This is a genomic window from Microbacterium sp. Ru50, from assembly GCF_002920555.1.
Taxonomy (GTDB): Bacteria; Actinomycetota; Actinomycetes; order Actinomycetales; family Microbacteriaceae; genus Microbacterium; species Microbacterium arborescens.
Map to the genome: position 1 here is coordinate 227,514 of NZ_PQSV01000001.1, position 226,886 is coordinate 454,399.

The 226,886-nt window shown below is 69.5% G+C and carries 217 protein-coding genes, 7 tRNA genes and 1 pseudogene (2 of these 225 cut by a window edge); 94 read left to right on the top strand and 131 right to left on the bottom strand.

The features are described 5' to 3' along the window. The 5 genes in view from C3481_RS00985 to mvk are tightly spaced (each overlapping or abutting the next) and all read right to left on the bottom strand, a layout consistent with a single transcriptional unit that may run on beyond the window. On the bottom strand, positions 1–1,036 hold the 5' portion of the coding sequence (locus C3481_RS00985) for a hydroxymethylglutaryl-CoA reductase (RefSeq protein ID WP_103840469.1). Its footprint begins 11 nt before the window's first position; the window shows 1,036 of its 1,047 coding nt (coding positions 1–1,036); the start codon lies at positions 1,034–1,036; its stop codon lies beyond the left edge, outside the window. Next, positions 1,033–2,112 (bottom strand): type 2 isopentenyl-diphosphate Delta-isomerase, encoded by a 1,080-nt coding sequence (fni, locus tag C3481_RS00990; protein ID WP_064956536.1) that lies wholly within the window; start codon positions 2,110–2,112, stop codon positions 1,033–1,035. Before fni ends, C3481_RS00985 begins: the two co-directional genes overlap by 4 nt. Continuing rightward, positions 2,102–3,247 carry a phosphomevalonate kinase gene (locus C3481_RS00995; protein ID WP_064956537.1) on the bottom strand — a complete coding sequence of 382 codons (1,146 nt, stop codon included), beginning with the start codon at positions 3,245–3,247 and terminating at the stop codon, positions 2,102–2,104. The genes fni and C3481_RS00995 overlap by 11 nt, the downstream gene beginning before the upstream one ends. After that, complete coding sequence (gene mvaD, locus C3481_RS01000) at positions 3,244–4,212, bottom strand: diphosphomevalonate decarboxylase (RefSeq protein ID WP_103840471.1); 969 nt, start codon at positions 4,210–4,212, stop codon at positions 3,244–3,246. Before mvaD ends, C3481_RS00995 begins: the two co-directional genes overlap by 4 nt. Further along, a complete protein-coding gene (gene mvk, locus C3481_RS01005; protein WP_181021864.1) occupies positions 4,209–5,213 on the bottom strand; it encodes a mevalonate kinase in 1,005 nt (334 codons plus the stop codon). Before mvk ends, mvaD begins: the two co-directional genes overlap by 4 nt. Before the next feature lie 144 nt (positions 5,214–5,357). On the opposite strand from mvk, the gene pyrR reads away from it, so the two are divergent. The 27 genes from pyrR (at position 5,358) to pyk (ending at position 36,057) form a co-directional block, all read left to right on the top strand. Beyond that, the gene (gene pyrR, locus C3481_RS01010; protein WP_103840473.1) at positions 5,358–5,888 is read left to right on the top strand and encodes a bifunctional pyr operon transcriptional regulator/uracil phosphoribosyltransferase PyrR; all 531 of its coding nucleotides are present in this window, start codon (positions 5,358–5,360) and stop codon (positions 5,886–5,888) included. After that, positions 5,885–6,850 carry an aspartate carbamoyltransferase catalytic subunit gene (locus C3481_RS01015; protein WP_023950592.1) on the top strand — a complete coding sequence of 322 codons (966 nt, stop codon included), beginning with the start codon at positions 5,885–5,887 and terminating at the stop codon, positions 6,848–6,850. The genes pyrR and C3481_RS01015 overlap by 4 nt, the downstream gene beginning before the upstream one ends. Further along, positions 6,847–8,157 carry a dihydroorotase gene (locus C3481_RS01020; protein WP_023950594.1) on the top strand — a complete coding sequence of 437 codons (1,311 nt, stop codon included), beginning with the start codon at positions 6,847–6,849 and terminating at the stop codon, positions 8,155–8,157. The genes C3481_RS01015 and C3481_RS01020 overlap by 4 nt, the downstream gene beginning before the upstream one ends. Further along, positions 8,154–8,678: a hypothetical protein gene (locus C3481_RS01025; protein ID WP_036304570.1), complete on the top strand. Its 525-nt coding sequence runs from the start codon at positions 8,154–8,156 to the stop codon at positions 8,676–8,678. Before C3481_RS01020 ends, C3481_RS01025 begins: the two co-directional genes overlap by 4 nt. Beyond that, positions 8,675–9,823, top strand: a complete 1,149-nt coding sequence (gene carA, locus C3481_RS01030; RefSeq protein ID WP_374754832.1) for a glutamine-hydrolyzing carbamoyl-phosphate synthase small subunit — start codon at positions 8,675–8,677, stop codon at positions 9,821–9,823. Before C3481_RS01025 ends, carA begins: the two co-directional genes overlap by 4 nt. Beyond that, positions 9,823–13,110, top strand: coding sequence for a carbamoyl-phosphate synthase large subunit (carB, locus tag C3481_RS01035; protein ID WP_064956540.1), 3,288 nt, complete (start codon positions 9,823–9,825; stop codon positions 13,108–13,110). The genes carA and carB overlap by 1 nt, the downstream gene beginning before the upstream one ends. Continuing rightward, on the top strand, positions 13,107–13,976 hold the full coding sequence (gene pyrF, locus C3481_RS01040) for an orotidine-5'-phosphate decarboxylase (RefSeq protein WP_071918066.1): 870 nt from the start codon (positions 13,107–13,109) through the stop codon (positions 13,974–13,976). Before carB ends, pyrF begins: the two co-directional genes overlap by 4 nt. Then, positions 13,969–14,865: a guanylate kinase gene (gene gmk / locus C3481_RS01045; protein ID WP_064956542.1), complete on the top strand. Its 897-nt coding sequence runs from the start codon at positions 13,969–13,971 to the stop codon at positions 14,863–14,865. Before pyrF ends, gmk begins: the two co-directional genes overlap by 8 nt. A gap of 79 nt (positions 14,866–14,944) precedes the next feature. Then, positions 14,945–15,199, top strand: coding sequence for a DNA-directed RNA polymerase subunit omega (gene rpoZ / locus C3481_RS01050; RefSeq protein ID WP_023950606.1), 255 nt, complete (start codon positions 14,945–14,947; stop codon positions 15,197–15,199). Positions 15,200–15,309: 110 nt separating this feature from the next. Then, positions 15,310–16,503: a methionine adenosyltransferase gene (metK, locus tag C3481_RS01055; RefSeq protein WP_023950610.1), complete on the top strand. Its 1,194-nt coding sequence runs from the start codon at positions 15,310–15,312 to the stop codon at positions 16,501–16,503. Then, positions 16,500–18,464 carry a hypothetical protein gene (locus C3481_RS01060; RefSeq protein WP_103840475.1) on the top strand — a complete coding sequence of 655 codons (1,965 nt, stop codon included), beginning with the start codon at positions 16,500–16,502 and terminating at the stop codon, positions 18,462–18,464. The genes metK and C3481_RS01060 overlap by 4 nt, the downstream gene beginning before the upstream one ends. 8 nt (positions 18,465–18,472) lie before the next feature. After that, positions 18,473–19,390, top strand: a complete 918-nt coding sequence (gene fmt, locus C3481_RS01065) for a methionyl-tRNA formyltransferase (RefSeq protein ID WP_103840477.1) — start codon at positions 18,473–18,475, stop codon at positions 19,388–19,390. After that, positions 19,387–20,739, top strand: a complete 1,353-nt coding sequence (locus C3481_RS01070) for a transcription antitermination factor NusB (RefSeq protein ID WP_023950616.1) — start codon at positions 19,387–19,389, stop codon at positions 20,737–20,739. Before fmt ends, C3481_RS01070 begins: the two co-directional genes overlap by 4 nt. Before the next feature lie 17 nt (positions 20,740–20,756). Beyond that, positions 20,757–21,434 carry a ribulose-phosphate 3-epimerase gene (gene rpe, locus C3481_RS01075; protein ID WP_023950617.1) on the top strand — a complete coding sequence of 226 codons (678 nt, stop codon included), beginning with the start codon at positions 20,757–20,759 and terminating at the stop codon, positions 21,432–21,434. Between the two features lie 52 nt (positions 21,435–21,486). Continuing rightward, the gene (locus C3481_RS01080) at positions 21,487–21,750 is read left to right on the top strand and encodes a phosphoribosyl-ATP diphosphatase (RefSeq protein ID WP_023950618.1); all 264 of its coding nucleotides are present in this window, start codon (positions 21,487–21,489) and stop codon (positions 21,748–21,750) included. Positions 21,751–21,790: 40 nt separating this feature from the next. After that, positions 21,791–22,633: an ATP phosphoribosyltransferase gene (gene hisG / locus C3481_RS01085; RefSeq protein WP_023950619.1), complete on the top strand. Its 843-nt coding sequence runs from the start codon at positions 21,791–21,793 to the stop codon at positions 22,631–22,633. 1 nt (position 22,634) lies between these two features. Beyond that, complete coding sequence (gene hisF / locus C3481_RS01090; protein ID WP_023950620.1) at positions 22,635–23,399, top strand: imidazole glycerol phosphate synthase subunit HisF; 765 nt, start codon at positions 22,635–22,637, stop codon at positions 23,397–23,399. Beyond that, the gene (gene hisI / locus C3481_RS01095) at positions 23,396–23,752 is read left to right on the top strand and encodes a phosphoribosyl-AMP cyclohydrolase (RefSeq protein WP_023950621.1); all 357 of its coding nucleotides are present in this window, start codon (positions 23,396–23,398) and stop codon (positions 23,750–23,752) included. The genes hisF and hisI overlap by 4 nt, the downstream gene beginning before the upstream one ends. After that, positions 23,749–24,354, top strand: a complete 606-nt coding sequence (locus tag C3481_RS01100) for a Trp biosynthesis-associated membrane protein (protein WP_088379974.1) — start codon at positions 23,749–23,751, stop codon at positions 24,352–24,354. Before hisI ends, C3481_RS01100 begins: the two co-directional genes overlap by 4 nt. A gap of 47 nt (positions 24,355–24,401) precedes the next feature. Further along, positions 24,402–24,629 (top strand): DUF6704 family protein, encoded by a 228-nt coding sequence (locus C3481_RS01105; RefSeq protein ID WP_023950623.1) that lies wholly within the window; start codon positions 24,402–24,404, stop codon positions 24,627–24,629. Between the two features lies 1 nt (position 24,630). Beyond that, positions 24,631–25,407 carry an indole-3-glycerol phosphate synthase TrpC gene (gene trpC / locus C3481_RS01110; protein ID WP_023950624.1) on the top strand — a complete coding sequence of 259 codons (777 nt, stop codon included), beginning with the start codon at positions 24,631–24,633 and terminating at the stop codon, positions 25,405–25,407. Further along, positions 25,404–26,663, top strand: coding sequence for a tryptophan synthase subunit beta (trpB, locus tag C3481_RS01115; protein ID WP_023950626.1), 1,260 nt, complete (start codon positions 25,404–25,406; stop codon positions 26,661–26,663). The genes trpC and trpB overlap by 4 nt, the downstream gene beginning before the upstream one ends. After that, positions 26,660–27,454, top strand: a complete 795-nt coding sequence (gene trpA, locus C3481_RS01120) for a tryptophan synthase subunit alpha (protein ID WP_103840479.1) — start codon at positions 26,660–26,662, stop codon at positions 27,452–27,454. The genes trpB and trpA overlap by 4 nt, the downstream gene beginning before the upstream one ends. 43 nt (positions 27,455–27,497) lie before the next feature. Continuing rightward, positions 27,498–28,472, top strand: coding sequence for a prolipoprotein diacylglyceryl transferase (gene lgt / locus C3481_RS01125; protein WP_088379973.1), 975 nt, complete (start codon positions 27,498–27,500; stop codon positions 28,470–28,472). 52 nt (positions 28,473–28,524) lie between these two features. Beyond that, positions 28,525–33,105, top strand: a complete 4,581-nt coding sequence (gene gltB, locus C3481_RS01130) for a glutamate synthase large subunit (protein WP_103840481.1) — start codon at positions 28,525–28,527, stop codon at positions 33,103–33,105. Continuing rightward, a complete protein-coding gene (locus C3481_RS01135) occupies positions 33,098–34,564 on the top strand; it encodes a glutamate synthase subunit beta (protein ID WP_023950634.1) in 1,467 nt (488 codons plus the stop codon). Before gltB ends, C3481_RS01135 begins: the two co-directional genes overlap by 8 nt. 44 nt (positions 34,565–34,608) lie before the next feature. Further along, positions 34,609–36,057, top strand: a complete 1,449-nt coding sequence (gene pyk / locus C3481_RS01140; protein WP_103840483.1) for a pyruvate kinase — start codon at positions 34,609–34,611, stop codon at positions 36,055–36,057. Positions 36,058–36,115: 58 nt separating this feature from the next. Here pyk and C3481_RS01145 read toward each other — a convergent pair. Continuing rightward, positions 36,116–36,196, bottom strand: a tRNA-Leu gene (locus tag C3481_RS01145). Between the two features lie 80 nt (positions 36,197–36,276). On the opposite strand from C3481_RS01145, the gene C3481_RS01150 reads away from it, so the two are divergent. Beyond that, a complete protein-coding gene (locus C3481_RS01150; protein WP_023950638.1) occupies positions 36,277–36,894 on the top strand; it encodes an ANTAR domain-containing response regulator in 618 nt (205 codons plus the stop codon). Between the two features lie 63 nt (positions 36,895–36,957). On the opposite strand, the gene C3481_RS01155 is transcribed toward C3481_RS01150, so the two are convergent. Then, positions 36,958–37,389, bottom strand: coding sequence for a hotdog fold thioesterase (locus C3481_RS01155; protein ID WP_103840485.1), 432 nt, complete (start codon positions 37,387–37,389; stop codon positions 36,958–36,960). A gap of 58 nt (positions 37,390–37,447) precedes the next feature. Between C3481_RS01155 and polA the strand changes: the two genes are divergently transcribed. The 6 genes from polA to C3481_RS01185 all read left to right on the top strand — a co-directional run bounded on the left by polA (position 37,448) and on the right by C3481_RS01185 (position 45,419). Further along, positions 37,448–40,087: a DNA polymerase I gene (polA, locus tag C3481_RS01160; protein WP_071918077.1), complete on the top strand. Its 2,640-nt coding sequence runs from the start codon at positions 37,448–37,450 to the stop codon at positions 40,085–40,087. Between the two features lie 36 nt (positions 40,088–40,123). After that, positions 40,124–41,800, top strand: a complete 1,677-nt coding sequence (locus C3481_RS01165; protein WP_088379971.1) for a DUF885 domain-containing protein — start codon at positions 40,124–40,126, stop codon at positions 41,798–41,800. Positions 41,801–41,873: 73 nt separating this feature from the next. Further along, complete coding sequence (locus tag C3481_RS01170) at positions 41,874–42,914, top strand: LLM class flavin-dependent oxidoreductase (protein ID WP_103840487.1); 1,041 nt, start codon at positions 41,874–41,876, stop codon at positions 42,912–42,914. Between the two features lie 43 nt (positions 42,915–42,957). Further along, positions 42,958–44,310, top strand: coding sequence for an MFS transporter (locus C3481_RS01175; RefSeq protein ID WP_103840489.1), 1,353 nt, complete (start codon positions 42,958–42,960; stop codon positions 44,308–44,310). Further along, positions 44,300–45,070 carry an SGNH/GDSL hydrolase family protein gene (locus C3481_RS01180; RefSeq protein ID WP_023950650.1) on the top strand — a complete coding sequence of 257 codons (771 nt, stop codon included), beginning with the start codon at positions 44,300–44,302 and terminating at the stop codon, positions 45,068–45,070. The genes C3481_RS01175 and C3481_RS01180 overlap by 11 nt, the downstream gene beginning before the upstream one ends. A gap of 88 nt (positions 45,071–45,158) precedes the next feature. Then, positions 45,159–45,419: a DUF6458 family protein gene (locus C3481_RS01185; protein ID WP_023950652.1), complete on the top strand. Its 261-nt coding sequence runs from the start codon at positions 45,159–45,161 to the stop codon at positions 45,417–45,419. A gap of 30 nt (positions 45,420–45,449) precedes the next feature. Here C3481_RS01185 and C3481_RS01190 read toward each other — a convergent pair whose 3' ends face one another. Next, on the bottom strand, positions 45,450–46,778 hold the full coding sequence (locus C3481_RS01190; protein ID WP_023950654.1) for a nitrate/nitrite transporter: 1,329 nt from the start codon (positions 46,776–46,778) through the stop codon (positions 45,450–45,452). A gap of 147 nt (positions 46,779–46,925) precedes the next feature. On the opposite strand from C3481_RS01190, the gene C3481_RS01195 reads away from it, so the two are divergent. Then, the gene (locus C3481_RS01195; protein WP_084670278.1) at positions 46,926–48,827 is read left to right on the top strand and encodes an alpha-amylase family protein; all 1,902 of its coding nucleotides are present in this window, start codon (positions 46,926–46,928) and stop codon (positions 48,825–48,827) included. A 14-nt stretch (positions 48,828–48,841) separates the two neighbouring features. Here C3481_RS01195 and C3481_RS01200 read toward each other — a convergent pair whose 3' ends face one another. The 3 genes from C3481_RS01200 to C3481_RS01210 all read right to left on the bottom strand — a co-directional run bounded on the left by C3481_RS01200 (position 48,842) and on the right by C3481_RS01210 (position 50,831). Then, on the bottom strand, positions 48,842–49,306 hold the full coding sequence (locus C3481_RS01200; protein WP_103840491.1) for a hypothetical protein: 465 nt from the start codon (positions 49,304–49,306) through the stop codon (positions 48,842–48,844). 91 nt (positions 49,307–49,397) lie between these two features. Further along, positions 49,398–49,703 (bottom strand): hypothetical protein, encoded by a 306-nt coding sequence (locus C3481_RS01205; protein ID WP_023950657.1) that lies wholly within the window; start codon positions 49,701–49,703, stop codon positions 49,398–49,400. A 276-nt stretch (positions 49,704–49,979) separates the two neighbouring features. Next, complete coding sequence (locus tag C3481_RS01210) at positions 49,980–50,831, bottom strand: phosphatase PAP2 family protein (protein WP_103840493.1); 852 nt, start codon at positions 50,829–50,831, stop codon at positions 49,980–49,982. Positions 50,832–50,920: 89 nt separating this feature from the next. Between C3481_RS01210 and C3481_RS01215 the strand changes: the two genes are divergently transcribed. Continuing rightward, the gene (locus C3481_RS01215) at positions 50,921–51,838 is read left to right on the top strand and encodes an AEC family transporter (RefSeq protein ID WP_103840495.1); all 918 of its coding nucleotides are present in this window, start codon (positions 50,921–50,923) and stop codon (positions 51,836–51,838) included. Positions 51,839–51,957: 119 nt separating this feature from the next. Then, positions 51,958–52,509 carry an HdeD family acid-resistance protein gene (locus tag C3481_RS01220; protein WP_064956556.1) on the top strand — a complete coding sequence of 184 codons (552 nt, stop codon included), beginning with the start codon at positions 51,958–51,960 and terminating at the stop codon, positions 52,507–52,509. Between the two features lie 12 nt (positions 52,510–52,521). On the opposite strand, the gene C3481_RS01225 is transcribed toward C3481_RS01220, so the two are convergent. Then, positions 52,522–54,504 carry a S9 family peptidase gene (locus C3481_RS01225; RefSeq protein ID WP_103840497.1) on the bottom strand — a complete coding sequence of 661 codons (1,983 nt, stop codon included), beginning with the start codon at positions 54,502–54,504 and terminating at the stop codon, positions 52,522–52,524. Positions 54,505–54,506: 2 nt separating this feature from the next. Further along, positions 54,507–55,271, bottom strand: a complete 765-nt coding sequence (locus tag C3481_RS01230) for an SDR family oxidoreductase (protein ID WP_036304576.1) — start codon at positions 55,269–55,271, stop codon at positions 54,507–54,509. A 223-nt stretch (positions 55,272–55,494) separates the two neighbouring features. Between C3481_RS01230 and C3481_RS16690 the strand changes: the two are divergent. The 4 genes and pseudogenes from C3481_RS16690 to C3481_RS01245 all read left to right on the top strand — a co-directional run. Further along, a pseudogene (locus C3481_RS16690) lies at positions 55,495–55,827 on the top strand (NfeD family protein); the annotation flags it as partial. Positions 55,828–55,872: 45 nt separating this feature from the next. Further along, entirely contained in the window at positions 55,873–56,820 is a 948-nt protein-coding gene (locus C3481_RS01235) for an SPFH domain-containing protein (protein WP_023950679.1), read from the top strand. Next, a complete protein-coding gene (locus C3481_RS01240; RefSeq protein ID WP_023950681.1) occupies positions 56,817–57,587 on the top strand; it encodes a glycerophosphodiester phosphodiesterase family protein in 771 nt (256 codons plus the stop codon). The genes C3481_RS01235 and C3481_RS01240 overlap by 4 nt, the downstream gene beginning before the upstream one ends. Before the next feature lie 110 nt (positions 57,588–57,697). Then, entirely contained in the window at positions 57,698–58,060 is a 363-nt protein-coding gene (locus tag C3481_RS01245; protein WP_023950683.1) for an RNA polymerase-binding protein RbpA, read from the top strand. A 50-nt stretch (positions 58,061–58,110) separates the two neighbouring features. Here the strand turns inward: C3481_RS01245 and lnt are convergent, their stop codons facing one another. From lnt to C3481_RS01290, 9 genes are all read right to left on the bottom strand, one after another. Then, on the bottom strand, positions 58,111–59,670 hold the full coding sequence (gene lnt, locus C3481_RS01250; protein ID WP_258038991.1) for an apolipoprotein N-acyltransferase: 1,560 nt from the start codon (positions 59,668–59,670) through the stop codon (positions 58,111–58,113). 10 nt (positions 59,671–59,680) lie between these two features. Then, entirely contained in the window at positions 59,681–62,155 is a 2,475-nt protein-coding gene (locus tag C3481_RS01255; RefSeq protein ID WP_088379965.1) for an RNA helicase, read from the bottom strand. Then, entirely contained in the window at positions 62,152–62,931 is a 780-nt protein-coding gene (gene tatC / locus C3481_RS01260; protein ID WP_052007547.1) for a twin-arginine translocase subunit TatC, read from the bottom strand. Before tatC ends, C3481_RS01255 begins: the two co-directional genes overlap by 4 nt. A gap of 66 nt (positions 62,932–62,997) precedes the next feature. Then, complete coding sequence (locus tag C3481_RS01265) at positions 62,998–63,246, bottom strand: twin-arginine translocase TatA/TatE family subunit (protein WP_023950691.1); 249 nt, start codon at positions 63,244–63,246, stop codon at positions 62,998–63,000. A gap of 61 nt (positions 63,247–63,307) precedes the next feature. After that, complete coding sequence (locus C3481_RS01270) at positions 63,308–64,267, bottom strand: YafY family protein (protein ID WP_064956560.1); 960 nt, start codon at positions 64,265–64,267, stop codon at positions 63,308–63,310. Beyond that, the gene (locus C3481_RS01275) at positions 64,264–65,265 is read right to left on the bottom strand and encodes a YafY family protein (protein ID WP_103840501.1); all 1,002 of its coding nucleotides are present in this window, start codon (positions 65,263–65,265) and stop codon (positions 64,264–64,266) included. The genes C3481_RS01270 and C3481_RS01275 overlap by 4 nt, the downstream gene beginning before the upstream one ends. Before the next feature lie 35 nt (positions 65,266–65,300). Beyond that, the gene (locus tag C3481_RS01280) at positions 65,301–66,263 is read right to left on the bottom strand and encodes an FKBP-type peptidyl-prolyl cis-trans isomerase (protein ID WP_103840503.1); all 963 of its coding nucleotides are present in this window, start codon (positions 66,261–66,263) and stop codon (positions 65,301–65,303) included. 9 nt (positions 66,264–66,272) lie between these two features. Continuing rightward, positions 66,273–67,283, bottom strand: a complete 1,011-nt coding sequence (locus C3481_RS01285; RefSeq protein WP_064956562.1) for a tRNA (adenine-N1)-methyltransferase — start codon at positions 67,281–67,283, stop codon at positions 66,273–66,275. Continuing rightward, on the bottom strand, positions 67,280–67,960 hold the full coding sequence (locus C3481_RS01290) for an HAD family phosphatase (protein WP_103841950.1): 681 nt from the start codon (positions 67,958–67,960) through the stop codon (positions 67,280–67,282). Before C3481_RS01290 ends, C3481_RS01285 begins: the two co-directional genes overlap by 4 nt. A gap of 122 nt (positions 67,961–68,082) precedes the next feature. On the opposite strand from C3481_RS01290, the gene C3481_RS01295 reads away from it, so the two are divergent. Then, positions 68,083–68,949 carry a PAC2 family protein gene (locus C3481_RS01295; RefSeq protein ID WP_023950703.1) on the top strand — a complete coding sequence of 289 codons (867 nt, stop codon included), beginning with the start codon at positions 68,083–68,085 and terminating at the stop codon, positions 68,947–68,949. A gap of 27 nt (positions 68,950–68,976) precedes the next feature. Here C3481_RS01295 and C3481_RS01300 read toward each other — a convergent pair whose 3' ends face one another. From C3481_RS01300 to C3481_RS01315, 4 genes are all read right to left on the bottom strand, one after another. Beyond that, complete coding sequence (locus C3481_RS01300) at positions 68,977–69,810, bottom strand: undecaprenyl-diphosphate phosphatase (protein ID WP_023950705.1); 834 nt, start codon at positions 69,808–69,810, stop codon at positions 68,977–68,979. 10 nt (positions 69,811–69,820) lie between these two features. Next, a complete protein-coding gene (locus tag C3481_RS01305) occupies positions 69,821–71,119 on the bottom strand; it encodes a M20/M25/M40 family metallo-hydrolase (protein ID WP_023950707.1) in 1,299 nt (432 codons plus the stop codon). Between the two features lie 72 nt (positions 71,120–71,191). Beyond that, a tRNA-Leu gene (locus C3481_RS01310) sits at positions 71,192–71,276 on the bottom strand. Between the two features lie 96 nt (positions 71,277–71,372). Next, positions 71,373–73,217 (bottom strand): DEAD/DEAH box helicase, encoded by a 1,845-nt coding sequence (locus tag C3481_RS01315; protein ID WP_036304862.1) that lies wholly within the window; start codon positions 73,215–73,217, stop codon positions 71,373–71,375. Between the two features lie 77 nt (positions 73,218–73,294). Here C3481_RS01315 and C3481_RS01320 point away from each other — a divergent pair, with 77 nt between their 5' ends. Beyond that, positions 73,295–74,140 (top strand): SGNH/GDSL hydrolase family protein, encoded by an 846-nt coding sequence (locus C3481_RS01320; RefSeq protein ID WP_023950711.1) that lies wholly within the window; start codon positions 73,295–73,297, stop codon positions 74,138–74,140. Here C3481_RS01320 and C3481_RS01325 read toward each other — a convergent pair whose 3' ends face one another. Beyond that, complete coding sequence (locus C3481_RS01325) at positions 74,141–74,932, bottom strand: RNA methyltransferase (RefSeq protein ID WP_036304577.1); 792 nt, start codon at positions 74,930–74,932, stop codon at positions 74,141–74,143. It abuts the gene before it with no gap. 55 nt (positions 74,933–74,987) lie between these two features. Between C3481_RS01325 and C3481_RS01330 the strand changes: the two genes are divergently transcribed. The 3 genes from C3481_RS01330 to C3481_RS01340 all read left to right on the top strand — a co-directional run bounded on the left by C3481_RS01330 (position 74,988) and on the right by C3481_RS01340 (position 77,014). Beyond that, the gene (locus tag C3481_RS01330; RefSeq protein ID WP_023950715.1) at positions 74,988–75,836 is read left to right on the top strand and encodes a Sir2 family NAD-dependent protein deacetylase; all 849 of its coding nucleotides are present in this window, start codon (positions 74,988–74,990) and stop codon (positions 75,834–75,836) included. 37 nt (positions 75,837–75,873) lie between these two features. Further along, positions 75,874–76,476, top strand: a complete 603-nt coding sequence (locus C3481_RS01335; protein WP_064956565.1) for a histidine phosphatase family protein — start codon at positions 75,874–75,876, stop codon at positions 76,474–76,476. Positions 76,477–76,543: 67 nt separating this feature from the next. Further along, positions 76,544–77,014 (top strand): Lrp/AsnC family transcriptional regulator, encoded by a 471-nt coding sequence (locus C3481_RS01340; protein ID WP_036304578.1) that lies wholly within the window; start codon positions 76,544–76,546, stop codon positions 77,012–77,014. Here C3481_RS01340 and C3481_RS01345 read toward each other — a convergent pair. Further along, positions 76,980–77,987: a DMT family transporter gene (locus C3481_RS01345; protein WP_088379960.1), complete on the bottom strand. Its 1,008-nt coding sequence runs from the start codon at positions 77,985–77,987 to the stop codon at positions 76,980–76,982. The two genes, C3481_RS01340 and C3481_RS01345, sit on opposite strands and share 35 nt — an antisense overlap. 74 nt (positions 77,988–78,061) lie before the next feature. Here C3481_RS01345 and C3481_RS01350 point away from each other — a divergent pair, with 74 nt between their 5' ends. After that, complete coding sequence (locus C3481_RS01350; RefSeq protein WP_071918095.1) at positions 78,062–78,622, top strand: CGNR zinc finger domain-containing protein; 561 nt, start codon at positions 78,062–78,064, stop codon at positions 78,620–78,622. On the opposite strand, the gene C3481_RS01355 is transcribed toward C3481_RS01350, so the two are convergent. Further along, positions 78,582–79,481 (bottom strand): alpha/beta fold hydrolase, encoded by a 900-nt coding sequence (locus tag C3481_RS01355; protein WP_103840505.1) that lies wholly within the window; start codon positions 79,479–79,481, stop codon positions 78,582–78,584. The genes C3481_RS01350 and C3481_RS01355 overlap by 41 nt on opposite strands. Positions 79,482–79,592: 111 nt before the next feature. On the opposite strand from C3481_RS01355, the gene C3481_RS01360 reads away from it, so the two are divergent. After that, on the top strand, positions 79,593–80,294 hold the full coding sequence (locus C3481_RS01360) for a 3'-5' exonuclease (protein ID WP_258039080.1): 702 nt from the start codon (positions 79,593–79,595) through the stop codon (positions 80,292–80,294). Positions 80,295–80,389: 95 nt separating this feature from the next. On the opposite strand, the gene leuA is transcribed toward C3481_RS01360, so the two are convergent. Continuing rightward, positions 80,390–82,150, bottom strand: a complete 1,761-nt coding sequence (gene leuA / locus C3481_RS01365) for a 2-isopropylmalate synthase (RefSeq protein WP_103840509.1) — start codon at positions 82,148–82,150, stop codon at positions 80,390–80,392. A 205-nt stretch (positions 82,151–82,355) separates the two neighbouring features. On the opposite strand from leuA, the gene C3481_RS01370 reads away from it, so the two are divergent. Then, entirely contained in the window at positions 82,356–82,958 is a 603-nt protein-coding gene (locus tag C3481_RS01370) for a hypothetical protein (RefSeq protein WP_071918097.1), read from the top strand. Here the strand turns inward: C3481_RS01370 and era are convergent. The 11 genes from era to lepA form a co-directional block, all read right to left on the bottom strand. After that, positions 82,955–83,854 (bottom strand): GTPase Era, encoded by a 900-nt coding sequence (era, locus tag C3481_RS01375; RefSeq protein ID WP_023950732.1) that lies wholly within the window; start codon positions 83,852–83,854, stop codon positions 82,955–82,957. The two genes, C3481_RS01370 and era, sit on opposite strands and share 4 nt — an antisense overlap. Then, entirely contained in the window at positions 83,851–85,179 is a 1,329-nt protein-coding gene (locus C3481_RS01380) for a hemolysin family protein (protein WP_023950733.1), read from the bottom strand. Before C3481_RS01380 ends, era begins: the two co-directional genes overlap by 4 nt. Further along, complete coding sequence (gene ybeY / locus C3481_RS01385; protein ID WP_023950734.1) at positions 85,176–85,640, bottom strand: rRNA maturation RNase YbeY; 465 nt, start codon at positions 85,638–85,640, stop codon at positions 85,176–85,178. Before ybeY ends, C3481_RS01380 begins: the two co-directional genes overlap by 4 nt. Continuing rightward, the gene (locus C3481_RS01390; RefSeq protein ID WP_233494928.1) at positions 85,637–86,674 is read right to left on the bottom strand and encodes a PhoH family protein; all 1,038 of its coding nucleotides are present in this window, start codon (positions 86,672–86,674) and stop codon (positions 85,637–85,639) included. Before C3481_RS01390 ends, ybeY begins: the two co-directional genes overlap by 4 nt. A gap of 46 nt (positions 86,675–86,720) precedes the next feature. Next, positions 86,721–87,068, bottom strand: coding sequence for an HIT domain-containing protein (locus C3481_RS01395; RefSeq protein WP_071918099.1), 348 nt, complete (start codon positions 87,066–87,068; stop codon positions 86,721–86,723). Positions 87,069–87,116: 48 nt separating this feature from the next. Continuing rightward, positions 87,117–87,845, bottom strand: coding sequence for a 16S rRNA (uracil(1498)-N(3))-methyltransferase (locus C3481_RS01400; protein ID WP_064956571.1), 729 nt, complete (start codon positions 87,843–87,845; stop codon positions 87,117–87,119). A gap of 4 nt (positions 87,846–87,849) precedes the next feature. Further along, positions 87,850–88,971 (bottom strand): molecular chaperone DnaJ, encoded by a 1,122-nt coding sequence (gene dnaJ / locus C3481_RS01405; RefSeq protein WP_064956572.1) that lies wholly within the window; start codon positions 88,969–88,971, stop codon positions 87,850–87,852. Positions 88,972–89,011: 40 nt separating this feature from the next. After that, a complete protein-coding gene (hrcA, locus tag C3481_RS01410) occupies positions 89,012–90,049 on the bottom strand; it encodes a heat-inducible transcriptional repressor HrcA (protein WP_023950742.1) in 1,038 nt (345 codons plus the stop codon). An 80-nt stretch (positions 90,050–90,129) separates the two neighbouring features. Beyond that, positions 90,130–91,347, bottom strand: coding sequence for a radical SAM family heme chaperone HemW (hemW, locus tag C3481_RS01415; RefSeq protein ID WP_023950744.1), 1,218 nt, complete (start codon positions 91,345–91,347; stop codon positions 90,130–90,132). Beyond that, positions 91,347–92,006, bottom strand: a complete 660-nt coding sequence (locus C3481_RS01420) for a DUF1990 family protein (protein ID WP_023950746.1) — start codon at positions 92,004–92,006, stop codon at positions 91,347–91,349. Before C3481_RS01420 ends, hemW begins: the two co-directional genes overlap by 1 nt. Positions 92,007–92,032: 26 nt before the next feature. Further along, a complete protein-coding gene (gene lepA / locus C3481_RS01425) occupies positions 92,033–93,883 on the bottom strand; it encodes a translation elongation factor 4 (RefSeq protein WP_023950748.1) in 1,851 nt (616 codons plus the stop codon). Positions 93,884–94,153: 270 nt separating this feature from the next. On the opposite strand from lepA, the gene C3481_RS01430 reads away from it, so the two are divergent. From C3481_RS01430 to rpsT, 3 genes are all read left to right on the top strand, one after another. Further along, on the top strand, positions 94,154–99,052 hold the full coding sequence (locus tag C3481_RS01430) for an ExeM/NucH family extracellular endonuclease (RefSeq protein WP_258038992.1): 4,899 nt from the start codon (positions 94,154–94,156) through the stop codon (positions 99,050–99,052). Positions 99,053–99,169: 117 nt separating this feature from the next. Next, on the top strand, positions 99,170–99,907 hold the full coding sequence (locus C3481_RS01435) for an alpha/beta fold hydrolase (protein WP_023950752.1): 738 nt from the start codon (positions 99,170–99,172) through the stop codon (positions 99,905–99,907). A 116-nt stretch (positions 99,908–100,023) separates the two neighbouring features. Further along, on the top strand, positions 100,024–100,284 hold the full coding sequence (rpsT, locus tag C3481_RS01440) for a 30S ribosomal protein S20 (RefSeq protein WP_023950754.1): 261 nt from the start codon (positions 100,024–100,026) through the stop codon (positions 100,282–100,284). 61 nt (positions 100,285–100,345) lie between these two features. Here the strand turns inward: rpsT and holA are convergent, their stop codons facing one another. Continuing rightward, positions 100,346–101,386, bottom strand: a complete 1,041-nt coding sequence (gene holA / locus C3481_RS01445; protein ID WP_064956575.1) for a DNA polymerase III subunit delta — start codon at positions 101,384–101,386, stop codon at positions 100,346–100,348. 42 nt (positions 101,387–101,428) lie between these two features. Beyond that, positions 101,429–102,544, bottom strand: a complete 1,116-nt coding sequence (locus C3481_RS01450) for a zinc-binding alcohol dehydrogenase family protein (protein ID WP_103841952.1) — start codon at positions 102,542–102,544, stop codon at positions 101,429–101,431. A gap of 92 nt (positions 102,545–102,636) precedes the next feature. Between C3481_RS01450 and C3481_RS01455 the strand changes: the two genes are divergently transcribed. Next, positions 102,637–103,206 carry a TetR/AcrR family transcriptional regulator gene (locus C3481_RS01455; RefSeq protein WP_064956577.1) on the top strand — a complete coding sequence of 190 codons (570 nt, stop codon included), beginning with the start codon at positions 102,637–102,639 and terminating at the stop codon, positions 103,204–103,206. Positions 103,207–103,241: 35 nt separating this feature from the next. Here C3481_RS01455 and C3481_RS01460 read toward each other — a convergent pair whose 3' ends face one another. The 8 genes from C3481_RS01460 to C3481_RS01495 all read right to left on the bottom strand — a co-directional run bounded on the left by C3481_RS01460 (position 103,242) and on the right by C3481_RS01495 (position 114,395). Then, positions 103,242–105,569 carry a ComEC/Rec2 family competence protein gene (locus tag C3481_RS01460; protein ID WP_258038993.1) on the bottom strand — a complete coding sequence of 776 codons (2,328 nt, stop codon included), beginning with the start codon at positions 105,567–105,569 and terminating at the stop codon, positions 103,242–103,244. Further along, a complete protein-coding gene (locus tag C3481_RS01465; RefSeq protein ID WP_071918106.1) occupies positions 105,566–106,183 on the bottom strand; it encodes a ComEA family DNA-binding protein in 618 nt (205 codons plus the stop codon). The genes C3481_RS01460 and C3481_RS01465 overlap by 4 nt, the downstream gene beginning before the upstream one ends. 68 nt (positions 106,184–106,251) lie before the next feature. Continuing rightward, on the bottom strand, positions 106,252–107,811 hold the full coding sequence (locus tag C3481_RS01470; RefSeq protein ID WP_083990658.1) for an amino acid permease: 1,560 nt from the start codon (positions 107,809–107,811) through the stop codon (positions 106,252–106,254). 11 nt (positions 107,812–107,822) lie between these two features. Further along, positions 107,823–109,196, bottom strand: coding sequence for a glutamate decarboxylase (locus tag C3481_RS01475; RefSeq protein WP_071918107.1), 1,374 nt, complete (start codon positions 109,194–109,196; stop codon positions 107,823–107,825). Positions 109,197–109,401: 205 nt separating this feature from the next. Then, on the bottom strand, positions 109,402–109,917 hold the full coding sequence (locus tag C3481_RS01480; protein WP_023950764.1) for a DUF4395 domain-containing protein: 516 nt from the start codon (positions 109,915–109,917) through the stop codon (positions 109,402–109,404). 1 nt (position 109,918) lies between these two features. Further along, positions 109,919–110,347: a thioredoxin family protein gene (locus C3481_RS01485; protein WP_036304871.1), complete on the bottom strand. Its 429-nt coding sequence runs from the start codon at positions 110,345–110,347 to the stop codon at positions 109,919–109,921. 73 nt (positions 110,348–110,420) lie between these two features. After that, positions 110,421–113,003 carry a leucine--tRNA ligase gene (gene leuS, locus C3481_RS01490; RefSeq protein ID WP_103840515.1) on the bottom strand — a complete coding sequence of 861 codons (2,583 nt, stop codon included), beginning with the start codon at positions 113,001–113,003 and terminating at the stop codon, positions 110,421–110,423. Between the two features lie 51 nt (positions 113,004–113,054). Beyond that, complete coding sequence (locus C3481_RS01495) at positions 113,055–114,395, bottom strand: anthranilate synthase component I family protein (protein WP_103841956.1); 1,341 nt, start codon at positions 114,393–114,395, stop codon at positions 113,055–113,057. Between the two features lie 42 nt (positions 114,396–114,437). Here C3481_RS01495 and C3481_RS01500 point away from each other — a divergent pair, with 42 nt between their 5' ends. From C3481_RS01500 to C3481_RS01515, 4 genes are read left to right on the top strand one after another with little or no spacing between them, the layout of a single operon-like run. Continuing rightward, complete coding sequence (locus C3481_RS01500) at positions 114,438–115,118, top strand: DedA family protein (RefSeq protein WP_036304580.1); 681 nt, start codon at positions 114,438–114,440, stop codon at positions 115,116–115,118. A gap of 4 nt (positions 115,119–115,122) precedes the next feature. Further along, a complete protein-coding gene (locus C3481_RS01505; protein WP_071918110.1) occupies positions 115,123–116,157 on the top strand; it encodes an App1 family protein in 1,035 nt (344 codons plus the stop codon). A gap of 44 nt (positions 116,158–116,201) precedes the next feature. Beyond that, positions 116,202–116,909: an SOS response-associated peptidase gene (locus C3481_RS01510; protein WP_103840517.1), complete on the top strand. Its 708-nt coding sequence runs from the start codon at positions 116,202–116,204 to the stop codon at positions 116,907–116,909. A 37-nt stretch (positions 116,910–116,946) separates the two neighbouring features. Then, positions 116,947–117,870 (top strand): 3-methyladenine DNA glycosylase, encoded by a 924-nt coding sequence (locus C3481_RS01515; RefSeq protein WP_258038994.1) that lies wholly within the window; start codon positions 116,947–116,949, stop codon positions 117,868–117,870. A gap of 354 nt (positions 117,871–118,224) precedes the next feature. Here C3481_RS01515 and C3481_RS01520 read toward each other — a convergent pair. The 10 genes from C3481_RS01520 to rplU all read right to left on the bottom strand — a co-directional run bounded on the left by C3481_RS01520 (position 118,225) and on the right by rplU (position 125,063). Beyond that, positions 118,225–118,297 (bottom strand) — tRNA-Ala (locus tag C3481_RS01520). Between the two features lie 27 nt (positions 118,298–118,324). After that, positions 118,325–118,714 carry a ribosome silencing factor gene (gene rsfS / locus C3481_RS01525; RefSeq protein WP_023950777.1) on the bottom strand — a complete coding sequence of 130 codons (390 nt, stop codon included), beginning with the start codon at positions 118,712–118,714 and terminating at the stop codon, positions 118,325–118,327. Continuing rightward, entirely contained in the window at positions 118,711–119,895 is a 1,185-nt protein-coding gene (locus C3481_RS01530) for a hypothetical protein (protein ID WP_103840519.1), read from the bottom strand. Before C3481_RS01530 ends, rsfS begins: the two co-directional genes overlap by 4 nt. Beyond that, complete coding sequence (gene nadD / locus C3481_RS01535; RefSeq protein WP_023950780.1) at positions 119,892–120,488, bottom strand: nicotinate-nucleotide adenylyltransferase; 597 nt, start codon at positions 120,486–120,488, stop codon at positions 119,892–119,894. Before nadD ends, C3481_RS01530 begins: the two co-directional genes overlap by 4 nt. A 10-nt stretch (positions 120,489–120,498) precedes the next feature. Then, a complete protein-coding gene (locus tag C3481_RS01540; RefSeq protein ID WP_023950781.1) occupies positions 120,499–120,726 on the bottom strand; it encodes a hypothetical protein in 228 nt (75 codons plus the stop codon). Between the two features lie 47 nt (positions 120,727–120,773). After that, complete coding sequence (locus C3481_RS01545; RefSeq protein ID WP_103840521.1) at positions 120,774–122,036, bottom strand: glutamate-5-semialdehyde dehydrogenase; 1,263 nt, start codon at positions 122,034–122,036, stop codon at positions 120,774–120,776. A gap of 37 nt (positions 122,037–122,073) precedes the next feature. Beyond that, on the bottom strand, positions 122,074–122,898 hold the full coding sequence (gene proB, locus C3481_RS01550) for a glutamate 5-kinase (RefSeq protein WP_071918115.1): 825 nt from the start codon (positions 122,896–122,898) through the stop codon (positions 122,074–122,076). Beyond that, positions 122,895–124,406 (bottom strand): GTPase ObgE, encoded by a 1,512-nt coding sequence (obgE, locus tag C3481_RS01555; protein ID WP_088379945.1) that lies wholly within the window; start codon positions 124,404–124,406, stop codon positions 122,895–122,897. The genes proB and obgE overlap by 4 nt, the downstream gene beginning before the upstream one ends. Positions 124,407–124,479: 73 nt before the next feature. Continuing rightward, entirely contained in the window at positions 124,480–124,737 is a 258-nt protein-coding gene (rpmA, locus tag C3481_RS01560; RefSeq protein ID WP_023950785.1) for a 50S ribosomal protein L27, read from the bottom strand. A 17-nt stretch (positions 124,738–124,754) separates the two neighbouring features. Beyond that, positions 124,755–125,063, bottom strand: a complete 309-nt coding sequence (rplU, locus tag C3481_RS01565) for a 50S ribosomal protein L21 (protein ID WP_023950787.1) — start codon at positions 125,061–125,063, stop codon at positions 124,755–124,757. Between the two features lie 232 nt (positions 125,064–125,295). Here rplU and C3481_RS01570 point away from each other — a divergent pair, with 232 nt between their 5' ends. Next, positions 125,296–125,568: a DUF4031 domain-containing protein gene (locus C3481_RS01570; RefSeq protein ID WP_103840523.1), complete on the top strand. Its 273-nt coding sequence runs from the start codon at positions 125,296–125,298 to the stop codon at positions 125,566–125,568. A gap of 34 nt (positions 125,569–125,602) precedes the next feature. Here the strand turns inward: C3481_RS01570 and C3481_RS01575 are convergent, their stop codons facing one another. Then, complete coding sequence (locus C3481_RS01575; protein ID WP_103840526.1) at positions 125,603–127,981, bottom strand: Rne/Rng family ribonuclease; 2,379 nt, start codon at positions 127,979–127,981, stop codon at positions 125,603–125,605. 278 nt (positions 127,982–128,259) lie between these two features. On the opposite strand from C3481_RS01575, the gene C3481_RS01580 reads away from it, so the two are divergent. Continuing rightward, positions 128,260–128,859: a vitamin K epoxide reductase family protein gene (locus C3481_RS01580; protein WP_023950794.1), complete on the top strand. Its 600-nt coding sequence runs from the start codon at positions 128,260–128,262 to the stop codon at positions 128,857–128,859. Between the two features lie 63 nt (positions 128,860–128,922). Here the strand turns inward: C3481_RS01580 and ndk are convergent, their stop codons facing one another. Genes ndk through ileS form a run of 4 tightly spaced genes read right to left on the bottom strand, consistent with a single transcriptional unit; the run spans position 128,923 to position 134,456 of the window. Next, the gene (gene ndk / locus C3481_RS01585; protein WP_023950795.1) at positions 128,923–129,339 is read right to left on the bottom strand and encodes a nucleoside-diphosphate kinase; all 417 of its coding nucleotides are present in this window, start codon (positions 129,337–129,339) and stop codon (positions 128,923–128,925) included. A 1-nt stretch (position 129,340) separates the two neighbouring features. Next, a complete protein-coding gene (locus C3481_RS01590; RefSeq protein ID WP_103840528.1) occupies positions 129,341–129,742 on the bottom strand; it encodes a DUF4233 domain-containing protein in 402 nt (133 codons plus the stop codon). Further along, the gene (locus C3481_RS01595; protein ID WP_064956592.1) at positions 129,730–131,082 is read right to left on the bottom strand and encodes a folylpolyglutamate synthase/dihydrofolate synthase family protein; all 1,353 of its coding nucleotides are present in this window, start codon (positions 131,080–131,082) and stop codon (positions 129,730–129,732) included. The genes C3481_RS01590 and C3481_RS01595 overlap by 13 nt, the downstream gene beginning before the upstream one ends. Beyond that, positions 131,079–134,456, bottom strand: a complete 3,378-nt coding sequence (gene ileS / locus C3481_RS01600) for an isoleucine--tRNA ligase (RefSeq protein ID WP_103840530.1) — start codon at positions 134,454–134,456, stop codon at positions 131,079–131,081. Before ileS ends, C3481_RS01595 begins: the two co-directional genes overlap by 4 nt. A 212-nt stretch (positions 134,457–134,668) precedes the next feature. Here ileS and C3481_RS01605 point away from each other — a divergent pair, with 212 nt between their 5' ends. Beyond that, complete coding sequence (locus C3481_RS01605; protein ID WP_036304582.1) at positions 134,669–135,352, top strand: hypothetical protein; 684 nt, start codon at positions 134,669–134,671, stop codon at positions 135,350–135,352. Next, on the top strand, positions 135,349–135,855 hold the full coding sequence (locus C3481_RS01610) for a GNAT family N-acetyltransferase (RefSeq protein WP_023950805.1): 507 nt from the start codon (positions 135,349–135,351) through the stop codon (positions 135,853–135,855). The genes C3481_RS01605 and C3481_RS01610 overlap by 4 nt, the downstream gene beginning before the upstream one ends. A 9-nt stretch (positions 135,856–135,864) precedes the next feature. On the opposite strand, the gene C3481_RS01615 is transcribed toward C3481_RS01610, so the two are convergent. Further along, positions 135,865–136,281: an OsmC family protein gene (locus C3481_RS01615; protein WP_103840532.1), complete on the bottom strand. Its 417-nt coding sequence runs from the start codon at positions 136,279–136,281 to the stop codon at positions 135,865–135,867. Between the two features lie 45 nt (positions 136,282–136,326). Here C3481_RS01615 and C3481_RS01620 point away from each other — a divergent pair, with 45 nt between their 5' ends. The 5 genes from C3481_RS01620 to C3481_RS01640 all read left to right on the top strand — a co-directional run bounded on the left by C3481_RS01620 (position 136,327) and on the right by C3481_RS01640 (position 141,520). Beyond that, on the top strand, positions 136,327–137,079 hold the full coding sequence (locus C3481_RS01620; protein WP_023950809.1) for an ATP-binding cassette domain-containing protein: 753 nt from the start codon (positions 136,327–136,329) through the stop codon (positions 137,077–137,079). Then, positions 137,076–137,747 (top strand): methionine ABC transporter permease, encoded by a 672-nt coding sequence (locus tag C3481_RS01625; RefSeq protein WP_023950811.1) that lies wholly within the window; start codon positions 137,076–137,078, stop codon positions 137,745–137,747. The genes C3481_RS01620 and C3481_RS01625 overlap by 4 nt, the downstream gene beginning before the upstream one ends. A gap of 32 nt (positions 137,748–137,779) precedes the next feature. Beyond that, positions 137,780–138,601: a MetQ/NlpA family ABC transporter substrate-binding protein gene (locus tag C3481_RS01630; protein WP_103840534.1), complete on the top strand. Its 822-nt coding sequence runs from the start codon at positions 137,780–137,782 to the stop codon at positions 138,599–138,601. A gap of 104 nt (positions 138,602–138,705) precedes the next feature. Then, positions 138,706–141,285: a valine--tRNA ligase gene (valS, locus tag C3481_RS01635; protein ID WP_023950816.1), complete on the top strand. Its 2,580-nt coding sequence runs from the start codon at positions 138,706–138,708 to the stop codon at positions 141,283–141,285. 1 nt (position 141,286) lies between these two features. After that, positions 141,287–141,520, top strand: a complete 234-nt coding sequence (locus C3481_RS01640) for a hypothetical protein (RefSeq protein WP_023950818.1) — start codon at positions 141,287–141,289, stop codon at positions 141,518–141,520. Positions 141,521–141,539: 19 nt separating this feature from the next. On the opposite strand, the gene C3481_RS01645 is transcribed toward C3481_RS01640, so the two are convergent. Both C3481_RS01645 and C3481_RS01650 read right to left on the bottom strand, forming a co-directional pair. After that, entirely contained in the window at positions 141,540–142,862 is a 1,323-nt protein-coding gene (locus C3481_RS01645; protein WP_103841960.1) for an MFS transporter, read from the bottom strand. A 2-nt stretch (positions 142,863–142,864) separates the two neighbouring features. Beyond that, positions 142,865–143,488 carry a helix-turn-helix domain-containing protein gene (locus C3481_RS01650; RefSeq protein ID WP_071919371.1) on the bottom strand — a complete coding sequence of 208 codons (624 nt, stop codon included), beginning with the start codon at positions 143,486–143,488 and terminating at the stop codon, positions 142,865–142,867. A 68-nt stretch (positions 143,489–143,556) separates the two neighbouring features. On the opposite strand from C3481_RS01650, the gene C3481_RS01655 reads away from it, so the two are divergent. Then, complete coding sequence (locus C3481_RS01655; RefSeq protein ID WP_103840536.1) at positions 143,557–145,596, top strand: M3 family metallopeptidase; 2,040 nt, start codon at positions 143,557–143,559, stop codon at positions 145,594–145,596. On the opposite strand, the gene C3481_RS01660 is transcribed toward C3481_RS01655, so the two are convergent. The 6 genes from C3481_RS01660 to C3481_RS01685 all read right to left on the bottom strand — a co-directional run bounded on the left by C3481_RS01660 (position 145,593) and on the right by C3481_RS01685 (position 150,821). Continuing rightward, a complete protein-coding gene (locus tag C3481_RS01660; RefSeq protein ID WP_103840537.1) occupies positions 145,593–146,177 on the bottom strand; it encodes a dihydrofolate reductase family protein in 585 nt (194 codons plus the stop codon). The genes C3481_RS01655 and C3481_RS01660 overlap by 4 nt on opposite strands. 61 nt (positions 146,178–146,238) lie before the next feature. Continuing rightward, positions 146,239–147,507 (bottom strand): ATP-dependent Clp protease ATP-binding subunit ClpX, encoded by a 1,269-nt coding sequence (gene clpX / locus C3481_RS01665; protein WP_103840541.1) that lies wholly within the window; start codon positions 147,505–147,507, stop codon positions 146,239–146,241. Positions 147,508–147,678: 171 nt separating this feature from the next. Continuing rightward, positions 147,679–148,344: an ATP-dependent Clp protease proteolytic subunit gene (locus tag C3481_RS01670; RefSeq protein ID WP_103840543.1), complete on the bottom strand. Its 666-nt coding sequence runs from the start codon at positions 148,342–148,344 to the stop codon at positions 147,679–147,681. 23 nt (positions 148,345–148,367) lie between these two features. Next, on the bottom strand, positions 148,368–148,952 hold the full coding sequence (locus tag C3481_RS01675) for an ATP-dependent Clp protease proteolytic subunit (RefSeq protein ID WP_023950833.1): 585 nt from the start codon (positions 148,950–148,952) through the stop codon (positions 148,368–148,370). Between the two features lie 194 nt (positions 148,953–149,146). After that, positions 149,147–150,676 (bottom strand): trigger factor, encoded by a 1,530-nt coding sequence (gene tig / locus C3481_RS01680; RefSeq protein WP_103840545.1) that lies wholly within the window; start codon positions 150,674–150,676, stop codon positions 149,147–149,149. Between the two features lie 71 nt (positions 150,677–150,747). Then, positions 150,748–150,821 (bottom strand) — tRNA-Pro (locus tag C3481_RS01685). A gap of 132 nt (positions 150,822–150,953) precedes the next feature. Between C3481_RS01685 and C3481_RS01690 the strand changes: the two genes are divergently transcribed. After that, a tRNA-Gly gene (locus C3481_RS01690) sits at positions 150,954–151,024 on the top strand. A gap of 38 nt (positions 151,025–151,062) precedes the next feature. Here C3481_RS01690 and C3481_RS01695 read toward each other — a convergent pair. Then, on the bottom strand, positions 151,063–151,599 hold the full coding sequence (locus C3481_RS01695; protein WP_103840547.1) for a gamma carbonic anhydrase family protein: 537 nt from the start codon (positions 151,597–151,599) through the stop codon (positions 151,063–151,065). A 109-nt stretch (positions 151,600–151,708) separates the two neighbouring features. Here C3481_RS01695 and C3481_RS01700 point away from each other — a divergent pair, with 109 nt between their 5' ends. Further along, entirely contained in the window at positions 151,709–152,194 is a 486-nt protein-coding gene (locus C3481_RS01700; protein ID WP_023950842.1) for a DNA starvation/stationary phase protection protein, read from the top strand. 109 nt (positions 152,195–152,303) lie between these two features. On the opposite strand, the gene C3481_RS01705 is transcribed toward C3481_RS01700, so the two are convergent. The 4 genes from C3481_RS01705 to C3481_RS01720 are packed head-to-tail and all read right to left on the bottom strand — an operon-like array spanning position 152,304 to position 156,016. Further along, positions 152,304–153,809 (bottom strand): amidohydrolase, encoded by a 1,506-nt coding sequence (locus C3481_RS01705; RefSeq protein WP_103841962.1) that lies wholly within the window; start codon positions 153,807–153,809, stop codon positions 152,304–152,306. Continuing rightward, a complete protein-coding gene (locus tag C3481_RS01710) occupies positions 153,803–154,456 on the bottom strand; it encodes an FMN-binding negative transcriptional regulator (RefSeq protein WP_103840549.1) in 654 nt (217 codons plus the stop codon). The genes C3481_RS01705 and C3481_RS01710 overlap by 7 nt, the downstream gene beginning before the upstream one ends. A gap of 4 nt (positions 154,457–154,460) precedes the next feature. Then, positions 154,461–155,471, bottom strand: coding sequence for an Fpg/Nei family DNA glycosylase (locus tag C3481_RS01715; RefSeq protein WP_103840551.1), 1,011 nt, complete (start codon positions 155,469–155,471; stop codon positions 154,461–154,463). Further along, positions 155,471–156,016 carry a ribose-5-phosphate isomerase gene (locus tag C3481_RS01720; RefSeq protein ID WP_023950846.1) on the bottom strand — a complete coding sequence of 182 codons (546 nt, stop codon included), beginning with the start codon at positions 156,014–156,016 and terminating at the stop codon, positions 155,471–155,473. Before C3481_RS01720 ends, C3481_RS01715 begins: the two co-directional genes overlap by 1 nt. 112 nt (positions 156,017–156,128) lie before the next feature. Here C3481_RS01720 and pepN point away from each other — a divergent pair, with 112 nt between their 5' ends. From pepN to C3481_RS01755, 7 genes are all read left to right on the top strand, one after another. Further along, the gene (pepN, locus tag C3481_RS01725) at positions 156,129–158,675 is read left to right on the top strand and encodes an aminopeptidase N (RefSeq protein ID WP_103840553.1); all 2,547 of its coding nucleotides are present in this window, start codon (positions 156,129–156,131) and stop codon (positions 158,673–158,675) included. Positions 158,676–158,783: 108 nt separating this feature from the next. Beyond that, entirely contained in the window at positions 158,784–159,698 is a 915-nt protein-coding gene (locus C3481_RS01730) for an ABC transporter ATP-binding protein (RefSeq protein WP_023950848.1), read from the top strand. After that, positions 159,695–160,504 (top strand): ABC transporter permease, encoded by an 810-nt coding sequence (locus C3481_RS01735; protein WP_103840555.1) that lies wholly within the window; start codon positions 159,695–159,697, stop codon positions 160,502–160,504. Before C3481_RS01730 ends, C3481_RS01735 begins: the two co-directional genes overlap by 4 nt. A gap of 10 nt (positions 160,505–160,514) precedes the next feature. Continuing rightward, entirely contained in the window at positions 160,515–161,777 is a 1,263-nt protein-coding gene (locus C3481_RS01740) for a sensor histidine kinase (RefSeq protein WP_258038995.1), read from the top strand. Beyond that, positions 161,767–162,441, top strand: a complete 675-nt coding sequence (locus C3481_RS01745) for a response regulator transcription factor (RefSeq protein WP_023950854.1) — start codon at positions 161,767–161,769, stop codon at positions 162,439–162,441. The genes C3481_RS01740 and C3481_RS01745 overlap by 11 nt, the downstream gene beginning before the upstream one ends. 46 nt (positions 162,442–162,487) lie before the next feature. Next, positions 162,488–163,609, top strand: coding sequence for a mechanosensitive ion channel family protein (locus tag C3481_RS01750; protein ID WP_088379935.1), 1,122 nt, complete (start codon positions 162,488–162,490; stop codon positions 163,607–163,609). Further along, a complete protein-coding gene (locus tag C3481_RS01755) occupies positions 163,606–164,076 on the top strand; it encodes a globin (protein WP_071918129.1) in 471 nt (156 codons plus the stop codon). Before C3481_RS01750 ends, C3481_RS01755 begins: the two co-directional genes overlap by 4 nt. A 1-nt stretch (position 164,077) precedes the next feature. Here the strand turns inward: C3481_RS01755 and C3481_RS01760 are convergent, their stop codons facing one another. After that, a complete protein-coding gene (locus tag C3481_RS01760; protein WP_103840557.1) occupies positions 164,078–164,752 on the bottom strand; it encodes a hypothetical protein in 675 nt (224 codons plus the stop codon). 20 nt (positions 164,753–164,772) lie between these two features. Between C3481_RS01760 and C3481_RS01765 the strand changes: the two genes are divergently transcribed. Further along, positions 164,773–165,711, top strand: a complete 939-nt coding sequence (locus C3481_RS01765) for an acyl-CoA thioesterase II (protein ID WP_103840559.1) — start codon at positions 164,773–164,775, stop codon at positions 165,709–165,711. On the opposite strand, the gene C3481_RS01770 is transcribed toward C3481_RS01765, so the two are convergent. From C3481_RS01770 to msrA, 5 genes are all read right to left on the bottom strand, one after another. Further along, positions 165,699–166,226, bottom strand: coding sequence for a thioesterase family protein (locus tag C3481_RS01770; RefSeq protein WP_258038996.1), 528 nt, complete (start codon positions 166,224–166,226; stop codon positions 165,699–165,701). The genes C3481_RS01765 and C3481_RS01770 overlap by 13 nt on opposite strands. After that, positions 166,219–167,898, bottom strand: a complete 1,680-nt coding sequence (gene ettA, locus C3481_RS01775) for an energy-dependent translational throttle protein EttA (protein ID WP_023950865.1) — start codon at positions 167,896–167,898, stop codon at positions 166,219–166,221. Before ettA ends, C3481_RS01770 begins: the two co-directional genes overlap by 8 nt. A gap of 56 nt (positions 167,899–167,954) precedes the next feature. Continuing rightward, the gene (locus C3481_RS16695; protein WP_237049183.1) at positions 167,955–168,446 is read right to left on the bottom strand and encodes a hypothetical protein; all 492 of its coding nucleotides are present in this window, start codon (positions 168,444–168,446) and stop codon (positions 167,955–167,957) included. A 37-nt stretch (positions 168,447–168,483) separates the two neighbouring features. Next, on the bottom strand, positions 168,484–168,975 hold the full coding sequence (gene ssb, locus C3481_RS01785) for a single-stranded DNA-binding protein (RefSeq protein WP_023950871.1): 492 nt from the start codon (positions 168,973–168,975) through the stop codon (positions 168,484–168,486). A gap of 153 nt (positions 168,976–169,128) precedes the next feature. Beyond that, positions 169,129–169,656, bottom strand: coding sequence for a peptide-methionine (S)-S-oxide reductase MsrA (gene msrA, locus C3481_RS01790; RefSeq protein ID WP_103840563.1), 528 nt, complete (start codon positions 169,654–169,656; stop codon positions 169,129–169,131). Between the two features lie 116 nt (positions 169,657–169,772). Between msrA and C3481_RS01795 the strand changes: the two genes are divergently transcribed. After that, the gene (locus tag C3481_RS01795; protein ID WP_146053610.1) at positions 169,773–170,033 is read left to right on the top strand and encodes a hypothetical protein; all 261 of its coding nucleotides are present in this window, start codon (positions 169,773–169,775) and stop codon (positions 170,031–170,033) included. 29 nt (positions 170,034–170,062) lie between these two features. On the opposite strand, the gene C3481_RS01800 is transcribed toward C3481_RS01795, so the two are convergent. After that, positions 170,063–171,472, bottom strand: a complete 1,410-nt coding sequence (locus tag C3481_RS01800) for a PLP-dependent aminotransferase family protein (RefSeq protein WP_103840567.1) — start codon at positions 171,470–171,472, stop codon at positions 170,063–170,065. A 61-nt stretch (positions 171,473–171,533) separates the two neighbouring features. On the opposite strand from C3481_RS01800, the gene C3481_RS01805 reads away from it, so the two are divergent. Continuing rightward, positions 171,534–172,187 (top strand): YitT family protein, encoded by a 654-nt coding sequence (locus C3481_RS01805; protein ID WP_103840568.1) that lies wholly within the window; start codon positions 171,534–171,536, stop codon positions 172,185–172,187. On the opposite strand, the gene C3481_RS01810 is transcribed toward C3481_RS01805, so the two are convergent. Beyond that, on the bottom strand, positions 172,168–172,380 hold the full coding sequence (locus C3481_RS01810) for a methyltransferase (RefSeq protein WP_233494886.1): 213 nt from the start codon (positions 172,378–172,380) through the stop codon (positions 172,168–172,170). The genes C3481_RS01805 and C3481_RS01810 overlap by 20 nt on opposite strands. A 111-nt stretch (positions 172,381–172,491) precedes the next feature. Between C3481_RS01810 and C3481_RS01815 the strand changes: the two genes are divergently transcribed. Continuing rightward, positions 172,492–172,564, top strand: a tRNA-Arg gene (locus C3481_RS01815). On the opposite strand, the gene C3481_RS01820 is transcribed toward C3481_RS01815, so the two are convergent. The 7 genes from C3481_RS01820 to C3481_RS01850 form a co-directional block, all read right to left on the bottom strand. Next, a complete protein-coding gene (locus C3481_RS01820; RefSeq protein ID WP_103840570.1) occupies positions 172,538–173,281 on the bottom strand; it encodes a hypothetical protein in 744 nt (247 codons plus the stop codon). The genes C3481_RS01815 and C3481_RS01820 overlap by 27 nt on opposite strands. A gap of 73 nt (positions 173,282–173,354) precedes the next feature. Continuing rightward, positions 173,355–175,022: an extracellular solute-binding protein gene (locus C3481_RS01825; protein WP_103840571.1), complete on the bottom strand. Its 1,668-nt coding sequence runs from the start codon at positions 175,020–175,022 to the stop codon at positions 173,355–173,357. Positions 175,023–175,066: 44 nt separating this feature from the next. Further along, positions 175,067–175,954, bottom strand: a complete 888-nt coding sequence (locus tag C3481_RS01830) for a carbohydrate ABC transporter permease (RefSeq protein ID WP_233494887.1) — start codon at positions 175,952–175,954, stop codon at positions 175,067–175,069. Between the two features lie 35 nt (positions 175,955–175,989). Then, positions 175,990–177,018, bottom strand: a complete 1,029-nt coding sequence (locus tag C3481_RS01835; protein ID WP_083990662.1) for a sugar ABC transporter permease — start codon at positions 177,016–177,018, stop codon at positions 175,990–175,992. Positions 177,019–177,060: 42 nt separating this feature from the next. Next, on the bottom strand, positions 177,061–178,149 hold the full coding sequence (locus C3481_RS01840; protein ID WP_023950891.1) for a Gfo/Idh/MocA family protein: 1,089 nt from the start codon (positions 178,147–178,149) through the stop codon (positions 177,061–177,063). Continuing rightward, positions 178,146–178,874, bottom strand: a complete 729-nt coding sequence (locus C3481_RS01845) for a cupin domain-containing protein (RefSeq protein WP_064956613.1) — start codon at positions 178,872–178,874, stop codon at positions 178,146–178,148. Before C3481_RS01845 ends, C3481_RS01840 begins: the two co-directional genes overlap by 4 nt. Next, a complete protein-coding gene (locus C3481_RS01850) occupies positions 178,871–180,001 on the bottom strand; it encodes a Gfo/Idh/MocA family protein (protein WP_103840573.1) in 1,131 nt (376 codons plus the stop codon). The genes C3481_RS01845 and C3481_RS01850 overlap by 4 nt, the downstream gene beginning before the upstream one ends. A gap of 121 nt (positions 180,002–180,122) precedes the next feature. Between C3481_RS01850 and orn the strand changes: the two genes are divergently transcribed. From orn to C3481_RS01875, 5 genes are all read left to right on the top strand, one after another. Further along, positions 180,123–180,746 carry an oligoribonuclease gene (gene orn / locus C3481_RS01855; RefSeq protein ID WP_064956614.1) on the top strand — a complete coding sequence of 208 codons (624 nt, stop codon included), beginning with the start codon at positions 180,123–180,125 and terminating at the stop codon, positions 180,744–180,746. Positions 180,747–180,784: 38 nt separating this feature from the next. Next, positions 180,785–180,860: transfer RNA gene (locus C3481_RS01860), tRNA-His, on the top strand. A gap of 27 nt (positions 180,861–180,887) precedes the next feature. Next, entirely contained in the window at positions 180,888–181,238 is a 351-nt protein-coding gene (locus tag C3481_RS01865; RefSeq protein WP_064956615.1) for a metallopeptidase family protein, read from the top strand. Beyond that, entirely contained in the window at positions 181,229–181,528 is a 300-nt protein-coding gene (gene clpS, locus C3481_RS01870) for an ATP-dependent Clp protease adapter ClpS (protein ID WP_064956616.1), read from the top strand. The genes C3481_RS01865 and clpS overlap by 10 nt, the downstream gene beginning before the upstream one ends. Beyond that, positions 181,525–181,995 carry a DUF2017 family protein gene (locus tag C3481_RS01875; RefSeq protein ID WP_103840574.1) on the top strand — a complete coding sequence of 157 codons (471 nt, stop codon included), beginning with the start codon at positions 181,525–181,527 and terminating at the stop codon, positions 181,993–181,995. The genes clpS and C3481_RS01875 overlap by 4 nt, the downstream gene beginning before the upstream one ends. Here C3481_RS01875 and C3481_RS01880 read toward each other — a convergent pair whose 3' ends face one another. The 6 genes from C3481_RS01880 to gatC all read right to left on the bottom strand — a co-directional run bounded on the left by C3481_RS01880 (position 181,996) and on the right by gatC (position 187,615). Continuing rightward, positions 181,996–182,508, bottom strand: coding sequence for a hypothetical protein (locus C3481_RS01880; RefSeq protein WP_258038997.1), 513 nt, complete (start codon positions 182,506–182,508; stop codon positions 181,996–181,998). A gap of 40 nt (positions 182,509–182,548) precedes the next feature. After that, complete coding sequence (locus C3481_RS01885; protein WP_023950908.1) at positions 182,549–182,869, bottom strand: hypothetical protein; 321 nt, start codon at positions 182,867–182,869, stop codon at positions 182,549–182,551. 40 nt (positions 182,870–182,909) lie between these two features. Beyond that, positions 182,910–184,169 (bottom strand): DNA polymerase IV, encoded by a 1,260-nt coding sequence (dinB, locus tag C3481_RS01890; RefSeq protein ID WP_023950910.1) that lies wholly within the window; start codon positions 184,167–184,169, stop codon positions 182,910–182,912. A 121-nt stretch (positions 184,170–184,290) separates the two neighbouring features. After that, the gene (gatB, locus tag C3481_RS01895; protein ID WP_023950912.1) at positions 184,291–185,808 is read right to left on the bottom strand and encodes an Asp-tRNA(Asn)/Glu-tRNA(Gln) amidotransferase subunit GatB; all 1,518 of its coding nucleotides are present in this window, start codon (positions 185,806–185,808) and stop codon (positions 184,291–184,293) included. Then, on the bottom strand, positions 185,808–187,319 hold the full coding sequence (gatA, locus tag C3481_RS01900) for an Asp-tRNA(Asn)/Glu-tRNA(Gln) amidotransferase subunit GatA (RefSeq protein ID WP_103840576.1): 1,512 nt from the start codon (positions 187,317–187,319) through the stop codon (positions 185,808–185,810). Before gatA ends, gatB begins: the two co-directional genes overlap by 1 nt. Next, positions 187,316–187,615, bottom strand: a complete 300-nt coding sequence (gatC, locus tag C3481_RS01905) for an Asp-tRNA(Asn)/Glu-tRNA(Gln) amidotransferase subunit GatC (protein ID WP_064956622.1) — start codon at positions 187,613–187,615, stop codon at positions 187,316–187,318. Before gatC ends, gatA begins: the two co-directional genes overlap by 4 nt. Positions 187,616–187,667: 52 nt before the next feature. On the opposite strand from gatC, the gene C3481_RS01910 reads away from it, so the two are divergent. Continuing rightward, positions 187,668–189,365: a long-chain-fatty-acid--CoA ligase gene (locus tag C3481_RS01910; RefSeq protein ID WP_103840578.1), complete on the top strand. Its 1,698-nt coding sequence runs from the start codon at positions 187,668–187,670 to the stop codon at positions 189,363–189,365. A 344-nt stretch (positions 189,366–189,709) separates the two neighbouring features. Here the strand turns inward: C3481_RS01910 and ligA are convergent, their stop codons facing one another. Beyond that, complete coding sequence (gene ligA, locus C3481_RS01915; protein WP_103840580.1) at positions 189,710–192,022, bottom strand: NAD-dependent DNA ligase LigA; 2,313 nt, start codon at positions 192,020–192,022, stop codon at positions 189,710–189,712. 9 nt (positions 192,023–192,031) lie between these two features. Beyond that, a complete protein-coding gene (locus C3481_RS01920) occupies positions 192,032–192,706 on the bottom strand; it encodes a DUF4166 domain-containing protein (protein ID WP_103840582.1) in 675 nt (224 codons plus the stop codon). Positions 192,707–192,731: 25 nt separating this feature from the next. On the opposite strand from C3481_RS01920, the gene C3481_RS01925 reads away from it, so the two are divergent. After that, positions 192,732–193,748, top strand: a complete 1,017-nt coding sequence (locus C3481_RS01925) for an epimerase (RefSeq protein ID WP_258038998.1) — start codon at positions 192,732–192,734, stop codon at positions 193,746–193,748. Here the strand turns inward: C3481_RS01925 and mnmA are convergent. Together mnmA and C3481_RS01935 are read right to left on the bottom strand one after the other, a co-directional pair. Next, complete coding sequence (gene mnmA, locus C3481_RS01930) at positions 193,705–194,802, bottom strand: tRNA 2-thiouridine(34) synthase MnmA (protein WP_023950924.1); 1,098 nt, start codon at positions 194,800–194,802, stop codon at positions 193,705–193,707. The genes C3481_RS01925 and mnmA overlap by 44 nt on opposite strands. 9 nt (positions 194,803–194,811) lie before the next feature. Next, on the bottom strand, positions 194,812–195,999 hold the full coding sequence (locus C3481_RS01935; RefSeq protein WP_088379922.1) for a cysteine desulfurase family protein: 1,188 nt from the start codon (positions 195,997–195,999) through the stop codon (positions 194,812–194,814). Between the two features lie 44 nt (positions 196,000–196,043). Here C3481_RS01935 and glgX point away from each other — a divergent pair, with 44 nt between their 5' ends. From glgX to glgB, 3 genes are read left to right on the top strand one after another with little or no spacing between them, the layout of a single operon-like run. Further along, the gene (glgX, locus tag C3481_RS01940; protein ID WP_103840586.1) at positions 196,044–198,113 is read left to right on the top strand and encodes a glycogen debranching protein GlgX; all 2,070 of its coding nucleotides are present in this window, start codon (positions 196,044–196,046) and stop codon (positions 198,111–198,113) included. A gap of 47 nt (positions 198,114–198,160) precedes the next feature. Beyond that, a complete protein-coding gene (locus tag C3481_RS01945; protein WP_083990664.1) occupies positions 198,161–200,245 on the top strand; it encodes an alpha-1,4-glucan--maltose-1-phosphate maltosyltransferase in 2,085 nt (694 codons plus the stop codon). Next, complete coding sequence (gene glgB / locus C3481_RS01950; RefSeq protein WP_071918144.1) at positions 200,242–202,401, top strand: 1,4-alpha-glucan branching protein GlgB; 2,160 nt, start codon at positions 200,242–200,244, stop codon at positions 202,399–202,401. Before C3481_RS01945 ends, glgB begins: the two co-directional genes overlap by 4 nt. Positions 202,402–202,464: 63 nt before the next feature. Here the strand turns inward: glgB and C3481_RS01955 are convergent, their stop codons facing one another. Both C3481_RS01955 and C3481_RS01960 read right to left on the bottom strand, forming a co-directional pair. Further along, positions 202,465–203,406, bottom strand: coding sequence for a tetratricopeptide repeat protein (locus C3481_RS01955; protein ID WP_088379919.1), 942 nt, complete (start codon positions 203,404–203,406; stop codon positions 202,465–202,467). Further along, positions 203,407–205,191 (bottom strand): glycosyl transferase, encoded by a 1,785-nt coding sequence (locus C3481_RS01960; RefSeq protein ID WP_172407782.1) that lies wholly within the window; start codon positions 205,189–205,191, stop codon positions 203,407–203,409. Between the two features lie 155 nt (positions 205,192–205,346). On the opposite strand from C3481_RS01960, the gene C3481_RS01965 reads away from it, so the two are divergent. Further along, entirely contained in the window at positions 205,347–206,417 is a 1,071-nt protein-coding gene (locus tag C3481_RS01965; RefSeq protein WP_023950933.1) for an AI-2E family transporter, read from the top strand. Positions 206,418–206,420: 3 nt separating this feature from the next. Here the strand turns inward: C3481_RS01965 and C3481_RS01970 are convergent, their stop codons facing one another. The 9 genes from C3481_RS01970 to rpsB form a co-directional block, all read right to left on the bottom strand. Beyond that, positions 206,421–207,140 (bottom strand): alpha/beta hydrolase, encoded by a 720-nt coding sequence (locus C3481_RS01970; RefSeq protein WP_088379917.1) that lies wholly within the window; start codon positions 207,138–207,140, stop codon positions 206,421–206,423. Continuing rightward, positions 207,137–207,418 carry a hypothetical protein gene (locus C3481_RS16700; protein ID WP_023950937.1) on the bottom strand — a complete coding sequence of 94 codons (282 nt, stop codon included), beginning with the start codon at positions 207,416–207,418 and terminating at the stop codon, positions 207,137–207,139. Before C3481_RS16700 ends, C3481_RS01970 begins: the two co-directional genes overlap by 4 nt. 9 nt (positions 207,419–207,427) lie before the next feature. Beyond that, a complete protein-coding gene (locus tag C3481_RS01980) occupies positions 207,428–208,093 on the bottom strand; it encodes a transglycosylase SLT domain-containing protein (protein ID WP_242435573.1) in 666 nt (221 codons plus the stop codon). 63 nt (positions 208,094–208,156) lie between these two features. After that, positions 208,157–208,726 carry a DivIVA domain-containing protein gene (locus C3481_RS01985; protein ID WP_023950941.1) on the bottom strand — a complete coding sequence of 190 codons (570 nt, stop codon included), beginning with the start codon at positions 208,724–208,726 and terminating at the stop codon, positions 208,157–208,159. Further along, positions 208,723–209,733, bottom strand: coding sequence for a phosphatidate cytidylyltransferase (locus tag C3481_RS01990; protein ID WP_064956631.1), 1,011 nt, complete (start codon positions 209,731–209,733; stop codon positions 208,723–208,725). Before C3481_RS01990 ends, C3481_RS01985 begins: the two co-directional genes overlap by 4 nt. Before the next feature lie 5 nt (positions 209,734–209,738). After that, positions 209,739–210,293: a ribosome recycling factor gene (gene frr / locus C3481_RS01995; protein WP_064956632.1), complete on the bottom strand. Its 555-nt coding sequence runs from the start codon at positions 210,291–210,293 to the stop codon at positions 209,739–209,741. A gap of 54 nt (positions 210,294–210,347) precedes the next feature. Continuing rightward, positions 210,348–211,067 (bottom strand): UMP kinase, encoded by a 720-nt coding sequence (pyrH, locus tag C3481_RS02000; protein WP_023950947.1) that lies wholly within the window; start codon positions 211,065–211,067, stop codon positions 210,348–210,350. An 87-nt stretch (positions 211,068–211,154) separates the two neighbouring features. Further along, positions 211,155–211,982: a translation elongation factor Ts gene (gene tsf / locus C3481_RS02005; RefSeq protein WP_023950948.1), complete on the bottom strand. Its 828-nt coding sequence runs from the start codon at positions 211,980–211,982 to the stop codon at positions 211,155–211,157. Positions 211,983–212,087: 105 nt separating this feature from the next. Next, a complete protein-coding gene (rpsB, locus tag C3481_RS02010; RefSeq protein ID WP_023950949.1) occupies positions 212,088–212,969 on the bottom strand; it encodes a 30S ribosomal protein S2 in 882 nt (293 codons plus the stop codon). 277 nt (positions 212,970–213,246) lie between these two features. Between rpsB and C3481_RS02015 the strand changes: the two genes are divergently transcribed. Next, a complete protein-coding gene (locus C3481_RS02015) occupies positions 213,247–213,765 on the top strand; it encodes a murein hydrolase activator EnvC (RefSeq protein WP_083990666.1) in 519 nt (172 codons plus the stop codon). Positions 213,766–213,768: 3 nt separating this feature from the next. On the opposite strand, the gene C3481_RS02020 is transcribed toward C3481_RS02015, so the two are convergent. The 10 genes from C3481_RS02020 to C3481_RS02065 form a co-directional block, all read right to left on the bottom strand. Then, positions 213,769–214,341, bottom strand: a complete 573-nt coding sequence (locus C3481_RS02020) for a DUF3060 domain-containing protein (protein ID WP_064956633.1) — start codon at positions 214,339–214,341, stop codon at positions 213,769–213,771. An 80-nt stretch (positions 214,342–214,421) separates the two neighbouring features. Beyond that, positions 214,422–215,333, bottom strand: a complete 912-nt coding sequence (locus C3481_RS02025) for a tyrosine recombinase XerC (RefSeq protein WP_064956634.1) — start codon at positions 215,331–215,333, stop codon at positions 214,422–214,424. Between the two features lie 58 nt (positions 215,334–215,391). Beyond that, entirely contained in the window at positions 215,392–216,591 is a 1,200-nt protein-coding gene (gene dprA, locus C3481_RS02030; protein WP_064956635.1) for a DNA-processing protein DprA, read from the bottom strand. Next, positions 216,588–218,132, bottom strand: coding sequence for a YifB family Mg chelatase-like AAA ATPase (locus C3481_RS02035; RefSeq protein ID WP_103840588.1), 1,545 nt, complete (start codon positions 218,130–218,132; stop codon positions 216,588–216,590). The genes dprA and C3481_RS02035 overlap by 4 nt, the downstream gene beginning before the upstream one ends. Further along, the gene (locus tag C3481_RS02040; RefSeq protein WP_023950961.1) at positions 218,129–218,491 is read right to left on the bottom strand and encodes a YraN family protein; all 363 of its coding nucleotides are present in this window, start codon (positions 218,489–218,491) and stop codon (positions 218,129–218,131) included. Before C3481_RS02040 ends, C3481_RS02035 begins: the two co-directional genes overlap by 4 nt. 90 nt (positions 218,492–218,581) lie before the next feature. Then, positions 218,582–218,905 (bottom strand): DUF2469 family protein, encoded by a 324-nt coding sequence (locus tag C3481_RS02045; protein WP_023950963.1) that lies wholly within the window; start codon positions 218,903–218,905, stop codon positions 218,582–218,584. A 63-nt stretch (positions 218,906–218,968) separates the two neighbouring features. Beyond that, on the bottom strand, positions 218,969–219,628 hold the full coding sequence (locus C3481_RS02050) for a ribonuclease HII (protein ID WP_071918171.1): 660 nt from the start codon (positions 219,626–219,628) through the stop codon (positions 218,969–218,971). Next, positions 219,625–220,368, bottom strand: coding sequence for a signal peptidase I (gene lepB, locus C3481_RS02055; RefSeq protein ID WP_023950967.1), 744 nt, complete (start codon positions 220,366–220,368; stop codon positions 219,625–219,627). Before lepB ends, C3481_RS02050 begins: the two co-directional genes overlap by 4 nt. Positions 220,369–220,509: 141 nt before the next feature. Continuing rightward, positions 220,510–220,857 (bottom strand): 50S ribosomal protein L19, encoded by a 348-nt coding sequence (rplS, locus tag C3481_RS02060; RefSeq protein WP_023950969.1) that lies wholly within the window; start codon positions 220,855–220,857, stop codon positions 220,510–220,512. Between the two features lie 155 nt (positions 220,858–221,012). Then, positions 221,013–221,507: a hypothetical protein gene (locus C3481_RS02065; RefSeq protein WP_064956776.1), complete on the bottom strand. Its 495-nt coding sequence runs from the start codon at positions 221,505–221,507 to the stop codon at positions 221,013–221,015. Positions 221,508–221,559: 52 nt separating this feature from the next. Between C3481_RS02065 and map the strand changes: the two genes are divergently transcribed. Next, positions 221,560–222,342, top strand: a complete 783-nt coding sequence (map, locus tag C3481_RS02070) for a type I methionyl aminopeptidase (RefSeq protein ID WP_023950973.1) — start codon at positions 221,560–221,562, stop codon at positions 222,340–222,342. A gap of 28 nt (positions 222,343–222,370) precedes the next feature. Here map and trmD read toward each other — a convergent pair whose 3' ends face one another. From trmD to rpsP, 4 genes are read right to left on the bottom strand one after another with little or no spacing between them, the layout of a single operon-like run. After that, positions 222,371–223,075 carry a tRNA (guanosine(37)-N1)-methyltransferase TrmD gene (gene trmD, locus C3481_RS02075; RefSeq protein ID WP_103840593.1) on the bottom strand — a complete coding sequence of 235 codons (705 nt, stop codon included), beginning with the start codon at positions 223,073–223,075 and terminating at the stop codon, positions 222,371–222,373. A gap of 1 nt (position 223,076) precedes the next feature. Further along, entirely contained in the window at positions 223,077–223,694 is a 618-nt protein-coding gene (rimM, locus tag C3481_RS02080) for a ribosome maturation factor RimM (RefSeq protein WP_023950976.1), read from the bottom strand. Between the two features lies 1 nt (position 223,695). Beyond that, positions 223,696–223,926: an RNA-binding protein gene (locus tag C3481_RS02085; RefSeq protein WP_023950977.1), complete on the bottom strand. Its 231-nt coding sequence runs from the start codon at positions 223,924–223,926 to the stop codon at positions 223,696–223,698. A gap of 4 nt (positions 223,927–223,930) precedes the next feature. Further along, entirely contained in the window at positions 223,931–224,356 is a 426-nt protein-coding gene (gene rpsP / locus C3481_RS02090) for a 30S ribosomal protein S16 (protein ID WP_023950978.1), read from the bottom strand. A gap of 183 nt (positions 224,357–224,539) precedes the next feature. Between rpsP and C3481_RS02095 the strand changes: the two genes are divergently transcribed. Then, complete coding sequence (locus tag C3481_RS02095; protein ID WP_023950979.1) at positions 224,540–225,709, top strand: glutamate--cysteine ligase; 1,170 nt, start codon at positions 224,540–224,542, stop codon at positions 225,707–225,709. A 16-nt stretch (positions 225,710–225,725) separates the two neighbouring features. Here the strand turns inward: C3481_RS02095 and ffh are convergent, their stop codons facing one another. Next, positions 225,726–226,886: the 3' portion of a signal recognition particle protein gene (gene ffh / locus C3481_RS02100; protein ID WP_023950980.1), read on the bottom strand. It continues 393 nt past the right edge of the window; the window shows 1,161 of its 1,554 coding nt (coding positions 394–1,554); its start codon lies off the right edge, out of view — the gene reads right to left on this strand; its stop codon occupies positions 225,726–225,728.

The following is a 226,886-nucleotide window of genomic DNA, read 5'->3' on the forward strand; positions in this document are numbered from 1 at the left end:
AATCCTTCCTGCGCTCGAGGAGCAGGTGCGACTGCATGAGCTCCCCGGGGTTGGTCTGGGCGGCGAGCAGGGACAGCTCGCCGCAGAGGACGGTGGCGGCGATCAGGCCGGCGAGGCGCCGGGCGTTCTCGCCGGAGGGGCGCTCGTCGCGGCAGCCGAGGCGGGCGAGCGCATCGTCGACGGCGGGCAGGTCTTTGCCGTTGCCGACGGTGCCGACGATGAGGTGGGGGAGCGTGCAGGAGAAGTAGAGGTCGCCCTCGTCGCGGACCTCGGCCCAGGTGAAGCCCTGCGAGCCTTCGACGATGTTCGCGGCGTCCTGACCGGTCGCCAGGTAGAACGCGAGCAGCATGTTGGCGTAGTGGGCGTTGGCCGAGCGCAGGGCCCCGGCGATCGTCGAGCCGACGAGGTTCTTCTGGACATTCAGGTCGACGATGCGCTGCGCGGAGGAGCGCAGCTGCTTCTCGACGAGGTCTGCGGGGATGAGGATCTCGGCGATGACGTTGCGCCCGCGTCCGAGGATGCCGTTGACGGCGGTCGCCTTCTTATCGGTGCAGTAGTTGCCGGAGATCGAGCCGTAGGAGAGCTCCGGGTGCCACGAGAGCACACGCTCCATGAGCGTCTCGGCGGCGAAGGTGACCATGTTGTGGCCCGAGGCGTCGCCGGTCGTCAGGGCGAAGCGGAGGTAGAGCAGGTTGCCGACGACCTCGGTGTCGAGGTCGATGAGCTTGGCGTGCCGGCTGCGCTCCGATACAGCGGCGGCCAGCTCGTCGAAGCGCGCGATGATGGCGCGGGATGCCGCGACGGCGGCGGCCGCGGTGTCGGCGACGAACAGCGATGAGCGCGTCATCCGCTCATCGACGACCGTGACGCGGATGCCGTCGTCGACGAGTCGCGAGATGCGTGCGCCGCGGCCGACGGACGGCCACAGCGGCGACTCGTAGGTCGCGAGGGGCACCTCCTGCTCGGCTTCGACGTCTCCGGTCAGCCGAAGCGGTCCCACCCACCGGAGGGGGATCGGGGTGAACTCGGCGCTCATCGCGCGTCCTTCCCGCCGGCGCGGCGCGCCAGGCTGTCGATGTCGATGCCTCGGGCGCGGGCGTACTCGGCCGCGCGTCCGTGGATGATCAGGTCGGTTCGGCGGAGGTCGTCCGGACGGGTCGCCCCCACCAGAGAGTGCAACGCCGTCAGGTGGTCTGACCATTCCCGGATACGCGAGATCAGGGCATCCGCACCGCCGTCGAGCACGACGGAGAGGAATGATCCTGACGCGCCGACGGCGCGAGCGCCGAGGGCGAGGCCGCGCGCGACGTCGAGCGGTGTGCGGACTCCTCCCGAGGCGAGCAGGACGGGCGCGTCTGCCGGCGCCTCGAGCAGGCACTCCACCGCCGACTGCCCCCAACCGGCGAGGTAGGCGTAGTCACGGCCCGAGCGCCGGTCGTTCTCGATGCGCATGAAGTCGGTACCGCCGACCCCGGAGACGTCGGCGAAGCGGACCCCGATCGATCCGAGGCGGGAGAGCGTGTCGGCACTCAGACCGAATCCCACCTCTTTCACGACGACGGGAACCTCGACGGCGGCGACGATGGCCTCGAGCGAGGCCGGCCAGCTCGAGAAAGAGCGGCTGCCCTCCGGCATGACGGTCTCCTGCATCGCGTTCACGTGCACCTGGAGGGCGTTGGCCTCGAGCGCCTCGACCGCGCGTCGTGCGTCGTCCGGCGATCGTTCAATCCCGACGTTGGCCATGACGAAGCCGTCCGGGTTCTCGTCGCGGATGACGCGGAACGTGCCCATGAGCTCGGGGTTGTCGAGGGCGATGCTCAGCGAGCCGGAGGCGATCGCGACGCCGGTCTCGCGCGCGGCGATCGCGAGGTCGCGATTGATCGCGCCCGTCGAGGCGCTGCCGCCGGTCATGGCGTTGACGTAGAAGGGCAGCTCCCACCGAGCGCCGGCCACATCGACGGCGAGGTCGACGCGGTCGGCGTCGACTCCGGCGAGGGCGTGGTGCACGAAGCGCACGTCGTCCCAGCCGTTCGGCCGCGGCGTCTCCTTCTGCTGCGCAGCGGCGAGACGGACGTGGTCGTCCTTGCGCTCGGAAGCCTGTTCAGCCGGCATGGTGCTCTCCTTCCGGCGGATGCACGCCGATCGTGAGGTGTCGGATGTCGTTCGTCTCCCAGACGCGGAGCATGCCGGCGACGTCAGCGTCGGCCGGGGCGAGCACGATGCCGCAGTCGCCTCCGCCGGCGCCGGAGGGCTTGCCGGCGGCACCGATCGCTTCGGCCGCGTCGCACAGGATGCGCAGCCGGTCGGTCTCGATGGTCACGCCCGTGCGTGCGCCGAGGCCCTGCAGCAGGCGCCGGTTGCGGCGGATCGCGTCGAGGGCGAGATCGTCGTCCGACACCGCATGACCGGCAGCGTCGGCCCCGCGTCCCGCGAGGGCCCGCCACAGGTCGCTCACGCATTCGCGCGAGGCCTCCAGGAACCCGGTGTGGGCGTCGCCGGTGACGTTCGTGCCGCGCGAGACCCCGCTGACGAGTCGCTCGGTGGACGCCGGGTGCCCGGTCCAGCCGACGAGCAGGTCGAGACCCGACGGGGGAGTCAGGCGAATGATCTCGGCACCGTCCCAGGCCTCGGACCCCAGGACGTCCGCGACGCCGTGCTGCGTTCGGGCCGCGCGCAGCCGGTCGCGATCGGGCGAGCGGTAGCCGATCCACCCGCCGTACGTGCTGGCGGCGACGTCGCCGCCGGAAGCGTGAGGGGCGACGGCGATGGTCGCGAGCATCGCCAGCTCGTACCGGCCCCGGGTGCCCAGCTCGAAACCATAGAACTCGTCGATCGCGGCGATGGTCGCGACGGTGACCGCGGCGGACGAGCCGAGCCCGAACTTGCGTCCGCTGGGATCGTCGAGACCGCTTTCGATGTACAGGTCGAAGAAGCGCGGGCGCAGCCCCCGCTCGGCCCGGAGCCGCTCGCAGGCTTCGATCGCCGCGATGACGTAGTCGTAGGGGTGGTGCTCGCGGTCCAGGGTCAGCCCGTCTTGACCGCGGGTCCAGCGCACCGGCATCCGGCTGTATTCGGGGGAGTGGATGCTGCCCGCGTCGACGCTCTCGGTCAGCGACACCGTCAGGTAGCGGTCGACGGCGATCAGCACCGAGGGCTCGCCGGGAGAGACGACGGCGTACTCGCCGGCGACGAAGAGCTTTCCGGGCGCGTGCGCGACGATCGCGCCGGTGGTCTCGGCGTGCGTCATTCGCCTGCTCGCGTGACGAGGGCTGCGGCGGGGCCGGGGCGCGCGACGGCGAGCTCGGCGATGCCCTCGAGTGCGTTGGTGACGGCGGTGACCGATTCGGGTCGCGTCAGCACGACGACGTTGGGACCCGCGTCGGCGGTGGCCCACGCTCCGATACCCGCGTCGCGGAGGGCGGCGACGCGATCGAAGATCTCGACGCTGACCGGGCTCAGGTAGCGGATGGGCGGATCGCACGACTGGATGAGGGCGTGCATCCGCAGCGCGTTGACCTCGGTGATCCGCCCGAGGCGCTCGACGTCGCCGGCGCGGCATGCTTCGGCGGCGGCGTCGAGGCTCTCCGCGGTCGACGAGACCCACGCGGGGTAGAACGGCGAGGTCAGCACCGTGCGACGCATGGCTTCGCGGCTGGAGACCGGCTTCTCGCGCTTCTCGACCATCGCGACGACCATCGCCAGGTCGGGCGCGTCGACGGCCTCGGCGAATGACGTCTCATCGCTGTCGCCGGCGTGCCAGATGGCGAAGCCGGGGATGATCGAACGGGATGCCGACCCCGACCCGCGGCGGGCGAGGCGGCTGAGGGCGCGGGCGTCGAGGTCGAGTCCGTAGGCGTGCGCGGCAGCGACGGCCAGTGCGGCGAATCCGGAGGCCGACGACGCGAGTCCGGCCGCCGACGGAACCGTGTTCACCGTCTCGACACGAGCGGCGACCGCGCTTCCCGAGAGCTCCCGGACGATGTCGAGGAATCGCGTGACGCGCTCCGCGGGTCCGTCGGCACGCTCGTCGCCGTTGAAGACGAGGATGTCGCCGGCGGCGTCCTCGTCGAGGCTCACGGTCGTGGTGGTCGGAAAGATGTCGAGTGTCATCGACAGGCTCCCCGTCGCGGGGAGGTTCAGCGTGCTGTCGCGCTTTCCCCAGTACTTCACGAGTGCGATGTTCGGGTGCGCGATGGCTGTCGCGGTGCTCATGCCACTCCTTCGACGGTGGTGGTCCAGACCGCGGCGGCGCCGGCGCGGGTGAGTCGTCCGCCGAGCTCCTCGGCGGACGCGGTGTCGCGGGCGAGCGCGAGGACGCAGCCGCCGCGACCCCCGCCGGTCAGCTTGGCTCCCAGCGCGCCGCCCGCCATGGCCGCGTGGACGAGGTGGTCGAGGGCGGGGTCTCCGACGCCCAGTCCGTTCAGCAGCTCGTGAGCGCGGTTCATCGCACTCCCGATCGCGTCGCGGTCGGCCGTCGAGACATCGCGACGCAACGCGGTCGCAAGCTCGCCGAGCTCGTCCAGAGCCGACTCCACGCCGCGGGGGTCCTCCTCGCGGCGGTGCGCGACGGCCGCAACGGCCTCGCGGGTGCGCCCGCGCACGCCCGTGTCGGCGATGACGAAGACGAGGTCGTCGCCCACCGAGACGGGCTCGATGCGACCTCGGTCGAACCACACGGCCTTACGGGCGCGGACCGTGCGGGCGTCGAGACCGCTCGGTGCGCCGTGCGCGGCGCGTTCGGCGGTCTGGATGAGCTCGTGCATCGTCTCGTCATCGGCCGCGAACCCGCAGGCACCGAGCACGGCCTCGATGACCGCGGCCGAGACGGCGGCGCTCGAGCCGAGCCCGCGTTCGGCCGGGATGCTGCTCTCGATCGCGATGTCGAGTGCGGCGCCCGGCCGGCCGGCCGCGGCGAGCGCGGCCCGCATCGCTGTCAGGGTGACGCCGAGGCGGTCCGGCGCCTGGGCGATGGGCCCGTGGTAGAGGGTGCTCGACAGGTGGCCGCGGTCGTCGGCGGGACGTGCATGCGCCTCGACTCCGAGGGCGCGCACGGGGATCGCGATCGCCGGGCGGCCGTACACGACCGCGTGCTCGCCGAGGAGGATAGCCTTCGCACCGGCGCGACCCGTCGCTCCGGGCTCCGCGGCCGAGCCGTGCGTTGCCACGTGCAGACGGGCGTCCGGTGCGATGGGGACGTCGGTCGGTGCAGTCATGGAATTTCGTCGAGCGTAACAGCCTGCTCCCGGGCGGGGCCCGAGAGGACGACGATGTGCTCGGAGGCGGTCTGGACCGCTATCATGGCCCCCGCACCCAGCAACCTTTAACCCCGTCCTGTGAGGCGGAGAAGGGAGCGGCGGATGAGCACGCGCACCGTGCTGCATGAAGCCGACATCGCCCGGGCCCTGACGAGGATCTCCCACGAGATCCTCGAGTCGAACAGGGGACCCGCCGGCCTCGTCATCCTCGGCATCCCGCGGCGGGGCGTTCCCCTCGCCGCGCGCATCGGCTCTCTCCTCGCGGAGATCTCCGGGACGGTCGTCCCGGTCGGAGCCCTCGATGTGACGATGTACCGCGACGATCTGCACCGCAACCCGACGCGGGCACCTCAGCCGACGGAGATCCCCGAGGGCGGGATCGACGGCAAGGTCGTCGTGCTCGTCGACGACGTGCTGTTCTCGGGACGGTCGATCCGTGCGGCCCTCGACGCGCTGCAGGACATCGGCCGCCCGGCGGCCGTCAGACTCGCGGCTCTCGTCGACCGCGGTCACCGCGAGCTCCCCATCCGCCCCGACTTCGTCGGCAAGAACCTCCCCAGCGCCCGCGATGAGCGAGTCAACGTGCGCCTGCGCGAGGTCGACGGCGTCGAGGAGGTGACGATCGGCTCATGAGGCACCTGCTCGACACCAAGGGTCTGGATCGGCGCGACGCCCTGCGCATTCTCGACGTCGCCGAAGACATGTCCGCCACGCAGCAGCGCGAGGTCCGCAAGCTTCCGACGCTGCGCGGCAAGACCGTGGTGAACCTCTTCTTCGAGGACTCCACGCGCACCCGGATCTCCTTCGAGGCGGCCGCCAAGCGCTTGTCCGCCGACGTCATCAACTTCTCGGCGAAGGGATCGTCGGTGTCCAAGGGGGAGTCCCTCCAGGACACCGCGCAGACGCTCCAGGCGATGGGGGCCGACGCGGTCGTGATCCGGCACGGCGCGTCGGGAGCTCCGCAGACGCTCGCCACCAGCGGGTGGATCAGCGCGGGAGTCGTCAACGCCGGCGACGGCACGCACGCGCATCCGACGCAGGCCCTGCTCGACGCGTTCACCATCCGCAAGCGGTTCTTCGGCGATGCCAGTCGCGGCCGCGACCTCTCCGGCCTCCGGGTGACGATCGTCGGCGACATCCTCCATTCGCGCGTCGCGCGATCCAACGTCTGGCTCCTGACGACCCTCGGCGCCGAGGTGACCCTCGTCGCGCCTCCCACGCTCGTTCCCCAGGACGTCACGGCCTGGCCGGTCCGCGTCGCGTACGACCTCGACGAGGCCATCGCGGACGGGCCGGACGCGCTCATGATGCTGCGTATCCAGCTCGAGCGCATGAACGCGGCGTATTTCCCGACTGAACGGGAGTATTCGCGCACGTGGGGCCTCGACGCTGCGCGACTCGCGGCGCTTCCGGCCGATAGCATTGTCCTGCACCCCGGCCCGATGAACCGGGGGATGGAGATCTCCGCCGCCGCCGCCGACTCGCCGCGCTCGACCGTGCTCGAGCAGGTGGCGAACGGTGTCTCGGTGCGGATGGCCGTGCTCTACCTGCTGCTCGCGGGGGAGCGCACCGAAGCTGAGGAGGACGGACGATGAGCGAGAGCTTCCTCATCCGCGGGGCGCGCCGGGCCGGCGGGGACGCCATCGACATGGTGGTCTCCGACGGGATGATCACCGAGGTCGGCTCGAGCCTGAGCGCCGGCGGAGCGACCGTGGTCGACGCCGACGGACTCATCGCCCTGCCCGGGCTCGTCGACCTGCACACCCATCTGCGCGAACCGGGCTACGAGGCATCCGAGACGATCCTCACGGGCTCGCGCGCCGCGGCGGCGGGCGGGTTCACCACCGTCTTCGCGATGCCGAACACCTCGCCCGTCGCCGACACGGCGGGCGTCGTCGAGCAGGAGCTCGCCCTGGGCGAGGCCGCCGGCTACGTGCACGTGCAGCCGATCGGCGCCGTCACGATCGGGCAGAAGGGCGAGCGCTTGGCCGAGCTCGGCGCGATGGCCGCCTCCCGCGCGCGGGTGCGCGTCTTCAGCGACGACGGCTTCTGCGTGTTCGACCCGCTGATCATGCGCCGCGCCCTCGAGTACGTGAAATCGTTCGACGGGGTCGTGGCCCAGCACGCGCAGGACCCGCGGCTCACCGAGGGCGCTCAGATGAACGAGGGCACCGTGTCGGCCGAACTCGGCCTCACCGGCTGGCCGGCGGTGGCCGAGGAGTCGATCATCGCGCGCGATGTGCTGCTCGCCGAGCACGTCGGCTCGCGTCTGCATGTCTGCCACCTCTCGACGGCCGGTTCCGTCGACATCATCCGGTGGGCGAAGAAGCGCGGCGTGAACGTGACCGCCGAGGTGACACCGCATCACCTGCTGCTGTCCGAAGAGCTCGTCCGCGGCTACGACGCCCGCTTCAAGGTCAACCCGCCGCTCCGCCGCGACGAGGACGTGCGGGCGGTCCGCGAGGGCCTCGCCGACGGCACGATCGACATCGTCGCGACCGACCACGCGCCGCACCCCGCCGAGGCGAAGAGCTGTGAATGGGCGGCGGCGGCCAACGGCATGGTGGGTCTCGAGTCCGCGCTGCGTGTCGTGCAGCAGGCGGTCGTCGACACCGGACTGCTCGACTGGGACGACGTCGCCCGCGTGCTCTCGACGGCTCCCGCTCGGATCGGTCGCCTGGCTGATGCCGGCACGCCGCTCGAGGCGGGCCGCCCCGCCTCGTTCACGCTCTACGACCCGCGCCCGGTCCGCACCTTCACGGATGCCGATCTGCGCGGCCGCAGCGTCAACTCGCCCTACCTCGACCGCGAACTGCCGGGCGAGGTGCGCTGGACGTTCTTCCGCGGGACGGCGACCGTCGCCGACGGCGACCTGCTCGACCGTCCGGGAGCACGCCCGTGACCCGCGAGGGTGCGCTGCTCGTCATGGTGGCCGTCGCCCTGGCGCTGCTCGCGCTCGGGGTCTGGGCCTGGCGACGACGAACGAGGCGCGACAGCGGCCTCACGGCACCCGTCGGTGAACTCCCCGCCGACGCCGTGTCGACGGCGGTGATCTCGGGGCTCTACGTCGCGACGACCCGCCACGACGAGCCGCTCGAGCGCCTCGCCATCCGCGGGCTCGGATTCCGCTCTCGCGTCGACGTCATCGTCGCTGCGGGAGGCGCGGATGACGGCGTGGCCATCGACCTGACCGGTCAGCCGCGCCTGTTCATCTCGGCAGAACGCATCGTCTCCGTCGATCAGGCCACCGTCGCGATCGACCGTGTCGTCGAGAAGCAGGGCCTCACCCGCCTGAGCTGGCTGATCGACGACGAGACGATCGTCGACAGCTACTTCCGGCCCCAGACCGCTTCGGCCCGTGCGCTGGCCGAAGCCATTCAGACCATCGTGACCCCCACCCAGACCCCAGGAGGCGACGCGTGACACTGTTCACCCGTGACCCCGCCGTGCTCGTGCTCGAGGACGGATCCCGCCACATCGGCCGCGCCTACGGCGCGCGCGGCACCACCCTCGGAGAAGTCGTCTTCGCGACCGGCATGACCGGCTACCAGGAGACCCTCACCGACCCGTCCTACGCGGGCCAGATCGTGCTGCAGACCGCACCCCACATCGGGAACACCGGCATGAACGGCGAGGACGTCGAGTCCCGCCGCATCTGGGTCGCCGGCTACATCGTGCGCGACCCGTCGCGTGTCGTGTCGAACTGGCGCTCGGAGAACTCCCTCGACGAGTCGCTCGAGCGCGACGGCATCGTGGGCATCAGCGGGATCGACACGCGCGCCGTCACGCGCGTCCTGCGCTCGGCGGGCTCGATGCGCGGCGGCGTGTTCAGCGGCGACGCCGCCGACATCGATCCCGAGGAGCAGCTGCGCATCGTCCGCGAGGCGCCCGAGATGACCGGTCGCAACCTGTCCGCCGAGGTGTCGGTGCCCGCTGCTGAGGTGACCCCGGCGACGGGCGAGCGGCTCGGGAACCTCGCGGTGCTCGACCTCGGCGTCAAGCAGGCCACGGTGAACAACCTCGCCGCGCGCGGGTTCGACGTCCATGTCCTGCCTCAGGACGTCACGCTCGAGCAGCTGCGTGCGATCGACCCGATCGCGGTGTTCTACTCCAACGGTCCGGGCGACCCGGCCGCGAGCGACCACCACGTCGAGCTCCTGCGCGGAGTCCTGTCCGAGAAGCTGCCGTTCTTCGGCATCTGCTTCGGCAACCAGCTCCTCGGCCGCGCCCTCGGCTTCGGCACGTACAAGCTGCCCTTCGGTCACCGTGGCATCAACCAGCCCGTCCTCGACAAGCAGACCGGCCGCGTGGAGATCACCGCGCACAACCACGGCTTCGCCGTCGACGCGCCGATCGAGGGCGTCGTCGACAGCCCCGCCGGCTTCGGCCGCGTCGAGGTCAGCCACGTCGGCCTCAACGACAACGTCGTGGAGGGGCTGCGCGCCCTCGACCTCCCGGCCTTCTCGGTGCAGTACCACCCCGAGGCCGCGGCCGGTCCGCACGACGCCAACTACCTCTTCGACCGCTTCCGCGACCTCGTGATCGCGACCCAGGAGAACAAGAACTGATGCCCAAGCGCGACGATATCCAGAGCGTCCTCGTCATCGGGTCGGGGCCGATCGTCATCGGCCAGGCCTGCGAATTCGACTACTCCGGTACCCAGGCGTGCCGTGTCCTGCGCGAGGAGGGCGTCCGCGTCATCCTCGTCAATTCGAACCCGGCGACGATCATGACCGATCCCGACTTCGCCGACGCCACGTACATCGAGCCGATCACGTGGCAGGTCATCGAGACGATCATCGCCAAGGAGCGCCCGGACGCGATCCTGCCGACCCTGGGCGGCCAGACCGCTCTGAACGCGGCGATCGACCTGCACAAGCACGGCATCCTCGAGAAATACGACATCGAGCTGATCGGCGCGAACTTCGAGGCGATCAACAAGGGTGAGGATCGGCAGATCTTCAAGCAGCTCGTCATCGACTCGGGAGCGGATGTCGCCGACAGCCGCATCTGCCACACGATGGACGAGGTGCTCGCGGGCGCCGCCGAGCTCGGGTACCCCCTCGTCGTGCGTCCCTCCTTCACGATGGGTGGTCTGGGCTCCGGCTTCGCGTACAACGAGGAGGATCTGCGCCGCATCGCGGGTGCGGGCCTGCGCGACTCGCCGACGACCGAGGTCCTGCTCGAGGAGTCGATCCTCGGGTGGAAGGAGTACGAGCTCGAGCTCATGCGCGACTCGGCCGACAACACCGTGGTCGTCTGCTCGATCGAGAACGTCGACCCGGTCGGCGTCCACACCGGCGACTCCATCACGGTCGCGCCGGCCCTGACGCTCACCGACCGCGAGTACCAGAAGATGCGCGACATCGGCATCGACATCATCCGCGCCGTCGGCGTCGACACCGGCGGCTGCAACATCCAGTTCGCCGTCGACCCGCAGACGGGCCGCATCATCGTCATCGAGATGAACCCGCGCGTGTCGCGTTCGTCGGCGCTGGCGTCGAAGGCGACCGGATTCCCGATCGCCAAGATCGCCGCGAAGCTCGCGATCGGCTACCGCCTCGACGAGATCCCGAACGACATCACGAAGGTCACCCCGGCGAGCTTCGAGCCGACGCTCGACTACGTCGTGGTCAAGGTGCCGCGGTTCAACTTCGAGAAGTTCCCGGCCGCCGACACCACGCTCACGACGACCATGAAGTCGGTGGGCGAGGCGATGGCGATCGGGCGCAACTACGCCACAGCTCTTCAGAAGGCGCTGCGCTCGCTCGAGAAGCGGGGGTCGAGCTTCCACTGGGGCGACGAGGAGCGCTCGGTCGACGAGCTGCTCGAGATCGCGAAGACCCCGACGGACGGGCGGATCGTGGTCCTGCAGCAGGCGATGCGCAAGGGCGCCACGGTCGAGCAGGCTTTCGAAGCCACCGCGATCGACCCGTGGTTCCTCGACCAGATCGAGCTCATCAACGAGGTCGCGGCCTTCGTGGCCGACGCCGGCGAGCTCGACGAGCACGTCATCCGCACGGCGAAGGACCACGGGTTCAGCGACGCGCAGATCGCGCAGCTCCGCGGCATCACCGAAGAAGAGGTGCGCGGCGTGCGCCACGGCCTCGGACTGCGGCCGGTCTTCAAGACGGTCGACACGTGCGCCGGAGAGTTCCCCGCGCTCACGCCGTACCACTATTCGTCCTACGACACCGAGACCGAGGTCACGCCCTCGGACCGCACGAAGGTCGTCATCATCGGTTCGGGCCCCAACCGCATCGGGCAGGGCGTCGAGTTCGACTACTCGTGCGTTCACGCGAGCTTCGCGCTGGCGGATGCCGGGTACGAGACGATCATGGTCAACTGCAACCCCGAGACGGTCTCGACCGACTACGACACGAGCGACCGGCTCTACTTCGAGCCGCTGACGCTCGAGGACGTGCTCGAGGTGCTGCACGCGGAGTCGCAGTCGGGCACGATCCTCGGCGTCATCTGCCAGCTCGGCGGTCAGACGCCGCTCGGGCTTGCGAAGGGCATCGAGGCCGCCGGGTACAGCATCCTGGGCACCCAGCCCGCGGCGATCGACCTGGCGGAGGAGCGCGAGCTCTTCTCGCGTCTGCTCGACGACGCCGGTCTCGTGGCTCCGCGCAACGGTACGGCGATCGACGTCGACGGGGCCGTCGAGGTCGCCGAGTCGATCGGCTACCCCGTCCTGGTCCGCCCGAGCTTCGTCCTCGGCGGCCGCGGCATGGAGATCGTCTACGACACCGAGAGCCTGCGCGACTACTTCGTGCGCGTCGCCGACCAGGCGATCATCGGCCCCGGGCTCCCGCTGCTGGTCGACCGCTTCCTCGATGACGCGGTCGAGCTCGACGTCGACGCGCTGTTCGACGGCGAAGAGCTGTACATCGGCGGCGTGATGGAGCACCTCGAGGAGGCCGGCATCCACTCCGGCGACTCGAGCTGCACCCTGCCCCCGATGTCGCTGGGCCGCACCGAGATCGACCGGGTGCGCGAGGCGACTCTCGCGATCGCACGGGGAGTCGGCGTTCGCGGCCTCCTCAACGTGCAGTTCGCCGTTTCGGCGGGCGTGCTCTACGTCATCGAGGCGAACCCGCGTGCGAGCCGCACCGTGCCGTTCGTGTCGAAGGCGCTCGGCATCCCGCTCGCCAAGGCCGCCTCGCGGATCATGGCCGGGTCGTCGATCGCCGAGCTGAAGGCCGAGGGGCTCCTGCCCGCCGAGGACGGCTCGCGCGTCCCGCTCGATGCGCCGGTCGCCGTCAAGGAGGCCGTGCTTCCCTTCAAGCGCTTCCGCACCGCGGACGGCCGCACGGTCGACTCCGTCCTCGGGCCCGAGATGCGCTCCACGGGCGAGGTCATGGGAATGGACCGCGACTTCCCGACCGCGTTCGCCAAGAGCCAGGCGGCCGCTTACGGCGGCATGCCGACCTCGGGCACCGTGTTCCTGTCGGTCGCCGACGATGACAAGCGCGCCGTCATCCTGCCGGCTCACCGGCTGCAGGAGCTCGGCTTCCGGCTGATCGCGACGGAGGGGACCGCCGAGATCCTCGCTCGCAACGGCATCCGCGTCGAGGTCGTCGGCAAGTACTCCGAGACGCAGGGGTCGGGCGAGCGCAACGTCGTCGACCTCATCAACGCCGGAGAGATCGACATGGTCGTGAACACGCCCTCGGGCGGCGTCGCACGAGCCGACGGCTACGAGATCCGGGCGGCGGCCGTGGCGGGTGACCGCGCGCTGTTCACCACGATGGCCGTTCTCGGCGCCGCCGTCAGCGCGCTGCCGGTCCTCCGGGAAGGCTTCGAGGTCAAGAGCCTGCAGGACTACGCCCTCGAGCGGGCGGGGCGCCGGTGACCGTATTCGGGGAGCGCCTGTCGGGCGCGCTCGAGACGTACGGGCCGCTCTGCGTCGGCATCGACCCGCACGCCGCACTGCTCGCGGACTGGGGCCTCCCGGCCTCAGCCGCGGGCGTGCGCGAATTCGGCCTGCGCGTGGTCGAGGCCGCGCGCGGGCGCGTGGGCGTCGTCAAGCCGCAGGTCGCGTTCTTCGAACGCTACGGCTCGGCGGGATTCGCCGCCCTCGAGGACGTGCAGCTCGCCGCGCGTGACGCGGGCCTCGTCGTCATCGCGGATGCGAAGCGAGGCGACATCGGCAGCACGATGGACGGCTATGCCGCGGCGTGGCTCGAGCCGGGCGCCCCGCTGGAGGCGGATGCCGTCACGGTCAGCCCGTACCTCGGCCCCGGATCCCTTCGCGGCACGATCACCGCGGCCGCGCGCGCCGGCAAGGGCGTCTTCGTTCTCGCCGCGACCAGCAACCCCGAGGCGTTCGGGCTGCAGTCCGCGGAGGTCACCGCGGTCGACGCGCAGCGCGGCCAGACGGTCGCGGACTGGGTGGCTTCCGGCGTCGGCTGGGCGAACCGTGCAGCGGCGGACGCGGGAGGGCTCGGTCACGTCGGGCTGGTCGTGGGGGCGACCGTCGACCGCGACGAGCTCGGCCTCACCGAGGAATCGCTCCGCGGCGCGCCGATCCTCGCTCCGGGTTTCGGGGCACAGGGCGTCGCGCTCGGCGCCGTGCGTTCGGTGTTCGGGTCGCTCGCGGCCCAGGTGATCGCGAGCGCCAGTCGCAGCGTGCTCGCCGCCGGTCCCGACGGGATCGTCTCGGCCATCGAGGCGCATCGGCGGGAGCTGGCCGAGGCAGAGGAGGAAACCCGTGGCTGATCGTCCCCACCCGCCCGAGGTGGACCGCGCCGCCGCGTCGCGCCGTGCGGTCGAAGCGCGGCGCGAGCGGGCGGCGCTGAAGAAGGATGTCGCGATGCGCGTGATCTCGCCTCAGGAGCTCCTGCGGCGCGCTCTCGCCGACCCCGAGTCGCCGGCCGGCGCCATGCGGGTGACCGACTTCCTCACCGCCATCCCGGCGATCGGTGAGAACAAGCGCGACCGCATCCTCGCGGATCTCGACATCTCGCCCGTCAAGCGCCTCGGCGGGCTGGGCTCGCGCCAGCGGCTCGCACTGCAGCGATTCCTGGATGCCCGCCTGCCCGAGCCCCAGCCGCGCGCGGGCCGATCGCGGCTGCTCGTGCTCGCCGGACCCACTGCGGTGGGCAAGGGAACGGTCGCCGCGCACATCCGCGACAACCATCCCGAGATCATGCTGTCGGTCTCGGCGACCACCCGGGCCCCGCGGCCGGGCGAGGTCGACGGCGAGCACTACTACTTCGTCGACGACGCCGAGTTCGATCGTCTCATCGCCGAGGGAGAGCTGCTCGAGTGGGCCACGGTGCACAACCGCCACCGCTACGGCACGCCGAAGGCGCCCATCGAGGCGGCGCTGGCCGCGGGACGCACGGTGCTGTTGGAGATCGACTTGCAGGGAGCCCGTCAGGTGCGCGCGGCCGCGCCGGACGCGACCCTCGTCTTCCTCTTGCCGCCCAGCTGGGACGAACTGGTCGACCGGCTCGTCGGCCGGGGAACCGAGGATGCCGAGGAACGCGCCCGTCGCCTCCGCACGGCACGCGTCGAGCTTGCCTCGCAGGGTGAGTTCGACTACCGCGTCGTCAACGACACCGTCGCGCGCGCGGCCGACGAGGTCGCCGCGCTGGCCGACTGATCGCGTAGACTGGGGGGATGCCTGCGCCTGCGGCGCGGCAGCAGACTCTCCACCGACATCGATCCCGGAAGGATCCGCCATGGCCGGAAGCAACGAAGGCATCATCGACCCGCCCATCGACGCCCTGCTCGACAAGGTCGACTCGAAGTACCAGCTGGTCATCTACGCGTCCAAGCGTGCGCGCCAGATCAACGACTACTACTCCGACCTTCACGAGGGCAACCTGTTCGACAACGTCGGTCCGCTCGTCGACTCGTCGGTCGAGGACAAGCCGCTGACGATCGCGATGCACGAGATCCACGAGGACAAGCTGCGCCTGCGTTCGCTCGACTGATCCGGCGGTAGACCCGTCACATTTCTGCCCGCGGCAGCCGGATGTCGGCCGCCGCGGGCAGAATCGTCTCCGTCCCGATCCCGCCCCGTTCCATCACACAGGGAGCCCCGATGAGCCAGCTGCGCCTGTTCACGTCCGAGTCCGTCACCGAGGGGCATCCCGACAAGATCTGCGACCAGATCTCCGACAGCATCCTCGACGCTCTGCTGACGGTCGATCCCGGCTCGCGCGTCGCGGTCGAGACCCTCGTGACGACCGGGCTCGTGCACGTCGCCGGCGAGGTTCGCACCGACGGCTACGCCGACATCCCCGGCATCGTCCGCGGCGTGGTCAACCGCATCGGATACACCTCGAGTGAGACCGGGTTCGACGGCGACTCGTGCGGTGTGACGGTGTCGATCGGCGAGCAGTCCTCCGATATCGCCGCGGGTGTCGACAACGCCCTCGAGCACCGCGAGCAGGGATCGATCGACCCGACCGATGCGCTCGGCGCGGGCGACCAGGGAATCATGTTCGGCTACGCCACCAATGAGACCCCGCAGCTGATGCCGATGGCGATCTGGACGGCGCACCGCATCGCCGAGCGCCTGACGTCGGCCCGTCGCACGGGCGCGCTGCCGTTCCTGCGACCCGACGGCAAGACGCAGGTGACGCTCGGCTACGAAGGGGCCGTGCCCCGGACGGTCGAGACCGTGGTCCTCTCGACGCAGCATCAGCCCGACATCTCCCTCCCTGCGCTGCGCGCCGCCGTGCAGGCAGAGGTCATCGAGCCCGTCCTCGCAGAGACCGGCCTCGATATCTCGGACGTCGAGTACGTCATCAACCCGGCCGGTCCCTTCGTCGTCGGCGGGCCCAAGGGCGACGCGGGCCTGACCGGTCGCAAGATCATCATCGACACGTACGGCGGGGCCGCGCGGCACGGGGGAGGAGCTTTCAGCGGCAAAGACCCGTCCAAGGTCGACCGCTCCGCCGCCTACGCGATGCGCTGGGTCGCGAAGAACGCCGTCGCCGCAGGGCTCGCCGACCGCCTCGAGGTCCAGGTCGCGTATGCGATCGGGCGTGCCGCTCCCGTCGGTCTCTACGTCGAGTCGTTCGGAACGGGCCACGTCGCCGACGAGGTGATCTCCGCGGCGATCCGCGACGTGTTCGATCTCCGACCGCAGGCGATCATCGACCGTCTCGACCTGCTGCGGCCGATCTACGCGAAGACCGCCGCCTACGGCCACTTCGGCCGGGAGCTGCCCGAGTTCACCTGGGAGCGCACCGACCGCGTCGAGGAGTTGCGCGCCGCAGCGGGGCTGTGAGCGACGCGCCCCGGCGGGTCGCTCGAGTGCTCATCGATTCGCCGCTGCCGCAGCTCGACCGTCTGTTCGACTACGTCGTGCCCGACCTCCTCCGCGAGGCAGCGATGCCCGGTGTGCGGGTGAAGGTGCCGCTTCGCACCGTCGGGCGCACCGTCGAGGGCTATCTCGTCGAGCTCGGCGACGAGACCGACGGCGATCGGCCGCTGTCGGAACTCGAGGAGGTCGTGTCGCCCGTCGAGGTGCTGCCCGACCGGCTCTACGCCCACGCACGTCGCGTTGCCGACCGGGCCGCGGGGTCGGCAAGCGATGTCCTGCGGCTGGTCATCCCGAAACGGATGGTGCGGGCCGAGAAGGCGTGGGCCGCCGCCGGGCCGCCCGAAGCCCCCGTCGTGAGCGCCGACGCTCTCGCCTGGGCGCGCGAGACCGCTGCCGCGTATCCCGACCTCGAGAGCGCTGTCGCCGGCGGCGAGCGCGTGGCCGTCGACGCTCCGCCGCGCCCGGCCGACGATGTCCCGGCATGGGCCGAGCTGCTGGCCGCGCTCGCGGTGCTCACGCTCGCGCAGGGCAGGAGCGCGATCGTCGTGGTTCCCGATCACCGCGACGAGGCTCACGTGCTGGCCGTCCTCGCCCGTCGCGTCGACGACGCCGCGGTGGTGCGGGACGACGCGCGCCGATCCGGCCCGGAGCGTTACGCCGGATATCTGCGTCTGCTGGCGGCGGTGCCGTGCATCGTGGTGGGCAATCGGTCGAGCGTGTACGCGCCCGCTCACGATGTCGGCGCGGTCCTCCTGTGGGACGACGGCGACCCGCTGCTTGCTGAGCCGCTGAGCCCGGGTGTGCACGCGCGCGACGCCGCGCTCGTCCGGCAGGAGCTCCAGGCATGCGCGCTGGTCTTCGCCGGGCTGACGCGCACGACCGACGTCGAGCGTCTCGTGGCACTGGGCTGGGTGCGCGACATTCCGGCTCGCCGCCGCGAGAGCCCCCGGGTCGTGCTGTCGGCGACGCGGGAGGGCGAGTCGCGGGGCACGCGCGTGCCCTCGGCTGCGTTCGCCGCGGCGCGCGAGGCGCTGACGCACGGCCCCGTCCTGGTGCAGGTCGCGCGCCCCGGGTACGCCCCGGTGCTGGTGTGCGCCGACTGCCGCACGCCGGCGCGCTGCGCCCAGTGCGCCGGACCGCTGCGCGCGCGTCGTCCGGGCGCCGTGCCCGAGTGCGCCTGGTGCGGACGAGCCGCTCCCGCGTGGGCCTGCTCCTCCTGCGCATCCCAGCGCCTGCGGATGGCGTCGTCGGGGAGCGAGCGGACCGCCGACGAACTCGGACGCGCGTTCCCGAACACCCGCGTCATCGTGTCCGACGGCGAGCATCAGGTCACCCACGTCGATGCGAGACCCGCCCTCGTGATCGCGACGCGCGGCGCGGAGCCGTTCGCCACCGGCGGGTACCGGGCCGTCATCCTGCTCGACGGCGATCGGATGCTGATGACCGAGCAGCTGAGGATCGCCGAGGCGTGTCTGCGCTGGTGGTCCGATGCCGCGGCTCTCGCGGCACCCGGCGCTCCCGTGCATCTCGTCGGTGTGGCCGGGCCCGCTGCGCGCGCGCTCGCGACCTGGACGCAACCGGCGTACGCCCGAGCGGAGCTCGCCGAGCGGGCCCCGCTCCACATGCCGCCGACCGTCCGCGTCGCGGCGGTGGAAGGAACCGCGGCAGCCGTCGCCGAAGCGATCGCGCAGCTGCGGGCCGATGTGCCGGCGCTGACCGAGACATCGATTCTCGGGCCCGTGGCGCGCGAGGACTCGGTCCGCGCGCTCGTGCGGTTCGAGTACGCGCTGGGGCGCGCGGTGGCCGAGTCGCTTCGGGCGTCGGTCGTCGCTGCGGCGCTGCGGGGGCGGCGTCGGCGCGGGGCGCCGTCAGGACAGCGCAATACACTCAGAGCACGTCTCGACGTGCCCGATCTCGATCTGTGAGGAGCGCCATGCGCATCGTCTTCGCCGGGACCCCGGAACCCGCCCTGCCATCGCTCAGACGACTCGCCGCGTCGCGGCACGAGATCGTGGGCGTCGTCACGCGCCGCGATGCGCCGCTCGGGCGCAAGCGCGTGCTGACGCCGTCGCCGGTCGGATCTCTCGCGGCCGAGCTCGGCCTGCCGGTGCTGAAGACCGACCGGCTCGATGCCGAGGCGACCGAGACGATCACGTCATGGGGCGCCGACCTCGGCGTCATCGTCGCGTACGGCGGACTCGTGCGCGAGCCGCTGCTGTCGGCACCGCTTCACGGGTGGATCAACCTTCACTTCTCACTGCTGCCGGCCTGGCGAGGCGCCGCGCCCGTGCAGCATTCGCTCATCGCGGGCGACCGGGTCAGCGGCGTGAGCGTGTTCCAGCTCGTCCCCGAGCTGGACGCGGGCGATGTCTTCGCACAGACCCGACACCCGGTGGATCGCGGAGCCACCGCCGGTGACCTCCTGGCGGCGCTTGCCGACCTCGGCGCAGACACCCTCGCGGGTGTCGTCGACGCCATTGCCGACGGTGCCGCGAATGCCGTCCCGCAAGTGGGCGAGGCGTCCCTCGCGCCCAAGCTGACGCTCGCCGACGGACTCCTCGATTTCGCGCTGCCCGCCGATACGGTGCTCGATCGCTTCCGCGGTACGACCCCCGAGCCCGGTGCGCACACCACCATCGCCGGTCAGCGGCTGAAGGTGCTGGCGGCACGCCGCGGACCGGATGCCCCGCTCGCTCCGCGCGAGATCCGCCTCGTCGGCAAAGACGTGCTCGTCGGAACCGCGGACGGAACGATCTCGCTCCTGTCGGTGCAGCCCGCGGGCCGCGGCGCCATGCCGGCTCCCGACTGGTGGCGAGGGCTGCGCGCCGAGAGCATCGAGGCGGGTTCGTGAACCCCGCACGTCGCGTCGCGTTCGACGTGTTGCGCGCGGTGGCCGACTCCGACGCGTACGCGAACCTCCTCCTGCCGCAGGAGCTCCGGCGGGCGGGACTCAGCCCCGCCGACGCCGGCCTCGCCACCGAGCTGACGTACGGCACTCTGCGCCGCCAGGGAACCTACGATGCGATCATCGAGCAGGCATCGGGGCGCTCGATCGACACGATCGATCCGCCTGTGCGCGACGCGCTGCGCCTCGGCGTCCACCAGCTGCTCTCGACGAGGGTCGCGTCTCACGCCGCGGTGAACGAGAGCGTCGAGCTCGTACGCCGCGCGGGGGCGGCGAACGCGGCCGGCTTCGCCAACGCGGTCCTGCGGCGCATCGCCCGGGACAACCCGGGGGACTGGCTGCAGCGGGTGGATGCCGGTGCTCGATCCGACGACGAGCGGCTCGGCCTGCGCTTCTCCCACCCGGTGTGGGTCATCCGCGCGTTCCGTCGGGCGCTCGCGGCCGAGGGGCGTGCAGAGGAACTCGACGAGCTGCTGGCGGCCGACAACGTCTCGCCGAGTGTCACCATGACTGCGCTTCCGGGCCTCGCAGACCTCCCGGCCGACCGGACGCGGACCCCGTACTCACCGCTCGGCTTCCGCCTCGACGGCGGCGACCCCGAGCCGCTGGTGCGTCGCGCGGAGGGCCGCATCCGCGTCCAGGACGAGGGTTCCCAGCTCGCGGCGCTCGCGCTGTCGCGCGCGCTCCCGGTCCGCGGCGGTGAGCGCTGGCTCGATCTGTGCGCCGCGCCGGGCGGCAAGACCGCTGTCCTGGCCGCCGAGGCCCTGGCGGGCGGGGCCGTGCTCGAAGCCAACGAGATCTCGCCTGCGCGCGCACGTCTCGTTCGATCCTCGGTCGCCGGCGTTCCGCTCGAGGTGCCGGTGTCGGAGGAGGACGGGCGCGAGCGTGCCGGCCGAGGTCGTTATGACCGCATCCTCGTCGATGCGCCCTGCACGGGGCTCGGCGCGCTCCGTCGCCGGCCGGAGGCGCGCTGGCGCAAGAGCCCCGCGGATGTCCCCGATCTCAGCGCCCTCCAGCGCGAACTGCTCTCCGCCGCCGTCGCAGCGCTGGCCCCGGGCGGGCTCGTGGCTTATGTGACCTGTTCCCCGCACCTCGCCGAGACCGCGGTGGTCGTCGCCGACGTGCGAGCCGCCCACCCCGATCTCCGGGAGCTCGATGCCCGCGAGGTCGTCCGGGCGGTCAGTCGGGGAGACATCGACCTGCCCGACCAGCAGGACGGGTCGGGCCGCGCTCAGCTGTGGCCGCACCGGCACGGCACCGATGCGATGTCCATCACGCTCCTGCAGAAGCCGTGACCGGCGATAATGGGGGCGTGAGCGACGCCGACGCCCTGCGCATCAACCCCAGCATCCTGGCCGCCGACTTCGTGAACATGCAGACTGAGCTCGGCCGCATCCGGTCGGCCGACTTCGTGCACGTCGATGTCATGGACAACCACTTCGTCCCGAACCTGACGTTCGGGCCGCAGATGGTGGAACGGATCCAGGCCACGAGTCCCGTTCCGCTCGACGTCCACCTGATGATCTCGGACGTCGACCGCTGGGGTCCCGGCTACGCCGAGCTCGGGGCGGCGAGCGTCACCTTCCATCTCGAGGCCGCCACGGATCCCGTCGCGCTCGCCCGCCGGCTGCGGTCGATCGGCTCGCGTGCCGGCGTCGCCGTCAAGCCCGCGACGCCTGTCGAGGGACTCTTCGACGTCCTCGACGAGTTCGACCAGATCCTCGTGATGACGGTCGAACCGGGTTTCGGGGGGCAGAGCTTCATGGCCGACCAGATGCCGAAGCTCCGTCGACTCGCCGACGAGACGCGCCGGCGCGGGTCTTCGGTCTGGCTGCAGGTCGACGGCGGGATCTCCGAGTCGACGATCGCACAGGCGGCCGAGGCCGGAGCCGACACGTTCGTGGCCGGTTCGGCGGTGTTCGGCGCTGCCGATCCGGATGCCGCGATCGCGAGCCTGCGCGACCGGGCCCAGCGGGCGCACCGCCACTGATCCATCGGCCACTGCGGTCGGAGCGCCCGTCGCGGGCCGGTACCCTGGCTAGGTGAAGACGTTCGACGCGCTGTTCGCAGAGCTGACCTCAATCGCCGAGACGCGGCCCGAGGGCTCGGGCACGGTCGCGCAGCTCGACCGCGGTGTGCATGCCATCGGCAAGAAGATCGTCGAAGAGGCCGCCGAGGTCTGGATGGCGGCCGAGTACCAGTCCGACGCCGAGACGGCCGAGGAGATCTCGCAGCTGCTCTATCACCTGCAGGTGCTCATGATCAGCAAAGGTCTGAGCCCCGAAGACGTCTACCGACATCTCTGAGCGACGCCCCGCCCTCCCGCTCCGAGACAGAAAGACCCCCATGCTGCGCATCGCCGTCCCGAATAAGGGATCGCTCGCCGAGACCGCCGCCGAGATGCTGGCCGAGGCCGGCTACACCGGACGCCGCGACTCGAAGGACCTCCACGTCATCGACCCCGTCAACGAGGTCGAGTTCTTCTACCTGCGACCGAAGGACATCGCCACCTACGTCGGCTCGGGTGCCCTCGACGTCGGCATCACCGGTCGCGACCTGCTGCTCGACGCCCGCATGCCGGGCGCACGTGAGATCGAGCGGCTCGGCTTCGCCGGTTCGACCTTCCGCTTCGCTGCGCCGACGGGAACGTTCGCCGACGTCGCCGAGCTCGCGGGCAAGCGCATCGCCACGTCGTACCCCGGACTCGTCGATGCGTTCCTCGACGAGCGCGGGATCGCCGTCGACCTCGTGCCGCTCGACGGTGCCGTGGAGTCGGCGGTGCGCCTCGGCGTCGCCGACGCCGTCGCCGACGTCGTCGAGACCGGCACCACCCTCCGTCAGGCCGGGCTCGAGGTGTTCGGCCCCGAGATCCTGCGTTCCGAGGCCGTCCTCATCGCCGGCCCACACGATGCCGATGGCACCGAGCGGCTGCTGCGCCGGCTCCGCGGCGTGCTCGTGGCGCGACGCTATGTGCTGGTGGACTACGACCTGCCGGCCGCCCTCGTCGACGAGGCCGTCGCGATCGCCGGCGGCATCGAATCGCCCACGATCTCGCCGCTGCGCGACCCCGAGTGGGTCGCGGTGCGGGTGATGGTGCCGCGCGCGAGCGTGAACACCACGATGGACGAGCTCTACGCGATCGGCGCACGTGCGATCCTCGTCACCGCGATCCACAACGCGAGGCTCTGACATGACGCTGGCACGCCGCGTCATCCCGTGCCTCGACGTCGCCGCGGGGCGCGTGGTCAAGGGAGTCAATTTCGAGAACCTGCGCGACATGGGCGATCCGGTAGAGCTCGCCCGGCTGTACTTCGAGCAGGGGGCCGATGAGCTGACCTTCCTCGACGTCACCGCGACCGTCGATGGCCGAGCGACGACGTATGACGTCGTCCGTCGCACGGCGGAGCAGGTGTTCATCCCGCTCACGGTCGGGGGCGGTGTGCGCTCGGTCGACGACGTCGCGCGTCTGCTCTCGGTCGGTGCCGACAAGGTCGGCGTCAACTCGGCGGCCATCGCCCGCCCCGACCTCATCGGCGAGATCGCCGACCGCTTCGGCGCGCAGGTCCTGGTGCTCTCGCTCGACGTCAAGCGTGCGCCGGGCACGGAGTCGGGCTTCGTCGTCACGACCCACGGCGGGCGCTCCGCCACCGCCATAGACGCCCTCGCGTGGGCGCGCGAGGCGATCGAGCGGGGTGCGGGGGAGCTGCTCGTCAACTCCATCGACGCCGACGGCACCAAGGACGGGTTCGACCTCGAGCTCATCTCGCTGATGCGCGAGGCATCGTCCGTTCCCGTGATCGCCTCGGGCGGTGCCGGAGCGACCGAGCACTTCGTCCCGGCCATCGAAGCGGGCGCGGATGCCGTGCTCGCGGCATCCGTGTTCCACTCGGGCCAGCTCACGATCGGCGACGTGAAGGATGCGCTGACCGCTGAAGGCATCGAGGTGCGGCGATGACCGAGAGCATCGACGAACGCATCGCCCGGGTCTCGTTCGATGCGAACGGGCTCGTCGCGGCGATCGTGCAGCAGCACGACACGCGCGAGGTCCTCATGCTCGCGTGGATGGATGCCGAGGCGCTGCGCCGCACGCTCACGAGCGGGCGCGTAACGTACTGGTCGCGCTCGCGCCAGGAATACTGGCGCAAGGGCGACACCTCCGGCCACATCCAGCTCGTCCGCGGCGCGCGGCTCGACTGCGACGGCGACGCGGTGCTCCTGCTCGTCGAGCAGGTGGGTGCGGCATGCCACACCGGCACCCGGACGTGCTTCGACGCGGACGACCTCGACCCGGTCGTCGCGGTGTCATGAGACGCCGTTCCCGCATGATCGCCGTGCTCGCGGCCGTCGTCGGCGGCGGCCTCGCGGTCATCGGCGCGACGCAGCCGTGGCTCGAGGCGACGCTGCGCGACGGTGCTCAAGCGGTTCTCCCCGTGCCCGGCACCGAGGCGCTTCCGCTCGTCACCCCGCTCGGGCTGGCGGCCCTGGCTCTCGGCCTCGCGCTCTCGATCGTCGGCACGGTCCTCCGTTACGCCTTCGGGGTCATCGGGGTGCTCATCGGCGCTTCCCTCCTCGTCGAGTCACTGCGCATCGCCCTCACCGCACCGCCGGAGGCGGTAGTGAGCGTCGTCGCCGACGCGACGGGCCTGGCGGGGGTCGAGGCGGTCGGAACACTCGTGTCGGCGATCACCGTCACCGCCTGGCCGTGGATCACGGCGGTCGGCGCGGCGGCGGTGTGCGCAGGCGGCGTGCTCACCCTCGTGACGGCACGCTCGTGGCGCAGCACGGCGCGCCGCTACCGCACCGACGCCGCTGCCGAGGCCCAGCGCCCGGGCGGGTCGCGGCCGCATGATTCGCACGATCCGATCGATTCCTGGGATGACCTCAGCCGCGGGTCCGATCCAACTGTCTGAGCCCCGGTAGACTGACCTCAGCCCGAGAAATCCCGCGAAGGAGAACAATGAGCAACATCGGCGACCCCGGCCACGGACACTCCCCGGCGGCGTGGACCGCTGTGGTGATCATGCTCCTGGCGTTCGCGCTGGGCACCCTGTTCTTCTGGCTCGATATGCCGGTGCTCGTCTGGGCCTCCGCGGGTCTTCTCGTCGTCGGCCTGATCGTCGGCTGGGCCATGGCGAAGGCCGGCTACGGCGCGTACGGCGACAAGTACACCCCGAAAGCGCACTGACGTGCTGGCCGGTCTCACGGCCGGCGCCGTCGAGGATGCCGAGGCCCGTGCGGCCGAGCGGCCCCTCGCCGTCGTCGAGCGCGACGCGCTCGCTCAGGCTCCGGCCCGGGACGCCCTCGCGGCGCTCGCGCCCGCCGAGCGGGTCAAGATCATCGCCGAGGTCAAGCGGGCGAGCCCCTCTCGGGGCGACCTCGCCGCGATCCCGGATCCCGCCTTCCAAGCGGCGCGTTATCAAGAGGGCGGCGCTTCCGTCATCTCGGTGCTGACCGAGGGGCGGCGCTTCAAAGGAAGCCTGGCCGACCTCGAGGCCGTTCGGGCGGAGGTGTCGATCCCCGTTCTCCGCAAGGACTTCATCGCAGGCGCCTATCAGGTGTTCGAAGCGCGCGCGGCCGGCGCGGACCTGGTCCTCCTCATCGTCGCCGCGCTCGAGCAGCCGGTGCTGGCCGAGCTCCACGAGCTCGTGCTCGAACTCGGCATGACGCCGTTGGTCGAGACCCACTCGCTCGACGAGGTGCACCGCGCCGCCGACATCGGCGCGCGTCTGGTGGGCGTCAACGCGCGCAACCTGTCGACGTTCGAGCTCGACCGCGACCTCTTCGGCCGGCTCGTCGAGCACCTTCCCGCTGACGCCGTGAAGATCGCGGAGTCCGCCGTCCTCACACCCGACGACGTGGCCCATTATCGTCGTGCCGGTGCTGACGCCGTCCTGATCGGCGAGGCGCTCGTGACCAACGACCCGGTGACCACCCTGCACGCATTCCTGGAGGCCGGCGCGTGAGCCTGCGAGAACAGCACGGTCCCTTCTTCGGCGAGTTCGGCGGCCGGTTCATGCCCGAGTCCCTCATCGCCGCGATCGACGAGCTCACGGCGGTCTACGAGTCGGCGATGGCCGACCCGGAGTTCGCGGCCGAGCTGGCGCGCACTCTCGCGACCTATGCGGGTCGTCCCTCGGCGCTGACCGAAGTGCCCCGCTTCGCGGAGCACGCGGGTGGCGCGCGGGTCTTCCTCAAGCGCGAGGACCTCAATCACACGGGCTCGCACAAGATCAACAACGTCATCGGCCAGGCGATGCTGACGAAGCGTCTCGGCAAGACCCGCGTCATCGCCGAGACCGGCGCCGGTCAGCACGGCGTCGCGACGGCGACGGCAGCCGCCCTGTTCGGGTTCGACTGCACGATCTACATGGGCGAGGTCGACACCGAGCGGCAGGCGCTGAACGTCGCGCGCATGCGCTTGCTCGGCGCCGAGGTCGTTCCGGTCACGACGGGGTCGCGCACCCTCAAGGATGCGATCAACGAGGCGTACCGCGACTGGGTCGCCTCGGTCGAGACCACCAACTACATCTTCGGCACGGCGGCGGGGCCGCATCCGTTCCCCGCGATGGTGCGCGATTTCCAGAAGATCATCTCCGAAGAGGCCCGCGAGCAGCTCCTCGCCGAGACCGGGCGGCTTCCGGATGCCGTCGTCGCGTGCGTCGGCGGCGGCTCGAACGCGATCGGCATGTTCGACGCGTTCCTCGACGACGAGGGCGTCGCCCTCTACGGTGTCGAGGCGGCCGGTGACGGCGTCGACACCGAGCGCCACGCCGCGTCGATCGAGCGGGGGCGCCCGGGCGTCCTGCACGGGGCGAAGACCTTCGTGCTTCAGGACGAGGACGGTCAGACGGTCGAGTCCCATTCGATCTCCGCGGGGCTGGACTACCCGGGCGTCGGGCCCGAGCACGCGTGGCTCGCCTCGATCGGCCGCGCGTCGTACATCCCGGCGACCGACACCGAGGCGATGGAGGCCCTGCGGCTGCTCAGCCGCACCGAGGGAATCATCCCCGCGATCGAGTCGGCTCACGCCCTCGCCGGCGCCCTGCGGATCGGGCGCGAGCTCGGTCCCGACGCCATCATCGCCGTCAACCTCTCCGGCCGTGGCGACAAGGACATGGACACCGCGGCGCGCTGGTTCGAGCTGTACGACGACGGCGCCGAGCCGGTGGTCGAGCCCGGACACGACGAAGCCGCATCGGGCGAGGGAGTGGAACTGTGACCTCCCGCGTCGCCGCCGCGATCGACGCCGCACACGCCGAGGGCCGTGGTGCGTTCGTGGGCTACCTCCCGTTGGGCTTCCCCGATCTCGAGACGAGCATCGAGGCGGCCGTGGCGCTGGCCGAGTCCGGCGCCGACGTGCTCGAGCTCGGACCCCCGTACTCCGACCCCGTGATGGACGGCGTCGTCATCCAGGAGGCGACGCAGGTCGCGCTGGCCGCGGGCTTCCGCCTGCGCGACACCTTCACCGCGGTGCGGGCGATCGCGGCGCGCGTCGACATCCCGATCCTCGTGATGACCTACTGGAACCCCGTGCTGCAGTACGGCGTCGACCGCTTCGCCGACGACCTCGCCGCCGCCGGCGGCGCCGGCATGATCACACCCGACATCACCCCGGATGCCGCGCCCGATTGGCTCGCGGCATCCGAGCGCACGGGGCTGGACCGCGTCTTCCTCGCGGCCCCCACGTCGACCGACGAACGACTGCGCATGATCGTCGAGGCTTCGACCGGATTCGTGTACACGGTCTCGACGATGGGCATCACGGGGGAGCGGACCGAGCTCGACGCGGCGGCCCGGACCCTGGTCGGCCGGCTCCGCGAGCTCGGCGCGGTCCACGCCTGCGTCGGCATCGGCATCTCCACGCCCGATCAGGTCGCAGGAGTCGTCGACTACGCCGACGGCGCGATCGTCGGAACCGCGCTCGTGCGCGCTCTGCGCGACGGGGGAGTCGCGGGGCTCGCCGACACCGCGCGCGCACTCGCGGCGGGCACCGCCCGCGCGCGCGTCTAGACTTTTCCGGTTGCACGACCGCCGAATTCCGAGGGACGATCCGATGATCCACGCCGCACACACGCTCGTCGCGAGCATCCCGAGTCCGTCGGTGAGCTACATCGACCTGGGTCCGCTGCGCATCCACTTCTACGCCCTGTGCATCATCGCCGGCATCATCGTCGCGACCCTGATGACCAACTACCGCCTCACGCGGCGCGGCGCCGAGCCGTGGGTCGTCATCGACATCGCACTGCTGGCCGTGCCACTGGCTTTGGTGGGAGCGCGGGCGTTCCACGTGCTCACGCACCCGGGGTTCTACTTCGGCGCCGACAAGAACCCATGGGCCGTCCTGTTCATCTGGGAGGGGGGCATCGCGATCTTCGGCGCCCTCATCGGCGGCGCGGTGGGCGCCTACCTCGGCTGCAAGTGGACCGGCATCCGGTTCTGGAGCTTCGCTGACGCTCTGGCTCCGGGCATCCTGCTGGCGCAGGCCATGGGGCGCTTCGGCAACTGGTTCAATCAGGAGCTCTTCGGGCTCCCCACCGACCTGCCGTGGGGCCTCGAGATCGATCGATCCAACCCGGCGTTCCCCGCCGGGCTGGCACCCGACACCCTCTTCCACCCCACCTTCCTCTACGAGGTGATCTGGAACGGCCTGGGCGTGCTCGTCCTGCTCTGGATCGGCCGCAAGACGTGGGCGCAGTGGGGCAAGCTCTTCGGTCTGTACCTCGTCTGGTACGGGGCAGGCCGTATCGTCTGGGAGTCGATCCGCATCGATCCGAGTGAGATCATCCTCGGCCTCCGTACGAACGTCTGGGCGGCGATCTTCGCCGTGGTCGTCGGAATCGCGATCATCGTGGTCCAGACGCGCCGCCACACCGGCGACGAGCCTTCGCCTTATCAGCTCGGTCGCGAGTGGGTGGCTCCGAGCGCGCTACAATCGCAGAGCACCGAAGACTTCGTGGATCTGAGCGCACCCCCGACGCCCGAAGCTCACGCAGACAGCGCCACAAGCGCAGTCACCTCGAAGCAGTAGTTCCCCAGGGCCGACGTCGTCCCGGTTCAGCACCAATGTGAGGACGGTCAGTATGGCCTCGAGCCCTCGACCCCAAAAGTCCGGATTCGCTTCCTTCCCTCCCCAGCAGGGCATGTACAACCCTGCCTTCGAGAAGGACGCTTGTGGTCTGGCGATGGTCGCCACGCTGCGCGGCGAGGCCGGGCACGACATCGTCGAGCTCGCCTTGACGGCGCTGCGCAACCTCGAGCACCGCGGCGCGATCGGCTCCGACGCGGGCACCGGCGACGGCGCCGGCATCCTGACGCAGATGCCCGACGCATTCCTTCGCGCGGTCGTCGACTTCGACCTGCCGCCCGCCGGCGAATACGCGGCGGGCATGGCTTTCCTGCCGCGCGACGCCGACGAGCGTCAGGCGCTCAAGGCCGACATCGAGACGCTCGCGGCATCCGAGGGCCTGACGGTCCTGGGCTGGCGCGAGGTGCCGACCGAGGACGAGAACCTCGGAAAGCTCGCCTTCGCCGCCCGTCCCGCCTTCGAGCAGCTCTTCGTGTCGCGCCCCGCGGTGGGCGACGCGCCCGCGCTGGCGGGCATCGAGCTCGACCGACGCGTCTACCGGCTGCGCAAGCGCGCCCGTCACGAGCACGACGCGTACTTCGTCTCGCTCTCGAGCCGCACACTCGGGTACAAGGGCATGGTCACGACGCTGCAGCTCGAGCCGTTCTACCCAGACCTGCAAGACGAGCGCTTCGCGTCGGAGCTGGCGGTCGTGCACTCCCGCTACTCCACGAACACGTTCCCGTCATGGCCCCTCGCACAGCCGCTGCGCATGCTCGCCCACAACGGCGAGATCAACACGGTCAAGGGGAACCGCAACTGGATGCGGGCCCGGCAGTCGCAGCTCGAGTCGGAGCTGCTCGGAGACGTGCAGCCGCTGCTGCCGATCTGCACCGACGGTGCGAGCGACTCCGCCTCGTTCGACGAGGTGCTCGAGCTGCTCACGCTCACCGGGCGCAGCCTGCCGCACGCCGTCATGATGATGGTGCCCGAGGCATACGAGAAGCAGACCGACATCGACCCGGATCTGCGGGCGTTCTACGACTACCACTCGATCCAGATGGAGCCGTGGGACGGGCCGGCGGCCCTCATCTTCACCGACGGCACGCTCGTCGGTGCCACCCTCGACCGCAACGGACTGCGTCCGGGACGGTGGACCGAGACCACCGACGGACTCGTCGTCATCGGCAGCGAGACCGGCGTGCTCGACTTCGCGCCCGAGCGGATCAAGCGCCGCGGGCGCCTGCAGCCCGGTCGCATGTTCGTCGTCGACACGTCCGCGGGCCGCATCGTCGAGGACGAGGAGATCAAGCGCGAGCTCGCCACGCTGCATCCGTGGCAGGAGTGGCTCGACGCCGGTCGCGTGCGACTGAAGGACCTCCCCGAGCGCGAGCACATCGTGCACCCGATCGCCTCGATCACGCGGCGTCAGCGCACCTTCGGCTACACCGAGGAGGAGGTGCGCATCCTGCTGACCCCGATGGGGCAGGTAGGCGCCGAGCCGCTCGGCGCCATGGGCAGCGACACCCCCGTTGCGGTGCTCAGCGAACGTCCGCGGCTGCTGTTCGACTACTTCACGCAGCAGTTCGCGCAGGTGACCAACCCGCCGCTCGACTCGATCCGCGAAGAGGTCGTCACCTCGCTGTCGCTCGGTCTCGGTCCCGAGGCCAACCTGCTCTCGTGGGGCCCGGAGCACACGCGCACCGTGACGCTCGACTTCCCGGTGATCGACAACGACGAGCTCGCGAAGATCCAGCACATCGACACCGCGCTCAAGGGCCGGTCGTCGGTGACCATCCGCGGCCTGTACCGCGTCGAAGCCGGCCACAAGGGCATGCAGAAGCGCCTCGCCCAGATGTGCGCCGAGGCGGACCAGGCCATCGAGGACGGCGCGGAGTTCCTCGTGCTCAGCGACCGCGACTCGAACAAGGACCTCGCGCCGATCCCGTCGCTGCTCATGCTCGCGGCGGTGCACCACCACCTCATCCGTCAGCAGACCCGCATGCGGGTGGGCCTGGTGGTCGAGGCCGGAGACGTCCGCGAGGTGCACCACGTCGCGACGCTCCTCGGCTACGGCGCCTCCGCGGTCAACCCCTATCTGGCGATGGAGACGGTCGAGTACCTCGTCCGGGCGGGATACATCACGGGTGTCTCGCCGGAGAAGGCCGTCAAGAACCTGATCTACGCGCTCGGCAAGGGCGTGCTGAAGATCATGTCCAAGATGGGCATCTCGACGGTGTCGTCGTACGCCGGGGCTCAGGTTTTCGAAGCGGTCGGTCTGTCGGACGAGTTCGTGTCGAAGTACTTCACCGGCACCGAGACGAAGCTCGGCGGTATCGGCATCGAGGTCATCGCGGCCGAGAACGCCGCGCGGCACGCCTACGCGTATCCGGAAGACGCCGCGGTCCGCGCCCACGAGCGGTTGTGGACAGGCGGCGAGTACCAGTGGCGCCGTGACGGTGCCCCCCACCTGTTCAATCCCGAGACGGTGTTCCGGCTGCAGCACGCGACGCGGACGCGCCGATACGACATCTTCCGCGAATACACCAAGCTCGTCGACGACCAGGCTGCCGAGCTGAAGACCCTGCGCGGCATGTTCAAGCTGCGCACGGGCGTTCGCCCGCCCGTGCCGATCGACGAGGTCGAGTCGGTGGCCTCGATCGTCAAGCGTTTCTCGACCGGGGCCATGAGCTACGGCTCGATCTCGAAGGAAGCGCACGAGACCCTGGCGATCGCCATGAACCGACTGGGTGCGAAGTCCAACACCGGCGAGGGCGGTGAGGACGTCGAGCGGCTGCTGGACCCCGAGCGCCGGAGCGCGATCAAGCAGGTCGCGTCCGGACGCTTCGGTGTGACGAGCATGTACCTCACGCACGCCGATGACATCCAGATCAAGCTCGCCCAGGGCGCCAAGCCCGGCGAGGGCGGTCAGCTGCCGCCCGGCAAGGTCTACCCGTGGATCGCGCGCACCCGCGGCGGCACGCCCGGCGTCGGCCTCATCTCACCCCCGCCGCATCACGACATCTACTCGATCGAAGACCTGAAGCAGCTGATCTTCGACCTCAAGCGCGCGAACCCGGCTGCCCGCGTCCACGTCAAGCTCGTGAGCCAGTCGGGAATCGGTGCGGTCGCGGCGGGTACCGCCAAGGCCCTCGCCGACGTCATCCTCGTGTCGGGTCATGACGGCGGCACCGGTGCGAGCCCCCTGAACTCCCTCAAGCACGCGGGAACCCCCTGGGAGCTCGGCCTCGCCGAGACGCAGCAGACGCTCATGCTCAACGACATGCGCGACCGCGTCGTCGTGCAGGCCGACGGTCAGCTCAAGACCGGCCGTGATGTGGTCATCGCGGCGCTGCTCGGCGCCGAGGAGTTCGGCTTCGCCACGTCGGCACTGGTCGTGGAAGGCTGCATCATGATGCGGGTCTGCCACCTCGACACCTGCCCCGTGGGCGTCGCGACTCAGAACCCCGTCCTGCGCGAGCGCTTCACCGGCAAGCCCGAGTTCGTCGTCAACTTCATGGAGTTCATCGCCCAGGAGGTCCGCGAGTACCTCGCCGAGCTCGGTTTCCGCTCGCTCGACGAGGCGATCGGACGCAACGACGTCCTCGACGTCGACGGCGCGATTGAGCACTGGAAGGCGAGCGGCCTCGACCTCGGACCGATCCTCACCGGCCCGGCATTCGCCGACGACGCCCCGCGCCGTCACTACCGCGCGCAGGACCACGAGCTCGACGAGCACTTCGACGTCCAGCTCATCGAGCAGGCGCAGGACGTCGTCGCGCACGGCGGTCACATCGAGATCGACCTGCCGATCCGCAACACCGAGCGTGCCGTGGGCACGATGCTGGGCAACCGGGTCACGCTGGCTCACGGCGAGAACGGCCTTCCGGCGGATTCGATCGTGGTGAACCTCACGGGCTCGGCCGGTCAGTCGTTCGGAGCGTTCCTCCCCGCGGGCATCACGCTGCGCCTCGAGGGCGACTCGAACGACTACGTGGGCAAGGGGCTCTCGGGCGGTCAGATCGTCGTGCGGCCGCCGCGCGACGCCGCGTTCGACGCTTCCGAGAACGTCATCGCGGGCAACGTCATCGGCTACGGCGCGACGCAGGGAACCATGTTCCTGCGTGGCGTGGTGGGGGAGCGGTTCCTCGTGCGCAACTCCGGCGCCACGGCGGTCGTCGAGGGCGTGGGCGACCACGCGCTCGAATACATGACCGGAGGCCTCGCGGTGATCCTCGGAGCCACCGGGCGCAATCTCGGCGCCGGGATGTCGGGTGGGAACGCCTACGTCTACCGCCTCGAGACGGCGAACGTGAACCGCGAGGCGATGGCCAGCGGCGAGCTCGTGCTCGAGGAGATGGGATCCGGCGACGCCGAGATCCTCCGCGATCTGCTCGAGCGCCACGTCGCCGAGACGGGGTCCGAGCTGGCAGCGCGCCTGCTCGAGGACTTCGAGACTGAGATCGCCAACTTCGTCCGTGTGGTGCCGCGCGACTACGCCGCGGTGCTCGAAACCCGACAGACGGCGGCCGCCGAGGGGCTCGACCCCGACGGCGACGAGGTCTGGAGCCGCATCCTGGAGGTGACCCGTGGCTGACCCCAAGGGCTTCCTGAAGATCACGGAGCGTGAGCTCCCCAAGCGCCGCCCGGTGCCGGTCCGCATCATGGACTGGCGCGAGGTCTACGAGCCCGGCGACAGTGCGGTGCTCCGCCGCCAGGCGGGACGCTGCATGGACTGCGGCGTGCCGTTCTGCCATCAGGGATGCCCGCTGGGCAACCTGATCCCCGAGTGGAACGACCTCATGTGGCGGGGCGAAGGACGTTCGGCCATCGAGCGTCTTCACGCCACGAACAACTTCCCGGAGTTCACCGGCCGGCTGTGCCCCGCCCCGTGCGAGAGCGCCTGCGTGCTGGGCATCAACCAGCCGCCGGTCACGATCAAGCAGATCGAGGTCTCGACGATCGACGAGGCCTTCGCGAACGGCTGGGTCGAGGCCGAGCCCCCCGGACGGCTGACCGGCAAGACGGTCGCCGTCGTCGGCTCGGGTCCGGCCGGACTGGCCGCGGCGCAGCAGCTGACGCGCGCGGGTCACACCGTCGCCGTCTACGAGCGCGACGACCGTATCGGTGGCCTGCTGCGCTACGGCATCCCCGACTTCAAGATGGAGAAGCGCCACATCGAGGCGCGTCTGCGTCAGATGCAGGACGAGGGCACGCGTTTCCGCGCCGGTGTCGAGATCGGCAAAGACATCTCGTGGGACGCGCTGCGCGCCCGCTACGACGCGGTCGTGGTGGCGACGGGATCGACGCTGCCGCGCGACCTCGCCATCCCGGGCCGCGACCTCGCCGGGGTGCACTTCGCCATGGAGTACCTCGTCGAGTCGAACAAGGCGGTCGCGGGCGACCAGGTCGCCAACCAGATCCATGCCGAGGGCAAGCACGTCGTCGTCATCGGCGGCGGCGACACCGGCGCCGACTGCATCGGCACAGCTCACCGGCAGGGTGCACTCAGCGTCACGAACCTCGCGATCGGCAAGCAGCCGCCGTCGGACCGGCCCGACACCCAGCCCTGGCCGATGATGCCGACCGTCTTCGAGGTCGCCTCCGCGCACGAGGAGGGCGGTGAGCGCAGCTACCTCGCGTCCACGGTCGAGTTCCTCGGGAACGAGGCGGGAGAGGTGCGCGCGCTCCGTGTGGCCGAGACCGAGTTCGTCGACGGCCGCCGCGTCCCCAAGAGCGGTACCGAGCGCGAGATCCCCGCCGACCTCGTCCTGATCGCGATGGGTTTCACCGGCCCGGAGCGCACCGAGCTGGAGGCCCAGCTGGGTACCGTGTTCACCGATCGCGGCAACGTCGAACGTGCCGACGACTACCAGACGACCGCGCCGGGCGTGTTCGTGGCCGGCGATGCCGGGCGCGGGCAGTCGCTCATCGTGTGGGCGATCGCGGAGGGCCGCGCTGCGGCAGCCGCCGTCGACCGCTACCTGATGGGCGACACCGACCTGCCGGCGCCGGTGCGTCCGACCGACGTCGCGATCGGGCTCCAGCGGGCATAGGCTGGACCCAACCCCCCTCCCGACCCGAGACCACCGGAGATTCAGTGAGACGCGCCAAGATCGTCGCCACCCTGGGACCGGCCACAGCCAGCTACGAGATGGTGCGAGCCATCATCGACGCCGGCGTGGACGTGACCCGATTCAACCTCAGCCACGGAGACTATTCGGAGCACGAGGTCCGCTGGGCCAACGTGCGCAAGGCCGCCGACGACGCGGGCCGTCCCGTGGCGATCCTGGTCGATCTCCAGGGGCCGAAGATCCGCCTCGGCAAGTTCGAGAACGGACCCCACCAGCTCGCGGTCGGCGACATCTTCAAGATCACCACCGATGACATCCTCGGCACCAAGGAGATCGTCTCGACGACCTTCAAGGGCCTGCCCGGGGACGTCAAGCCCGGCGACTTCCTTCTCATCGACGACGGCAAGGTCCGCGTCGAGGTCGTGTCGGTCGAGGGCTCGGTCGTCACGACGAAGGTCATCGTCGCCGGCCCCGTCTCGAACAACAAGGGCATCAACCTGCCCGGTGTCGCCGTGAGCGTTCCGGCGCTGTCGGACAAGGACGAGGCGGACCTGCGCTGGGGGCTGCAGCAGGGCGCCGACATCATCGCGCTCTCGTTCGTGCGCGACGCCGCGGACGTGACGCGGGTGCACGAGATCATGGCGGTGGAGGGCCGCAAGGTCCCCGTCATCGCGAAGATCGAGAAGCCGCAGGCGGTCGAGAACCTCGAGGAGATCATCGACGCCTTCGACGGCATCATGGTCGCGCGCGGCGACCTCGGCGTGGAGCTTCCGCTCGAGGCCGTGCCGATCGTCCAGAAGAAGGCTGTGGCGCTGTGCCGCCGCATGGCCAAGCCGGTCATCGTCGCGACGCAGATGCTCGAGTCGATGATCGAGAACCCCGTGCCCACGCGCGCCGAGACGAGCGACGTCGCCAACGCCGTCCTCGATGGTGCCGACGCGGTCATGCTCTCGGGCGAGACGAGCGTGGGCAAGTACCCCGTCGTCGTCGTCGAGACCATGGCCCGTATCGTCGACTCGACGGAGACCCACGGTCTCGAGCGCATCGCACCGCTGACGGCGAAGCCGCGCACGCAGGGCGGTGCGATCACGCTCGCCGCCATGGAGGTCGCACAGTTCATCGAGGCGAAGTTCCTCTGCATGTTCACCGAGTCCGGCGACACGGCGCGCCGCATGTCGCGGCTGCGCCCCGAGATCCCGATGATCGCGTTCACGCCGGACCCGGCGATCCGTCGTCGCATGGCCCTCACCTGGGGCATTCGCTCCAGCCTGGTCGAGCAGGTCGCTCACACCGACCTGATGTTCCACCAGGTCGACGACTACTTCCTCTCGAACGGCCTCGCCGAGGTCGGTGACAAGGTCGTCGTCATCTCCGGGTCCCCTCCCGGAATCCAGGGATCGACCAACGACATCCGCATCCACAAGATCGGCGACGCCGTCAACGGTCGCGCGCCGATCTACCAGGCGGTCCAGTGACCACCGCGTGAATGCCGAAGGGCGGGCACCTCTCCACGAGGTGCCCGCCCTTTCGTCGTGCCGGTGGTGGGAGTCGAACCCACACGTCCGAAGACAACCGAGTTTGAGTCGGTCGCGTCTGCCATTCCGCCACACCGGCGCACGCACATCGACAATACCGCCTCGTGCGACGTCGCCCGACGGAGACATGGCCGGAACGCCATACCGTAGGATCGAAAGGTGACAGAGCAAGAAGAGGCCCCCACGTCGGCCGCTCCCGCACCGCGTCGTGTCGTCGTGGCCGAAGACGAGTCGCTCATCCGACTCGACATCGTCGAGATCCTTCGCGACAACGGATACGACGTCGTCGGTGAAGCCGGAGATGGTGAGACCGCCGTCCAGCTCGCGACCGAGCTTCGTCCCGATCTCGTGATCATGGACGTCAAGATGCCCGTCCTCGATGGGATCTCGGCCGCCGAGCGGCTCGGCAAGGCGCACATCGCCCCCGTCGTCCTGCTGACCGCGTTCAGCCAGAAGGAGCTCGTCGAGCGGGCGACCGAGGCGGGTGCCCTCGCCTACGTCGTCAAGCCGTTCACGCCGAACGATCTGCTCCCCGCCATCGAGATCGCGCTGGCCCGCTACGAGCAGATCATCACCCTCGAGGCCGAGGTCGCCGACATGGTCGAGCGCTTCGAGACCCGCAAGCTGGTCGACCGGGCGAAGGGCCTGCTCAACGAGAAGATGGGTCTGAGCGAGCCCGAGGCGTTCCGCTGGATCCAGAAGGCGTCGATGGACCGCCGCCTGACGATGCAGGACGTTGCCAAGGCGATCATCGAGCAGCTCGCGCCCAAGAAGTAACCCGCGCCGACGCCGACGACGAGAAAGCCCCCTCCCGGATCGGGAGGGGGCTTCGTCGTCGCATCAGGATGCTGCCGGAGCGTCCTTGATGAGGTTCGTGATGCGGATGGTGGAGCAGCGGCGCCCTTGCTCGTCGGAGACGACGATCTCGTGGACCGTCATCGAGCGGCCGAGGTGCAGAGGAGTGCAGACCCCGGTGACGATCCCGCTCGTCGCCGAGCGGGTGTGCGTGGCGTTGATGTCGACACCCACGGCGAGCCGGCCCGGACCGGCGTGCATGTTGGCCGCCATGGATCCGAGAGACTCGCCCAGAACGACGTACGCACCGCCGTGGAGAAGGCCGACCGGCTGCGTGTTGCCCGCGACGGGCATGGTGGCGACGCAGCGCTGGGTGGTGAACTCCGTGAACTCGATTCCCATGCGCTCCGCGAGCGCGCCTTTGCCGCGGCCCTGCGCCCACGCGAGGCCGGTGTCGGTATCGGTGTTGTCGGGCATGCTCCACCCCTCGGTCGCAGCGGGTCGTGGTGTCCGTGGTCGTCGTTAGGCTGGACGGGTGACGGACTCGCCAAAGCCTACCCTTCTCGTCGTCGACGGCCATTCGCTGGCCTACCGCGCGTTCTTCGCGCTGCCGGTCGACAACTTCACCACGAAGGACGGCCAGCACACCAACGGCATCTACGGCTTCCTGTCGATGTTCGTCAACCTGATCAAGGCGGAGAAGCCGACGCACCTGGCCGTCGCTTTCGACACCTCCCGGCAGTCGTTCCGCACCCGCGAGTACACGGAGTACAAAGCGAACCGATCCGAGTCGCCCGCCGAGTTCAAGGGGCAGATCCCGCTGCTGCAGGAGTGCCTCGCCGCCATGAACGTGACGGTGCTGACGAAGGAGGACTACGAGGCCGACGACATCCTCGCCACCCTCGCGACGCAGGGCGCCGCAGAGGGCTTCGACGTCCTCGTCTGCTCGGGCGACCGAGACACCATCCAGCTCGTCACCGACGACGTGACCCTGCTCTACCCGAGTGTCCAGGGTGTGTCTCAGCTCAAGCGCTACACCCCTGAGACAGTGGTCGAGAAGTACGGGCTGCCGCCGCAGAACTATCCCGACATCGCCGCTCTCGTGGGCGAGACGAGCGACAACCTTCCCGGTGTGCCGAAGGTCGGCGAGAAGACCGCGGTGAAGTGGCTCACGCAGTGGGGATCTCTCGACGCGCTGCTGGAGAACGCCGACAAGATCGGCGGTGTCGTGGGAGGCAACCTGCGCGAGCACCTCGACGACGTTCGGCGCAATCGTTCGCTGAACCGCCTGCTGCGCGACGTCGAGCTCGGAGTCACGCCCGCAGACCTCGCGGTCGGACCGATCGACGCCGAGGCGGTGCGCGACATCTTCGCCCGGCTCGAGTTCCGTACGCTGCTCCCGCGCGTCTTCGAGGCGGCGGGGGCCGATCCCGCGATGGCCGTCGAGACCGCCGCCCCGGCCGTTCCGGCGCCGACCGCCGCCGAGCTCTCCGCCGCCGACATCGGCGCCTGGGCCGCGGCCCGCACAGGTGACGTCGGCGTCACCGTCGTGGTCGCCGGTGGCTTCCCGCAGCGCATCGGCCTGGCCGATGCCGACGAAGCGGTCGAGGCCACGTGGAGCGACGACGTCGCCGAGGCCTTGCGCCCGTGGCTCGAGTCCGACGCGCCGAAGGTGCTCTCCGACGCGAAGCTGCAGGTCAAGGCGCTTCGGCGTGGCGGGGTGCGCCTGGGCGGTCTCGTCTTCGATCCGATCCTGGCGGGATGGCTCCTCCGGCCGAGCTTTCCCGACAAGACCCTCGCCGACCTCGTACACCGGTATCTCGACGAGAAACTGCCCGAAGCCGACCCGACCCAGCTCGTTCCCGAGACCGAGGGCGCGACGCCGGGCCAGCTGTCGTGGTTCGCACTGCGCGTCGCAGAGGCGGTGCGCACGGAGATGCCCGCTTCGGTGCTGTCGGTGCTCACCGGCATCGAGCTGCCCACGCTCGACGCCCTCGCCGATATGGAGCTCGCCGGCGTCGCGGTCTCGCACGAGAAGCTCTCCACCTTCTCCGCCGAGCTCGCAGCGCGCGCTGACGACATCGCGCAGCGTGCCTACGCGACGATCGAGCGCGAGGTCAACCTCGGTTCTCCCAAGCAGCTGCAGGAGGTGCTGTTCGAGCAGCTCCAGCTGCCGAAGACCCGCAAGACGAAGACGGGCTATTCCACGGATGCCGCCGTACTGGCAGACCTGCAGGAATCGAACCCCCACCCCTTCCTCGAGCTGCTCCTCCAGCACCGGGAGGCCACGAAGCTGCGCCAGATCATCGAGTCGCTCGACACCGCGATCGCCGCAGACGACCGCATTCACACGACCTACGTGCAGACGGGAAGCCAGACCGGGCGGCTTTCGAGCACCGATCCCAACCTGCAGAACATCCCGATCCGCAACGAAGAGAGCCGGCGCATCCGTGCCGCGTTCGAGGTCGGCGAGGGATACGAGACCCTGCTGACCGCCGACTACTCGCAGATCGAGATGCGCATCATGGCGCACCTCTCCGAAGACCCGGGGCTCATCGAGGCCTTCGTGTCGGGCGAAGATCTCCACCGCTTCGTCGGCGCGCGCGTCTTCGGCGTCGAGCCGGCCGACGTGACACCGGCCATGCGCACGAAGGTCAAAGCCATGTCGTACGGGCTCGTCTACGGGCTGTCGGCGTTCGGTCTCTCGAAGCAGCTGCGCATCGAGCAGTCCGAGGCCAAGCAGTTGATGCTCGAGTACTTCGCCCGTTTCGGGGCGGTGCGCGACTACCTGCGCTCGAGCGTTGAGCAGGCCCGCATCGACGGTTACACGGAGACGATCTTCGGCCGGCGCCGTCCGTTCCCCGACCTCGCGAGCCCGAACCGGGTCCTGCGCGAGAACGCGGAGCGTGCGGCTCTCAACGCTCCGATCCAGGGCAGCGCCGCCGACATCATGAAGATCGCGCTGTTCCGCATCGCTCGCGAGTTCCAGGCCGAAGGGCTCCGATCCCGCGTGCTGCTGCAGATTCATGACGAGCTCGTCGTCGAGGTCGCGCCGGGGGAGTGGGATGCTGCCGAGCGCATCGTTCGCGACCGCATGGGCGACGCCGCCGAACTGACCGTCCCTCTCGACGTGCAGATTGGTCGCGGCGGCGACTGGGACGTCGCCGGTCACTGATCTGATCGCGCGGGGGTGCCGCAGTAGGCTCGGAGGATGACCGAAGCACAGCGCACCCCCACGCCGATCGACCGGATCGCCGATGCGTGGGTCGACACTCTGGCAGAGCTCTCACCCGGGCTCGCGACGTACATCGGCCGTTTCGAGCACAACGCACGACTCGACGACTACTCGCCGGCCGGCACCGCCCGAGCCCTCGAGGCCGCTCGCGGCACTCTCGCCGCCCTTGAGGCAGCCGAGCCGACCGACGACGTCGATGTCGTCACGAAGGCCGACCTCTCCGGCGATCTGCGTCTGCAGATCGAGCTCGCCGAGGCCGGCGCGCACCTGCGCGACGTCAACGTCATCGCCTCGCCCGCTCAGGAGATCCGGAACACCTTCGACCTCATGCCCACGGCCACGGTCGACGACTGGAGCGTGATCGCCGCGCGTCTGGGTGCGGTTCCGGCCGCGATCGACGGCTACATCGAGACGCTCCGCGAAGGTATCTCCCGAGGCATCGTCCCGGCGCGCCGTCAGGTTTCCGAGGTAGCCACGCAGATCGGTCGTTACACGGCGGACACCGGCTTCTTCGCGACGTTCGCCGCTGAGGCCGCGCCCACCGAGGGGGGCCTGCCCGCGTCACTGGCCCGTGAGCTCGCCGACAACGCGAATGCGGCTCGCGTCGCCTACGACGCGCTCGCCTCGTTCTTCACCGGCGAGCTGCTCCCCGAGGCGGGCGAGACCGACGCGGTCGGGCGCGAGCTGTACGCCCTGCACTCCCGCCGTTTCCTCGGGGCCACGATCGACCTCGACGAGACCTACGAGTGGGGCCTCCAGGAGCTGGCCCGCATGGTCGCCGAGCAGGAGTCCATCGCGAACGAGATCCTCCCGGGTGCGACCGTGGAAGAGGCGGTGACGCACCTCGAGAAGGACGAGTCGCGGAAGCTCTACGGCACCGAGGCTCTGCAGAAGTGGATGCAGGAGACGAGCGACCGGGCCGTCGAAGAACTGGGTCGTACCCACTTCGACATCCCCGAGCCCATCCGCACGCTGGAGTGCATGATCGCCCCGACCAACGAGGGCGGCATCTACTACACGGGCCCGACCGACGACTTCTCGCGCCCCGGTCGCATGTGGTGGTCGGTGCCGGAGGGCGTCGACTCGTTCGACACCTGGCGCGAACTCACGACGGTGTATCACGAGGGCGTCCCCGGTCACCATCTCCAGATCGCGCAGGCGGTGTACAACCGTTTCGAGCTCAACTCGTGGCGCCGCCTGCTCGCCGGATCGAGCGGCCACGCCGAGGGCTGGGCGCTGTACGCCGAGCGCCTGATGGAGCAGCTGGGCTACCTCGACGACCCGGCAGACCGGCTGGGCATGCTCGACGGCCAGCGCATGCGGGCCGCTCGCGTCGTCCTCGACATCGGTGTGCACCTGGGCAAGGAACGCCCCGACGGTGAGGGCGTGTGGGATGCGGACTACGCGCTGGAGTTCATGAAGCGCAACGTCAACATGCCCGAGGAGTTCATCCGCTTCGAGGTCAACCGGTATCTCGGCTGGCCGGGCCAGGCGCCGTCGTACAAGGTCGGTCAGCGCATCTGGGAGCAGATCCGCGACGACTTCGCGGCGCGGGCGGGCGACCGGTTCGACGTCAAGGCGTTCCACATGAAGGCGCTGCGGCTCGGCGGTGTCGGGCTCGACACGTTGCGCATGGCGCTCGCGCAGAACTGACAGCACCGACGACGGGGCGGGAATACTCTTCCCGCCCCGTCGTTGTATGCGGATGAATGAAAGGTGGGCCCCCATGACCGCGACATCCGTCCAGTTCGCCCTCGACACGTTCGGTGACGTCACCCGCGGCGCCGACGGCGAGCTGCTCTCCGACGCCCAGACCATCCGAAACGTCGTCGACCAGGCGGTGCTCGCCGACGAGGTCGGCCTGAGCTTCTTCGGGGTGGGGGAGCACCACCGGCGTGAATTCGCCGTCTCGAGTCCCGAGATCGTGCTCGCCGCCGCCGCGGCGCGTACGAAGGAGATCCGCCTGGGCACCGCGGTCACGGTCCTCTCGAGCGACGACCCGGTGCGCGTCTACGAGCGTTTCGCGACCCTCGACGCCGTCTCGAACGGCCGTGCCGAGATCATCCTCGGGCGGGGCTCGTTCACCGAGTCGTTCCCGCTGTTCGGGTTCGATCTCGCCGACTACGAGATCCTCTTCGAGGAGCGCCTCGACCTGTTCGGACGGCTGCGGTCCGAGCACCCCGTCACCTGGCAGGGTCGGACTCGACCCGCGCTGACGGACGCGGATGTCTTCCCGAAGACCGAGAACGGCCTCCGTGCGTGGGTCGGCGTCGGCGGCTCGCCCGAATCGGTGCTGCGAACCGCCCACAACGGGTACAACCTGATGCTGGCGATCATCGGCGGCGGTGCGGCGCGGTTCCGGCCGTACGTCGATCTGTTCCACCGCACGCGGGACGCGATGGGCGCCGACCGGCTGCCCGTCGGGGTCCATTCTCCCGGCCACGTCGCCGACAGCGATGAGCAGGCCTGGGAGGAGCTCTTCCCGGCGATGAAGGTCAACCGTGACGCGATCGGTGCCGAGCGTGGCTGGCCGCCGTACTCGCGCCTGCAGTTCCAGCACGATCTCGGCCCCGACGGCGCCGTGTACGCGGGCTCGCCCGAGACGGTGGCGCGCAAGCTCGCCCAGACGATCCGCACGCTGGACCTCGACCGGTTCGATCTGAAGTTCTCGCACGGGACGCTCGCGCACGAGAGCATGATGCACTCGATCGAGCTCTACGGCACGAAGGTCGCTCCTCTCGTGCGAGAGATGCTCGCCGGCGACTGACCGGGTGGCGCGCGAGGTCGTCGCGGATCAATAGCATGGTCGAATGACCGATACCGCGACGCCCTCGGTGGCGCGCCGCCTCGACGATCTGCCCTTCGGCCGTCGGCACCTGCGGATCCTGACCGGATCCGGACTGGGATGGGCCCTCGACGCGATGGACGTCGGGCTGATCTCGTTCATCATCACGGCGCTCATCGCGCAGTGGTCGCTCGACACCTCGCAGGCGTCGTGGATCGCATCGGCCGGGTTCGCGGGCATGGCGATCGGCGCGAGCGTCGGCGGGCTGCTGGCAGACAGATTCGGTCGGCGCTCCGTGTTCGCGGTCACGCTTCTCGTCTACGGAGTCGCCACCGGCGCGAGTGCTCTGGTCGGCGGGCTCGCGATGCTCCTCGTCCTGCGCTTCCTCGTGGGGCTCGGTCTCGGCGCCGAGCTGCCGGTCGCGAGCACGTATGTGAGCGAGTTCGCGCCCGCCCGCATCCGCGGCCGGGTCATCGTCATCCTCGAAGCCTTCTGGGCCGTCGGCTGGACCGCGGCCGCACTGATCGGCTACTTCGTGATCCCGCAGGTCGACGAAGGATGGCGCTGGGCATTCGTCGTGGGCGCGATCCCCGCGGTGTACGCGCTGGTCGTGCGCTGGGGGCTCCCCGAGTCGGCCCGGTGGCTCGAACGCCGCGGCCGGCACGCCGAGGCCGAGGCGGTCGTCCGGAGCTTCGAGACGACCAGCGCGATCGCGTCGCGCGAGGTCAGCGTCTCCGCCGGCCCGGAAACGATCGCCGCGCCCGCCGCCGTGTCGTCGACCGGCCGGCTCCGGGCGCTCTGGTCGCCCGAGTTCCGCGGCCGCACCGCGAGCCTGTGGCTGGTCTGGTTCTGCGTCAACTTCTCGTACTACGGCGCCTTCATCTGGATCCCGACGATCCTGTACACGCAGGGTTACGACCTCGTGCGTTCATTCGGGTTCACCCTGATCATCACTCTCGCTCAGCTCCCTGGCTACGCCGTCTCGGCCTGGTTGATCGAGGTGTGGGGCAGACGCCTGACCCTGTCGGTGTTCCTCATCGGCTCCGCGGCATCCGCCGTCGTGTTCGGCACGGCCGGGACCGAGGCCGTCATCATCGGCGCAGGTATGGCGCTGTCGTTCTTCAACCTCGGCGCCTGGGGTGCGCTCTACGCCGTGACGCCGGAGATGTACCCGACATCGCTGCGCGGCACCGGTGCCGGATGGGCCGCGGGCGTCGGCCGGATCGCATCCATCCTCGCTCCGCTGTCGGTGCCGCCCCTGCTGATGTGGGGTGGCGCGCCCATGCTCTTCGTCGTGTTCGCCATCTTCTTCGTCCTCGCCGCCGTCGGCGCGTGGGGACTCGTCGACCGCAGGGGAGTGTCGCTCGATGACCGCTGAATCACAGGTGCGCTACGTGGCCATCGGCGACTCGTTCACCGAGGGCGTGGGAGACGAGCTGCCCGACGGCGCCGTGCGCGGCTGGGCCGATCTCGTCGCCGCCGGCTGGGCGGACGCGACGGGGCGAGCCGTGCAGTACGCCAACCTCGCGATCCGCGGCAAGCTCGTGCGGCCCATCGTCGACGAACAGCTCGAAGCCGCCCTCGCGCTGCGCCCGACCCACCTGTCGTTCAACGGCGGCGGCAATGACATGCTGCGCCCGCGCACGTCCATCGCGCATATCGTCGACGCCTTCGTGCAGGTGCTGCGCCGGTGCGACGAAGAAGGCGTCAGCCTCATCCTGCTGTCGGGCGCGAACCCGTCCGCGCAGCTGCCGCTGGGAGGCCTCATCAATCGGCGCGGCGATGCGCTCTCGGATGCCGTCGTCGAGCGCATCGCGGATCGCGACGACGTCGTCCGCGCCTTGAACTGGTATGACCGGGCCCTGACCCATCCGTCGTACTGGTCGGCCGATCGGCTCCACATGAACGCCCGCGGTCACCACCGCGTCGCCGCTCGGGTTCTCGGTTCCCTGGGTCTCGAGGCGCCGGGGGAGTGGTGGTCGCTTCCCGTCGACGAGCAGCCGCCTGCGCTCGCGCGCGGCGAGTACTTCCGCGAGCACCTCGCTCCCTGGGTCCGTCGGCGACTCACCGGACGTTCATCCGGCGACAACCGGCAACCGAAGTTCGGCTCCTGGATCGAGGTCGCGCCGCGCTCGTGACACGCCGCGAGAGCCGGTGTCAAGCCGGTGCACGGTGCTGCGCCCACGCGCCAGGATCGACGGGTCCGCACACCCGAAGGGAACTGACATGAGCATTGGTGCCGGAATCGCTTTGTTCGTCATCGGCGCGATCCTCGCGTTCGCCGTGAACGTCGAGGTCGAGTGGGTGAACCTCGACCTCATCGGCTACATCCTGATGGGTGCAGGAGCCCTCGTCTTCCTCATCGGCCTCATTCTGATGGTGCGCCGCCGCCAGACCGAGACCGTCAGCCGCACCGCCGTCGATCCCGCCAGCGGCCAGCGCGTCACCCGCAACAGCACGAGCACGTCGGGCGACCCCATGCTCTGATGCATCTGCTGCGAAACGGCCGCGGTGGGCTTACGCCCGTCGCGGCCGTTTCGGTAGGTCCATCCCGATGTGGATACGGGTGCGCTTGCGCTCGATCGCGATGAACGTACCGCCGATGAGCCACAGCGGCACCTGGGTGAGGAACGCGACGCGGAACGCCTCGAGCGAGTACGTCGCCGGTGTTCCGGCGCCCTGCAGGTCGAGCGCCACCCCGATGCTGAACACGGCGATGAGTGCGGCGAGGAAGCCGCCGGCGTTCGTGAGCCCCGTCGCCGTGCTGAGGCGATGCGAGGGATTGTGCGTGCGGGCGTGGTCGAAAGCGATCATCGAGGCCGGCCCCCCGGTGGCGAGGGCGATCGCCAGAGCCACCAGCAGCCACGCCGGCGCGGTCCCGGGCCAGAGGATCACCGCCGTCCAGGCGACGAGCTGGACGCCCACGGCGGGAAGCACGAGCGCGCGCGATCGCAGGTTGGGGATGCGGCGAGAGAGCTCGCCCATGATCGGCCCGAGCGCCATACCGGCGAAGACGTAGAGCGTCGTGATGAGCGTCGCTTCGGACTGCGTGCGTCCCTCGCCGGCGGTGAGGAACGGAATGCCCCACAGCAGGATGAACGCCGTGCCGGCGAACGGGGTCGTGAAATGCGACCAGAACGCCAGCCGGGTACCCGGATGCGCCCAGGCCGCGCGGATGCCGACTCCCGTGTCGACGCTCGAGGTGACGACGCGAATGGCTCCGGTGTCGGTGTCGACGCTGACGTCGCGATCGACCTCCGGCGGGTGGTTGCGCACGAGCAGGAACACCAGGACGGCGAACAGGACACCCAGTCCCGCGACGCTGCCGAAGGTCACCGACCAGCTGGTGGCGTGCAGGAGAGCTGAGAGGGGGATGACGGCGACGAGCTGGCCGGCCTGACCGAGGATGCCGGTCATCTGCACCATCAGCGGCCCGCGCTGCGCCGGGAACCAGGTCGCGACGAGTCGGAGGACCGCCGGGAAGATGGCGGCGTCGCCGGCGCCGAGGAGCATGCGCGCGACGATGGCGACCCCGACGCTGGGGGAGAGGGCCATCGTCAGTTGGCCGACCGCCATGAGGATCATGCCGATGGTCATGATGGGGCGCGAACCGTATCGATCGAGCAGGACGCCGATGGGGATCTGCATCCCGCCGTAGACGGCCAGCTGGACGACGGCGAACATCGATAGCGTCGCGGCATCGGCCTGGAAGCGCTCGGCGGCGTCGACGCCCACGGCCGCGAGCGACGTCCGGTTCGTGATGGACAGGACGTACGCCGCCACACCGGTTCCCCAGACGAGCCACGCCCGGAGCCCGGGGCCGCTCATCCGTGCTGCGGCCGTCATCGGCCGATCCGTCGGAGCAGGGGAGGCGCCGGGAAGATCACCCTTCTACGCTACTCCGGCGTCTGCGTCTACCCGCACGGCCCGCGGTGTCCGGTGCCCCGGTCGTTCTGCCATGATGCGGAGCATGAGTGCTCCGGTGGTCCCGCGATGACCGCGCTGTCGGCTCTCGAGACCGACGCCGCGATCCTCGTCGAGCACGTCGCACGGCGTGAGCAGCCGGCCGACGGCGAGACGGTCGCGCGGCTTCGCGCGGAGTTCCCGAGATTGCACGGGCTGTTCCGCGCGCTCTACGGCGATCGCGCGACCTCACTCGAGTCGCTCCTGACGCTCATCGACGCCGTGCTCGATGCACGTGCCGATCGGCCCGCCGAACTGCGGCGACTCGACCGCGACCGCGCGGCGCGGCCGACCTGGTTCGAATCGGAGCGGATGCTCGGCGGTGTCTGCTACGTGGACCGGTTCGCCGGTGACCTCGACGGCGTGCGCAAGATGATCCCGTACTTCCGGGAGCTCGGTCTCACCTATCTGCACCTCATGCCGCTGTTCGCCAGCCCAGAAGGTGACAACGACGGCGGATACGCGGTCTCGGACTATCGCACCGTCGACCCGGCTCTGGGGACGATGGCCGACCTCCGCGCGTTGGCCGCTGATCTCCGCGACGCGGGGATCTCCCTCGTGCTCGACTTCATCTTCAATCACACCTCGAACGAGCACGAGTGGGCGACGCGCGCCCTCGCCGGCGACCCGGTGTACGAGAACTTCTATCTGATCTTCCCCGACCGCGAGCTTCCTGATGCGTACGAGCGGACCACGCGCGAGATCTTTCCGGACGACCATCCGGGCTCGTTCGTGCCGCTTCCCGATGGCCGGTGGATCTGGGCCACCTTCTACCGGTTCCAATGGGATCTCAACTACGCGAACCCCGACGTATTCACGGCGATGGCGAGGGAGATGCTGTTCCTCGCGAACCAGGGTGTCGAGATCCTCCGGATGGATGCGGTCGCCTTCATCTGGAAGCGTCTCGGGACGACGTGCGAGTCCCTGCCCGAGGCTCACCTGCTCCTGCAGGCGTTCAACGCGGTGCTGCGCATCGCGGCGCCGGCGGTGCTGTTCAAGTCCGAGGCGATCGTCCACCCCGACGAGGTGCAGGACTACATCTCGCCCGACGAGTGCCAGCTCTCCTACAACCCGCTGCAGATGGCGCTGACCTGGGAGGCGCTGGCGACCCGTGACGCCCGGCTACTTCAGCTCGCGCTCGACGAGCGCCACGAGCTTCCTCCCGGGACCGCGTGGGTCAACTACGTCCGAAGCCACGACGACATCGGTTGGACGTTCGCGGACGAGGATGCCGCGCGCTTCGGGATCGACGGCGGGCCGCATCGGCGCTTCCTCAACGACTTCTACATCGGCCGCTTCGCCGGCTCGTTCTCCCGGGGCTTCCCGTTCCAGGAGAACCCGCGCACCGGCGATGCCCGGATCGCAGGCACAACGGCCTCGCTGGCGGGGATCGCGGCGGGCGACGACGGCGGTGAGGACCGGGTGGTGCTCGCGCATGCGCTCGCGATGTCCACCGGCGGCATCCCGCTGCTGTACCTCGGCGACGAGGTGGCGCAGCTCAATGACGACACGTTCCAGGACGACCCGGCGCGGCGAGGAGACAGCCGGTGGGCGCACCGGCCCGAGCGACCCTCCGAGCGGTACGAGGAGCGGCGGGACGAGTCCACGGTTGCCGGACGGGTCTTCACGAGGCTCCGGCACCTGATCGACGTGCGCCGAGCCACGACGGAGTTCGCCGGGAACGAGCTCATCCCCTTCCACACCCCCCACGCCGCGGTCGTGGGGTTCATACGTCCGGCGACGGATGAGCACGGGGGAGCGGTGCTCGTGCTCGCCAATGTCGCTGACGAGCCGGCGGCGATCCCCTCCGAGACCGTGAGCGGGCTGGATGAGTCGGCGTGGGACCTCATCCGGGACTCCGCGGTGGGGCTCGGGAGCGGCCTCGTGCTGCCGGCGCACGCGTTCGTGTGGTTGCGCGTCCGCCGGCTGTGAGGCGGGCTACACCGTCAGAGGACGTCCTCGAGTATCAGCTCGCGCAGAGTGACGCGTCGAAGGTCCCGGGCGGTGACGACCGTGCCGTCGCCGAGGTTGCTGCGGCCGCTGAGGTGCTCGGCGATACGGCGCGTCACGAGCGCGCGGTCCTGGTCGTCGTCCAGGACGATGCCGACAGCGGTCAGGTCGCGGCCCAGCGAATTGCTCGAGTGAACGCTCGCGTGGTCGATCAGCTCGCTCGCGAAGGCGCGGCCTTCGTTCAGTCGACTCGCGGCGTGGACGACGGCGACGAGGATGCGCGGTGACACGCGGCTCAGCTCGCGTTCCAGGAGTGCGTCGACGTCGGCGATGCACGCCGGGAGCTCGTCGGGGGAGTCGGGGAGCGACACCCCGATCGTGAGTGCATCGGGCCGGTGATCCGGCGTCGAGACCTGCGTCAGTGCGTCGATGATGTCGGCATCCAAGCCGGCGATGTGCATGGCCGTCTCCCTTCGTCGCGCTCCGTTCGAGCGAGGATGACCGATTACTGTACCAGCTGGACGGTACGAATGCAGGTCGGCGCGACGAGGCTCACCCGGAGGTGACCAGAATGCGACCCGGGCCGAGGGGAACCAGGGGGGAGCGATAGGAGAGGCCGGTGTCCGCGGGATGCAGCACCACTCGAGCCTCGCCGAACCGCCACAAGCGATTGAAGAGGAAGACGGTGATCTCCACGGCCTCGTCGTCGGGCACGAGCCAGGTGCCGACGCCCCATTGCGCGGGCTGTCCGCGGCCGTCGATCACGACCGTCGGTCGGACGCCGGGAATCAGGTGCAGCATCGGCCGGCGGAGATTCAGCGTGACGCGTCGTCCCTTCGATGCGGCGTCGCCGGTCACGCTCGTTCCGCGCGGGGGTGTGTCGGTGTCATCATCGCACCACGGTATCGGCAGGCGCGCCGGTCACCTACCGGCGGTCCGACCCCGATACGCAGTTATGGGCGTCTGCGGCGGGCGACGAACGCGATTCCGAGAAATAGCAACAGCATGCCGGCGTGCGTCCGTGCGAAGACATCAGACGAGGACAGATGCGGCTCCAGGGGCTGACCGCAACGCGGAACTGACATAATGTGCATTATCGGATGCGGTGAACGGAGCGCGCTGTTTGGCACCAGCTCACACCCCTGGGACGAGCGCGCGACCGCGCGGCCGTCCTGACGGCAGCCCGCCGCTGACCGCGAGAGCGCCGAGGACCGTTGCCGTGATCGTCGACACCGTGAGAAGAGCCGACGCGAGCGTGCGCTCCGATCCCGATGCGTACGACGCGCACAGCGCGACGGCGGTGATCGCCGCCAGCAGGATCAGGACGGGTGTGAGTCCGCGCAGTCGGCGCTGCGCTGTCGTGAGCACGGCCGAGCCGCGTTCCCGGCGATGACGGGCTGCGCTGACCAGGAGCGCAGCGATCGTGCACCAGAAGCCCACGACGAGACTCGCCGTGACGACGTCGCTCGGTCGGTGCCAGCCGGCGGCGATGACGCCCATGCCGGCGACGGTGGCCCACACGACGAGCACAGGCGCGAGGACGAACTTCATCCGCGTCGGGGCGGCGAACAGCGCGGCGCAGGCTGCCGCGATCGCGATGGTCGCATGACCCGACGGCAGGGAGTTGTGGTATGTGCCCCAGCCGCTGGCGAGATCGGGACGCGCGATGATGTCGTGCTTGAGCACCTGTGTCACGATGCTCGCGCCGACGAAGACGACCGACGCTGCGCCCGCCTCCGCGAACCGGCGGGTGACGAGCGCCGTTGTGATGCTGACCACCATCGTCACGGCCGCCACGATGAGGATGTAGTTGGCGCTCACGTGCTGCGCCGCCAGCAGGATCGGGTTGCTCGACGATGTCGTGGCGACCATCGCCGCCTGATCGGCGTGCTGTCCGGAGGTCGTGAACACGCACACCGCGATCGTCACGGCGATAGCCGCCAGCTGGACGGCGGCCAGCGGGATGTAGCGCACGCTGCGTCTCATGTCGTCACCTCTTCCACGTCTGAACCACCGTACGAACCGGAGCCTGTGAGCGGGGTCAACGCCTACCCGCACTCCCCTAGGCTCGAAGGGTGCAGGTCGTGACCGGGTTCGTCGTCGTCGGGGTCGCGATCGTCGTCGGTTACGTCATCGGCCGCGTCGATCTGCTCGGACCTCACGGCCGTCCCGTGCTCGCGCGCCTGATCTTCTTCGTGCTGTCGCCGTTCCTCATGTTCGTCGTGCTCTCGCAGGCCGACGTATCGACCCTGTTCTCCGCGTTGCTGCCCGTCTCAGCGATCGCCGCCGTCTCGATGTTCGTCGTCTACGCGTTGATCGCGCGGCTCGTGTGGCGCCGCTCTGTCGGCGAGACGCTCATCGGCATGCTCTCGGCCGGGCAGGTGAACTCCAACAACATCGGCATCCCGCTGTCGCTGTATCTGTTGGGGTCGGCCGCGTTACCGGCGCCCGTCATCCTGATGCAGCTGATCGTCTTCACCCCGATCACGATGGCGATCCTCGAGGCCGTCACGACCGGACAACGCAAACCGTTGCCGATTTTGAAACGGACCGTCGGCAACCCAATCGTCATCGCCTCGGTGGCGGGAGTGATCGTGTCCGTCTCGGGCCTGCGGTTGCCGCCGATCGTGCTCGACCCGCTGCAGCTGATCGCGGACGCCTGTGTGCCGGTGCTCCTGATCGCGTACGGGATGTCGCTCCACGGACAGCGCGTGCTGTCGGCATCCGGCCGTCGCCGCGACATCCTCCTGGCATCGGGGCTCAAGCTCATCGCGATGCCCCTCGTCGCCTGGGCGGTCGCCGCGCTCGCGTTCGGCCTCTCCCCCGCCGACACGTTGGCGGTCACGGTCCTCGCGGCTCTCCCGACCGCGCAGAACGTCTTCAACTTCGCCCAGCGCTACGACATCGGCGAGACAATCTCGCGCGACACCGTGTTCCTCACCACGCTCGGCTGCGTCCCCGTACTCCTCGCCGCGACCCTGCTCCTCGGCTGAGTGCCTCTCACCCCGCGCCACTCCCCCGGCGCTGCACCGCGCGCTCTGATGCCGCTTCGTCATGTCCAGTAGCGTGAGGCGAGACGGGAGCGTCCGACTTCCGTGAAGGAGGCCCTGCCATGACAACTGCGGAGAACATCGCCGGACGATTCATCCGATCGCTGCGGACATCGTTGATCCTGACCGGCGTCCTCACCCTGGTTCTCGGCCTGCTGATCCTCATCTGGCCCGGGCGGACGGCCCAGGTGCTGACGGGCATCATCGCGGCGTACGCGATCGTCGCGGGTGTCGTCTACGCCGCGCTCGGCGTCTTCTCGCGGACGAAGGACGGTTGGGCGCGCGTCGGACACATCGTGCTCGGCATCTTCTTCGTGGTCGTCGGCGTCGTGGCCTTTGCCAACCTCGCCGCGTTCACGGTGTCGTTCGCTGTGTTCCTCGGCGTCCTGGTGGGCATCATGTGGATCATCGAGGGCGCGGTGTCGTTGTCCGTCGTCGGTGAGTCGTCGTCGCGAGGCTGGACGATCGCGTTCGCGATCCTCTCGATCATCGCCGGCGTCATGCTGCTGTTCACGCCCCTGTGGGGCGTCATCGTGCTCTGGTGGCTGCTCGGCATCTCGGCTGTCGCCCTCGGAATCGTCAACATCATCCGAGGGCTCTCGCTGCGCCCCTGACAGGTGGGGGCGTCACACCGGGAGGTGGCGCCCCCACCAGTCGAGGATGGCCTCGAACCGTTCCACGCGGTGTCGGGGCCGTCCCGAGCGGGTGAGCTCGTGGTCCTCGCCGGGGAACACCAGCAGCTCGGCCTCCGTGCCCTGCCGACGCAGGGCGGTGTAGTACCGCGTCGCCTGTTCGAGCGGGCATCGGAAGTCCAGCTCGGAATGGATGACGAGCGTGGGGGTGGCTACGCGGCCGACCATGGCCATCGGGCTCTGCGCCCGGATCGCGGCAGGATCGGTGCCGACGTACTCGTCGCCGAAGAACGAGCCGATGTCGCTCGTTCCCTGGAAGGTCTCCGGGTCGAGGAAACCGCGCTCGACGATCGCCGCGGCGAACCGGTGGTCGTGCGCGATCGTCCAGGCAGTCAGATAGCCGCCGTACGACCCGCCCATGATTCCGACCCGTCCACCATCGAGCCGTGCGTCAGAGGCGACTGCTCCGTCGAGGAACGCGAGGACGTCGACGAGGTCGTCGGTGCCCATGCGCCCGCGGATGCTGCGCCCGTGAGCGCGACCGTATCCGGCGCTGCCCCGCGGATTGCAGTACACGACGGCGTAGCCGGCATCGACCAGCACCTGCGTCTCGTCGAAGAGATGGATGCCGTACGAGGCATACGGGCCGCCGTGGATCTGCAGAAGCACGGGGAACGGGCCATCGCCCTCGGGTGTCGCCACCCATCCGTGCACGCGATAGCCGTCGGGTGCCGTCACCTCGAGCTCGCGCGGAACGACGAACCCCGCTCGGCTCGCGGCATCCCCGAAGGAGGTCAGCAACCGCGCGTCCACGCCGTCGGCGTCGAGGAGAAGGAGCTCGCCGGCCGACCGATTGGTCGCGACGGCGCAGACGATTCGCCGGCCTGCAGCGTCAGCGCCGTGGCCGGTCACTTCCATGCCCCGGCGCAGGCGCACGGCGGCGCCGTCGCGCGAGACGCGGAGCAGGTGCACCTCTCCGCGGGTGCGGTTCTGCACCAGGAAGTCGTCGCCCACTGCCGTGATGTGCGAGCCCACTTCCCCGAGGTCGATCGTCTCGGGATCGGTCAGTCTCCGAGGGCCATCGCCCTCGAGGATCCACAGCGCGACGCCCGGCGCGACGAAGTCCGCGCCATCGGCGCCCGCGTCGGAGGCGAGGAGGGCGATGCTGCCGTCGGGGGCGACGGCGACGTCGGCGATCGAGAGGGTCGCGGGCAGCACCACGCGCTCCCTCGTTCCATCGACGCTGATCGCGATCAGGGGCGAGCGGAGGTCGCGACGTTCGCGCTCGATCTCATCCGTGGTGGTGAGGATCTCCGAGCCGTCGGCGGTGAAGACGACGCCGTCATGGGAGAGCTCGCCCGAGGTGAGCTGGCGCGCCTCCGCCGGCACGCGCGGTGCAGGCGCGGACGAGTCTCCCTGCGGCTCGGGGGCGGGAGCGTACGCGGGCTCGGAACCGAGGTCCGGTGCGGCGACGACGAAGACCTGAGCGGGGCGGTCCGCGATGTAGCCGATGCCGTTCGCATGCCACCGGACGCCCGTGATCCGCCGAGGAGATTCTGCTTCGGCGGCGAGTCCTTCGACCGAGCCGTAGCGGCCCTGCTCGGGAATTCGCGCGGTGAAGGCGAGGAGATCGCCCGCGGGTGACCACGCGAACGCCCCGACACCGAGGGGTGCGTCGGTGACCTGGACGGGCTCCGAGCCGGATGCTGCGATCACGTGGATCTGCGGCTTACCGCCGGCGTCGCCGCGGATGAACGCGACACGGCGGCCGTCCGGCGAGAGGCGCGGCGAGGAGTCGGCCACGCCGCGGGTGAGCCGGTGAGCCTCGCCCGAGGGCAGCTCGATACGCCAGAGCTGTCCCACGTTCCGGTTCGCCGAGATATCGGGCCGTGACGTCGCGAACACGGCGAACGAGCCGTCGGGGGCGACCGTCGGACGCCCCACGGCGATGAGAGCCTCGATGTCCGTGGGGCGCATGGTCACTCGCCGCCGAAGGACGAGATGTCCCCGACGAGACGGGTGTTGTCGGAGGGGATCGGCTCGACGGCGGCGAGGGCGATCTCGGCGGCGAATTCCGACACGTTGTACAGCTTGCCGGCCGACTCGCGCCGCGTGGCGATCGCCCCCGGATTCGCGCGCTCGAGCAGGGTCGCGGTGATCGTGCCCTCGATCATGTCTCCCGACACGACGACGAATCCGATGCCGCGCTCGGAGAGCTCGCCGATGCGCTCGCGCAGAGCGTCCTCGCCGGCCCGCTTCGACAGGGCGACGGCCTCGTACTCGGGCATCGTCGGGGTCGTGCGGATGAAGTGAGCCTGGTGACTGGTGACGAACACCACGCGCGACCCATCCTCGAGCAACGGCAGCGCCGCGTCGAGGGTGCCGAGCTGCGCGTCGCGGTTGAGGGTGAGGGCGTAGTCCTCGGCCATGCCTCCCTCCATGCCGCCGGATGCGTTCAGCACGAGCAGATCGAGGTGGCCGAACGTGTCGCGCACAGCGGCGAACATCTCGTCGACCGAGGCGCGATCGGTGAGATCGGCTCCGACGACGAGCACCTCGACGCCGAGGTCGCGGAGCTCGGCCGCGAGCTTCTCGGCGCGGGGCGCCTTGTTGCGGAAGTTGATGACGACGTTCGCCCCCGCCTGCGCGAGGTACCGCGCTGTGTCGGCGCCGATGCCACGCGACGATCCGGTCACCAGTGCCGTGCGACCGGTGAGGGTTCCGGCGGGAAGGGGCTGAGTCATGTGACGCTCCTGCGGGGAAGAAAGGCTCTCGGCACGGCGGGCCGCCGGCACCGCACGAGCCTATCAACCGGTCCGGATCGCACCCCCGACTGATAGGTTCGGGATGAGGGACGAAGGAGCGCCGATGTTGCCCGATCTCACGCAATACCTGTGGATAGCGTGGCTCGTGCTGGCCCTGATCTTCGTCATCGTCGAACTGCTCACTCTCGAGTTCACGTTCCTGATGCTCGCCGGCGGCACGCTCGTCGGCGGTCTGGGCACGAACCTCCTGTCCGCTCCGTGGTGGCTGCAGGTCGCCGCGGCGGCCGCCGTGTCGGCACTGCTGCTGTTCACCATCCGTCCGCTGCTCCTTCGCGCCCTGCATCGCAGCAGTCAGCACATACCGACCAACGTGGACGCTCTCGCGGGCCTCGGCGCTCGCGTCCTGGTCCCGTTCGTCGACGGGGCGGGCGCGGTCAAGCTCGACAACGGTGAGACGTGGACTGCTCGACTCGTCGACGACAGCGCAGACGTGTCCGTCGGCGCCCGCCTCGTCGTCCGTGCCGTGCGCGGCGCGACCGTCGAGGTCGGCATCCCCTCCCCGACCCGAAGGAGAACACCCGTGGTTGACGTCGGCGCTTTCGTGGGGCAGATCTTCGTGATCGTCCTACTCGTCGTCCTGGCGATCTTCGTGATCGTCGTGCTTTTCCGCTCGATCCGGATCATCCCGCAGGCCTATGCGGGCGTCGTCGAACGGCTCGGCCGCTACCAGCGCACCCTCTCGCCCGGGCTGAACCTGCTGGTGCCGTTCATCGACCGGGTCCTGCCTCTCGTCGACATGCGTGAGCAGGTCGTGTCGTTCCCGCCGCAGCCGGTCATCACCGAAGACAACCTCGTCGTCTCGATCGACACCGTCGTGTACTTCCAGGTGACCGACGCCCGTGCCGCCACCTACGAGATCAACAACTACCTGGGCGCCGTCGAGCAGCTGACGACCACGACGCTGCGCAACGTCGTCGGCGGTCTGAACCTCGAGGAAGCCCTCACCAGTCGCGACAACATCAACGGGCAGCTGCGCATCGTGCTCGACGAGGCGACGGGAAAGTGGGGCATCCGAGTATCGCGCGTGGAGCTCAAGGCGATCGATCCGCCCACCTCGATCCAGGACTCGATGGAGAAGCAGATGCGCGCCGAGCGCGACCGTCGTGCCGCGATCCTCACGGCCGAAGGGTCCAAGCAGTCGCAGATCCTCGAGGCGGAGGGCCGTCGTCAGGCGGAGATCCTCAAAGCGGAGGGCGACAAGCAGGCCCAGATCCTGCGCGCCGAGGGCGAGTCCGCGGCGATCCAGTCGGTGTTCCAGGCGATCCACGAGGGCAATCCCGACGAGAAGCTCCTGGCGTATCAGTACCTGCAGACGCTGCCGAAGATCAGCGACAGCGCGTCGAGCAAGCTGTGGATCATTCCGAGTGAGTTCACCGAGGCGCTCAAGAGCATGAGCGCCGGGTTCGCGGGTCGCCGCGACGACCACCCGACCCCGTCGGCGGAGCGGTCGGCGCCGCCCGCACCGTGACGCACCCCTATTTCGCATCGGAGCGCCCGAGGATCCTGGCGCACCGCGGGTTCGTGCCGCCCGACTCCGAAGGCATCGTCGAGAACACCTTCGCCGCGTTCGCGGCCGCCCACGCCCTCGGCGTGCGCTACGTCGAGTCGGACTGCCACCTGAGCGCCGACGGCACGGTGATCCTCTTCCACGACGCCGACCTCTCGCGAGTGACGGGCGACCCGCGTCCCATCGCTGATGTCGGCGACCGAGAGCTGGAGGCGCTCATGGCCGACCGCGGGGGCCTGGTGACGCTCGCTCAGGCGCTCGACGCCTTCCCCTCGCTGCTGTTCAACCTCGATGTGAAGGCCGACGCGGCGGCGGAGAGGGTCGGCCAGCTGGTGGCTCCGTACGCGGATCGGGTTCTCCTCACGAGCTTCTCGGATCGAACGCGCGAACGTGCGCTCCGAGCCGCTCGCGCCGCCGGCGGACGACCGGCGACATCCGCGGGAACGATCCGGATCGCGGCGCTCGTCGCCGCCGTCGCGTCAGGTGTGCCATGGTTGATGAGTCGTGCGCTGCGCGGCATCGACGCGGTACAGGTTCCCGAGCGCCGGGGTCTTGTCCGCATCGTCTCCCCCCGAATGATCCGCGCGGTCCACCGTGCGGGTGTCGAGATGCACGTCTGGACGGTCAACGATGCGGACGGCATGAGACGCCTGCTGGCGGCCGGCGTCGACGGCATCGTCACGGACCGAGCCGACCGCGCCATGACCGTCGCGGCGGGAGAGCGCTGAATACCCCGACACGCTGAACATCGGCTGTGAAACCCCGATGACGAACCGTTGTTCGGATGATGCACACAGCTGCGCACGTTACAACTGATAGCCGACGAGAGGACCACACAATGGCAGACCGCAGCTTGCGCGGCATCCGACTCGGCGCCTCGAGCCTACAGAGCGAAGAGGGCGTCGTCTTTCACGACCGGGTCAACCACACGTATGTGTGTTCGCGCTGTGAGCACGAGACCGTCATGACGTTCGCCGCTGACGCGGAAGCGCCCGAGACCTGGGAGTGCCGCGCGTGCGGCGCCGAGGCTCTCCTGCGCGTGGGCGAGGGCGTCGTCGAGGTCGATCACTCGGGCGACAAGGCCGCCCGCACGCACTGGGACATGCTGCTCGAACGCCGCACGATCCCCGAGCTCGAGGAGCTGCTCGAGGAGCGTCTGGCCATGCTCCGCGAGCGCCGCGGCTCCCGTCTGAGCGCTTGAGCCTCCAGCTCTGAGCGAATGCCGTCGTCCCCTCGGGGCCGACGGCATTCTCATGTCCGGGACGCGCTGGTCGAGCGCCGCCTCGCGATCGCGACGGCGACGCCGCAGACGACGAACGCCAGGATGCTCCCCCACCCGAGCACGACCTGCACCGCTCCGCCGATGATCACGGCGGGCGTCAAGCCCGTGCGCAGGGGCACGTCGGTGATCATCGCACCGGCTTCCGCCGCCGGTAGGCCGTCGATCTCCGTGCCATCGGGCGCGATGACCTGGCTCGTGCCGACCGTGGAGATGTTCACGACCGCCCGGCCGGTCTCGATCGCGCGCATGCGTGCGAAGGCGAGCTGCTGGAGGTTCTCATCGGTGTCCCGGAAATCGGCGTTGTTCGTTTGGAAGACGTAGACCTGGGCCCCGTCACGCGCGCCCGTCCAGATGACGTCGTCGTAGAGCACGTCGAAGCAGATCGCGAGTCCTACCCCGACTCCCGAGACATCCATGAACGGAGGATTCGTGCCCGGCGTGTACTCGCGCTGGATGAGACCGATGAGGTCGGGGACGATCAGCTCGAAGAACCACCGGTCGGGGACGTACTCCCCCATGGGTACGGGCCGTGACTTGTCGTGGATCGCGACGGGATTATCGGCGCCGGCCCGCCAGAGCATCGAGGTGTTGTAGATGTCGTCGCCGCGCTCCGTCGCGGCGTTGACCAGCAACGGCGCCCCGATGCGCTCTGACAGCCGATCGAGCGTGTCGGCGACGGACGCGTTCGACAGCGGGTCCGCGTCGATCCCGCCCTCGGGCCAGACGAGCAGATCCATGGGTTCGTCGATGATGGGCTGCGTGGCCTCCAGCTGCGACCGCAGAACGCCGTACGCCTCGCGGGAGTCGAAGTATCCGGCCGGACCGTCGCCCTGGACCGAACCGATGCGGTAGGTCCCGGCATCCGTGGTCGGGAAGGCGGGCACGGCGACGAGAACGACCGCGACGACGGCGGCGGGGACTGCCGTCCGGATGTCGCGCAGCCTGCCGAGCCGGAGCCACTCGATGCCGGCGGACGTGACGAAGACCATGAGGAACGTCAGGCCTGCCACCCCCGTCCAGGACGCGATGTGGGCGAGCGGGCTCTCGGACTGGCTCATCCCGATCCGGCCCCAGGGGAAGCCGGTGTAGGGCCACGACCCCATGAAGAGCTCGCGAGCCGTCCACAGCCCCGCCACGAGGGCGGGGAGGGCGACCAGTCGCCCTGCCATGCCGGGCAGCAGACGCGGGACCCAGCGGTACGCCAGGGCGATGGGGATCGAGCCGACCGCGAAGAAGAGCGTCTCGATGCCGGCGAGTCCGAACCACGGGATGGGTCCGAGATAACGGGTGATCCACGAGATGTGGATGAAGTAGAAGGACGCCCCGAAGACGGCCCCGACCGCGAGTGCACCCCACGTCGAGCGCCCGATCAGACCGACGAGGGCGAACGCGACACCGACGAACGCCAGCGGCCACCACCCGATGTCGGGGAACGCGGCGTCCAGGACCGCACCGCCGACGATGGCGCCGATCAGTGCCAGCCACAGCGGTATCAGAGGCCGCGCGGCGGCCGGAGACGAGTCGGGCACGTGTTCGAGCCTAAACGGCGGAGTAGGCCACGATGCCGCGGCGGACGGCATCCAGCGCCGCACGCGCCGTCCGTGCCACGTCGGGGTCGGCGACGAGGGAGAGCTGATCCAGGAGATCGATCGTCTGCTTCGCCCAGCGCACGAAGTCGCCCGCGGCCATGTCGGCCTCGAGCAGGACGCGGTCGAGCATCACGCCGCGTGCCCACGAATGCATGGCTTTCGCGAGGCCCGTCGCCACCGGTTCGGTGCCGGGCAGGCGGTGGTCCTGTTCGAGGTCGTCGAGGACGGCCCACAGCTCCTGCGTTTCGGCCAGTGCTGTTCGGAAGGCGCCTCGCGGAAGCCCGTACTCGCCGGGACCGTCGCCCTCGCGGCGCGGCTCGTACACGAGACTGCACGCGAGGGCCGCCAGACCGGCCGGATCGAGGTCGCGCCACAGACCGCGGCGGAGCGCCTCGGCCACCAGGAGGTCGCGTTCACCGTAGATCCGACGCATCGTCGAACCCGCCGACGTCAGGACGGTGGTGCCATCGGCCCCGACGGTGACGTAATCGAGCGCCGTCAGGACGTCGACCACCCGGTCGAAAACGCGCGCGACCGTTCCGGTCCGGGTGTCGATCTGCTGCCGCAGCTTCTGCACGTCACGGCGCAGCCGCCAGTAGCGTTCCGCCCACCGGGCGTGGTGCTCCCGATCCGGGCAGTCGTGGCAGGGATGCCGCTGCATCCGCTTACGCAGGCCCGCCAGCTCGTCCTGACGACGCTGTCGGATGCGGGCCGGCGCGGTGCGGTCGTTGCGGTTGAGCTTTTCGAGGTCGCTGAGCTCCCGACGGATGCCGGAGTACTCCGCGAAGTCCCCCCGATCGCACGTCATGGAGCGGGCGTAGCCGTCGAGCGTCTGTTCCTTCTCCTTGACCTGGCGCGCAAGCCCGACGACCGATCGGTCGGCCTGGAACTGGGCGAACGACGACTCGAGGATCTCCCGCGCCCGGTCGCGACCGAAGCGATCGATGAGATTGACGGCCATGTTGTAGGTGGGGCGGAAGCTCGAATTCAGCGGATATGTGCGACGCGATGCCAGCGCGGCGACCGCCTGCGGGTCGAGCCCATCGCTCCACTGGATGACCGCGTGCCCCTCGACGTCGATGCCCCGCCGGCCGGCGCGTCCGGTCAGCTGGGTGTACTCGCCCGAGGTGATCGCCACGCGCGCTTCCCCGTTGAACTTCTCGAGCTTCTCGAGGACGACGGTGCGGGCAGGCATGTTGATGCCCAGTGCCAGCGTCTCCGTCGCGAAGACGGCCTTCACCAGCTTGCGCTGGAAGAGCTCCTCGACGACCTCCTTGAACGCCGGAAGCAGACCGGCGTGGTGGGCCGCTACGCCGCGCTCGAGGTTGTCGCGCCATTCCCAGAAGCCCAGGACGGCGAGATCCTCCTGAGCGAGCGCGCGGGTGCGCCGGTCGACGATCGCCCGGATCTCGTCGCGTTCCTCGGCCGTCGTGAGTCGCAGGCCCGACCGGCGCACCTGCTGCACGGCACCGTCGCAACCGGCGCGGCTGAAGATGAAGAAGATCGCCGGAAGCAGGTTCGACCGGCCGAGAAGCTCGACGACAGCGGGACGATCGATGCGCTCGAGGCGCTGCAGCGCCGACGGGCGAGCCGGCGCGGTGCCCCCGCGGTGCTTGCGATGCGCTTCGCGGCCTCCTCCGCTGCGGTGAGAGTGCGCGCGGCGGTTGTTCTCGTAACGCTGGCCCTGGGGCGAACGCAGCCGCGTCAGCTCCCGGTTGACCTGCGCCGTCGCGACGCCGGCGCGATCATCGAAGAGCGGAAGGAGGTCGCCGCGCACCAGGACGTGCTGTTCGAGAGGAACGGGTCGGATCTCGGAGACCACGACCGCGGTGTCGCCTCGAACGGTGTCGAGCCAATCGCCGAACTCCTCGGCGTTGGAGACGGTCGCCGAGAGCGCCACCATCCGTACCGACGGGTGGAGGTGGATGATGACCTCCTCCCACACGGCCCCGCGGAAGCGATCGGCGAGATAGTGGACCTCGTCCATGACGACGTAACGGAGGCCGCGCAGGGCCGGCGAGTCGGCGTAGAGCATGTTCCGGAGCACCTCCGTGGTCATGACCACGATGCGAGCGCTGCCGTTGATGTTGGTGTCGCCGGTGAGGAGGCCGACCTCGTCCTCACCGTAGACGTCCACCAGCTCGCGGAACTTCTGGTTCGACAGAGCCTTCATAGGGGTCGTGTAGAACGCTTTGGTGCCGGGCTCGAGCATCGCGAGGTGCATGGCGAACTCGCCCACGATCGTCTTGCCGGCGCCCGTCGGGGCGGCGACGAGCACGCTCCTGCCGTCCTCGAGGGCGTGGCATCCGGCGACCTGGAAGGGGTCGAGGTCGAAGCGCTGCATGCCCGCGAAGGCGGTGGTCAGCGGATGCGCCCGCGCAGACTGCGCCGCCAGGAAGCGCTCGGCGGGACTGGAGTCGCTCACGCGAGCGGATCGGTCGTCGGAGGCGGACCGGGAACGGTCAGCTCGGGCGCGCGGCGCGACCGTCGCAGGTCGAGCAGGAGCGAGAGGGCCGCGGCGGCGAAGTAGAGGACGGTCAGGATCGAGGCCAGCATCAGCATGCTCACGATGTCGGCGGCCGGTGTTGCGAGGCCCGAGAATACGACGGCGATGAGGATGGCGACGCGCCACCCCTTGAGGATCGCCTTGCCGCTCATGATCCCCGCGAAGTTCAGGGCCACGAGGAACACGGGGATGATGAACGCGACACCGACGACGAGCAGCAGCTTGAAGACGAAGTCGTAGTAGTACTTGCCCTCGTAGAAGTTGGCGGAGGCCTCCGGCGAGAACGTTGCCATGATCTCGACGATGTGGGGCATCACGAGCCATCCGGTGTAGACGCCCGCGAAGAAGAGCGGAACAGCGGCGGAGACGAAGCCGACCGTGTACCGGACTTCTTTGCGCGTGAGCCCCGGCATGAGGAAGGCCCAGATCTGCCAGAGCCAGATCGGAGCGGAGAGGATGATGCCGACGGAGAACGAGATCCGCAGCCGCATGTCGAACGGGCCGGTGATCGTCGAGTACATCAGCTTGACGGCTTCGGTGTCGCCGCGCTGCTCAGCGACGACGCGGATCGGCTCGGTCATCGCCCAGATGATCCAGTCGGTGAGGAAGAACGACACCACCATCGACGCCACGAGCGCGAGCGCCGAGATGATGAGGCGTCGTCGAAGCTCGATGAGGTGCTGTCCGAGGGACATGCGCTTGTCGCGCCGGGGCGCGCCTTCCGCCCCTGAGCGCGTGCGCTCAGCCGTCACCACGCGCGACTACGGCGTGGGAGCTGCGGGACCGCTCTTCGGGTCCGCGGGCTTCTCGACGGGTGCGACGTCAGCGGTCGTCGAGGTGGCGGTGCCGGCCGTGGCATCGTCGTCCTTCATGGCCTTCATCTCACCCTTGAAGATGCGGGCCGACTGTCCCATGCTCTTCGCCAGCGCCGGCAGCTTCGCGGCACCGAAGAGCAGCAGGATGACGATGAGTAGGATCCACAGGTGCGGACCTGCGAACAGATTGCTCATTGAGTCTCCTCGTCGATCGTTTCGCACAGTCTAACCCGAGGATTTTGTGCCGGAGCCCGCGTCAGTCGTACTGGTCCAGGCCCGCCTGGGCCCAATCATGGGCGGCTCGCCGCGCGTCCGGCGGAGCGACGACTTCGATGCTGCCGCCGCTGCGAGCCACCAGCCGTTTCAGCGATCGAGGATCGGCGACGCGGATGAACGCTGTATGCGACGCGCCCTCGTCCTGCACCTGCGCGTTGGCGAGGAATTCGCCGACCACGGATGCTGCGTGGGACGGGTAGCGGATCTCGGCGAGCACCTCGTCGTCGCCCGGTTGGAACAGCTCGGGAACCGGCTCGGACGAGTGGAGGGCCGGGATGTCGGTGAGCGCGGGCGCGGTGACGCGGTCGAGGTGAAAGGTCCGCATGGCACGGCGGGTATGGCACCAGCCCTGGAGGTACCACTGCCCGGCTGAGATCGTGACCTTGACCGGATCCACGGTGCGCGTCGTGGGCTGAGCATCGGGGGCGGTGTACGTGAACGCGACGGCGACATGAGCGCGGAGCGCGCGCGCGACCGTCTCGCGCACGTCGTCGACGGGCGCGGGTGCGACGATGACATCGGCGGGAGTCTGGCCGGCGCCGCGCGCGAGCTTCGCGAGGAGACCCTGCACGATGCCGCTGTCGCCGACGCCGGGAACGGCCGCGGCGAGCTGGAGTCCGGCCAGCAGTGCGGCGGCTTCGCGCGCGGTGAGGCGGGGTGATCGCTCCAGACCCACCGTGTTGGTGATGACGATGCGGTCCTCCCTGTCGAGGAGGTCCCAGTCGATGTCGAACAGATCGTTCGCCATCTGCCAGAATCCGCCCTCGCCGGGGAGCCCGATGACGGTGAGCTTCTCGACCATCGCGCGCATCTGCTGCGGGTCGACGTCGAAATCGCGCGCGGCATCCGCCACGGTCACCTCGCCCTGGGCGATGAGGTACGGGACGAGCTGGAGGATCAGCGCGGCGCGGTCGGTCGCCACGACGGGCTGCGCGCTCATGAGGGCGCAGCCGATCGATCGCGTGCCGCGCGCAGCCGCTGTACAACGGCATCCCGGAGCCCGACCGGCTCGAGGATCATCACCTCGGGCCCGTACGAAGCGAGTTCGTCGGCGAAGACCTCGAGGTCGACGAAGGGGACGTCCAGCTGTCGCCCCGTCGCCGTCCCGGCACGGGCTCGACGGCGCAGACGAAGCTCCGCCTCCGTTCCGGGCACCACCATGACCGTGCTGATCTGGCGGCGGGCGACGTCGCGAAGACCCGCCAGCGCGCGTTCGCCGGCGCCGGCTCGGAGCGTCTCGTCGAATCCCTGGCGGGTGACGACGACGTCGCCGAGGATCCGCGAGAGCAGGAACGTCCGCTCGGCTTCGACCCCGGTGTCCCACCCGAAGAGGTGCCACCGGGCCTCGTACTCCACGAGGGCGAAGGGGCGCACCCGGCGATGCCGTGGCCGTTCGGAGCCGGGACGCAGGTAGTCGAACTCCACCTCGCGAGCCTGCTCGATCGCCCGCTGCAAGGGCAGGAACGATGCATCGTGCAGGTCGAGCCGCGGTGCGAAGCCGATGATCGGCTCGTCGACCTCGATTCCGAGCGACCGGATCTTGCGCAGTCCCGAACGTGCACCGGTCGACAGTGTGTGCTCGCCCCACACTCCCCCGGCGAGCGTGAGGACCGCCAGCTCGGCGGGGGTGAAGGTGATGTCGGCGGGCAGCTCGTACTCGGTCGGCGGGATGCGGTAGCGCGCCTCGCGGAGATCGTCCGGGTCGGCGTAATCGCCGATGGTCTCGATCGGGACGCCGAGGCCGCGCAGGTTCTCCTTGTCGCGTTCGAACATCTTCTCGAGCGCTTCGCGACGCGCACCCGACTCGGCCTGCTCGCGATAACCCGACACGGACCCCAGGATCGTGTCCTTCGTCACCCCCTGCTCGGTCGCCATGAGCGCGACGACGAGGTTGACCAGGCGTTCCTCGGGAGGGACGCGAGTGGGCGTGATGGACATGCCTTCGATTCTAGGCGGGCGCGCCGGAGCCCGACTCAGGACGCGGCGTCGAGGCCGAGGATGTCGACGACGAAGACGAGCGTCGAGTTCGCGGGAATCGCGCCCTGCGCCGTGTCGCCGTAACCCTGGTCGGGCGGGATGACCACGAGGATCTGCGAGCCGACCGTCTGACCGCGGAGCGCATCCGCGAAGCCGGGGACCGTGCTGTCGAGTTCCATGGGCTGGGCGCCGCGACCCCACGTGCTGTCGAAGACCTTCTCGTCGGCCCACGTCACGCCGGTGTAGTGCACTCGAACCGGGACGTCTCCGGTCACCTCGGGGCCATCGCCCTTCTTCAGCACCTCGACGGCGAGGTCGCTCGGCGGAGCGTTATTGGGGATGACGATTCCGGGGCGCCCGTCGGGGGCCAGCACGACCGAGGGCATGCCGGGGCGGTCGTTGAACTGGTCCGCGCCGTCGGCGGCGGCGAGGTAGACCTTCTGCAGGTCGAGCACGACGACCGTCGTCGCATCCTCGGTCATCCCGAAGCGGGCGCGGGTGTCTGCCGTGACCTCGTCGGGACCGAGGGCCATCACCACGCGGGATCCCTCAGTCGCGCAGTGGAGGGCGTCGACGAGTCCCGGGAAGGTCGCCTCCCAGCTGTCGAGCGGGTACACCTCCGATAGCGTGCCGGTGTAACCGGATGCCGCGATCGGCGCGCCGGACGACCCGTCGAGGACGGTCAGGTCGAAGACGACGTCTTGAGCGTCGCTCGTGATCGCGCGACCGTCTCCCGTGACGGCGTCGCGTGCCGCGAGGCCGTCGACGTGGACCGGCGCCGACAGCGCGACGGCGGGCTTGGTGCCCACCTCCGTGTCGGTGACATCGACGAGGTCGAGCGCCGTCGACCCGGATACGTCGCGCGTGCACGACTCCGAGCCCGAGGACGGCGTCGCACAGGCCGTCAGAGCGAGCACGGTCAGGGAGAGAGCGCCGGCGGCGGCGATGATCCTACGCACCGCGCCAGTCTACGCGGAGTCGCCGTCGTGCCCGTCCGACGTGGACACCGAGCTGCGCGCCGCGCGCTGGGCCTCCCGCACGCGCTTGCGCAGGTTCTTGTCCGTAATCTCGCGGTCTCCGACGGCGCCCGGGGTCCAGATCTCGACGTCCGCGTCGTCGTACGACGGCTTCTTCAATGCCCGCTTTCGGACATCGGGCGGGATCGCCCCGGGGGCGAGGCGGCGCGCGGTGATGAGGAAGCCCGTGTGGGCGACCATGCGATGATCGGGGCGCACGGCCAGACCCTCGACGTGCCAGCCGCGGATCATCGTCTCGGACGCGTCGGGATCGGTGAACAGGCCGGTGCCGCGGAGATACTCGGCAACACGGCTGAGCTGGGTGGCCGTCGCGACATAGCAGAGCACGACGCCGCCCGGGGCCAGCGCGTCGGCGACGACGTCGATGCACTCCCAGGGAGCGAGCATGTCGAGGACGACGCGGTCGACGGTCCCCGGCTCGACGGCGCCCGGCAGGCTTTCGACGAGATCCCCGACGACGATGGACCAGTTCGCGGGGGTGCCGCCCGTGAACGTGGCCACGTTCGCTTCGGCCACCTCGGCGAACTCGCCGCGGCGCTCGAACGACACGAGCCGCCCCTGGTCGCCGATCGCGCGAAGGAGCCAGAGCGACAGGGCACCCGAGCCGACTCCCGCCTCGACGACAGTGGCTCCGGGGAAGATGTCCGCCGCGGCCAGGATCTGGGCCGCGTCCTTCGGATAGACGATCGCGGCGCCGCGCGGCATCGACATGACGAAGTCGCGGAGCAGAGGCCGAAGCGCCAGATACTCGTGCCCGCCGCTGTTGGTCGCCACCGAACCGTCGGGCTGACCCACGAGCACCTCGTGCCGCAGGACGCCGTGGTGAGTGTGCAGCTCTCCTCCCTCGCGGAGGGTGATCGTGTGCATCCGTCCCTTGGGGCCGGTCAACTGGACGCGGTCGCCGTAGCGGAACGGGCCGCGCGGCTGGAGATCGTCGGTCATGCGGAGGCTCCGAGTCGGTGGAGGGAGAACAGGTCAGCCAGATCGGACACCGAGCGTCCCGCGAGTGAGTCCCAGAGCGCGTGTGCGCCGAGCCCGTGGAGGGGCACCATCAGCGGCACGCCCAGAGCGACGGCGCCCGAGGCGACCGCGGAGCCCAGGCCGTTGGGAGAATCCTCGATCGCGACGGTGTCGGCGACGTCGACCCCGAGCGCCTCGCACGCCTGCAGATACGGGTCGGGGTGCGGCTTGGGTCGCGTCGCCTCATCGCCGGCGATGACGACGTCGAACGCCTCGAACGGGATCGACGACACGACGGTGTCGGCCATGCTGCGCATAGACATCGTCACGAGGGCCGTCTTGATACCGGCTTCGCGAAGCCCCGAGAGCAGCTCGCGGGCGCCGGGGCGGAACGGCGTTCCGCCGATCCGCAGCTGCCCCGAGACGGTCTCGGTCAGATGGTCGATGATCTCGTGCGTGTGCATACGGACGCCGGCATCCTGCAGGATGCGGGCGGAGTCCTCGAGCCCCAGCCCCACGAGGCTGAGTGCCTGCTCGGGGGTCCACACTCCCCCGAAGCTCTCGACGAGGGGGCCCTCCGCGGCCATCCAGTACGGTTCGGTGTCGACGAGCGTGCCGTCCATGTCCCAAAGGACCGCGGCGGGGGAACGAGAAGTCATCCGCACCATGTTACCGACGCAGGGCTGAGACGCCGCGTGGCCCGACCCGCACGCGCCGGCCGCGGCGTATCGTGGAGCAGACCCGCTCGCGCAGAGCGAGCCGGCTCGGAACGGAGGACGGGTTGAACAGTCTGGGACGCCGCGTCCTCGTGGTCGCGTTCGACGGTTGGAACGACGCCGGCGAGGCCGCGACAGCGGCGGCGACGCAGCTGCGCGAGTCCCGTCCCTACGACCCCGTCTACTCGGTCGATCCCGAGCTCTACTTCGACTACATGTACACACGGCCGCACATCCAGGCCGACGCTGATGGCCGCCGCTCGCTGAAGTGGCCGGACGCGACGATCTGGCGTCCGCGCGCGACCGCGCGAGGGACGCGCCTGTGGGTCCTCAGCGGCGCCGAGCCGGCGCGGGCCTGGAAGTCGTTCGCGGCCGAGCTGGTGGATGCCGCGCTGAGTGAGGACATCACCGGTGTCGTCGCGCTCGGCTCGATGATGAGCGACGTCCCCCATACCCGTCCCATCACCGTCTTCAGCGGCAGCGATAACGACGAACTGCGCGCCGCGCTGGGGCTGGAGCGCTCGACCTATGAGGGGCCCGTCGGCATCCTGTCGGTCATCGCCGCGGCCGCGGAAGAGGCCGGCATCCCCACCGCGGCGCTGTGGGCGAGCGTCCCGCACTATGTCGCCGGACACTCGCCGTCGCCCAAGGCGACTCTCGCGCTCCTCGACAAGCTCGAGAGCATCACGGGCGCCAAAGTCGCCCGCGGCTCCCTGCCCGGCGACGCGCTCGCATGGGAGGCGACGATCGACGCCGCCGCAGCGGACGACGAGGAGATGACGGAGTACATCCGTCAGCTCGAGCAGACCCGTGATACGTGGGACTCGCCCGAGGCGTCGGGTGACGCCATCGCGCAGGAGTTCGAGAAGTATCTGCGGCACCGGGGTGACGGCAGCGACGGCCGTGGCCTCGGTCGCGGCCCGCATCGCTGAGACGCACGCCGCGACCCTCCGGCCAGGTCAGTATGCCTGCAGGACGCCGAGCGAGAGCAGGATGATGAGCAGCGCTCCCAGGCCCACCCGGTACAGCACGAAGGGCAGGAAGCTGCCGCGCTTGAGGTACTGCATGAGGAAGGCGATCACGGCGAGCCCGACTCCGAACGCGACGACGGTGGCCACGGCGGTGTCGACGAGCGAGAACACCGAAGCCCCCGGCTCGCGGATCGCCTGCAGCAGCTCGTAGAGTCCACTGCCGAAGACAGCGGGAACCGCGAGCAGGAAGGCCACTTCGGCGGCCGCCGGCCGGGTGTATCCCAGTGCGAGCCCCATCGTCGTGGTGGCGCCCGAGCGCGAGACGCCCGGGATGAGCGCGAGTGCCTGGGCGAACCCGAGCGCCAGGCCGTGACCGTACGTCAGGTCCTTCTCGGTCCGGACGCGTCGCCCGAGGGCGTCGGCCGCTCCGAGGATGAGGCCGAAGACGATGAGCACGATCGCCACGAGCCAGAGGTTGCGGAAGGTGTCGCGGATGACGTCCTGGAAGAGGAATCCGAGCACGCCGATCGGAAGCGTGCCGATGATGACGATCCACCCGAGCCGGACGTCGGCGTCGTCACGCGGAACCGAACCGCTGAACGAGCGGAACCAGCGACCGATGATGCGGGTGATCTTCTTCCAGAAATAGACCAGCACGGCCAGCTCGGTGCCGATCTGAGTGATCGCGGTGAAGGTCGCTCCCGGGTCCTGCGCCGACGGCAGGAACTCCCCCACGATGCGCAGGTGCGCGCTCGAGGAGATCGGCAGGAACTCGGTCAGGCCCTGGACGATGCCCAGGATGATGGCTTCGAGGAGCTGCATGAGCGGCCTTTCAGTACGTGCGGATCAGATCGGTGAGCACGCGCTGACCGAAGATGAGCGCGTCGATCGGGACGCGTTCGTCGACACCGTGGAACATACCCGTGAAGTCCATCTCTGCCGGGAGGCGCAGCGGCGCGAAGCCGAATCCCGCGATGCCGAGTTCCGAGAGCGCTTTGTTGTCGGTGCCGCCGCCCATCAGGTACGGCAGCACCGGCACGCCGGGATCGTGACGGCCGAGCGCACCGACCATCGCGTCGACGAGCGAGCCCGCAAAGGGGACCTCGAGGCCGATGTCGCGGTGCACGATGTCGATTCGGATGTCGTCGCCGACGATCCGCTGGATCTCGGCCAGCACGGCGTCCTCCTGTCCGGGAAGCGTGCGGACGTCGATAGCGGCCGACGCGGCATCGGGGATGACGTTGTGCTTGTAGCCGGCGGTCAGGCCCGTCGGGTTCGTCGTGGTGCGGAAGGTCGACGCGAGGAACGCCGACGTCGGCCCGGTCGCGTCGGCGACGGCATCCGGATCCGACGCGTCTCGGCCGCTGAGCGCCGCGAGGTCGTCGACGAGTCGCCGGGTCGTGTTCGTGAGCTCGATCGGCCAGCGCGCGCGCCCGAGCTTCGCCACGGCCTCGGACAGGCGAGTGATGGCGTTGTCCGGGTGCAGCCGGCTGCCGTGCCCGGCCCGTCCGGTGGCGTGGAGCCGAAGCCACACCAGAGCCTTCTCACCGACCTGCAGCAGGTAGGCGCGGTGCCCGTCGACGCCGATCGAGTAGCCGCCGACCTCGCTGATCGCCTCGGTCGCTCCGGCGAACCACTCGGGCCGGTCGCGCACCACGAGCTGCGAGCCCTCGACGCCGCCGTTCTCCTCGTCGGCGAAGAACGTCACGATCAGATCGCGCTCGGGCTGCTCCCCCGCGCGCAGGAGCTCGGCCACGGACGTGAGGATCATCGCGTCCATGTCCTTCATGTCCACGGCGCCGCGACCCCACAGCATCCCGTCGCGGACGACGCCCTCGAACGGGTCGACGCTCCAGTCCTCCGCCATCGCCGGCACGACGTCGAGGTGACCGTGCAGGACGAGAGCGGGCTTCGAGCTGTCGCGACCCGGGATGCGCACAGAGACGTTCGTGCGCCGCGGGATCGGCTCGTAGTACTCGGGTCGAAGTCCGAGGGCCTCGAGATACGCCCCCACGTACTCGGCCGCTTCGCGTTCGCCGCGCGAGCGCCCTTCGCCGAAGTTGGTCGTGTCGAAGCGGATGAGGTCCCGCGCGACGCGGGCGACCTCGGGCAGATCGTCGTACTCGGACATGCTCTCCACGCTAGTCGCGAACCGTCGCCGGAAATGACGAAGGGCTCCGTTTCCGGAGCCCTTCTCTCACTGTGCGCGAGGGGGGACTTGAACCCCCACGCCCTATACGGGCACTAGCACCTCAAGCTAGCGCGTCTACCTATTCCGCCACCCGCGCAGTGTTTTTCGGTTGTTCCCAACCGAGGAACAACACTAACACGTCACCGGCGCGGCGAAGAATCGTCGGCACGCCGGGCGTGGCGCGGTGACGAACTCACGATCTCACCCGGGAGCGCAGGACGGCGATGCGCGCCTGAAGCTGCGCCACCGTCGCATGTGACACGGCCGGCCCGCCGCACACACGGCGCAGCTCCGCGTGGATCTGCCCGTGCGGTTCACCGCTCTGGCGGGCGTAGAGACCCACGAGGCTGTTGAGCAGCTGCCGCTGTTCCTTCAGTGAGCGGTGAAGCGGCTCGGGCAGCGTCGTCTCTGCGGCTGCTGCGTCCTCGCCGGGCGCGCCGCCGGCCGACTTCTCGCGTGCCTCGCGGCTGTGCCGGTGCTTGGTCTGCCGCGACTGGCGCTGCATGAGGAGCTCGTGCACGTGCTCGGGCTCGAGGAGCCCCGGAATGCCCAGGAACTCCTCCTCCTCGGGTGTGCCCGGCACCGCGAGCTGGCCGAACTCAGCGCCGTCGAAGAGCACGCGGTCGAAGTGTGCGACCGAGCCGAGCGCCTGGTAGCTGAACTCCTGCGTGAGCTCGTCCGATGCTTTGTCTTCGCTCTCGGCTTCCGCGAGCAGCGTGTCTTCGAGACCGTCGTCGTCGCCGGCTTCGCGATCGAGCGCGTGGTCGCGCTGACGCTCCATCTCGGCGGCGAGGTTGAGCAGGACGGGCACGTTCGGCAGGAACACGCTCGCGGTCTCACCGCGGCGACGCGCTCGCACGAAGCGCCCGATCGCCTGTGCGAAGAACAACGGCGTCGAGGACGACGTGGCGTAGACGCCCACCGCGAGTCGGGGGACGTCGACGCCTTCGGACACCATGCGCACCGCGACCATCCACCGGGTGGTCGACTGGGCGAAGATCTCGATGTTGCCCGACGCCGCCTTGTCGTCGGAGAGCACGACGGTCGGGGCCTCGCCGGTGATCTGGTGGAGGATCTCCGCGTACGCCCGTGCGGCCGTCTGGTCGGTCGCGATGACGAGGCCGCCGGCGTCGGGCACGTCCTGGCGCACCTCGGTCAGGCGGCGGTCGGCCGACCTGAGGACCGCGGGGATCCAGTCGCCCTCGGGGTTCAGCGCGGTCCGCCAGGCCTGCGACGTGATGTCCTTCGTGTTGTCCTGGCCCAGGTGCGCCTCGAACTCGTCTCCTGTCTTGGTCCGCCACTTCATGTGGCCGGCGTAGACGAGGAAGAGCACGGGGCGCACGACGCCGTCGGCGAGGGCGCGCCCGTACCCGTAGTTGAAGTCCGTCTTCGACAGACGGATGCCCTTCTCGTTCGGGTGGTACTCCACGAACGGGATGGGAGCGGTGTCGCTGCGGAACGGCGTTCCCGAGAGCAGCAGTCGGCGCGTCGCCCGGCCGTACGCCTCGCGCAGCGCGTCGCCCCAGCTCAGCGCGTCGCCGCCGTGGTGGACCTCGTCGAGGATGACCAGGGTGCGGGCATCCATCGTCAGCCGCTGGTGGACGGATGCTTTGACCGCGACCTGCGCATAGGTCACCGCGACGCCGTGGTACTGGCGCGAGGGCATCCCGTGGCGGTTGCTGAACCGCGGATCGAGACGGATGCCGACTCGGCCGGCGGCATCGGCCCACTGCGTCTTGAGGTGCTCGGTGGGGGCGACCACGACGATGCGATCGACGACGTCGCGGCGCAGCAGCTCCGACGCGAGGCGGAGGGCGAACGTCGTCTTACCGGCGCCGGGGGTCGCGGCGGCGAGGAAGTCGCGCGGTCCGCGCCCGACACCCTCCGGACCGTCGGCGCCGAAGTACTGGTCCAGCGCCTCGGCCTGCCAGGCACGCAGGCGCTGAGCGGTACCCCACGGCGCACGCTGCGGGAACGAGGGTGACAGGTGCTCGGCGGCGAAGCTTCCGAAATGCTCCTGGGGGTCCTCTGTCACGATGGACCACCTTAAACGACCTCACCCACACGATCGCCCGGCAGGAGATAGCGTGGCAGGCACGAGCTTCAGGAGGGGCCATGAGGAACAACGAGCCATCCGAGGACGCGCGTCGCACGCCCTACGTGCCGAACGAGACCGCCCATCCCTGGCGTCGCATGGTGGCGATCGGCGATTCGTTCACCGAGGGAATCGGAGATCCCGAGCCCGGCAGTCCCGGCGGTCACCGTGGCTGGGCCGACCGCGTGGCCGAGGTGCTGAGCTCTCAGGTGCCCGACTTCGCGTACGCGAATCTCGCGGTCCGGGGAAAGCTCATCGGCCAGATCGTGGCCGACCAGATCGAGCCCGCGCTCGAGCTCAAGCCCGACCTGATCACGTTCTCGGCCGGCGGCAACGACGTCATCCGGCCGGGGTCCGACCCCGACGCGGTCGCGCAGCAGTTCGAGGATGCCGTCGTACGGCTGTCGTCGACAGGGGCGACGCTCGTGCTCTTCACCGGCATCGACACGAACTTCACGCCGGTCTTCCGCGGCATCCGCGGCCGGGTGGCGATCTACAACGAGAACATTCGGGCGATCGCCGACCGGTACGACGCGATCGTCGCCGATCAGTGGGCGCTGAAAGAGGTGCAGGACATGCGCTTCTTCGACGACGACCGGTTGCACTACAACTCGCTCGGTCACCACGAGGTCGCGCGCATGGTGCTGCGGGCTCTCAACGTGCCCAACGACCTGCAGCCGATGCAGCCCGACACGACGCCGGTTCTCACCTGGCGGGCTGCCCGCGCGAACGACCTCGTCTGGGCCCGCGAGTACCTCATGCCGTGGGTTCTGCGCCGGCTCCGGCATCAGTCGTCCGGCGACCACATCACCGCGAAGCGACCCGAACCGCTGCCTGTCCTGCGCCGCGCCGACGACGCCGACTGATCAGCGCAGCGCCCACAGCGACACCGCGGCGGCTGCCGCGACGTTGAGGGAGTCCACTCCCCCGGCCATCGGGATCGTGACGACGCTGTCCGCCACAGCGAGCGCACGCCTGCTCAGCCCGTCGCCCTCGGTGCCCATGAGCAGCGCCACCCGATCGGGCCGTGCCGCGGCGAACTCGTCGAGCGGCACAGCGCCCTCCGCGAGAGCGAGGGCAGCGAGGTGCAGGCCGGCCTCGCGGAGCAGCGGCGCCGCCTCCGGCCAGGCCGGCAAACGCGTCCACGGCACCTGGAACACCGTCCCCATGCTGACGCGGACACTGCGGCGGTAAAGAGGATCGGCGCAACGCTCGCTCACGAGGACCGCATCGGCCCCGAGGCCGGCGGCGGCCCGGAAGGCGGCGCCGACATTCGTGTGATCGACGATGTCCTCGAGCACCAGCACGAGCCGGGCGTCCGCGACGATGTCGCTGACCGGTGCGGCGACGGGCCGGTGCATGGCGGCGAGGGCGCCGCGGTGGACGGCGTAACCGGTCACCTCTTCGGCGACCTCGTCGGACACGACGAAGACCGGTGCGTCGCCTGCCAGGTCGACCACGTCGGGAAGCCACTTCTCCTGCACGAGGAACGAGCGCGCCCGGTGCCCTGCCGCGTGCGCCCGCGCGATGACCTTCGCCGACTCGGCGATGTACAGCCCGCCGGCGGGCTCGAGCACCCGGCGCAGCGCGACATCGGTCAGGTCGCGGTAGTCCGAGAGGCGGGGGTCGGAGGCGTCGTCGATGCGGATCACGGGCACCCTCCCACCCTGGCATGTCGCCCGGGCGATGCGCGGACGCTCGTAGAGTGGAACTGTGACGAACGCCGACCTCGAGACGCCCGCGGGCGACGAGATCGAGAACGCCCTCGAGGTACTCGCGGGACGTCGCATCGCGGTTCTCACCGGAGCCGGCGTGTCGACCGACTCGGGCATCCCGGACTACCGCGGCGCTGGAGCGCCGGTGCGCACGCCTATGACGGCACAGCAGTTCCTCGCGAGCGCTGACGCGCGTCGTCGGTACTGGGTGGGCAGCCACCTCGGCTGGCAGGCCTTCGCGGCGGCGCGACCGAACGACGGGCATGCGGCGCTGGCGGATCTCGAGCGGTCCGGCGTCGTCACGGGCGTCATCACGCAGAACGTCGACGGTCTGCATCTGCGGGCCGGAAGCAGCCGGGTGGTCGAACTGCACGGAACGATGCGACGCGTCTTCTGCCTGCATTGCGGTCAGGTCTTCGACCGGCGCGATCTGGCCGAGCGCGTGGAACGGGACAATCCGTGGATCACGGTTCCCGAGAACGTCGAGCTGGGCCCCGACGGCGACGTCCTGCCCGCGACGAGCGACGGCTTCATCGTGCCCACGTGCACGGTCTGCGGGGGCATGCTGAAACCGGATGTCGTCTTCTTCGGCGAGTTCGTACCGCGAGAGAAGTTCGCGGAGGCCGAGCAGCTCGTGCGCACGAGCGAGGCCCTCATCGTCGCCGGGTCGTCGTTGGTGGTCAACTCCGGTGTCCGGCTCGTCGAGCGCGCCCGACGACGCAAGCTGCCGGTGGTGATCGTCAACCGCGGCGCTACGAGGTCGGACCCCAAAGCGACCGTCAAGATCGATGACGGCACGAGCCGCGTCCTGCGCGTCTTCGCCGACGCCCTCGCGTCGCGGCACTGAGGTCGAGGTCCGGCGCAGGCCCGCGTAGGGTCGAAGGGTGACCATTCTGACCCTCGTGCGCCACGGCGAGACCGACTGGAACCGCGAACGCCGGATCCAGGGCTCCACCGACATCCCGCTCAACGACACCGGCCGTGAGCAGGCCCGCGCGGTCGCGGTCTCCCTACGGGAGTCGATCGCCGGCGATGCGGTCGTGGCCTCGAGCGACCTGTCGCGAGCGGCCGAGACGGCGCGGATCATCGCTGACGGGCTGGGTGCCGCAGCGCCGCGCACCTATCCGGAGCTGCGGGAGCGCGGCTACGGAGATGCCGAGGGCGTGGGGGTCGAGGAGTTCCACGCACGCTGGGGCGAATGGGCCGTGGCCGACGTGCCGAACGCGGAGCCGTGGCCGGTGGTCCGCGCGCGGGCGCTGCGCGGGCTCGAGCGAGCCGTCCGGGACGCGCGTGCCGCCACGGCGCCGACCGCGGTGCCGCTGATCGTCGTTGCCCACGGCGCGCTCATCCGCGAGGTCATCCGGCATGCCACCGCGGAGGAGTTCCCGTTGCAGGGAGTCCGGCTCGCCAACGGCTCGGCGCACACGTTCGTCATGGAGCGCGAGCGCCTGCGCCTCATCGACTCCCCCGCGCTCGCGCCGCTCTGAGCGCCCGCGCCCGCCGATTGCCGACCTGTTCCGGAGCCGGGCTCGGAGCGGTGTATCGTCCAGCATCATGACCATGCACGACCGCGTCGATCTCGCGCTGCTCGAAGCCCTTGCCGACGACCCCCGCGCGACCGTGGTCGCCCTCGCCGAGCGCCTGCGGATGTCACGCAACACGGTCCAGGCGCGCATGGCGCGGCTGGAGCAGTCGGGCGTGTTCCTCTCGTACGAGCGGTCGATCTCGATGCGCGCTCTCGGCTTCCCGATCGAGGCGCTCATCAGCGTCGTGCTCCGCCAACCCGAGCTCCCGCGTATCGCGCAGGAGCTCGCGACCATTCCCGAGGTGCTGCAGGCTCAGGGACTGAGCGGTCAGGTCGACCTGATGGTCCGCGTGGTCGCGCGCGACACGCAGCATCTGTTCGCCGTCGACGCGCGCATCCTCGCCATCGACGGGGTCGACCGCACGGAGACCTCGCTCATCATGGACGACGTGATCCCGCATCGGGTCAAGCCGCTGCTCGCTGAGGGGCGCGCGGGCTGACCTTCTCCGGCTCACGGTCGGCGTCGAGCCGCACGAGGACCACGCCGACGAGGATGAGCGCCCCACCGACGAACTGGACCGGTGCGGGCGCCTCGGCCAGGAGCAGCCACGCGAAGCCCAGTGCGAACAGCACCTCCGAGAGGCCGATGAACGAGGCCAGACGCGATCCCGTGCGCGGCACCGCGGAGACCCCCAGGGCGTAGGCGGTCCCGGTGGCGGCGCCGACCCAGAGCAGGACGACGAGGGGCGGCAGCTGCATCCCGACGACGTCTGCGAGCACGCCGCTCGTTGCGAAGGGCAGGAATCCTGTTATGAGGAGCGTGCCGATGATCGCGCTCGCGACCACCATTCCTCCCGCGGCCAGGACGAGGGGCGGCAGCGTGTCGCCGGTGCGCTCGGCCATGACGAAGTAGACGCACGTGCAGAGGGCTGCGCCGAGCGCGAGGAGCGTGCCCCAGAAATCGAAACGAGCCCCGGCGATGTCGACGACCAGCACCAGCCCCGCCATGGCGACGACGGAGCCGGCGATCACCGTCCGTGACGGTCGGCGGCGGGTGGTCAGCCACACCCAGATCACCAGGAGCACGGGCGCGAGGTATTGGATGAGGAGGGCGACGGCGACCGGCATCCGCTGCATCGCCGAGAAGTAGAACAGCTGGCATCCGACGACGGGCATCGCGCCGAACGCCAGCAAGGCGAGCGCGTGCCGCCGCAGGAAGTGTCGCTCACGCGCGATCGCGCGGATGAGGAACGGCGACAACACCAGGGCCGCCACGCCGATCCGGACGAACAGCGCGGCGCCCAGTGACCAGCCGTTCTCGAGCAGCGGCTTCACGAGCGGACCGCTCGACGAGAAGGCCAGCGCCGAGGCGACGGCCATGGCCATGCCCGCCGTTCGCCTGCCGGCCAGGCTGGCGGGCGCCGTCTCCGGTGTGCCTGCGATGATGGGCAGGGGCGCGGTGGGATTGGTCATCGGCAGCCTCGATGGTCAGGGGTGAAAGTTATCTACACTCGTGACAGTAATGCTCGCTATCGTCAGGAGTCAACGTGGTCTTCATCCATGACACGGAATTGTCGCTGCGCGCGACGGCTGCGCTGGTCAACACGCTCCCTCTCACGAGCGCAGATGCCGCCGACACGCTCACCGACGGAGACGATCTGGATGCCTTCCTCACCGAGTTCGCCTTCACCGGCGCGATCGTGCGCGACGACGCCGAGCTGCAGGCGATGCGCGGCATCCGGTCGCGCCTGCGCGAGCTCTGGGAGCTCGACCGAGACTCTGCCGTCCCCCACGTCAACGCGATGCTGCGAGATGGTCGCGCCCAACCGCAGCTGGTGATCCACGACGGCTACGACTGGCACATCCATGCGACTCCCGACGACGCACCGCTGGCGACGCGCGTACTCGTGGAAGCCGGTATGGCTTTCGTCGACGTCATCCGCGCCGACGCATACGACCGTGTGCGGATCTGCTCCGCCGACGACTGCGCCGCGGTCTACGTCGACTTCTCGAAGAACGGCTCGAAGCGCTACTGCGACACGGGCAACTGCGGCAACCGCATGAACGTCAACGCGTACCGTCGTCGGAAGGCGCGAGAAACCGCTTGATCGCTGCGGCAGCCTCGCGGGGCTTCTCGTAATGGATGAGATGGGCCACACCGTCGATCTCGACGAGTTCGGCCGCAGGGAACAGCTCGCGCAGCCGGCGTTCGGCCTCGATCGGGGTGATGTCGTCCTGAACGGCGGCGATGAGCAACGTCGGCTGCGGGATGCGCGGAGCGAACGCGCGGACGTCGTTGGAGACCGACGTCACGAACGCGTCGCGGAGGACGTCGCGATCGGCGAAGCTCGAGAAGTAGGTGTCGTGCTGCTCGTGGACGAACCGGCGCAGCGTCCGGTCGCGCGTCTTGACCATGGCCAGGCTCATCACTCGGACGATGAGGCGGTTGCGCAGCAGCGCCTCCCCCACTCGCCTCGGGAGGCGCGCCCCGACGTCGTAGTACCAGACGGCGAGTCGCGTGAAGACGCCGCGCGGCCCTTCGAGTGCGGGCGCGCCGATGGGGTTGATGAGAATCAGACGGGGAGCCGGGAGCCCGCCCGCCACCGCGGCGGAGGCGACGATGGAGCCGAATGAGTGGCCGACGACCACCGCGCCGGGAGCGGCCGCGGCCGCGAATTCAGTGAGCCAGTCGGCGTATGTCTCGAGGTCGTGTTCGCGTCCCGGTATCGCGGGTGTCTCTCCGAAGCCCGGCAGGTCGGGCATGATGACGCGCACGTCGCCGAGGTGCGCGACGACGGGCTCGAGCCCGTGGTGCTCCCCCCGGAAGCCGTGCACGGCCAGGAGTGTCTGAGGTGCATCGTCGCGCCCGTAGACCCAGTACGCGGTCGTTCCGCCGAGGACCTCGGTCTCGAGGCGGCGCACGGGGATGCGTGCGAGCAGGGAGTCGTACGGAGAGACGGTCGGCACCCGTCGAGTCTACGGATGCGGCGCGTCGGATCCTGCGTGTCCGACCCGGGCCGTAGCCTCGATTCCGTGGAGCCGGACCGCCCCCTCGTCGTCGCTACGCCCGAACTCGACCTGTGGCCTTGCACGGCACCTGAATGGTGCCAGGTCGTCGGGGTCTTCGATCTCGAGACGACGGGCGTCGACGTCGCGGCGGATCGCATCGTCACAGCGCACGTGGGCGTCCTCGACGCCGACGGCGCGCCCGTGCGGGCCGACAGCTGGCTGGCCGACCCGGGAATCGACATCCCCGATGGTGCGGCGGCGATCCACGGCATCACGACCGAGCACGCTCGCCGACACGGACGGCCCGCGTCAGACGTGATCACGGAGGTCGTCGCGGCTTTGCGCGGCCTGTTCGGCGCCGGCATCCCGGTGGTGGCGTACAACGCGCCGTTCGACTTCTCGATGCTGAAGTACGAGGCCCTGCGCCACGGGATCGATCCGATCCTCTCGCCCTCCCCCGTCATCGACCCGCTCGTCATCGACAAACGGTACGACCGCTACCGCCGCGGGAAGCGCACCCTGTCTGTCGTCGCCGAGCACTACGCCGTCACGCTCACCGGGGCGCACGAGGCTTCCGCAGATGCGATCGCAGCGGGACGCGTCGCGCAGACTCTCGCCGAGCGGTTCGCCGACGGGATGCCGTCGACCGCGGCCGAGCTGCATACCCGCCAGATCGGCTGGGCCCGGGCTCAGGCGCAGAGTCTCACCGAATACTTTGTCAGCATCGGACGGATCGACGCCGACGTCGACGGGTCGTGGCCCATCCGCTGATAGGCAGGCGATCGGAGGCCCGATAGGCGAACGGCTGAGGCCGCCGCGAGGCGGCCCCGACCTGCGAGGCCGCCTCGCGGCGGGTGCGACGAGCCTCAGACCGCGGTCAGCTCCGCCGAGCGCTCGCGGGTGCGGATCGCGCGGTTGACGCATGACACGACGGCCTTGAGGCTCGCCGTCGAGATGTCGCCGTCGATACCGACGCCCCACAGGCGCTGGTCGTCGACCTGCAGCTCGACGTAGGCTGCCGCCTGGGCGTCGCCACCCGAGCTCAGCGTGTGCTCGACGTAGTCGTAGAGCGAGATGTCGAACCCGCGGTCGCGCAACACGGCGAGGAACGCCGCGATCGGGCCGTTGCCGACCCCCGACACTTCGTCGTGCTCGTCGCCGTCGCGAAGCGTCACGTCGAGGCGGACGTCGCCCGACATGTCGCTCTGGGTGCGGGTGCCCAGCAGCTCGAACCGGCCCCACTTGTCGTCGTCGGACGATGCCGGCAGGTACTCGTCGAGGAAGATCGACCAGATCTGCTCGCTCGTGACCTCGCCGCCCTCGGCATCCGTCTTCTCCTGCACGACTCCCGAGAACTCGATCTGCAGCTTCCGCGGCAGATCCAGAGCGTGGTCGGTCTTCAGCAGGTAGGCGACGCCGCCCTTGCCCGACTGCGAGTTCACCCGGATCACGGCCTCGTACGAGCGCCCGAGGTCCTTGGGGTCGACGGGCAGGTAGGGCACCGCCCATTCGATCTCGTCGACCGAGACGCCCTCGGCAGCCGCGCGCGCGGCCATGGCCTCGAACCCCTTCTTGATGGCGTCCTGGTGCGAGCCGCTGAAGGCGGTGAAGACGAGGTCTCCGGCCCAGGGGCTCCGCTCGGGTACGGGCAGCTGGTTGCAGTACTCGACCGTGCGCTTGATGCCGTCGACGTCGCTGAAGTCGATCTGCGGGTCGATGCCCTGCGTGAACAGGTTGATGCCCAGCGCGACGAGGTCGACGTTGCCGGTGCGCTCCCCGTTTCCGAAGAGGCAGCCCTCGATACGGTCGGCGCCGGCCATGTAGCCGAGCTCCGCCGCGGCGATCGCCGTGCCGCGGTCGTTGTGCGGATGCAGCGACAGCACGACGTTCTCGCGATGCGCGAGGTGACGGCTCATCCACTCGATCGAGTCGGCGTAGACGTTCGGCGTGGCCATCTCGACGGTGGCGGGAAGGTTGATGATGACCTTGCGGTCGGGCGTCGGCTCGAAGATCTCGATGACCTGGTTGCAGACGTCGACGGCGAACTCGAGCTCGGTGCCCGTGTAGCTCTCGGGCGAGTACTCGTAATAGACGGCCGTCTCGGGGATGGTCTGCTCGTACTGGCGGCACAGGCGCGCGCCCTCAAGGGCGATGTCGATGATGCCCTGGCGGTCGGTGCGGAAGACGACCTCGCGCTGCAGGATGCTCGTCGAGTTGTACAGGTGGACGATCGCCTGCTTCGCGCCGGCGATCGCTTCGTACGTGCGCTTGATGAGGTGCTCGCGAGCCTGCGTCAGCACCTGGATCGTCACGTCGTCGGGGATCAGGCCGTCGTCGATCAGCTGGCGCACGAAGTCGAAGTCCGTCTGGCTGGCGCTCGGGAACCCGACCTCGATCTCCTTGTAGCCCATCTTCACGAGCAACTCGAACATCACGCGCTTGCGCTCGGGACTCATCGGGTCGATCAGCGCCTGGTTGCCGTCACGCAGGTCGACGGCACACCAGCGCGGCGCGCTCTCGATGCGCTTCGCGGGCCAGGTGCGGTCGGGCAGATCGACGCGGATCTGCTCGTGAAACGGCCGGTACTTGTGAATCGGCATGCCCGAAGGCTTCTGGTTGTTCTCCATGGTCGTCTCGCTCTTCCTCTTCGGGTGTGGCGGGCCAACACGAAGCTCCGCGACGAGAGAGGCCCTAGAACGAGGACTCGTCGCGGCGACTAAGGAGGAGAAGTCGGCCGAAGCGCATGCGCCCAGGTTACACCCGCTCGCCGCCGGCGCGCACACGGGCGTGCCTCGCCTGAGACGAAGGCGACGTGCGCGACACTGTGGGGATATGAGAACTGCGCGCGCGGGCTCGTCCGCCCTCCTGATGTGTGCGATCGCCCTGACGGCGGGCTGCGCCTCGACGCCCGCGGCTGGCCCGACCTCGCTCGACCCGGCGCCCCCGAGCAGCGAGGTCGTGGCTCAGGGGACGGTCCTCGACGATGGCGCCGGCGCCGAGCTCTGTCTCGGAGCGGTCGCGGAGTCGGCACCGCCGCAGTGCTCCGGGATCCCGCTCGAGGGGTGGGACTGGGCGTCGGTGACCGACGCGACCACGATGTCTGGCGCGACGTGGGGCGCCTACGCCGTCCAGGGACGTTACGACGGATCGTCGCTCACGGTGACCGCTTCGGCGGTTCCGCTGGCGCTGTACGACCCCATGCCGCTTCCCGATCCGACGGGCGGTGTGCCCGGCGCCGCGGACGACGCGACGCTGCGAGACGTCGAGCAGAGGGTGCACGACACCCTCGGTGACTCCGTGCTCGCCTCCGGGGCGTACGACGGCCGACTCTGGGTCACGGTGGTCTGGGACGACGGCACCCTGCAGGACGCCGCCGACGCCGAGTTCGGCGCGGACGTCGTCGTGATCCAGTCGGCGATGCGCGAGATCGGTTAGAACCCGAGACGTCCGAGCTGCTTCGGGTCGCGCTGCCACTCCTTCGCGACGCGGACGCGCAGCGAGAGGAAGACCCGCGTTCCCACGAGGGGTTCGATCTGCGCGCGCGCACGCGCGCCGACATCCGCGAGCCGCGACCCCTTGCGACCGATGATGATCGCCTTCTGGCTGTCGCGTTCGACGACGATGTTGGCGTACACGTCGGTCAGGTCGGAGCCCTCGCGCGGCGCCACATCCTCGATCGTGACGGCGATCGAGTGGGGCAGCTCGTCGCGGACGCCTTCGAGCGCGGCTTCGCGGATGATCTCGGCGATGCGGTCTTCCGTCGACTCATCCGTCACCACGTCGTCGGGGTACAGCGCCGGCCCTTCGGGCATCAGCCCGAGCAGCTCGTCGGCGAGCACGTCGAGCTGGTCCTCGGTGACGGCGGAGAGCGGGATGACCGCGGCCCAGTCCTCGCGGAGGCTGTCGACCTCCATGAGGCGCTCCATGATCTCGTCACGGGAGGCCAGATCGGTCTTGGTCACGATGGCGACCTTCTTGGCGCGCGGGTACCCGTCGAGCGAGGCGGCGATACGGCGGTCGCCGGGCCCGACCTTGTCGACGGCGGGTACGAGGAAGCCGATGACATCGACGTCACCGAGCACCTGCTCGACGAGGTCGTTCAGGCGCTGACCGAGAAGGGTCCGGGGCTTGTGGATACCGGGCGTGTCGACGATGACGAGCTGCCCACCGGGCCGGTTCAGGATGCCGCGGATCGCGCGCCGCGTCGTCTGGGGCTTGTCGCTCGTGATCGCGACCTTCTCCCCCACCAGTGCGTTCGTCAGCGTGGACTTCCCGACATTGGGGCGTCCGACGAAGGTCACGAACCCCGACCGGGTCTCTGCTGCGGTCATCTGCTGTCGTCTCCTCTTCGTGCCACGCGGACCTCTCCGGTCCGCGGGGGCGTCGTGTCGTCCGTCTCGTCGGCGGGGGCGCGTTCGACGAAGACGGTCGCGAGGCCCCGCCCGCGTCCGCGCGACACGCCGCCGGTGATGGTGATCCCGTCGACGGTCACGGTCGCGCCCGGCATCGGCACCCGCCCGAGCGTCTTTCCCAGCAGCCCGCCGACGGAGTCGACGTCGTCGTCGTCGAGCTCGATGCCGAACAGCTCGCCGACCTCATCCAGGCCCAGGCGCGCGCTCACGCGGTAGCGGCCGGGCTCGAGCTCGACGACCTCGGCTGCGCCACGGTCGTATTCGTCGGCGATCTCACCCACGAGCTCTTCGATGAGGTCCTCGAGGGTGATGAGACCGGCGACGCCGCCGTATTCGTCGACCACGAGGCACACGTGGACGGCATCCCGCTTCATCTGCTGCAGCAGCGATTCGGCCCGCATCGACTCCGGGACGAAGACCGCGGGGCGAGCGACTCTGCCGACGGGAACATCGCGCCACCCGGTGGCCTCGCCGTAGGAGAACTGCACGAGGTCCTTGAGGTAGACGACCCCCACGATGTCATCGCGCTCGTCGTCGGTGACGGGGACCCGCGACACGCCGCGCTCGAGGAAGAGCGCGAGCGCTTCGTGGGTCGTCGCCGTCTGCGGCACCGTCACCATGTCGGTGCGAGGCACCATCACGGCACGCACGAGTGTGTCGGTGAAGTCGAATACCGAGTGGATGAGGTCGCGATCATCGGCTTCGATGAGGTCCTGCGACACCGCTTCGTCGACCATGCTCAAGAGCTGTTCCTCCGAGGCGAAAGACGTGCCGCGGGCAACCCCCGGCGTCACGCGATTGCCCACGATCACCAGGAGATGCGCGAGAGGGCCGAGCACGATCCGTGCGCCGCGCACGATCGGGGCGCACGCCATGAGGAGGCCCCGGGCGTGCTGACGGCCGACCGATCGCGGACTCGCACCGACCAGGACGAACGACACTGCCGTCATGAGGAGGGCGGCGACGAGGATCGCCCACCACAGGTTCTCGAGCGCCAGCGTCAGCGCGGCGGTGACGAAGACCGCTGCGGTCGACTCGGCGAGGATGCGGATGAACACGACGGCGTTGGCGTGGGCCGTGGTGTCGTCGGCGATGCGGCGGAGGGCCTGCTGTCGTCGGCTCGACTCGGCCCAGTCAGCGAGGTCCGCCCGTGAGGTGACACCCAGCGCGGCGTCGAGAGCGGCCATCAAGCCCCCGAGCGCGACGAGGAACACCGCGCCGAGGACGAGGAGGAAGACGGTCACGCGCGGCGGCGCTCGCTCGCGTGGAAGGCCGAGATCAGCTCGCGCTGAAGTCCGAACATCTCGCGCTCCTCTTCCGGCTCGGCGTGGTCGAATCCCAGCAGATGCAGCAGTCCGTGCGTCGTCAGGAGGATGAGCTCGTCGAGTGTGGTGTGACGCGCGGCCTGCGCCTGCGCCTCGGCGACCTGCGGGCACAGCACGATGTCGCCGAGGAGTCCCGGCGGGGTGGGTGCGTCCTCGGTCCCCGGGCGCAGCTCGTCCATGGGGAAGCTCAGCACGTCGGTGGGTCCGGGCTCGTCCATCCACTGCACGTGCAGAGACTCCATGGCGCCCTCGTCGACGAGGAGGATGGCGAGGTCGGCGTCCGGGCTGACGTTCAGCTGCGCGAGGTTGTGCTCGGTCAGCCGCAGCAGCACGGTCTCGTCGACGGAGACGCCGGATTCGTTGGTGATCTCGATGGTCATGAGCGTCCTCGTTTCGGGAGTCGGTCGCGCGGACCGGCGGGCCGTGTCGCGGTGCGCCGCTCGGCCCGGTTGGCGAACTCACTCGCCTCGTCGCGCTCACGGCGGGCGGCGAGACGCTGCTCGTCGTACTCGCTGTACGCGTCGACGATGCGGCCGACGAGCGTGTGTCGAACGACGTCGTCGCTCGTGAGGGTCGCGAAGTGGATGTCGTCGATGTTCTTCAGAACACGCGTCACGGTTCGGAGCCCCGATGTTCCCTGAGGAAGGTCCACCTGCGTGATGTCGCCGGTGACGACCATGCGCGTACCGAACCCGAGACGCGTGAGGAACATCTTCATCTGCTCGGGGGTGGTGTTCTGGGCCTCGTCGAGCACCACGAACGAGTCGTTCAGGGTGCGTCCGCGCATGTACGCCAGCGGGGCGACCTCGATCGTGCCCGTGGCCATGAGCTTGGGGACCAGCTCGGGATCGAGCATCTCGTTGAGGGCGTCGTAGAGCGGCCGCAGGTAGGGATCGATCTTGTCGGTGAGGGTGCCGGGAAGGAACCCCAGGCGCTCGCCCGCTTCGACGGCGGGACGCGTCAGGATGATGCGATTGACCTCCTTGCGCTGCAGGGCCTGCACCGCCTTGGCCATCGCGAGGTACGTCTTTCCGGTTCCGGCCGGACCGATGCCGAAGACGATCGTGTTCTCGTCGATCGCGTCGACGTAGGCCTTCTGACCGAGGGTCTTGGGGCGGATGACCTTGCCGCGCGAGGACAGAATCGCCTCGCCCAGCACCTCGGAAGGACGGGGCCCCTCATCGCCGCTCCGGCGCTGGAGGATGCGGCTGGACGTCGTGACATCGCTCGGGTCGAGCCCCTGCCCGGCGCGAGCCATGGCGATCAGCTCGTCGACGAGCGATCGGGCCGCGGCGACGGCATCCGCCGTTCCGGTGAGGGTGATCTCGTTGCCGCGAACCAGGACGTCGACGTCGGGGTGCTCCCGCTCGACGACGCGCAGGAGACGGTCTTGGGGTCCGAGCAGCTGGACCATGGCGACACCGTCGGCGAGGATCGTCGCGACGGCGGGTTCGGAAGCATCAGCCACCGAGGCTCCCTTCGGAGAGGCCACCGGCGAGGACGTGGGCGTGAACGTGGAACACGGTCTGTCCCGCTCCGGGGCCGGTGTTGAAGATCAGTCGGAAGTCGCCGTCGGAGTGTTCGGCGGCGACGGCGTTGGCGAGCCCCACGAGTTCGCTGAGGAGGTCGGGATCGCCTGCGGCGAGCTCGACGACCGTGCGGTAGCGCTCGGTCTTGGGGATCACGAGGAGGTGGACGGGCGCCTGCGGTGCGATGTCGCGGATGGCGAACGCGTTCTCTGTCTCCGCGATGACCTCGGAGGGGATCTCGCCGCGGAGGATGCGCGTGAAGACAGACGGTTCGCTCATGCGTTCAGTCTATCGACGGGGCCCGGCGACGGGACGGACGGCTCGGCGTCACCAGCGCCCGAGGGCGACGTTGACGACGCCGAGCGCGGCGGGACCGGCCGTGGAGGTCCGCAGGACCGTGTCGCCCAAGCGCACCGTGAGTGCACCGGCGGCGACGAGCGCGTCGAGCTCATCGGCTGCGATCCCACCCTCCGGACCGACGACGAGAGACACGTCGCCGTCGCTCAGCTCGACATCGCTCAGTCGCCGCGTCGCCGTCGGCTCGAGCACCAGCACCCGCTCGGAACCGCACCGCGCCGCGATGTCGGAGGTCGACACGGGGGCTGCGACGACGGGCAGCCAGGCGCGATGCGCCTGCTTCGCCGCCTCGCGCGCGATGGTCGCCCATCGCTGCACACCGCGCTCGACCTTCGGCCCGTTCCACCGCGAGACGCTTCGACCAGCCTGCCAGGGGATGATCGCATCGATACCCAGCTCGGTGCAGGCCTGCACCGCGAGCTCGTCGCGATCGCCCTTCGCGAGCGCCTGGATCAGCGTCACACGCCGTGCGGGCGCGGGGTGCTCGACGCGAGAGATCACGTCGATGCGCACCAGCTTGGGGTCGGCCGCCGTGACGCTTCCCTCCAGCCAGGCTCCCGCGCCGTCGCCGACGGTCACCGCCTCACCGACCCGCACGCGTCGCACGCCCGCCGCGTGGTGTGCTTCGGCGCCGGTGAGCTCGACGGACTCGCCCGGCCGCGCGATGAGCGGCGGGTCGACGAGGAAGTGCAGAGCCATGGGCTCAGCTGTTCCGGAAGCGATCGCGGAGCTTGGCGAAGAGACCCTGGTGGAACTCGGCGAGCTGCGGAGCCGGAGACTTCGTACGCTTCTTCAGCTCCTCGATGAGCGCCCGTTCCTTCGCGTCGAGGCGCGTCGGGGTGACGACGTGGACGCCGACACGCAGGTCTCCGCGCGTCGAGCCGCGAAGCGGGGTGATCCCGCGACCCTTGATGGTGAGGACATCGCCGGACTGAACGCCCGGACGCAGCTCGAGATCGACGGGACCGTCGAGCGAATCGATCGTCGTCGTGGCGCCCAGGACGGCGTCGGGCATCGACACCTCGAGCGTGGCGAGCAGGTCGTCGCCCTCGCGGCTGAACACGTCGTGCGGAGCGACCGTGACCTCGAGGTAGAGGTCGCCGTTGGGGCCGCCGGCCGGGCCGACCTCGCCGGATCCGGGAAGCTGCAGGCGCAGTCCCGTCTCGACGCCGGCGGGGATGTCGAGGGAGACGGTCCGGCGAGCCCGGACGCGTCCCTGCCCCTGGCAGGTCGTGCACGGGTAAGGGATCGTCGTGCCGTAGCCCTGGCAGACGTTGCAGGGCTGCGACGTCACGACGTTGCCCAGGAGGCTGCGCACGGTGCGCTGCACGTTGCCCGCGCCGTGGCAGACGTCGCAGGTCACCGGCTGCGTTCCGGGCTGACAGCACGAGCCCTGGCACGTGTCGCAGAGCACCGCGGTGTCGACCTCGATGTCGCGATGCACGCCGAACACGACGTCGCCCAGCTCGAGCGTGACCCGGACGAGGGCGTCCTGCCCGCGTTCGCGTCGGGAGCGCGGGCGCCCGGCACGACCACCGCCTCCGGCGCCGCCGCCGAAGAAGGTCTCGAAGATGTCGCTGAATCCGCCGAAGCCCGCGGCTCCGCCGAAGCCCCCGGCGGAGTCGCCGCCCATGTCGTAGCGCTGACGCTGTTCGGGGTCGCTGAGGACGTCGTAAGCGTGTGTGACGAGCTTGAACCGCTCGGACGCATCCTCGCCCGGGTTCACGTCGGGGTGCAGTTCTCGTGCCAGGCGTCGGTACGCCTTCTTGATCTCGTCGGGCGACGCGTCGCGCGCGACGCCCAGGACCTCGTAGTGGTCAGCCACGGATCGCCTTTCCGCCCGGAGGGGCGTGGGTGGGTGGGGGTCAGCGGGACTTCTCGTCTTCGTCGAGGAGCCGGCTGAGGTAATGCGCGACGGCGCGGACCGTCGCGAGGTTCGTCGGGTAGTCCATACGGGTGGGGCCCATGAGCCCGACCCGGGCGCGCGAGCCCGGGACGTCGTAGTCGCTCGTGACGACCGACGCCTCGGACAGCCCGTACGGCTCGTTCTCGCGGCCGATACGGGCTGCGACGCCACGGTCGTCGGCGACCATCTCGCCCATGAGCCGGAGCAGAGTCACCTGCTCCTCGATGGCCTCGAGGAGCGGGTAGATGCTTCCGCGGAAGTCGGCCTCGCGGCGGGCGAGGGTGGCCGTTCCAGCCATCACGAGCCGGTCCTGGCGGAACGTCTCGAGCTCTTCGACGAGGATCCGAGCGATCTCCCGCACCGCGTCGCCGATCGGATCGCCGACCGAGTCACCCTCCGCGAGCGCCGAGACGGCGGTGACCGCATCGCGAACGGCCGCGCCGGTGACGGCCGCGCGCAGCGTCGCCTTGGCCACGGCGAACTGCCCTTCATCGAGCACGGTCCGCACGACTCCCACGCGCTGCGAGACGCGGCCGGTATCGGTCACGACGATGACGACGAGACGTCCGCCGCCGAGGTCGACCAGCTCGAGGTGCGACACCTGGGCGCGGGCGAACGACGGATACTGCACCATCGCGACCTGGCCGGTCAGCTGAGTGAGAGCGCGCACCGTGCGGACGAGAAGGTCGTCGAGGTCGGTCGGGCCGTCGAGGAAGGTCGTGATCGCCGCGCGCTGGGCCGCGCTCAGAGGACGCAGCCCCGCCAGGTGATCGACGAAGACGCGGTATCCCTTGTCGGTCGGGACGCGTCCGGATGACGTGTGGGGCGCTGCGATGAGCTCCTCGTCCTCGAGGAGCGCCATGTCGTTGCGGATCGTCGCGGCCGAGACGCCGAAGGCGTGGCGTTCGACGATCGACTTGCTTCCCACGGGCTCGCGGGTGTCGACATAGTCCTGCACGATCGCCCGCAGCACCTGCAGTCCGCGCTCTGAGACCATGTCCGTCACCTCCTGTTTGGCACTCGATGTCTGCGAGTGCCAATTCTACCGCGTGGGCGACGCAGGGCGTCTCTTCGCGATCACTCCGTGAGCGCGCGCACGACCGCATCGGCCATGAGGCGTCCGCGCCGGGTGAGGACGACGCGACCGCGTACGGCTGCGGCGCCTTCGATGAGACCGTCGGCGATGAGGGAGGCCACGGACGGGCGTGCGTCGGCGTCCAGATCGTCGATCGCGAGTCCGTCGACGATCCGCGAACGCAGGAGCACGGACTCCAGACGACGGGCATCGGCATCGGGGCGCTCGCGTCCGGCCGCGGGTGAATCGCCTGCTGCAAGACGCTGGGCGTATGCGGCCGGGTGCTTGACGTTCCACCATCGCAGGCCCGCGAGGTGGCTGTGGGCGCCCGGTCCGTATCCCCACCAGTCGGTTCCCCGCCAGTAGGCGAGATTGTGGCGCGAGCGCTGGTCGGCCGACCGGGCCCAGTTCGAGACCTCGTACCAGGAGAAGCCGGCGACGGCGAGTCGGTCATCGGCCAGTTCGTACATGTCGGCCTGCAGGTCGTCGTCGGGCGCGGCCACCTCGCCGCGGCGGATCTGCCGCTCGAGACGGGTGCCCTCCTCGATGATCAGCGCGTAGGCGGACACATGGTCGGGCTCGAGCGCTACCGCGGTGTCGACCGAGCGCCGCCAGTCGTCGAGGCTCTCCCCCGGCGCACCGTAGATCAGGTCGACCGAGACGTCGAGTCCGGCTCCCCGCGCGGCGGCGACAGCGGTGGACACGTTCGCGGGGTCATGCGTGCGATCGAGCGCGGCCAGCACGTGCGGTACGGCGGACTGCATGCCGATCGACAGGCGCGTCACACCGGCCGCGGCCAACTCGTCGGCGACCCGCGCGCTCATCGTGTCCGGGTTGGCCTCGACGGTGACCTCCGCCCCGGCGGCGATGCCGAAGGTGTCACGTACTCCCCGCAGCATCCGCGCGAGGTCGCCGGCGGGAAGCAGCGTGGGGGTGCCGCCGCCGAAGAACACCGTCTGCGCCGGACGGCGGGGGCCGCGCTCGTCGATCACGGACGCCGACAGCGCGATCTCGCGCAGCACCTCGTCGGCGTACGCGTCCTGCCGCGCGCCCCGCAGCTCGGTGGCCGTGTAGGTGTTGAAGTCGCAGTATCCGCACCGGACCCGGCAGAAGGGGACGTGCAGGTAGACCCCGAAGGGCACGTCGGGGTCGATGACGAGGTCGTCCGGCAGGGTGCCGCCGGCCGGCACCGGATCACCGATCGGCAGTGCCGCCCCCATCAGGCGCCGGGCGTCGCGTACAGCGGCGAGATCGCGCGGAGATATCCCTGGAAAAGCAGCCGGCGCCGACGGCGGACGAGCCCCTTCAGCATGCGGTAGGCCAAGGCGGTCGGGCGGTCGAACGCTCGCACGACGAACCAGACCTCGTCGTTGTCGCGCCACTCCAGGAGGAACGACTCCTCGCCGCTGACGACGGAACCGCCGACGGTTCCGAGGGCGAACGCCACCCGGCGCGGCTCTTCGTCGACGAAGATCACGCGCAGTTCGGCATCCGCGCTCTGGCCCGCGACCCGGCCGTGGACCTGGAGCGTGGTTCCGGCTCCGACGTACGGGGTGCCGTCCGCGGCGAAGCGCTGCTCGTGCTCCATGCTGCTGGGAGCGACGGCGTTGCCCTGATCGTCGAATGCGACGCCGGTGTACATCGGTCCCGAGGCGGGCCGCACGTCGGCCACGCGCAGACCCGCCCCGCGGAGCGCGGCCCACGACATGAGAAGGTCGGCGGCGGTGTCGAAGCGTGCCTGCCCGCTGCCGATCCGCCAGGCGTCTTCGGCCGGGATGCTGTGCTCCGGCGGATACGCCATGAGGTCGTGGGCGCGCGTGGCACCGACCGCCGCGTAGTCGACGGTTTCGTCTCGGAAGGTCCCGCGTCGCTGATGCATGGGTCTCCTCGTTGCTCCCGGAAGGGCTACTTCTTGTCCTTGCCCTCGACGTCACCCGACAGAGCGGCGATGAAGGCCTCCTGCGGAACCTCGACGCGACCGACCATCTTCATGCGCTTCTTGCCCTCTTTCTGCTTCTCGAGGAGCTTGCGCTTACGCGTGATGTCACCGCCGTAGCACTTGGCGAGGACGTCCTTGCGGATCGCCCGGATGTTCTCGCGGGCGATGATCCGCGCGCCGATGGCGGCCTGGATCGGCACTTCGAACTGCTGGCGCGGGATGAGTTTGCGCAGGCGCTCGGTCATCATCGTGCCGTAGGCGTAGGCCTTCTCGCGGTGCACGATCGAGCTGAACGCATCGACCTTCTCGCCCTGGAGGAGGATGTCGACCTTCACCAGGTCGGCGGTCTGCGATCCGGCGGGCTCGTAGTCGAGGCTCGCGTAGCCCTGCGTGCGCGACTTGAGGTGGTCGAAGAAGTCGAAGACGATCTCGCCCAGCGGCATGTTGTAGCGCAGCTCGACGCGGTCCTCGCTCAGGTAGTCCATGCCGAGGAGCGTGCCGCGACGCGACTGGCAGAGCTCCATGACCGTGCCCACGTAGTCCTTCGGGGCGAGGATGCCGACCTTCACGACCGGCTCGGACACCTCGGCGACGCGGCCGTCGGGGTATTCGCTCGGGTTGGTCACCACGACGGTCTCACCCGTGTCGGTCGCGACCTCGTAGGTCACCGACGGTGCCGTCGTGATGAGGTCGAGACCGAACTCGCGCGACAGGCGCTCGGTGATGATCTCGAGGTGAAGCAGCCCGAGGAAGCCGCAGCGGAATCCGAAACCGAGCGCGACCGAGGTCTCCGGCTCGTACTGCAGCGACGCGTCCGACAGCTTGAGCTTGTCGAGGGCCTCGCGCAGGTCGCCGTAGTCGCTGCCGTCGATCGGATAGATGCCCGAGAACACCATCGGCTTGGGGTCGGTGTATCCCGGCAGCGCCTCGGATGCCGGCTTCCGGTGGTTGGTGATGGTGTCGCCGACCTTGGACTGGCGGACGTCCTTCACGCCGGTGATCAGGTAGCCGACCTCGCCGACGCCGAGCCCCTTCGTGGGGATCGGCTCGGGGCTCGACACGCCGATCTCGAGCAGCTCGTGCGTCGCGCGCGTGGACATCATCTGGATGCGCTCGCGCGGTTCGAGCTTGCCGTCGACCATGCGGACGTAGGTGACGACGCCGCGGTAGGCGTCGTAGACCGAGTCGAAGATCATCGCGCGCGCCGGCGCCTCGGGGTCGCCGACGGGTGCGGGGATGCGGTCGACGATGCGATCCAGCAGATCCTCGACGCCCATCCCGGTCTTGCCGCTGACGCGGAGCACGTCTTCGGGGTCGCCGCCGATGAGGTTCGCGAGCTCGGCCGCGTACTTCTCGGGGTCTGCCGCCGGCAGGTCGATCTTGTTGAGGACGGGGATGATCTGCAGGTCGTTCTCGAGGGCGAGATAGAGGTTGGCGAGGGTCTGCGCCTCGATGCCCTGTGCGGCATCGACGAGCAGGATGGCTCCTTCGCACGCGGCGAGAGAGCGGCTGACCTCGTAAGTGAAGTCGACGTGCCCGGGCGTGTCGATCATGTTCAGCGCGAACGTGCCGGAGTCTTTCGACCACGGCATCCGCACCGCCTGGCTCTTGATCGTGATGCCGCGCTCGCGCTCGATGTCCATGCGGTCGAGGTACTGGGCGCGCATGTCGCGGTCGGCGACGACGCCGGTGATCTGCAGCATCCGGTCGGCCAGCGTCGACTTGCCGTGGTCGATGTGGGCGATGATGCAGAAGTTGCGGATGAGCTCGGGCGGCGTTGCGGCAGGCGCGAGCGGCTGGAGTGCGCGCGGAGACATGTCCCGGGAAGTCTACCCGGGGCGGCGCGAGGGCACTGCCGCCGACCCTCGCGCGCGGGAGAATACGAGGTCGAAGCTCGGACACGCCAGCATTCGGTCCGGTGATAAACAATTAACCATTCCGCTACTTGCCGAACACATCGGTGACGTCGAATGCTCATTGCGGCGGCCGGTGGTTGCGCGATATCCCCCGCGCCCGGTCCGCCCCGGGAGAGCACCGTGATCACAGCAGCCCCTGTCGCGCCCGCGCGACGACCCTGGCACAGATGGGTGGCCTCCAGCGCCGCCCTCGCGATCGTGACGGGAGGTGTGGGGTGGGCAGCGATGCCCGCGAGTGCCGCGGTCAGCGCCGGCGCGCCCGTCGTGATCAACGAGGTCTACGGCGGTGGTGGCAACAACGGCGCACCGCTGAACCGCGACTTCATCGAACTGCGCAACACCTCGGATGCCGCCGTGTCGCTCGATGGCTGGAGCGTCCAGTACGCGTCGAGCACGGGCTCCAACTGGCAGGTGACCACTCTGGCGGGTGCCACCATCGAGCCCGGCGGGCACCTGCTGATCGGCCAGGCCGTGGGCGGCGACGCGGGGCTGCCGGGCTTCACGGCCGACATCGAGGGATCCATCCCGATGAGCGGCACCCAGGGCAAGGTCGCGCTCGTGAACTCGACAGCCGCGCTCAGCGGCGGATCGGGCCTCGCGCAGAACGACACGGTCGTCGACTACGTCGGCTGGGGCAACGCGACCGACTTCGCCGGTTCCGGCGCGGCACCGGCCACGACCAACGCGACGAGCATCGCCCGTGACGACGTCGCCGGAAACACCGCCGACAACCGGACCGACTTCGCTGCCGGAGTGCCGACGCCCCAGGGCAAGGTCGGCACCGCCCCCGAGCAGCCCGGTGAGCCGGAGCAGCCGGGAGAGCCCGAGCAGCCCGGTGAGCCCGAGCAGCCCGCTCCGCCCGTGACGGTGACGATCGCCGACATCCAGGGCACGGGCGCTCGTTCGCCCCTGGCAGGTCAGACCGTCACGACGGAGGGCGTCGTCACGGCGCATTACCCCACGGGCGGATACAACGGCTACGTCATCCAGACCGGAGGCAGCGGCGGTGCGATCGATTTCGCGACGCATCGGGCCTCCGACGCGATCTTCGTCTACTCCCCCGCGGCCGTGGGAGAGGTCACGCCCGGCAGCACGGTGCGCGTCACCGGCGTCGTGGGCGACTACTTCGGGCTGACGCAGCTCACTGTCGGCCCGGGAAGTGCGACGGTGATCGCGGACGCGGCCCCGGTGGTACCGGCGACGGTGGCGTGGCCGACCGACGACGCGCAGCGCCAGGCGCTCGAGTCGATGCTGATTCAGCCGCAGGGCGACTTCGTCGTCGCCGACAACTACAACCTCAACCGATTCGGCGAGCTCGTGCTCGCCACAGGTGACGAGCCGCTCCGCCAGCCCACGGATGTCGCTCGTCCCGGTTCCGCCGAAGCCGCAGCCGTCGCGGCGGACAACGCCGCACGCCGCGTGGTGCTCGATGACGGCTCGTCGACCAACCTCGGGGCAGCGGGTGCGACTCCGCCCTACATCTCGACCAGCGAGCCCGTGCGCGTCGGAGCTCGGGTGACGTTCGACGCGCCTGTCGTCTTCGACTACCGCAACGACTCGTGGAAGCTGAGCCCCGTGCGGCACATCGTCGCCGGACAGAATCGCGACGACGACATCACCGTCGAGAACACGCGCACCGCCGTTCCGGCGGAGGTCGGCGGGGACGTCTCGGTGGCGTCGTTCAATGTCCTCAACTACTTCACGACCCTCGGTGTCGAAGACAGCACCTGCCAGGCCTACACCGACCGTGAGGGCAAGGGAACCAACGTCCGCGGGGGCTGCGATCAGCGCGGGGCGTGGGACGCGCAATCCTTCGAACGCCAGCAGGAGAAGATCGTCGCTGCGATCAACGCGCTCGACGCCTCCGTTGTCGGTCTCATGGAGATCGAGGACTCGGCACGGCTCGGTGAGCAGCCCGACGAGGCGACCGCTTCGCTCGTCGCCGCCCTCAACGCGGCGGCCGGCTCGGAGCGCTGGGCGTTCGTGCCGTCGTCGGACGAGCTGCCGGATGCCGCAGGGCGCGACGTCATCACGAACGCGATCATCTACCAGCCGGGCGCCGTCGAACGGGTCGGCGACGCTCGTGCTCTCGGAACCGAGTCCGACGCGGGCGAGGCCTTCCAGAACGCACGGGCTCCGATCGCGCAGGCCTTCGCCCCGGTCGACGGCGGCGAAGCGTTCCTCTTCGTCGTCAACCACTTCAAGTCGAAGGGCTCGGCGGGCCCCTGGGCGGGTGACGCCGACACCGGAGACGGCCAGGGAGCCTCGAACGAGTCGCGCGTGCGACAGGCGCGCTCGCTCGACGCATGGGTCGATCGGATCCAGGGCGACGTGGACTCGGTCCTGCTGGCGGGAGACTTCAACTCCTACTCGCAGGAGGACCCGATGCAGGTGTTCTACGAGTCGGGATATGTCGACGCGGGGATCGCCTTCGACGCGACCGACACCAGCTACGTGTTCCAGGAGCTTTCGGGCTCGCTCGACCACATCCTCATGAACGAGGCCGCGTACGAGCGCGCCACCGGCGCCGACGTGTGGAACATCAACGCGGGCGAGTCGATCTTCCTGGAGTACAGCCGGTACAACTACTTCCCGGTGGACTTCCACGACGACGGCCCCTACCGCTCCTCCGACCACGATCCGGTGAAGGTGGGCCTTTCGGCCGAGGCATCGGCCCCGGTCGAGCCGATCGACCTGACGCTGCTCGGAATCAACGACTTCCACGGGCGCATCACCGGCGTCACGCCGGCCAAGCCCGCCGAGGGCACGGTGGAGGCCCAGCCCGAGGTTCCGGGAACCGTCGGTTTCGCCGGAACGATCGAGGAACTGCGTGCCGCCGCACCCGACGCTGTGCTGCTGTCGGCCGGCGACAACATCGGGGCTTCCCTCCCGGCGTCCTCCCTGGCGCAGGACGAGCCGACGATCGACGTCCTGAACGCTCTCGATCTGCGGGCGAGCGCCGTGGGCAACCACGAGTTCGATCGCGGCTTCGCCGATCTGCGCGACCGTGTCATCCCGCGCGCCGACTTCTCGCACCTCGGGGCGAACGTCTACGCCGCCGGCACGACCGACCCGCAGTTCGACGAGTACGAGCTCGTCGAGTCGCAGGGCCTCACGATCGGCGTGATCGGTGTCGTGACGGAGGAGACCGCGTCGCTGGTGAGCGGCGCGGGCATCGCCGGTCTCGACTTCGGCGACCCTGTCGAAGCGGTCAACCGCGTCGCAGCCGACCTCACCGACGGCTCCGGCGACCAGGCCGACGTCATCGTCGCGCTCTATCACGAGGGCGCGGCCGACAGCGCCTCGGACGCCAGCCTCGATGAGGCCGTCGCCGACAGTGCGGTGTTCGCCCGCATCGTCAACGAGACCTCCCCCGAGGTGGACGCGATCTACACCGGTCACACGCACAAGCTCTACGCGTGGTCGGCGCCGATCCCGGGAACGGACCGGACTCGTCCGATCGTCCAGACCGGCTCGTACGGCGAGTTCGTCGGCAAGGTCGTCCTTTCTGTCGATCCCACGAGCGGCGAGGTCGTCTCGCACACGCAGGAGAACGTCGGACAGACCAAGACCCCCGCCGCCGACCTGATCGCGACGTACCCGCGTGTGGCCGAGGTCGACGAGATCGTCCGGCAGGCGCTCGCGGACTTCGCTGAGATCGGCAACACGCCGGTCGCGACGATCTCCGCCGACATCACCAGCGCGTACTCGGGCGGGTCGTACGCCGACGGCGCCTACGCCGGCGGCAAGCGCGACGATCGAGCGTCGGAGTCCTCGCTCGGAAACCTCGTCGCGGAGTCGATCCGATCGAACCTCGCCAACCTGCCGAACGGCGCTCAGATCGGCGTGACCAACTCGGGCGGTCTCCGGGCCGACCTGTTCGACACGCAGGCCGAATTCGGCGCCAACGCGGTCGCGGGCGTGCCGGACGGCACGATCACCTGGGGGCAGGCGTACGCCGTGCTGCCGTTCAACAACACGATGGCCCTCGTGACCCTGACGGGAGCCGACTTCGTGCGCGTTCTCGAACAGCAGTGGCAGCGCGACAAGGACGGCAACGTGCCGTCGCGTCCCTACCTGCAGCTGGGCCTGTCCGACAACGTGACATACACGTTCGACGACACCCGCCCGGAGGGCAGCCGGATCACCTCGGTCACGGTCGACGGGCAGCCGCTCGACCTCGACGCCGAGTACCGCATCGGCACGCTCTCGTTCCTCGCGTCCGGCTCGGGAGACAACTTCCGCGCCTTCGCCGCGGGCACCGACTACGTCGACACCGGCTTCCTCGACCACGAGGCCTGGATCGAGTACCTCGGCGCGCAGCAGCCCGTCGCGCCCTCGTTCACGAAGCACGCCGTCCGTGTCCAGGGCGTCCCCGAGACCGTGGCCGCGGGCTCGACACTCGAGCTGACCGTGTCGAACCTCGACATGACGAGCCTCGGTGCACCCCAGAACGGCGCGGTGGATGTGTCTCTCGGCGGCGAGGTCATCGCGACCGCACCGGTCGCGGGAGGAAGCGCGGTCGTGTCGGTGCCGCTTCCGGCCGACCTCCCGGACGGCGTCGCCGAGCTCGTCCTGACGACGGATGCCACGGAGACGACGGTCGTGATCCCGGTCCGGATCGGCGAGCCGGGCACCGACCCGGGCACCGATCCGGGTGTCGACCCGGGCACGGCGGCGTGGGCGCAGGTCGACCTCTCCACCACTCGGGTCGAGCAGGGCGGGTTCATCGATGTGCGCGTCTCGGGCATCGAGCCCGGCCAGCAGATCGGCGCGACCCTGTTCAGCGAGCCGATCGAGGTACGCGGCATCCCGGCCGCCGACGGCTCGGGGGTCACAACGTTCCGGGTGGCGATTCCCGCAGACTTCGCGGTGGGCGCGCACACGCTGCGGATATCGACGGAGGGGGAACAGCCGCTGGACTTCGCGATCACCGTCGTCCGCTCCGGGCAGCTCGCGGTGACCGGAGCGGAGACGCCGCTGGGCGTTCTGCTCGCGGGAGCGATGCTCCTCGTCGCGGGCGGCGTCATCGCGGTGACACGGCGACGGGGTGCCGCCTCGGAGCGATGAGCTCGCACGCACGCTGATACGACGTGAGGGCGGCCGGGCTCACCGGTCGCCCTCACTCGTTCATGTGCGCGCCGAGCTGCTCCAGCGGCGCACGAGTCGGGTCCGTAGGGTGGGAGCATGACCGCGCAGGTGGTGCTCGTGCACGGGATCCGGACCTCGGCCACGATGTGGCGCGCTCAGGTGGCCCATCTTCAGGATCGCGGCATCCCCGTCACCGCGCTCGACCTGCCCGGCCACGGCACGCGCATGGCCGAGACCTTCACCCTCGACGGCGCGTTCGCGACGATCGACGATGCGGTTCGGGATGCCGCCGAGCGCGGCCCCGTCCTGCTGGTGGGCCACTCGATGGGTGGGCTGCTGAGCACCGCTTACGTCGGCCGTGAGGAACGTCCCCCGGTGTCCGCGTTCATCGCCGCATCCTGCACCGCGATCCCCCGTGGATTCGGCCTCGCGGTATATCGAGCGCTCGCCCTCGGGTTCGATCGCTTGCCCGGCCGCGGCCAGCGGATCACCGACTGGGTTCTCGACCGCACGCTTCCCGTCGAGACCCGGCCGGACTTCGGCGCCGGCGGATACGCATACGACGCTCAGGACGTCGCGCTGGCGAGCCTGTCGGTGCTCGACCTGCTCGCGGCGATCCGACGAATCGATGTGCCGACCTGGTTCGTCAACGGCCAGTACGACCAGTTGCGCGTCAATGAACGGCTGTTCGCGAAGCTGGCGCCCGAGGCGGAGTTGATCGTCGTCCCTCGCACCAGTCACCTCGTCACGGCCATGCGTCCGCGCGTGTTCAACGCGGTCATCGATCTCGCCCTCGCGACCCTCGCGAATACCGGCTCTCGCGACGCGACCTGATAGACTCTCAAGTCGGCTTGCCGTGTGGGTTCCTCCCTCACACGACCGCCGTGCGGCATCCCTCTACTGTCGCCCGGCACATCCACCGAAAACTCCGAACGAAAGATACGTCGAACGTGGCGAACATCAAGTCGCAGATCAAGCGCAACAAGACCAACGAGAAGGCGCGCGAGCGCAACAAGGCCGTCAAGAGCGCGCTGAAGACCGAGGTGCGTCGCACCCGCGAGGCCATCGCCGCCGGCGATAAGGCTGCTGCCGAGAAGGCGCTGGCCAAGGCTTCGAAGAAGCTTGACAAGGCCGTGAGCAAGGGCGTCATCCACGAGAACCAGGCTGCGAACCGCAAGTCGGCTATCGCGAAGCAGGTCGCCGCTCTCTGAGCCGTCGCTGTTGAAGGCCCGTCCCCGTGTGGGGCGGGCCTTTCGCTTTGCCGCTGAGCGGTCAGGACCCGTAGGGTGACCGCGTCGCGATGACGGTGACGAGCCGCTCGACCGCGAAGACGGGGTCGCGCGAGGCACCCTTGACCTCGGCATCCGCGCGGGCGGCCGCCTGGATCGCGGTCGCGAGGGCCGACTCGGTCCATCCGACGAGGTCGCGCTTGGCTCGGTCGACCTGCCAGTCCTTCATGCCGAGCCGGGCAGCGAGCGCGGCAGACGGCTCGCGCGTGCCGACGACGCGCGCCATGGTGCGCAGCTTCGAGGCGATCGCGGCGACGAGCGGCACGGGATCGGCCCCACTGGCCAGAGCGTGCCGCAGCGTGATGAGCGCCTCGCCGTAGCGACCGGCGATCGCGGTATCCGCGACGGCGAAGGCTGTTGTCTCGACCCGGCCCCCGTAGTACCTCTCGACGACCTGGTCGCCGATGTCACCGGGCACGTCCGAGATGAGCTGCTGACAGGCGGCCGCGAGCTCGGTCAGGTCGTCGGCGAAAGCGGAGACGAGGCTCCGGAGCGCCGACGGAGCGATCCGCTTGCCCGCAGCCTTGAACTCCCCCGCCGCGAAGTCGAAACGGTCGGAGTCGCGCTTGATCGCGGGAACTGAGATCTCGACCCCGCCCCCGATGCCCGAACGTATGGCCTCGAGCAGCTTCTTGCCCCGGACGCTCGCACCCGTGTGCCGCAGGACGATCGTGGCGCCCTCCTGCGGATTCTCGAGATACGCGAGCGCCTCCGTGAGGAAGGCATCGGAGCACTTCTCGACGCCCGCCACTCGCACGAGCCGAGGTTCGCCGAAGAGCGAGGGTGACGCCATCCCGAGAAGGGCGCCTGCGGCGTAGTCGTCGGCGCGGATGTCGGAGACCTCGAGGCTCGGGTCCTCGGCCTTCAGATAGTCGCGGAGTCCGGCGATGGCGCGCTCCGCGCACACCTCTTCGGGGCCTGCCACGAGCACGATCGGCGCCGGTTCCGGCGCGCGCCACGACAGCTGCCGGATGGCCGATTTCGCGGCACCGCGGGCGGCAGGACGTCGGGGACTCGGCGGCATGCTCCCAGCCTAATCGGGACCGCCGACCCCGAATGGTGGTCGCTACAGGCGGACGACGAGCTTTCGGGCGGAGACGCCTGCGTGAAGCAGATTCAGCGCGTGTTGAATGCTCTCCAGGCCTTCCCCAACGATTTCGGCCGCGGGGGCGCAGACATGCCGGCCCTCGGCGAGAGCCCCGGGCAGATACTGCTCCCACAGCATGGGTCCGACGCTGCTGGTCATGAGAGAGCTCCCCCACACGAACCTGGCGGTGATGCCGTGGCGGCGAGCCCGAGCCTGCGTCGCGAGCTGGGACAGCCCGATCGTCGTCATCGTCCGCAGGAACGCGATGCTCGGGCCACCGCGGCGGGGAAGCGTCGTGAAGGCGACCGGCGGGCTCAGGAGAGCGACGCGACGGGTACCGGCCGTGGCTGCGATCCTCACCGCGGCATCGCCCGAGCCCGCCCCGATCGCGACCACGCCGGCGAGGGGGCGGCCTCCGACGCCGGAGACGATGGCTGCGACGGCTCCGGGCTCGCGATAGTCCACGACGAGCTCCGCGCCGAGCTCGCGCATTCGGGACTCGTTATGCGGTGAGGCGGTGGTGATGACGCGATAGCCCGCCGCGACCGCCAGCTGGATCGCGTTGCTCCCCACGCTCGTCGAGCCGCCCCACACGACCAGGGTCTCCTCCGTCGGTGCTGCGTCAGCGGTCGGGGTGCGGAGTGCGAGCTGATCGTCCTGGAAGAGTGCCGTGGCCGCCGTCGAGACGGCGAGCGGCAGCACCGCGGCCTGCTCGAACGAAAGACCGTCGGGCAACGGCGTCGCGAGATCTTCTCGCACGACGACGTAGAGCTGGAACGCGCCCTCCGCCTCATGGCGTCGGCCGCGCTCCATCCCGACCGCGTAGGCGGCGACGCGGTCGCCCACCGCGAAGCGCGTCACGCCCTCCCCCACGGCGGCTACCTCGCCCGCGACATCCTCTCCGAGCACCGCGGGATAGCCCAGCCAGCGGTACATCAGATCGCCGGTCCATTGCTTGACGTCATCGAGCGGGTTCACCGCGACCGCCCGGCTGCGGATGAGGATCTCGCCCGGGCCCGGCTCGTGCAGCGCGGCGGGCCCGACGACGAGATCGGCTCGCGGAGACGGGAGCCAAGCGGCGGCGTTCGATGACATGGGGCGGGCTCCGTTCCGAGAGGTGATGACATGCTCTGTCATCAATGCGTCCGCTAATGATGACACACAATGTCATCGGGTACGCTCGCCTCATGCCACGCTGGGCCCCCGACGCCGCACTGCGCCTGGAACAAGCCGCCATCGAGCTGTTCCGGTCCCAGGGGTATGCGGCCACCACGGTGCCGCAGATCGCGGAACGGGCGGGTCTGACCACGCGGACGTTCTTCCGTCACTTCCCCGACAAGCGCGACGTGCTGTTCCTCCGTGAGCGCGAGTTTCCGGATGTCGTTGCCGACCTGCTCGCCGCCGCGCCCGACGGGCTCGACCCGATGGCACTGGCCATGCATGGGTTGCTCGCCGTCACGCCAGAGCTCGAGGCCTGGCGCGACGCGATCCGCGAGCGCCGATCGATCATCGCGACCGATGCGCATCTCATCGAGCGCGAGCGATCGAAGTCCGCGGTTCTGGCGCAGGCAATCCGCGACGGGCTCCGGCGGCGCGGTGCCGATCACATCGACGCTCTGCTCGTCTCCCAGACAGTCGTGGGGCTCTTCGACACCGCGCTCGAGCTGTGGACCGCCGAGGACTGCACTGCGACGCTGACCGCGATCATCACCGACTCGTACGCGCGTCTGGCCCAGCTTGTCGCCCCGCCCGAGTAGCCGCTGGCCCGGGCGATGCGGACGGAATCCGCGTTTCATCCCGGTGGCGGGACGCGCTGGCGCCACACCCGGATGCCGCCATCGGTCATGGTGAGTGCTGCTGCTCCGGTTTCGTCGGTGCGGACAATCTCGTGCCCGAGCGAGCGCAGGAGGGCGATGGTCTCTTCGCGCGGATGGCCGTAGGAATTCTTCCCCACCCCGATCAGCGCGACATGTGCGCCGAGCCGGCGGTACAGCGACTCGGCTTGGTCTGCGCTGCCATGGTGCGACACCTTGACGACGTCGTATGTCGACCGCAGCGCGGCGCCGAGGGTCAGCTGGGGCGTCTCCGAGAGATCGCCGAGAAGCAGGACGGCAGGAATCCCGCCGCCGCGGACATCGATCACGACGCTCGAATCGTTGCCGGGCGCGAACCCGCTCGCGCTCCTGCGCGGCCACAGTACTTCCCAGTCCGCGCCGCCCAGCGCCCCCGCCATGCCGGCGGAACCCGTGCGGACCGACGCTCCGGCTGCGGCGAGTCGCGCGAGCAGCTGATCCTCCTGCGAGTCCGTGACCGGGCCGTGGAGGACGGTGCCGACGCGCCCGATGACCGCGTCGGTGCCGCCGACGTGGTCGAGGTCGAAGTGGGTGAGAACGAGGAGATCGATGCGGCTGACCCCGAACCGGTTCAGACACGCACCGAGTGCCTCGGGGTCGGGGCCGGTGTCGACGAGCGCGACAGCGTCGCTCGAGCGCAGGAGAACCCCGTCACCCTGGCCCACGTCGCAGACAGCGATCGCCCAGTCATCGGGGGTTCGCGCCCGCTCGAGCGGTCCCGTCACGAGGCCCGAGCCGACCACCCCGCCCACGGCGAGAGCGACGAGCGCCGTCGAGGCGCGACGAACCCGGCGAGGGGTGCCGGGAAGCACAGCCAGCAGCAGGGCGGTGCAGAGGGCCGCCGCGAGCACGACACCCGGCGCGTCGGGGACCCAGGCGATCGAGTTGCCGGGGACGGCGTCGACCGCCTGTGCGGTGGCTGCGATCCAGGCGCACGGGACCCAGGCGATCGCGGTCAGGCCGCTCGCCAACAGCGGCGCCCCGACGCTCAGGCACGCCGCGAGCCCGGCGATGGTCGCCAGCGGTGCCGCGGGCGCGGTCAACGCGTTGGCGAGCACGGCGTACACCGGTAGTCGCGGATCGATCATCACCAGGATCGGAGTGCACGCGAGCTGCGCGGCGGCGGGTACGGCGATGGCGAGCGCGAGGGGGCGCGGCATGAAACGTCGTAGCGAGTCGCTCACGGGGCCGGCGAACAGGATCAACGCTGCGGTCGCGGCCGACGACAGCGCGAACCCGATGCTGCCTGCGAGCCAGGGATCGGCGATCAGGCAGATGACGATCGCGAGGCACAGAACGGACGCCCCCGCACCAGCGCGCCCGAGCAACGCTGCGAGCATCGCTATAGCGGCCATGGCGGCCGCCCGCACGACGCTCGGCTCTGGTGAGACGAGGATCACGAAGCCCGAGAGCGCCGCGAGCCCGATCGTGACGCGCCACGGACGGCGCAGCCCCAGCATCCCGGCGCCGAGGAACGCTATTCCGACGACGAGCGCGCAGTTCGCCCCGGAGACCGCGGTCAGATGCGAAAGCGACGCCGTCTTCATCTGCGCATCGAGCTCGGCAGTGACCCCGGCCGTGTCTCCGACCGCGAGGCCTGCGACGAGGCCCGCGCCCGGCTGCGGCAGCGAAGAAGCCTGTGTGAGCAGCGCCGTCCGGAGCGTGGAGGCCAGTGCGAGAGGACCCCGCGGCTGCGCGACGACCTCCGGCGGATCGCTCGCCGTGATGATGAGGACCGCCCGCTCCCCCGACCGGGCGGGCGCGGCGGAGCCGGTGAGCAAGACGGTGGCACCCAGATCGAGACCGACGGAACGCTCGGCTGTGCGGACGACCACTGGCACCCGGGTCGCGGTGACGTCGCCGCCGGCGCGGACGCTGGTAGCCACGGCATCGAAACGCCAGCCCGTCGCAGAGCTCTCGATCTTTCCCGTGACATCGGCCTCGATCGCCACCACCCGCCCGCCGGTGAGGGGCAACGCGAGGACCCGATCTCGGTCGGGCACGCTCATCGCGGTGTGCGACACGGCAGCCGCCGCGAAGGCGAGCGTGACGGTGGCGATGGCGATGCCGGTCCGCCGTGGGCGTGAGTCGTCGCAGAACCGGCGACGGAGGATCGTCACCGCCAGCATCCCCGTCGCGGCCGTCCAGAGCGCGGCCGCCAGGATTCCCGCGACGTCGGGATCGTTCGTCGTCACGAGTGCGGCGACCCAGACACCGACCGCGACGGGCAGCAAGCGGAGGTCGCGATGGCGGATGCGGCCGCTCACACGCGCACCCGGTCCCGCAGTGACTCGAGCATCTTCTCGCCGATCCCCGACACCGCCAGCAGGTCTTCGACGCTCGTGAATCGCCCGTTCTCTTCGCGCCAGGCGATGATCCTCTCGGCCAGCGCAGGGCCGACCCGTGGGAGGGTGTCGAGCGCAGCGGCATCCGCGGTATTGAGATCGACGAGGCCGTCTGCACCGGCCCCGCCGGACGACCCACCGTCTGCCGATTCGGGCGGCGCTTGACCGGGCTCGGGGACGAAGAGCTGCTCGCCGTCGGTGACGGTGCGCGCGAGGTTCACTCCAGCCGGATCAGCGGTGTCGCTGAAACCGCCCGCCGCGGCGACGGCGTCGATCACGCGCGCGTCGGCTTCGAGGCGATACAACCCGGGGCTCACGACGGCGCCGTGGACGTGGACGTAGACGGCGGCGGTGCCGGTGTCGCCGTGAGCCTCGACCGTCGGGCTCACGGCCGCCGGGGTCACCACCGACGCCGGCGCCGAGAGAGAGCGGATCATGCCGATCGCGACGGTGACCGCCGCCGCTGCGAGGACGAGGACGATCAGCGCCCCGACGCTCCAGCGGCGCCGGGCCGGAGCGGGGTCGGGAGCAGTCACGCCGTCAGGCTAGGCGGGATGCTCCCGACCGTTCCCTTCCCCGTCGCCGCTGCGGAACAACCTGCGCGTCACCCCGTATGGGGAGAGCCCGGCGACTCGTCCGGGCGCCGTCGACTTGTCGGCACAGATCCCGAATCCACTCCGGCGGGTGGATCCGCCTCATGGGTGACCGGAACGCTCTTGTCCTCCGCGGTGCGCATGTCCCACGACGGCTTGCGCACGGCGTAGAAGATGAGCGGCGGAGCCCCGAGGACGATGATCACCAGCCCGACGATCCAGGGATACAGCGCCGGAGAGAAGGCGCTGAACCCCGACGGCGGGATGAACGAGAACACGAACGCGGCGAGGCTCGCGAGGAACCCGACACCGGCGACCAGCCCCATGGCCGGTACCCGATACGTGCGCTTCACGCCCGGCTGCGTCCGTCGGAGCACGAGCGCAGCGGCGAACATCATCATGTACATGATCAGGTAGAGCGCCGCGGCCATGTCGATCAGTGCCACGAATGCCGCGCTCACGTTGGGAACGATGATGAAGATCGCCGCCAGGATCGTGACGATCGTGCCCTGCAGCATGAGGATGCCCGACTGCACGCCGGCCTTGTTCTTCTTCTGCAGCAGCGGCGGGAGCAGCCCGGTCTCCGCTGCTGCGAGCACGCCCTTGGACGGGCCCGCGATCCAGGTGATCACCGAGGCGAGCGCGCCCGCCGCGATGAGCGCCGACATCGCGGCCGTCGCCCACTGCCCCACGCCCCAGTGCTGGAAGTACTCCTGGAACGCGAGCATGATGCCATTCGTCAGCCCGAGCTCCTCCTGCGGCACCGCAACCGAGATGGCGAGGGTCGGCAGGATGAACACCAGCAGGATCAGGATCGACGAGATGAGGATCGAACGCGGGAAGCCGCGGCCGGGGTCTTTCATCTGATTCACGTGGACCGCGTTGACCTCCATGCCGGCATAGGCGAGGAAGTTCGACACGATCAGCACGATCGATGCGATGCCGGTGAACGGCGGGATCACCGCGTCGGGCGTGAGCGGCACCTGGCTCTTCTCGCCGCCGAAGACCCAGATCGCTCCGAAGACGATGAGGATGGCCGCCGGGAGCAGCGTGCCGAGGATGCCGCCCCAGGAGCCCAGTTTTGCGAAGAGATTCCCGCCGCGGAGCGTCACCAGCGTCGAGCCCCAGTACAGCACGAGGATCACCACTGCCGTGAAGAAGCCCGAGCTCGACAGTGACGGATCGAGGAAGACGAACGCGAGCGCGGCCGCGATGAACGCCAGCTGCGTGGGGTACCACACGACGTTCTGGATCCATTGGAGCCAGACGGCGGTGAAGCCCCAGCGGTTGCCCATCGCTTCACGGATCCAGACGTAGATGCCGCCTTTCCAGCCCGTTGCGAGCTCTGCCGCGACCAGTGCTGTCGGAATCAGGAAGAAGATCGCCGGGAGGATGTACAGGGTCACGCTGCCGAGGCCGAAGACCGCCATCGCCGGCAGCGAGCGAAGACTGGCGACGACCACGAGCGTCAGCAGCGCGAGTTGGCCGACACCGAGGTAGGTCGTGACGCTCGACCGAGGCGCGAGGGGATGGTTCGGCGTCGTACGGGAGGATGGCTGAGACGTGGACATGACGACGCGCCTCAGTGGTGGAACGCCGAATTCGCGGCGGCCGTGGGCATGGGCGACTGCAGGCCGTCGAGGTACGCCACCTCACGCTGGATGTCGGCCAGCAGCGACTGAGCGAGGTCCATGCTCAACCCATTGCGCACGACGATGCGCTGCACCGTGATGTCGGTGAGATCGTCCGGCATCGGATAGGCCGGCACCAGCCAGCCGCGCATCCGCAGTCGATCCTGCAGGTCGTACAGCGTCCAGTTGTCGGTGTGTCCCTTCTTCAAGCGCCACGCGAACACCGGGATGTCGCTTCCGTCGTTCCACAGCTCGAACGCAGCGAGCGCGCCGATCCCGGCGGCGAGATACTTCGCGACGTCCTGCGACTCCTGTTGAACGGCACGGTATCCCTCGAAGCCGAGCCGGAGGAACAGGTAGTACTGGAGCAGCACCTGAGCGCCCGGCCGCGAGAAGTTCAGCGCGAACGTCGGCATCTCGCCACCGAGATAGCTCACCTGGAAGACGAGGTCTTGGGGCAGCCACCGCGCTTCGCGCCACACGACCCAGCCGAGGCCCGGATACACCAGGCCGTACTTGTGGCCCGAGGTGCTGATCGAGTGCACCCGCTCCAGCCGGAAGTCCCAGACCAGGTCGGGCTGCAGGAAGGGGGCGATCATCCCGCCCGATGCGCCGTCGACGTGAATAGGGATGTCGAGACCGGTGTGTTCCTGGATCGCGTCGAGCGCAGCAGCGATCTGCGCGACGGGCTCGTACATCCCGGTGTACGTCACGCCCATGATCGCGACGACGCCAATCGTGTTCTCGTCGACGTATTTCTCCAGGTCGTGGCCGTCGAGCGTCTTGTGCTCCTCCGTGATCGGAACGAACCGGGGCTCGACGTCGAAGTAGTTGCAGAACTTCTCCCAGCACACCTGCACGGCGCTCGACATGACAAGGTTCGGAGTGGACGCGTCCTTGCCCTGCGCCCGGCGGAGCTGCTGCCAGCGGCGCTTGAACGCGAGCCCGCCGAGCATGCACGCCTCCGAAGAGCCGATGGTCGAGGTGCCGATGCTGTGCCCGGCATCCGGCGAGTTCCACAGATTGGCGAGCATCCGCCAGCAATTGTCCTCGATGGCCGCGGTCTGCGGGTACTCATCCTTGTCGATCATGTTCTTATCGAAAGACGAGGTGTAGACGTCCTTCGCCTCGTCATCCATCCACGTGCTCACGAACGTGGCGAGGTTCAGACGCGCATTTCCGTCGAGGATCGTTTCATCCTCGACGATCTGCTTCGCGGTCGCGGGAAGCGATTCGTTTTGGGGAATCACGTGCCGCGGCGCACCCTTCGCCTCCGTGGGCCTGGTGAACAGAGGGGCTGCGGGGCTGATCGTTTCGTCGTTCATTTCGTCTCCTCATTGCACGCCGAATAGAGGCGGCGAGGGGTCGACCGTGTCCCCGCGGCCGAAGCCGCCCCTGTGAATGCCACCCAAGTTAGGACGGGCCTCCAGGCGTCACAAGGGGGGTCGACGACACTGCGAATCGACCCCGAACCTGGAGTTCAGAAACCGGATCAGGCGCAGAAATCGGAGGAGGTACGGTCAGAGCGGGCTACGCCCGCGCACGCCCGAGAAGACCCGCCCGCTGCAGTAGCAGATACATCTGGCAGCCGAGGCAGAAGCCGAACGCGGCATTCAGGAATGCGGCTGCGAACGCCAGCGCAGCCGCGATGGGCAATGCCCACGGAACGCCTGCGAGATGCAGCAGCAGCCCTGCCGCGGTCACCGTGAGGCCCACACCCTGCGCGAAGCGCGGCGGACGCGCGTCCTCGAACTCTCGCGGGGGTGACAGGCGCGGCCGCACGACGCGGCGGAAGAGCACCGCCCAGGGCGCGGTCCGCGGTGACACGACGCCCCACAGGAACAGGAGCGCCGCGAGGAGCACGAGCAGGAAGCCCCCATCGACGACCCGATCGGCGAGTGGCGCGGCTCCGAGGCGCCACTCGGCACCCGTCGGCGCCGTCGCGATTCCGAGCAGCGATGCGAGGAAAGCCGCGAGCAGCAGGACGGCCGTGATGGATGCCGCGAAGCGTGGCGCACGGACGTCGAGACGTTCGATCGCGGTCATCTCACGCCTCCTGCAGCAGACGGGTGAGCTCGGTCTCGAGCGCGGACCGATCCGGGACTCCACCCGTGCGCTGACGCACCCTCCCGGTGCCGTCGAGCACGAGCACCGTGGGTGTCTGCATGACGTCGAACCGGCGAGTGAGGTCGGGACGATGCGTCAGGTCCACCTCGACGTGTCGGACGCCGTCGTGGTCCCCCGCGAGCGACGTCAGCACGCGCCGCGCCGCGGGGCACCGAGAGCACAGCTCGGTGCTGAACTGCAGCAGGGTCGCGGACTGGCCGAAGGCCGGCGTGCCGACCATCGAGGGAGTCAGGAGCTCACCGTCTGCGACGTCGTGCGTACGACCGCGCGAGCGCCGGGCGATCATGCCGATCGCTGCGACGAACGCGACGAGCACGATGGTCAGGACGACGGCGGGAAGCGGCTGCACGATCGCCACGGTAGTCCGCGGGTGACGGCGGCGGGGGAAGTGTGTCACCCCGTGACGACTCCCCCCGCCGTCGTCAGCGAGCGGTCGTGAAGCTGACCACCTTGGGAGCGCGAACCACGGCTCGGGCGATCTCGCGGCCGTTCAGGGCGCGGACCACCTTCTCGTCGGTGCGGGCGAGTGACTCCAGCTCATCCGAGGAGATCTTCGCCGACACGTTGAGCGTGCCCCGGACCTTTCCGTCGATCTGGACGACCGCGGTGACGGACTCCTCGACGAGAAGCGTCGGGTCGGGCTGGCGCCAGACGGCGAGGCCGACGAAGGGCTCGTGCCCGAGGGTCTCCCACATCTCCTCCGCTGTGTGCGGAGCGAACAGATCGAGGATGACGGCGACCGCCTCGGCCGCTTCGCGAACTGCCGGGTCGCTCGCGCCGGCGCCGCTGTCGATGACCTTGCGGGTGGCGTTCACGAGCTCCATGAGCCGCGCGACGACGACGTTGAACTTCGTCTGCTCGACGAGCCCCGGGGCGTCTGCCCACAGGCGGTGCGTGACCCGACGCAGCGCGGCATCCCCCTCGGCCCAGACGACGTCGATCTCGCTGTCCACGTCCGCGGCGACCCGCAGCGCACGGGCGAGGAACTTCGCCGCGCCCGTCGTGGAGACATCCGCCCAGTCCTTGTCGTCCTCGACCGGACCCGCGAACGCGAGGGCCACACGCAGGACGTCCGCGCCGTGCTGCTCGAGCTCCTCCTGGAAGAGCACGAGGTTGCCCTTGCTCTTCGACATCTTCGCGCCGTCGAGGATGACCATGCCCTGGTTGATGAGGCTCGAGAACGGCTCGGTGAACTCCACCTGGCCCATGTCGAACAGGGCCTTGGTGATGAACCGCGCGTAGAGCAGGTGCAGGATCGCGTGCTCGACGCCGCCGATGTAGAAGTCGACCGGGCCCCATTTGTCGGCCTCGCGAGGCGCGAAAGGCTGGCCGGCGTCGTTCGGCGACAGGAATCGCAGGAAATACCACGAGCTGTCGACGAAGGTGTCCATCGTGTCCGGGTCGCGGCGCGCGGGATCCCCCGTCTCCGGGTCGGTCGTGGTGACCCAGTCGGTCGCGGCACCGAGCGGCGACGCGCCCTTCGGCGTGAGATCGAGGCCAGCCACGGACGGGAGGCGAACCGGAAGCTCTTCGGCGGGCACCGGAACGATCCGGCCGTCCTCGGTGTGGATCATCGGGATCGGCGTACCCCAGAAGCGCTGACGCGAGATCAGCCAGTCCCGCAGGCGGTAGGTCTTGGCCGCACGGCCGGTTCCGCTCGCGGTCAGCTGCTCGATGGCGCGCCCGATCGCGTTGCGCTTGCTCAGGCCGTCCAGTGCACCCGAGTTGATCATGCGTCCGTCACCCGTGAGGGCGACGCCGGTGCGGGCAGGGTCGAGGTCATCGATCGCGGGGGCGGAGTCGACGGGCACACCCTCGTCGTCGAGCTCGATGACGGGCATCGCACCCGTCACGGGGGCCGTCGTGTCGACGACGACCCGGACGGGCAGGTCGAACGCTCGCGCGAAGTCGAGGTCGCGCTGATCGTGCGCCGGGACGGCCATGACCGCACCGTGACCGTAGTCGGCGAGCACATAGTCGGCAGCCCAGATCGGCAGCCGCTCACCGTTGATGGGGTTGACGGCGAACCGGTCGAGGAAGACGCCGGTCTTCGGACGGTCCGCGGTCTGCCGGTCGATCTCGCTCGTCTTCTGGACGGTCTGCAGGTACTCGCGGAAGCGCTGCTGCACCTCGTCGGAAGAACCGGCCGCGAGCTCCGCCGCGAGGTCGGAGTCGGGTGCGACGACCATGAAGGTCGCACCGTGCAGCGTGTCCGGCCTGGTCGAGAAGACGGTGACCTTCTCGTCACGGCCCTCGATCTCGAAGTCGATGTCGGCGCCGACCGATCGACCGATCCAGTTGCGCTGCATCTGGATGACCTTCTGCGGCCAGAAGCCCTCGAGCTGGTTCAGGTCGTCGAGCAGGCGGTCGGCATATTCGGTGATCTTGAAGTACCACTGTGTGAGCTTCTTCTTGATCACCTCGGCACCGCAGCGCTCGCAGTGCCCGTCGACGACCTGCTCGTTGGCGAGCACCGTCTGGTCGTTCGGGCACCAGTTGACCGGGCTCTCCTTGCGGTAAGCCAGCCCCTTCTCATAGAGCTTCTGGAAGAGCCACTGGTTCCAGGTGTAGTACTCGGGGTCGCTCGTGTGAAGCACGCGGCTCCAGTCGAACGAGACGCCGTACTCGTGCAGGCTCTGCTTCTGCTGGGCGATGTTGTCGTACGTCCACGCTCGGGGGTCGGCGCCGCGCTTGATGGCGGCGTTCTCAGCGGGCAGACCGAAGCTGTCCCAGCCGATGGGATGCAGCACGTTGTAGCCGCGGTGCCGCCAGAAGCGGGCCACGATGTCGGAGTAGAGGTAGTTCTCGGCGTGCCCCATGTGGAGGTCGCCCGAGGGGTACGGGAACATCGCCAGGACGTACTTGCGGGGACGCTTGTCGTCATCGCCGCCGGCACGGAAGGGATCGGCGTCTGCCCAGGCGCGCTGCCACTTCGCCTGAACGGCGTGGGCGTCGAATGCGGCGGAATCGGGCGTGTTGGCGCGATCAGTGGAGCTGTCGGTCACGGGTGAACCAATCTGGGAATGCGAAAAAGGCGCGAGAGCACCGCTTCCAGGCTACCGGACCCGCTCCCGCCACCGGGGCGGCAGGTCGGCGCCGAGCGCGGCGAGCGGTGCCTGCGCCTTCAGCGCCACCTCGTCGACCTCGGCGTCAGGCTCGGATCCCCATGTGATGCCACCGCCCGCCCCGACGTAGGCGGTGACGGCGTCGACGATGATCGACCGGATGATCATCGCCAGATCCGCATCGCCGTCGTGGCCGACCCAACCGAAGCACCCCGCGTACGTCCCGCGCGGGGCGCGCTCGAGAGCATGGAGGATCGTCATCGCCGAGAGCTTCGGCGCGCCGGTCATGCTCCCGGCCGGGAACGTCGCGGCGAGGACCTCCGACAGTCGCGTGCCCGGTCGGATCGATCCCGACACGCTGCTGACCAGCTGGTGCACGGTCGGATAGGTCTCGACCTCGAGCAGCCGCTCGACCACGACGGAGCCGGGCTCGCTCACGCGCTGGAGGTCGTTGCGCATGAGGTCGACGATCATGACGTTCTCCGCGCGCTCCTTCGGGCTCGTCAGGAGATCCCGGACGAGCCGGGCATCGGATGCCGCATCGCCGCCGCGACCCCGGGTGCCTTTGATCGGGCTCGTCAGGACGGTTCCATCGGCGAGCCCGAGGAATCGCTCCGGGCTCGCGCTGATCAGCGCCCGCTCCCCCGATCGGATCAGCGCGCCGTGATGCGACGACGACGCGCCCCGGAGCCTCCGGAACACCCCGAGCGCATCGATCGGGCGCTCGTCCCGCACCGTGAACCGGGTCGTGAGACAGAGCTGGTACGCGTCGCCCCGGCGGATCGCGCTGCGGCAGTCCTCGACGAGTGCGGCGTAGCGTTCGGGCCCGACGCGAGCCGCGGCGACGAGGCGACGAGGGAGCGCCGATGGCTCGCCGACGCCGGCAGCGGCAGCGGCAGCGGCCGTACGCCAGCGGTCGACCTCTGCGGCGAAGTCCGCCACTGCGTCCGCCGGTGCCGCCACCCACACGCGCCGCTCCGCGTGGTCGAACGCCACGAACCGATCCACCCGCAGCCAGAGCGCGTCGGGTTCCTCGGCATCGCGCTGCGCCGGCGCTCCCGCTCGTGCGGCCGCAGCGTCGTAGCCCGTCCAGCCGACCCAGCCGCCGCCGAAGGGCCCGACGCGCTCCCCGCCGCTCCTCGCACACGTCGACGACCCGTCCACGATCGGGTCGGGAGCGTCGGCCGGCTCGCCGGAACCGAGCCAACTCCATCCCGAATCAGCGTCGACACCGGCGTCGAGCCAGAAGACGTGCTCGCCGGGCACCGTGCCGATGAGGTCGGCGGGATCGATCCACCCGTCGAGGCAGCGGAAGCTGGTCGTCTCGGGCACGATCACAGGTTATGTCTTAGGTCGCGCCCCTAGGCTCGGAGCGTGAACGAGATCCTCGACTGGATTCTGAACACTGTGCAGAGCATCGACCCGGTGCTGCGCACGGTTGTGGCGGGAATCGCGATCATGCTCGAGACCAGCGTGCTCATCGGCCTGGTGGTGCCCGGCGACACCGTGGTGATCGTGGCCGCGACCGCGGTCGGGAGTGTCGGCGAGGGCTTCATCCTCGGCGCGGCGGTCGTCGCCGGCTCGCTCGCAGGAGAGTCGATCGGGTTCGCGCTCGGGCGCTGGCTCGGCCCCCGCATCCGCTTCTCTCGGCTCGGCCGCCGCATCGGCGAGGACAACTGGGTGCGTTCGGAGCTGTATCTGCGCCGCCGTGGCGGGCCCGCGATCTTCCTCTCGCGGTTCCTGCCCGTCCTGCACTCGCTCGTGCCGCTGACGGTCGGCATGAGCGGCTTCTCGTATCGCCGCTTCATCGCGTGGACGGCCCCGGCCTGCGTCATCTGGACCTCGCTCTACGTGGGCGTCGTCGCCGCGGCGGCGAAGACCTATCGCGCCGTCTCGGACAACATCCAGTACGCCGGATACCTCTTCGTCGCCGTCATCGTCGTGTTCCTGGTTCTCGCGTACCTCGTGAAGCGTCTGATCACCCGGCGGGAGGCGCGCCATCTGCGGCTCGAGGAGGAGAAGACCCGACTCGCGGACGGGGACGTGAAAGACTGAAGCGATGGCTTCCTCACCCGCACCACGGAAGAAGATCCTGTGGTTGGCGCGCCTCGAGCGCCGCTTCCACTCGTGGCGCGAACGACGCGCCCGCGCGCGCGGTCAACGACCGACCGTCGCCGCATACCCGGGCTACGGCGGTGACGGGTGGGTCCGCGTCCTCGGGCGCGTGCTGATCGCACCCCAGAAAAGCCCTACGAAGGGCGGGGAGTACGCGTCGGTCCGTGGCTGGCGCAGCTTCGCGTCGGTGCCGGTGGCGTTCGCGCAGGTCGAGGTGACCGTCGCCGGCACGACGCACGCGATCGTGGCGGACCGCGGTGGCGTCATCGACGTCGAGCTGCCCGGGACGCTCGAACCCGGCTGGCAGACGATCACGATGACCGTCGAGGGCAGCGAGGTCATCGAGACACGGGTCTTCGTGATCGCCGGCGACACCGACTTCGGCATCATCTCCGATATCGACGACACCGTCATGGTGACCGCTCTGCCGCGTCCGTTCGTGGCGGCATGGAACTCCTTCGTCCTCGACGAGCACGCGCGTCAGCCGGTTCCCGGGATGGCCGTCATGCTCGAGCGCCTCACGCGTGACCGTCCCGGTAGCCCCGTCATCTATCTCTCGACGGGAGCCTGGAACGTCGCGCCGACCCTCATGCGGTTCCTCAGAAGGCACGTCTTCCCGTCGGGTCCGATGCTCCTGACCGATTGGGGACCGACACACGACCGCTGGTTCCGCAGCGGACGCGATCACAAGGCCGAGAATCTGCGGCGCCTCGCGAAGGAGTTCCCCAACGTCCGCTGGCTCCTCGTCGGCGATGACGGTCAGCACGACGACGCGCTGTACACGGCCTTCGCCAGCGAGAACCCCGACCGGGTGCGCGCGGTCGCGATCCGGCGGCTGTCGCCCGCTGAGGCCGTCCTCGCGGGTGGCCGCACCGCGGTCAACGATCACTCCGCGGCACAGGTGCCCTGGGTCACCGGGTCGGATGGAGCGGCGCTCCTGGACCGGCTCGCCGATGTCGGCGTCATCGAGCGCGACTGAGGGCGGTGCGGACGGATGTCGCACGCGCGCCCTACGCTGGAGATATGTGCGGTCGTTTCGTCGTAGCCCGCGTCGGTTCCGAGCTCGCGAGCGTTCTGCACGCCGAAATCGTTCCCGACGATCTGCCCTCTCCCTCGTTCAACATCGCGCCCACGGCCCAGGCGACGATCGTGCTCGACTCGGCCAAGACCGAGCCGCCGACGCGTCGACTGGCGTCGGCACGGTGGGGCCTCGTGCCCGCATGGGCCAAGGATCCGTCGGTGGGCGCACGGGCGTTCAACGCGCGGTCCGAAGAAGCAGCTGAGAAGCCGACGTTCCGTGATGCGCTGGTCTCGCGCCGTGCCGTCATCCCGGCCTCGGGCTACTACGAGTGGCAAGGCGCCACCGGGGACAAGACGCCTCACTTCATCCGGCCCGAGAACGGGGAGCCGCTCTTCTTCGCCGGGCTCTACGAGTGGTGGAAGGATCCGTCGCGTCCCGCCGACGATCCCGGCCGCTGGTTGCTGACCTTCACCATCCTGACCCGCTCCGCGGTCGGCGGTCTGGCGGAGATCCACGACCGGATGCCGCTGATGATCGACGCCGAGTACGCCGACGTGTGGCTCGATCCCACCACCGAGTACCCGGCCGATCTGCTCGACGCGGTGGCGGACGCGGCGCCGTCCGTCGTCGACACGCTCACCTGGTTCTCCGTCGGGTCTGCTGTGGGCAACGTGCGCAACGACGATCCATCGCTCATCGAGCCGGCATGACGCGGTCTCCCAGCGCACCGGTGTCTATCCTCGAGAGGTGACGCTCCGCCCCTTCGAACCCGTTCAGCTCGCGCCGGAGGTCTGGCGCGCGCTGTCCGATGCGCATGCGGAGCGCGCTGAGGCACTGACCGAGGCCCACCGGCGGCGCGCTTCGCGCGCTGAGAAGCATCCGGTCGAGGACTTCCTGTTCACGTATTACTCCTACAAGCCGGCCATCCTCCGGCGCTGGCACCCGGGCCCGCACGTTGTGCTCGAGGGCGCTGCGAAGGAGCGTGGCAGCTGGCGCTGGTACGAGACGGTCGGCGACGCCCACGCGCGCGTGGCCGACGAGCAGTTCCGGACCGAGCGCGCATCGCTCTACCGCGGCGTGACGGGCATCCTCCGTGCGACGCGCGATCGCCCGGCTGCTTTCGGGTGCTTCGGCCTGCACGAATGGGCGATGGTCTACCGCGCCGACGCCACGCGGCACGAGATCCCGCTCCGGCTCGGCGCGGCGAGAACGGATGCCGTTGTCGAGGCCCACGACCTACGCTGCACGCACTTCGACGCTTTCCGCTTCTTCACCCCCGAGGCGGTGCCGCGCAACCGCGAACCGCTCGACCGAGAAGGGGCGCCCGGACGCGAGCAACCGGGATGCCTGCACGCCGGCATGGACGTCTACAAGTGGATGCTGAAGCTCGGCCCCCTCGTTCCGGGGCATCTGCTCCTCGACGCATTCGTCCTGGCTCGCGACATCCGAGAACTCGATATGCGCGCCTCGCCCTACGACCTGCGTGACTGGGGCTACTCCCCCGTTGCGATCGAGACGGCCGACGGAAAGGCCGAGTATGTGCGCCAGCAGCGGCTGCTGAGCGCCCGCGGCCAGGCGTTGCGCGCCGCGGTGCTCGATGTCGTCGGATCAGAGCCCGAGCGGCGAGCCGCGCGTGCAGATCGATCCGCGGCCCCACCACGTGATGTGTGACCGTGCGGTCGGGCCGTGAACACCGTCGACGCCGATTACCACGACGCTCTGCGCATTCCTGAGGGTCTTATCGGTGCAGCACGGTCACCGCATTGCTGTTGTTCCCCGATTCGAGGATGCAGTCGTATGTGTTCCCGGCGCGGGGGATCGTGTACCACGCCCCGTTTCCCGAGGTGATGTTCTCGGAGCTGCAACAGTGAGAGGCGGCTGAGAACGTCATCGTCTGCCGCGGTGATTCCGGTGAATTCGATGAACGGATACAAATGATCCGCGGCGCGCATGAGGAAGCTGTGATGCGGACGACGACGCACACGAAAAAACCCCGCCGGAGGCGGGGCATTTCATATTTATCGGTGGACCTGAGGGGACTCGAACCCCTGACCCCCTGCATGCCATGCAGGTGCGCTACCAGCTGCGCCACAGGCCCGTGGTTTCCGCTCTCGCGGGAACTCATTTAGCTTACAACATCTCCGGGGGTGCTCGTGACCACGGTGGCCTCGATGGGGATCACCGGGCAGTCCTTCCACAGGCGCTCAAGCCCGTAGTAGACGCGCTCCTGCTCGTGGAACACATGCACGACGAGGTCGCCGAAGTCGAGCAGCACCCAGCGCGACTCCGTACGTCCCTCACGACGCAGGCGCTTGTGCCCGGCTTCGAGCATGCTCTCCTCGACCGCGTCGGCGATCGCGGCGACGTTGCGCTCGCTGTTGCCGCTGACGAGCAGGAAGGCGTCGACGAGCGGGAGGGGCTGCGACACGTCAAGGGCGACGAGATCTTCGCCGCCCTTCGATTCCGCGGCCGCCGCCGCGACGGCGACCATGTCGATGACTGCTTGTGAACTCATCCGAAGACTCCTGTGAAAAGCGAGACGAGCAGAACGCCCGCCAGAGCGAGAGCGAGCGCCCCCGCGGTGATAGCGAGGGCGACCGTCCAACGGCTGCCCTTCTCCGGCGCCGGCGGACGGATGACGTCCTCCGCGCTCTTGATGGTCGAAATGGCCGCGCTCGCGGCGATGGGCGTCGGAGACGATGAGGCCGGCAGCTCGCCGTCCACGAGGACCGCATCGACCTCCTTTCCGTCCGCAACACCCGGCACGACGCCGGTCGAACCGAAGTTCTCGGGCAGGGTGAACGTCCCGGTGATCAGGACCTCGCCGGTCGCGGTGACCGGTGCCACCAACGGCCCGCCGTCCGGGTTCTCCGCGAGGATCAACGCGTTCGGCGTCGTGAAGGCGCCCGTCGCGGCGGCACTGCGCGAGAGCAGCTGATCGAACGATGCGGGCACATCCGTTGCCGCGGACTCCCCCGCGAGCAGATCAGCGCCGAGGTCGTTCGAGACGACGTGACGCTCGGGCTCCGTTTCGTCCGCGCTCTCGTCGTCCGCGCTCTCATCGTTCGCGCTCTCATCGTTCGCGACGATGTCGTCTTCCGCGACGTGGTCCTCGGCGACGTGATCCTCGGCGACGTGATCCTCGGCGATGGTCTCGGAATCGACGGCGTCGGAGTCGGTGGGCTCGAACTCGGAGGCGATGACGTTCGGCGGGGCCGCCGTCGTCTCGGCATCCGTGCCGTCGGCACCCTCGGCCTCAGGAGCGTCGTGCTCGCGATCCGACTGGACGGCCTCGTCGGAGGCGTCGGGCTCGATCGCACGAGCCGCATCGTGGGGGGCGCTCTGACCGGGCGCATCCGCGTCGGGTTCGGCGACGACGGCCGCGTGCTCGCCGGTGGAGGTCACGACCGGGATCGAAGCCGTGCGGATCTTCTCCTGCAGTCGAGCCTGACGGCGGGTCAGCGCGGGCGATCCGAGATCGACCGAGGCCTGCGGCACCGGAGCCGGTGGAACCTCCACCGGCTCCGCAGCACGCGGAAGCGGCGCTGGGGCGGGCGTCGGCTCCGCTCCGGTCGCCGACGCGTCGTCGGTGGCGTCAGGGTCGACGATGATCGGATTGGAAGCCGTGTTGCGCAGCTCACGCAGTTGCCGGCGCGTCAGCTGCGGAGTCGGTGGCTGTTGCTCTTTGTCGCTCATGCCTTGCTCCGATAGAGATGATGCTTCGCAATGTATTGGACGACCCCGTCTGGAACGAGGTACCACACCGGATGTCCGCGTCCGACTCGTGCCCGGCAGTCGGTCGACGAGATGGCCAGGGCGGGGATCTCGAGCAGGCTCACGTCATCGCTGGGCAGTCCGGCACTCGAAAGCGTGTGGCCGGGACGCGAGACCGCGACGAAGTGGGCGAGCTCCCACAGTTCATCATGGTTCCTCCAGCTGAGAATCTGCGCGATGGCGTCAGCCCCGGTGATGAAGAAGAAGTCCGCCTCGGGACGTTGGGCCTTGAGATCACGCAGTGTGTCGATCGTGTACGTCGGGCCGTCGCGGTCGATGTCGACGCGACTCACGGTGAACATCGGGTTCGACGCCGTCGCGATCACCGTCATGAGGTACCGGTGCTCCCCCGGTGACACGAACGACTTCTGCCACGGCGTGCCGGTCGGCACGAAGACGACCTCGTCGAGGTCGAACGACTGCGCGACCTCGCTCGCGGCCACGAGGTGCCCATGATGAATCGGGTCGAACGTGCCGCCCATCACGCCGATACGCGGCGCACGCGTTCCCGTCATCGGAGCAGCCTCAGTGGTGGCCGTTCTCCGACTGCGTCAGTTGGTTGCCGTGGGCCGCGGCGTAGGCCTCCGCCTTACCGGCGTGGCGGTTCGCGACGTTGCGGTACGACAGCGTCACGAGACCGAGGGCGAGGAAGATGACCAGGGCGATGACGCCGAAGATCATCGTCTCCGCCTGCACATTGCCGTGGTGCTCGGTCTGCTCGGCGGCGAATGCGGTGATCGTGGCGAGGGTCATCGGGGCTCCGTTCGTTTCGCGCGGCGGCGCATATCAAGTTTAGGTGGTCAGGCGCGTGTCTGCCCGGCGCCGCGCGCGAGCCACTTCGTGCTGGTCAGCTCGGGAAGTCCCATCGGACCGCGGGCGTGCAGTTTCTGGGTCGAGATGCCGACCTCGGCGCCGAAGCCGAACTCGCCGCCGTCGGTGAATCGCGTCGAGGCGTTGGCCATGACGACCGCGGCGTCCACCTCGGCGAGGAAGCGTTCGGCATGAGCGTCGTCGGCCGTCACGATCGCCTCGGTATGCATCGTCGAATAGCGGCGGATGTGCTCGAGGGCTTCGTCGAGGTCGTCGACCACCCGCATCGAGAGGTCGAGGCTCATGTGCTCGGTCGCCCAGTCGTCCTCGGTCGCCTCGACGGCCTCTGGCACCAGTCGACGCACCGCGTCGTCGCCGTGGATGGTGACGCCGGCTTCGACGAGCGCCTCGGACACCGGCGGGATGAGGCGGTCGGCTGCCGAACGCACGACGAGCACGGTCTCCACGGCGTTGCAGACGCTCGGTCGTTGCGCCTTCGCGTTCACGACGATGTCGCGAGCCCAGTCGAGCGGCGCGGACTCGTCGAGCACGATGTGCACGACGCCCGCGCCCGTCTCGATGACGGGAACCGTCGACTCCGTCACGACGGTCTCGATGAGCTGAGCGCTGCCGCGGGGAACGAGCACATCGACCAAGCCTCGCGCGCGCATGAGGAACCGAGCGCCGTCGCGGCCGAAATCATCGACGGTCTGGATGCCGTCGGCGTCTACTCCGGCACGATCGAGCGCATTCCGCATCGACGCGATGAGGGCGCCGTTCGTCGACTGCGCGGCCGATCCTCCGCGAAGCGCCACGGCGTTTCCGGAACGGAGCGCCAGGGCCGTGATGTCGACCGTGACGTTGGGCCGCGCCTCGTAGATCGAGGCGACCACGCCGAAGGGCACCGAGACCTTCTGCAGCCGCACGCCTCCGGGCAGTTCCCGCTCGTCGAGCACACGGCCGACGGGGTCGGGAAGCCGCGCCACATCGCGGACCGCGCTCGCGAGCGCGCCTATGCGCCCGTCGTCGAGGAGGAGCCGGTCGCGCAGGCCCGCAGAGATACCCGCCGCATCCCCGCGCTCGAGGTCATCGCGGTTGGCCGCGACGATGCGCGCGGTGTCGGCGACCAGCGCGTCGGCGATACCGTCGAGGAGGGCCGTCTTGGCGGCATCGTCGAGGAGGCCGATCGATCGGCTCGCGCGCTTGGCGGCGCGGAGGCGCTCGGAGACGTCGGTAGCGACGGCGGTGGTCATCCCGTCAGTCTAGCGACGGGACGGTGGCGAACCCGTCTCAGGCGACGCCGATGGCTCCGGTGCCCTGCGGGAGAACCGGCGCCGGATTCGCTTCGAACCACGTGCCGACATCGGCCCCGGCGAGCACGTCGCTCGCGAGGTCGATGCTCGTCACGAGCGCGGCTACGCCGCCTTCGGCAGCCAACCGCGCCGCCGAGGCCTTCGTGGCCGCGCCGCCGGTGCCGACGCTGTTGACGACCGTCGCCCCGAACTCGTATGCGCTCAGGTCGTCGTCGAACGCGACCTTCTCGATGGGGCGTGCGCCCGGTTCGCTCGGGGGCCGGGTGTAGAGGCACGCGATGTCGCTCAGGAGCACGAGGGCATCGGCACCGATGAGGCGCGACACGAGCGCGGCGAGCCGATCGTTGTCGCCGAAGCGGATCTCGTGCGTGGCTACGGTGTCGTTCTCGTTCACGATCGGCAGGATCCGCAGTCCGAGCAGCCGCTCCATCGCGCGCCGTGCATTCGAGCGGTGCGTCGGATCGTCGAAGTCGCCGGCTGTCAGCAGAACCTGACCGGCGACGATGCCGTACTGCCGCAGCGCGTCCTGATAGCGGTAGACGAGGACGTTCTGGCCGACCGCGGCGGCGGCCTGCTGGGTCGCCAGGTCGGTCGGTCGCTCGTCGAGGCGCAGATACGGCATACCGGTCGCGATCGCTCCCGACGACACGAGCACCACTTCGGTGCCCCGAGCGTGCGCCTGCGCAAGGGCGTCCACGAGCGAGTCGATCTTGCCCGCGTTCTCACCGCTGATGGACGACGAGCCCACTTTCACGACCACACGTCGCGCACCGTTGAGCTCGGCGCGCGAGAGCAGGCTCATGCGTCGTCCTCGTCGGCACCTCGCGACTTCTCCGCGCGGCGCTCCGCCTCGAGCTCGGCACGGGCCTCCGCCTTCGCATCCATACGCTCGTGATAGCGCTCGCGGCGCTGATTGGAGGTCCGGCGCGGGTTCAGATCGAGGCGCGGGTCGGTACCGCGCGGAGCGGACATCAGTTCGGCGGCAGACGAGAGTGACGGGTGCCAGTCGAAGACGATCCCGTCGCCCTCGCCGATGACCACCGTCGACCCCGGGGTGGCACCGAGGCGGAACAGTTCGTCTTCGATACCGAGCTTGTCGAGACGATCCGCGAGGAAGCCCACGGCCTCCTCGTTCTGGAAGTCGGTCTGCTGGACCCACCGAACCGGCTTCGCACCCAGGATGCGGTAGACGTTGCCGTACGTCCCGCCTTCGACGCGGACGGTGAAGTCGCGCTCGGCGCCCTTGGGGCGGATGACGATCCGCTCGGCGGGCACCTCGGCCGCTGCCGCAACGCGGTGCTCGGCGACGAGCTCCGCCATGGCGAACGAGAGCTCGCGCAGGCCCTGCCGGCTCACGGTGGAGATCTCGAACACGCGGTAGCCGCGCGCTTCGAGATCCGGACGGACGAGGTCCGCCAGGTCGCGTGCCTCGGGGACGTCGGTCTTGTTCAGCGCGATCAGCTGCGGGCGCTGAAGCAGCGGAATCTGCCCCTCGGGCACCGGGTAGGCGCCGAGCTCGGCGAGGATCACGTCGAGATCGGTGATCGGGTCGCGTCCGGGCTCCAGCGTGGCGCAGTCGAGCACGTGGACGAGGGCCGAGCAGCGCTCGACGTGACGGAGGAACTCGAGCCCGAGCCCTCGGCCTTCGCTCGCACCCTCGATGAGGCCGGGCACGTCCGCGATCGTGTAGCGGATGTCGCCGGCCTGCACGACGCCGAGGTTCGGGTGCAGCGTCGTGAACGGGTAGTCGGCGATCTTGGGGCGCGCGGCGGACATCGCGGCGATGAGGCTCGACTTGCCCGCCGACGGGAATCCGACGAGCGCGATGTCGGCGACGGTCTTCAGCTCGAGCTGAACGTCGCCCTCCCAGCCGGGGGTGCCCAGGAGCGCGAAACCGGGAGCCTTGCGCTTCGGAGAGGCCAGCGCCGCGTTGCCGAGTCCGCCCTGGCCGCCGGGAGCCACGACGAACCGCATCCCCGGGGTGACCATGTCGACGAGCGTCTCGCCCTCGGGCGTCTTCACGACCGTGCCGACCGGCACCGGGAGCTCGAGGTGCTCCCCCGCCGCGCCCGAACGGTTGTCGCCCATGCCGAATCCGCCGTTGCCACCCGAGCGGTGCGGCGAGTGGTGATACGACAGCAGGGTCGTCACCTGGGGGTCGGCGACGAGGACGACGTCTCCGCCGTCACCGCCATTTCCCCCGTCGGGGCCGGCGAGCGGCTTGAACTTCTCACGGCGCACCGACACGCAGCCGTTGCCGCCCTTGCCGGCACGCAGATGCAGCGTGACCCGGTCGACGAACGTCACCATGCGGTGCCTCCTGGAAAACAGGGCGAGGGGCGAGCCGAAGCCCGCCCCTCGCCGCGAAGTGGTCTGGTCCGAATTACTCGGCTGCCGCCACGATGTTGACGACCTTGCGGCCACCCTTCGTGCCGAACTCGACGGCACCGGCCGCAAGTGCGAACAGGGTGTCGTCGCCGCCACGGCCGACGTTGGCGCCGGGGTGGAAGTGCGTGCCGCGCTGGCGGACGAGGATCTCGCCGGCGTTGACGGCCTGGCCGCCGAAGCGCTTCACGCCGAGGCGCTGTGCGTTGGAGTCACGACCGTTACGGGTGGAGCTTGCGCCCTTTTTGTGTGCCATCTCTGCGTCTCCCTGGCTTACTTGATGCCGGTGATCTTGACGCGCGTGAGGTCCTGACGGTGGCCCTGGCGCTTCTTGTAGCCGGTCTTGTTCTTGAACTTCTGGATCACGATCTTCGGGCCGCGCTCCTCACCGAGAACCTCGGCGGTGACCGTGACCTTCGCGAGCTTGTCAGCGTCGGTGGTCACGGCGTCGCCGTCGACGAGGAGAACGGCGGGAAGCTCGAGCTTGTCGCCGATCTGAGCCGCCTGACGATCGAGGACGACGATCGTGCCGACCTCGACCTTCTCCTGACGGCCGCCGGCGCGCACAACTGCGTAAACCACTTCACACCTGTTTCTTCTGTGGAGCGCACGGCTCCGATTGTCTTTGCGAGACTGGAAAGTCTTGGTGCGCGTGCCCCAGATGATCCTGTGGCTGAGCCGCGATAACGACGGGACGTCGACGGACTCGCTGCACCAAGGGTCCACTTTACCGGATGCCGGGAGATCCGGCAAAAGGACGGCCGGGTGTGTCGCGGCCGGCGCCCCCGCGGCATCCGCTTCGTAGGATCGGAGGATGGCGATACTGATCGACGATCCGCGCTGGCCGGCGCACGGCACCCTCTGGTCGCACCTCGTCAGCGACTCGGATCTCGATGAACTGCACGCGTTCGCCCGCCGTCATGAGGTGCCCGCCCGCGCCTTCGACCTCGATCACTACGACGTCCCCGACTCGGCGTTCGACCGCCTGGTCGCCGGCGGCGCACAGCACGTGTCCGGCCACGAACTGGTGCGTCGCCTCATCGCCTCCGGGCTGCGTGTCACCGCGCGCGAACGCCGCGGGATCTGAAGCGATCCCGCGGCGTTCGTCGTGACGATCGACCTCAGTCGTCCGAGGCCGGCGCCGCCGATACCGGGGTGCCGCTGAGGGCGGCGGTCGTCACGCGGCGACGTCCGCGGCCCTGACCGGGAGCCTTGGGTTCGGGGAGCGCGTTGAGCACCGAGTCGAGGAGCAGGTCCTTCTCGGTTCGCGGCGCCTTGGGCTCGGCCTTCTTGCGCCGTGGCTTCTTCGGGCGCTCGACGGGTGCGGACTCCGCCTCCACCGCGACGGTGATGATCTCGGCGTCCTCCTCCGCAGCAGTCGCCTGGATCGTCGACGCGGCGATCTGGGCGAGTGCCGACTTCGCGCCCTCGGTGATGACGTGGGTGCCGCCGTTCGCGGGCGCGGGAGCCGCGTTACCGCCGCCACGGCCGTTGCGGCGCGCCGAACCGTTGCCGTTGCCGTTCTGCGAGCCGGCGCCGCGGTGCTTGACCACCGGATCGTGGTGGACGATGACGCCGCGGCCGGCGCACACCTCGCACGCCTCGCTGAAGGTCTCCAGGAGCCCGAGGCCCAGCTTCTTGCGCGTCATCTGGACCAGACCCAGCGAGGTGACCTCGGCGACCTGGTGCTTCGTGCGGTCACGGCTCAGGCATTCGATCAGACGCCGCAGCACGAGATCGCGGTTGGACTCGAGCACCATGTCGATGAAGTCGACGACGATGATGCCGCCGATGTCCCGCAGGCGCAGCTGCCGGACGATCTCCTCGGCGGCCTCGAGGTTGTTCTTGGTGACGGTCTCCTCGAGATTGCCGCCCGATCCGACGAACTTCCCCGTGTTCACATCGACGACGGTCATCGCCTCGGTGCGGTCGATCACGAGCGAACCGCCCGAGGGCAGCCACACCTTGCGATCCAGCGCCTTCTCGATCTGCTCCGTGACCCGGAACGCGTCGAAGGGGTCCTGCTCGTCCTCGTACTTCTCGACGCGCTCGAGGAGATCGGGCGCGACTCCCGTGAGGTACGACGTGATCGTCGAGTAGGCCTCGTCGCCCTGGATCAGCATGCGCGAGAAGTCCTCGTTGAAGACGTCGCGGACGATCTTCACGAGAAGGTCGGGCTCGGAGTGCAGGAGCGCGGGAGCCTGGATCTTCTCGAGCTGCGAGCTGATGTGCTCCCACTGCGAGGTGAGCCGCTGCACGTCTCGCGTGAGCTGGTCTTCCGTCGCGCCCTCCGCGGCGGTGCGCACGATGACGCCCGACGACTCGGGGAGGACCTCCTTGAGGATGCGCTTGAGACGCGCCCGTTCGGTGTCGGGAAGCTTGCGCGAGATACCGTTCATCGCGCCGCCCGGGACGTACACGAGGTAGCGGCCGGGGAGCGAGATCTGGCTCGTCAGGCGAGCACCCTTGTGCCCGACCGGATCCTTCGTGACCTGGACGAGGACGCGGTCGCCGGATTTGAGTGCGAGCTCGATGCGGCGCGGCTGGTTGCCCGTCTCGACGGCATCCCAGTCGACCTCGCCGGAGTAGAGCACGGCGTTGCGACCACGGCCGATGTCGACGAAGGCGGCCTCCATGCTCGGGAGCACGTTCTGCACGCGCCCGAGGTACACGTTGCCGATCAGCGAGGCGTCCTGGTTGCGCGCGACGTAGTGCTCGACGAGCACGTTGTCCTCGAGGACGGCGATCTGGATGCGACCGTTCTTGGATCGAACGATCATGACCCGGTCGACCGCCTCGCGGCGGGCGAGGAACTCGGCTTCGGTCACGACGGTGCGCCGACGACCCGCTTCGCGGCCGTCGCGGCGGCGCTGCTTCTTCGCCTCGAGCCGGGTGGAGCCCTTGATGCGCTGCGGTTCGGTGATGAGCTCCACCGCGCGCTGGCGCGGAGCAGGCTCATTGCCCTCATCGCCGTTCGACCCGCCGCGGCGGCGGCCGCGACGGCGGGAGCTGCTCGAGCCCGATGAGGACGCGGAGTCGTCGTCCTCGACGTCGTCCGGCAGCGCCGGAAGCGGCGGGATCTCGGGAGCGTAGAAATGCAGCGCGGTGGATACCGCGGAGACGAACTCGGCGGGCAGGAGACCGAGCGAGACCGCGGTCGGAGGGCCGGCGTCCGCCGGCTCTTCGGCGGGGGCGGGCTCTTCTGCGGGGGCGGGTTCCTCCGCGGGCTCGGGCTGCGGAGCAGGAGCCTGCTCTTCCCCACGGACCTCCTCCTGCGCCGGGGAGGACTCCTCAGCAGGCACGGGCTCGTCGGGAGCGGCGGCCGACTCATCGGCGCCGGGAGCGGGCTCCGGGGCATCGTCCTCGGCTGCCCGTCCGCTGTCGATGTGCTCCTCGGTGGCGTCGATCGACGTCACGGCATCGGCCAATTCGGCCGCGGCGGGGTCTACCGCGTTCTCGGACTCATCGGGGGTCGGGTTGTCATTGCGATCGTCGGCCATCACTGGCGTACTCCTCTTCGGGCGGCACCGCGCGCCACCCGGCACATCTCTGGCGGCGTCGCTCCCGGAAGGACGAGCCGCGAACTCACTCGGTGTGCAGCCGGCTCTCGGCGCGGCCTGCGTGGGCAGCCATTGCCCGAAGTCTCTCGTGACGCACTGTCGCAGCGCGGCTGCGTGCGTGCATCGACATCCATTATCGCACTACGCGCGTCCCTTCGTGGGACGCGGGCCCCGACGCTCACGGCCGGGCCATCGGTAGCGATGCGATAATCGCGATCATGCCCGCTTCCCGAAGCCATGCCCGCCCCGTCGCACTCGCCGTCTGGCTGATGATCGCGGGCGTGATCGGATGGATCGCCGCCTTCGCTCTGACGACCGAGCGACTGCACCTTCTCGAGGACGCGACGGCGACGGCATCCTGCGACTTCAACCTCGTCGTGCAGTGCGGTGCCAACCTGACATCGCCGCAGGGGTCGGTCTTCGGCTTCCCCAACCCGCTGCTCGGGCTCACCGGCTGGGTCGCGCCGATCGTGGTGGGCGCGGCGATCCTCGCCGGCGCACGCTTCGCGCGGTGGTTCTGGCTGTTGTTCTGGGCGGGTATGGCGTTCGCGTTCGGGTTCGTGATCTGGCTCATCTCGCAGAGCATCTTCGTGCTCGGCACCCTCTGCCCGTGGTGCATGGTCACCTGGTTCGTGACGATCCCGAGCTTCTACGCCGTGACTCTCCACGTCCTGCGCTCGGGCACCGTTCCGCTCCCGCGTCGAGGCCGCGCGGTCGCGGGCACGCTGTCGGGCTGGGTCCCGCTCCTGGCCGTCTTGAGCTACGTCGCGATCGCCGTCGTCGCGCAGCTCCGGCTGGACTGGATCGGCTTCCTCTGAAACGACGACGCCCGCGAGCCGACGTCGTGACGTCGAGTCGCGGGCGGGATGCCGCTGTGCCGCTCAGCCGAACCAGATCTGCAGCTCGCGGGCTGCGGACTCGGGGCTGTCGGAACCGTGGACGAGGTTCTGCTGAACAGCCAGGCCCCAGTCGCGACCGAAGTCGCCGCGGATCGTTCCGGGGGCCGCCGTCGTCGGATCGGTGGTCCCGGCGAGGGACCGGAAGCCCTCGATGACACGATTGCCGGCGAGGCGGATGGCCACCGACGGACCGCTCTGCATGAACTCGAGCAGCGGCTCGTAGAACGGCTTGCCCGCGTGCTCGGCGTAGTGCTGCTCGAGCAGCTCACGGTCGGCCTCGACCAGACGGATGTCGACGAGCGCGTATCCCTTGGCTTCGATACGAGCCAGGATCGCGCCGGTGAGGCCGCGAGCCACGCCGTCGGGCTTGACGAGAACGAGGGTCTCTTCGGTGGGCATGTCAGTCTCCGTTCGATTCGTCGGCTGCGAGGGCGGCGTTGCGCCGGTCGAGAGCAGCCCCCTTGATGGTCGCATACGCGTACATGCCGCCGAAAACCAGTGCGACGATTCCGAGCGCAGGTACGAGGAACACGCCGAGAGCCAGGATGACCTGGAGTGCCCAGCCCAGCATGATCCCCCACCGGTGGCGCAGGACGCCGGAGGTGACGATCATCGCGACGGCGAGCACCGCGCCCGCGACGACGCCCCACCAGTCCGGCACGCCGTCGGGCAGGACGCCGAGTCCGTACACCGTGAGGCCTCCGAGGAAGACGACGATCGACTCGAACCCGAGGACGACCGAGCCGAGGGACTCGGCGGCACCACGGCGCCGGCGTTCCCGGGGCCGACTCACGCCTGCCATCCCGACTTCCAGTCCTCCGCGGCGGCGAGGGCGATCGCCTCACCGGCGAGCACGACCGAGCCGGCGATGACAACCGCTCGCCGCTCCCCGTCCGCTGCCCACTCGCGCGCTGCCTCGGCCGCCTCGACGAGATCGCGGTGCTCGGTGACGCCGAGCCCGTGTTCCTCCGCGAGGTCGGCCACGAGGGTCGGATCCGAGGCGCGCTCCGAGTCGGGCGCGGTCGCGAAGACGTGAGCGGCGACCGGCGCCAGGGCGTCGACGATTCCGGCGGCGTCCTTGTCGCCGAGGACACCCAGCACGACACCCCACTCGTCGAAGTCGAACGATTCGCGCAGCGCCGCGGCGAGGGCGGCGGCCCCGTGGGGGTTGTGGGCGCTGTCGACGAGCACCGTCGGACTGATCCCGAGCAGCTGCAGCCGGCCGGGAGAGGTGACCGCGCCGAGACCGTCCGCCACGACCTCCGGGTGAAGGGCCTGGTCCTCGGCCCCGATGAGAGCCTCGACGGCGGCGACCGCCAGTGCGGCGTTCTCCGCCTGATGGGATCCGTAGAGAGGCAGGTAGAGCTCGGGGTACTCCCCCGCCCGACCGCGCACGCTGATCTGCTGACCACCCACGGCGAGGCTGTGACCGGACAGGCCGAACTCATCGCCGGCGAAGCCGACGGTGGCAGCGACCTCCGCAGCGCGCGCCCGGATCTGTGCGGCCGCCTCGGGGGTCTGCACGGCCGAGACGACCGCCGCGCCCGGCTTGATGATGCCCGCCTTGACCGCGGCGATCTCGCCGATCGTCTCGCCGAGGCGGTCGGCGTGGTCCAGCGCCACGGGGCCGATGACCGCGACGTCGCCGTCGGCGGTGTTGGTCGAGTCCCACGACCCGCCCATGCCCACCTCGACGACGGCGACATCCACCGGAGCGTCGGAGAAGGCCACGAAGGCGAGCACCGTCAGCAGTTCGAAGAAAGTCAGGGGGGCGTCGTCCGCAGCGGCCAGCTCGGCGTCGACGAGGTCGACGAAGGGCGCGATCTCCTCCCATGCGTCGGCGACCGCGGCATCCGCGATCGGCTCGCCGTCGATGAGAATCCGCTCGGTGAACCGCTCGAGGTGGGGGCTCGTGAACAGCCCGGTGCGCAGTCCATGCGCCCGCACGAGGCTCTCGATCATGCGGCTCGTCGAGGTCTTCCCGTTGGTTCCCGTCACGTGCACGACGCGATAGGTGCGCTGCGGGTCGTCCAGCAGCTCGAGGACGCGCCGGGTGCGCTCGACGCGCGGCTGCACCCATTGCTCCCCCTGACGCTGCAGCAGCGCCGTGTAGACGGCATCCGCACGGGCCTGATCGGTCATGCGCTCTCTCCTGTCAGACGGGTGACGCTCACGGTGAGGTCGCCGCGGTTCGCGTAGGTCTTCGCGGCGACGACGGCCGCGAACTCGGGCTCGTCCGCGGTGTCGAACTCCGCGGACGAGGCGAGGGTCTGCGCGGATGTCCGCACGATCCATTCGCGAGCCAGGGTCTCTCCCGCGACGTCGGCCGCGTCGAACGCCGATGCGACAGCGGCGGCGTCGTCGTCGGCATCGAACGCGAGCGCGAGACGGATGCGGTCGCTGACCTCGAAACCGGCGGCCTTGCGCGTGTCCTGCACGGCCCGGATGACGTCGCGCGCGAGGCCTTCGGCCTCGAGCTGCGCAGTGGTCGTCGTGTCGAGCAGCACGAATCCGCCGCCGGACAGGAGAGCGATGGCGGTGCCCTCTGCAACGCCGCCCGCCTCGAGGGTCAGGTCGTATTCGCCGGGCTCGAGGGCGATGCCGTCGACGGTCACGACGCCGTCCTGCTCGCTCCACAGGCCCGCCCGGGCACCCGCGATGACATGCTGCACCTGCTTGCCCAGTCGCGGACCGGCCGCGCGCGCATTGACCGAGAGGCGCTGGCTGATGCCGTACGAGGCCGCGAGGTCGTCGGAGAGCTCGGCGACGGCGACATCCTTCACGTTGAGCTCGTCGCGGAGGATGTCGGCGAACTGCTCCAGAGCCGCCGCATCGGTGATCGCGACGGTGAGCTGCGGCAAGGGCAGCCGGACGCGCTTGCCTTCCTTCTTCCGCAGCGCGTTGGCCACCGACGACACCTCGCGGACGGCATCCATCGCCGAGCGGATGTCGGCGGCCGGAGCGAAATCGGCGGCGTCGGGCCAGTCCTCCAGGTGGACGCTGCGTCCTCCGGTCAGGCCCTGCCAGACCCGCTCGCTCACGAGCGGGAGGAGCGGTGCGGCCACACGGGTCAGCGTCTCGAGCACCGTGTACAGGGTGTCGAAGGCTTCCGTCGACGAATCGTCGCCGGGAACGACGCCCACCCAGAAGCGATCGCGCGAGCGGCGGATGTACCAGTTCGTGAGCGCCTCGGCGAAGTCGCGGAGCTTGGCGGCGGCCATCGTGGAGTCGAGAGCCTCGAGGTCGGCGGCGACATCGCGCACGAGGTCGCCGGTCAGCGCCAGGATGTAGCGGTCGAGCACGTTGGTGGAGTCGGTGCGACGTCGCGCCTGGTAGCCCGTCCCGCCCTCGCCGCCGGCGGCGTTGGCGTAGGTGGCGAAGAAGTACCAGGTGTTCCACAGCGGGAGCAGGAACTCGCGCACGCCGGCGCGGATGCCCTCCTCGGTCACCACGAGGTTGCCGCCGCGCAGCACCGACGACCCCATGAGGAACCAGCGCATCGCGTCGGAACCATCGCGGTCGAAGACCTCGGACACGTCCGGGTAGTTGCGCAGCGACTTCGACATCTTCTGACCGTCGCTGCCGAGCACGATGCCGTGGCAGGCGACGCCCGAGAACGCGGGCCGGTCGAACAGGGCGCCCGAGAGCACGTGCATGACGTAGAACCAGCCGCGCGTCTGCCCGATGTACTCCACGATGAAGTCGGCCGGCGCGTGCTCGTCGAACCACTCGCGGTTCTCGAAGGGGTAGTGCACCTGTGCGTAGGGCATCGACCCCGAGTCGAACCACACGTCGAAGACGTCCTCGATGCGGCGCATCGTGGAGCGGCCCGTGGGGTCGTCGGGGTTCGGACGCGTCAGGTCGTCGATGAACGGCCGGTGCAGGTCGATCTCGCCGGCCTCGTTGCGCGGCAGGCGCCCGAAGTCGCGTTCGATGTCCGCGAGCGAGCCGTACACATCGGTACGCGGGTACTCGGGGTCGTCGCTCTTCCAGACCGGGATCGGGGAGCCCCAGAAGCGGTTACGACTGATGGACCAGTCGCGCGCGCCCTCGAGCCACTTCCCGAACTGCCCGTGCTTGACGTTCTCGGGCGCCCAGGTGATCTGCTCGTTGAGCTCGAGCAGACGGTCCTTGATCGCCGTGACGCGCACGAACCAGCTCGACACAGCCTTGTAGATGAGCGGGTTGCGGCAGCGCCAGCAATGCGGGTACGAGTGCTCGTAGCTCGCCTCGCGAAGGAGGCGGCCCTCGGCCTTCAGCAGGCGGATGAGGGGCCGGTTGGCGTCCATCCACAGCTCGCCCGCCACGTCGGTGACCTGCGGGAGGAAGCGCCCGCCGTCGTCGAGGCTCATGATCAGCGGGATACCGGCCGCGGCCGTCACGCGCTGGTCGTCCTCGCCGTAGGCCGGCGCCTGGTGGACGATTCCGGTTCCGTCCGTGGTGGTGACGTAGTCGTCGACGAGCACGCGCCATGCCGAACCGGTGCCCCAGGTCTCGGCATCCGCGTAGTAGTCGAAGAGCCGGTCGTACTGCACATCGGCGAGCTCGCTGCCCGGAAGCGTCCGCTCCACCGCCGCGCGCGCTTCTTCGGCGTCGGCGTACCCGAGGTCCTTCGCGTAGCCGCTGAGCAGCTCCTCGGCGAGGAGGTAGCGGTGCGCGTCGGCCTCGGCGCGGTCCTCGTGGACGTCGGCCGCGCCGGCCGGACCGCCGGGCAGCACGACGTAGCGGATGTCGGGGCCGACGGCGAGGGCGAGGTTTGTCGGCAGAGTCCACGGCGTCGTCGTCCACGCGAGAGCGCGCACACCGGTGAGTCCGAGCGACTCGGCCTTGGCGCCGACGAACGGGAAGGTGACGGTCACCGAGGGATCCTGGCGCATCTTGTAGACGTCGTCGTCCATGCGCAGCTCATGGTTCGACAGCGGCGTCTCGTCGCGCCAGCAGTAGGGCAGCACGCGGTGGCCCTCGTACGCGAGGTCCTTGTCCCACAGCTCCTTGAACGCCCAGAGCACCGACTCTATGAAGCCCGTGTCGAGCGTCTTGTATCCGCGCTCGAAGTCGACCCAGCGCGCCTGGCGGGTGACATAGTCCTCCCACTCGCGCGTGTACTCGAGCACGGAGGAACGCGCCTTGTCGTTGAAGGCGGCGATGCCCATCGCCTCGATCTCGCTCTTCTCGGTGATTCCCAGCTGCTTCATCGCTTCGAGCTCAGCCGGGAGACCGTGGGTGTCCCAGCCGAAGACGCGGTCGACCTTCTTTCCGCGCATCGTCTGGAAACGCGGGAAGACGTCCTTGGCGTACCCGGTGAGGAGGTGACCGTAGTGCGGCAGGCCGTTGGCGAAGGGCGGGCCGTCGTAGAAGACCCACTCGGGTGCCCCCTCCCGTCGCGCGATCGAGCTGCGGAAGGTGTCGTCGCGCTCCCAGAACGCGAGCACCTCCCGCTCGACGTCGGGGAAGCGGGGGCTGGGCACGACGCTGTCGGCGGCGGGGCCGAAAGCAGAGGACTTCGGATAGGTCATGGCTTCTCTCGCAGGGTCGGACTTCCTGCGAGGACGATCGTGCGACCGCGGTACCACCCCGCTTGCCCCGGAGGGCCACTCTCCCAGCGGCTGTCACGGGCCTGCCCCGCTCGGTTCTACTGGGCGGATGGCCGCCGTTCTTCCGAGAGCTCCCCGGTGATGGCCGGATCGGTGCTGATGACCCCATCATACCGTCGGCATACGCTGAAGGTATGGCCCGCCCGCGCTCCCGCCCCGCTCCGCCTCGCGCGAGCGACCCCGACCTCCCCCGTCACCTCGAACCTGCCGTCCTGTCTCGGCATGCGGATCTCGTCGGGTCCTCGATCACGGTCGGGGCCGGGCCCGTCGACGGTGCCCACGCACGCGTGAGCGAGAGCGTCGTCGGGCCGGGGACCCCCGACCGGCTCGATCTCACCGGTGCGGTGCTCGCCGACGTCGCGCTCATCGACCTCGCGACGGCCGAGTTCCGCTCGGGCGACGGCAGCTGGCGCACCGTGACACTCAACGGCGGGCGGATCGGCACCCTCGATGCTCAGCGTGCTCGCTGGGACGGCGTCATCCTCCGCGGCATCCGGATCGACTACCTCTCGGTGCCCGCCGCGACGCTGCGGGACGTCCTCATCGTCGATTGCCGCATCGGCACGCTCGACGCCCCGGGTGCGGTGCTCGAGCGCGTCGGTTTCATCGACACCACGGTGGATGAGTTCGACACACGTGCCCTGTCGAGCACGGATCTCGACCTGCGCGGCCTGGAAGCGCTCGCCTTCACCGACATCCGTGCGCTGGCCGGAGCGACGGCCTCCCGTCGGCAGGTCGAGGCGCATGCCCCCGCGTTCGCCGCTGCGCTCGGATGGGACGTGCGCGACGAGGCATCCGCCCCGGAGTCGAACCGATGATCGCCCGCACCGAACGCCTGGTCCTGCGGCTGATGACGGAGGATGACCTGGGCCCGCTCCGCGAGATACTGACCGATCCCATCGCGATGACCGCCTACGAGGGGGCCTTCGACGACGACGAAAGCGCGCAGTGGCTCGCGCGCAATCTTCGTCGCTACGAGGAGGACGGTTTCGGACTCTGGGCCGTCGACCTCCCCGGAGTGGGCATGATCGGGCAGTGCGGCATCACGCGACAGTTCGTCGGTGACGAACAGGTTCTCGAGGTCGGCTACCTGTTCCACAGGGCGCACTGGCATCGGGGATACGCGACAGAGGCCGCGACCGCGGCGCGGGACTGGGGGTTCCGCGAGCTCGGTGCCCCCGCCATCTGGGCCAAGGTCCGTGACACCAACATCGCGTCCATGAACGTGGCCATCCGGCTCGGCATGACCGTTCGCCGCCGATTCATGGTGCACTACCGAGGCGTGGACATGCCTCACCTCGGCTTCGCCGTCGATCGCTGAGCGGCCTCGTCAGATCGCCGACCAGGCCTCGCCACGCACCTCGGCCAGCGGCGAAGCCTGCAGCAGGCGCGAGATCGGGCAACGCGCGTGCGCAGCGACGGCGAGGTTCGAGGCTTCGCTCTCGTCCAGCCCCTCGCCCGAGACGAAGGCGGTCACGACGAACTCGTATCCCTCGCGGCCTTCGGCGTCGCGCAAGGCGACTTCGACGCGCACGGCGGTGCGATGCGCTGCCGACACGATCGCCTGCGCCGTGGCGTTCAGGCACGTCGCCCAGGCCAGGGCGAGGAGCTGCTCCGGGTTGCTCGCGCGCGTGTCGTGCCCCGGCTGCAACGGGTTGGATACCGCGACCTCCAGACCATCCGGCACACGACTGACCCCCGTCCCGCCGTCGTCGTTCAGAGCTGAGGTGCGGTACCGGGTGGCCATGCGTCGACTATAGTTGAACGTCGTCCAACTATTGGAGGATGCGGCGTGCGCCCGACCGACGATCCGATCTCCCTGAGCGGGGTCGGCGTCACGTACCCTGGCGGCACCCGCGCCCTGTCGGGCGTCGATCTCACGGTCGCGCCGGGCGAGATCTTCGGAGTCATCGGCGAGAGCGGCGCGGGGAAGAGCACGCTTCTCGCCCTGCTCACGGGCGAGATCAGCGCGACGGCGGGCGCCGTCCGGGTGCTGGGACAGGACCCGCAGAGACTCAGCCGGGCGGCGCTGCGCACGCTTCGCCGGCGCATCGGAGTGGTGTTCCAGGGCGTGCACCTCCTGGCGAACCGGACCGTGCTTCAGAACGTCTCGATCGCTCTCGATCTGAGTGGCCGCGAACACGCGCGAGAGCGACGGGCCTCGGTCGACGAGGTGCTGCGCTTCGTCGGCCTGGGCGGCCGCGAACACGCGTACCCCGCCGAGCTGAGCGGAGGCCAGCGTCAGCGCGTCGGCATCGCCCGTGCGCTCGTCGCGCGCCCGGACATCCTGCTGTGCGACGAGCCGACCTCGTCTCTCGATGCCAGCACCACCGACGGCGTGCTCGCACTGCTCCGCGCGGCCCGCGACCGGTTCGGCACGACGGTGGTCGTCGTGACGCATGATCTCGCCGTCGTCCGGCGGGTCTGCGACCGCGTCGCCCTGTTCGAGGACGGGCGAGTCCACGACATCCTGCGGGTGCAGCCCGAGCCCGACCTCGGCTCGGAGAGCTATCTCGACCGCGCCCGACGGGAGCTCGGCGCATGAGCGGTCTCGCCGACTCGCTCGGCCGCCGGGGCGAAGACCTGCTCGAGGCCCTCGGCGAGACCGGCTACATGCTTCTGGTCTCTCTCGCGGCGGCGGTGCTCCTCGGACTGCCGCTCGGCATGCTCGTATACCTGACCCGCCGGGGCGGCGCCGCACCGAATCGCGCGGTGTGGTGGACCGGGAACCTCTTCATCAACGTCGTCCGCTCGTTCCCGTTCCTGCTGCTCGTCGTGTTCCTCGTGCCGGTGACCCGGCTCGTCTACGGGACGACATTCGGCACGCCCGCGGCGACGTTCTCGCTCTGCTTCGTCGCCGTCGCGATCTACGCGCGTCTGGTGGAGCAGATCTTGCGCGAGATCAGCCCCGGAATCCCGCGGGTCGCTCGCACGATGGGAGCGACGCTTCCGCAGACGATCGTGCGTTTCCTCCTCCCGGAAGCCTTCCCCGGCCTCGTCTACGCCCTGACGTCGGCGACGATCAGTCTGCTGTCGTACTCCACCGTGCTCGGCGTGGTGGGCGGCGGCGGGATCGGCGACTTCGCCCTGCGCTACGGCTACCAGGAGTACGACTATCCGCTGATGTACTTCACGATCGCCGTCATCCTGGTCGTCGTCCTGGTCATCCAATCGATCGGTCACCGCCTGTCGATCCGTCTCGACCACCGTTGACTCCTGCCCACCGACTCTCACAAGGAGAACCCATGTCCTTCCGCTCCGTTCGCGCTCGCCTCGTCACGGCGGCGGTCGCCACGCTGGCGACCGCCGGGCTGCTCGCCGGCTGCGCCGGCTCACCGGGCGACGCCGAGTCCGGCGTCACGACACTGCGCGTGGGCGCAGTGACCGCCCCCGCGACCGACATCGTCGAGGCCGCCGGAGCGGCGATCTCCGACGGGTACGAGATCGAGCTCGTACCGGTGTCGGACTACGTCACGGTCAACAACATGCTCGCCGCCGGCGACATCGACGCGAACTTCTCGCAGCACGAGCCGTATATGCAGGAGTTCAACGAGAAGAACGGGGCGTCACTCGAGGCGGTCCAACCCATCTACAACTTCGTCATCGCGTTCTATTCGAAGACCCTGACCGACATCGATCAGCTCCCCGACGGTGCGACGGTCGCCATCCCGAACGACTCGTCGAACACCGCCCGAGCGCTCAAGCTCCTCGCCGACGCCGGCGTGATCGGACTGACCCCGGGCATCGACCCCTACACCGCGACGCTCGACGATGTCTCAGAGAACCCGAAGAACCTGCAGTTCCTCTCGCTCGAGATCAATCAGCTGAACACGGCGTACGACGAAGCGGACCTGGTCTTCCAGTGGCCATCGCACATCGCCGCGCTCGGCCTGACCCCTCAGGACGACGGCCTGCTCACCGAGCTCGACGACCGCTTCGCGCTGCAGCTCGTGGTGCCCTCGGCCGAGGCGGGCTCCCCCGCCACGAAGGCACTCATCGACGCGTTCACGAGCGACGAGGTGCGCAAGGTCATCGAGGGCAACGAGACCATCGAAGCCGCCTTCTGACCACACGGGTGGGGCACCGATGCGGCGCCCCACCCCCGGTAGACTCGGACGACGCACACTCAGGCACGCTCACACAGTGCCGCACATATCGTCGAGGAGTTCCCATGACAGCGCACATTCCCGAGAAGCCCGCTCTGGAAGGCCTCGAGCAGAAGTGGGACGCCGCCTGGGCCGAGCAGGGCACCTACTTGTTCGATCGCGCGCGCGCCGCTGAGACGGGCCGTGGCGGCGTCTTCTCCGTCGACACGCCTCCCCCGACGGCATCCGGCTCGCTGCACATCGGCCACGTGTTCTCGTTCACGCACACCGATCTGAAGGTGCGGTTCGAGCGCATGCGCGGCAAGAGCGTGTTCTACCCGATGGGCTGGGACGACAACGGTCTTCCCACCGAGCGCCGTGTTCAGAACTACTACGGCGTGCGCTGCGACCCGACCCTCCCGTACGACGAGTCGTTCGTCCCGCCGTTCGAGGGCGGCGACAACAAGTCGAGCCGCGCCGCCGACCAGGTGCCCATCAGCCGTCGCAACTTCATCGAGCTGTGCGAGAAGCTGACCATCGAGGACGAGAAGCAGTTCGAGTCGCTCTTCCGTCAGCTCGGGCTCTCCGTCGACTGGACCCAGACATACCGGACCATCTCCGACGAGACCATCCGCACCAGCCAGCTCGCGTTCCTGCGCAACCTCGAGCGGGGCGAGGCGTATCAGGCGCTCGCTCCCACGCTGTGGGACATCGACTTCCGCTCCGCGATCGCTCAGGCCGAGCTCGAGGATCGCGAGCAGCAGGCGTCGTACCACCGGATCGCGTTCCACAAGACCGACGGCAGCGGCGACATCCACATCGAGACGACGCGCCCGGAGCTGCTGCCGGCGTGCGTCGCCCTCGTCGCGAACCCGGACGACGAGCGCTATCAGCCGTACTTCGGCAAGACCGTGCGCACACCGCTCTTCGACGTCGAGGTGCCGGTTCTCCCGCACCACCTCGCTCAGCCCGACAAAGGCTCGGGAATCGCGATGATCTGCACCTTCGGTGACGTGACGGACATCATCTGGTGGCGCGAGCTGGACCTGCCCAACCGCACGATCCTCGGTCACGACGGCCGCATCGTCGCCGACGCGCCCGACGTCATCGTCGCGGATGCCGCGCGCGCCGCATACGCGGAACTCGCCGGAAAGACCGTCTTCAGCGCCAAGAAGCGCATCGTGGAACTCCTGCAGGAGTCCGGGGAGCTGCTCGAGGTGTCCAAGCCCTTCAGCCACCCGGTGAAGTTCTTCGAGAAGGGCGACCGTCCGCTCGAGATCGTCTCGACGCGCCAGTGGTACCTGCGCAACGGAGCCCGCGACGAAGAGCTGCGGTCGCGCCTCATCTCGCTCGGCCAGGAGATGTCGTGGCACCCCGACTTCATGCGGGTTCGCTACGAGAACTGGACGAACGGACTCACCGGCGACTGGCTCGTGTCGCGTCAGCGGTTCTTCGGCGTGCCCATTCCGATCTGGTACGGACTCGACGAGAACGGCGAACGCGATTACGAGCGCGTCATCACCCCCGATGCCGCTCAGCTCCCGATCGACCCGACCACCGATGTCCCCTCGGGCTACACCGCCGAGCAGCGCGGGGTGCCGGGCGGGTTCGACGCCGAGCGCGACATCTTCGACACCTGGGCGACGTCGTCGCTGACCCCGCAGCTGGCGGGCGGGTGGCAGCGCGACGACGAGCTGTGGCAGCTCGTCGCGCCGTTCGATCTGCGACCGCAGGGGCAGGACATCATCCGCACCTGGCTGTTCTCCACGATGCTCCGCAGCGCTCTCGAGGACGGCCGCGCGCCGTGGTCGGATGCCGCGATCTCCGGATTCATCGTCGACCCCGACCGCAAGAAGATGTCGAAGTCGAAGGGGAACGTGGTCACTCCGGCCGACATCCTCGCGCAGCACGGCACAGACGCGGTCCGCTACTGGGCAGCCTCGAGCCGCCTCGGCTCCGATGCCGCGTTCGACCCGCAGAACCCGACGCAGGTGAAGATCGGCCGCCGTCTGGCCATCAAGGTGCTCAACGCGGCGAAGTTCGTGCTCTCGTTCCCCGTGCCCGACGGCGCGGCCGTGACCCACGACCTCGACGCCGCCATGCTTGCGACGCTCGACCGGGTGATCGTCGACGCCACGCGCGCGTTCGAGGCGTACGATCACGCTCGCGCACTGGAGATCACCGAGGCCTTCTTCTGGACGTTCTGCGACGACTACCTCGAGCTCGTCAAGGAGCGCGCGTACGACCGCTCCGACGCGGGTCAGGCCTCGGCGGCCCTGGCACTGCGCCTCGCGCTGTCCTCGCTGCTGCGTCTGCTGGCCCCGGTCCTCGCCTTCGCTGCGGAGGAAGCATGGTCGTGGTTCGAGGAGGGCTCGGTGCACACCGCATCCTGGCCCGAGGCGAGCGGTATCGCCGGCGATCCCGACGTGCTGACCGCGGCCAGCGCCGCGCTCATCGGGATCCGACGGGCGAAGACCGAGGCGAAGGCCTCGCAGAAGACCCCCGTCTCGGTTCTCTCGCTTCGCGCGGATGCCGCGACGATCGAGCGCCTGCGCCGCGCCGAGGGCGACCTGAAGGCGGTCGGACGCATCACCGAGCTCGAGCTCCTCGACGGCGCGGGCGACCTCGTCGTGGAGCGCGTCGAGCTGGCCCCGCAGGAGGTCTGAGATGCGTCTGGGAACCCGGTGGACCAGCGGCGATGAGCCGCCGGCCTCTCTGCCGGCCGCATTCCGTGATCAGGTCCGCGCCGTGGATCGCGTGCTCGACGTCGATCCGCGTCCGAAGTGGACGCTGACCTGGCTCGAGGGGCGCCCCGTCGCCGAACTGGAGAACGGCGTCGTCGTCTCGCTCGATGCTGCCGGTGTTCCCGTCGTCGGCCAGATAGACGACGACACGTTCTGACGCCCCGCTCTCCCGCCGCTCAGTCCGGGGTGGCGGCGGGAGAGCCCTGTCCGGTCGCGGATCGGATGAGTCGCGTGCAGACCGCCGTCGCGACGATGCACACCGCCCCGGCGGCGATGAAGGGCAGTCGCAGGTCGACGGACGCGACCAGCCCGCCCAGGATCGTCGCCACCGGAAAGAGTCCCCAGGTCAGAGTGCGGATGATGCCGAGAGTGCGCCCGAACAGCGCCGGCGGGATGATCTGCTGCCGCAGCGCACCCCACGGAACGTTCCACAGCGACACCGCGAAAGCCATTCCCGCGTAGGCGATGACCGCGACGACGATGTTCGGCGCGAGCCCGACGGCGACCATGCATGCGGCCGCGGCCAGGTTCGCTCCCCACATCACGTTGCCGCGCCCCCATCGCGCGACGAGACGAGCAGCGACGAGCGAGCCGCCGAGTGCGCCGACTCCGACGCCCGCCGTGACGAACCCGATGGCGATCTCGGGTACCCCGTGGACATCCAGGAAGTAGAGCAGCGTCGGTGCCTGCGCGAAGGCGAAAGCGCATCCGACGACCGAGGTGAACACGACCAGCGCCCGCAGGAACCGGTGTCGCCAGAGGTACCGCAGCGCCTCGCCGGCGGGGACCGGGGCAACGGTCGGAGCGGGCAGTGGCTCCGGCACGGTGCCGGCGACGACCTCGCCCTGATCGGCGCCGACGACGGTCGAGGCTCGGGACCGCGCCGCCGCGAGCGGAAGGGCGAGCGCGAGTGCGATCGGAACGATGTACCCGGCGGCGCCGAGCCACAGCGGGAGCGCGAGCGACACGGCGAACAGGACGCCGGCGACCGGCTGCGCGAGGAAGCTGTCGATAGTGATCTGCGCGGCCTGGATCCGTCCGTTGGCTCGATCCAACTGGTCTCGGCCGACGACGCTCGGGATGACCGCGTTGGTGGCGTTGTCGAAGAGCGTCTCGCCGAAGCCGAAGACCAGAGTGCCGATCAGCAGCCACACGACATCGAGCCCGCCCGTGACTGTGAGCACCGCCAATCCGACCGCGGCCGCCCCGCGCACGGTGTTCGCCAGGGCCATCACGCGACGCCGGTCGAACCGATCGACGATCATGCCGGCCGGCACGCCGAAGACGAGCCACGGGACGAAGGCCGCCGCACCGAGCAACGAGATCAGCAGCGGGTCGCGCGTGAGCGTCGTTGCGATGAGCGGAACCGCGGTGCGGCCCAGTCCGTCCGCCAGATTGCTGAAGGCGGCGGCGGACCACAGTCGGGTGAAGTCCCGCCCGAGGGGCCGGGGGCGCCCGGACCCGGGGGCTTGGGCCGGGGTGTCGGTGACGACGCTCATCATCAGTCGCTCTCTGTCGTGATCGGAAAAGCTTCGGCGCGCAGCGAGACGATGCGGCGGTCGACGGAGGGCGCCGCATCCGCGGCTTCGTCCACGCGGTACTCGTCGACCACATCGTCGATGACACGCTGGATCCTCGCGTTCACCTCGCCGAGCTGCGCGGCCGTCAACGAGACCGTGGCAGACGTGATGAGGGCGTTCTCCGCCCACGGATCGAGCTCATCGCGCAGTGTGGTCCCGACGAAACGCATGAGCTGCTCGTGACGGCGGTCGAGGAACTCGCCCATCACGACCTGCGTCGCGGCACGCCCCGCGGGCGTGCGCAAGGAGTCCGGTCCGGGGAACGAGACGCCCCCCGAGGGTCGCTCCCACCACCGCTCGCGCGCGGTGCCGCGATCCGGGATCTCACGGATCAGGTCGTGCTTCGCGAGGGCGCGCAGGTGGTAGCTCGTGGAACCGGACGACTCCCCCGTCATGGCCGCCAGCGAGCTCGCCGTCTGAGGGCCTTGCTGACTGAGGATGTCGTACAGCCGCACGCGGACGGGATGCGCAAGGGCACGCAGCGCGCCGGAGTCGAGCGTGCGGACGTCGCGCCGCGTCTTCTCCTCGTCGTTGATCTCGGTCATGGGCACAAAGATAGCTTTGCAAATAGTTCTTTGCAAGTACTTCTTTGTGTTGCGCGTAGGCTGGGCACATGCCGGCGTCATCGAATCCGCTCCTGACCGCTTCGGCCCTCCCCTGGGGCCTCCCCGACTACCGCGAGATCGAGCCGGATCACTATCTGCCCGCGTTTGAAAAAGCGTTCGCTCAGCAACGCGCCGAGATCGACGCGATCACCGCCGATCCCGAACCGCCCACCTTCGAGAACACCGTTGCGGCATGGGAGAACAGCGGACGGCTCCTCGGTGACGTCGCGCGCACCTTCTTCACGATCAGCTCCGCCGACGCCACCCCGGCAGTCCAGGCAGTCGATGAGAGGCTCGCGCCGATGATGTCTGCGCACTCCGACGCGATCCTTCTCGATCAGCGCCTCTACACCAGGATCGAGAGTCTGCATGCCGCACGGGAGGAACTCGGACTCACCGCTGAGCAGCGGTATCTGCTGGAGCGGCGGTTCGTGCAGATGACGCACGCCGGCGCCGGGCTCGACGCCGACGCGAAGCGACGCCTGACCGAGCTCAACAGCCGCCTCTCCGTGCTCACCACGACGTTCGAGAAGAACCTCCTGACGGACACGAACGATCTCGCCGTCGTCTTCGCATCGCGCGAGGAGCTCGACGGTCTGAGCGAGGGCGAGATCTCCGCCGCTGCGCGTGCGGCTGCCGATCGTGGACTGAACGGCGCCTACGTGGTCACGCTCACGCTGTTCACGGGCCACCCGTCGCTCGCTTCGCTCACCGACCCGCAGTCGCGTCGGCGGATCCTCGAGGCGTCGCGTGCGCGCGGTTCACGGCCCGGCCCGCACGACAACCGCCCCGTGCTGCTCGAGATCGTCCGGCTGCGTGCCGAGCGCGCCGAGCTGCTGGGCTTTCCGTCTCACGCGGCCTACGTCACCTCCGATCAGACGGCGGGCAACCCGGAAGCGGTGACGTCGCTGCTGCGCCGACTCGCCGCCCCCGCGGCCCACAACGCGCAGCAGGAGAAGCAGGCACTTCGGGCCGTCCTGGGCGACGAGGTGGGTCCCGCTGACTGGGCGTTCGCGACCGAGCGCGTGCGCGCGACCACGCTGGAGATCGACACGACGGCCCTGCGCCCGTGGTTCGAGGCCGAACGCGTGCTGCGCGACGGTGTCTTCTTCGCCGCGACACAGCTGTACGGCGTCACGTTCCGTGAGCGCGGGGACCTTCCGGCATACCACGAGGACGCACGAGTGTTCGAGGTGTCGAACGAGGACGGCTCGCACCTCGGGCTCTTCATCCTCGACCTCTACACCCGCGACACTAAGCGGGGCGGCGCCTGGATGAACTCCATCGCTTCGCAGTCGGAGCTGCGCGACACGACGCCGATCGTCGTCAACAACCTCAACGTCCCCCAGCCGGCGCCGGGTACACCGACGCTGCTCACGCTCGATGAGGTGACGACCCTCTTCCACGAGTTCGGGCACGCACTGCACGGGTTGTTCGCCACCGTCACCTATCCGACCTTCGCCGGGACGAACGTGTTCCGAGACTTCGTCGAGTTCCCGAGCCAGGTCAACGAGATGTGGATCTACCGCCCCGAGGTGCTGGCGAACTACGCTCGCCATGTCGAGACCGGCGAGCCGATCGGATCCGACGTCGTCGACCGGCTCGAGGCCTCCGGAACGTTCAATCAGGGATTCGCGACGAGCGAGTATCTCGCCGCCGCGTGGCTCGACCTCGCCTGGCACTCGCTCAGCGCAGACGAAGCGGCGGCCGTCACCGACGTGGCCGCCTTCGAAGCCGCAGCGCTCGCGGACATCGGCCTCGACGACCCCGCGGTGCCGCCGCGCTACTCCTCGGCGTACTTCGCGCACATCTTCTCGGGCGGGTATAGTGCCGGGTACTACTCCTACATCTGGAGCGAGGTCCTCGACGCCGACACCGTTGAGTGGTTCGCGGAGAACGGCGGCCTGACCCGCACGAACGGCGACCGGTTCCGTCACCGCCTGCTGGGGGTCGGCGGGTCGAAGGACCCCCTGGAGGCATACCGTGACTTCCGTGGTCGCGATGCCCGCATCGAGCCGCTCCTCGTGCGCCGCGGCCTCAGCGTCTAGGGCGCACCCTCCTGAGGGTCACCGTCGGCGGGCGCTATGTCGTACACCAGACGCGCGAATGCGCCCACCTGCTCCGCGGAACGCAGTGAGAGCCGGTCGGACTCGATGCGGCGCGGGAGCACGGGCGCTCCCCCGCCGAGGGTCGCGGGCGCGACCGATACCGCGATCTGATCGAGCGCGTCGGCGTCGAGAAATTGCCCGGCCAGATCTCCGCCGCCCACGACCCAGACGTCGCGATCACCGGCTGCCTGCCGGATGCGAGGGAGGACGGCCGGCACGGGCCCCGAGACGAACCTGACGTCCGCGCCGGCCGGCCGGGGCAGATCACGAGAGGTGAACACGAACGTCGGTCGATCACCGTGGAACTCCTGCCACCGCTCGGGGTGCGCGAGCAGATCCGACTCCGCGAGGAGCCATTCGTACGTCGTCGACCCCTCGACGAGAACGCCCGCGTCGGCCGGGATCAGACTCGCATCGGGCTCGTCGCCTCCGTCGACCGCGAACAGCCAGGAGAGCGAACCATCGGCGTCGGCGATGAAGCCGTCGAGCGAGGTCGCCGCGTCGTAGATGATGCGTTGCATGTCGGCAGGCTAGCCCGGGCCTCCGACATCACGGTGGACGGCGTCGCGCTGCCTCCGCGCGTCAGGCGCTCTTGCGCTTCTGCCGTAGTACCAGGGTCGGAGCGGCGCCATCGTCGACGGCCGCACGGGTCACGATGACCTTATCGACATCGTCGGCGGACGGGATCTCGAACATGATGGGCCCGAGGACGTCCTCGAGAATCGCGCGAAGGCCGCGGGCACCGGTCTTGCGAGCGACGGCGAGATCGGCGATCGCACGAAGTGCGTCGTCTTCGAACTCCAGCTCGACGCCGTCAAGCTCGAACATCCGCTGATATTGCTTCACGAACGCGTTCTTCGGGCCCGTGAGGATCTCGATGAGCGCCTTCTGGTCGAGCGGCGAGACCGAGGTCACGACGGGAAGACGGCCGATGAACTCGGGGATGAGACCGAACTTGTGCAGGTCTTCGGGTTCGACCTCGCGGAAGAGGTCGAGCTCCTTGTCCTTCTCCTGCAGCGGAGCGCCGAAGCCGACGCCGTGCTTTCCGACGCGGGACGAGATGATCTCTTCGAGGCCTGCGAAGGCGCCGGCCACGATGAACAGCACGTTCGTCGTATCGATCTGGATGAACTCCTGGTGAGGGTGCTTGCGCCCTCCCTGCGGGGGAACCGACGCGACCGTGCCCTCGAGGATCTTCAGCAGTGCCTGCTGGACTCCTTCACCGGAGACGTCTCGCGTGATGGAGGGGTTCTCGGCCTTGCGGGCGATCTTGTCGACCTCGTCGATGTAGATGATGCCGGTCTCAGCACGCTTGACGTCGAAGTCGGCCGCCTGCAGCAGCTTGAGGAGGATGTTCTCGACGTCCTCGCCGACGTACCCGGCTTCCGTCAGCGCCGTCGCGTCGGCGACGGCGAAAGGCACGTTGAGTCGCTTTGCGAGCGTCTGCGCGAGATAGGTCTTGCCGCAGCCGGTGGGCCCGAGCAGCAGGATGTTGCTCTTGGCGATCTCGACGTCGTCGGCGCGCTGCTCGGCAGGCTGAAGCGTCGAGTGGGCGCGCACGCGCTTGTAGTGGTTGTACACCGCGACCGAGAGAGCGCGCTTGGCCGGATCCTGCCCGACGACGTACTCCTCGAGGAAGGAGAAGATCTCTCGGGGCTTGGGAAGGTCGAACTCCGCCACCGACTCGTCGCCGGACTCGGCCATGCGCTCTTCGATGATCTCGTTGCACAGCTCGACGCACTCGTCGCAGATGTAGACGCCGGGTCCTGCGATCAGCTGCTGGACCTGCTTCTGACTCTTTCCGCAGAACGAGCACTTGAACAGGTCGGCACTCTCACCGATGCGAGCCATGTACCCCTCCTGGATGCCGGAAACCGTCGCTCACCTGAGAGCGTGGTGCTCCGAGCCTAACCTCTCCCGCAGACATCCCCGCGGATTTGCGCACGGTTCGGGTCGAACCGCCGCAGTGACGCGTATGGCCCCGGCTGCTCGCCGGGGCCATACGCGATGCACTCGCGCCCGTCAGGACGTGATCACGGCGGGGGTGCGCTTGCGGGACGTCAGCACCTGGTCGACGATGCCGTACTCCATCGCCTCGTGCGCCGACAGAATCTTGTCGCGGTCGATGTCCTTGTTGACCTGCTCCTGCGTGCGATTGGTGTGGCGCGCCATGGTCTCCTCGAGCCACGTCCGCATGCGCATGATCTCGGCGGCCTGGATCTCGATGTCCGACGCCTGACCGTGACCGGCCTCGCCCACGGCGGGCTGGTGGATCAGGATGCGGGCGTTCGGAAGAGCCAGGCGCTTGCCGGGAGCGCCCGCCGCAAGAAGCACGGACGCAGCCGACGCGGCCTGACCCAGCACGACCGTCTGGATCTGGGGCGACACGTACTGCATCGTGTCGTAGATCGCCGTCATGGCCGTGAACGAGCCGCCGGGCGAGTTGATGTACATGATGATGTCGCGGTCGGGGTCCTGCGACTCGAGCACGAGCAGCTGAGCCATCACGTCGTCGGCGGACGCGTCGTCGACCTGCACGCCGAGGAAGATCACGCGATCCTCGAACAGCTTGTTGTACGGGTCCTGACGCTTGTAGCCGTAGGCTGTGCGCTCCTCGAACTGCGGCAGGATGTAGCGGCTCGAGGGCATCGCTGCGCCGTGGGGAAGGCCGAAGGCGGGTGTGTTCATCGTTGTCTTTCTCCTTCGGTCAATCAGTTCTCGGTACCGCCGCCGCCGACCACGTCCGTGGCCGACTCGCGGATGTGGTCCACGAAGCCGTACTCGAGCGCCTCCTGAGCGGTGAACCAACGGTCGCGATCGCCGTCCGCGTTGATCTGCTCGACCGACTTGCCGGTCTGCGCCGCGGTGATCTCGGCGAGGCGGCGCTTCATGTCGAGGATCAGCTGCGCCTGCGTCTGGATGTCGCTGGCCGTGCCGCCGAACCCACCGTGCGGCTGGTGCAGAAGCACCCGCGCGTTGGGCGTGATGTAGCGCTTGCCCTTGGTGCCGGCGGTGAGCAGCAGCTGCCCCATCGAGGCCGCCATGCCGATGCCCACGGTGACGATGTCGTTCGGGACGAACTGCATCGTGTCGTAGATCGCCATGCCGGCGGTGATCGAGCCACCCGGCGAGTTGATGTAGAGGTAAATGTCCTTCTCGGAGTCCTCGGCGGCGAGCAGGAGGATCTTCGCGCAGATCTCGTTCGCGTTCTCGTCGCGCACCTCCGACCCGAGCCAGATGATGCGGTCCTTGAGCAGTCTGTCGAAGACGCTTGTTGCGATGAGGGGGTCAGCCATGTGTGCTCCTGATCCGAAGTTTCGTGACGTGTCGAATCTACCGACGCCGCCGCGCGCGTCCGGCCGTGTTCGCCGTGGGCATAGCCCGTGTCACCGCGCCCGCCGAGACAGAGCGTCCTCGCGGATAACAGAAGGGGCGGATGCCGCAGCATCCGCCCCTTCATTCCGGTCAGGCGACCGTCGAGATCAGAAGATCACTCGGCGGCAGCCTCGTCGGCGGCCTTCTTCTTGGCCGGAGCCTTCTTGGCGGGGGCCTTCTTCGCGGGAGCCTTCTCCTCGCCGGCGGGAGCCGCGTCTGCCACATCCGCCTTCTTCTTGGCGGGAGCCTTCTTCGCGGGAGCCTTCTTCGCCGGCTTCTCCTCCGCCTCGGCCGCGTCGGCCTCGGCGGCCTCGTCGGCGATCTCCTGCGCCTCCTCGACGACCTCCTCAGCGGCGGACTCCTCGCCCTCGACGGTGATGAAGCCGGTCAGGTCGACCGCCTTGCCATCGGTGTCGACGACCGTGACCTTGCCCAGGGCGATAGCGAGCGCCTTGTTGCGGGCGACCTCGCCGACCATCACCGGGAGCTGTCCGTTCTGCTGGAGGGCGTTGACGAAGTCCTGCGGGGCCATGCCGTACTGCGCGGAGGCCTGGATCAGGTACTGGGTCAGCTCGTCCTGCGAGACCTGCACCTCGTGGGTCTCGGCGATCTTGTCGAGGACCATCTGCGTGCGGAACTGCTTCTCGCTCGCCTCGGTGACCTCGGCGCGGTGCACGTCATCCTCCAGACGGCCCTCGCCTTCGAGGTGTGCGTGGACCTCGTCCTCGACGAGTCCGGCCGGAACCGGGATCTCGACCTTCTCGAGGAGGGCGTCGACGAGCTTCTCGCGAGCAGCGGCGCCCTGCGTGAAGACGCTCTGCTGAGAGACCCGCTCGGCGAGGCTGTCGCGCAGCTCGGCGATGGTGTCGAACTCGCTCGCCATCTGGGCGAAGTCGTCGTCGGCCTCGGGAAGCTCGCGCTCCTTGACGGCCTTGACCGTGACGGCGACCTCGGCCTCTTCGCCGGCGTGATCGCCGCCGACCAGCTTCGAGCGGAAGGTGGTGTCCTCGCCGGCGGTGAGCGACTCGATGGCCTCATCGATGCCCTCGAGCAGCTCGCCCGAGCCGACCTCGTACGACACGCCCTCGGCGCGGTCGATCTCGTTGCCGTCGATCGTCGCGACGAGGTCGAGCTCGACGAAATCGCCCTTCGCAGCGGGACGGTCGACGGTGACGAGCGTGCCGAAACGACCGCGCAGGCGGTCGAGCTCTTCGTCGATCGCGGCGTCGTCGGTGGCGACGGGCTCGACCTCGATCGTGATGTCCTCGTAGGCGGGAAGCTCGAACTCGGGACGGACGTCGACCTCGACCTCGACCTTCAGGTCGCCGGAGAAGTCCTTGTCGCTGGGCCAGTCGACGACCTCGGCCGACGGGCGCCCGAGGACGCGCAGCTCGTTCGCGGTGACGGCTTCGCGGTAGAAGCCGTCGAGGCCCTCGCTGACCGCGTGCTCGATGACCGCACCGCGGCCGACACGCTGGTCGATGATGGGAGCGGGCACCTTGCCCTTGCGGAAGCCGGGGATCTGCACGTCCTGAGCGATGTGCTCGTACGCGTGGGTGATGCTCGGCTTCAGCTCGTCCGGGCTGACCGTGATGTGGAGCTTCACCCGCGTGGGGCTGAGCGTCTCGACGGTGCTGGTGACCATGCCTGTCGTTCTCCTTTATCCGGCCGCGCACACGCGCGTCCGTTCGGTGGTCTGGGTTCGTGGGGCCGTTGTCGGGGCGACAGGATTTGAACCTGCGGCCTCCCGCTCCCAAAGCGGGCGCTCTACCAAGCTGAGCTACGCCCCGGGCGCGCAGCACACGTGCGTCGGAAAACGGCCGTGGTCAGTCTAGCCGACGGAGTCCGCTAGACTGTTCGAGTTGCCAGCGCTGGACACCGTCCAGCGCAACGGCGATCCACATCCGATCCAGGTCGGATGCGGGGCTGTAGCTTAGTGGTAAAGCCTCTGTCTTCCAAACAGATGATGCGAGTTCGATTCTCGTCAGCCCCTCCCATACTCCTCCTCGTCTCAGGCGAGGAGGAGTTTCTTCATTCGGCCCTGGCGGCCCCGTGCTCGGCGGCCAGCTCCAGGTAGGTCGCAGCGTTCCGTCGGAGCCCGTCCCGCTCGTCCTCCGTCAGAGCACGGCGCACCTTCGCGGGCACGCCGGCCACGAGAGACCCTGGCGGGACGACCGTCCCCTCGAGGACGACGGCTCCCCCGGCGACGAGGGACCCGGCCCCGATCACGGCTCCGCTCAGCACTGTGCTGTTCATACCGATGAGGCAGCCGTCGTCCACCGTGCATCCGTGGACGACTGCGTTGTGACCGATGGAGACGTCATCACCGATCCGGGCGGGCGATCGCGCATCGACATGGATCACGACGCCGTCCTGAACATTGCTGCGGTCACCGATCGCGATGCGTGAGCGATCACCGCGGACGACGGCGTTGTACCAGATGCTCGACAGCTCGCCGACGGTCACATCGCCCACCAGCCGAGCTCCGTCCGCGACGAAGACCGTCGGATGCAGACGAGGCCGGGACTCGCCCAGCGGCAGGATCGTTGCGCTCGGTGAGACGACCATGGCCTCACGTTACCCCTGGTGAGCCCAGCCTTCTCTTGCTTGCGGAATGTTCCGGCGTGAGTAGCGTTTGGACAGATGCAGGCCACGACCTGCCAGAAGGAGCGCAGACATGACCGACACGAACATCACCACCCCCGCCCTCACCGCCGACCCCGAGGTCGCCGCCGCTGCCGCGCAGTTCCTCACCCCGGTCGTGCACAAGATGCAGGCGCTGGTCGTCAACGGCAAGCAGGCGCACTGGAACGTCCGCGGCTCGAACTTCATCGCGATCCACGAGCTGCTCGACTCGGTCGTCGCCCACGCGCAGGACTACGCCGACACCGCCGCCGAGCGCATCGTCGCCCTGGGCCTGCCGATCGACTCCCGAGTCTCGACCATGGCCGACAAGACCAGCACCGCCGTCCCCGCCGGTTTCGCGCAGTGGCAGGACGAGATCAAGGCCATCGTGTCCGACATCGACGCAGCTCTCGTCGACCTGCAGGCCGCGATCGACGGCCTCGACGAGGTCGACCTGTCGAGCCAGGATGTCGCGATCGAGATCAAGCGCGGCGTCGACAAGGACCGCTGGTTCCTGCTCGCGCACCTCGCCGAGTAATTCCCGGCGCCGACGGAACGGCGCGTCGATCGGACCCGGGCAGCACAGCGCGCCCCACCGATCGCCGCGCCGTTTCGTCGTTCTCGCGGCAGATCCGGTCGAGCCGGCGTCAGCCGATGTGCGTCACGCGACCGGCGAGCAGAGTCGCTTCCACGGCGGTCGCCCGCAAGGCGGCCGGGGTGGAAGCGGCGAGCGGGTCGCGGTCGACGACGACGAGATCGGCGACGGCACCGGGCTCGATCGCAGAGCCGGTCTCGGAGCCGCCCGCGGTGGAAGCCGCGAGAGCAACCGCGGCGGAGATCCGCTGGTGGGGTCGCCACGGCTCGCGTTCGTCTCGCGTGCGGAACACCGCGTCGGACATCGTGGTCCACGGGTCGAGGTGAGCGACCGGCGCGTCCGAGCCCAGCAGCAGATTCGCGCCCGCATCGACGAGCTCGCGCATCGGGTAGCCGACCGCGGTCTGCCCGGCCCAGAATTCCTCGGCCATCTCGCGGTCGTCCACAGCGTGCGAGGGCTGGATGCTGGCTCCGACACCGAGACGCGCGAAACGAGGCATATCGGCGTGGGCGACCAGCTGAGCGTGCTCGATCGTGCCGGTGGCGCCCGTCGTGGCGAAGGCGTCGAGGGCGTGGGAGTTCGCGACGTCGCCGATCGCGTGCACCGCGCAGGAGATGCCGGCGCCGGTCGCCCGCCGCATCAGCGCGACGAGCTCGTCCGGAGGCACCGTCATGACCCCGAAGTCGGTCTCGGCTCCTGGGTAGTGATGGGAGCACGCCGCGGTCCGCGTGCCCAGCGAACCGTCGGTGATGACCTTGAACGGCCCCATCCGTACGAGCCCGGCCGGGTCGATCGTGTCGCCGGTCTCCAGGCCGGCGGAGATCGCCCTCTCGAGCATGCTGGCGTAGACGCCGAACGACACGCGCACGGCGTCGAATCCGCGTGCGAGGCGACGAGCCCAGGCCTCGGCGTTCCACGCCATGTCGAGGTCGACGATGCCGACCACGCCGCGGGCGGCCGCGGCGGACATCGCTTCCATCACCGCCGCGTCGGCAAGAGACGGGTCGAGGGCGTTCAACCGGCGTGAGATCTCGAACGCGGGTTCCTCGCGCAGCACACCGTCGGGTGCCGACATCCCCTCGCGTCGGAGCGCCGCGCTGTTGAGCCACACGCTGTGCACATCGGAGTTGATCAGATACGTCGGCGCGTCACCGGTCACCGCGTCGAGCATCTCGAGGGAGGGCCGATCCGGCCAGAGTGCGTCGCGGAAACCCGAGCCGATCCGCCGACCATCGTGGTCCGGGCCCGTACGTCCCATCACGGCGGCCGCCTCGGCAGCGCTCGAGATGCCCTCGAGATCGACGCGCCGGGCCGCCAGCGCCCACTGAACGGTGTGGACATGGTGGTCCCAGAGCCCGGGAAGCAGCCATCCGCCGGACGCGTCGAGCACCACACCGCGCCTCGGCAGAGCACCGGCGGGCGCGATGTCGACGACGGTTCCTTGCGCGAGGTGCACGTCGACCGGGTCCGAGCCGAAGGGGTCTGTCCTGCCGGGTCCTGTCAGCCGGACATCCGCGATGACGTCGACCTCATCACCGCGCGCGGGAGCGCTCACGATGACTTCTCCCGGCCAGCCCGAATCGCATCGTGCGCGCGGCGCATCTCGCCGGCCAGCCGCGGGTCCGCGTATGGCGTCACGCCCTCCTCCAGCTGCGCGATGATGGTGTCGACCACGGCATCCGACCGGTTCTGGCTCAGCTTGCGCTTGGCCTCGACGCGCGACGGCGAGAGGCGGAATCCGACCGTGCCGCGCTCGAGACGCCCGACGAAGTCGGCGTCGTTCGGAGCCGACCACATGCCGCGCGGTGTGCCGACGCCGGCCTCGAATCGGTCGACGAGACGCTCGAGCACGCGCAGGTTCTCCTCCGCTGTGAGGATCTCGGGCACGCCGGAGAGGTGAACCGATACGAAGTTCCAGGTCGGGACCGCCGGCACGTCGCCGTACCACTGCGGCGACACGTATCCGTGCGGCCCCTGGACCACGACCAGCATCTCGGTCTCGCCGAGCCCGAGAAGCGCGTCGTCCGGGCGGCCGACGTGCCCCACGATCGTGAGGTCGTCGCGTTCATCGTCGAGGAGGACGGCGTAGTGCGAGGCGACGAGCCCGCCGGCTGCCGCGCTGACGATCGTGACCCAAGGGTTCTCATCGATCACACGGCGCAGCTCGGCGACATCCGTCATCGCGAAACTCGGGTTCTGTCTCATGCGCTCATCTCTGGCAGTTGGGGCACCAGTACAGCTTGCGCGATGCCATCTCCTCGAGGACGATCGCCGTGCCGCAGATGCGGCACGGCAGGCCCGCGCGGTGGTAGACCCAGTGCCGATCGTCGCGGTGGGCCATCGCGCGACGCCACGCCTCGGGGTCCAGATCATCCATCGTCATCATCTGGCCGGTCTCGACGCCGATCGCGAGCAGCCGGACCCAGTCGCGCCACAGCTGCCGGACGGTCTCCTCCGGAACGTCGCGCCCCGGCGTATGAGGATTCACACGGGCTCGGAAGAGCATCTCGGCGCGGTACACGTTCCCGATCCCGCTCACCACGCTCTGGTCCATGAGAAGCAGGCCGATCGGCGTCGGCTTCCGGCGGACCGTCGCGGTGAACCGCTCCTCGCCCTCGGAGAGGTCGTCGACCAAGGGATCGGGCCCGAGCTTCGCGATCGTCGCCTGCACTTCCTCGGGCGTCTGCAGCTGGCAGGCCGTCGGCCCCCGGAGGTCGGCGCAGGTCGCATCGGTGAGCAGGCGCAGGCGCACCTGACCGACCACAGGCGGAGGCCACTCCTCGTCACCCGCTGCGGCGCCGTCGTCACCGAGACCCGTGGTCTGTTCGCTCATGCGGACCCGCCCGCGCGCTCGTCTCGGCGCTCCGATCGAGCTGAGGGAGTTCTCCCCCGCGCTGTCGAAGATCGGTGCGACCTCGGTGCCGCGCTGGTTCGTGTGCCCCATCCGCCCGTTCGCAGACGCGATCGTCGGGTCGACGACGATCTCGCCCGCGAAGTCCCACGCGCCGTACATGCCGAGGTGGACGCGCAGCCAGACGTCGTCCTCGAAGGCGAGGAACATCTGCTTGCCGACCGCTCGCGCCTCGATCGCCTCGCGACCGTCGAGGACCGCCGCGCCCTCCGCGAACCGGCCCTGCGGGCTCGACGCACTGACGACGCGTCCGACCACGTTGCGCTCGAACTGCCGGGCGATGCGGTGGACGGAGTGGCCCTCGGGCATCAGCCCGCTTCCGGATCGAACGAGTCGGTGGCCGGGAGGGGCGAGGTGGTGCCCTCCGCACCCGCTCGCGGGTCGGGCAGCAGGCTGCCGTCGGCCTCGTACGCCGCGAGCTGACCGATCCGGCGCGCGTGACGCTCCTCGCCGCTGAAGGGAGTCGCGATGAAGCGGTCGATGAAGGTCACCGCCTCGTCGAACGTGTGCTGGCGGGCGCCGATCGCGATCACGTTCGCGTCGTTGTGCTCTCGTGCGAGTTCTGCGGTCGGGATGTTCCACACGAGCGCGGCGCGGACCCCGTGCACCTTGTTCGCCGCGATCTGCTCGCCATTGCCCGAACCGCCGAACACGACGCCGAGAGCCTCGACGCCGGCCTGCTGGTCGCGCACCACGGCCTGTGCCGCGCGAATGCAGAATGCCGGGTAGTCGTCGAGAGGGTCGTACTCGATCGGGCCATGGTCGACGACGTCGTGACCCGCCTCGGCGAGATGGTGCTGGAGCTGAGTGGAGAACTCGAGACCGGCGTGGTCGGTCGCGATGTGGATGCGCATGGCACCATCCTATGAATGTGCGAGCCCCGAAAGCGTAGGCTGGCACGGTTGCCGTCGGCGCCAGCAGCGCGCGGCCCCGAATCCTCACCCCGACCCTGGGAGCAGAACGCACGTGCCTGGAGAGAACCTCACCCGCAACGAGGCGCAGGAGCGCCGCGCGATCGTCGACACGCAGAGCTATGACGTCGCACTCGATCTGACCGTCGGCGCGGAGATCTTCCGCTCCCGCACCGTCATCCGCTTCGCCGCCGCCGAGGGCGCCTCGACCTTCGTCGATCTGATCGCGCGCGACGTCCGCGAGATCACGCTGAACGGGCGCGCGATCGACCTCGCGGCCTTCAGCGACTCGCGCATCGCGCTCGACGGCCTCGCGGCGCAGAACGAGCTCATCGTCGACGCGGACTGCCTCTACACCAACACCGGCGAGGGCCTGCACCGGTTCGTCGACCCCGTCGACGGCGAGGTCTATCTCTACTCGCAGTTCGAAGTCCCGGACTCGCGTCGTGTCTTCGCCGTCTTCGAGCAGCCCGACCTGAAGGCGGAGTTCCGCTTCACGATCACCGCCCCCGCCGAGTGGAAGGTCGTCTCCAACTCCCCCACGCCCGAGCCGGTTCCCGGCGACGGCGGGACGGCCACCTGGGCCTTCGAGCCGACTCCCCGGATCTCCTCGTACATCACCGCACTCGTCGCCGGTCCGTACGAGCAGGTCTTCTCCGAGCTCACCAGCGCGGACGGCCGCGTCATCCCGCTCGGTGTGTACGCGCGCAAGAGCCTGTGGCAGTACCTCGACGCCGACTACGTCTTCGACAAGACGCGTCAGGGCTTCGCGTACTTCGAGGAGAAGTTCGGCGTGCCCTATCCCTTCGCGAAGTACGACCAGCTCTTCGTGCCGGAGTTCAACGCCGGCGCCATGGAGAACGCGGGTGCGGTGACCTTCACCGAGACATACGTCTTCCGCTCCAAGGTCACCGACGCCGTCAAGGAGCGTCGTGTCGTGACAATCCTCCACGAGCTCGCGCACATGTGGTTCGGCGACCTCGTCACGATGAAGTGGTGGAACGACCTCTGGCTCAACGAGTCGTTCGCCGAGTGGGCGTCGACCATCGCGACGGCCGAGGCCACCGAGTGGACCGAGGCCTGGACGACGTTCAACGCGATGGAGAAGACCTGGGCCTATCGCCAGGACCAGCTTCCGTCGACGCACCCCGTCGTGGCCCGGATCAACGACCTCGAGGACGTGCAGGTCAACTTCGACGGCATCACATACGCCAAGGGCGGCTCGGTGCTCAAGCAGCTCGCGGCGTGGGTCGGTGTCGATGCCTTCTTCGCCGGTGTCTCGGCGTACTTCCAGAAGCACGCGTGGGGCAACACCGAGCTGTCGGACCTGCTCGCCGAGCTCGAGGCCACCAGTGGCCGCGAGCTGGAGACCTGGTCGAAGAAGTGGCTCGAGACCGCGGGCGTGAACACGCTCGAGCCGGAGATCGCAACGGATGCCGACGGGGTCATCACCCGCTTCGCCATCGTCCAGACAGCACCGGCCGACTACCCCACCATCCGTCCGCACCGTCTCGGCGTCGGGTTCTACTCGCTCAAGGACGGCGCACTCGTGCGCACGCACCACGTCGAGCTCGACGTGGACGGAGACCTCACCGAGGTGCCCGAGCTCAAGGGGCGTGTGCAGCCCGACCTCGTGCTCTTGAACGACGAAGACCTCGCCTACGCGAAGATCCGCCTCGACGAGCGCTCGCTCCGCACCGCGGTGGAGCACCTCGCGAAGATCAGCGACCCGCTCGCGCGGTCCCTGGTCTGGGGTGCGGCATGGGACCAGACCCGCGACGCCGAGGCATCGGCGACCGATTACATCGACCTGGTGCTTCGCAACATCGGCACCGAGACCGAGTCCACCACGGTGCGCACCACGCTCGGACAGCTCCAGCTCGCCGCGAACTCGTACGTCGATCCGCGCACCCGCGATGCCGCCCGTGCGCGCGTCGCCGACGGGCTGTGGGAACTGGCTCAGCGGGCCGAGGCCGGAAGCGACAGCCAGCTGCAGTTCGTGACCGCCTTCGCGTCGGCCGCATCGACCGCCGCCCACGCGGACGTCGTCCGCGCGCTGCGCTCGGGCGACACCGTCCTGCCGGGGCTGGAGATCGACGCCGACCTGTCCTGGGCGCTTCTGGTCTCGCTCGCCGCGTCGGGCGCCGTCTCGGCGGCGGACATCGACGCCGCGCTGGCGGCCGACAACACCGCGAAGGGCGGGGAGTTCGCCGCGCAGGCCCGGGCCGCGCTCCCCACGGCCGAAGCGAAGAAGGCCGCGTGGGCCTCCCTCATCGAGAACGACGATCTACCCAACACCGTCGTGCGCTCGGCGGCCGCCGGCTTCACCCACCCGGCGGGCGCGGCACACCTCGGGGACTTCGTCGACGAGTACTTCCGGATGCTGCTCCCGGTGTGGGAGTCGCGCACCTACCAGATCGCGCAGTACCTCATCGTCGGCCTGTACCCGGCGGCCCTCGCCAACACCGACCTGCGCGACGCGACCCGTGCGTGGCTCTCGCAGAACGCCGAGGCGCCTGCGGCCCTGCGCCGTCTCGTCGCCGAGAACCTCGCCGGTGTCGAACGGGCGCTCGCCGTGCAGGAGCGCGACGCTCAGGACTGACGTCATTCGCAATGCTGATGGGCGTCGTACTCCGGTACGACGCCCATCGTCGTTCTCGGCACTCCCGGCGGACGACGGCGGCATGCGCCCGTCGATAGCGTGGGGCGCATGATCGTTGCAGAAGGCCTCACGAAGAGGTACGGAGACAAGACAGCCGTCGACGGGGTGAGCTTCACCGTGCAGTCGGGCAAGGTGACCGGCTTCCTCGGCCCCAACGGCGCAGGCAAGTCCACCACGATGCGGATGATCGTCGGGCTCGACCGGCCGACTTCGGGCCGGGTCACGATCGACGGTCGCGACTACCGCTCGCTGCGCTCGCCCCTCACCGAGGTCGGCATCCTCCTCGACGCGAAGGCCGTGCACACCGGCCGGAGTGCACGCAACCATCTCCGCGCCATGGCCGCGACCCACGGCATCCCGCGTTCCCGTGTCGACGAAGTGATCGAGATCACCGGTCTCGCGTCGGTGGCGGGCAAGCGGGCCGGCAAGTTCTCCCTCGGGATGGGGCAGCGCCTCGGCATCGCCGCCGCGCTCCTCGGCGATCCGCAGACCCTCATCCTCGATGAGCCGGTGAACGGCCTCGACCCCGAAGGCGTCCGGTGGGTGCGGCAGTTCGTGCGCGGGCAGGCTGCGCAGGGGCGTACGGTCCTGCTCTCGAGCCACCTCATGAGCGAGATGGCGCTCACCGCCGACCACGTCATCGTCCTCGGCCGCGGCCAGGTACTGGCCGACGCCGCCATCGACGACCTGGTCCGCTCGTGGACGAGCAACTCGGTCGTCGTCCGCACACCGCGCGCCGACGAGCTCACCCGCCTCATCGCCGGCCCCGACGTCGCCGTGACCACGGGCGAACCCGGGCTCCTGCAGGTCGCGGGGCTCAGCGCCGCAGCGATCGGCGACGCCGCTGCGGCACATGGGATCCCGCTCCATGAGCTCACGCCGCGCGCCGGATCGCTCGAAGACGCCTATCTCGCGCTGACCGAGGGATCGGTCGAGTACCAGACCAAGGGAGCCGTCCGATGACCGCCACCGCCGTGCAGACCCCGGCGCGCCCGCGCGCCACGCAGCCGAACGTGCGTCTGTCGTTCGGCAGGCTTCTCCGCAGCGAGGCCATCAAGCTCCTCACCCTGCGCTCGACCTGGTGGTCTCTGGGCGTCACCGCTGTCCTGGCGATCGGGATGTCGCTGCTCATGGCATGGGCGTCGCAGGACTTCGCCGGAGACTTCCCGCCGGTGAACGCAGTCGTCGCACCGATGCAGTTCACGATGCTCGTCGCGGGCATCCTCGGGGCCATGGCGATCACCGGGGAGTACTCCACCGGCATGATCCGGTCGACCCTGACAGCCGAACCGCGCCGTGGCGCCGTGCTGCTGGCGAAGGCGGCGGTGCTCGCGTTGCTCCTCGCGGCGACCACGGTCGTGACGACGATCATCTCCGTCATCGCGTCGGCGCCCATCTTCGGCGACCGGGCCATCGACTGGTCGGATGCTGACTCGTCGGTCATGCCCCTCGCATTCGGCGTCCTCGCGATGGCCACGTTCGCCCTGCTGGGGCTCGGCTGGGGCTTCATCATCCGCAGCGGCGCCGGCGCGATCGCAGCCACGGTCGGGCTCCTCTTCGTCGCGCCGATCGTGCTCAGCCTATTCACCTTCGGCGGTGAGTCGTGGTCGTGGATCGTCGATCTCGCGCAGTACCTGCCCTCGAGTGCCGCACAGACGGTGACGTCGCCGGGAAGCGACGACTTCGCCACGGGGCTCATCACCCTGCTCGCCTGGCCCGCGGCGACGCTGCTCGGCGGCTGGGCGATCCTTCGCGCGACCGACGCGTAGGGTACGAGGGGTGTCCCCCGGAAGCCGCAGTCCGTCGTCTCCAGACGACGAGCTGCGGCTTCCGCGTCCGCCGGGGGTGCTTCGCAGGTTCTGGGCACGGCATCCCGTCTTCGCCGACATCCTCACGGCGCTGCTGTGTCTCGCGTTCTCCCTGGTCCCGGCCACGAGCTTCACCGACCATATCGACGACGCGGTCGGTGTCGGTCGCATGTGGCCGTTCACCGGGCCGGTCGTGATGGTGGTCGTCGTTCTGGCCTGCGCTTCCCTGCTCGTGCGCAGGCGCTTTCCGACCCTGGTGTTCCTCTGCGCGGTCGTCGTCGCCTTCGCGTACCTCCTGGCGCCCGCTCCGACCGGCGGGCCCATGCTCGGGGTCGCGGCGTACACCCTCGCCGTCCATCGCAGCACCCGAGCCTGTCTGATCGGGGTCAGCGTCGCGCTCGGCGCCCTCGCCGCGTCGGTCGCCGCCCTCGCGTTCACCGGCGTCATCGGCCCCACGATCGCGTGGAATGCGCTGGTCGGCGAGGGGCTGGCCGCCCTCATCGGGTCGCTCATCGGAACCAACGTCGGCAACCGCCATCGCTATGTCGCAGCCCTCATCGACAGATCGCGCCAGCTCGTCGTCGAGCGCGATCAGCAAGCCCGCCTCGCAGCGGCGGCCGAGCGCGACCGCATCGCCCGAGAGCTGCACGACATCGTCGCGCATTCGCTCACCGTGATGGTCGCCCTGGCCGAGGGCGTGGCCGCCTCGAGCGACATCGACCGGGCACGGCCCGGCGCCACGGCGATCGCTTCGACCGGTCGCGAGGCGCTGCGGGACATGCGCGCGACCCTCGGCATCCTGCGCGAGGACGATGCCGCTCCGCTCGCCCCGTTGGCCCGGGATACGACCGTCGAGACGGTCGACTCGGCCCGTGCAGCCGGGTTCGACGCCCGGCTGACCGTCTCGGGCGACCGGCCGGAGCTCAGCAGCGCGGTGCAGCTGGCGATCTCGCGGATCGTCCAGGAAGGCGTCACCAACGCGATGCGCCACGCCCGTGGCGCCGAACGCATCGACATCCGCGTCGGATACCGCCCGGATGCCGTCGAGGTCGACATCGTCGACGACGGGGAGCCCGTCGCGCCCGCGCAGACGTCGTCATCGGGGTATGGCCTGCGCGGCCTGCGGGAGCGCGTCGTCCTGGCGGGCGGCACGGTGACGGCCGGCCCAGGAACCGGCCGCGGCTGGCTCGTCCACGCCCGCATCCCTCTCGGACAGGAGAATCATGACCGCTGATCATCGCTCGCCCATCCGCGTGCTGATCGTCGACGACCAGCAGCTCATCCGGCTCGGGTTCCGGATGGTGCTCGAATCGGCTGAGGGCATCGAAGTCGTCGGCGAGGCCGCAGACGGAGCGGCCGCGCTCGCGGTCGTCGCCGCGTCGTCTCCCGATGTCGTACTCATGGACGTCCGCATGCCCGGGGTGGACGGGATCGAAGCCACCGCGCGGATCCGGGCTGAGCACCCGCGCGTCGCCGTTCTCGTCCTGACGACGTTCGACCTCGACGAGTACGCGTTCGGAGCGCTCCGCGCCGGTGCCGGCGGCTTCCTTCTGAAGGATGCGCGGCGCGACGAGCTGGTGGCGGCGGTCCGCGCAGTCGCCGCAGGCGAGGCCACCCTCGCGCCGCGGATCACTCGGCGGATGATCGAGCTCGTCACCGCGACCGGGCTCCCCGCTCCGGAACCCACCACTCCTGCCGTGCTCACGGCGCGGGAGGCGGACGTCCTGGCAGCGATGGCCCGAGGGCTGACGAACCTCGAGATCGCCGCCGAGCTGTTCCTGAGCGAATCGACCGTGAAGACCCACGTCGGCCGCATCCTCACGAAGTTGCCCGCGCGGGACCGCGTGCACGCCGTGCTCATCGCGCACGGGCTCGCCGAGCCCGGCGTCGACGTCTGACGGCCTTCTCGGGAACGTCATGGCTGGGCTCGTTACTATCGGATCGATGACCACCGTGACCGCTGCCGTCCCGCTCGCCTGGGAGTTCCCCGTCGAAGAGTTCTGGAAGTTCCTCAGCGAGGCGGGATGGAACATCGTCGCGGTCGCCGGGATCGTCCTGGGTGCGTTCGCGCTGTCGTGGCTGATGCGTCGTCTGATCGCGCGCATCGTCGACCGCATCGTGCGCGGCGCGAAGACACGCGCCGAGGCAGAGGACACGAGAGCGATCGACATGTCGCCCCTGGCACAGGTGCGCATCGTTCAACGCACTCGAACGCTCGGGTCGATCCTGACCAACATCGTCAACGTGACGATCGTCATCGTCGCGCTGCTCATGGTGGTCGGGGTTCTCAGCCCCGGCATCCTCGGCTCGTTCACGCTCCTGTCAGCCGCCATCGGCGCGGGTCTCGGTTTCGGAGCGCAGAACATCGTGAAGGACGTTCTCAACGGCATGTTCATCGTCGCCGAGGACCAGATCGGCATCGGTGACGTCGTCGACCTCGGCCTCGCGACCGGCATCGTCGAATACGTCAGCGTGCGCGTCACGCACGTCCGAGACGTCAACGGCACCCTGTGGTTCGTCCGAAACGGCGAAATCACCCGTATCGGCAACATGTCGCAGGGCTGGTCACGAGTCATCATCGACCTCGCCGTGCCGACGGACGCCGACGTGGAGGTGGTGGAGAAGACCGTGCTCGACGCCGCCAAGGACCTCGCTCGAGAGCCCAAGTGGCGCAGCCGCATCATCGAGAAGCCCGAGCTCTGGGGCCTCGAATCGATCAGCGGCGACGCCCTCGTCATCCGTGTCGTCGTCAAGACCCGGCCCAATGCGAAGGACGACGTCGCACGAGCCTTGCGCGTGCGACTCAAGCAGGCGGTGGACGAACTGGGCGTGAAGATCCCTCAGTTGAACTCGACCATCCTGACGGGTTTCGAGGGCGCCCAGAGCGTCCGAGGCGCGAACCCGCCGCGGACGAAGCCGCAGCCCGTGGCGCCGCCGCAGGTGAAGGGGCGTCCGCAGTGGCGGCCGAAGCGCAAGGGCTCGACTGCGGCGACGGGGTCGCCCGAAGCTCGCGACTCCCACGCCGAAGACGGCGATTCACCCGACCATCAGAAGGGCACTCCGTGAACGACCCGGTCAGCTTCTACGACGAGGTCGGCGGGCACGACACCTTCGTCCGCCTCGTCGACGTCTTCTACCGGGAGGTCGCCGCAGACGACGTGCTGCGGCCGATGTACCCCGAGGCCGACCTCGCTCCCGCAGCGCGCCGGCTCACCATGTTCCTCGAGCAGTACTGGGGCGGTCCGAGCACCTACGGCGAGGAGCGGGGTCACCCGCGGCTGCGTATGCGTCACCGCCCGTTCCACGTCGATCCCGACGCCCGCGACCGTTGGCTGCGCCACATGCGCACCGCCCTCGACGAGCTCGCCCTCGCTCCGCTGCACGAAGCCACCCTGTGGGATTACCTCGAGCGTGCCGCGTACGCGATGGTGAACACGTTCGAGCCCGCCGGTATCGGTCCGCAGGGCTCCGAACGGCGACCGACGTTCGATCTGAGTCCGGCACCAGCCACGGACACGTCCCGGCCGGGCTGACTCACCGTGCCGGCCCGGTCGCGCGCACCGGGGTGAGTCCCATGGCGACGGGTCCCCGGGTCAGCACGTGGCCGCGGGCGAACGACACGCGCGTCCACACATCGGTCCGGCGGACGACCGGCTGCTCGGCGCCCGCGATGAAGCCCATCCCGACCGCTGCGAACGCCACGCCGAGCGGCAGCCCGGCGGCGTCCTCGTCGGGGGCGCCCCAGACCGACGACCGGACGCGGTGAACGACGTCGTCGCCGGCTCCCGTCGGCAGTTGGCGAGCGACGGCGGCGATCCCCCACTGGGCGCGCAGCGAGACCCGGGCCGAGTCGAGGCTTCCCGCCTCGCGCCACCCGGCGCGGGGCGGCGACACCCCGGCCCATGCCGCCGTGACGCCGCTGTCGGGGAGCCGGACGGCACGACCGTCGTCGGCATCCGGAGCCAGAGCGGCGGCATCGACGGTGAGGTCGCACTCGAGCTCGGGATCGACTCGGGCGGTCCGCAGCGCCAAGACGAACGGCGTCGGGTCGGTGAGCGAGCGCGGCGACAGCGGTGCGCACGAGAGGGCCAGGAGACCGCCACGTGCCTGCAGCCGCACGATCCCGTCGCCGTGCCGGGCCGCGCGGCCGGCGAAGGTCAGGACGTCGCGGGCGACCTCGGGATGCGGGAAGAGGAGACGCTCGGACATCCGTCCTAGACTACCGAGCGATGCCCGCACACAGCTCAGAGCCCCGGTCCGACAGCCCCGCAGAAGAGACGGATCCCGTCGCTGCGATGCTCAGGGTGCTCGATCTCTCGTCGAGCGAGGCGCGGACGACGGAGGACATCTTCACCGGCAGGTCGCAGGTGATGCCCCAGGGCCGTGTGTTCGGTGGACAGGTGCTCGCCCAGGCGACGATGGCCGCGATGCGCACCGTGCCCGCTGAACGGGTACCGCACTCGATGCACGGGTATTTCCTCCGTCCGGGCGACTCGTCACGGAACATCACGTTCTCCGTCGACCGGATCCACGACGGCCGATCCTTCTCGACCCGGAGGACCCAGGCGTTCCAGAACGGGATGCCGATCTTCTCGATGATCGCCTCATTCGAGGACGAGGATCCCGGCGTCGAGCACGCGGAGCCGATGCCCGACGGTATGCCGCAACCCGAGGACCTGCCCGCTCTGGAGGAACAGCTGAGCGGGATGCATCCGCTGAGCCGGCGCATCTTCTCGGCCAGTCCCATCGAGCTGCGTCACGTCACGAGGCCGATCTACCTGGAGCCCGACACTGCCAGGACACCGAACCAGGCGGTGTGGGCGCGCACGCGGTCCGCCCTGCCGGACGATCCCGCGGTGCACCGGGCGGCGCTCGCGTTCCTCAGCGACCTGACGATCCAGGAGCCAGTGCTCCGAGCGCACGGGCTGGCGTGGGCCACCCCGGGCCTCAAGGTCGCCAGCCTCGACCACGCGATGTGGTGGCACCGTTTCGCGCGGGTCGACGAATGGCTCCTCTACGTCCAGGAGTCGCCGAGCGCCCGGGCCGGCCGCGGCCTCTCGAGGGGACGCATCTACGACCGTGCGGGCACCCTGATCGCGAGCGTCGCGCAAGAGATCATGGTGCGCGTACCCGCTCCTGGCGATGCGGAAGACGATCAGCGTCGGTGAGCGTAGGCGATGGGCTCCCCGACGATCGGAGTCCAGGCCCGGCGCATGTCGTCCGTGAGCCGCACGGGTCGGCCGGTCTCCGTCGAGACCATCACCACGACGGCCGTCGAGCGGGCGTAGCACGTCTGCACGTCGTCGCCTCGAGGACTATAGACCTCGTAGCAGACGTCGATGCTCGAGCCGCCGATACGCCCGATCCACAGCTGCACGTCCAGCGGACGCTGACCGTACGGGACCGGTGCGAGGTACTCGATCTCCTGCCGGGCGATCAGCGTCATCGTCTCGGCCGACAGGCTCAGCGCATCGAGGATCGCCGTTGACGGCCCGGGCAGCCCGATCTCGGGCTTCCAGAACGCGCGCAGGCGCGCTTCCTCCAGGAGCTTGAGCATCGAGGTGTTGTTGACGTGCCCGAGAGCGTCGAGGTCGCCCCAGCGAAGATGAATAGGGATCCGGACGCGGGTGGCCCCGGCGGTCGTCACCACCGAGGCCACCGTCTCCGACGTGAACTCAGTCACGTGTGAGCTTGCGGTACGTCGACTTGGCGGGGTTCGCGGCATCCGCGCCGAGCCGCTCGACCTTGTTGGCCTCGTACGCCTCGAAGTTGCCCTCGAACCAATACCACTGCGCAGGGTTCTCCTCGGTGCCCTCGTACGCGAGGATGTGCGTCGCGATGCGGTCGAGGAACCACCGGTCGTGGGTGATGACGACGGCGCAACCGGGGAACTCCAGCAGTGCGTTCTCCAGCGAGCTGAGGGTCTCGACGTCGAGGTCGTTGGTCGGCTCGTCGAGGAGCAGGAGGTTGCCGCCCTCCTTGAGCGTCAGCGCGAGGTTCAGGCGGTTGCGCTCACCGCCCGAGAGCACGCCGGCCTTCTTCTGCTGATCGGGTCCCTTGAACCCGAACTTCGACACGTAGGCACGCGAGGGGATCTCGGTCTTGCCCACCGTGATGATGTCGAGACCGTCCGAGACGACCTCCCACAGGGTCTTCTCGGGGTCGATGTTGCCGCGTGACTGGTCGACGTAGCTGATCTTGACGGTCTCGCCGATCTTCAGCTCTCCGCCGTCGAGCGGCTCCAGACCCACGATCGTCTTGAAGAGCGTGGTCTTGCCCACGCCGTTCGGACCGATGACCCCGACGATGCCGTTGGGCGGGAGGTTGAAGCTCAGTCCGTCGATCAGCACGCGGTCGCCGAACGCCTTGTGGAGCTTCTTCGCGTCGATGACGACGCTGCCCAGGCGCGGACCGGCCGGGATCTGGATCTCCTCGAAGTCGAGCTTGCGCGTGCGCTCGGCCTCGGCGGCCATCTCCTCGTAGCGCGCGAGACGTGCCTTCGACTTGGTCTGGCGGCCCTTCGCCGAGCTGCGCACCCACTCCAGCTCGTCCTTCAGACGCTTCGCGAGCTTGGCGTCCTTCTTGCCCTGGATGTCGAGGCGCTCGGCCTTCTTCTGGAGGTACGTCGAATAGTTGCCCTCGTAGCCGATGAGGCGACCGCGGTCGACCTCGGCGATCCACTCGGCCACGTTGTCGAGGAAGTACCGATCGTGGGTGATGGCGATCACGGCGCCCTTGTAGGCCTGGAGGTGCTGCTCGAGCCACAGGACGCTCTCGGCATCGAGGTGGTTCGTGGGCTCGTCGAGGAGCAGCAGGTCGGGCTTCTGCAGCAGCAGCCGCGCGAGCGCGACGCGCCGGCGCTCACCGCCCGAGAGGGGGGCGACGGAGGCATCCGCCGGCGGGGTTCGCAGCGCTTCCATCGCCTGATGCAGCTGGGAGTCGAGGTCCCACCCGTCAGCGGCGTCGATCTCTTCCTGGAGTGTGCCCATCTCGGCCAGCAGCGAATCGAAGTCCGCATCGGGATCGGCCATCAGCGCCGAGATCTCGTTGAAGCGATCGAGCTTGGGCTTGATCGCGACGCCGGCCTCGATGTTCTCGAGCACGGTCTTGGTGTCGTCGAGCTCCGGCTCCTGCATCAGGATGCCGACCGAGTAGCCCGGCGTGAGCTTCGCCTCGCCGTTGGAGGGCTGATCAAGGCCCGCCATGATCTTCAGGATCGTCGACTTACCGGCGCCGTTGGGGCCGACCATTCCGATCTTGGCACCGGGAAGGAATGCCATCGTGACGTCGTCGAGGATGAGCTTCTCGCCGACGGCCTTGCGGGCGCGGACCATGGAGTAGATGTATTCGGCCATAACGCCTCGAGTCTAGTCCGGGAGGGCGAGGAGTCCGTCCGCTCGGAGGCCGCGATTCACCAGTCGATGGGGCGGGTCTGCCCGATCAGGCAGCCGCCGCTCGGCAGTTCGGGGAGGACCATCGCGGTGGGCGCGGGCGTCGAGGGACCGACCTGCCCGACGAGGCACTCCCCCGCCCAGAGCACCGAGAACTGCAGGCTGTCGACGGGATCGTCGACGGAGGTGCGGTCGGCCGTCACCTGCATCGCGGACTTGTCGAAGCCCACCGCCACCAGCGCGTCGATGTAGGCGCGGCCCGCGACGCTGTCGGAAGACTCCGCGACCTGATTCATCACCTGGGTGAACAGGGGCAGATTGTCGGCTGCCGTGCTCTCGGGCGACAGGGGCGCTGGCCCCGCCGTCGCCGTCGGCTCAGCCGTGGGCGCGGCGGGTGCGACGGGGGGCTCCTCCGGGAAGAGCATCGAGCATCCGGTGAGGGACGCCGCGACGACGACGGCGCCGACCGTTCCCACGACAGAGCGAGCCGACGGAGAACGGAGCAGGCGCATGCCCGAATTCTAGACGGCGGGCCCGTCGCCCCTCGCGTCAGAACGGCGTCGACCCGGCGGTGTCCGAGGCGGCTACCGGCGCGACAGCCCACTCTCCCCCATCGGTCACGGGGTCGACCGCGGCCGGGAGGCTCGCCGTCGCGACCGCGGGTTCGGCACCGGCGGCATCCGCGCGCGGGTTGCGCTGGAACGTCGCCGTCCCCCACTTGAGATCGGGACCGATCGCGTCGGCGTCGATCTCGATCTCGATGCCCCGTTTCTCGCCCGCCTCCCATTCCTTCAGCCGCAGCCGCCCGTCGACGATGACGCGCTGCCCTTTGCGCAGGGATGCGAACGCATTCTCGCCGAGCGCGCGGAACACGCTGATCCGGTACCAGTTGGTCGTGCCGTCGACCCACTCGCCGGACTGCGCGTCTCGATAGCGCTGGCTGCTCGCGAGGCGGAAGCTCGTGACCGGGATGCCGGTCCCCGTGCGGCGCTGCTCGGGCTCGGTGGCGATGTTGCCGATGACGGTGATGCGATCTGACATGAGTGCTCCTCAGCAAGGCACGGAAGGGGACGCTTCGGCACCCGAGTGCCCGTCGAGTGCCGAAGCGCTTCCAGCTTCACCGCCGGTCCTGACACGACGTGGGCGGTTCCGCACATCCGTGCAGAACCGCCCACGTGCGGCGCTGGGGAGGAGTCAGCTGCGGGCGTACTCCGCGAACCGAGCGCGCACCTTGTTCACCTTCGGAACGGCGACCGCGAGGCAGTATCCCTGCCCCGGGTTCTTCGCGAAGAAGTCCTGGTGGTACTCCTCGGCCGGGTAGAACGTGTCGGCGCGCTCCATGGCCGTCACGACACCACCGCCCCACATCTCGTCGGCCCGGTCGCGCGCGGCGGTGAACAGCTCGAGCTGAGCGTCATCGAGCGGGAACATCGCCGAACGGTACTGTGTGCCGACGTCCGCGCCCTGGCGGTTGAGCTGGCGCGGGTCGTGCATCGTGAAGAAGGCATCGAGGATGACGTCGGCCGGGATGACGTCGGGGTCGAACGTCACCGACACCGCCTCGGCATGACCGGTCGTTCCCGTGCAGACCGCCTCGTAGCTCGGGTTCGCAACGTGCCCGCCGATGTATCCCGACACGACCTCTGACACACCATCGAGCGCGCGATACGCCGCATCGAGGCACCAGAAGCAGCCGCCGGCGAGGATGAATGTGGTGGTCATGGAAAGCTCCGTTCTCCCGCTTGCGCGAGGTCTCACCCTAGCCAACCACTGCCACCGCCCGCGTGTTCCCGCAGATGTCGGACCCCCTTCTTAGCCTCGATCTCGAGGAGGAAGTCATGTCGTGGATGCAGGCGCAGATCGATCAGCCCCCGGCCGCCCGGGCGCAGCCGCGAAGCAGGCTCGTCGCGCTCAGCGCCGATCGCTGGCGCGTCGTCGCGGCCGACGGCCACGTGCACGGTCTCGTCGAGCGCGTGCAGACGCCTGCCGGAGACCGGTTCCGCGCCCTCCGCTTCCACGCGCCGTCTCGCGCTTTCCGAGCCATCGGTGAGTTCTGGCGAATGAGCGAGGCGTCCGACACCCTTCGCCTTTCCCGCTGACCGCCGCCGGCGCCCCTGATGACCCGGGCTCACACCAGGGCATCCACCGGCTCCGGGCCCGCCGTGCGAGCTCCGCTCGCCACGTGGTCCCAGACCGAGGCCAGGACCTCGACGGCACGCTCGAGATCGGCGGGCGACGCGGTGAACGGTACGCGCAAGCGGTTCTCGTGTCCGCCGTCGACGGCGAAACGCTGGCCGGCGCTGAGATAGACCCCCGCCGCGCGGGCTCCCAGAACCAACGGCCCGCTGAGCGGCGCCGGTAGACCCACCCACAGGGCGACGCCGCCGGACACCTCGGGGACGTCCCAGTCAGGCAGCCGGTCACGCAGGGCAGCTCGTGCTGCACGGTAACCCTGCGACAGCAGTTCGGCGCGCTGGGGCAGGATCTCCGTCATCCGTGGGATCAATCGCGCCGCGACTTCCTGCTCGAACTCCGGCGTTCCGAGGTCACGGGCCGGCCGCGCCGCGTGCAGCCGTCGGATCACCTCGGGCCGAGCGCGGACCCACCCGACGCGCAGGCCACCCCAGACGGTCTTGCCCAGCGAACCGATACGAACGACATCGTCACCGCGCAGCGCCACGGGCGCCTGCGCGCCGAACGACAGCTCGGCGGTCGTCTCGTCGACGACGAGCGTGCAGCCCCGCTGAGCCACGTCCCGCAGCGCATCCTGCTCCGCGGTCGTCATGGAGCGACCCGTCGGGTTCTGCAGGGTCGGCATCAGGTATGCCAGCGCCGGTCGCGTCCGTCGCGCAGCTTCGTCCAGACGATCGAGGTCCCAGCCGCGCTCCGTCGTGACGGGCACGGCCACCAACCGCGCTCCCGCTGCCCGCAGGGCCTCGGCCGCATGCGGGTAGGTCGGAGTTTCGACCAGCACCCGATCCCCACGAGCCACGAGCACCTCCGCGATGAGGTGGATGGCGCTCTGCGCGCCCGCTGTGACGAGGATCTCCTCGCGCGACGTCGGGATGCCGCGCACGGTGTAGCGCTCGGCGATCGTGTCGCGCAGGCGCCCCGACCCCAGCGTGTCGTATCCGGTCCGCGACACGAGCCGCGCGGCATCCGACGCCGTCTCCGCCATGACACCGGCCAGGCCGGGCCAGGCACTCGGGCTCGCCTGCTGCAGGTCGACCGACCCGGGTTCGGCGAACACCGTCCCGCCACCGCGCGACGGCTGGGCTGTGGTCACGCTGCCCGACCCCCGCAGGCTCTCGATGTGACCGCTCGCGCGCAGGCTCGCGTAAGCGCTCGCCACCGTCGTGCGACTCAGCCCGAGCGTCTGGGCCAGGGCGCGCTCGGCGGGCAGCAGCGTGCGCGCAGCGATGCGGTTGTCGAGGCACAGCAGTCGGATGCCGTCCGCGAGCGCTTCGTAGGCCGGTTCGCGAGTGCGCCATCCTCCGAGCGCCGCTTCCAATGACCTGGCGGAGATTCGCGAGTGCATATGGCCACAGTACGGGAATTGGCCTCTTTCGCTATGGCCAATCTCAGGATGCAATGGACGAGTGACCCTCCGCTTCTCGCAACTCGTCGTCGGCCTCATCCTGTTCGGCATCGGGTGCGCCGTCATGGTGGATGCCGGCATCGGCCTGGACCCGTGGACGGTCTTCGCCGAGGGAGTGAGCAAGAACACCAGCATCGGGATCGGCTGGGTCGTGAGCATCACCGGTTTCCTGGTGCTGCTCCTGTGGATCCCGCTGCGTCAGAAGCCGGGTGTCGGCACCGTCGCGAACATCCTCGTCGTGGGCGCCGCCATGCAGTTCGCCCTCCCGCTCATCAGCACACCCGATGCGTGGCCGGCACAGCTGGTCATGTTCATCGCCGGCACCATCCTGGTCGGCGTCGCATCGGGGATCTACATCGGGGCTCGGCTGGGTCCGGGCCCCCGCGACGGACTCATGACCGGCATCCACCGACGCTGGGGCTGGCCGATCTGGGCCGGCCGGCTGATTGTCGAGGCGACCGTGCTCGTGACCGGCTGGCTGCTCGGAGGAACGATCGGTCTCGGCACGGTGCTGTTCGCCGTGCTCATCGGGCCGATCGTGCATGTGAGCCTGCCGCTGTTCGACCGAGGCGCAGGTGCCCGGATGCGTCCGGCACCCGACCCTCGCGCCAGCGACGCGACGGCGGCGGCCCGGCTCAGTGCTCCCGGAACGTAGGCCAGTCCGCTCCCGGCGGCATGTGGGCGTGCAATGCGTTCTTGGCGATCTCCATCGTGGGGTAGGTGCCGAGCTCGGCATCCGCACCCGCCATCGTCACGATGTACTCATCGCCGCGGTGGCGGATCATCCCCGCCACTCCGCCGGCGCCGTACGCCACCCACAGTGCTGTCGATCGTGTCTGCGCGTTCATCATCGAACCCCTTCCGACACCCGCAGGCTACGCTTCCGAGCGCCGCGGAGCCAGGGGTGTGCGGCGGCCGGACCGACACGGACCTCGGCGCGCGATAGCGTAGATGCATCTGCCTCCGTAGCTCAGTGGATAGAGCAGCGGCCTTCTAATCCGTTGGTCACAGGTTCGAATCCTGTCGGGGGCGCTCGAATGCTGTTGCGGACCGGCGTGTGAACCTGCGCTCGGTGTCGGCCACCACGGGTCGCGCCATGAGCGCGAGCAGGCCGGCGAACGCCCACAGCAAGAGCAGCACGGCGGCCTCGCTCACCACGATCGCGAGGAACACCGCCACGATGAGCAGCGACAGGACACCCAGCGTGAAACGCCACTGGGAAGCGAGCTGCGCCACGGCGACGCGGATCGCATCGCGCGCGCGGAAATCGAATCCCGCCGTCAGGACGACCATGTGCCCACCCCAGACGAGGATGAGCAGTCCGAGAACGCTGTACAGCGGGCGAAGCGCCGCACCGCCGTCGACCCCGTCGAGATGGATGAGGTTGAAGGCGAGCACAGCGAGGGCTGCGGTCGCCGGCACCGCCCACCGGAGGGTCGGTACGAGGTCACGTCGGTAGGCGCGGAGGAAGTGCCGACCGGGCGACAGGTCGGTGTGCGGCGCCATCGCCGCCGCCACGCCCGCCACGAAGGCGGGAGCCAGCGGCAGGAGGGCGAGCACGAAGAGGGGGACGTTCGACGGATCCCGGTCGAGCAGCATCACCGCGACGACGGAGGGCAGTGAAGCGATCAGCAGTTGCGCCTCCAGAACCATCTGCCGGTAGACGAACGCGGCGCCTCGGGACAGCGGACCGCGTCCGACCTCGTCGGCGGGATCGCTTCGACGAATCGTGGTGGTGTCGACATCCATCTTCCTCGGCTCCTTCGCTCGGAGGGTGGGGGACGGGGCGGCCGGCCGCGGTGACGTGACCGGCCGCCTCTGCTCATCCCTGATTCTGCGTGCGCTCGAGCGCGGTGTTGAACGTCTCGATGAGCTGGCCGGATCCCAGGCCCTCGAGCTCGGCGACGTACGCGTCCCAGTCGTCCTCGATGGAGCGCTGGCCCGTGATGAACGACGCGGTCGCCGCGTGGACGGCATCCGTCAGCTGCGTCTGCAGCAAAGACGTCTGCTCGAGCTCGATCTCGTTGAGCAGCGGGGCCGGTGCGGTCGGCAGCTGCTCCTTCTTCTCGAGTTGCTCGGCGGTCCATTCGGCGATCTCGTCGGTCATCATCGAGAGCACCAGCTCTTGCGACGAGCCGTTCGCGAGCAGGAAGACCCCGTTGCTGTAGCCGTAGTCGGCGTTGAGGAGCTGGGGCGCGCCGGCGTTGATCGAACTCCATGCGATGTCGTCCATGAGCTTGCGCGTGCCGTCGGCTTCACGCGTGAACGTCTCGCCCTCCACGCCCCACTGAGCGAACTCGAGGCCCTCGTCGGAGTAGTAGAGCCAGTCGACGAACTGCAGCAGCGCCTTGAAGTACGGCTTCTCGGCCGCGCCGCTCGAGATCAGGATGCCGGAGGTGAAGCGACCGCTTGGCAGCTTGTCGCCCGCCGGCCCGCCGGGGAGCGAGAGCAGGCGGATCGGGACATCGCCCTGGCCCGAGTCGGCGAACTTCTGCCGGTATTCCGCGATCGTCTGGGTGTTGCCGGAGATGGCGGCCGACTTGCCCGAGATGAACTTCTGTACCGCCTGGTCATCGCTCTGGGTGATCTCGGGGTCGAGCACGCCGGCCTCGACGAGGGCGGCGGCATCCGACACGACCTGCTTGTATCCGTCCGAGGCACCTGTGAACACGTACTCGCCGGCGTCCTGGTCGTACCACGTGTTCGCGTAGCCCCAGCCCGCTGCCGTCGGATAGTTCGGCGCCATGATGCTCAGCAGCGAGCCGAGCGGCGTCGCGTCCGTCCAGCGATCCGACATCGCGTAGTCGAGCTCCGGATTCGCCTGCTTGACCTTCTGGAGCTGCTCGAGGTACTCGTCCCAGGTCGCGGGGTCCTCGGCAATACCCGCTTTCTGCCACAGGTCCTCGCGGATGGCTACCGAGTACTGGACGTCGGGCACTTCGCGCAGGCCCGGCAGGTGGTAGATCTTCCCATCCTCCTGCCGGCGGTTCTGCAGGTCGTCCTCGAGGTCCCAGTCGGCGATCTTCTGCTGGAAGTTCGGCATGTAGTCGAAGTAGTCCGAGACCGGAAGGATCGCGCCGCCCGAGACGAACTGCGTCTCGGAACCTGCGTACGTCGAGGAGATGATGTCGGTCGCCTCGCCGCTGCCGATGAGGAGCGACTTCTTCTGATCGAAATCGGCCATCGGGATGTCCGTGCGGGAGAACGTGACGTTGTGGTCGTTCTCGAGATGCTGGAAGAACGACCAGTCGTCCTTCACCGGATAGTTCGGGTGGTCCCGGTACATGAGCGAGAACTGCACCGGCTCGGTCGCGGCGAAGGTCACGCCGGCCTCGAAGTCCTCCATCGCGCCGACGGACTGCGCTTCTCCGATCGTGGCGGCGCCGTCGCCGGCGGGATCGTCGGTGGCGGGGCCGGAGCAGGCGGACAGCACGACGGCAACGGCTGCCAGTCCCGCGGCACCGGCGAGGGTGTGGCGAGTGATTCTCATTGTGTTTCTCCTCTGTGTGAACGTCGTCGTTCGACGTAGGGGATTCAGCCCTTGACCGACCCGAGCATCACGCCCGAGACGAAGTAGCGCTGGATGAAGGGATACAGGCAGATGATGGGGAGCACCGTGAGCAGCATCGTGACGGCCTGGATGTTCGAGGCGACCTGCGCGGACTCGCCGCCGATCGCCTCCTGCACGCCCGTCGCGGCTGCGATGAGATTCCGCAGATAGACCGTCACGGGGAACAGCGTCTTGTCGTCCAGGAAGAGGAACGCGTTGAACCACGAGTTCCAGATGCCGACGGCGTAGAACAGCGTCATCGTCGCGAGCACGGCCTTGGACAGCGGCAGCACGATCCGGAAGAAGATGCCGTAGGTCGTGAGGCCGTCGATCGCCGCGGCCTCTTCGAGTTCCTCGGGGAAGTTCTCGAAGAACGACTTCATGACGAGCAGGTTGAATACGCTCAGCGCTCCCGGCACCACGACGGCCCAGATGCTGTTGCGCCAACCCAGGTAGTTCGCGATGAGGATGTAGTTGGGGATGAGGCCGCCGCCGAAGAACATCGTGAACACCGCGATGCCGACGAAGAAGGTTCGTCCCTTGAGATACGGCTTGCTCAGCGCGTAGGCATACGTCGTGGTGATCGCCATCGCTATGACGGTTCCGACGATCGTGTAGAGGAACGTGTTCCCGTAGTTCGTCCAGAACGTCCCGTCGTTCATGACCACGCGGAAGGTGTCGATGTTGAAGCCTCGCGGGATCAGATTCACCTCGCCGGCGGCGATGTACCCCTCGGACGAGAACGCCTTCGCGACGAGGTTGATGAACGGGTACAACGTCACGACGCACACGAGTACGAGGGCGACGGCGTTGACCACCCGGAAGGCCCGGTATCCCGGCGACTCCCGGATGATGCCGGTCTCGCGGCGCACGCGTGCACTGTCGGGTTTCGGGGGCAGGGCTTCGGTCACCACAGCGAGGTACCAACCAATCGACGAGAGAGGGCGTTCGCGCCGAGGACGAGCACGAGGCCGATGACCGCCTCGAACAGGCCGATGGCCGTTCCGTACGAGAACTGGGCCGACTGGATGCCGACGCGATAGAGATAGGTCGAGATGACGTCGGCCGTCGAGTAGATGAGCGGATTCTGCAGGAGCAGCACCTTCTCGAATCCGACAGCCATGAACGAGCCGATGTTGAGGATGAGGAGCACCATCATGGTCGGGCGGATCCCCGGCAGCGTGATGTGCCAGGTCTGCTGCCAACGATTCGCACCGTCGATCCGAGCGGCCTCGTAGAGCTGATCGTCGATCGTGGTCAGCGCGGCGAGGTAGAGGATCGTTCCCCACCCGACGGTCTGCCACACCTCCGAGGAGACGTAGATCGAGCGGAACCACTCGGGCCGTTGCATGAACGGGACGGGGTCGCCGCCCATCGCCTCGACGACCTGATTGACCGTCCCGTTGAGTGCCGTGAGCTGCAGCACGAGACCGGCGACGATGACCACCGACATGAAGTGCGGAAGGTACGAGATCGTCTGGACGATGCGCTTGAACCGACGCGAGCGCAGTTCGTTGAGCATGAGCGCGAGCACGATCGGAAGGGGGAACGTGATCAGCAGGGTGAGCCCGCCCAGGACCACCGTGTTCCAGAACACCGTCCAGAACTGCTGGTTGGAGATGAACGCCTCGAAGTAGTAGAAGCCCACCCACTCGTCGCCGAAGATCGAGCCGCCGGGACGGAACCGCCGGAAGGCGATCACGTTCCCGAGCATCGGGATGTAGCGGAAGACGAGCAGGAAGACGACCGGCGCGAGCAGGAAGGTGTACAGGCGCCAGTCGCGGGCGAGCGCCCGGCGCCAGGTCTGCTTCGCGCGGGGCGTGCGATCGCGCCGGAACGGGCGCCGCTTGGGCCGCGCTGTGGTGATCGCTCGCGTCGCGGTGCCGGCGGGTGGGGCATCCCCCAGCCGCACCGGCGTGTGAACGGATTGCGTCATTCGGAACTCCACATCCTCGTGGTTCTCGTGAGCGGGTCGCCGCTAGGGGGTCAGGAGGGGCACGCGGGCGTCCGAACCGATCACCGTCGCCCCCGCCTGTGCGTGCAGGCTGAGCTCCGCCGCCATCAGGGCGTGGTCCTGGCTCATCGCGGTCTCGGTGCCGTCGAGGCAGTCGCGGATCAGCTGCCCGAAGTACGGGAAGCCGGTCATGCCGTTGGCGTTGAAGCGGCGCTGTGTCTCCTGATTGACCAGGAGCACCTGACCGCCCCCGTTGTCGGTGGTGATGTCGATGTACTTCCGCAGCTCGATGTACCCGTCGGTACCGAGCAGCAGTGTGCGCCCGTCGCCGAAGACGCCCAAGCCGTCGGGCGTGAACCAGTCGACCCGGACGTAGCCTGTCGCACCGTTGTCCAGCACGACGTGCGCGTCGCCGAAGTCCTGCAGGCCAGGGGTGTCGGGATGCGCGTAGTTCGCGATCGTCGAGGTCGAGACGCGACCATTCGTCGCACGCGTGTAGTGGAGGATCTGATCGAAGTTGTGGCTTCCGATATCGCACAGGATGCCGCCGTACTGCGCCGGGTCGTAGAACCAGTCGGGCCGGCCGCCGCCGATACGATGCGGGCCGAAGCACACCACCTGGATGACCCGGCCGATCGCACCACGCTCGACGAGCTGGTCGGCGAGGATCGCCGCCTCGGAATGCACGCGCTCGCCGTAGTACACGGCATATCGCAGGCCGGTCCGCGCGGTCGCTTCCCGAACGGCATCCAGCTGGGCGAAGGTCGTGAGCGGGGCTTTGTCGACGAAGGCGTGCTTGCCCGCCTCCATGGCCCGGAGACCGATCGGAGCGCGCTGCGACGGAATCGCGGCCGTCGCGACGAGCCGAACCGCGGGGTCGTCCAGCACCTCCTGCTCGCTCGCGGCGATTCGCGCCGTCGGATACTGCTTCGCGAAGGCCGCCGCGCGTGCGGGGTCCTCGTCGAAGACCCAGGTCACGGTCGCGCCGGCGCCGATCAGGCCGTCGGTCATTCCGAAGATGTGGCCGTGATCGAGACCGACGGCGGCGAAGGCGAACTCGCCGGGCTCGACGACCGGACGCGGGAGGGGGTCGAACGTGTAGGAATGGCTCATCGGGGGATCTCCTGGTCTGTCAGGTCGTAGGCGCGGATGCGTCCGCACATGCCGAACGCGCGATCGCTGGCGGCTTCCGGGGCCTCGTGGGCCCGCGCACCGCGGAGGTGGGCGACATCGCCGCGGGCGATCGCTTCGGCGAGCCTCAGCGAGTCCTCGGCTTGGGCGAGGGCTCGCTCGCGCACGATCCGTCCCCAAGCGGCGGCGCGGTGCCGGACGAGTGCGCCGGCGCTCTCGTAGAAGTCGTCGAGGGGGGTGCGATCGCCCGCGACGACCGCAGCACGGAGCGCCTCGAATCCCGTGACGGCGAGGTCGCGACGCCGGGCGGCGCGGACCGCCCGGCCCTCCCCCTCGCCGAGGGCCACAGCGTCCGCATACGCGTCCGGGTCGCCGACGACGGACGGGGGGAAGGTCATCACCGCGTCGCCCGCCTCCGGCAGGCCCGCGTTGCTCATCAGCACGAGGACCTTCAGCCCGCCTCGGTTCACCGCCCGGTGGATCGTGCCCGGGGTGAACCAGACCACCGAGCCGGCCGACAGGCCCGTCTCCCGGTATCCGTCACGGTCGATCGTCTGAAGAGCTCCGTGCCCCTCGACGACGAGATACGCCTCGGTCGAGACGAGGTGGATGTGGGGACTTCCGCCGCAGACGCCGTCGGGAGCGGCATCGGGGTAGATGTCGAGGTGCGACAACGAGGTGCCGCCGGGGAACGATGACGCGGTCACGACGCCGCCTCCACGAGGGAGGTCTGCTTCTCGTAGAAGTGCGGCGCGCGCTCCACGAGGTGGCCGGCACGGTAGTAGGGGTCGTCGGCCGCGAGCGGAAGGTCCACGAAGGTGCGCTCGATGCCCGCCTTGTAGATGGCCGCGACGACCTCGATCGCGTTTCGGCCGTCCCGCCCTCCCGCGATGGGCTCACGGCCGTCCCGGATCGCGCTCAGTACATCGGCGATCTGCCCTGTGTGCCCGGCGTGCGCGAGAGGCTCTCGCGCGGCGACGACGCCTTCGATGGCCACCACCAGATCGGCATCGCCGCCCTTCGCAGGGAATCCGCCGCCGTCGGCGCGCTCGGCGATCACCCGCCACGGCTGCGACACCCGCGCCTTCGCGCCCTGGATGACGATCTGCTGCTCCTCGCCGTGATGGACGACGGAGCTCGTGAGCTGCGCAAGACCGCGTTCGTAGCGCAACACCGCGACGGAAAGGTCTTCGACCTCGCTGTTGTCGTGCTGCGCGTTCGCGAGCATCGCCGTGATCTCCGTCGGACGACCCAGGAGCCACAGGAGCAGGTCGATGTGGTGGATCGCATGGTTGAGTGTGCAGCCGCCCCCTTCCTTCTCCCAGGTGCCACGCCACCAGAGGTCGTAGTACGGCAGCCCCCGCCACCACGCCGAGTCCACGCGCACGGACGAGATCGACCCCAGCAGCCCCGAGTCGACGACGGCTTTGAGCGTCGCGAGATCGTCGCGGAACCGGTTCTGCGCGACCACCGAGAGCACCTTGCCCGAACGCTCCTGAGCCGCGAGCATCGCGTCGCATTCCTCGAGCGAGGGCGCCATCGGCTTCTCGACGAGAACGTTCACGCCCGCATCCAGAGCCGCGATCGAGAGGGCGGCGTGGGTAGACGGAGGAGTCGCGATGCTGACGAGGTCCAGCTCGGCCTCCGCGATCATCCTGAGGGGGTCGTCGTACCCGACCGCGCCGGCGATGCCGAACTCCTCGGCCTTCTGCGCAGCCTTCCCCGGCGAGACGTCGGCGAGGGCGACGATCTCGCAGTCCTCGGGGAACGCGAGATACCCGCCGATGTGGGCACTGGCGATGCCGCCCGTGCCGATGATGCCGATTCTGAACATGCTTCCTCGCACTTCTACTACGTATTACTACGACGTAGTAGTCATGATGGTCGCATGTGCCGCGCGCGGTCAACGATTTTCTAAAACGACCGTGTCGCGGCCGCTCACTAGGATGGACGACATGGTGGGAACAGCCGAGAACGACCGTCTCGTATGGATCGATTGCGAGATGACGGGGCTGGATCTCAGCGTCGACGAGCTCGTCGAGGTGGCGGTCATCGTCACCGACTACGAACTCGTGCCGCTCGACCCGGGCTTCCAGCTCGTCATCCGGCCCAGCGAGGCCGCCCGCGCGAACATGGGCGACTTCGTCACCGCGATGCACGAGACCTCGGGCCTGATGTCCGAGCTCGACTCGGGCGCGCCCCTCGCCGACGCCGAAGCGGCAGTGCTCGAGTACATCCAGCGCTTCGTGCCGGAAGGCAAGGCCGCCCTCGCGGGCAACACGATCGGCACCGACCGGATGTTCCTCGCGAAGTACATGCCCCGGGTGGACTCCTGGCTGCACTACCGGAACGTCGACGTCTCCAGCATCAAGGAGCTGTCGCGACGGTGGTTCCCCCGCGCGTACTTCCAGGCGCCGACCAAGGACGGCGGGCACCGTGCGCTGGCCGACATCCGGGAGTCGATTCGCGAGCTCGCCTACTACCGCTCCGCGGTGTTCGTGCCCGCGCCCGGCCCCACCAGCGACGAGGCCCGAGCAGCCGCCGAGGCCGCCGTGTCGTCGTATGCCCCATCCGTGTAATACAATCGTCTGGTTGCCCGGTTTCACCGGGAGACATGGTGGCTATAGCTCAGTTGGTAGAGCACCGCGTTGTGGTCGCGGGGGTCGCGGGTTCAAGTCCCGTTAGCCACCCCACGTAAACACCCCGGTCCGGGAGTGCAGATGATCGAGATGGATGTCGAGGAGTTCGAGCTCCTCGTGACCGCCGAACTCGATCGCCTCCCCGACGACATGGTCGACGGACTCGACAACGTCATCTTCGTCGTGGAAGACCGCCCGGAAGACGGCAGTCTCGACCTGCTCGGCCTCTACGACGGTTACGCCCTCACCGAGCGCGACCGCTACGGGCAGGGCGAGCTGCCGGACCGGATCATCGTGTACCGCGAGCCGCACCTGCACGCCTGCGATGATGTCGCGAGCCTGAGCGACGAGATCCACACCACCCTCGTCCATGAGATCGCCCACTTCTACGGCATCGACGATGACCGCCTGCACGAGCTCGGATGGGCGTGATGAGCACCGCCCTTCCCGACCTCGACCGCGAGACCGATCTCCGCGCCGCCCCCGACGAACCGTGGCAGACCGTCGTGTGGAACGATCCCGTGAACCTCATGTCGTACGTCGTCCATGTCTTCCGGACCTACTTCGGATACTCGCGCGATCGCGCGACGCAGCTCATGCTCGCCGTCCATCACGACGGGCACGCGATCGTCGCCGAGGGGCCGCGCGAGGCGATGGAGGCCCACACCCGCGCGATGCACGAGTTCGGCCTCTGGGCGACCGTGCGGCGAGCCGGCGCATGACCGCCTCCGTCGCGTTCGCGCTGCCCCCAGCCGAGGCGGATTATCTCCAGGAGCTGGTCGACCAGTACCTCGAGCTGGTCACCGCGCCCGACGATCCCCGCGACCCTGCCGCCAAGCGCCTCTCCCCCGACGCGTACCCCGACGATGCGGATGCCGCGGCGGAGTTCTGCGCGCTCACTCGAGACGATGTCGCGGCGACGCGCGCCTCCGACGCGCGTCTCGTGCTCGCCACGCTCACGAGAGCTGCACAGGGCCGCTCGGCCGATCCGGCATCAGGCGACGGGCTCACACTCGGTCCGCAGGAGCAGACCGCGTGGCTTCGGACGCTCGCCGGCCTCCGGCTCGTGCTGGCGGAACGCATCGGCATCAGCGACGAGAGCATCATGCCGGTGGGTGACCCGCGCTTCGACGTCTACGAGTGGCTGGGATACCGTCAGGAGATGCTGCTGCAGGCACTCGACGGCTGATCAGACGAGTTCGACGACGTGCGTCGCGAGACCTCGAGGATCGTTTCGAGCGATATGGTCCTCCTCCTGCGCGGCCCAGCGATCCCAATGCGGACGGTACGCCTCACCGTCGCGGTCCAGGGCACGCCGCTTGCGCAGCTCGCTCGGGGCGTCCAACCAGATACTGACCGTCGCGAAGGCTGCGGCCGCGGCGGTGAGCGCTCCGCTGCCTTCGAGGAGGATCGTCTCGTCGGCGCCGACGACCCGTTCGGGTCCGTAGCGGTCCGCCGTCCAATCCCACTGCTGCCAGCGCGCCGTAGCGCCCGTGCGACGAGGGGCGAGTACACGCGCGACGGCGTACTCGGCGCCCGCCGCGAGGCCGTCCCAGCCGGGATACAGCTCGTCGAGTGCCACCAGCTGCGGCGTTCGCGGGCCGCTCCACTGCCGCTGCAGCTCGCGCGCGAGTGTGGACTTTCCCGCGCCGCTGCGCCCGTCGATGATCACGACATCGCCCGGCGAGGTTTCGCCGAGCACGGTACGGATGAGCGCCGCAGTGGTCAGACGCGCGGAGACCCTACTTCTTGAGGGCGCGGATGACACGGCTGAGAGCGCGTCCCACGACCCAGACGAACGGGATGCCGACGGCGACGAGAGAGACGAGGTTCGGCTCGAATCGCAGATCGTCGCCCTTGCGCACGTACGCCCCGACGGGGATGGCGTAACCGCCGCCACCGCCACCGCTGTTCCCCTCGTCGTCCTCGCCGGCCCCGAAGCCGCTCCACGTCAGCGCGACGGGGATGAGCCTGATGCCGTCGACATCCTGCTGTTCGCCGTAGACGCTGGTGACGCCGAGGTTCGCGGTCTGCTTGCCGAGTTCGAGTGCGAGGTTGGGCATGGACCCACCGTACCCTTCTCCGGGCGCCGCGGTACAGGTGTCAGTGTTCGTGGCCGGGGCGTGGATTGGTCGGCATGGCGCCGACGTCTCGGCGGGGTCCGAGCACGCTCGCTCGCGTCACCGCGCCCCGGCCGAAACGGGCCCGGGCTCCGTCGAGCGCATCATCGACGCGCCGCCATTCCTCGTCGTCGTCCCAGAGCGTCAGGCCGCCGGTGCCGTCCGGACGCAGCTTCTCCGCGCGGACGCCGATGAGCCTCACCGGTTGCGACAGCTCGACCGTCGAGAGCAGCTCGATCGCCGCCGACCCGATGCGCTGCCCGACATTGGTCGCCAAGGGCAGGGTCTGCGAGCGGGAGTACGTCGAGAAGTCGCTCAGGCGGACCTTGATCGATACGGTCCCGGCCTCCCAGCCACCCGCACGCAGTCGCGCGCCGACGCGGTCGGCCAGACGCCTCAGCTCGGACCGGAGCACCGTGAGGTCGGAGACGTCGCGCGAGAAGGTCTCCTCGTGCGAGACGCTCTTCTCCGCGCGCTCGGTCTGCACCTGGCGCGCGTCGTGTCCGCGCGAGAGGTGCCAGACGCGCTCACCCATGGCCGGCCCGAGCGCTCGATCGAGGACGGGCCTCGGAGTGTCCCAGACGTCGGCGACCGTCCGGATGCCGCGGGTGAGGAGCGCCTCGGCCGCCTTCGGTCCGACGCCCCACAACGCGCCGACCGGCCGGCCGCCGAGGAAGCGGAGCGTCTGGTGCTCGGCGACGACGAGCAGACCGTCGGGCTTGGAGATCGTCGACGCCATCTTCGCGACGTGCTTGGTCGCCGCGACCCCGACGCTGCACGTGAGGCCGGTCTCGCTCAGCACGCGGGCGCGGATGAGCTGCGCGATCTCGCGTGGACTCCCCCAGAGCCGACGAGCACCGCTCACGTCGAGAAACGCCTCGTCGATCGACAGCGGCTCGACCAACGGCGTGATCGATCGGAAGATCTCCATCACGCGCTGCGAGAGCTCGGCGTAGCGCTCGAACGTCGTCGGGACCACGATCGCCTGCGGGCACAGTTGCAGGGCGCGTGCAACCGGCATCGCCGACCGGACGCCGAAGCGCCTCGCTTCGTACGAGGCGCTCGACACGACGCCCCGGCGCTCAACGCCGCCGACAATGATCGGCTTTCCCGCGAGCGACGGATCATCCAGCACCGCGACGGCCGCGTAGAAGGCGTCCATGTCGACATGGAGGATTCGCGTGCCCGCGTCGTCCGCATCCGGCGGCGACACGATGCGTCCTGTCCCGTCGCCTCGTCCCATGCCTCTATTCTCGCCTCTGCCGCGGACACCGGAGCGGTCGTCCGACGACGAGGCGGCGCCGCCGGCCCTCGTCGCGCGAGGATGCCGGCGGCGCCGCCTGTGGTGCGCGCAGTGGCGCCGCCTACTGCGCCGCGCGCTCGAGGATCAGCTCGCGCACGCGCGCCGCGTCGGCCTGCCCCTTCATGGCCTTCATGACCGCGCCGATCACCGCTCCCGCGGCCTGCACCTTTCCGTCCTTGATCTTCGCCAGGACGTCGGGCTGGGCGGCGAGGGCGTCGTCGATCGCGGCGATCAGCGCGCCGTCGTCGGACACGACGGCCAGGCCGCGCGAATCCACGACCTCCTGCGGCGACCCTTCGCCGTCGATCACGCCTTCGAGCACCTGACGCGCCAGCTTGTCGGTCAGCGTGCCGGCATCCACGAGCTTCTGCAGCGCAGCCACGTCGGCGGGCGAGACCAGTGCCTGCGGCTCGGCGCCACGCGCGTTCGCGACGCGGGTGATCTCGCCGGTCCACCACTTGCGCGCCGAGGTCGGCGACGCCCCTGCTGCGACCGTCGCATCGACCTCCGCGAGCAGACCGCCGTTGACGACGTCCTGGAACTCGAGGTCGGTGAAGCCCCATTCGCCCTGCAGCCGGCGCCGCCGAGCGGCCGGCGGCTCGGGAAGGGCCGCGCGGAGCTCCTCGATCAGCTCGGGCGACGGCGCGACCGGCAGCAGATCGGGCTCGGGGAAGTACCGGTAGTCGTCGGCATCCGACTTCGGACGACCCGGCGAGGTCGTCCCGGTGTCCTCGTGCCAGTGCCGGGTCTCCTGCGTGATGGTTCCACCCTCGGCCAGGATGGCGGCCTGACGCTGGATCTCGTAGCGCACCGCGCGCTCGACGGAGCGCATCGAGTTGACGTTCTTCGTCTCGGTGCGCGTGCCGAGCTTGTGCTGACCCCGAGGACGAAGCGACACGTTCGCGTCGCAGCGCAGGTTGCCGCGCTCGAGGCGCGCCTCCGAGATGCCCAGGCCGATGACGATGTCGCGAATGGTGCGGACGTAGGCTTTCGCGATCTCCGGCGCACGGTGCTCGGCGCCGAAGATCGGCTTGGTCACGATCTCGACGAGCGGCACTCCTGCCCGGTTGTAGTCGACCAGCGAGAACTCGGCGCCCTGGATACGGCCGGCCGCGCCACCCATGTGGGTGAGCTTGCCGGCATCCTCCTCCATGTGCGCACGCTCGATGTCGACGGTCACGGTCGTGCCGTCGGAGAGCTCCACCTCGACCGCGCCCTCGAACGCGATCGGTTCGTCGTACTGCGAGATCTGGTAGTTCTTGCCGAGATCCGGGTAGAAGTAGTTCTTCCGCGCGAAGCGGCTCGACGGCGCGATCGAGCAGCCGAGCGCGAGGCCCAGGCTGATCGATGACCGGATCGCCGTCTCGTTGACGACCGGCAGCGCCCCGGGCAGGCCCATGTCGACCGGCGCCACGAGCGTGTTCGGAGCAGCGCCGTGGTTGTCGGGGTGAGCCGGGTTCGCAGCCGGCGAGAACATCTTCGTGCGCGTGTTGAGCTCGACGTGCACCTCGAAGCCGAGCACGGGCTCGAAGAGCTCCAGCGCCTTATCGAAGTCCATCAGTGCGACCTTGGCAGCCATCAGCGTGCCCCTCCCAGGATCGGTGCGCGGTCGAGCAGGGGGCCGCCCCAGCTGTCGACGAGCAGGGTCTCGAGCGCGGCGCCCACACGGTACAGCTGTGCGTCCTGGCGCGCAGGAGCGATGAACTGGATGCCGACCGGCAGCCCGTCGTCATCCGACAGTCCCGACGGGATGGAGATCCCCGGGACTCCGGCGAGGTTGACGGGAATGGTCGTCACGTCGTTCAGGTACATCTGCAGCGGATCGTCGATCTGCTCGCCGAGCCGGAACGCGGTGGTGGGCGCGGACGGAGTAGCGATGACGTCGACCTGCGCGAAGGCCTCGTCGAAGTCGCGCTGGATGAGCGTCCGCACCTTCTGGGCGCTGCCGTAGTAGGCGTCGTAGTAGCCCGCCGACAAAGCGTAGGTGCCGAGGATGATGCGGCGCTTGACCTCGTCGCCGAAGCCGGCTTCGCGGGTCGCCGACATGACGTCCTCGACGGTGCCGCCGGGCACGTCGACGCGAAGTCCGAAGCGCACCGAGTCGAACTTCGCGAGGTTGCTCGACGCCTCGGCCGGGAGGATCAGGTAGTACGCCGCGACCCCGTACTCGAAGTGCGGTGCGCTGATCTCGACGATCTCGGCGCCCTGCGCCTCCATCGCTGCCAGCGACGCACGGAACGACGCGCTGACGCCGGGCTGGAAGCCGACATCGGCGAGCTCGCGGATGACGCCGACCTTGAGTCCGCGCAGCACATCCCCGCGCGCGCCTTCGCGCGCTGCAGCGGCGAAGGAGGGCCACCGGTCCGCGAGCGACGTCGAGTCGTGCGGGTCGTGGCCGCCGATGACGTCGTGCAGCAGAGCCGCGTCGAGAACGGTGCGGGAGACAGGACCGACCTGGTCGAGGCTCGAGGCGAGGGCGATGGAACCATAGCGGCTCACGCCGCCGTACGTCGGCTTGACTCCGACCGTGCCCGTCACGTGCGCGGGCTGGCGGATCGAACCGCCGGTGTCGGAACCGAGGGCGAGCGGCGCCTCGAACGCGGCGACAGCGGCGGCGGAACCGCCGCCGGAGCCCCCAGGGATGCGGTCGAGGTCCCACGGGTTGCGGGTCGGTCCATACGCGGAGTGCTCCGTCGAGGAGCCCATCGCGAACTCGTCCATGTTCGTCTTGCCGAGCGGGACCAGTCCCGCGGCACGGGCGCGCGAGACGACTGTCGCGTCGTACGGCGACATGAAGCCCTCGAGGATCTTCGACCCGCTCGTCGACGGCATGTCCGTGGTGACGAGCACGTCCTTGATCGCGAGGGGGACGCCCGCCAGCTCGCCGAGCTCCTCACCGGCAGCACGGCGAGCGTCGATCTCGCCCGCCACCTCCAGGGCGTGGTCGGAGACGTGCAGGAACGCATGCACGTCTCCATCGACCGCCGCGATGCGGTCGAGGTGCGCCTGCGTCACCTCGACACTGCTGACGCTGCCGTCGGCCAGGCGCGCGGCGAGCTCGGCCGCACTGAGGCGGATCATGTCGCTCACTGCTCCTCCCCCAGGATCGCGGTCACGCGGAAGCGGTCGTCAGCGCGTTCGGGCGCGTTCCGGAGCACCTGCTCGACCGAGAGCATCTCGCCGGGGACGTCCTCGCGGAAGACGTTCTCCAGAGCGATCGGGTGGCTCGTCGCCGGGACATCCGGCGTCGCCACCTCCGACACCTTCGCGATGTTGTCGACGATCGCGTCGAGCTGTCCCGTGAGACGCTCGACCTCCTCGTCGTTCAGCTGGATCCGGGCGAGCACGCCGAGGTGGCGCACGAGATCGGGGGTGATTTCAGACACCCCACGATTCTAGTTGGGGGCCGATCGCCCGCGAGACCCGTAGGGTGTCAGCGTGACGACCTACGACCCGCCACGTCCCTGGATCGCCAGCTACGCCGACGGGGTGCCGGAGGATCTCCCGCCCATCGAGGGCTCGCTCGTCGACATCGTCGCGACGTCGGCACGGGAGCATCCCGACGCCCCGGCCCTGGAGTTCTTCGGCCGCACGGTCTCCTACCAGCAGCTGCAGGACCGGATCGAACGAGCGGCGGCGTACCTGCGGGATGCCGGAGTGCGCCGCGGCGACCGGGTCGCGATCGTTCTGCCCAACTGCCCGCAGCACATCGTGGCCTTCTACGCCGTTCTGCGTCTGGGAGCCGTCGTCATCGAGCACAACCCGCTCTACACGGCACGTGAGATGCGCAAGCAGTTCGAGGACCACGGCGCGAAGGTCGCCATCGTCTGGAGCAAGCTCGTGTCGGTGCTGCTCGACTTCCCCGACGATCTGGCGCTCAACGCCGTGATCGCCGTCGACATCACCACGGCTATGCCGTTCCACATGCGCGCGGCGCTGCGCCTGCCCATCGCCAAGGCGCGGGAGTCGCGCGAGGCGCTCACCTCTCCCGTGCCCCGCAATCGCGTGCACGGATTCTGGTCGGATGCCGAGCGCCACGATCCCCTGCCGGCAAGCCACGTGGGTCCGACCACGGGCGATCTCGCTCTCATCCAGTACACCAGCGGCACGACGGGCAACCCCAAGGGCGCGGCGCTCACCCATCGCAACCTCCTGGCGAACGCAGCCCAGGCGCAGGCGTGGACTCCGACGATCCAGCGAGGCGCGGGCTGCGTCGTCTACGCGGTGCTGCCCATGTTCCACGCTTACGGCCTGACCCTGTGCCTCACATTCGCGATGTCGATGGGTGCGCGGCTCGTCCTCTTCCCGAAGTTCGATCCGGCACTCGTGCTCGCGGTGCACAAGCGCCATCCGGCCACTCTCCTGCCCCTGGTGCCGCCGATCGCCGAGCGCCTGCTCGGGGCGGCCGATGCCGCGGGAGTGTCGCTCGCGGGAACGCAGGTCGCGATCTCCGGCGCGATGGCCCTCCCTCACGAGCTCGTGGTCCCGTTCGAAGCATCGACGGGCGGATACCTCGTCGAGGGATACGGGCTGTCGGAATGCTCCCCCGTCCTGATGGCCAATCCTGTGGCCGAGAACCGCCTCCCCGGCACCGTCGGCCTGCCGCTTCCGGGCACGGAGTGCCGCGTCGTGGACCCGGACGAACCGACGCGCGACGTCGAGCCGGGCGGGCGGGGCGAACTGCTGGTCCGCGGCCCCCAGGTGTTCACCGGCTACTACGGCAAGCCCGAGGAGACGGAGAAGGTCTTCGTCGACGGCTGGTTCCGCACGGGCGACATCGTGACCATCGACGAGGCAGGATTCGTGCGGATCGTCGACCGGATCAAGGAACTCATCATCACCGGCGGCTTCAACGTCGCCCCGACCGAGGTCGAGATCGCGCTGCGTCAGCACCCGCAGATCGCCGATGCCGCCGTCGTCGGCCTGCCCAGCGAGCACTCCGGCGAGGAAGTGGTGGCCGCGGTGGTCGCCGCCCCGGGGGCGACGATCGACGAGGCCGACGTGAAGGACTTCTGCCGCGGAATCCTGACGCCCTACAAGGTGCCGCGCCGGGTGGTCGTCGTCGACGAGCTCCCGAAGTCGATGATCGGCAAGGTGCTGCGCCGCCAGGTCCGCGATCGGCTCCTCGCGGGCTGATCCCGGACCTCCGCTCAGGCGCGGAAGGTCCCCTTCACGCGATGCGCCCCAACCGGGGAACGACACCACCTCTCCGACCGTGAGGTCCGACCCGGCCCGCACGCGCGCCACGACGTCGTCGATGAGAGGCCCGCGTTCGCGTCATTCAGCCCGAAGACGAGCACCTCGGGGTGACCGAGCCCGAACAGCCCGATCGAGGAGGCGAAACTCGGCTGACGGCGCGGCGGTGCTCCCGGTCAAGCCAGGCGATCTCCTGCGGGGTGAGCTGATCTGACAAGCGGCCTCCGTGAGATCGCCGTCACGGTAGGTCGGGCCGCGGACACCCGCGCTGAGTCATCCCCTGTTCAGGAATCGAGGGCGTCCGGTCCCTGCTCGACGAGGATGCGGAACTGCGCGGCATCGATGATCCGCACGCCGAGCTGCTCGGCCTTCGCGAGTTTGGATCCTGCGCCCGGCCCCGCCGCGACGAAGTCGGTCTTCTTCGAGACGGACGACCCGGCTTTGCCGCCGGCGGCGAGGATGGCCTCCTGTGCACCTTCGCGGGTGTATCCCTCGAGTGATCCCGTCGCCACGACGGTGATGCCCTCGAGGACTCCGCCCTCGACGACGGCTGCGCCGGGCCCGGGATGCCCCGGCACTTCGAGCCGCGCGCCGGCCGCTTCCCAGCGTTCCACGATCTCGCGGTGCCAGTCGACCTCGAACCAATCGATCAGAGAGTCCGCGATGATGCCGCCCACGCCCTCGACGGCCGCCAGCTCGTCCCGCGTCGCGGCGCGGATCGCTGCGATCGAGCCGAACCACTGCGCGAGGGCGCGCGCCGCCACCGGACCGACGTGGCGGATGCTGAGCGCGACGAGGAACCTCCAGAGCTCCTTGGTCTTGGCCTTCTCGAGTTCGTCGAGGAGCTTGAGTGCCTGCGCGGACGGTTGCGGGCCGGTCAGTCCCTCCTTCTTCTCGGCGGCCGAAGGGTTGCGCCGGAACGGAGCGCGCCGCACGGGCTCGCCCGTCTTGTCGTCGACGCGCGGCTCACCCGTCTCAGAGTCACGGACGATGACCTCGATCGGGACGAGCTGTTCGAGAGTCAACTCGAACAGGGCAGCCTCGGTGACCAGCGGCGGGGTGGCCTCGCCCAGCGGTTGCGTGAGGGCTGCTGCCGTGACCTCCCCGAGTGCTTCGATGTCGAGGGCGCCACGAGACCCGACGTGCTCGACGCGACCACGGACCTGCGCCGGGCAGGAGCGCGCGTTCGGACAGCGGAGGTCGATGTCGCCCTCTTTGGCGGGGCGCAGGGGCGAGCCGCACTCGGGGCAGTTCGTGGGCATGACGAACGCGCGCTCGGTCCCGTCGCGCAGCTCGACCACGGGTCCGAGCACCTCCGGGATGACGTCGCCCGCCTTCCGCAGCACGACGGTATCGCCGATGAGAACGCCCTTGGCCCGGACGACGTCCTGATTGTGCAACGTCGCCTGCCGCACGACGCTGCCCGCGACGCGGGCCGGTGCCATGACGGCGAAGGGCGTGGCCCGGCCGGTACGGCCGACCGACACGACGATGTCGAGAAGCTTGGTGTTGACCTGTTCCGGCGGGTACTTGTACGCGATCGCCCACCGGGGTGCGCGGCTGGTCGCACCCAGCTCGTCGTGCAGCGCCAGTTCGTCGATCTTGACGACGACACCGTCGAGCTCGTGCTCGACGCTATGGCGGTTCTCGCCGTAGTGCGCGACGTAGCCGAGGACACCCTCGATGCTCTCGTGGGTCTGCGAGTGCGGGCTGATGGGCAGACCCCACTCGGCCAGCAGCGCGTAGATCTCACTCTGCGACGACACCGGCGGGTTCTGCCACGCGCCGATGCCGTGCACGTAGAGCCGGAGCGAACGGACGCGGGCCTCGGACGCTTCGAGCTCGAGGCCCGTCTTCTTGTCGAGCTGCTGGCGCAGCCCCCCGCTCGCGGCGTTGCGAGGGTTCGCGAAGGCCGGGAATCGGCGCTCGGCACTGATGCGGGCGCGCTCCTCGTCGAACGCGCGGGAGCGGGACCGCGCCTCCTCGACCACACGATCGCGCATCTCGGCCTGGAGCGCGTTGAGCTGGGTGAACTCGGCGACGGGGATGAAGATCTCGCCGCGCACCTCGACGATCGCCGGGTGCCCGTCTCCTGCTAGTCGCTCCGGGATGCCGCTCACGCGGAGCGCGTTGACGGTGACGTCCTCGCCGACCCGCCCGTCGCCTCGCGTCGCGGCAGATGTCAGCACGCCGCGCTCGTAGCGCAGGCTGATCGCGAGTCCGTCGATCTTGAGCTCCGAGAGCCAGCGCACCGGGCGCCCCGCCGACGCCGCTGCTTTGACGCACCAATCTGTCAGCTCTTCGGGTGAGAAGACGTTGTCGAGGCTCAGCATGCGCTCGGCGTGCGTCACGGGCGCGAACAGCGTCGACTCGGCGGCGCCGACCGTCTGGGTGGGCGAGTCCTGCGACTGCAGTTGGGGATGCAGCCTCTCGAGCTCGTCGAGACGGCGCATCCACGCGTCGTACGTCGCATCGTCGACGACCTCGGCATCGCGACCGTAGTACGCGTCGCGTGCCGCGGTGATCCGCTCGATCAGGTCACGCGATTCTGCGCGTGCCTCGTCGAGGGTGATCTCGGGGAGTTCTCCGTCTGCCACCTCGTCAGTCTAGGCAGGGGGTACGACGCGCTGGACGGGGTTCCCGTGGCGCGGTTCGATGCGGTACGTGAACGAGCCGCGGTACCGGAAGATCTCGCCCACGAGACACGCCGACACCCTGACGTCCACCCATTGCACGGCGGCATCCGCGGGGTCGGCCGTCTCGACGACCGTGACCCTCGCCACGGTCGGAAGCGGCAGCCGCAGGGCGCCGCAGCGCACGGCGAGAGCCACGGACCGCAACCGCATGCCGGTGGAACCGGCCTCGGCACGCAGACGTACCTCCAACCCGCCGCGAAGGCCGAGGCGGTCGATGATCTCCCCCGACCTCGGACTGGTCATCGTGTCCACCATCCGGCGTCGTGCGCCGGCGAAGAAGAAGTCGCGCTCCCCACGGAGCGTGCCGTCGCGCTGGGGCGTGTTCGTGATCGCGAACGGTACGTCGGTGCCCGCCTCCGGGAACATCACGCCGCGCCGCGCGAACAGGCTCATCACGGGCCGCAGCCAGCGGGGCCCGCGATAGCCCGCCTCGTCGTAGACACCCCGGCCACGGCCCACGCTCCCGGCGGGTACCGGGCCGAAGTAGGTGCGCAGCACGGAGGGCAGGCTCAGGAGATCCGCTCCGAGCGCTCGCTCGTAGATCGAGCGCGGGTCCTCGGGTGCCGACGCATTCCTACTGAACATGTTCAAAAACTACTACGATGGCGTCATGATCGACACCCCACGCCGCGCCGTCGTCTCCGGCGCCTCCGGCTTCATCGGCGCCGCGGTCGTGGACGCTCTGACCACCGACGGCTACACGGTCGACACGATCGGCCGTACCGCGGAGACCACGTGGGAGGACACCGGCGCCATCGAACGGCTGGTGGACGGCGCAGACCTCCTGGTCAACCTCGCGGGCAGATCGGTGGACTGCCGCTACACCGACCACAACCGCGACGAGATCCTGCGCTCCCGCGTGGCGACGACGCAGACCCTCTCGGACGCCGTCCGCCGCGCCGCACTCCCCCCGCGGCTGTGGATCAACGCGTCGACGGCGACGATCTACCGTCATTCGGTCGACCGCCCGAACTCCGAATCCGCCGGGGAGCTCGGAACCGGGTTCTCGGTCGATGTCGCGCGGGCCTGGGAGGCCGCGTTCTTCGCCGAGGATCTTCCCGGAACACGCCGCGTCGCCCTCCGAATGGCCATCGTGGTGGGCGCGGGACCCGCCACCGCCATGTTGCTGACGCTCGCGCGCCTGGGACTCGGTGGCCCACAGATCGACGGTCCGATCATCCCGCACCGTCGCTATCGCGGCATCGGCGATCACCCGACCGGGAGCACCGCACCCTGGTATCGCACGCGTGGGCGACAGCGTTTCAGCTGGGTGCACATCGACGACGTCGTGGGCTCGCTCCGGTGGATCGACGCGCACGAGGACCTCCAGGGCGTCGTCAACGTCGCCAGTCCGCACGCGTCGGACAACCGCACGCTCATGCGAGAGCTGCGCTCGATCGTCGGGATGCCCTTCGGCATCCCCTCCTGGAGGTGGATGCTCGAACCCGCCATGTGGCTTCTGCGCACCGAACCGGAACTGGTGTTGAAGAGCCGCTGGATCGTCCCCGAGCGCCTCGTCGACGCGGGGTATCGGTTCCGCTACACCGCGCTGGGCGACGCGCTCGGAGACGCCGCCGACTCCATCACGCGTCGACCGGGACGGCCGAGACGGTCCGGTCGATCGTGAACTGTCCGAGCACGCGCGATCCCTCATAGATCACGGCCGTCTGCCCCGGAGCCACACCGTCGAACGGCGTGTCGGGGATGACCACGATCTCGTTCTCGGTGATCTCGGCCCGCGCCGGGACCGGGTCGGCGTGCGCCCGGATCTGTGCGTCACAGGCGAAGACCCGCTCGGACGGCGCCCGCCCCGCCCACGTGAACCGGCCGCCCGCGATCTCGGCGGTCGCCAGCGCCTCCTTCGGCCCCACCACGACGCGGTTGTCGACCGGCCGCACCTCGAGGACGAAACGCGGCTTGCCATCCGGCGCCGGAACTCCCAGCTGCAGCCCCCGGCGCTGACCCACGGTGAACGCGTGAGCGCCCTCGTGGCGCCCGACAACGGCTCCCGTGCGATCGACGATCTCGCCGGCCTCCGCCCCGACCTTCTCGGCGAGCCACCCGCGGGTGTCGCCGTCGGGGATGAAGCAGATGTCATGGCTGTCGGGCTTCTGCGCCACCGTCAGACCGCGCTCGGCCGCCTCGGCGCGCACCTCCGCCTTCGAGGGCGTCGACCCGAGCGGGAAGTACGTGTGGGCGAGCTGCTCCGCGGTGAGCACGCCGAGCACATATGACTGATCCTTCGCGGCATCCGACGCGCGATGCAGCTCGCGCCCCTCGGGACCGTCGACCAGGAGAGCGTAGTGACCGGTGCACACCGCATCGAAGCCGAGCTCGATCGCGCGTTCGAGCAGCGCCGCGAACTTGATCTTCTCGTTGCATCGCATGCACGGGTTCGGCGTCCGTCCGGCGCGGTACTCCGAGACGAAGTCGTCGATGACATCGTCACGGAATCGCTCGGAGAAGTCCCAGACGTAGAAGGGGATGCCGAGCAAATCCGCGGCACGGCGCGCATCCATCGCGTCCTCGATCGTGCAGCAGCCGCGGCTGCCGGCGCGCAGGGTGCCGCCCGCGCGCGAGAGGGCGAGGTGCACGCCCACGACGTCGTGTCCGGCGTCGACGGCTCGGGCCGCGGCGACCGCCGAATCGACGCCGCCGCTCATCGCAGCCAGTACTCGCATCGCTCCAGTCTACGTGCGGCTCGCACGCCCGGCTCGGGCGGCGACCGCACGCCGGTGGACGTCGGGAAGGGCGGCCAGGAAGGCGTCTACATCCGCCTCTGTGCTCGTGCGACCGAGGGTCAGACGCAGCACGGCCCGCGCGTCGTCCGCCTCACGTCCCAGCGCGAGCACGACGTGCGACGGCTCGGTGACGCCCGCCTGGCACGCCGACCCCGTGGACACCGCGATCCCGACGGTGTCGAAGAGGAACAGCAGCGTCTCGCCGATCGTGCCCGGAAAGAGCACGTGCACGTTCCCCGGCAGCCGGTCATGGCGGTCGCCCAGGATCTCGGCCGAGGGGACGAGCGAGCGGATGCCCTCGATGAGGCGCTCACGGAGGCCCTCGAGCCGAACGGCCTCGTGGACGCGCTCGGCCTCGGCGATCCCGAGCGCCGCGGCGAACGCCGCCGCACCGGCAACGTCCTGGGTGCCGGCGCGAAGCCCGCGCTGCTGCCCGCCCCCGTGGGCGAGGGGCGTCAGCTGCGCGTGGCGCGAAACGACCAGCGCGCCGGTGCCCACGGGAGCGCCGACCTTGTGGCCGGACACGGACATCGTCACCAGGCCATGCGACGCAGAGCCCCCACCCCGCCAGGCGGCGAAGTCGAGGGGAATGCTGCCGAGGGCCGCGACCGCGTCCAGGTGCAACGGCACCGCCGCGTCACGCGCCGCCCGGGCCAGAGCGGCCGCGTCGTTGCGCGTCCCCACCTCGTTGTTGGCGACGAGTGCGGTCGCCAGCGCGGCCCCGGGCAGCGCCGCGGCGAACACCGCGGGATCGATGCGGCCGACGCGATCGAGGCCGACGGGGCGCACCGCGGCGCCCCAGCGCGACGCGAGCCACGCGACGGCGTCGATCGTCGCGTGGTGCTCGCCGTCGGGCAGCACGATCGGCCCCGTGGCGGGACCGTCGGCGGCGAGCCAGAGGCCCTTGACGGCCAGATTGATCGCCTCGGTCCCGCCCGATGTGAAGACGACCTCGATCGGCTCGCACCCGAGCGCTGCGGCGACGGCATCCCGCGCGTCCTCCAGGAGGCGACGAGCAGCTTGACCCGCACCGTGCACCGACGAGGCGTTGCCGAGGGTCTCGTGCGCCGAGAGCCAGGCGTCGCGCGCTTCCGGCCGGAGCGCGGTCGTCGCAGCGTGATCGAGATAGACGACCATCCCACCTCCTCGGGCGTTCATCGTCGCTCATTACTGTAGAACGCATGCCCGACAGCACCAGCCCGGCCGGACTGCACGACCCCCGCCTCACCGGCCTCGGCGTGACCCTCCATGATGACGGCGGCACCATCCGCGTCTGGTCCGAGCGGGCGACGTCGATCGACGTCGTGCTGTTCGACGACGACGACCTCGACTGGGCCGTGGACGAGCGGCCGCTCTCGCCCGTCGGCGGGGGCGTCTGGGAGGCCGAGATCGAGACGCTGCGCGCCGGCGTCCGGTACGCCCTGCGGGTCGACGGACCCCACGGACCGGGCGACGTCTTCAACCCGCAGACCCTGCTGCTCGACCCCTACGGACGGGGCATCGTCTCCGGAGCTCCGGGCGATCATCGCTCGGTCGTCGTCGATCCCGCATTCGATTGGGGCGGGATCCGCAAGCCCCGCGTGCCACGCGACCGGACGGTCATCTACGAGGCCCACGTGAAGGGCCTCACCAAGCGGCATCCCGACATCCCGCCGGCGCTGCACGGCACCTATGCCGGTCTCGGTCACCCCGCCATGATCGACCACTTCCTCTCACTCGGCGTGACGAGCGTCGAACTGCTGCCGATCCACGCATTCGAGAGCGAGCCGCGTCTCCTCGCTCTCGGGCTGACCAACTACTGGGGCTACAACACCCTCGGATACTTCGCGCCGCACGCCGCGTATGCGACCCAGGACGCCCGCCGCAGCGGCCCTACCGCCGTCCTGAAAGAGTTGAAGCGCACGGTGCGGGCGCTCCACGCGGCCGGCATCGAGGTCATCCTGGACGTCGTCTACAACCACACCGCCGAGCTGGAGCTGGGCGGGCCGCGCTCGAGCTTCCGGGGAATCGACAATCGTGCCTATTACCGGCAGCACGACGACGGCGCGTACATCGACGTGACCGGTTGCGGCAACGCGGTCGACACATCGACGGACGCCGCTGCCCGGCTCGTCCTCGACTCGCTGCGGTACTGGAGCGAGGAGGTGCAGATCGACGGGTTCCGCTTCGACCTCGCCGTCACGCTCGGTCGGAACGCCCAGCACGTGTTCGACCCCCAGCATCCGTTGCTGCGCGCGATCGCCGAAGACCACGTGCTGGGCGAAGACAAGATCATCGCCGAGCCCTGGGATGTCGGACTCGGCGGATGGCACACCGGCGGCTTCGGCGACGGATGGCAGGAGTGGAACGACCGGTACCGCGACGGCGTCCGCAACTTCTGGCTCAGCGACATCGACTATCTGCGCCGCGCCGGCACCTCGCCGGCGGGCGTGGGAGGTCTCGCCACCCACCTCGCCGGCTCAGCGCCCTTGTTCGGCGCGGAGCGCGGTCCGCTGGCCGGGGTGAACTTCATCACGGCGCACGACGGCTTCACGCTGCGCGACCTCGTGTCGTATGACGTCAAGCACAACGACGCCAACGGCGAGGAGGGCAGAGACGGCGCCGAGACGAACCGGTCGTTCAACCACGGCGCAGAGGGCGAGACCTCGCTCGATCACATCGTTGCCGCGCGACGCCGCGCCATGCGCAACCTCGTGGGAACCCTGCTGCTGTCGGCCGGGGTGCCGATGCTGACGGCGGGTGACGAGATGGGCCGCACCCAGCTCGGCAACAACAACGCCTACTGCCACGACAGCTCCCTGACCTGGCTCGACTGGCAGCTCGCGGACTGGCAGGTCGACCTCCTCGCCCACGTGGGGGCGTTGACCCGGCTGCGCGCGGAGAACCCCGCGCTCCGTCCGGTGCGATACGCGGACCCGGACGACGAGGTGCCCGAGGCGTCGGTCATGCACTGGTTCGACGCTCAGGGAGAGCCGATGACGGAGGCGAGGTGGACCGATCCGGAGCAGCGCACCCTGCAGTACGTCGCGACCTCGACGCCGGCCCACGAACCCGGCAACCGCGTGCTGCTGGTCATCCACGGGCGGGAGGATGACGCCGAGGTCGTGCTGCCCGCCGTCGGATCGGCATCGTCGTTCCTGGCGCTGTGGTCGAGCGCCGACGAGCGACCGCTCGAGAACGGTGCTCGATTCGCCCCGGGCGACCGTCTGGCCGTGTCCGGACCGACGCTGCTTTTGCTCAGAGCCGAGTGAGGCGCAAGCCCGTTTTTCGAACTCGCGCACCGCGATAGGTTCGAGCCGTGGCATCAACGACGCGCACGACCTCACCCGCCCCGTTCCGCAGCACCGCCGAGATCCCCCGCCGGACCGTCGAGCCGCTTCCGTCTGCCGGCGACACGGTCACCGGACGCATCCCGCTCCAGCGACCGGCCCCCTCGGTTCCCGGCGACCGGTTCCGGCCCTCGGCCTTCAGCGGCGAAGCCGTGCCGTTCCGCGTCACGGCGTTCCGCGAAGGCCACGACTCGATCGGCGTGCATCTGCGACTGTTCTCGCCCGATGGACGAGAGTCGTTGCACCGCCTGACTCCCCTCAACGACGGGTTCGACCGATGGTCCGTCCTCATCGCCCCTCTCGCGGAAGGCGTGTGGCGGTTCCGCTACGAAGCGTTCGGCGACGACTTCGCCACGTGGCAGCACGCGGCCGCCATCAAGATCGCGGCCGGTGTCGACGTCGCCCTCATGCGCGAAGCCGGGGCTGTGCTGCTCTCGCGCGCCGCCGCTGACAAGACCCGTCCCGCGGCCGAGCGTCGCATCCTCGACAAGGCCGTCGCGCGACTCCGGGATGCCGCCGCCGATGCGGTCGATGCGCTCGCGGTCGTCCGCAGCGCGGATCTCGCGAACATCTTCGCCGACCGCCCGGTGCAGTCCCTCGTCACCGTCGGCGACGAGCACGAGCTGCTCGTCGAGCGCGAGCGCGCCGGAGTCGGCGCCTGGTACGAGTTCTTCCCGCGGTCGGAGGGCGCCGAGCGGCTCCCCGACGGCACCGTGCGCAGCGGCACCTTCGTCACCGCACGCGACCGGTTGCCCGCGGTCGCCGCGATGGGATTCGACGTCCTCTACCTCCCCCCGATCCACCCGATCGGGCGCACCCACCGCAAGGGCCCCAACAACACCCTGACGGCCGGTCCCGGCGACCCCGGGTCGCCCTGGGCCATCGGCGGCCCCGAGGGCGGTCACGACGCCGTGCATCCCGACCTGGGGACGCTCGAGGACTTCCGCGGCTTCCTCGCCGCGGCCTCCGAAGCCGGTCTGGAGGTCGCGCTCGACCTTGCGCTGCAGGCTTCCCCCGACCACCCCTGGGTCGCCGAGCACCCCGAGTGGTTCACGACCCTCCCCGACGGATCGATCGCGTACGCCGAGAACCCGCCGAAGAAGTACCAGGACATCTACCCGGTCAACTTCGACAACGACCCCGCGGGCATCCGCGCCGAGGTCCTGCGCGTCGTCCGGCACTGGATCGCCCAGGGCGTTCGGATCTTCCGCGTCGACAACCCGCACACCAAGCCGCTGCAGTTCTGGGAGTGGCTCATCGCGACCATCGCAGACGAGACCCCCGGGGTCGTCTTCCTCGCGGAGGCGTTCACCCGCCCCGCTCCCATGCAGGGCCTCGCGATGGCCGGATTCCAGCAGAGCTACTCGTACTTCACCTGGCGGAACACCAAGGAGGAGCTCGAGGAGTTCCTCACCTCCGTGGCTCACGACACGGCGGACTTCATGCGCCCGAACCTCTTCGTGAACACCCCCGACATCCTCACGGAGTACCTGCAGTACGGCGGACGCCCCGCCTACAAGATCCGCGCCGCCATCGCCGCGACCGCCGGCGCCTCGTACGGGGTGTACGCGGGATTCGAACTCGTCGAGAACGTCGCCCGGCCCGGCTCGGAAGAGAACATCGACAACGAGAAGTACGAGTACAAGTTCCGCGACTGGGCGGATGCCGAAGCGCGCGGCGAATCGCTCGCGCCGTTCCTCGCCCGCCTGAACGAGATCCGCCGGGCCCATCCTGCACTGCGGCAGCTGCGAAACCTCTCGTTCCACTGGTCCGACGACGACGCCATGGTGGTCTTCTCGAAGCACCTGCCCGCCGCGCTGACGGCCGACGGTGCGGCCGACACGATCCTGGTCGTCGTCAACGTCGATCCTCACTCCGCGCGCGAGACGACCGTGCATCTCGACACCTCGGTCTGGGGCGTCGCGCCGGGCGATGAGTACGAGGTGGAAGACCTGCTCACCGGATCCGTCTGGACCTGGAACGACCACAACTATGTGCGCCTCGACGCCTTCGTCGAACCCGTGCACATCCTCCACGTGAAGGAACGCCGATGAACGCCCCCGCAGACCACGTCCTCGACTCGGTCGCCACCGGCTCGTACCACGCGCCGCACGATGTCCTCGGCGCCCATCAGGCGGCCGACGGCTGGGTGATCCGCGTCCGGCGTCCCCTTGCGCGCACGGTCACGGCCGTGTTCGCGAATCAGCCGGAGGCGTCGTTCCGCCACCTCCGCGGCGGAGTGTGGGAGGCGGCCCTCGACGCGCGCCCCGAGGCCTATCGCGTGGTCGCGACCTACGACGACGCGCCGGCGTGGGTGGCCGACGACCCGTACCGTCACCTCCCGACTATCGGCGAGCTCGATCTGCACCTCATCCGCGAGGGCCGTCACGAGGAGCTGTGGCGAGTGCTCGGCGCCCATGTGCGTCTGCACAACGGCGTCCCCGGCGTCTCGTTCACGGTCTGGGCGCCCAACGCACGCGCAGTCCGCGTGATCGGAGACTTCAACGGCTGGGACGGCCAGGGCCACGCGCTGCGATCGATGGGAGACTCCGGCGTCTGGGAGCTGTTCGTTCCGGGACTGCCGGCCGGCACGGTCTACAAGTTCCAGATCCTGACCGGTGACGGCGCGTGGATCGACAAGGCCGACCCGATGGCGCGGCAGTCGGAGGTCCCTCCCGCGACGGCCTCGATCGTCGCTGAGAGCGCATACGAGTGGGAGGATGCCGCGTGGCTCGAGCGCCGCGGCACCTCGACGCCCATCTCGCAGCCGATGTCCGTCTACGAGGTGCACCTCGGATCCTGGCGGTCCGGCCTCGGCTACCGCGAGGCGGCCGATCAGCTCATCGACTACGTCCGCGCGCAGGGCTTCACCCATGTCGAGTTCCTCCCGCTGGCCGAGCATCCGTTCGGCGGCTCGTGGGGGTACCAGGTCTCGGGTTACTACTCCCCGACCAGCCGCTTCGGGTCGCCGGACGACCTGCGCTACCTCATCGACCGGCTGCACCAGGCGGACATCGGCGTCATCATGGACTGGGTCCCGGGCCACTTCCCGAAGGACGCCTTCGCCCTCGCGCGCTTCGACGGCCAGCCGCTCTACGAGCACCCGGATCCGCGCCGCGGCGAGCACCGCGACTGGGGAACGCTGATCTTCGACTACGGCCGCAACGAGGTGCGGAACTTCCTGGTCGCGAACGCGCTCTACTGGTTCGAGGAGTTCCACGTCGACGGCCTCCGGGTCGATGCGGTCGCCTCCATGCTCTACCTCGACTACTCGCGCGAGGAGGGCCAGTGGGAGCCGAACGTCCACGGCGGACGCGAGAACCTCGAGGCGATCTCGTTCCTCCAAGAGGTCAATGCGACGGCCTACAAGCGCTATCCCGGCATCGCTATGATCGCCGAGGAATCCACGAGCTTCCCGGGCGTGACTGCTCCCACCGAGTGGGGCGGCCTCGGCTTCGGGTTCAAGTGGAACATGGGCTGGATGAACGACTCGCTCCAGTACATCAAGCGGGACCCGATGTATCGCGGGCACCACGAGGGCGAGCTGTCGTTCTCGTTCGTCTACGCCTTCAGCGAGAACTTCGTCCTGCCGATCAGCCACGACGAGGTCGTGCACGGGAAGGGCAGCCTGTTCACGCGCATGCCCGGCGATCACTGGCAGAAGCTCGCCAACATGCGCGCCTACCTGGCCTACATGTGGGGCCACCCGGGAAAGCAGCTGCTGTTCATGGGGCAGGAGTTCGGGCAGATGTCGGAGTGGTCCGAGTCGCGCGAGCTCGACTGGTGGATGCTCGATCAGCCGGCCCATCGCGGCCTGCACGCGTTCGTCGCGGACATGAACCGCACCTACCGCGAGCAGTCGGCCCTGTGGTCACGCGATTCGGACGGCGAGGCCTTCTCTCGCCTGGGTGCGCCGAACTGGAACCCCAACGTCATGGCGTTCGCGCGCCGCGACCACCACGGGAACACCGTGGCCGTGATCTGCAACTTCTCGGGAGTCCCGCTGCACGACTACACGCTCGAGCTGCCCGCGGACGGCGCGTGGCGCGAGGTCCTCAACAGTGACGCCGAGGAGTACGGCGGCTCGGGTGTCGGCAACTTCGGAACCGTGCACGCGTCCGACGGACGCGCGACGATGGTCATTCCGCCACTCGGTGTGCTGTGGCTGCACCACGCCTCCGAAGAGGTGCCCGCAGTCTCGGAGAGCTGACACCAACGCGGCGGGCCCGGGGCATGTCACGATGGTGACGGCCCCGGGCCCGTGTCGTCGGCGTCAGAACATCAACGATGTCAGGCGGCGACGCGCGGCGAGAACGCGCGGGTCGCCGTCTCCCACGAGCCCGAAAAGCTCGAGAAGCCGATCGCGCACCGTCGCCCGAGCCTCACCGTCGGCCGCCGCGAAGAGATCGAGCAGTCGCCCGAAGGCATCATCGACGTGCCCGCCGGCAACGTCGAGGTCGGCGACGCGAAGCTGCGCCTCGACGTCCAGCGGAGCGGATGCCGCGGCGGCGCGCGCCTCTCCGAGATCGAGCCCCTGCACGCGATCGAGCAGCTTCACCTGCCCGAGCCCGGCCTGAGCGTCGGCATCGCGGGGGTTCTCCGCGAGCGCGCGCTCGTAGGCGCTGATGGCGCGCGGGTAGTCGCCGGCCTCGATCGCGGCATAGGCCTCGGCGTGCAGCGGGGGCAGCGGGGCCTCGGCGTTCTCTTCAGCCGACTCCGTTCCCTCGTCCGCCGGAACGGTGCCGGTCACACCGTGCTGGGCGGCGAGCTGCAGCAGCTGCGCGAACACTTCGCGTACCTGCTGCTCGGGAACGGCGCCGGTGAACAGCGGCACGGGCTGGCCGGCGACGAGCGCGACGACCATGGGAATGGACTGGGCCCGGAACCCCTGCGCCAGCTGCGGGTTCGCGTCGACGTCCACCTTCGCCAGGACCACCCGGCCGGCGAGCTCCGTGACGACCTTCTCGAGGACCGGGCTCAGCTGCTTGCACGGCCCACACCACTCCGCCCAGAGATCGACGACGACCGGGACGGTCCGCGAGAGCTCCAGGACTTCGCCGAACGTCTGGTCGGTCACGTCGAAGATCAGACGCGAACCGCCGCCCGCCGGCTGCTCGGCGGCGGCGCCGGCCGGAGCAGGCGCCGCGGGACGATGACGCAGCGACGACAGATCGAGGGCTCCGCGGAGCACGGCACTGGGAGACGGATCGCTCATTCAGACAACCTTCGCTGAGAGGACATTGGAACGGTAACCGAGGAACTGGATCGGCTCGGACGAGCCCGCACCGGGCACGAAGAAGAACAGCTGGTCGGCGTAGGTCGTGGTGAAGCCGGTCGAGGACTGCGACACGCCGGTCAGGGCGCTGGCCACGGGGTTGGTGTCGGGGACGTTGATGACGGCGTCGGGATTGCTCGGCGTGAACGTGTGGTCCTCGGTGATCGTCACCGCGACGACCGCGCCGCTCTCGAGCGTCTGCAAGGCGATGGGCGCCTGCGTGCCGGCCTGCGTCGTGAAGGAGACCGTTCCCGTCTCGGCACCGGTCTGATTGAAGTCGTTGACGATCTGCTCGCGGTTCGACGCGACGCCCGAGCGGAAGGCATCCCCCTCCGCCTCGAAGAGTCGGGCGTACGGGCTCGCGTCACCGTTGGTGAGCAGGTCCGCATACGCCGCGGCGAGATCCTTCGGCGGCAGCACGAGGAACGGCGAATCGGGTGCGACTTGCGCAGCACCGAGGTAGGCCGGCGCGAGCTCCGGGAACGAGTCGGTTGCCAGCTCCGCGATGTAGCCGAGCTTGTAGTTGGACCACGGGTCCTGCTGGCTGACCGTCATGATCGTGTCCGACGCGCCTTCGCCGCCGTCGACGACCGCGAGGAAGGTCCGAGGCCACTTGTCGAAGGTCTCCGGCAAGAGGATCTCGAGCGGCTCGGCCGGAACGGGAGGCAATGGCGCCCGATCCGCGATCTTCGACCGCAGGGTGTAGTTGGTCTCGCGCTCCGCGAGAGCGGGTCCGGCGAGGCGCGTCGCCGCCAGCGCGGCGTCGGCGCTCGCGTCGGCCGTCGAGACGTCCTCGGCGATGCGGGTCAGAATGCGCTCCGCCTGCTGCTGGGTCACGGCGGGTGGCGCCTGGTCGGGATCCGCGACGACCGTCGCGGTGGGAGAGGGCGTCGGGCTCGGCGCGAGCTGGGGCCAGGCGTCGGCGGAACACCCGGACAGCGCGACGACCGACACGAGCGGAAGGGCGAGCAGCGCCTGCCGGCCGCGGGTGAGTCGTCGGCGCGGCGGCGTCGACGAGATGACGCCCTTCGCCTCGTCCTCCACGGTGAGGTCGATGGGCTGCGTGGCGGTCATGGGGAGGCCCTTCCGTCGCGGACCGCGCGACCGGCGCAGGTGGCGCCAGCCGAGCGCGTACATGACGATGCCGAAGGCGAGGAGGATCCCGCCACCGACGATGAGCGGGCCGGCCCACGGCGTGTTCGACTCGATGGGCCAGGTCACCTGGATGTCGGCGGGCGCGGCGGCCGTACCGTCCGACGCGATGAGGACGCTCATGTCCTCCGGCAGCTGCAACGAGGTCGTCAGTGCGTCGTCGCGCTGGAACTCCTCGAGCCACAGGTCCGAACCGACGGGTGACGGCATCGCGGGGACGGTGCCGTCCGCACTCGGCGAGGGCGCGGAGGCGGCGGCGACCTCGGTCGTCGTGATGGCGCCCTCCTCGTCGACGCCGAGCCGCGTGTAGTCCGTGCGCGCGAGCCACGCGGTCACGTCGGAGGTCCGGCCGTACGCGGCGAAGACGGTGCCGGAACCCTGCACGCTCAGCGACTGGGCTCCCGGCCGCGATGTCAGGACAGACCCGTCGATGAGCGTGAACGGCGCGTCCGCGGCCACTGTCACCGACTCGGTCACGCTCTCGGGTCCGCGCAGGATCGTACGCTGCGCGATGCCCGCACCGATCATGACGGTCGCCAGGACGAACGCGACAACAGCCCACACGAAACGCACGAAGAAACACCTCTCCACATCCGGAACGGGACCACCGAACGCTTGATCGACGTTCCAGAGTATCGAAAACGACCTGAAAAGGTCGTGAAAGGGGCGCCTCCCGGCGAAACCCCGCACGGATCGTAAAGTGAGGTGATTCGACCCCGGAGGCGTTCGTGAAGATCCAGAACCCGTTTCGCACCGCGCTGATCGCCACCCTCGGCGTCGGCGTCGGCATCGTGATCATCGGGGGGATCCAGACCCTCTCGACGATCCTCCTCTATGTCGGCACCGCCCTCTTCCTCGCGCTGGGTCTCGATCCCGTGGTCTCCTGGCTCGAGCGACGACGACTGCCGCGCTGGGCCGCGCTCCTCATCACGTTCGCCGCACTCCTCGCCGCCTTCGCCGGCATCATCCTGATGGTCGTGCCGATCATCGTGTCGCAGATCAGCCAGCTCGTCGCGGCCATCCAGGATCTCGTCACCAACGGCAACTGGGACCCGGTCAACGCCGTCAAGGACTGGCTGACCGTCACGTTCCCGCAGCTGAACGTCGACGAGCTCTTCCAGTACCTCTCCGACTGGTACAACTCGCTCGACATCGGGGCGATCGGCGGGTCCATCACCGGGTCGATCATCCTCATCGGCGGCGGGATCATCAGCGGCTTCACGGGCGCCGTCATCGTGCTGATCCTGACGATCTACTTCACGGCATCGACGCCCAACCTGAAGGCCGCGGTCTATCAGCTCGTCCCGGCATCGCGGCGTCCGCGTTTCATCGACCTCGCCGAGCAGATCACCGCATCCGTCGGCTTCTACGTCATGGGCCAGGTGTCCCTCGGCGTCATCAACGGTGTGCTCAGCGCGATCTTCCTGAGCGTGATCGGGGCGCCGTTCCCCGCCGTGCTCGCGGTCATCGCCTTCTTCTTCTCGCTCATCCCGCTCGTGGGAACCCTCACAGGCTCGGCGATCATCGTGCTGACCTGTCTGATCCCGGGGCTTTCCGAGCCCCAGACGGCGCTGTGGGCGGCGATCTGGTACCTCGTCTACATGCAGGTCGAGGCGTACTTCATCTCTCCGCGCATCATGAATCGGGCGGTCTCGATCCCCGGTGCCGTCGTGGTCATCGCGGCCTTGGCCGGGGCTGCGCTGGGGCAGCTCCTCGGAGCGCTCGTGGCGATCCCGGTGGCAGCCAGCATCCTGATCATCTACCGTCAGGTCGTCATCCCGCGGCAGAACGAACGCTGACGATCAGTCGTCGTCCCACTCCTCCGCGAGCGGCAGGGCGTCGGGGTTGACGGCGGCGACGATCTCGGTGAGGACGCGACGGGTCTGGTTCTCCCCCACCCACAGATGCTTCCCGCCCTCGACCGCGATGAGGGTGGCGTGCGGGATCGCCGCGAATCGCTCGCGCGCTTCGGCCGGCCTGAGGTAGTCGTCGAACTCGGGCACGACGATCACGACGTGTCGCTCATCGTCGGCCCAGGCAGCGACCTCGTCGGCGGTGGCGCGGTGCAACGGCGGCGAGAGCAGGATCACGCCCTCGATGTCGTGGTCGCGCCCGTACTTGAGGGCGAGTTCCGTGCCGAACGACCAGCCGACGAGCCAGGGTCGGGGCAGTCCCCGCTCGCGCACGAAGGCCATCGCGGCGGCGACATCGAAGACCTCGCCGACACCGCCATCGAATGCACCCTCGCTCGTGCCACGCGGCGAGGTGGTCCCGCGCGTATTGAAACGCAGCACCGCCAGGTCGGCGAGGGCCGGGAGCCGGCCCGCAGCCTTGCGCAGGATGTGCGAGTCCATGAAGCCGCCCGCTGTCGGGAGCGGATGCAGCGTGACCAGCGTCGCGACCGGGTCGCGGTCCTGCGGCAGCGCGAGCTCACCCACCAGCGTCAGGTCGTCGAGCGTGTGCAGCTCGATGTCCTCGCGCCGCGCCGGGAGCTGAACGGGTCCACGGATCTCGAAGCTCATGCGATCCTCCAACATGCTGAATGCCAATGCCGACGCGCGGCCAGATCCGCGGCGTCGCCCAGGACGCCGTCCGCGCGCCAGGCGACCACGTGCGCCGTCCCCGGCGTGATGTCACGCCCGCAGCCGGGGCACGTGTAGGTCTTCTGCGCCTGCGCCGCCGACACGGGTTGGACGGTCCATTCGACGCCACGACGCGTCTCCGACCGCTTCCAGCCGCTCAGCAGCCGCTCGAGCGAGTCATCGCGCGGCTCCGGCCGTCGCCTGTTGGAACGGGGCATGGGGCACCGTCACCACCAGTGGTTGCTGGACCAGAATGCGTACGCCTCGCTCCAGCTGCCGTAGCGCCCCACGGCGTAGCCGTTGGCCCACCTGAGGTTGTCGACGGGGTCGTATCCGCTGCCCGGGACCTTGCTGCAGGGATAGGCCTGCACCAGCCCGCACGCGCCCGACGAGGCGTTCGTGGCGTTCGGGTTCCAGCTGCTCTCGCGCGAGACGATGTAGTCGACGTATCCCCAGTCGCCCTCGGGGATGCCGGCGGCGCTCAGCCAGTCGGTCGACGATCCGCCACCGCTGTACATGACCGGCGCGGATCGCGACGTCCCCGCGCTCTCACCGTCGACCGGGGTCGGGGTCGGCGTCGGCGTCGGGGTGGGCTTGGGCGCCACGTAGACGGTGAATCCGCTGCGGTCGAGGTGCGCCGGGGCGGGAGCCACGGCGTCGGTTGCGAGCGCCTGAGCGTCACCGCGGGAATCGGCCCACAGCGAGACGACCTCGACCGGCTTCTCCTGCGCGGCCGCGAGCGCCGTCCCGAGCGGGGCGAGGGCTCCGCCGGCCATGCCGAGCGCTGCGACGGCCGCGAAGACGGCGGACACTCCGCGCCGGCGCGACCAGCGCGCGGGGGCCGACGACGACGGGACGCGCGCGACCGGTGTGCGCGTCGTGCGTCGGGTCACAGTCGAGCGAGAAGTCACAATGCCCTCGAGTTTAGCGAGGCGGGGGTCATCTCTCCATCAGACTCACCCGATGGCGAGGATGACGGACACGACCCCGTCGAGCACGGCGTCCACCTGCGCTTCGCGGTAGCCACCGCGCTGCATCCGGAAGGCCACCGAGCGCACCTGCTCCACGGTGAGGGGCTCGCCGGATTCGAGGTACCGCGCGATGCGGTCCGCGACGAGATCGACCTCGTCCATCCGGTAGCCGTAAGACAGCACGCTCACGCGGTCGAACCGCCGGCGCTGGGGGCGAGACAGCCGGTCGAGGATCTCCTGAGCGAGATTCCGCGAGCGACCGACCCACGCGCGGGCACCGGCGCGCGACAGGGCGCGTTCCCGCTCCCGTGCGGCAAAGGCATCCTCGATCCGTCCGATCGCCGCATCGACGGGCGCGACGGCGTATCCCCCGCGCACGAGCGGAAATGCGGTCGCGCGGATCGCGGCGGAGTCGAGTTCATCCTCGTCCGACGATTCGAACGCCTCGCGAGCGCGACGCAGGAAAGCGTCGACGGCCGCCCGGTCGTATCCCTTCGCGCGCCCGTGCACCTCGGGGAACGGGCTCGCGGACAGGGAACTCTCGGTCGAAGTCATGACATCACCAGGGGGGACAGAGCGTGGAACAGGACGAGCGCGACGACGGTGGACGGCAGGATGGAATCGAGACGGTCGAGCACTCCACCGTGGCCCGGCAGCCACGAGCTCATGTCTTTGATCCCGAGATCCCGTTTGATCATCGATTCGGCCAGGTCGCCCACCGTCGCGGAGCCGAGGATCACCAGACCGATGATCACCCCCGTCCAGGCGGGCAGTCCCAGAAGCAGCCAGGCGAAGCCGACCGCGACGAGCACGGCCACGACGCCCGCTCCCGCGAAGCCCTCCCAGGTCTTCTTCGGGCTGATCCGCGGGGCCATCGGATGCTTGCCGAACGCGAGGCCCGCCGCATAGGCGCCGGTGTCGGCACCGACCACCACCGCGATCATCGCGAGCACCCAGAACTCACCGCCGTCCTCACGCAGGAGGATCAGCAGCAGACTGCCGAGGAAAGGCACGTAGAGCTGCACGAAGCCGCTGATGAGCACGTCGCTGAGCACCTGCCCGTAGCGGCGGCTCTCGACGCTCACCATCTGCGCCATGAGGCGCCAGACGATGACCGACACGACGGCGGCGAACACGACCACCCAGTGGGTGCCGGCATCGAGGAGGAAGCCGGCCGCCAGGACCGCGGCACCGGCCACGAGCTGCGGCACGACATCGACCCGACGGCCCGCGGCCTGCAGGGCCCGGACCAGTTCGAACACGCCGAGAAGAGCGACAGGGATCGCGAAGAGGACGAAGACCCACTTCACGAAGATGAGCGACCCGATGACCACGACGCCGATCGCGATGCCGATCAGGATCGCCACGAACAGATTGCGCCCCGTACGCGCGTTGATGCGCTCGTTGGCCTGCTCGAAATCAGCGCGAGCCTTGCCGATCTGGTGCTCGAACTCCGTCCGAGCGGCGCGCACCTGATTCTGGAACGTCGAATCACCGTGCTCGCGCGAACGGGAGCGCTCCCGCTCTGATCGAGACGGGGCGTCGTCGCCGGGTGCGCTCATCGGTCTCAGACCTCGAGGAGCTCGGCCTCTTTGCGCTTGAGCGCGTCGTCGATGAGATCGACGTGAGCGCGCGTGAGCCCGTCGAGCTCCTTCTCTGCGCGCACGAGCTCGTCCTCGCCGACCTCGCTCTTGAGACCGTCGAGTTCGTCCTTCGACTTGCGCCGGATGCCGCGGAGGTGGACCTTGTGGTCCTCGCCCTTCGAGCGGACGAGCTTCACGTACTCCTTGCGGCGCTCCTCGGTGAGCTCGGGCATGGTGACGCGGACGATGTTGCCGTCGTTCGTCGGGTTCACGCCCAGGTTCGGGGTGTCGCGGATGGCCTGCTCGATCGCCTTCAGCGCCGACTTGTCGTAGGGCGTGACGATGATCGTCCGCGCCTCGGGCGTGTTCAGCGAGGCGAGCTGAGCGAGCGGAGTCGGCGACCCGTAGTAGTCGACGAGGATCTTCTGGAACAGCGCCGTGTTGGCCCGCCCCGTTCGCACGGTGGAGAAGTCCTCCTTCGCCGCCTCGACGGCGCGTTCCATGCGGGCTTTCGTGTCAGCGAGGATCTCGGGGATCACGTCACTCCATTCGTCGGTACGTCCGGTCAAGTCTAGTCTGCGGGCGGATGCCGCTCACACGGTGACGAGCGTGCCGATGCGCTCGCCCAGCAGGGCGCGGGTGACGTTGCCGGCCGGCTCCATGCCGAACACGCGCATGTCGATGCGGTTGTCCATGCAGAGGCTGAAGGCGGTCGAATCCACGACCTTGAGCCCGCGCTGCAGCGCCTCGCCGTACGTGATGCTCTCGATCTTCTGCGCCGTCGGATCCTTCTTCGGGTCGGCGGTGTAGACCGCGTCGACGCCGTTCTTGGCGACGAGCACCTCGTCTGCCTTGATCTCGAGCGCGCGCTGGGCGGCGACGGTGTCGGTCGAGAAGTAGGGCAGGCCCGCGCCGGCTCCGAAGATCACGACGCGCCCCTTCTCCATGTGGCGCTCCGCGCGGCGTGGGATGTAGGGCTCGGCGACCTGCGTCATCGAGATGGCCGACTGCACACGCGTCGCAGCCCCCGCCTGCTCGAGGAAGTCCTGCAGCGCGAGGGCGTTCATGACGGTGCCGAGCATGCCCATGTAGTCGGCACGGCCGCGGTCCATGCCGCGCTGGCTCAGTTCGGCTCCGCGGAAGAAGTTCCCGCCGCCGACGACGATCGCGACCTCGACCCGGTCGACCGCCTCGGCGATCTCGCGGGCGATCTGACCGACGACGTCGGGGTTGACGCCCAGCTGGCCGCCCCCGAACGCCTCGCCCGAAAGCTTCAGCAGGACGCGACGGCGCCCGGTCTTCTCATCGTTCATCGTGTCCCTCTCGTCGCTGTGTTGCAGAGTATCGCCCGGATGGGCATGGAAAAGGCCCGCATCCGAGGATGCGGGCCTTTCGGGCAATTACGCGCCGACCTTGAACCGAGCGAAGTCGGTGATGGTGATGCCGGCATCCTTCGCGACCTGCGCGACGGACAGCTTGTTGTCCTTCGCGTAGTCCTGGTCGAGCAGGGCGACCTGCTTGAAGAACGCGCCCACGCGGCCCTCGACGATCTTGGGCAGAGCAGCCTCGGGCTTGCCCTCGTTGCGGGAGATCTCGGTGACGATCTCGCGCTCCTTCTCGACGTCGGCCTCGGGAACGTCCTCGCGCGACAGGTAGCTGGGGTTCGCGAACGAGATGTGCTGCGCGATCGAGCGAGCCGTCTCGGCGTCCGAGCCGGAGTACGCCACGACGACGCCGATCTGCGGGGGCAGGTCCTTGCTCGTCTTGTGGAGGTAGATCTCGAACGCGTCGCCGGTCAGCGTGCGCACGCGGCGCAGCTCGACCTTCTCGCCGATGATGGCGGCCTCATCGTTGATGAGCTGCTCGATCGTCTGACCCGAAGCGTCGGCGGCGAGGGCGGCCTCGACCGAGTCGGCGGATGCGGCGGCAGCAGCGTCGGCGACCTTGTCGGCCAGCGCGATGAAGCGGTCGTTCTTCGCGACGAAGTCGGTCTCGCAGGCGAGCTCGACGAGGGTGACCTTGCCGTCCTGCTCGCGCGCGACGACGAGGCCCTCGCTCGTGGAGCGGTCGGCACGCTTCGCGTTGCCCTTCGCGCCCTTGAGGCGGAGGATCTCGACGGCCTTCTCGACGTCGCCGTCGGCCTCTTCGAGGGCCTTCTTGGTGTCGACCATTCCGGTGCCGAGCTGCTCGCGAAGAGCCTTGATGTCGGCGATGGTGAAGTTTGCCATGAGTGGCGGCTCCTTCTGTCTGTGGGAGATCTCGTGGATGCCGATCGGCGCGGCCGGGCTCAGCCGCGGCCGCGCCGATCGTAGCGGGTCAGGAAGACGCGCTGATTACTTCTCGGTGGCCTCGGCGGCGACGGTCTCGCCCTGCGCCTCGGCGCCGGCCTCGTCGGCGGGCGTCTCGGTCGCGGCGACCTCGGCGGCAGCGCCCTCGACCACAGCGGTCTCAGCCGGAGCGCTCTCGAGCAGCTCGCGCTCCCAATCGGCGAGGGGCTCGGCCTCGGCCGACTCGTCGGACGGCTGGTGACGCTGGATGAGGCCCTCGGCCGCGGCGTCGGCGATGATGCGCGTGAGCAGGCTCACCGAGCGGATCGCGTCGTCGTTGCCGGGGATCGGGTACTGGAACTCGTCGGGGTCGGCGTTCGTGTCGAGGATGCCGATCACGGGGATGCCGAGCTTCTTGGCCTCGTCGATGGCGAGGTGCTCGCGCTTGGCGTCGACGACCCAGATGGCCGACGGAGTCTTCTGCAGGTTGCGGATACCGCCGAGCGACTTGTGCAGCTTGTCGAGCTCGCGCTTCTTGAGCAGCAGTTCCTTCTTGGTGAAGCCGCTGGCAGCCGGGTTCTCGAAGTCGAGCTCCTCGAGCTCCTTCATGCGGGCGAGGCGCTTCGAGACAGTCTGGAAGTTGGTCAGCAGACCACCGAGCCAGCGCTGGTTGACGTAGGGCTGCCCCACGCGGGTCGCCTGCTCGGCGATGACTTCCTGCGCCTGCTTCTTGGTGCCGACGAAGAGGATCGTGCCGCCGTGGGCGACCGTCTCCTTGACGTACTCGTAGGCGCGGTCGATGTACGACAGCGACTGCTGCAGGTCGATGATGTGGATGCCCGAGCGCTCGGTCAGGATGAAGCGCTTGACTTTCGGGTTCCAGCGGCGGGTCTGGTGCCCGAAGTGGACGCCGCTGTCGAGCAGCTGGCGAATGGTGACGACGGCCATGGCCGTTCTCCTTCTGTTTCGGTTGATTCGCCGGGCCGACGGCCCGGCACTCCTGGCGCCCGACGCACTTCCGCTCGCCGCCGGAGCGGGAGACCTGGGGAAGATGCGCCACGATCGGAGAACCGATCGCTCAGGGCACGCGTAGTCACCTCGACGAGCGAGGTGCGGTGATCAGTGTAGCAGTGAGCCGCTCCTCCCCGAGGCGCGCGGCGGTCGGCTTCTCCACGTGTCGGCTCTCCGCACCGTCCGCGCTCGGCACGGGCTCGAGACTCGGCACATGATCCGCCGTGTCGTCCGAAGCCTCGCCGCAGCTCTCGTCGTGGTGAGCCTGCTCCTCCTCGGCGATCCCGGGTCCGACCCGGGTGCCCATGCGGATGCCGTTCCCGCCCCACCGTCGGGGTGGACGATGCCACTCCGACAGCCCACGGTCGTCCGTGGATTCGAAGCCCCCGCGCACGAATACGCCCCCGGTCACCGCGGCGTCGACCTGTCGGGCCCGGACGCCGAGGTCCTCGCCCCGGCCGGCGGGACGATCGCTTTCGCCGGCCCGGTGGCGGGCCGGCCCGTCGTGACGATCGATCACGATGACGGCCTGGTGACCAGCCTCGAGCCGGTCGAGACGACGCTCGCGCCGGGAACCGCGGTGGCCCGCGGAGAGCCGGTGGGCACCGCGGCCACCGGTGGTCATGTCGGCGACCGCGGCATCCATTTCGGCATCCGCCGCCACGGGGAGTACATCAACCCGCTCATCATGGTCGCCGGCCTGGCCCGGCCGGTCCTCTTGCCGTGCTGCTGAGCGTCAGCCGATCGCGTTGCGGTCGCCGCTCTGCGTGACCGCCCCGAGACGGTCGGCTGCGACCCGGTTGTCGTTGCCCGACACCGACACGGCGCCGACCTCATCGGCCTCGACGGTGTTCCGGTCGCCCGCGACGGCGAGAGCGCCGACGACGACGGCATCGACGTCAGCGGACTGCCCCGTGACCTCGAGCGAGTCGACGGAGCCGAGGTCGATCTCGAGGCGATCGCCGCTCGCGACCACACGGCCGATACGCGCTCGTTCCAGGTCGACGTCGAGCGCGGTGCCTTCGATCCGGACCAGATCGCATTCGCCGGTGAAAGAGACGTCGAGGTCGTTTCCGCGGATCGCGAGCACGCCGTCGAGACACGAGACTTCACCTGCCTCGGGCGCAGCGGGAGCCGTCGCGCCCGGCGACACGTCCGAGGTCGTCGGTGACACGGGAGAGGGGGCGGGTGCCGTCCGGGGCGCGGTGGGGCGGACGATACGGTCGGGCTGGTCCGAGGATGCCGGTGTGCACGATGCCAGCATCGCGACGAGTGCGATTGCCCCCACGACGACGGCGGGCGTTCTCATACGCGTCTCCTCACGGTGTTCCCGGTCCCTCACGGTGAGCCCGGTGGCTCCACGCTACGACGCTCCGGCACGGCGCACCATCAGGCCCGAGGATGAGCTTGGCGATAGGCGGAGGCGAGCCGCTCCCCCGACACGTGCGTGTAGATCTGCGTCGTGCCGAGGCTTGCGTGCCCGAGGATCTCCTGAACGGCGCGCAGGTCGGCGCCGCCATCCAGCAGATGCGTCGCGGCGGAATGTCGCAGGGTGTGCGGCCCGACCGCATCCATCCCGAGTGCGGGGCCGAGCTCCTCCGAGACCGTCGCGTACACGCCGCGCGGAGTCAGCCGGCCTCCCCGTGAGCCGAGGAACACCGCGCGTGCCGCCCCCGTGCGGCCCGCGGCGCGCGCCGCGAGCACCGGGCGCCCGCGCACCAGGTACGCCTGCACGGCGTCGAACGCCGGACCGCCCACCGGAACGACCCGGTCTTTTTCGCCCTTGCCGGTGACGCGCGCCGTGCGCCGTGCGCTGTCGACGTCGTCCAGGTCGAGCCCGCACAGCTCGGACACGCGGATGCCCGTCGCGTACAGCAGCTCGAGGATCGCGTGGTCGCGGAGGAGGACCGGGTCTCCGTCGGCGGCCCGCACCCTCAGATCGTCCAGGACCGCCGCCATCGTCTGGGCGGTCGCGACCTTGGGCAGGGTTCGCGCGCGCTTCGGTGACGCGAGGCGCAGCGCGGGATCGCTGGCGATCGCGCCGCGCTCGGTCGCCCACGCGAAGAAGCCGCGCGCGGTCGCGGTTCGGCGAGCCAGTGTCGAGCGCGCGTCGCCCCGTTCGCTCGCGCGCCAGACCCAGTCACGCAGCACCTCGATGTCCACCTCCTCGAGCTCGATGTCCCCCGACGCCGCAGCCAGATCGACGAGATCGTTGCGGTAGGCCCGGACGGTGTTCTCCGACAGCCTGCGGACGCGCAGCAGATGCTCCGCATACGCCTCCGCCGCCTCCGAGATGAGCATGCAGCCAGCATGACCGATACGCCGGTGCTGCCGGGCCAGGCTCGCGGGCCGCCGACCTTCAGCTCGCCGTTCGACGCCACCCACGCTCGTCGGACACGACTCGACCATCGAGCTCCAGGAACCCCAACCAGGCGGTGACCTCCTCGCCGGCCACGCCGGAGCGCCGAGCGATCTCCGCGACGTTGCGGGGCGTTCGTGTGCTCAACGCGTCGAGCACCCTCGTGGCATCGTCTGTACGGCCGTCGCCCTCGACAGCCACGGCAGGGCCGGCCTGATTCGACCATCCGAGCATCTCCCGCACGTCTTCCGCGCTCGTGATGCACCGGCCGTCGTATTCGCGGAGGATCCGGTGGCATCCTGCCGAAGCCGCCGAGGTCACCGGCCCCGGCACTGCCCCGAGGGCCCGCCCGAGCGCCGCTGCGTGGCCCGCGGTGTTCAACGAACCCGACCGCCACCCCGCCTCGACCACCACGGTGGCATCGGAGAGCGCGGCGATGAGCCGATTGCGCTGCAAGAAACGCCACTTCGTCGGCGCCGTGCCGCATGGCACCTCGCTCACGACCACTCCACGGCGCGACACGTCCGTCAGCAGACCGGCGTGCCCCGACGGGTACGCCTTGTCGACGCCGCCGGCCAGCACGGCGATCGTGACGCCGTCGACCGCGAGGCACGCCCGGTGCGCCGCTGCGTCGATGCCGATGGCGGCACCCGAGACGATCGTCGCACCGCCGACGGCGAGGTCTCCCGCGATCTCCCCCGCGACCTGCACCCCGTATGGCGTCGCAGCACGGGCGCCCACGAGCGCGACAGCCGTCGAGCTCGTCGTCGCCTTCGCCGCCGTCGCGAGCTCGTCCGTGTGCCCGCGTGCCCACAGGGCGACAGGAGCATGGATGCCGAGCTCGTCGACGTGCGCCGGCCACGCCGCATCCTCCGGGACGACAAGCCTGACGCCCACCCGCCGGGCCCGCTCGATCGGATAGTGATGGTCATCCTGGCGCGGCCGCCAGCGGGCACACGCGCGGCGCCAGTCCCCCACGCTCAGGTCGAGTTCCGGCGGAGGCGCGTCATCGCGCAGGGCGCAGTCGAGCGCACGGGCAGCTCCCAGCCGTTGGATCGAGAGTCCGGCGACGCCGTCACCGGGTTCCGCGAGCACCGACCACCGGGCCCGGGCCCAGCGCTCCTCACGGCTCTCGGGGTCCTCGAGGTCATCGGCAGGCACGAGCCCCGCCAGCGCGACGCGCGCGTCGTCGCCGCTCACTGCTGCAGCCCCTTCTTGAGGAACAGCGCGCGCCCGACGTCACCCGCGGTCAGGCGCTCGCGACCGGCGAGGTCGGCGACCGACCACGCCACCCGCAGCACCCGGTCGTAGCCGCGCAGGGTGAGCGCGCCGCGCTGGAGCGCCGCATCGAGGGGAGCGCGGACGCGCGGCTCGGGTGCAAGCGGTCCATCGCGCAGCCAGGCTCCGGAGACAGCGGCGTTCGTCCGCCAGGGCGTCGCCGCCAGCCGCGCTGCAGCCCGCGCACGCGCGGCCGCGACCTGCTCCCGCGCTTCGGCCGTGGTCATGTGCGCAGGAGCGCGCGCCGTCAGGTCGGCCAGGGAAACCCGCGCGAGCGAGAGCTCGATGTCGATGCGGTCGAGCAACGGACCCGAGAGGCGACCCAGATAGCGGCGGATCGCGAGCGAGGGGCACGAGCACGTGCCGCCGCGGACGCCGTACTGTCCGCACGGGCAGGGGTTGGTGGCGAGGACCAGCTGGAACCTCGCCGGAAGCGTCGCCCGGAACCCCGCCCGGTGGATGTCGATCGATCCTGCCTCGAGCGGCTGACGGAGAGAGTCCAGCGCGTGGGCACTGTACTCCCCAGCCTCGTCGAGGAACAGCACGCCTCCACTCGCCCGAGCGATCGCTCCCGGCCGCAGCGACCTGCTGCCACCGCCAACGAGCGCCGCGACGCTCACGCTGTGATGCGGCGCCTCGAACGGAGGCACTCTGCTCAGGCTGTCGACGACCGTGCCCGACAGCGAGCGTATCGATGCCACCTGCAGGGCGGTCTCGTCATCGAGCGCGGGCAGGAGCCCGGGCAGGCGGCGTGCGAGCATGGTCTTCCCAGCACCGGGCGGACCGCTCATGAGCAGATGGTGGCCGCCGGCTGCCGCCACGACGAGCGCGTCGATCGCCTCCTCCTGCCCCCGGATGTCCGAGAGATCGTCGACAGGCAACCCATCCCCGCTCGCTGCGTCCGCGGCCGGTACCGGCACCTCGGGAACCGCCTCGTCGTCGCCATCGATCTCGAGCCCGTGCCAGCGCGCGACGCCCGCAAGGGTGCGGCATCCGACGACGCGAATCCCGTCGACGAGCGCGGCTTCGGCTCGGCAGGCCTCGGGAACGATCACCGTCCGTCGTCCCGCCCGTGCCGCGGCGATGACAGCGGGCAGCACGCCCGGAACCGGGCGGAGGCGCCCGTCGAGGCCCAGCTCGCCGATGTGGACGGTGTCGGCGAGCGACGCCGGGTCCATCGGCAGCTCTGTCGCCAGCGCAGCCGCCGCGATGGCGACGTCGAAACCCGCCCCCTGCTTCGGCAGGCTCGCCGGCGAGAGGTTGACCGTCACGCGACGCCGCGACAGCGGCAGCCCGCTGTTCTGGCAGGCGTTGTGCACGCGCTGCTGCGCCTCGGCGAGGGCCCGGTCGGCGAGACCGACGATGCGGAACGCGGGCGTCTGATTCGACAGGTCGGCCTCGACCTCGACGAGGTCGCCCACCAGACCCGTGAGCGAGACCGCCCACGTGCGGCCGAGGCTCACCGCAGATCCTCGACGTGCTCGAGCACCGCAGCCTCGACGTCGTCGCCGGTGATGCCGATGACGTCGAGGCGTATCCGGCGCCCGCGCACCTCCCCCGGATGCGCGGCGATCCACGCGCACGCGAGGCGCCACAACCGGTCCTTCTTGCGATCATCGACCGCCTCGAACGGGTGCCCGTACGCCGCGGTCCGCCGGGTCTTGACCTCGACGATGACGAGCTCGTCGCGCGACACCGCGACGATGTCGATCTCACCCTGCCGATCGCGCCAGTTGCGGTCGAGTATCTCGTAGCCGAGGCGGGTCAGGTGCCGCGCAGCCCGCTCTTCACCGGCGCGGCCCCGGTCGTCTTTCGCTGCCATACGAGAACTCTCGCGGGGCGACGGAGAGCCTGGGCGCCATAGCTCCGCGACCGTGCAGAACGGGCTCGGAGACGGTCCTGGGGAGGAAGGTCAGCTGTCGAGCGAGAGCTCGTCGGGCAGCTCGAAGTCGCGACGCTGAAGCTCCTCGACGTTGACGTCCTTGAAGGTCAGCACCCGCACGGACTTCACGAAACGATCGGCCCGGTAGATGTCCCACACCCACACGTCGTTCATCGTCAGTTCGAAGTAGAAGTCGTGCTCGGTGTCGCGCCGGACGACATTGACGTCGTTCGCGAGGTAGAAGCGACGCTCGGTCTCGATCACATACTGGAACTGCGAAACGACGTCGCGGTACTCCTTGTAGAGCGCCAGCTCCAGCTCGCGGTCATAGTCTTCGAAGACTTCGTCATCCATGGTGCTTCCATCCTAGGCGGCGGCAGCACGACGTTCTCGTCCGGGCGACCCCGGGCACCGAGGTCAGAAGAGCGTCGGCGCGTCGGCGATCGCCCACGACGCCCGGTGATGACGCGATAACCCGTGCTCACGGATCGCCGCGCGATGGAGCGCGCTGGCGTAACCCTTGTTCCGCGCCCACTCGTACATCGGCGTCTCATCGTGCAGGTCGGTCATATGGGTGTCGCGGTCCACCTTCGCGATGACCGATGCCGCCGCCGCACTGGCGCAGTCACGGTCGGCCTTGATGATCGTCTTCACGGTCAGGCCCGGTCCGGCCATCGGGCTCACGTAGTCGTGGTTGCCGTCCAGGATGACGACGGTCTCCGGGGCGAAGGGGTCGACAGCACCGAGACCCTGGATCGCTCGGACTGCAGCGAGTCCGAGCGCCCGCACGATCCCCATCTCGTCGATCTCTCCCGGCGTGGCCGACCCCACCGCCGACGCCATGACCCAGTCGGCTGCTCGCAGCGCCAGCTCGGGCCGGCGCAGCTCGGTCACGAGTTTCGAGTCGCGAAGCCCCTCGGGGATCCGGCGGCGCGCGCAGCGCGCGTCGAGCACGGCGGCACCGACCGAGACCGGGCCCGCCAACGCACCGCGCCCGACCTCGTCGAGAGCGATGACGAACTCGTGCTCGCGCAGCAGCCGCCGTTCGACGGTCAGCCGGGGCGCGACGACGGTCATCGTCCTTCGGGCGCGGGCACACCCGCGAAGACGTCGTGGTGGAAGTCGATGAGGCCGAAACGGTCGAGCGGCCAGGTGATGAGGAAGGCGCGCCCCACGACGTTGTCGAGCGGGACGAACCCCTGCGAAGGCTGGTCGCGGTTGTAGCGCGAGTCCCGCGAATGATCGCGGTTGTCGCCGAGCACCCACAGCGAGTTCTCGGGCACCGTCACGTCGAACGGCACCTCCTGCGGAGCCGATTGCCCGTCCGCGAGCGAGACGTACGAGGACTCGTCGATGGGAACGTCGTTCACCGTGATCTGGCCGACGGCATTGCAGCAGACGACATGATCGCCCGGCATCCCGATGATCCGCTTGATCAGGTGATCCTTGCTGTCGGGAGCCGACAGCCCGACGACGGAGAGCACCCAGTCCATGCCCTCCACGAGCGGCGGGCGGGCGGGCTCGACCGTGGCCGGGAGCCATCCACCGGGGTCGCGGAAGACGACGACGTCGCCGCGGGCATACCCGCCGAATCGCGGCGTGAGCTGGTCCACCAGGATCCGGTCGTCCTTCAGCAGCGTCCGCTCCATCGACCCGGATGGGATGTAGAACGAACGGACGAGGAACGTCTTGACCAGGAACGACACCGCGAGTGCGATGGCGACGATCACGAGGATGTCGCGAAGCAGCAGGCCGAGGCGACGTGATCGTGAACGCGCAGGCTTCGGCGCCTGCGCGGCAAGGTCATCGGTGGTCATTCATCGCCTCTCATCCGACTCTCCCGCCGGGGAGCCTTACCCAGGGTCGCACATTCCGCGACCATCACCGGTCACCGCGCAGCGGAGACGACGGATGCCCCGAGCCTGAGCCCGGGGCATCCAGAGAATGCGTCGCTGCGATCAGCGGTCGCGCTTCTCCTTGATCTTGGCCTTCTTGCCACGCAGGTTGCGCAGGTAGTACAACTTGGCGCGACGCACGTCACCGCGCGTGACGACCTCGATGTGGTCGATCACGGGGCTGTGGACGGGGAACGTACGCTCGACGCCGACCTGGAAGCTGATCTTCCGGACGGTGAAGGTCTCGCGCACACCGTCGCCGGAGCGGCCGATGACGACGCCCTGGAAGACCTGGATACGCGAGCGGTTGCCCTCCGTGATGTTGACGTGCACCTTGACGGTGTCGCCGGGGGCGAATGCGGGGATGTCGCTGCGCAGCGATGCTGCGTCGACGGAGTCGAGGATCTGCATGATCTGTTCTTCCTGCGACCGCCTCAGGTCGACCACGAGAGAGTTGAATAAGGATGCGGTGCCCCGGGCACCCGCCGGGCGCCGCTCCCCTGAGGCAGAGATCTGTCAGGGCACAAGCGTTCATTCTGCCATGCTGGGCCCGGCCGACCAAAACGTCAGCTGTCGCTGCGTCGGACCTCTTCGATGATCACGACCTTCTCGTCGGCACGACGTTCGGTCGTGGGCCGCATCGCCTCACGCAGGTAGGCGGGATCGGTGGCGACGGAGAACAGCGAGACGGGACGCGCTTCGCGGAAGAGCTGCCAGAGCGACACCCAGAAGACGCCGAGGAAGGCGGCGACTGCGGCGAGAAGCAGCGGCCAGAAGGCACCCTCGGGGTAGAACCCGATGGCGATGATGAGTGCGTGCCACAGCGTGAACACGAGTACGTCCCACCACGACAGCATCCGCGAGTGTCGAACGGTGCCCCGGGCCCGCACCAGCAACGTCGTCACGAGCTGACCGACGAGAACGGCCGGCACCGCGATGAAGAGGACCCAGAGGAACACCCAGCCGCTCGCGCCCGAGATGGCCCAGCCCACCACGAGCCACAGCGGCAGCACCAGAGCCGCCGGAAGGAGCCAATGGAAGAGCGCGCGTCGCAGCCACATGCTCCCGATGCTACGCCGGTCCGGCAGGATAGAAGCTGAAGAGAGGATCACGATGATCGAGCTGCGCACCCCTGCCGAGATCGAAGCGATGCGCCCCGCGGGACGTTTCGTCGCCGAGACGCTGGCGACCCTCCGCGACGAGACGAAGGTCGGCACGAACCTCCTGGCGATCGACCGGCGCGCGCACGACCTGATCCGCCGCGCCGGCGCCGAGTCCTGCTACATCGACTACCACCCGTCGTTCGGCGCCAGCCCGTTCGGCAAGGTCATCTGCACGTCGATCAACGACGCCGTGCTGCACGGCCTGCCCCACGACTATGCCCTCCGCGACGGCGATCTCGTCACACTCGACTTCGCCGTCTCCGTCGACGGCTGGGTCGCCGACTCCGCGGTGTCGTTCGTCGTGGGAACCCCGCGCGACGAGGACCTCGCACTGATCGACACGACTGAGCGCGCTCTCGACGCGGCGATCGGCGCCGCCGTGGTCGGCAACAAGATCGGCGACATCTCCCACGCGGTCGCGACGGTCGCGCGCGCCGACGGCCTGTCGATCAACACGGACTTCGGCGGCCACGGCGTCGGACGCGAGATGCACGGCGACCCTCACGTGCCCAACGACGGCAAGCCGGGCCGCGGCTACCCGCTGCGTGCGGGTCTCGTCGTCGCGCTCGAGCCGTGGTTCCTGCAGAGCACCGACAAGCTGGTCACGGATGCCGACGGCTGGACGCTCCGCAGCGCCGACGGATCGCGGGGTGCGCACTCCGAGCACACCGTCGCCATCACCGCGGACGGTCCGGTCGTCCTCACCGACCGGTCGTTCCTCGGCGTCGACTGACGCTCCCTCGCCCCGACCGGCTTCCGGCTCAGGCTTCGGAGTCGTCCGCGGGAAGCAGGTCGGGACGGCGCTCGCGCGTCCGCTCGACCCGCTGGGCGTGCCGCCACTCCGCGACGCGCCCGTGATGCCCGCTGAGCAGGACGTCCGGCACATCGTGACCGCGCCACGATGCGGGCTTCGTGTACGAGGGGTACTCCAGCAGCCCGTCCTCGTGAGACTCCTCCACGAGGCTCTCGGGATTGCCGACGACGCCGGGGATCAGTCTCCCGATCGCCTCGATCATCGCCATCGAGGCGACCTCTCCCCCGTTGAGGACGTAGTCCCCGAGACTCATGAGCCGGACATCGCCGAGCGTCGCCGCGTAGGTGAAGACGCGTTCGTCGATTCCCTCGTAGCGGCCGCAGCCGAAGACCAGGTGCGACGCTCCGCTCAGCTCGCGCGCGGTGCTCTGCGAGAATCGCTCGCCGGCAGGCGAAGGGAAGATGAACGTCGGGCGATCGCCCGCGTCCGCCACGATCGCATCCAGTGCAAGCCCCCACGGCTCGGGCTTCATCACCATCCCCGCACCGCCGCCATACGGGGTGTCGTCGACGGTGCGGTGCCGATCGGCGGTGTAGTCCCGCAGGTCGTGCACGCGGACGTCGAGGAGGCCGGCGCCGCGCGCCTTGCCGAGAAGGGAGACCTCGAGGACGTCGAAGAATGCGGGGAAGATCGTGACGACGTCTACGCGCACGTCAGTCCTCGGAGGGGGCGTCGTCGCCGTCCCGGTCGGATGCCGCGCCGGAGGCGTCGTCAGCTTCCTCGGCCGGAAGGTCTTCGAACAGCCCCGCCGGCGGGGTCACGATGACCCGGCCCGCAGCGACATCCACTTCGGGCACGATCGCCTTGACGAACGGCACGAGGATCTCGGTGTCGTCGCCGTCGCGCTGGACGATGAGGAGGTCCTGCGCGGGGAGATGATCGACGCGTGCGATGCGTCCGACCCGCTCGCCGTCGCGCACGACGTCGAGGCCGACGAGCTGGTGATCGAACCAGGCGTCATCCTCGACCGTGGCGTCGCCGTCCTGGTCGACCCAGAGGATGGCCTTGACGAGGCTCTCGGCAGCATCGCGGTCGTTGACGTCCTCGAGGAAGAGAACGGGGTGCGAGTTCATCCACCGGAACTCGCGGACGGTCACGGACTTGCCGTGCCAGGGAGACGCCTCGGGGACCTGCAACGTGAACGTCGCGCCCGGCACGAAGCGGCCGTCGGGATCATCGGTGTAGAGCTCGAGCTTGAGTGCGCCCTTGAGGCCGTGCGCCTTGACGAGGCGCCCGACGCGCAGCTGTGTGCGAGCGGGGTCGGCGGCCATGTCAGTCGTCCGCGACGTCGACGCGAACGCGCGTGCCGTCGGCAAGCGCGGAGATCAGCGCCCGCAGCGCCTTGGCGGTGCGTCCGCCGCGCCCGATCACCCGTCCCCGGTCGTCGGGGTGCACGCGCACCTCGAGGACCTCGCCGCGGGGCGACGAGGAGGAACGGATGACGACGTCATCAGGATGATCGACGATCCCCTTGACGACGTGCTCGAGCGCGGCGGACAGCAACGGATTACTCCGCGTCGGTCGCGTCGGCGGCGGGAGCCTCGTCGGCGGGAGCCTCAGCGGCGGGCTCCTCGGCCTTCTTGGCGGCCTGCGGCTTGATGACCGACTTCTTCGACGCGTCTGCGACGAACTCGCCCTTGGCCTCGGCCGTGCGGACGGTCGAGACGGCGTTCTTGTCGCCCTTGAACTTGCCCCAGTCGCCCGTGAGCTTCAGCAGCGCGGTGACCTGCTCGGTCGGCTGAGCGCCGACCGACAGCCAGTACTGGGCGCGGTCGGAGTCGACCTTGATGATCGAGGGCTCCTCGGTCGGGTGGTACTGACCGATCTCCTCGATCACGCGGCCGTCGCGCTTGGTGCGCGAGTCGGCGACGACGATGCGGTAGTAGGGCGCGCGGATCTTACCGAGGCGCTTGAGACGGATCTTGACAGCCACAATTCTCCTGAGTGGTGTGATGTGAAGTGAACGTCGCCTGGAGCGTGGGGTGCACACCCGGCGGGAGCTCTGAGGGTGGACCTTCCCGCCGGATAGAGGGTCGAGCGAGCGGTCCAACCGTCTATTTTGCCAGATGATGACGGTCGTCGCGAACCGCACCGCACCGCGTGTCAGACTGAGCGCATGACGGTCCCCTTCGCCACGTCTGCCCGCTCCTCCGTGGGCATCGAGTGGGAGTTGATGCTCGCCGACCGCGACACCGGGGATCTCGCGCCCCGGGCGCCCGAAGTGCTCGCCGAGGTGGAGGATTCCTCCGCACTCGAGCGCTACACGATCACCGGCGAGCTGCTGACGAACACCATCGAGGTGACCAGCGGGGTCGGCGACACGGTCGCCGCGGCTGTCGACGACATCGATGACGCCATCCAGCGGGTGCGCGAATTCGCCGCACCGCGCGGCCTCGAGATGCTCTGCGCCGGAAGTCACCCCTTCGCCCGATGGTACGAGCAGCAGATCACCGACAAGACCCGCTACCACAAGCTCATCGAGCGGACCCAGTGGTGGGGCCGGAACATGATGATCTGGGGCATCCACATCCACGTCGGCGTCGAGGACGTCAACAAGGTGTTCCCCCTCATCAACGCACTGTCGCTCTACCTCCCCCACCTGCAGGCCCTGTCGGCGTCGAGCCCGTTCTGGGCCGGCGACCGCACCGGATACGCGTCCAACCGGGCCCTCGTCTTCCAGCAGCTGCCGACCGCCGGCCTGCCGTGGAGCTTCACACAGTGGAGCGACTTCGAGAGCTACCTCGACGGCATGGTCCGCACGGGCGTCATGGAGGACGCCTCGGAGGTGCGCTGGGACATCCGCCCCGCTCCCAAGTGGGGAACGATCGAGATCCGCGCCTGCGACGGGATGTCGACCCTCCCCGAGCTGGCGGCCGTGGCATCCCTCGTCCAGGTCCTCACCGAGCATCTCTCACGGCAGCTCGATGAGGGCCGCGAGCTCCCGACGATCCCGCCGTGGTTCGTCCGCGAGAACAAGTGGCGGGCAGCTCGGTACGGGCTGGACGCGCGTCTGATCGTCGATGCCGACGGCACTCAGCGCCACGTCGCCGACCACCTCCGCGACACGATGGCCGAACTCGAGCCGATCGCCGAAGAGCTGCACTGCGCGCGCGAGTTCCGTGGATTGAACACGATTCTCGATCAGGGGGCCAGCTACCTCCGTCAGACGCGCGTCGCGGATGCCGCCGACGGCGACCTTCGCGAGGTCGTCCAGCACCTGATCCGCGAGTTCCGCGACGGCCCCACGCTGCGCCAGCATTTGGCGAAGCCGGACGTCGGCCGCTGAGCCGGGCCCGCTCGACTCAGCCCTTGCCGAAGAGCTTCTGGATCTCGGCGAGGTCGGCCTCGCTCGGCTGAGCCTGCCCGGCTGCCCCCAGACCGAAGCCCGAGCCGGTCGGCGCGGCCGCGGTCGCCAGGCCCGCGTTCTCGGCGGCGCGCTTCGCGGGGTTGCCCGAACGGGAACCGCCCTTGTTCTTGGCCTGCTTGCCACGCTTGCTCGAGGCGCCGGGCTTGCCGCCCATCGGCCCCATCCCCGGGATGTTGGGAACGCCCCCGCGCGCGACCGTCTTCATCATCTTGGCCGCCTGCTCGAACCGCTGGACCAGCTGATTGACGTCGGTCACCGTCATCCCCGATCCGCGCGCGATGCGCAGGCGACGCGAGCCGTTGAGGACCTTCGGGTTGCGGCGCTCCGCGGGGGTCATCGACCGGATGATCGCCTCGGTGCGGTCGATCTCGCGCTCGTCGAACTGCTCGAGCTGCTGCTTCATCTGCCCCATGCCCGGCAGCATGCCGAGCATCTTCTTCATCGACCCCATCTTCTTCATCTGCTGAAGCTGGTCGAGGAAGTCTTCGAGCGTGAACTGCTCCTTCGCGAGCTTCTCGGCGACCGCGAGGGCCTCCTGCTCGTCGAACGCCTGCTGCGCCTGCTCGATCAGGGTGAGGATGTCACCCAGGTCGAGGATGCGGCTGGCCATGCGATCGGGGTGGAAGGGCTCGAGGTCGTCGAGGCCCTCGCCCGTGGAAGCGAAGATGATCGGGCGCTGAGTCACAGAGGCGACCGACAGAGCGGCACCGCCTCGGGCGTCGCCGTCGAGCTTGGAGAGGACGACGCCGGTGAAGTCGACACCCTCCTGGAACGCCTTGGCGGTGTTGACCGCGTCCTGACCGATCATCGCGTCGATGACGAAGAGTACCTCGTCGGGATCGGTGGCCTTGCGGATCGAGGCGGCCTGCTTCATCAGCTCCGCGTCGACGCCCAGGCGTCCCGCCGTGTCGATGATGACGACGTCGTGCTGCTGGCGGCGTGCATGCTCGACACCGTCGCGTGCGACGCGCACGGGGTCGCCGACGCCGTTGCCGGGTTCGGGAGCGTAGATGGCGGCACCGGCACGCTCGGCCACGACCTGGAGCTGGTTCACGGCGTTCGGACGCTGGAGGTCGCACGCGACGAGGAGCGGCGT

What these genes read in the sequence shown, in the direction of transcription:
- fni (WP_064956536.1), bottom strand. Translation starts at nt 2,112, where the DNA reads ATGCCGGCTGAACAGGCTTCCGAGCGCAAGGACGACCACGTCCGTCTC.
- C3481_RS00995 (WP_064956537.1), bottom strand. Translation starts at nt 3,247, where the DNA reads ATGACGCACGCCGAGACCACCGGCGCGATCGTCGCGCACGCGCCCGGA.
- mvaD (WP_103840471.1), bottom strand. Translation starts at nt 4,212, where the DNA reads ATGAGCACCGCGACAGCCATCGCGCACCCGAACATCGCACTCGTGAAG.
- mvk (WP_181021864.1), bottom strand. Translation starts at nt 5,213, where the DNA reads ATGACTGCACCGACCGACGTCCCCATCGCACCGGACGCCCGTCTGCAC.
- pyrR (WP_103840473.1), top strand. Translation starts at nt 5,358, where the DNA reads ATGAGCACGCGCACCGTGCTGCATGAAGCCGACATCGCCCGGGCCCTG.
- C3481_RS01015 (WP_023950592.1), top strand. Translation starts at nt 5,885, where the DNA reads ATGAGGCACCTGCTCGACACCAAGGGTCTGGATCGGCGCGACGCCCTG.
- C3481_RS01020 (WP_023950594.1), top strand. Translation starts at nt 6,847, where the DNA reads ATGAGCGAGAGCTTCCTCATCCGCGGGGCGCGCCGGGCCGGCGGGGAC.
- carB (WP_064956540.1), top strand. Translation starts at nt 9,823, where the DNA reads ATGCCCAAGCGCGACGATATCCAGAGCGTCCTCGTCATCGGGTCGGGG.
- rpoZ (WP_023950606.1), top strand. Translation starts at nt 14,945, where the DNA reads ATGGCCGGAAGCAACGAAGGCATCATCGACCCGCCCATCGACGCCCTG.
- metK (WP_023950610.1), top strand. Translation starts at nt 15,310, where the DNA reads ATGAGCCAGCTGCGCCTGTTCACGTCCGAGTCCGTCACCGAGGGGCAT.
- fmt (WP_103840477.1), top strand. Translation starts at nt 18,473, where the DNA reads ATGCGCATCGTCTTCGCCGGGACCCCGGAACCCGCCCTGCCATCGCTC.
- hisG (WP_023950619.1), top strand. Translation starts at nt 21,791, where the DNA reads ATGCTGCGCATCGCCGTCCCGAATAAGGGATCGCTCGCCGAGACCGCC.
- hisF (WP_023950620.1), top strand. Translation starts at nt 22,635, where the DNA reads ATGACGCTGGCACGCCGCGTCATCCCGTGCCTCGACGTCGCCGCGGGG.
- hisI (WP_023950621.1), top strand. Translation starts at nt 23,396, where the DNA reads ATGACCGAGAGCATCGACGAACGCATCGCCCGGGTCTCGTTCGATGCG.
- C3481_RS01100 (WP_088379974.1), top strand. Translation starts at nt 23,749, where the DNA reads ATGAGACGCCGTTCCCGCATGATCGCCGTGCTCGCGGCCGTCGTCGGC.
- C3481_RS01105 (WP_023950623.1), top strand. Translation starts at nt 24,402, where the DNA reads ATGAGCAACATCGGCGACCCCGGCCACGGACACTCCCCGGCGGCGTGG.
- lgt (WP_088379973.1), top strand. Translation starts at nt 27,498, where the DNA reads ATGATCCACGCCGCACACACGCTCGTCGCGAGCATCCCGAGTCCGTCG.
- gltB (WP_103840481.1), top strand. Translation starts at nt 28,525, where the DNA reads ATGGCCTCGAGCCCTCGACCCCAAAAGTCCGGATTCGCTTCCTTCCCT.
- C3481_RS01155 (WP_103840485.1), bottom strand. Translation starts at nt 37,389, where the DNA reads ATGCCCGACAACACCGATACCGACACCGGCCTCGCGTGGGCGCAGGGC.
- C3481_RS01165 (WP_088379971.1), top strand. Translation starts at nt 40,124, where the DNA reads ATGACCGAAGCACAGCGCACCCCCACGCCGATCGACCGGATCGCCGAT.
- C3481_RS01170 (WP_103840487.1), top strand. Translation starts at nt 41,874, where the DNA reads ATGACCGCGACATCCGTCCAGTTCGCCCTCGACACGTTCGGTGACGTC.
- C3481_RS01175 (WP_103840489.1), top strand. Translation starts at nt 42,958, where the DNA reads ATGACCGATACCGCGACGCCCTCGGTGGCGCGCCGCCTCGACGATCTG.
- C3481_RS01180 (WP_023950650.1), top strand. Translation starts at nt 44,300, where the DNA reads ATGACCGCTGAATCACAGGTGCGCTACGTGGCCATCGGCGACTCGTTC.
- C3481_RS01185 (WP_023950652.1), top strand. Translation starts at nt 45,159, where the DNA reads ATGAGCATTGGTGCCGGAATCGCTTTGTTCGTCATCGGCGCGATCCTC.
- C3481_RS01190 (WP_023950654.1), bottom strand. Translation starts at nt 46,778, where the DNA reads ATGACGGCCGCAGCACGGATGAGCGGCCCCGGGCTCCGGGCGTGGCTC.
- C3481_RS01195 (WP_084670278.1), top strand. Translation starts at nt 46,926, where the DNA reads ATGACCGCGCTGTCGGCTCTCGAGACCGACGCCGCGATCCTCGTCGAG.
- C3481_RS01200 (WP_103840491.1), bottom strand. Translation starts at nt 49,306, where the DNA reads ATGCACATCGCCGGCTTGGATGCCGACATCATCGACGCACTGACGCAG.
- C3481_RS01210 (WP_103840493.1), bottom strand. Translation starts at nt 50,831, where the DNA reads ATGAGACGCAGCGTGCGCTACATCCCGCTGGCCGCCGTCCAGCTGGCG.
- C3481_RS01220 (WP_064956556.1), top strand. Translation starts at nt 51,958, where the DNA reads ATGACAACTGCGGAGAACATCGCCGGACGATTCATCCGATCGCTGCGG.
- C3481_RS01225 (WP_103840497.1), bottom strand. Translation starts at nt 54,504, where the DNA reads ATGCGCCCCACGGACATCGAGGCTCTCATCGCCGTGGGGCGTCCGACG.
- C3481_RS01230 (WP_036304576.1), bottom strand. Translation starts at nt 55,271, where the DNA reads ATGACTCAGCCCCTTCCCGCCGGAACCCTCACCGGTCGCACGGCACTG.
- C3481_RS01245 (WP_023950683.1), top strand. Translation starts at nt 57,698, where the DNA reads ATGGCAGACCGCAGCTTGCGCGGCATCCGACTCGGCGCCTCGAGCCTA.
- tatC (WP_052007547.1), bottom strand. Translation starts at nt 62,931, where the DNA reads ATGTCCCTCGGACAGCACCTCATCGAGCTTCGACGACGCCTCATCATC.
- C3481_RS01265 (WP_023950691.1), bottom strand. Translation starts at nt 63,246, where the DNA reads ATGAGCAATCTGTTCGCAGGTCCGCACCTGTGGATCCTACTCATCGTC.
- C3481_RS01270 (WP_064956560.1), bottom strand. Translation starts at nt 64,267, where the DNA reads ATGAGCGCGCAGCCCGTCGTGGCGACCGACCGCGCCGCGCTGATCCTC.
- C3481_RS01275 (WP_103840501.1), bottom strand. Translation starts at nt 65,265, where the DNA reads ATGTCCATCACGCCCACTCGCGTCCCTCCCGAGGAACGCCTGGTCAAC.
- C3481_RS01285 (WP_064956562.1), bottom strand. Translation starts at nt 67,283, where the DNA reads ATGACCGACGATCTCCAGCCGCGCGGCCCGTTCCGCTACGGCGACCGC.
- C3481_RS01290 (WP_103841950.1), bottom strand. Translation starts at nt 67,960, where the DNA reads ATGACTTCTCGTTCCCCCGCCGCGGTCCTTTGGGACATGGACGGCACG.
- C3481_RS01300 (WP_023950705.1), bottom strand. Translation starts at nt 69,810, where the DNA reads ATGCAGCTCCTCGAAGCCATCATCCTGGGCATCGTCCAGGGCCTGACC.
- C3481_RS01305 (WP_023950707.1), bottom strand. Translation starts at nt 71,119, where the DNA reads ATGTCCGAGTACGACGATCTGCCCGAGGTCGCCCGCGTCGCGCGGGAC.
- C3481_RS01320 (WP_023950711.1), top strand. Translation starts at nt 73,295, where the DNA reads ATGAGGAACAACGAGCCATCCGAGGACGCGCGTCGCACGCCCTACGTG.
- C3481_RS01340 (WP_036304578.1), top strand. Translation starts at nt 76,544, where the DNA reads ATGACCATGCACGACCGCGTCGATCTCGCGCTGCTCGAAGCCCTTGCC.
- C3481_RS01345 (WP_088379960.1), bottom strand. Translation starts at nt 77,987, where the DNA reads ATGACCAATCCCACCGCGCCCCTGCCCATCATCGCAGGCACACCGGAG.
- leuA (WP_103840509.1), bottom strand. Translation starts at nt 82,150, where the DNA reads ATGGAGAACAACCAGAAGCCTTCGGGCATGCCGATTCACAAGTACCGG.
- C3481_RS01370 (WP_071918097.1), top strand. Translation starts at nt 82,356, where the DNA reads ATGAGAACTGCGCGCGCGGGCTCGTCCGCCCTCCTGATGTGTGCGATC.
- era (WP_023950732.1), bottom strand. Translation starts at nt 83,854, where the DNA reads ATGACCGCAGCAGAGACCCGGTCGGGGTTCGTGACCTTCGTCGGACGC.
- ybeY (WP_023950734.1), bottom strand. Translation starts at nt 85,640, where the DNA reads ATGACCATCGAGATCACCAACGAATCCGGCGTCTCCGTCGACGAGACC.
- C3481_RS01390 (WP_233494928.1), bottom strand. Translation starts at nt 86,674, where the DNA reads ATGGTCCAGCTGCTCGGACCCCAAGACCGTCTCCTGCGCGTCGTCGAG.
- C3481_RS01395 (WP_071918099.1), bottom strand. Translation starts at nt 87,068, where the DNA reads ATGAGCGAACCGTCTGTCTTCACGCGCATCCTCCGCGGCGAGATCCCC.
- C3481_RS01400 (WP_064956571.1), bottom strand. Translation starts at nt 87,845, where the DNA reads ATGGCTCTGCACTTCCTCGTCGACCCGCCGCTCATCGCGCGGCCGGGC.
- hrcA (WP_023950742.1), bottom strand. Translation starts at nt 90,049, where the DNA reads ATGGTCTCAGAGCGCGGACTGCAGGTGCTGCGGGCGATCGTGCAGGAC.
- hemW (WP_023950744.1), bottom strand. Translation starts at nt 91,347, where the DNA reads ATGGGGGCGGCACTGCCGATCGGTGATCCGGTGCCGGCCGGCGGCACC.
- C3481_RS01420 (WP_023950746.1), bottom strand. Translation starts at nt 92,006, where the DNA reads ATGCATCAGCGACGCGGGACCTTCCGAGACGAAACCGTCGACTACGCG.
- lepA (WP_023950748.1), bottom strand. Translation starts at nt 93,883, where the DNA reads ATGTCTCCGCGCGCACTCCAGCCGCTCGCGCCTGCCGCAACGCCGCCC.
- C3481_RS01435 (WP_023950752.1), top strand. Translation starts at nt 99,170, where the DNA reads ATGACCGCGCAGGTGGTGCTCGTGCACGGGATCCGGACCTCGGCCACG.
- holA (WP_064956575.1), bottom strand. Translation starts at nt 101,386, where the DNA reads ATGCCGCCGAGTCCCCGACGTCCTGCCGCCCGCGGTGCCGCGAAATCG.
- C3481_RS01450 (WP_103841952.1), bottom strand. Translation starts at nt 102,544, where the DNA reads ATGTCATCGAACGCCGCCGCTTGGCTCCCGTCTCCGCGAGCCGATCTC.
- C3481_RS01455 (WP_064956577.1), top strand. Translation starts at nt 102,637, where the DNA reads ATGCCACGCTGGGCCCCCGACGCCGCACTGCGCCTGGAACAAGCCGCC.
- C3481_RS01470 (WP_083990658.1), bottom strand. Translation starts at nt 107,811, where the DNA reads ATGTCCACGTCTCAGCCATCCTCCCGTACGACGCCGAACCATCCCCTC.
- C3481_RS01475 (WP_071918107.1), bottom strand. Translation starts at nt 109,196, where the DNA reads ATGAACGACGAAACGATCAGCCCCGCAGCCCCTCTGTTCACCAGGCCC.
- C3481_RS01480 (WP_023950764.1), bottom strand. Translation starts at nt 109,917, where the DNA reads ATGACCGCGATCGAACGTCTCGACGTCCGTGCGCCACGCTTCGCGGCA.
- C3481_RS01505 (WP_071918110.1), top strand. Translation starts at nt 115,123, where the DNA reads ATGGCTTCCTCACCCGCACCACGGAAGAAGATCCTGTGGTTGGCGCGC.
- C3481_RS01510 (WP_103840517.1), top strand. Translation starts at nt 116,202, where the DNA reads ATGTGCGGTCGTTTCGTCGTAGCCCGCGTCGGTTCCGAGCTCGCGAGC.
- rsfS (WP_023950777.1), bottom strand. Translation starts at nt 118,714, where the DNA reads ATGAGTTCACAAGCAGTCATCGACATGGTCGCCGTCGCGGCGGCGGCC.
- C3481_RS01530 (WP_103840519.1), bottom strand. Translation starts at nt 119,895, where the DNA reads ATGAGCGACAAAGAGCAACAGCCACCGACTCCGCAGCTGACGCGCCGG.
- nadD (WP_023950780.1), bottom strand. Translation starts at nt 120,488, where the DNA reads ATGACGGGAACGCGTGCGCCGCGTATCGGCGTGATGGGCGGCACGTTC.
- C3481_RS01540 (WP_023950781.1), bottom strand. Translation starts at nt 120,726, where the DNA reads ATGACCCTCGCCACGATCACCGCATTCGCCGCCGAGCAGACCGAGCAC.
- C3481_RS01545 (WP_103840521.1), bottom strand. Translation starts at nt 122,036, where the DNA reads ATGACCACCGCCGTCGCTACCGACGTCTCCGAGCGCCTCCGCGCCGCC.
- proB (WP_071918115.1), bottom strand. Translation starts at nt 122,898, where the DNA reads ATGAGCCTGCTCTCGCGCGCCGAGCTCAACGGTGCGCGACGTGTGGTC.
- obgE (WP_088379945.1), bottom strand. Translation starts at nt 124,406, where the DNA reads ATGGTGACGTTCGTCGACCGGGTCACGCTGCATCTGCGTGCCGGCAAG.
- rpmA (WP_023950785.1), bottom strand. Translation starts at nt 124,737, where the DNA reads ATGGCACACAAAAAGGGCGCAAGCTCCACCCGTAACGGTCGTGACTCC.
- C3481_RS01570 (WP_103840523.1), top strand. Translation starts at nt 125,296, where the DNA reads ATGGCGATACTGATCGACGATCCGCGCTGGCCGGCGCACGGCACCCTC.
- C3481_RS01575 (WP_103840526.1), bottom strand. Translation starts at nt 127,981, where the DNA reads ATGGCCGACGATCGCAATGACAACCCGACCCCCGATGAGTCCGAGAAC.
- C3481_RS01580 (WP_023950794.1), top strand. Translation starts at nt 128,260, where the DNA reads ATGCCCGCTTCCCGAAGCCATGCCCGCCCCGTCGCACTCGCCGTCTGG.
- ndk (WP_023950795.1), bottom strand. Translation starts at nt 129,339, where the DNA reads ATGCCCACCGAAGAGACCCTCGTTCTCGTCAAGCCCGACGGCGTGGCT.
- C3481_RS01590 (WP_103840528.1), bottom strand. Translation starts at nt 129,742, where the DNA reads ATGGCAGGCGTGAGTCGGCCCCGGGAACGCCGGCGCCGTGGTGCCGCC.
- C3481_RS01595 (WP_064956592.1), bottom strand. Translation starts at nt 131,082, where the DNA reads ATGACCGATCAGGCCCGTGCGGATGCCGTCTACACGGCGCTGCTGCAG.
- ileS (WP_103840530.1), bottom strand. Translation starts at nt 134,456, where the DNA reads ATGACCTATCCGAAGTCCTCTGCTTTCGGCCCCGCCGCCGACAGCGTC.
- C3481_RS01605 (WP_036304582.1), top strand. Translation starts at nt 134,669, where the DNA reads ATGGCCCGCCCGCGCTCCCGCCCCGCTCCGCCTCGCGCGAGCGACCCC.
- C3481_RS01610 (WP_023950805.1), top strand. Translation starts at nt 135,349, where the DNA reads ATGATCGCCCGCACCGAACGCCTGGTCCTGCGGCTGATGACGGAGGAT.
- C3481_RS01615 (WP_103840532.1), bottom strand. Translation starts at nt 136,281, where the DNA reads ATGGCCACCCGGTACCGCACCTCAGCTCTGAACGACGACGGCGGGACG.
- C3481_RS01625 (WP_023950811.1), top strand. Translation starts at nt 137,076, where the DNA reads ATGAGCGGTCTCGCCGACTCGCTCGGCCGCCGGGGCGAAGACCTGCTC.
- C3481_RS01630 (WP_103840534.1), top strand. Translation starts at nt 137,780, where the DNA reads ATGTCCTTCCGCTCCGTTCGCGCTCGCCTCGTCACGGCGGCGGTCGCC.
- valS (WP_023950816.1), top strand. Translation starts at nt 138,706, where the DNA reads ATGACAGCGCACATTCCCGAGAAGCCCGCTCTGGAAGGCCTCGAGCAG.
- C3481_RS01640 (WP_023950818.1), top strand. Translation starts at nt 141,287, where the DNA reads ATGCGTCTGGGAACCCGGTGGACCAGCGGCGATGAGCCGCCGGCCTCT.
- C3481_RS01645 (WP_103841960.1), bottom strand. Translation starts at nt 142,862, where the DNA reads ATGAGCGTCGTCACCGACACCCCGGCCCAAGCCCCCGGGTCCGGGCGC.
- C3481_RS01650 (WP_071919371.1), bottom strand. Translation starts at nt 143,488, where the DNA reads ATGACCGAGATCAACGACGAGGAGAAGACGCGGCGCGACGTCCGCACG.
- C3481_RS01655 (WP_103840536.1), top strand. Translation starts at nt 143,557, where the DNA reads ATGCCGGCGTCATCGAATCCGCTCCTGACCGCTTCGGCCCTCCCCTGG.
- C3481_RS01660 (WP_103840537.1), bottom strand. Translation starts at nt 146,177, where the DNA reads ATGCAACGCATCATCTACGACGCGGCGACCTCGCTCGACGGCTTCATC.
- clpX (WP_103840541.1), bottom strand. Translation starts at nt 147,507, where the DNA reads ATGGCTCGCATCGGTGAGAGTGCCGACCTGTTCAAGTGCTCGTTCTGC.
- C3481_RS01670 (WP_103840543.1), bottom strand. Translation starts at nt 148,344, where the DNA reads ATGAACACACCCGCCTTCGGCCTTCCCCACGGCGCAGCGATGCCCTCG.
- C3481_RS01675 (WP_023950833.1), bottom strand. Translation starts at nt 148,952, where the DNA reads ATGGCTGACCCCCTCATCGCAACAAGCGTCTTCGACAGACTGCTCAAG.
- tig (WP_103840545.1), bottom strand. Translation starts at nt 150,676, where the DNA reads ATGGTCACCAGCACCGTCGAGACGCTCAGCCCCACGCGGGTGAAGCTC.
- C3481_RS01695 (WP_103840547.1), bottom strand. Translation starts at nt 151,599, where the DNA reads ATGGTCGTCTCACCGAGCGCAACGATCCTGCCGCTGGGCGAGTCCCGG.
- C3481_RS01700 (WP_023950842.1), top strand. Translation starts at nt 151,709, where the DNA reads ATGACCGACACGAACATCACCACCCCCGCCCTCACCGCCGACCCCGAG.
- C3481_RS01710 (WP_103840549.1), bottom strand. Translation starts at nt 154,456, where the DNA reads ATGAGACAGAACCCGAGTTTCGCGATGACGGATGTCGCCGAGCTGCGC.
- C3481_RS01715 (WP_103840551.1), bottom strand. Translation starts at nt 155,471, where the DNA reads ATGCCCGAGGGCCACTCCGTCCACCGCATCGCCCGGCAGTTCGAGCGC.
- C3481_RS01720 (WP_023950846.1), bottom strand. Translation starts at nt 156,016, where the DNA reads ATGCGCATCCACATCGCGACCGACCACGCCGGTCTCGAGTTCTCCACT.
- C3481_RS01730 (WP_023950848.1), top strand. Translation starts at nt 158,784, where the DNA reads ATGATCGTTGCAGAAGGCCTCACGAAGAGGTACGGAGACAAGACAGCC.
- C3481_RS01735 (WP_103840555.1), top strand. Translation starts at nt 159,695, where the DNA reads ATGACCGCCACCGCCGTGCAGACCCCGGCGCGCCCGCGCGCCACGCAG.
- C3481_RS01745 (WP_023950854.1), top strand. Translation starts at nt 161,767, where the DNA reads ATGACCGCTGATCATCGCTCGCCCATCCGCGTGCTGATCGTCGACGAC.
- C3481_RS01750 (WP_088379935.1), top strand. Translation starts at nt 162,488, where the DNA reads ATGACCACCGTGACCGCTGCCGTCCCGCTCGCCTGGGAGTTCCCCGTC.
- C3481_RS01760 (WP_103840557.1), bottom strand. Translation starts at nt 164,752, where the DNA reads ATGTCCGAGCGTCTCCTCTTCCCGCATCCCGAGGTCGCCCGCGACGTC.
- C3481_RS01765 (WP_103840559.1), top strand. Translation starts at nt 164,773, where the DNA reads ATGCCCGCACACAGCTCAGAGCCCCGGTCCGACAGCCCCGCAGAAGAG.
- ettA (WP_023950865.1), bottom strand. Translation starts at nt 167,898, where the DNA reads ATGGCCGAATACATCTACTCCATGGTCCGCGCCCGCAAGGCCGTCGGC.
- C3481_RS16695 (WP_237049183.1), bottom strand. Translation starts at nt 168,446, where the DNA reads ATGCGCCTGCTCCGTTCTCCGTCGGCTCGCTCTGTCGTGGGAACGGTC.
- ssb (WP_023950871.1), bottom strand. Translation starts at nt 168,975, where the DNA reads ATGTCAGATCGCATCACCGTCATCGGCAACATCGCCACCGAGCCCGAG.
- msrA (WP_103840563.1), bottom strand. Translation starts at nt 169,656, where the DNA reads ATGACCACCACATTCATCCTCGCCGGCGGCTGCTTCTGGTGCCTCGAT.
- C3481_RS01795 (WP_146053610.1), top strand. Translation starts at nt 169,773, where the DNA reads ATGTCGTGGATGCAGGCGCAGATCGATCAGCCCCCGGCCGCCCGGGCG.
- C3481_RS01800 (WP_103840567.1), bottom strand. Translation starts at nt 171,472, where the DNA reads ATGCACTCGCGAATCTCCGCCAGGTCATTGGAAGCGGCGCTCGGAGGA.
- C3481_RS01810 (WP_233494886.1), bottom strand. Translation starts at nt 172,380, where the DNA reads ATGAACGCGCAGACACGATCGACAGCACTGTGGGTGGCGTACGGCGCC.
- C3481_RS01820 (WP_103840570.1), bottom strand. Translation starts at nt 173,281, where the DNA reads ATGGATGTCGACACCACCACGATTCGTCGAAGCGATCCCGCCGACGAG.
- C3481_RS01825 (WP_103840571.1), bottom strand. Translation starts at nt 175,022, where the DNA reads ATGAGAATCACTCGCCACACCCTCGCCGGTGCCGCGGGACTGGCAGCC.
- C3481_RS01835 (WP_083990662.1), bottom strand. Translation starts at nt 177,018, where the DNA reads ATGACGCAATCCGTTCACACGCCGGTGCGGCTGGGGGATGCCCCACCC.
- C3481_RS01840 (WP_023950891.1), bottom strand. Translation starts at nt 178,149, where the DNA reads ATGAGCCATTCCTACACGTTCGACCCCCTCCCGCGTCCGGTCGTCGAG.
- C3481_RS01850 (WP_103840573.1), bottom strand. Translation starts at nt 180,001, where the DNA reads ATGTTCAGAATCGGCATCATCGGCACGGGCGGCATCGCCAGTGCCCAC.
- orn (WP_064956614.1), top strand. Translation starts at nt 180,123, where the DNA reads ATGGTGGGAACAGCCGAGAACGACCGTCTCGTATGGATCGATTGCGAG.
- C3481_RS01865 (WP_064956615.1), top strand. Translation starts at nt 180,888, where the DNA reads ATGATCGAGATGGATGTCGAGGAGTTCGAGCTCCTCGTGACCGCCGAA.
- clpS (WP_064956616.1), top strand. Translation starts at nt 181,229, where the DNA reads ATGGGCGTGATGAGCACCGCCCTTCCCGACCTCGACCGCGAGACCGAT.
- C3481_RS01875 (WP_103840574.1), top strand. Translation starts at nt 181,525, where the DNA reads ATGACCGCCTCCGTCGCGTTCGCGCTGCCCCCAGCCGAGGCGGATTAT.
- C3481_RS01885 (WP_023950908.1), bottom strand. Translation starts at nt 182,869, where the DNA reads ATGCCCAACCTCGCACTCGAACTCGGCAAGCAGACCGCGAACCTCGGC.
- dinB (WP_023950910.1), bottom strand. Translation starts at nt 184,169, where the DNA reads ATGGGACGAGGCGACGGGACAGGACGCATCGTGTCGCCGCCGGATGCG.
- gatB (WP_023950912.1), bottom strand. Translation starts at nt 185,808, where the DNA reads ATGGCTGCCAAGGTCGCACTGATGGACTTCGATAAGGCGCTGGAGCTC.
- C3481_RS01920 (WP_103840582.1), bottom strand. Translation starts at nt 192,706, where the DNA reads ATGTTCAGTAGGAATGCGTCGGCACCCGAGGACCCGCGCTCGATCTAC.
- C3481_RS01925 (WP_258038998.1), top strand. Translation starts at nt 192,732, where the DNA reads ATGATCGACACCCCACGCCGCGCCGTCGTCTCCGGCGCCTCCGGCTTC.
- mnmA (WP_023950924.1), bottom strand. Translation starts at nt 194,802, where the DNA reads ATGCGAGTACTGGCTGCGATGAGCGGCGGCGTCGATTCGGCGGTCGCC.
- C3481_RS01935 (WP_088379922.1), bottom strand. Translation starts at nt 195,999, where the DNA reads ATGGTCGTCTATCTCGATCACGCTGCGACGACCGCGCTCCGGCCGGAA.
- glgX (WP_103840586.1), top strand. Translation starts at nt 196,044, where the DNA reads ATGCCCGACAGCACCAGCCCGGCCGGACTGCACGACCCCCGCCTCACC.
- glgB (WP_071918144.1), top strand. Translation starts at nt 200,242, where the DNA reads ATGAACGCCCCCGCAGACCACGTCCTCGACTCGGTCGCCACCGGCTCG.
- C3481_RS01955 (WP_088379919.1), bottom strand. Translation starts at nt 203,406, where the DNA reads ATGAGCGATCCGTCTCCCAGTGCCGTGCTCCGCGGAGCCCTCGATCTG.
- C3481_RS01970 (WP_088379917.1), bottom strand. Translation starts at nt 207,140, where the DNA reads ATGAGCTTCGAGATCCGTGGACCCGTTCAGCTCCCGGCGCGGCGCGAG.
- C3481_RS16700 (WP_023950937.1), bottom strand. Translation starts at nt 207,418, where the DNA reads ATGCCCCGTTCCAACAGGCGACGGCCGGAGCCGCGCGATGACTCGCTC.
- C3481_RS01985 (WP_023950941.1), bottom strand. Translation starts at nt 208,726, where the DNA reads ATGACTTCGACCGAGAGTTCCCTGTCCGCGAGCCCGTTCCCCGAGGTG.
- C3481_RS01990 (WP_064956631.1), bottom strand. Translation starts at nt 209,733, where the DNA reads ATGAGCGCACCCGGCGACGACGCCCCGTCTCGATCAGAGCGGGAGCGC.
- pyrH (WP_023950947.1), bottom strand. Translation starts at nt 211,067, where the DNA reads ATGAACGATGAGAAGACCGGGCGCCGTCGCGTCCTGCTGAAGCTTTCG.
- tsf (WP_023950948.1), bottom strand. Translation starts at nt 211,982, where the DNA reads ATGGCAAACTTCACCATCGCCGACATCAAGGCTCTTCGCGAGCAGCTC.
- rpsB (WP_023950949.1), bottom strand. Translation starts at nt 212,969, where the DNA reads ATGGCCGTCGTCACCATTCGCCAGCTGCTCGACAGCGGCGTCCACTTC.
- C3481_RS02015 (WP_083990666.1), top strand. Translation starts at nt 213,247, where the DNA reads ATGATCCGCCGTGTCGTCCGAAGCCTCGCCGCAGCTCTCGTCGTGGTG.
- C3481_RS02020 (WP_064956633.1), bottom strand. Translation starts at nt 214,341, where the DNA reads ATGAGAACGCCCGCCGTCGTCGTGGGGGCAATCGCACTCGTCGCGATG.
- C3481_RS02025 (WP_064956634.1), bottom strand. Translation starts at nt 215,333, where the DNA reads ATGCTCATCTCGGAGGCGGCGGAGGCGTATGCGGAGCATCTGCTGCGC.
- C3481_RS02040 (WP_023950961.1), bottom strand. Translation starts at nt 218,491, where the DNA reads ATGGCAGCGAAAGACGACCGGGGCCGCGCCGGTGAAGAGCGGGCTGCG.
- C3481_RS02045 (WP_023950963.1), bottom strand. Translation starts at nt 218,905, where the DNA reads ATGGATGACGAAGTCTTCGAAGACTATGACCGCGAGCTGGAGCTGGCG.
- C3481_RS02050 (WP_071918171.1), bottom strand. Translation starts at nt 219,628, where the DNA reads ATGACCGTCGTCGCGCCCCGGCTGACCGTCGAACGGCGGCTGCTGCGC.
- lepB (WP_023950967.1), bottom strand. Translation starts at nt 220,368, where the DNA reads ATGACCACCGATGACCTTGCCGCGCAGGCGCCGAAGCCTGCGCGTTCA.
- rplS (WP_023950969.1), bottom strand. Translation starts at nt 220,857, where the DNA reads ATGCAGATCCTCGACTCCGTCGACGCAGCATCGCTGCGCAGCGACATC.
- C3481_RS02065 (WP_064956776.1), bottom strand. Translation starts at nt 221,507, where the DNA reads ATGTGGCTGCGACGCGCGCTCTTCCATTGGCTCCTTCCGGCGGCTCTG.
- map (WP_023950973.1), top strand. Translation starts at nt 221,560, where the DNA reads ATGATCGAGCTGCGCACCCCTGCCGAGATCGAAGCGATGCGCCCCGCG.
- rimM (WP_023950976.1), bottom strand. Translation starts at nt 223,694, where the DNA reads ATGGCCGCCGACCCCGCTCGCACACAGCTGCGCGTCGGGCGCCTCGTC.
- C3481_RS02095 (WP_023950979.1), top strand. Translation starts at nt 224,540, where the DNA reads ATGACGGTCCCCTTCGCCACGTCTGCCCGCTCCTCCGTGGGCATCGAG.